This is a genomic window from Oceanobacillus neutriphilus (assembly GCF_014645515.1).
Taxonomy (GTDB): Bacteria; Bacillota; Bacilli; order Bacillales; family Amphibacillaceae; genus Oceanobacillus; species Oceanobacillus neutriphilus.
Genome location: NZ_BMLW01000007.1, coordinates 56,609 through 287,294 on the forward strand (window position 1 = coordinate 56,609; position 230,686 = coordinate 287,294).

Sequence of the window (230,686 nt, forward strand, 5' to 3'; positions counted from 1 at the left end):
AATTTGCACGTAATAAGATTCAAAAGGCAATGAGTGTTGTACCGAATGCGCAATTTTATGACCTGGGCAAGTTACAGGTACAGCAGGTGGGAGATGAAATTGTTTACGTTGCTCCTGTTGAATTTGCTGACTTTTGGAAGTTTGTCCGCGGAAAAGAAACAGCAGGATATTTTACGATTTCTGCAACAAACGTAAATGCCCAGCCGACGTTTGAAGAGGAACCTATGGAATATACAAATTCCAGTTATTTTCATAAGTATGTGAAACGTGTGATTTATAATAAATTTCCGCAGTATATACAAAGCGGAGAAGCACAAATTGAGGTGGACGATGACGGAAAGCCATGGTATGTGCAAACCATCTACAAGCCGATGCACATTACAAACAAACTGAATTTGGATAAGCTTCAGGTTGTGGTGATTGATCCGGTTACCGGTGAAATGAAGGCCTATCAGACAGATGAGGCTCCAGACTTCATCGAGGGATCAGTAAGCTCCGATATAGCTACGTTAACGAATGACTATTATGGGAAATATATTCATGGCTGGTTAAACAGCGTCTTTGGCAAGAGAGATGTGAAGCTGCCAAACAAATCTGGCACAGAATCAGGTGTCACACCAATGTTTGATGAGAATGGCGATATGTTTTACTTTACCGATATGACCTCACCGAAGGAAAATATTGATTCTGCGTTGGGTTATACATTAGTTAATGCACGTACCGGAGACTTGACCTATTATGGCGGCGAGAAAAACAACGGTATTATGGATAGTGAAGGGGCAAAGCAAATTGTTAATAAGGAATTCCCAGAGAAGAAATGGGAAGGCTATATGCCTGTTCTATACAATGTTGACGGGAATCCAACCTGGGTTGTCAATGTACTGGATCCAAATGGATTGCATAAGCAGTATGCCTATATTAAGGCAAATGATTCAGATTTTGTCGTGTTTGGCGATACCGCAAACGCTGCTTTGGATGCCTATCGAATGGCTCTGTTACAGGACCCAGGAAATACGGGAGCTACCGGTGATACTGTCACCGAAACCGTTCAAGGAACCGTCAGTCGTGTTGTTATAAATTCGACAGAACAGGGGCAGATCATCCAATTCTTACTTGAAGATGATACTACAATTTATACTGTCAACGCCAGCAAGGCTCCTCTGGCAATCTTTTTGGAACAGGGAGATAATATTGAGGCAGAAGCACAGCTGCTGGATAATGGCACAGCAACCATTGAAGTGATGGAGATTGAAGGATTGACAGAATAACAGAAATAAATGTATCGATTCCCTATTGTCAGCAAAAATGGCAATAGGGAATTTTTTAATGGTTTATTGAGAAATGTTTTTTAAAAGGATATCAAAATAGTTGTTGACTCTTACCTTAGGCAGGAGTCTATTGTTTATATATGAGGAGGTGAGTTTCCTATGCTGACGGTTAAACAAGTAGCTGATTTAACCGGAATAACAATCAAAACGCTTTATCATTATCACAAGATTGGACTGTTAGAGCCGGGAGAAATCACAGAAGCTGGATATCGTTTATATGGAAAAAAGGAATTAGAAAAATTACAGCATATTTTGTTTTATCGTGAATTAGATTTCCCATTAGAGTCTATTCAGAAAATATTGTATGAAAAAAAGAGCCGTTACGATATGTTAATGGAACAAAAGAAACTGATAGAAGACAAGGGAAAGCGAATGAATCTGATCTTAAATACTATTAATGAAACTATCTATTTTGAGGAGCGTGGAGAAGTGATAGATAACCAAAACATGTTTAAAGGGTTAAATCAAGAACAATGGCAGGAGCAGTTGAAAGAGCAAAATGAATATTTGCAGGGAAACTATCAATACGAAATTCCTGTAGACAATATTGAAGCAGAACAATTAAATGAATCCGCCAGAGAATCGAAAGCGTTTATGGATAAAATGGCTTTTGCATTAACAAAAGGATGGGCAGTTAATGATGAACGGGTGAAGCAGCTTATCTCTGAACATATTAAGTATATCAATGACAACAATATGAAGGTAGACTCACAAGAATTTGTTGAATCAGCATGGTTTTTTATTACTGATGAATTTCATAAAAATATGTTAGAGGATCAACAAACGGGGTTAGCTTATTATTTGTATGCTGCTTCTATTAACTATGCAAAGCAAGGCTAGATAAATTATTCATTAGCAGAAAAAAGAGATACTGTAAAAATACCTTTGAAAATAAAAAATTATATGTTATCCTTTAATTGTAATTCGAAAATTAAATAATCAACACTAGGGGAGCCTTTGGCTGAGACGAGTATTCGGACCCTTTGAACCTGATCTGGTTAGTACTAGCGTAGGGAAGTGGCAGGAACACGACGATATATAATTCGATCGCTGAATTTTTATATAATCAGGGCCACTTATCCAATGGATGAGTGGTCTTTTTTCGTTTCTTCCGCTGCATAAAAGAAAGGAGCAATGGAGATGGACAGACAATTACATCTTATCAGTGACGGCAATTTTTCTAAACAGCATTTAGAGATAATGAAGCGCATTCATCAAGGCATTGATTATTTTCATATCCGAGAGAAAAAGAAGACAGCAAAAGAAATCCTGGAAATAATGGAAGCATTAGAAAGCATCGAATTTCCACTAACAAAAGTAATTGTAAATGACCGTGCTGATATTGCTGTAATGAAACAGTGTGCAGGTATCCATCTGGCATACCATAGTCCTCCCATATCGCTTGTGAAAGATTGCTTCTCTGCACTTGTAACAGGGAAATCTGTCCATTCCTTACCAGAAGCAGAACAGGCTCAACGGGAAGGGGCAAATTACTTATTGTATGGCCATATTTACACCAGCAGCTCCAAGCCGAACCAGCAGCCGAGAGGATTAACTGACCTTCGGAAAATCACCAATGTATTATCCGTTCCGGTCTATGCTATTGGAGGAATTACTCCTGAGCGAACGAAAGAAGTTATTGCTGCAGGAGTTTCCGGGATAGCTGTAATGTCCGGTGTTTGGAAGGCGGATAATCCTGTGCAAACTGTCGAGGCTTACCGGCGTGTGTTGGATACTTGGGAAGGTGGGTGAAGGTGAAAAAACAGTTTGATCAAATCATTGTTGGCGGAGGAGTAATTGGCTGTTCTATTGCTTATCAGCTGGCTAAAAGAGGCTATCGGGTGCTGATAGTAGAAAGGAATCAAATCGGATGTGAGGCTTCAAGTGCTGCAGCTGGAATGTTAGGAGCTCAAGGAGAATTTGCAGAGAAGAGTCCTCTTTTCCAATTTGCACAGGAGAGCAGATCATTATTTGAAAGTTTATCCAAAGAGCTGATGGAAGAAACCGGAATAGATATTCAGTATATTCACAAGGGAATAATGAAGCTTGCTTTTCATCAGCATCAGTACAACAAGCTGAAAACAATCGCTGCATTTCAGCGCAAGGCTGCTAATTCCGCTTATTTGCTGTCGGTAGAAGAAGCGAGGAAGATGGAACCAGGCCTAACCGAGAATCTTCGTGCAGTTCTTTATATGCCGAATGATGGCCAGGTTTCGGCCCGTCATCTGACAGAGGCATTCTCTTTGGCTGCTTATCATCAGAGCGCAGTTTTGCGTGAACAGGAAAAAGTAACCGGGCTGTTGATAGAAGATGGAGCAGTTTATGGAATTCAGACAACAAAGGAAGCATATTATGCTGATCAAGTCGTTATTGCAACAGGAGCGTTTGGAGATAAATTACTGTCTAAAGATTATGGCATTATTCCTGTGAAGGGTGAGTGCTTATTATTAGAATTGGAAGAGGATTTATTTCAATCTACGCTTTGGATGGATGGCTGTTACCTTGTTCCGAAGCAAGGGAAAAAGGTGATTGTTGGAGCCTCTTCCATTCCTGGCAAAACAGATAAACATGTTCGTGCCGCAAGTATCCAGAGGTTATTGTCAAGGGCACAGAAAATGGTGCCGCAGCTGGCAGATGCGAGGATAAGCAGTTTTTGGGCTGGAGTCAGACCTGCCACAGCTGATGAGCTTCCATACATGGGGGAAGTTCCAGGTATTGCTGGTTTATATGCGGCTAAGGGACATTATCGGAATGGCATACTGCTATCACCTATCACGGGAATCTATATGGCAGACTTAATAGAGAATAAACCGGTTGATCCATTTTATTACGATGGCTTTCGATTGAATCGTAAAGACAATAAACTGGAAAAGGCAGGTGAGTCATAATGAAAATAACAGTGAATGGCAATGGATTAGAGGTTCAGGAAGAGGTAAAGCATATTAAAGGTTTAATAGATTTTCTGGAATTAGAAGGTAAACCTTTGATCATTGAGCATAATCAGCAAATATTGCAGAAGGAAGAGCATGAAAAAGCAGTACTGGAAAATGGGGACAAGGTCGAGATCGTTCATTTTGTTGGAGGGGGTTAAGCAAATGCTTAAAGTAGGAAACTATCAATTTAAATCTCGTTTATTTTTAGGGACTGGAAAATATCCTGATTTCGATATTCAAAAGCAGGCGGTCGATAAATCAGAGACAGAGGTACTCACCTTTTCTGTAAGAAGGATGAATATTTATGATCCTTCGTTGCCGAATTTTTTAGAAAAAATTGATGTGAACCAATATACGTTTTTACCGAATACAGCAGGGGCAAAGGATGCAAAGGAAGCTGTGCGCATTGCTAAATTAGCTGCTGCTTCGGGTCGATGTGATATGGTGAAGGTGGAGATTATTGGCTGCGATAAAACATTGCTTCCAGATCCGATTGAGACATTGAAAGCTACGAAAGAGTTGGTGGCAGAAGGCTTTACTGTGCTTCCTTATACCTCAGATGATGTTGTACTGGCCAAAAAACTGCAGGAAGCAGGAGCACATGCAGTGATGCCTGGAGCTTCACCAATTGGTAGCGGTCAAGGGATTATCAATCCGCTAAACCTTTCTTTTATTATCGAGCAGTCGTCAGTGCCTGTTATTGTTGACGCGGGTATCGGCTCACCGGCAGACGCAGCGTATGCTATGGAATTAGGTGCAGATGGTGTCCTGCTGAATACGGCAGTTTCTGGAGCGAATGATCCTGTGAAAATGGCAGAAGCGATGAAATATGCAGTAGAGGCAGGACGGCTGGGATACGAAGCAGGAAGAATTCCAAAGAAAGATTATGCTGTAGCAAGCAGCCCTGAGGAAGGGATCAGTATTGGAAACTAATCGTTATCACCGTCAAATATTATTTGCACCGATTGGAGAAACCGGTCAGGAAAAATTGATCCGGAGTCATGTGCTGATTGTCGGTGCAGGTGCACTGGGATCAAGCAGTGCGGAGGCGTTGACCCGTGCCGGTGTCGGCCATTTAACTTTAATTGACCGGGATTATGTAGAAGAAAGTAATCTGCAGCGGCAGCAGCTGTTTAGTGAAGCAGATATGGAGCAGAAGATGCCAAAAGCGATCGCTGCCAAACGAAGGCTTTCTGAAGTGAATAGCCATGTTAAAATAGACGCAATTGTTGGAGATGCCGAGATAAATATACTGAGGCAAATTGTACCTGAGACAGATTTAATCATTGATGCTACGGATAATTTTGAGACGAGGCTTTTGCTGAATGATATCGCGCAAAAGTATCAAAAGCCCTGGATCTACGGAGCAGTTGTAGCCAGTTATGGAGTTACCTTTACTGTACTTCCAGAAAAAACACCATGCTTACAATGCCTGCAGGAATATATTCCTGCTAACGGCGCTACCTGTGACAGCGTCGGGATTATTCAGCCTGTTGTGCAAAAGGTTGTTTCCCAGCAGGTAACAGAGGCGTTAAAACTATTAACAGGTAATGAAGCAGCTTTATCAGGAAGGCTCATATCCTTTGACCTTTGGAAAAATGAGTATACGGAAATAGAGGCAGCAGCATTGCGTAAATCAGATTGTCCATCATGCTCAGAGAAAAGAAGCTATCCCAACTTAGCCTATGATTCCCGTTTGAAAACAGCTGTGTTATGCGGAAGAAACACAGTCCAGCTGCGCCCTCAGCGTAAGCATGCAGATTTGGATGAAGTGGCAGAAGAGCTGAAGAAAAATAAACAAATTAAATTATTTCAAAATCCTTATTTGCTTTCGTTTGAAGTCGATTCTTTCCGGATTGTTCTTTTTCAGGATGGGAGAGCTTTGGTTCATGGGACAATGGATCAGCTGGAAGCGAAAAATATTTATCATCGCTACTTGGGGTGAAGGTGCAAAAGCAAGACGAAAGCCGATGTTTGTTGGGATATATTATATGTGGATTTTCTATATGGACGATGTTGAAGATGGGCAAGAGATTAAAGGAGAAAAAGTTATGAAACGAAAAAAGAAGAATCAACTGGTAGAATTGTCAAAATATTAGCTGAGAATTGGATTTGTATTTATTATAAGGTTCGTTGTACTTTTTTCCTTGATGATCCCTTACACTGCTGATAAACCGATATAGAATTTAAAGAATCAGTTCGTATCCCAACTTTAATTGAGCAAATCTAGGAGAGTAAACCAATTGCTGAGGAGTATACGAAGTAATACGGAATAGAGGTGCAGACAAATACAATCTTAGTAATGATGATTCAGGAATCAGATGGAGGTAATCTGTTGAGAAGCAATTATTGAGCAATAAACTGTTATTTGAAACGAACATGCCTAAATCCCGTAATATAAGTGGATTTAGGCATGATTCCATATTGGTCTTCTAAATTATATTAACCCCAAAAAATAACTGATTTCCTAATAAGAATCCCCAAATAAATCTTTAACGTACGCGTGGCCCTTAGAATTTTAAATGATTTTGAATCAACTATACCTAATTTAGAAATAACAATTCCTTTTGTTTAAACTTAGCTTGGTATCGTAATGATAAAAAAATTAGTGTTTATGCAGGTTTTTAATATTTTTAAAGGGCATCTTTATGTTGTTAATTTCTATACAGTTTAGTCTTTAATATATTTATTAATTTAACTACATTCATAGAAAAATATTATTTGATTATCAAAGTTTTCAATCTGAAACATTTTTATAGGTGTCTTAGGTGGTTTCCCTATTCATCTCGGAAGTTTACTAACTTCTTATTTAAATCTTTCGTTTTCCTGTAGATCTCCTGATATAATTTAAAAAGCTCTTTATATGTCTCCATATTTTCCTTGTGAGGGGTGAACTCTTTTTCTACAGTTAAAAATTTATCTGCACATTCACTCAGTGTATCAAACCATCCACATCCATATGCAGCTAACATTGTAGCACCGAGGCCAGGTCCCTGCTCACTTGAAAGTCTAACAACTTTTGAATTAAAAATATCTGCTTGAATTTGAAGCCACTCTTCGTTTTTTGCGCCTCCGCCAATAGATATAATTGTTTCTATTTCTTTCCCGTTTTCACGGAAAATTTGAAGCGATTCATTTAGGGAAAAAGTAATTCCTTCAAGAACAGCTCGGGCAAAATGTTTACGTCTATGCGAACTATCAATACCAATGAAACTTCCTCTAATTGAGGAATCGGCATGTGGTGTTCGCTCTCCAACTATATAGGGTGCGAAAAGAAGGCCATTTGATCCTGCTGAAACTGATTTTATTTCTGATAATAAACTTTCAAAAGATTCTTCAGATGCAAATGTTTCCTTAAACCACGATAAACTATATCCTGCTGCTAATGTTACACCCATGGTATAAAATGAATCGGGTGCGCTATGGTTAAAATAATGAACTTTCCCCTGGAAATCTTTGTCCCCATTTTTTTCGTATGACAGAAGAACTCCAGAACTCCCAATGCTGCAAAGAGTCTTTCCATCTTCCAAAACCCCTGCTCCAACAGCACCACATGCATTATCAGCACCGCCTGCAAAAATGCGGGTTGATAGACCAAGACCTGTTTGTTTGGCATATGTTTTGGTTATAGTACCAATTTCATCATGGGATGCCACTAATGGAGGACAAATACCAATATCAATGTCTAATGAATTGCAGATTTCTTTACTCCACTTTTTATTAGGAACATCTAATAAGAGTGTTCCAGCAGCATCTGAATATTCCGTGTGAAGCTTGCCGGTTAGTTTGTACCTAACATAATCCTTTGGCATTAGAAATTTATTTACTCTGGCGAATAATTCTGGTTCATGCTTTTTTACCCATAATATTTTCGGTAACGTAAACCCTTCCAATGCAGAGTTTTTAGTAATATTAACTAACTGATCTCTTCCAACTTTAGCATAAATGTCTTCACATTCAACTGTTGTACGGGTATCATTCCAAATTATGGCAGGACGTATAATCTCATTATTTAAATCAAGTAACACAAGACCGTGCATTTGCCCTGAAAAACTGAGCCCTTCAATATCTTTAGGCTGACCGGAAAAATTTCTCATAAGATCAGACAACCCTGCCACTGTCTGGTTTACCCAGTCTTCTGGATTCTGTTCATTATAGCCTGTTTTTTCTTGAATTAAAGGATACGATTTTGAAATCTCTTGAACAACGTCCCCTTCTTGATTGACAAGGAGAATTTTCACAGCGCTTGTTCCTAAGTCAATTCCAATCACATATTTCATAGAAACACCTCATTTGTTAGGTCTTTATTTCTCTATCTGTGATCACAAGATTTGCCCCAACATTAATTTTGAAACTATTTTAATTCACTGAGTTACAAGAAAGCATAGACACTACATGTTATTAGAAGGCAGAAAAATAGCTACTTTGTATTTATTAATAGAATGTAATACGCTTTTTATATTCAGAATAAATATCTTTTGGTAGTGAGTCATTGGTAACTAGCAAATCAACATCTTCAAGGGAGGCAAAGTTAGCGTTAGAATCTTTATCAAATTTTGTTTCATCAATTAATGCGATAGATTTATTAGCAATAGAAATATGTTTTTGTTTTGTACGAATCTCATGAATATTATATTCGGAAAAACCACGATTAAGAGAAATCCCCGATGCAGAAAAAAAGTAATAATCAATGTTAAAAAAGTTAAGTATATTTTCACCAAAATCATCCTTAATAGTATTGGAGGAATCTGTTAATGATCCGCCTAACACTATCACGAATAGTTTAGGGTTTTTTTTAAGTTGTAATGCGGTTTGTATGCCGTTAGTTATGACTGTTATTCTTTTACTTGTTTGCGAAAGTAATTGTGCGAGTTCGTAGGTAGTTGAACTAGAATCAAGTAATATTGTATTTTTTTCATTTATTATATTAATTATTTTCTTTGCTATTTCAATTTTTTTCATTCTGTTTTTAACTTTTCTCTTTTCGTAATCAAACTCTATGTCTGCATCATCCTTTAACGATACTCCACCATGTACTTTTTCTATATTTGAATTATTAGAAAGCAACTTTTGAATATCATTTCGGACAGTAGGTTTAGAAACTTGGAGCTTTTCTGCAATTTGTGAGATTGTAATAGTTTTTTCTTTATAAATTAAGTTTTCTATCATCTGTTGTCTTTTAATTGAATGCATATGAACCTCTCCCATTGAATCATTAATTCTCAATTACATAATACACTAAAGAAGTAATAAAGAAAAGAAAAAAATAGAAAAATAATAGAAAACAAAAGAAAATATTGACAATAAAAAGAAAAAATAATATGGTTAAGTTGCAAGAAAAAACATGTTCAAATAAAAACTGGAGGGATACTATGTTAATCACAGGAAAAGAAATGTTGGATGTAGCTAGGAAGAATAAATTTGCAGTACCTGCTTTTAATGCTGGAAGTGGTCAATTACTTACTGGAGTTATGGAAGCGGCGGAGGAATTACAATCTCCCTTTATTATGGCGATCCATCCCGATGAATTGAGTTTTCTAAAAGATAGTTTTGTTAGCCAAGTACATCATGAAATCAATAATACAAAATTACCCATAACTTTGCATCTTGATCACGGTGCGACACATAAACAAGTAATACATGCTATTCAACTAGGATTTTCGTCAGTTATGATTGATAGTTCTCACTTACCATTTGAAGAAAATATTGAGACAACAAAAAAAATTGTTGAGATTGCACATTCTGTAGGGGTATCAGTTGAGGCTGAATTAGGAACTATAGGGGACACAGGAAATTCTGCAGAAGGTGGTGCTTCTGATATTATTTATACGGATCCGAATAAAGCACAGGAGTTCGTAGAAAGAACAAATATAGATTCTTTAGCAGTAGCTATCGGAACAGCACATGGGATTTACCCAAAAGACCGTAAACCTAAATTAAGAATAGATATTTTAGAGGAAATGAAAGATAAGGTAGAAATTCCATTAGTTCTACATGGTGGTTCAAGTAATCCAGATGAAGAGATTTCAAGATCTGTAGGTTTAGGTATTTCTAAAATAAATATTTCTTCCGATATAAAAATATCTTTTACAAATAAACTCAGGGAAATCTTAAATAATGGTGATTCACAGATTAGAGAACCAAATGTTATGTATCCTGATTGTATTGAGGCTACAAAAACAACAGCAAAAGAAAAGATTAATTTGTTTAAATCCAGCAATAAAGCCGAGTTATATTATTAAAAGATCGGGGAGTTTAATATGGATATAAGCATAGAGAATTTTCTAGATGAGAAGATTATGGGAGTGGATTTGGAAGCTGAAACCAAGGATGATGCTATTCAAGTTCTTTCAAAGATGCTTTTAAACGAAGGATATATAAATAATATTGACGATTATAAAAAAGATATTTATTATCGGGAATCACTTGGAACAACTGGTATCGGGAATTATATAGCAATTCCCCATGGTAAAAGTGAAGGCGTTTACAAAAACGGTATTGCAATTGGTAAATTTAAGAATGAAATACCATGGGAAACACTTGATGATAAAGGCGTAAAGATTGTATGTTTATTTGCTGTAAGGGATGAAGAAGGTGGATCCGATATGCATCTGAAATTATTAGCTTCGATTGCTGGGAAGTTAGGTAATGATAATGTTGTTGAAAATTTACTAAATGCTACTAGTGTAATAGAGATGACAAATATTCTTAGCTAGGGGGAAAAATATGAATATTGTAGGAATTGCAGCTTGTACGGCTGGTATTGCTCATACCTATGTTGCAAAAGAAAAATTAGTAAATGCTGCGGAAAGTGCAGGGCATAAGATTCACATTGAGACTCAGGGAACTATTGGAATACAGGATCCCATTCCTGATGAAATGTTAAAGGTAGCAGATATTGCAATAATAGCAGCAGACGTCAAAGTGAGCGGTAAGGATAGATTTCAAGGTATAAAGACTGTTGAAATACCAACTGATGTAGTAATAAAATCTCCTAATAAATTTATTAAAAAAATTGAGGAAATTGCAAGGAAAGGAGATTAATAAATGAGTGCGTATTCTTCAAAAAAAATATTTAATATATTGAAGCAACATGCTCTGACAGCGATTTCTTATTTGATTCCTATTGTAGTTAGTGGTGGTTTCTTACTTGCTATCGGAAACTTGTTTGGTGGAGAAAATATTGAAAGTATCAATGAAAGTTTTAACTTTTTTGATACATTGACTACTATGGGTGGACTAATACTAGGTTTGCTCCCAGTTGTAATAGCTACAGGTATTGCTTTCTCCATTGCTGATAAGCCAGGTATTGCACCTGGGTTTCTAGTAGGTTTAGTATCTATAAATATGGACGCAGGATTTATTGGTGGTTTTATTGGCGGTTATATCGCAGGATATATAGCAAAGTATTTGAGAGATAAAATGAAAGTACCTACATGGGCAGAGGGATTAAAACCAATGCTAATAATCCCTTTTATTTCCTCCATCATTGTAGGGCTTATCATGTACTATATTCTAGGTACACCTATTTCGTTATTGACTCAAGCTTTAAATAACTTCTTATTAGGTCTAGATACGGGACAAACTCTACTGTTTGGAGCGATCATTGGTATTCTATCAAGTATTGATTATGGTGGACCAATTAATAAAATTGTTTTTGCCTTTCTACTTACCTTACAAAGTGAAGGAATTAATGAGCCTATGGCTGTGTTGATGTTAGCTTCTATGGTTACTCCTTTTGGATTTTCAATGTCTTACTTTATGCAAAAGATTTTCAACAAAAACATCTATACACAAATGGAAGTTGAAACATTAAAAACAGCATTTCCTATGGGAGTGGCAATGATAACTGAAGGATGTTTCCCTATTGTTTTCAATGACTTATGGCGTGCAATTTTATCTACTGGTATTGGTGGAGCTATTGGTGGAGCATTGAGTATGTATTGGAGTGCTGGATCACCTGTTCCGCATGGAGGATTATTTGCTATGGTAACAATGACAAATGCATGGGCTTGGTTTGCAGCTCTTATGATAGGTTCATTAGTAACAGGCATAGTCTTCTTCCTTCTTAAAAAACGGGTAGATAAAGATGCGGTGAAAATTTTAACAGAAGAAGACGAAAGTGATATTGATATGGATGATTTAATTGTTTCAAAATAATATTAAGAATTATATTATTATACTCAATTGTAGAGTAAAGAGGGGAGAAAGAAATTGAAAAAAGTAACTGAAGATTATAAAAGAAGAGTAAAGGAATTATATGAAAAAGCAAATATTGTATTATCTGATTCGGAATTAGAAAATATTGATTTTGCCGATTTTGGATTAGATAATATAGAGAAAGAAGCATTAAATCTTGTAGTGTATATAAATAATGAACGATATTGTGCAAAAGAAATGGTGTTATTACCCAATCAAACTTGTCCTGAACATTTACATCCTGATTTAGAGAACAAAGAAGGTAAGCAAGAAACCTTTCGTTGTAGATGGGGAAAAGTATATTTGTATGTAGAAGGCGAAGAATTAAAACCTGATGAAATAAGTGTCACATTACCACAAGAAAATAATCAATACTATACTGCTGGGAAAGAATTTGTACTTTTGCCTGGAGAACAGTATACAATCAATCCAAAAACGAAACATTGGTTTCAAGCAGGACCTGAAGGAGCGGTGATCAGTGAGTTTTCATCCCCTAGTTATGACGAATACGACATTTTTACAAATCCCAATGTTAAGCGTGAAGTAAGAGATAGATAAAAGAAATAGTACGTTTAAAATTGCTTCTTATAATAAGGTGTATACCCTTATTATAAGAAGCAGATCTATTTCAATAAACTGGTTACGCAATAACTAGTACATTGTATAAAGTATAGTCAGATTTTACAAATACATCTTGTGTGCTTGAGAATAAAGAGAAATTCTTGGGAAATATATTCTTTATCCTATTGATTGAATGAGGTATTTATATTCTGCCTTAAGTTTTGTATCCTCTAAATTCAGAGGATTTCAGATGAAAAATACATTGGAAACTCTTATTCCAGTGGTATTAATCCTCCTAAATAATTGATTTCCTAAAAAGATACCTGAAATAAATCTTAAAACATTCCCCATAACTGCTCGCGTATATTTTTGCTATTTCCATAAAATAGATCACTCAATGTTTCGTAGTTGTTCATTCTGCGGAAATAAGATAAGAAGGCATATAAAAATATATATTATTGTGTATGCTATTTGGGTGTCAAATACTTGGGATTGGCATTTTCCAAAATGAAATAGTTACTTGTTTTCCTTGAAGATAACATCAATGGACGAATAATGGATTGCATCCACTGAATAAAGTTTCATTTTATTTATCATCGTTTCCAGTGTTTTTACATGAGCGATTTTTCTCTTTCTTAGATGATAATGAAAACTGACTGTAATTTAAACTAAAAATCTATTTATAAAAAATGAAATTTTCATTCTTTATGGATATAATGAACAATACATAAGTAACATGGAATGGTCTTTATAAAAAATAAAGGAGAATAGATATGGCAAAAGAAAATAAAATAGAGCTCTCTCAAGAAGAACAGGAAGAATTACTGAGCAAATTAAAGACCCGCTTTGAGAAAAATATGGATCGTCATCATGAACTTGACTGGAAGCAAATCCAAACTAAGCTGGAAAGCAATCTAGAAAAATTAACTTCTCTCTACAAAATGGAGAAAACGGAAGGCGAGCCAGATGTGGTCGGCTATGATAAAGAGAAGGATGAATATATCTTTGTTGACTGCTCTAAGGAAAGCCCTAAAGGACGAAGAAGTATCTGTTATGACCGTGCGGCGCTGGAATCGAGAAAGAAGCATAAACCGGAAAATACTGCGATAGATATGGCAGCAGAAATTGGTATTGAAATCTTAACAGAAGAGCAATATCGGGAGCTCCAGAAGCTTGGAACATTCGATGCGAAAACATCGACTTGGGTGAAGACACCGGATGATATTCGAAAACTCGGCGGAGCGGTCTTTTGCGATTTTCGATTTGGACGTGTTTTCTTATATCATAACGGAGCGGACTCTTATTATAGCTCCAGGGGATTCCGGGGCATGCTAAGAGTATAGTTATAAGTAGATGCAAGGCGTAGAGAATCAAGAATGTATGGAGATTATAAATTCTTGATTCTTTTTTATTTGGCAGTGGAGTTTGAAAATTCAGATGAAAAAAGGTGATAAGCATGATGGATACTATTATGGAAAATGTAAGGACAGCAGGAGCTTATGTTTTATATAATGGTCTTTTTGTTTTTCAAGTTGGTCCGACGAAAAATGGAGGTAAACTCGGTGTTGTGCGATTAGGAGGACATAGTGAAGCAGGAGAAAGCCCTTTGGAGACAGCCGAAAGAGAAGTGATGGAGGAGGCTGCTATGCAAATAAATCTGGTAGATTCTCCTGTCACCTACCTTTTAAATAATTGGGATGAAACAGGAAGTATAATTCAGCCAATGGAGAAAATAAATCCCATTCTAATTAAAGGAAATCAGGAAGAAGGGTTTACTGTTATGTATATTTCTTTTGCAGAGAGTAAGCCCAAACCCTCTTCTGAGTCAAAAGGGATTTTGTTACTGTCTCCAAAAGAGATTGAATTTATTTGTAATCACAGAATAACGTTAAATGGACTAATGCAGCAAAGCGGGCAGGCGATATTAACAGAAGGGTTTAACAAAGAATTAATTTTAAAGCCTTTTCCACAGCTATTATTCTTATCAAAATTATTAAAGCAGGAGCCTGGCTATATGAAAGCATTACTTTAAAATTGGAAGAAAGATTAACTATGTAGAGGGGATGATTGACTTTGCGAGTTAACAAATGGTGGCTTACTTTAGGTGTTGTTTGGTCGGTTATTTTTGCTGGTATGAGCTTTTATTGGGCAATGGGCGGAATGCTTGGTGTCAGATCTTTGGGTGGGGCAATCTATGAAATATCACTTAATCCCGAGCCTGCTTTTATTCTGATTGTCTGGCTGACAGGCTTTGTGAAATTATTAGGAGCATTAGTATTATTACTTCTGCTTATTCCATGGAGAAACGCCGTCATTTCCAAAGTGCTTTATTACCTTACAAAAATTGCCGGCGTATTCTTATTTGTATATGGTCTATTAAATTTCATTACTATTTCGCTGAGTTCCTTTGCAATTTTAGATATGGATTTAGAAGTTCATGCAACCTTTTGGAGATTAGTATTTTGGGAGCCATTTTGGATGGTTGGAGGAATTTGTTATTTTTTCTCTGTGAAAAAACAACGTTTTATTTAGGTTTTTAATTTTGCATCAGGTTTGCTTTGTTAGAGTTATTATAAAAAAGGAATTCCATTCTCATAAGTTAAATATGGCTAAGAAGCCCTATGAATACGAGTTTTATCGCATACTCTGCTGTTTCACAGGGCTTTTAGAATCCAGTAACCAGAAGACAAACTTATTTGAAACATTCCTCGTCTCCTGAGGAATCTGAATCCGGATCCCAATCATAAAAGAAAGATAAATCTAATATTCTATAATCAAATTTTTCCAAGTCGTCTTCCATTTTTTACTTCGCATCCGTTCAATATAAACGGGATGCAGTTTAGTATCCTTTGAATAATATGGAGTTGGTTTGACAACCCCTTGAAATAAATCCTTCAAGCCATAAGGAGCCATTATTTTTATTTCCTGATGATGCAGCTGTGCAGCAACAGCAGTAGGTATCTCAGTGAAGTGAGAAACGCCATCAAAAGAAGATATGTAAGAGAGATTGTTATTCTTTACATGCATCCTTGCCTGGTTTTTCACAGACCATGGCTGTTCAGGCATTAGTTCTTCTAATTTTGATTCTAATCTTTTCTCTGTATCTCTGGAAAGGTCTGTCTGATTAAAGTAAATGACATCAATATCATTTATTTTTGTATGACAGTTGTACAGGGTATCCCAAACCTTATTTCTGATTAGTCCAGCAGCAACCCAGCAATCGTTTAGCTGCAATTTCTCCACTGTTTGTAAAATTGATAGGATATAGCTGTCTTCTTTGAGGATAGTTATTAATCTATCTTCGAATTCGATCATATATTTATCTTGCTCCTCTCTGTCTTTTCATTGTATAGTAAAATCTATCTTAATGAAATTATGCTTTTAGAGGGAATTTTAACATAAAATAAATGGTAAAATAGAGAAGTATATAAAATTAATGAAATCAAGCATGAATTAATCCTGGATAGGGGGTTAGATATGTATCGAATAGCGATAATCACAGATATACATGGAAATATCTCTGCGTTAAATGCCGTCTTAAAAGATATAAAAGAGCAATCCATTGATTATATCTATTGTCTCGGTGATATGATCGGAATTGGTCCCTTTTCAAATGAAGTTTTAGAGACATTATTTGATTTAGAAAATATTTCAATGATTACAGGAAACCATGATGAATCTGTCTTAGCGCTTTTAAACAATCACCCTTATCCCAAAAGCAGAGTGAACGTTATTCCTCATCAAGCATGGATTGCTGAAAGACTTAAAAAGGAGTATAAAGAGAAGCTGGAAAGTCTTCCCCGGATAATAAACCCTACATACTACGAAAAACAGCTGCATTTAACTCATTATCCGATGACACCTGTAGCGTGTGATTCTCCTATATGTGAAGATCCATTTGATATAGCAGGCATTCCTTCAAAGGAAAATTTTTCATCAATTAATAGTTTAAGTGAGTTTTCATTAGTCTGTTTTGGTCATGACCATCATTCCCATCAGATTGAGTGTAACAGTACTTTGTTTTTCAACCCTGGCTCATTGGGAGTTTACAATAAATCCTATGCACACGTTATGCAATTATTGATATAAATGAGAAAGGAATTCATATTACGAAAAGATATGCCCCGTATGATTTAAATACTTTTGTTCAAAAGTTAAAAAAGACATCTATACCTAGAAAAGAAATTATTATTAGTATGTATGAATAAATATAGAATAATTTCATTTAAATATTATAGGAAGTTAAATACTGAAATAGAAAGGAAGCTCCTATGAGTAACTATAAAGTAATCCTATTCGATTTAGACGGCACACTCTCCGATCCCAAAGAAGGCATAACAAAATCGGTTCAGTACGCATTAGATAAAATGGGAATTGCAGAACCTGATCTGGATAAGCTGGAATGCTTTATCGGCCCCCCTTTGCAGGTATCGTTTACTGAATATTACCATTTCAATGAACAGGAAACGCAAAAGGCTATCCAGTTTTACAGAGAAAGATTTAAGGAAAAAGGGATGTATGAGAATATGTTGTATCCTGATACACCCGGGTTATTACAATCACTGCAGGAGCAAGGATTTATTTTAGCGGTGGCGACGTCAAAGCCGACTGTTTTTGCAGAGCAAATACTGGAGTATTTTCAAATCAGCAAGTACTTTGAAATGATAGCAGGAAGTAATATGGATGGAACAAGATCTGCAAAAGCGGAAATTATCCAATATATTATAGACAAATATCCAGTATACACTTTGGAAGAATTTATTATGATTGGTGACAGAAAGCATGATTTAATTGGAGCCATTAAAGCTGGCGTTGATTCTATTGGAGTTACATATGGTTATGGTTCAATGGAAGAGCTGAAAAATGAAAAGCCTGCATATATTGCGGATAGCCTTAAGCAGGTAAACATGATTCTGACGGGGAAATCATTTCCGGCAAAAGGTTGAGAGGAAGTTTAAGAGTATTATAATATAACTTCTCTTATCCTTCATTTAAATGGAGGTAGCACAATGTCCAAAACAAAACGTTTAATTGAGCTAATGATGACAGTAAATGCAAAACGCAAATTTACAGCGAGAGAACTGGCAGAAGAATTTAACGTCTCTTATCGTACGATTCTCAGAGATTTGGATGAATTGAGTGAGCTGGGGGTTCCGCTTTATTCAGAAGTTGGTGCGGACGGCGGTTATTATGTATTGAATGAGCGGATGCTGCCTCCAGTTTTATTGAAAGAATCTGAAGCGATTGCACTTTATTTTGCTTTTCATTCCCTGCAATTTATAGGTGCCCTGCCGTTTGAAACGGAAGTCGGCTATGTTTTAAAGAAATTATATGGCTATTTGCCTGGTGACGCCAAGATACGTATTAATACGATGAAAGACCGGATTGTTTTTTGGAATCCCAGCCGGGTTCAGACGGCGAATGAGCTAGATATATTATTAAATGCAGCGGTAGATCAATCCATCGTGACTATCCAATATGACAGTCAAAAGGGGATAAAGGAGAGAATGATTCAGCCAATTGGTTTGTACAGTCATAATGGTTTCTGGTATTGCCCGGCTTATTGTTTTCTGCGCGAGGAAATTCGTTTGTTTCGTGCGGATCGAATAAAAAAAGCAGTGCGTACAGATAAAAAGGGGCGGAAATTGCCTTATCAATCGATTATGGAATGGATTGAGCTGTCAGAATCCGAAGTTTCTAACCCGGTTACTTTTTTGGTAGATTTAACGAGAGAAGGAGTACGGCGTGCAATGTCAGAGTTAGATTTGGAGAGGCATGTTCAGAGGCGTGAGGATGGGACAGGCTGGGTAGAAATGAATATACCTGAGTCGGAGTTAATGTATTTTGTTGATCTGGTCTGGAATTTTGGCAGTGATGCTCATGTATTAGAACCGGAAGAAGCTGTAAACTCTATAAAAAGGAAACTGGAAAGCTTACTTAAAAAATACAATTAATTTCTCAACGAATTTTATGAATGATGACATAATCTGTCACGATTCCATGATACATTAAGGGAAATAAAAGAAAGGGTGAATCTTATGCAGGCAATATCGATGTTGAGAGAAGAATTATTAGAAGAGCTGGAGCTGGGTATCCGGTCTATGGCAGGGTTATTGAACAAGGTGGAGGAAAAGGATTGGCCTTACCAGCCGGCAGAAAATATGCGAAATCTCAGGGAACTGGCCAGACATATTGTTTCTGTACCAGAAGTAGATTTGAATCTTTGGCAGGAGAAGGATGAAAAGGAGATTCGAGATTTAGAAGCAAAATATGAGAGGCTGGAATCTGCTGAAGAATTAATTAATGCGATGAACCCTGGCTTTCAGTTGTTTAAAACGTATATGCTGTCTCTATCGGATGAGGATTTTTTAACTAAAAAGACAAAGCCGTTTTATTTAGAAGATGGTGAGACACAGGCGCATTGGCTTGTAGAGGAGGTTTCTCACCTTTTCCATCACCGGGCACAATTCTTTAATTATTTAAAGCAGCTGGGTTACGATATAAATATGTTTGATCTTTATGTTTAACAGATAAGAAAAAGGGCTGGGAGGTGAATCCTATTTGAATAAAGAAAAGATAATTTGTGAGCGTTTGCAAAGACAAAAATTGATATTTCCGCTTGAGAATAGCCATGATATAAGAGAATATAAGGAACTATTCCAGCAACTACAGCCGGTAGCTCCAGTTTTTAATAGCCGTCCAGGTGAAGCTCCCAAGCTGGTGCATAGGACAGTTTTTAATGACACACTCCTTTCGGAAGGATTGCGCAAAAAACATCAGCTGGTAAAAGGGCGTTTTCAGGGTGGACGTGTCGGATATGTTCTGGAAGAAGATCTGGGGCTCTACAGTACGATTTTTCGAAAACCTGTTCAAAAAATAACAGCGCTTCATGAAGAGGTTTTATCCATGATTCAATCGTCAGGGGGTATATCCAAAGAGCAGTTAAAAGAGGAGCTGCCTTTTAAAGCAAAAGAAATCACCGCTGCTTTAAAAAGACTTCAGGAAGCTTTTTTAGTATATGAATCACAAATTGATACAGATTGGAATACAGGCTGGTTTGACTTTAAAACAGAATGGCCGGAAATCGAATGGGCAGAGGATACGGTTCCTGCTGTGGCGGAAATGCTGCTGCGATTTTTGGATGCAGCCGTATTTGCCACTTTAGATCAAATGACAAGCTGGTCGCAATTAAAGCGTAAAACGATACAAAGTGCTTTAACTGCATTAATGGAAAGCGAAGCAATTATAAAAATAGAAGTGGATGGAATTGGCGAAGGATTTATGCAGAAAAAAGATTTGCATTTAACCAATGAAGAAATCCCGCAATCTGTATTTATGCTGGATAGCTCAGATTTTCTGGTCAGAGCAGAAACTGATGAATTGAAAGAGAAATTTAAAGGGAAAGAAGTTCTTCAGTATCTCTTAATAGACGGCGAATTTAAAGGAGCAGTGCTTGGGCATTGGCGAATTGGTCCGCACGATATTGAAGATATTACATTGTACCTTGGGGAAGAAGAAATAGAAACAAGGAAAGAAGAAATTATTTTTGCTGTCAGAGCTGGCTATCCATTGGAGACGACCCGTATTTTGCATTTTAATGGAGAGCAGCTCTGAGGAAAAAGGGAGGACGATGGAGTGGGGCTGATCAGAAACAATATTGTGGTGGAATACAATGATAAAGGATATTTAATGAACTCTGAAAGTTTCCCGGGAGCATATACCAGGGGCAGAGAGCGTGAAGAAGCTCTCTCTAAGTTCCCTGCTGAAATCAAAAGGTATTACAGGTGGGCTGGAATAGATTATGCTGAAACAGATATTGTGGAAACTATCATTGTTCAATCAAAAGAAAGTGATCTGGAAATACATGAAGCAGATTCGGATATTATCTTTTTGTCGGAACAGGAGCCTTTGTTAGAAACAGAATATAAGGTAATAAAAAAGCGGGTATTACAATCTGCGCATGATTTTCAGATGTTGTATGACTCCATTCCAGATAAGAATTATACATCCTTACCGAAAAGAAAATCCTTTTATGGAGCTGTGCCGAATTCTCCGGAAGAGATCTATGAGCATACAAATGGTGTAACCAATTATTATACAGGTGAAATAGGTGTGGAGTTAAATAATATTGACGATATCTATCAAAACAGAATTCAAGCATTAAAAAGGATAGAAGAGATAGGCGATTTTCTGCAAAATAAAGTGTTTCAAGGAAGCTATGGAGAACAGTGGTCGCTGAGAAAAGTATTAAGAAGATTTATTTGGCATGATTATATTCATGCAAAAGGTATGTATCGTATGGCTGTAAAGGAATGGGCAGAAAGTAAAATTCAGAATCCTTATTATTTTTGAAGATGAAAATTAAACATATACAATAAACATTTAGCAATTACTCTTTAAAAAATAATTCAAGGGTGAAGGTATATAATAGCGGAATATATGAACTGAACTATTTAACAATTAATAATCAACAGAATGAACGAAGAGAGGTAGCAGTAATAATGAAACAGAAAGAATATTATATCCGAAACATACAGTATCTAATAAGAACTGCTGAAGAAAAAGATGCTAAAAGATTACCTGCTATCAGGTTACAAATTGATGGAGAAACAGAAAATATGGATAGGGAGAGGGGCGAGGCATACATAGATGAGGCCGGTTTTAAACATATTATTAAAAATGATGCTGAGAGTCTGAATAATTTATTCTTAACAGCTGAAGTGGATGGAGAAATTGTAGGATTTTCAAGGTGTGAAGGCAATATGTTAAAAAGAACCTCTCATCAGGTGGATTTTGGAGTCTGTGTATTGAAGGAATATTGGGGATACGCTATTGGACAAAATCTTTTAAAAGAATCTATTCATTGGGCTGAATTTAATAAGATAAAGAAAATAAAATTGAGTGTCCTGGAAACAAACGATAAAGCAATAAAATTATACAAAAAGTATGGTTTTGAAATAGAAGGTGTATTAAAGAAAGATAAACGATTATCGGATGGAAATTACTATAATACAGTGCTGATGGGGAAATTCATAGATTAATAAATAGTAAAATGGATCTTAAATGATATAAATACAAAATGATTGCATTGAACAAACAATCATCTTGTATTTATATTGAAATTTCCATTTATCTAATCAAGAAAATGAGAGGTGTCATTAAACTTATGTATAACTCTTTGCTGATAATGATTTTGACCAAGAACAGTAATACCGCCAGCCGATGAAGAGAAATATGCATTTTTAATCATTTCAGGTGTGAATTTCACCCACCAGGATGTGATATATCCCAGTGTACCGCCATGTGTGACGATAAATATATTTTTCTCTTTTTCTTTATCATAGATATTATTCATACAGTGACAAACACGGCGATAAAACTCTCTCTTCGTTTCTCCATTTTGAAATGCCCGATAATCTAAATCGATGCCGCTGTTTTTTCTTGGTTGTCTGTGAGCTCTTACCCAATCCTTTGTTTTTCCGGCCGCAACACCAGTATTTATTTCCCGGAGTTCTTTATCTTGTATAACTTCAAGATTAATCCTCTTACCAATGATTTCTGCAGTTTGTGCCGCTCTTAGTAAATCTGATGAATAAAGAACAGGCTCTGCATCATCTGCTATAACTTTTTGTAATTTATCACCTATCCATTTTGCTTGTTTTCTTCCTAAATCTGTTAAAGGGGTATCCGTCCATCCGCCTGACATGTTATTTACATGATGCTCGGATTGACAATGCTGTATTAGGGTAATGTTGCTCATCCATTTTCCCTCCTAATTCATGAATAGAATCTATTTAATTATATTATATATGTGATAATAAACAAATAAATGAAGAATGAATATATTTTTAAGTAATGTATGGAGGTGATATCATGAATTTAAATATTTTAGCAGAAAAAGCTGCAAAAGTTTATCAAATAAATCCAAAAGTAGAAGCTGTTTTATTAGGCGGTTCCGTGTCTAGAAACTGGCAGGATTCCTATTCAGATATTGAACTGTTTATTTTTTGGAAGGAACCTCCGACAGATGAGGATAGAAAAAAGCCTGTTACTAAGCTGGCAGGGGAAATCATTGATTTTTACCCTTATGAAGAAAAGGAATGGTCAGAAACCTATATTGCTGAGGGAATTAAATTAGAAATAAGTAATTTTCTAACAACCAGCATAGAAGGCATCATAGATGATATTGTTGTGTCTTTTAATCCGGATGTATATAAACAATGTCTTGCAGCAGCTGTATATGACGGTGTCCCATTAAGCGGCGAATCCTTTGTTAAACAGCTGAAGGATAAGGTAAAACAGTACCCCAATGAATTAAGTATCGCAATGATAAAAGAATACATGTTTTTAGGTAATAGCTGGACGAATCGAGAGGCTTTGCTGCATCGAAAAGACTGGCTGATGTTATATAAGGTAATTACGGATGTTCAAACACATATAATGGGAATGCTGTCCGGTTTGAATAAACAGTATGTGCATCATCCGGCTTTTAAATGGCAGAAGCAGACGTTGGAATCAATGGCTATAGCTCCTGAAAATATATCCAGTCGTCTAGAATCTGTTTTTCTGAGTGATCCTGTTACCTCCTTAAGTGAATTAGAGGGTATCGTTCTTGAGGTGTATCAGTTTATACAACGTGAACACCCGAAAATGGATATATCACCAGTCGTTGGCAAATCACTATTTTTGCGACCCGAGCATGGAAAAGAATAGAAATAGACTGTGTAGAGATGATACTCTGCAATGAATATTGGATGAGGAGGAAGAGTCATGGGACAAAATAATTCAGAAACCTTCACACCACCAAAGCATATCGTATCTGCAGCAACAATTGTTCTTAATGAAAATAATGAGCTTTTGTTAATTAAAGGACCCCGGCGAGGCTGGGAAATGCCTGGGGGCCAAGTAGAAGAAGGAGAATCTCTCAGGGAAGCAGCGATCAGAGAAACGAAGGAAGAATCCGGGATTGATGTAGAGATATTAAAGTTCTGTGGAATATTTCAAAATGTGAATCGATCCATTTGTAATACATTATTCTTAGCTAAACCGGTTGGAGGAGCATGCACAACTTCTTCAGAAAGCTTAGATGTTGGATTCTTTCCTGTTGAGCAGGCTTTGGAAATGGTGGAAAATGGTAATTTTAGAGAAAGGATTGAATATTGTCTGGATGAAAGCAAGCATCCATTTTATGTGGAATTTTAACAGACGGGTCAATCGGAAATAGAAAGGAACTAGACTATTTATGAAAAGCATAGTATAGTTCCTTTTGGTTATTATTATACAGCCAATCATGCCAACAAATGATTTAAAAACATGCCAGCTGCCAATGATAAAGAAGTATCTTTCTTGGTTGCTAATCCAATTTTTCTTTTTTCAATAACCTCATTGATTTTTACTTCAAATAATTTCTCTTCAGCTAATTCTTTTGATATAAGCTCTTTTGTCACAAAAGCAACCCCCATGCCAATTTTGGCACATTCGATTAATAATTCCACACTGCCGACTTCGATATCCGGTTTTACATCCAGTTTTTGTGATAGGAAAAGCTGATTAAGAAACTTTCTGGAGCTGCTTGTCTCTGAAAAGGAAATAATCGGATATGCTTTTATTTCTGACAGAGTCAGCCTTTCTCTTGAAAGATGCTGAAACCTTTTCCCGACAACAAAAATGCTGTTAATACTTAAAAAATCAGTTACGGATAAATTGCTTTGACTTACTGGCAAGTGGACAATGCCAATATCAATCAGTTTATTTGCCAATTTGTCCAAAATCTGTGGGGTAGAGCCATGCTGTAATTTAATTTGGATATCGGGATACTTATCCTGAAAGGTTTGGATATAAGGAAGCAGATAGTGTTTGCAGGTCGAATCACTTCCTCCGATTGTAACAGAACCGCTCTGCAGGTTTTTCATTTCCTTTATCTTCTGTTCTGCATTATCAATTAAATCAAACGCTTGTTTGAGATAATCAAATAGCACTTCGCCTTCCTTTGTAACCAAAACTCCCTTGGATGTTCTGGTGAAAAGCTGAATTCCCAGCTCATTTTCCAATTGCTTTATGGAATGACTGACGCTTGGCTGGGTAATGAAAAGACGCCTTGCTGCATTACTGAAATTCTTTTCAATTGCTGTTATATAAAATACACGATATAAATCTGTATTCATGATATAGATACCACCTATAGCTATTGTTAAAAATATTGATTTCATTTATATCATAATCCTAATTATAATGAATAACAAACAACATCTAGTGAAGGAGAAGATAAAGATGGAGGAAAATCATATGTTTGATGCTAGGGCAAGAAGTCCATGGACAACTTTAAACGGGATAAATAAGATAACAATTTCACCTGCGAAGCACAGGATAGAGGCTTCTATCGCCATTCCCGGGAGCAAAAGTCTGACGAACAGGGCGCTTATAATGAGTGCTCTGGCAGATGGGAGTTCCAAGGTGAGCGGTATTTTAAAAAGCGATGATTCCTACTGGTGTATCGAAGCTTTAAAACAATTAGGAGTAGAGATCGAGCTGCAGGATGATATAGCGTACATTAAAGGAAGCGGTGGCCATTTGAAATCAAATGATTTATATATTGGTGCAGCGGGAACGATTGCAAGATTTCTGCCGGGAGTATTAGCAGGATCCGGAGAAGGAGAGTGGAAACTGGAGGCAAGCCAAAGTATGAGCAAAAGACCGGTTGCACTGCTTATCGATGCCTTAAGAACGCTTGGGGCTGATATCAGCTACTTGGCTGAAAATGATTATTATCCGTTGCGAATTAAAGGGAAAGAAGTTAGAGGCGGAGAAGTACGTCTTTCAGGCACAATATCCAGTCAATTTATCAGCGGAGTATTAATTGCTGCACCGTACTTCAACAAAACAACGACAGTGACGATCAGAGATGAAATTGTTCAACATGCTTACGTATTTTTATCGATTGTTTTAATGAAAGAATTTGGTGCAGATGTACAGCATGACAATGCACTCAAGCAAATTGTTGTAAATCCTTCACCGTACAAAGCAAAAGATATTCAGCTGGAGCCGGATGCTTCTGCGGCCTGTTACTTATTTGCTTTGGCAGCAGTGACGAACGGGAAAATAAGGATAAATGGTTTAACGGCGACGACCAAACAGCCGGATATTCAGATGCTGGAAGTCTTTGAGAAAATGGGCTGTCAGGTTACAAAGGGTGATTCCTTTATAGAGCTGGAAGGTGTTGTGCAATTAAAAGGCGGCTTTGAAATATCTATGAAAGAAATGTCTGATCAGGCATTAACTTTAGCGGCAATTGCTCCATTTGCCGATGAGCCGATAACTATCAGGGACGTTGCCCATATCCGTCATCATGAATCTGACCGCATTAGCGTTATCTATAAAGCTTTAAAGGAACTGAGAATCCAGACAGAAGAATTCGCTGATGGATTAAAAATCTATCCCGGTACTCCGAAACCAGCTCTTTTAAACACATATGACGATCATCGGGTTGCGATGGCATTAGCGTTGATTGGTTCAAGAACAGCAGGGATTGAGTTAAATGATCCAGGCTGTGTTGCTAAAACCTTTCCACAGTATTTTTCTTGTTTGGAAGAGCTGGGGGTGGGGATAAAAAGGCAATAAGCTGAATAATTCTAAAAGGCTGTATATAATAATAGATCCAATTATTATAACGGTATATTTTTAATTATTAATACTAAAAGGATAGTAAGGAGGGATCGACGTGGCTAAATGCGAAAATCAATACTCTGCCTGCCATACTCATATAAAAACAATTAAAGCAGTCGGTTATACTAAATCGCAATTAATGCAAAGAATGAAAGAAAATAAGATATTGTTAAATGAGCTTGCCGAAAAGCTGATAGCCAGTGATTATTTTGAAGTGTCCAACGAATGCTATCAAGCTAAAATTATCGAGATTGCTGTAAAGGATCTTGATTTTGTCGATGGAGCTACGACATCTCAACTTTTTAGTAAAGCTGCTAATCTTAAATTACATCTCTGTCCACTTGAGCTGGCTCCTTATATAAGACTGGCGTATTTAAATCAAAAAGAAGGATATGATGCACACCAGCTTAAAAATCGGGCTCCTTATGGATCGATAACCGTAGCATCAAAAATTTTCTGTGAGGACATCAGTGTTCCAAAGGGCTTTTACCTTCGCCGGATTCAAGGGGATTTATGGCTGCGTGGATATATTGCGGATGAGGAGCATGTTTGGAATCCGGATGATTATTTTATATTTTGTATTGATGAAAAATAATATAATGTCCATACCATAAAAACAGCCTTTCTCCATGATTAAGAGAAAGGCTGATTGCAATTTGTTTTATAATGTTTCTTTCTTATGGTTATCATACAAATCCTTAGCTGCTTTTGGTGCTGTCCAGAATGTGGTAATCAGCAGGAATACAACCGGCACAGCAGTCACCACAATAAAGGACTGCAGGGCATCCACGCTTCCTTCACCAATGGTAACTAATACAATGGCAACAAGCCCCATGACCAATGCATAAAACGCTCTTAGCCAGCTAGGAGGATTTCCTTCTCCAGTAATAGTCATTGAAATGGACAGTGCCATAGAATCTGCAGTTGTTAATACGAAAATAACGGTAGCCAGTAAGAATAAGGCTCCGAAAATCATAGGAAACGGCAATTGCTCTGTAATGGCTATCATCGCAGCAGGAGGACCTGCTTCATTTAGTGCAGTTGATATTGAGCCAGGATCATTTAGTTCATAAAAGATTCCTGTTCCGCCAACCACACTAAACCAAAATGTTGTAATAATCGGAGCGATAACGGCAACTGCAACAATGAGCTCGCGAATGGTTCTTCCGCGTGAGATTCGCGCTGCAAATAGCGCCATAATAGGACCATAGCCAATAAACCATGCAAAGAAAAATACTGTCCACAAACTAAGCCATTCTTCGTCTCCACGGAAGGTATTGAAAGAAATAAAATCATTTACATAAAGACCAAATGCTTCGAAATAATTATTAAAGATAAAGTAGCCCTGTCCGAGTAATAAAATTCCAATGATTAATCCAAGTGCCAAGATGACATTAAAGCTGGTTAACAGCTGAATACCCCGATGGATTCCTGTTACAGCAGAGATAGCTGCGCCTACAACGATAACGATAATGATGATAATTTGAATAACTAAGGTATTTGGCAATCCAGTTAACGCATTTAATCCATAACCTGTCTGCAAACCTAAGAATCCAATTGGTCCAATCGTTCCAGCAGCAACTGCAAGAATAGAAAAGGAATCAACAAGTGTTCCTAAAACACTTCTTTTCATAACTTTTTCACCTAAAATGGGATACAGCAGAGATCTTGGCTTTAATGGCATACCCTTATGATAATGAGCATACATTAATACGATAGTACCCAGTGTTCCTAAAATAGCCCATGACAGGAAGCCCCAGTCAACGAAACTGGACGCTAAAGCAGGTACAACGGCTTCCATTGTGCCGCTTTCAATACCAGAGAAATGAGGGGGCACTGTTATAAAGTGGGATAAAGGTTCTGCTGCCGCCCAAAATATTCCTCCTCCTGCTAATAAAGTACACATAATAATACAAATCCATTTAAATGTACTCATCTCTGGCTTTTCCATATTACCTAAACGAATTTTTCCGTATTTAGAAAAAGCTAACCCTAATGCAATAAAAAATGTGACTAATACAGTCATCTGGTAAATTACTCCAAAATAAGTAGCTGACCAGCCGAATAAAGTATTAACTATATCAGCAACAAAGTCAGCATTAAAAAATGCGGCTATGACAAATAGTATTAATGCGCCACCACTTATAAGGAATGTGGGTAAATCTAAAGAAGTCTTCTTTCTATTTGAATCTCGCATTACTTCTTTTCCTCCAATTTGTTGAGTTTAATCATAGTTGTTTTGATTTCCTTTTAGTCTTTCCCTGAACCCCGTTTTTCTATCTAATAGATAATACCTTTTTATCATATTGGAATAATTGTAAGTATCCTGATCAAAAAATGGGTAAGGATAAGCGAACAAAATCGTAACAATAGGACGCTTGCAAACAACAAACATTCCGAGGGGGGAATGCGAAAATCTCCTCGGAATGTTTGTTTTGTTTTATTATCATGCAAATACAAAACGGAAATGCAGTAAAACAAAATAGTGGAATCATACTCCAACAGTTGAAGTATAATTCCACCGTTCTATACCCTAAAACAATTTTAATACGTTGTCAATCATACGTACTTAATTTATAATAATCATTCTTTTCCAAAAAGTAATGGTTCTTCAGGATATCATGATGAAATATTCTATTTGGAAATTGGGTAAAAGAGAAGAGAAAGTTAATCCATTGTTTGTTAGAGGTATTTTCAATATATAGAAATAGCGCTGATATTATCGACAGAGACCTGGTTATAATAGGAGTGAATATAATATTTAAAGATCCTGTTCCACAAAAAATTCTAGTGGGATTGACAAGTAATGTGATGACTAAATATCATTAATTATGAAAACATTATAAAAATAGCGGCTTGCATTTTATTTTTAAAACTGATAATATCAGTTTTAACATATTAGCATATGAAGCTAGATTTTTTGGCAGGGTTTATGGGGATATAGCAGGATAGTGATAATTTAGCTGATTTGTTGTAGTTCCTTATAGAATGCCGAGTTAGAGTATGTAAAGCAAAAAATAATATCAAAATTTTATATCATTTCTTCGGGGCAGGGTGTAATTCCCGACCGGCGGTGACAAATTCTTGAGATTTGAAGTCCGTGACCCGCATATTGCGGTGGATCCAGTGAGATTCTGGAGCCGACAGTTAAAGTCTGGATGGGAGAAGAAAACTTGAGTCAGCACATGAATGGGTGAAGTGTATTCTTTTGAGGTACATAAAAATCTATTTCAGTGTATAGACATGGTTTATTTAAGCACGCCCCGTGAAGAACATTCACGGGGCTTTTTGCGGTTTCAGAAAGGAGGAAGCACATGGATACGCTGTTCATGGAGCAAGCGATAGAGCTCGCAAAACTGGGGCGGGGAAACACATATACCAATCCTTTAGTCGGCGCAGTAATTATGAAAGATGATGCTATTTTAGCTACTGGGTTTCATCAGAGATACGGGGAAAAGCATGCAGAAAAAATTGCTATCGATCAATGTGAAGCCCCAGAAGATCTAATCGATTCCACGATGTATGTGACCCTGGAGCCATGTAATCATACGGGAAAGCAGCCCCCTTGTACCCAAATGATTATAGATAGTGGTATTTCCAAAGTTGTTATTGCGCAGCTTGATCCTAATCCAGTAGTAGCGGGCAAAGGGAAGGCATATTTAGAAGCACAGGGAATACAAGTGATTTCCGGTATATTGCAGGAAAAGGCAGAAGCATTGAATAAGCATTATAACTATTTTCACAGGAGACAGAAGCCCTATATTGTATTAAAGCAAGCTGTCAGTCTGGATGGGAAGATTTCTGTCCATCCGAAGCAGCGGACGTATCTTACTGGGGAAGAGGCGTATAAAAGAGTACATGAGGAACGGCAATATTTTCAGGCTATTTTGATTGGAAGCGGGACAATATTAGCAGATAATCCAAAATTATTACCGGATATAATCACTGATTTTCCGCCAGTACGCCTTATTTTGGACCGGAAAGGCATAACATTGGATTTTGAGAAATTTCAAATTTATAGAGAAGCTGTTCCTATATGGGTGTTTACAAAAAACGATTCTATAAAAAATACACCAGATCATGTCCGGCTGATAGCCGATGATGATTGGACAATAGCAAAGGTAGTTGATTACCTGCAGAAAGAGGGTATTCAATCCGTTTATGTGGAAGGTGGCAGTGAAATTCATGATGCTTTCCTGTCAGAAAATATGTTTGAAGAAGTAATAACGTATATCTCTCCTAAGCTGATTGGCGGCAATGGAGTACCTGCCTTTTCCAGTAAGAGAGGTGTTTTATCTGCAATACCTTTGACTTTACAGAGTGTGGAAGCAGTTGGTGAGGATATACGAATAGTCAGCAGGAGGGGAAAGAAGGATGTTTACAGGATTGATTCAGGAAACAGGGACAGTCAAACGAATCCAAAAAGTGAGTCAGCATATTGAGTTAACATGCACTGCCTCCAGAGAGCTTTTGCAGGATTATAAAATTGGCGACAGTATGGCAATCAATGGTGTCTGCTTAACTGCTATAGAGGTAACTGACTCAGATTTTACAGTGGACATTATGCCGGAAACATTTCAAAAATCGATATTCTCTGATTTGCGGGTACATGCACTGGTGAATCTGGAACGGGCAATGTCTGCAAACGGACGCTTGGAAGGACATATCGTTTCAGGTCACGTAGATACAACGACACGGTTAATCAAAAAGGTTAAAAAAGAAAATTCCATTATTCTTACGTTTTATTATCCGCCGCAAATACAAGGGGAAGTTGTAGCCCAGGGATCTGTAGCGATTAATGGAACAAGCTTAACTGTATCAGCTGTCACGCCAGGAGCATTTAGTATCTCACTTATTCCTTATTCCATGAATCACACAAACTTGGGACAATTAAAACAAGGAGAATTTGTAAATATAGAAACCGATATACTCGGAAAATATATTAAGGCCATGATAGGTGCGGAAAAGAATCAGATTCTAAGCAAATACACAGGAGAATAGAGGGGAAAACATGACTGTTGAAAATATAGAAGCAGCTGTTACAGCTTTGAAGCACGGAAGATTGATTATTATTGCTGATGATGAGAATCGGGAGGCAGAAGGTGATTTAGTCGGTCTTTCGAGTAAAGCCACAGCCGAAACAATAAACTTTATGACAAAACATGCCCGGGGATTGATTTGCGCTCCAGTCTCCAAACAAATTGCCAGGGATTTAAACTTATGGGAAATGACCAAGGAAAATACCGATGAATATCAAACAGCGTTCACCATCAGCGTCGACCATAAGGAGACAACCACTGGGATTTCCGCATTTGAAAGAGCAAAGACGGTTCAGGAGCTCGCAAATACAGATAGCCGGGCAGCTGATTTCAACAGACCAGGTCATATTTTTCCGTTAATAGCGAAGAACGGCGGAGTGTTGGAGCGCAGAGGTCATACAGAGGCAGCAGTAGATTTAGCGAAGCTGGCAGGAGATACCGAAGCAGCCTATATTTGCGAAATTTTAAAGGAAGACGGAACGATGGCCCGATTCAAGGATTTAAAACAAATTGCGGCAGAATGGGATATGCCATTGATTACTATAGAAGAACTCGCTGATTATCTGGCTTATTCCAGTATCAAGGCAAATGCAAAAGTGAAGCTGCCGACAAAACATGGAGACTTTGATTTGTCCCTTTATCAGGATAAAGAAGGAAAAGATCAGCTTGTATTATCCATGGGGCAGATTAGAGATAGCGAAGAACCAATCTTAGTGAGAGTACATTCGGAATGCCTGACGGGAGATATATTCGGTTCCCACCGCTGTGATTGTGGTGAACAGCTGGAAAGAGCAATGGAAATGATTGCAGCTGAAGGGCAAGGTGCCGTACTGTACCTGAGGCAGGAAGGAAGGGGAATTGGACTGCTCAATAAATTAAAAACGTATGAATTACAGGAACAGGGTTCAGACACCTATGAAGCTAACGTTTCTCTTGGATTCCTTCCTGATGAACGACGCTATGACATTGCTGCATGGTTACTGAAAAAAGAAGGAATATCGAAAATACGTTTACTGACGAATAATCCGGATAAAGTGAAAGAATTACAGCAATATGGTATTGAGGTGGCTGAACGGATTTCGATAGAAACAACCGTTTATAACGAAAATAAACACTATTTAAAGATAAAAAAAGATAAGTTTCATCATTTATTATCTATGGAGGGAGAATAATTATGACTGTATATGAAGGAATGTTCCATGGAGAGCAAATGAAAGTAGCGATAACTATTTCAAGATTTAATGAACTGATCACTTCTAAACTGCTGGAAGGTGCCAAGGATATTTTAAAAAGACATGGAGTAAAAGAAGAAGACATCGATGTTTATTGGGTGCCGGGCGCTTTCGAGCTTCCATATATCACAAAGCAGGTGGAAAAAACAAAAAAGTACGATGGCATTATTACACTCGGAGCGGTTATACGCGGTGCAACCACTCATTATGAGCTGGTCAGTAATGAAGCAGCCAAAGGGATTGCTCAAATTGGCCTGAATGTAGAAATTCCAGTTATTTTTGGTGTTCTGACCACTGAAACCATTGAACAGGCGTTGGAGAGAGCCGGTACAAAAGCAGGTAACAAAGGTGGAGAGGCTGCTCTTGGATTATTAGAAATGATGTCTTTAAATAAGCTGATATATTCTTAAATATTAATTAATCAAGATCGTGGTGGAAGGTTATCTGTATAAAGGATGGCCTTTTTTCGTTTATAGGTATTCTTTGAACAAGAAATGAAAATATCTTTAATTAAATATAAAATTGTTGCATTTTTATCACTTGAGGTGTAAAATGATATTAACGAAAGGAGATGAGACGGATGAAAAAAAATACACTTGGGTCATTAATTTGGCTGCGTATTGCCCGTTTTATGCATCAAAGTAATCTGTTGTCTAATGATTTTCTAAAGCAATTTGGTATTACAGTTGCTCAATTTGATGTGCTAAACCAGGTCTGGTCTTATCAGCCTCTTACACAAAGTAATCTTGCTGACCGGGTGACGGTATCAGAAGGCGGTATTTCACGTATGCTAACACGGCTGGAACAGGAAGGATATATCCAGCGGAAGCAGGATTGGAAAACAAAATGGATCAGCCTGACAGCAAAAGGAGAAGCTAAGATAGAGGAAGTTTTTGAACATCAGCTGGCTTTTCAAACTTCTGTTGTCAATGATTGTTTAACAGAAGAAGAGCAAAGAACATTATATATGCTTATGTCGAAGCTGCAGAAGAATACAGAAAGAAAACTAAAAAAATAATAGTTTTATTATTTTTTAATCATAACTTGACTAGTAAACTGATAAAGGAGTAATGGTTTATGTATACTATTCCAGGACACCATCATATTTCGATGGTTACAAAAAATGCAAACGAAAATAATAGATTTTATCGTGAAGTACTTGGTTTGCGTCGTGTAAAAATGACGGTGAATCAGGACGATCCTTCTATGTATCATCTATTTTACGGTGATAAAACAGGAAGTCCAGGTACAGAGCTGACCTTTTTTGAGATTCCGATGGTTGGTAATACTCATCGGGGAACAAATGCAATTACCCGAATCGGCTTATTGGTTCCATCAGAGGATAGCCTGCATTATTGGGAAGAGCGATTTGATAAGTACAATGTATTGCACGGTGGGGTAACATCGTATGCCCATCGTACTGCGATGAAATTTGAGGATCCGGAAGGGCTGCAAATGGTGTTGATTGCTGCAAATGGAGAAAAAGTAGACCATTGGGAAACCTGGGAAAAGTCTGATGTTCCAGCCGCACACCAGATTCAAGGAATGGGCTCCGTGGAAATAACAGTAAGAAGATTAGATAAGCTAGCATCCACATTAACAGATATGCTTGGTTATACAGAAGTGATCCGGAATGAACGGGAAGCTGTTTTTCAATCTGTGCCGGAGCAGGCTTTTGGAGAAATCGTTGTGAAATATTTAGAGGGGCCGTCCGAAAGACCAGGGCGTGGAAGCATTCACCATTTAGCTATCCGTGTGAAAAATGATGAAGAGCTGAAATTTTGGGATGAACAAGTAAAAGCACGCGGTTTCCATTCATCCGGCATTGTCGACCGCTTCTATTTTAAAAGCTTATATTTCCGAGAATCCAATGGTATTTTATTCGAAATTGCAACAGATGGCCCGGGATTTACCGTTGATGGAGATGTGGAGCATTTAGGAGAAAGACTTGATTTACCACCATTTTTAGAAGATCGTCGGACAGAAATTGAAGCGAGATTAGCTCCAATAGAATAAAGAAAAAGAAATAAAAAAACGATTTCCAGGAGGCAAAATAATATGAATCAATTAAAAGGAATCCATCATGTAACAGCAATTACAAGCAGTGCAGAAAAAAACTATGAATTTTTCACTTATGTTTTAGGCATGCGTTTAGTGAAAAAAACAGTGAACCAGGATGATATTCAAACGTACCATCTATTCTTTGCAGATGATAAAGGCAGTGCTGGTACAGATATGACCTTCTTTGATTTCCCCGGTATTCCAAAAGGAGTGCATGGTACAAATGAAATTTCTAAAACGTCCTTCCGCGTACCAAGTGATGCCGCATTAGATTATTGGGTAAAACGTTTTGAGCGTTTAGAGGTGAAGCATAAAGGGATTCAAGAACAGTTCGGCAAGAAAACACTTTCCTTTGTTGATTTTGATGACCAGCAATATCAATTAATTTCAGATGAACTGGATGAAGGAGTGGAAGCGGGTACGCCTTGGCAAAAAGGCCCAGTTCCATTGGAATATGCGATTACCGGCCTGGGTCCTGTCTTTGTTCGAATTGCAAATTTTGATTACTTTAAAGAAATGATGGAAAAAGCGTTAATGTTTAAGGAAACAGCAAAAGAAGGCTCCTTTCATTTGTTTGAAGTTGGGGAAGGCGGAAATGGATCTTCTGTAATTGCAGAGTATAACAATATTCTGCCCGAAGCCCGCCAAGGCTATGGTACAGTACATCACGCTGCGTTCCGTGTAGAAGATCGTTCTGTACTGGAAGAGTGGATTAAGCGGATGAATGATCTTGGATTCCATACATCTGGATATGTGAATCGTCATTTCTTTGAATCTTTATATGCAAGAGTGGCACCGCAAATTTTATTTGAATTTGCAACAGACGGACCTGGATTCATGGGAGACGAGCCTTATGAAACACTTGGAGAAAAATTGTCGCTTCCTCCATTTCTGGAAGCAAAACGTGAACAAATTGAAAAAGCAGTACGGCCAATTGACACAGTGAGAAGCACAAAGGAATTTAAAAAAGAATAAAAGTAAAATATGGAAAAACTTACTATAATAGTATGGAAAATCATTTTATTAAATGAAAGAGCAAGGATAGAGGAAAAGTCTATCCTTGCTCTTTTTTTATTTTGCAATGGTGATAAGCTCCGTTAAATGATCAATTTCATATGTCGGCTGGATACCAATCTTGTTTTCTTTATGCTCAGGGTTAAACCAGCATGTATCCATTCCAAAATTTATCCCACCCTGTATATCAGATGTCAAGGAATCCCCAACCATTAATGCATTGGCTTCTTCTGTAAGCCTGAGCTTGGAAAAAGCATAATCAAAAATTCGGCTGTCAGGCTTTTGGAATCCTGTCTCCTCTGAAATAATGACTGCTTCAAAAACATTCTGAAGTGGGGAATTTCCCAGCTTGGATAGTTGTACATGCTTAAATCCATTTGTGATAATTGCTGAACGCTGTTCCGGAAGAGAATCAAATAACGTTACAGCACCGTCTACCAGGTATATTTCCTTACCTAAAATTTCGAGATAAGCATGGTTAAAATCTGCGCCATCAATTTGAAGATTATACGCTGCAAATAAACGTCTGAACCGCTCCACACCCAACTTTGTTATTGACAGTTTCCCCTGCTCTAATTCTCCCCATAACACATTACTGATTTCGCGGTAGCTTGCCCGGTAATCTACAAGACCATCAGGCAGTCCAAACACTTCAAATGTTTTATGTAAAGCTGCTTTTTCTGATTTGCCAAAGTCAAATAATGTATCATCTATATCAAAAAAAATCACATCGTATTTCATTTTATGTACTTCCTTTCATCTCATCGTTGAAAACATTGCGTATCCATTATAGCAATAATCAAGAAAAGTTACGATTGCAGTTATTAATAATGAGGCTGATGTATTGCGAACACTTTAAAAGATGAGATAACACGATATAAAAATAACTCCTGTAGAAGTATACAACTTCTTTCAGGAGTTATTTTAACAGTCTATTTTTAAGTCTTGTTACTGATTTTATTTAAAACAATAGCTTTCAATCTGTCTGGGGCATCCGATTTAATAGCTATCTTTGAGTACTCCTTTTGAATACCCATAAACACAGTTGCTTTTACGGGTTTTTTCATTTTTAAAATCATATCCGGATAAACCTGCTCAAAGTCTCTTGCTACAAAATCAATAGTATCCTTTGATATTTTACTTTTCAAAACGGTATCATTCTCAATGATGCTCTCAATATCCTGAAAATCTATTTTAACACGTTTTATTATTCCGAATGATACATATAGAGCTTTTTCATCCGTATATATTGGATTTAAACGGATGGATTGAATACAAGCTATCAAGAAAATTACGGAGTAGACATTAAGTATTAATAGAATAATGGAAATAACAACCGATTTGCTATGGAGCCACCAGTGAATAGCAAAGGTTTCAATAATAATTGCATGGATCATCATTATTTGAAAGGCAATAAAGTTTGATTGTTTATGCAGTGTTATTCCGTCGGGAGGTGTTTTCTTCCAGCTGCAAAGTGCATAATAAAACGCTAAGGACTCTGAACATATCACATGAATAATCGGGTTGTTCTTTACATATTTGTCCACTGCGTTTGGAAAAGAAAAAATAACAGGTAATGAGCTTGCTTTCACTTTTTGTATAATCCTGGGCAGATACCGGAAAAAAGCAATAACAAATAAAAGCTCGAAGGTAATCAAGGCAGCTTCTACGGCTATTCCGGCCCAAGTGATTGTTGCAAAAGGGTTTAACAAGTGAGTGGGGATAAAAAGCCTTGCTAATATACATCCGGCTGCAGCCAGCAGAATAGCAGTTTTAATGGAGAATTTCTTTCTATACAGCATAAAAAATATTGGCGCCATAATAATTAAATCAAATAGCGAGCCTAATACGGCAGGGTTAGCTTCCGGTGGTAGAATAGTTGCTCCTATTGAGGTCTGGTACAGTATGTAATTACTGCTCAAAATTAGAACAATCATTAGAAGCCAAAGGTACTTTCCTTTCTGAATTATGTACATTTGTGGAACCTCCTTTATTAAAATGCATTCTTAATATTTGGATATTTTAATTATAAAATGAATTTTAATAGAAGTATATCAGAAGTAGTTTGTTTTACTTTATTTCTGATTGGGTGTTACAAATTTATGAATTTACGGCTGTTTTTGATTGGAAAGTTGACTTATTTCTAAGGTTCTTTACCATACGAATATCAATACCCTTAATGAAATTGTGAGTTCTCTCTTTATCCTTTAGATTGCTTATGGCGGTTATCTGTTTTTCTTGAAAGATAAATAAACCTGAAAGGATAAGGAGTGGATTTTAGTAGGGAGAAATAATCTTGCAGGTATGGGTAAAGCAGGTTACACCTTAAAAAATAGAAAAAGCCAATTCATCCTGCAGAAAGATGAATTGGCTTATAAATTGACTGTTTCCAACGATTAATTCTATTTTCCTTTCCTCTATCTGAAAATCAAAAATAATTAGAAACTGACTAAAATAATTGGTATAATAATTAAATCGACATTTAGAGACAAGGATATAAACAACTTTTACAAAATGTATATTGCAGGACATGTTTAACGATTAAAATTGCATGGCTTAGGCAATTGGCAGAATAAAATTTGCCATGTAAACAGTCTTTACAAAGATATTGGAGGAATACAAATGATTTTTGGTGTATTAAAGGATACAAAAATAGGAGAATACCGTGTGATATTAACACCAGTCGAGGCAGCAGCCATTAAAGAGGATGGACACACTGTTTTGATTCAAAAAGATGCCGGTTTGTCAGCTGGTTTTACTAATGAACAATATGAACAGGAGGGTGCTGAAATTGTTGATTCCATTGAGGAGATGTACAAACGCTGTGATTTTCTTGCCAAGGTGAAAGAAATTGAAGAAAGTGAGTATGGATTATTAAGAGAAAACCAAATTGTATATACGTGTATCCATCCGGCAGCTCATCCGGAACAGGTACAGGCTATTCTTGACAGCAAGAGTGTAGCCTTCACAGCAGAGGATTCGCATCGCTTTGGCTCTGTTAACTGTGAAGCAGCAGGAAAACAGGGAGCATTAATGGGATTAAATGCCATGCTGACCATTAATGGCGGAAAAGGAAAATTTGTGAGTGGACTTGCTGGAGCTCCTGGTATGAAAGTGCTGATCCTGGGAGGCGGATTGGTAGGACAGTCTGCATTGCAGGTGCTGCAATCATTAGGCGCATGGTGCACAGTAATGGATGTGAATTACGGTGTACTTCGAGATATTGGCAAAACATATAACGAAAAAGTAAACACTCAGCTGTCTACAAAGCAAAACATAAAAAAACTGCTGCCAGAAATGGATATGGTTATAAACTGTGTAAAGTGGCCAAAGGAAAATAAAGATTTCCTGATAGATCGCGAAATGCTTTATTTAATGGAGAAGGGCTCTGTTATTGTGGACATTAGTAATGATGAAGATGGTGCAATTGAGTCCTTCCGAGAAACAACACATGAGAATCCGACCTACATTGAAAACGGCGTGGTGCACTATTGTGTCAGTAATATTCCGGGAGCAATTGCGAATTCTACTTCCGTTGCTTATGCAGCTTCAGTATTGCCGCATTTACGTTCTATTTTAAATAACGGTGTCAAAGAAGCATGTATCCGCGATGGCTTTTTAAGAAGAAGCTTAACGGCTTATAAAGGTTACCTTACACACGAGGAAACCAGTGCGATTCAAGATCGGCCTTGGGCCCGGCCTGAAGATGTGTTGCATATACAAGAGGAAAAACTTGACTTTGCATCACCGGCAACACCGACAAGATCGACAAATTTTATAGAGCTTTAATGCAACCAGGAAAAGGGGAGACTAGATGACGATAAACACATTATTAGTAGATTTTGCCTGTGCGAGTATTCTTATTCTAATAGGAATGTTCCTCAGAGCAAAATTGAAATTTATTCAAAGAAGCTTTATTCCGGCGAGTTTGCTGGCAGGGTTCCTGGGGCTGGTCCTGGGACCCAGCTTTTTAGATGTTTTGCCGCTTTCTGAAAATATTGGTTCTTATGCGGGTGTTATTACTATACTAGTATTTGCGGCGGTAGGGATTAACGGTTTTTCCTTTTCTCCGGGCAACATGAAGAAAGATCTGAACCGGATGGGTGCCTATGCGATTTATAAGATTCTCGGTATCGCACTTCAAATGTCTATTCCGATTATTTTTGCAATCATTATTATTTCAAAATTTATTCCAGAGATTAATTATGGATTTGGATTACTGCTGGCTGCCGGGTTCTATGGAGGACATGGGACGGCAGCAGCCATAGGAACAACTTTTGAAAACCTAGGCTGGGAAAATGCCACCGATTTAGGTATGACAGCAGCTACCGGTGGGATGCTTATTGGTATTTTTGGAGGGCTTATTTTTATCAAGTGGGCGACAAGAAAAGGATATACGCAGTATGTGAAAGATTTCTCAGAGATTTCAGAGGATTTGAAAACCGGCTTAGTAAAGCCTGAAAATCGGACATCGATGGGTGATGATACGGTTTCGCCTATTGCGCTTGACCCGCTGGCTTTTCATGTAGCATTATTAGTGGTCCCTGCCGGCTTAGGTTATTTACTAAATAACTATATTGCGGAGACCTGGAATTTAGAATTTCCGACATTTACGATTGCATTTATTATTGCGTTGCTGATGTATGTTGTCCTTGGAAGAGGGAAAAAAGGTATTTATAAATATGTGGACAGTAAAGTGGTAGACCGTATCGGCAGTTCTGCAACGGATTATCTTGTATTCTTCGGTGTAGCCTCTATTCAACTACCGGTTGTTAGAGAATACTGGCTGCCATTAACGTTATTAATGCTTTCGGGTCTTGTTGTCGTTGTGTTGACACTTGTGTTTATTGGACCTGGTATGAACTATGAAAGCTGGTTTGAACGTTCTATCTTTGTATACGGCTACTCTACAGGAGTTTTTGCAATTGGACTTACATTATTAAGAGTTATTGATCCGAATAATAAATCAAAAACACTGACAGATACAGCGATTGTTGGTCCGTTGAACACTCCTCTGGAGCTATTTGCATGGTCAGCAGGGCCAATTATGCTGATGACAGGCCAGCATTGGGCATTTGTTGGAATTTATTTAGCAATTTCGATCGCCTGTATTATCATAGCAAGAATATTTAAATGGTGGTACTGGAAGATTCCACTTGGGGATCGGCCGCCAGTTCCTTTGGATAAGGAAGAATGAAGTATTTGGAGATAGAATAGCAGAAAAGAAGAAGGCTGGATTCCTAAGAGTCCAGTCTTCTTCTTTTCATATTAAGGATAAAACGGGAAGAGAATAGGAAGCAATACCATGGAAACAATTACTGAAACTAATACCAGTGGAGCTCCAGCTTTAACATAGTCCATGAATTTATAACCACCTATACCGTAAACCATTGTATTTGCAGGCATACCGATTGGGGTTGCAAATGCTAAAGAACCTCCGATTACTGTTGCCATCAATACAGCTCTTGGATCTGCGCCAATAGAGCTTGCAATCGATAAACTGATTGGTACCAATAAAGCAGTTGTCGCTGTATTGGACATAAAGTTTGTCATAACAGCGGATATTGCCAGGATCAAAAACAGCAATAAATATGGTGATGGTGTGTCACCTAGCAGACCGATCAGAGAATGTGCAATTGTTGCTCCTGCTCCGGTACTGTCAATTGCGGTAGCTAATGCTAAAGAACCGACAAATAAAAGTATGGTGCTCATATCAATTGATTTCATTGCCGCTTTTTCAGTAATGACTCTTGATGCTACTAAAATTAATGCACCGACCCATGCAGAAACATGTAATGGTACTCCGATAACATCTTCCAGAATCATTGCCAGTACAGTTAGGATAAGGACAATCAGGGACATATATTGCTTCCATTTTGGCACTTTCGAATAATCAACCTGCTGATTAAAAACAGAATCATCATCTATTGTTTGATCCTTTCGATTTGGGAGTAAACGGTAACCAAAAAAGCAGAAGTATAAGATACCAATGATTAAAATAGGCAATCCAACTTTTGCGTATTCAAAAAATCCAAATGACAGTCCGATATCCTGTAAAGCAGATTGGGCAATCATATTTCCAGGGGCACCAATTAAACTTAAATTTCCTCCCATAGCTGCTGCAAACACTAGTGGAAGAAGTAACCGTGATCTGGCAAACCCTGATTTTGCTGCAACTCCAATTATAACTGGAATGAAAACAGCGGCAGTGCCTGTATTTGATAGCAGACCGGAAAGGGCTCCGGTGATAATCATAATAACGGCTATTAACATGCGTTCAGTTTTTGCAAATCTTGTAATAATACTTCCGAATCTTTGGGCCATTCCTGTCTCAAAAAAAGCTGCTCCTACAATAAACATGGCAATAAATAACAATACATTATTATTAACAAAACCGCTAAAAGCCTCACTTGGATCTAGAACGCCAGTTAATATTAAACCAACTGCAACAATCATTGCTGTTATAGGCAGTGGAATCTTTTCCATTGCAAACATAACAATAGCAAATATTAAAAATAGTAAAGTAATCATTTCAGGACTCATATAATATAATTCCTCCTAAAGTATAACAGTTTTATAAGTTGAAAATTTGTGAGCCTGCTCCATTGACCATTTGTTGTGATATATATTTGATAGTTATCTATACTGGTAATTATCGTATAGCTTGTTTTATAGTTTGAATGATAAAAACAATAGATAAGTATATTTTGATATCGCTTTTATAAAAGAAATGCCGGTTCTCAACACAATTGCTGTGCTGTCGCTAAGAATAATAACAACATTAACTGCTTTATGTTCTGTTGCATGCATAATTGTTTCGCTCACATGTATGTAAGTTGTATGCCATGGATTTCTCTTGTTTGAAAGAATTATAGGTCATCCATTAAAAGAATCTACAGCAGTGAATACTTTCACGCATTCCCTTCTTTTGAAAAAAGGTACTCAGATAAATCTATCTCAGTACCCTTTATCATTGGTCAGTTTTAAAGTGTTGGAACTAAATTATAAGGTCAGATTTTCAATAATTGCATTTGTAATTTCTTCGGTATTACTTGTTCCGCCAATATCGCGAGTAATAATTCCTTGTGCGGTTGTCCGGCGTATAGCTTCATGTAGATTACTTGCTTCTTCGTGAAGTCCTAAGTCTTCCAGCATTAAAGCAGCGCTGGCAATGGTACCAATTGGGTTGGCTACACCTTTTCCGGCGATATCCGGAGCTGATCCATGTACAGATTCGAACATGCTCGGGAAGCGCTTATCAACCTGCAGGTTAGCACTCGATGCAATACCCAGACTCCCTGCCAGAGCACTTCCCAAATCGGATAGAATATCAGCGAATAAATTAGATGCTACTACGACTTCAAGGCTTTCTGGATTAAGTACAAATTGAGCCGCCATCGCATCCACAAGCCATTGGTCAGTCTCTACATCCGGATATTCTTTACTGACACGTTCAAATACCTCATCCCATAAAACCATTCCGTATTGTTGTGCATTACTTTTTGTAACACTGGTTACTTTCTTTCTTTTTCTTGTGCGCGCAAGATCGAATGCAAAGCGGATAATACGTTCGCAACCATACTCTGTAAAAATGGAAGATTGAATTGCTACTTCTCTTTCGTCAGGGCGTGCACTGAAATTTCTTCCGCCAATCCCAGAGTATTCACCTTCTGAATTTTCTCGTACTAGGATCCAATTGAGACTTTCCGGATCTGGATGGGCAATACGATGCTGAACTCCTGGCAAAAATTCAACCGGTCTGATATTTGCCCATTGATCCAGACCTTGACAAATAGCTATACGCAGTCCCCATAAACTGACATGATCCGGAACACGAGGGTCACCGACAGCTCCAAAATAAATCGCATCATAATCTTTTAAAGTTTCTACACCATCTTCTGGAATCATGCTCCCATGTTCTATATAGTAATCACTTCCCCAATCGAAGTAATCGCTTTCAAATTTGAATTTATCGTTTGATTGTTCCTCCAGGTAACTCAATACTTTCATACCCGCTGCAATTACCTCTTTCCCAATACCATCTCCTGGAATTACTGCAAGTTTAAACGTTTTTGTCATCACGCTTCCCCCTTTATTAAGTTATGTATATCTTAAACAATGTATACGTTAATGTCAATAAAATATTAAAATTAAATATTTTTATATAAATAACTTTATTAATGTATTCATTAAAAATAGAGCAGAGACGGATTCTCTGCTCTATTTTTCTTTGCGTAGAACATTTAAAATTTCAATATGTGATCTATTTCGATGCTCTTGCATAACATATTTTGCGGCTTGCTCATTGTTGGCGATCATGCAGGCAACAATCGCTTTATGCTCCTGAATCGATTGTGTAGGCAAGGGTCTTTGATGAATCGTATAAAGTCTGGCCCGGTGACATTGGTCATCGAATGTTTCATAAGTATTAGACAGCCTTTGATTGGAAGCTAATTTTAAAATTCGGCGATGGAATAAATCGTCCAGCTTTGACCAGCGTTCTAAATCTTCATGGTCCAATGCTTCCAGTTGTTCATCAATCATATGCTGCAGCTTTTGAATATCTTTGTATGTTGCATGTTCTGTAGCGGCTTCAGCTGCGATCCCGTCAAGCGCTACGATAACACTGTAGATTTCTTGCAAATCTTCCGGGCGTATAGGCTCTACAACAAATCCTTTACGGGGAACCAGGCGTATTAATCCTTCCGTTTCCAGACGGACAAAGGCTTCTCTTACAGGCGTTCTGCTCATTTCTAAAAATGCTGTTATTTCACGTTCTAAAAACATGCTTCCCGGCGACAGTATTAATTCCCGGATAGCGGATTTAAGTATTAAATAAGCTTGCTGGGGTAGTTTATAATCTTCAATATGGCTAATGGTTTCTTTTATTTTATGCAATGGGTATTCCATAAAACCACTCCTTTAAGATCAGATGAAATAAATAACAGCTGTATTACTCACAGGATATTTACTGATTTCAGGCAGCATAATCTTATTATACTAGAGATGCTGCGGGAAGCAGAAGAGGGAATGTAATTTCAGCATTTTTCTTTTGTAATGTGTGTTTAAACAATTTTTATATAATAAAATAACTGATAAAATCTCATTTAACTTAAAAAAGAAAGCCGTAACCTTCAACAGATAGTTAGTTGTGAAGGCTTCCGGCTGGTATGATGGGAAACAGATTATTTCTTTTTCCGTAAATTTCTTTTCTCCTGGCGGCTGAGCCCTTCAGTTAATTGTTCAAACAGGCTGTCCCACTTATCCTGATAGGTTTTATAAATAAGCGGATATTTTTTCTTCAATTGCAGGATACCTGCAGCATAGCTCTCTTTGTCACCCTCAAGCTGCTGTCTGAGATAAGCAGGCAGTTCATTGATGACCGCAATTATTTTAGTTGCCGCTATTTTTCCGGAATAGAACCATTCATATGCTCTGTAATAAAGCAGCTGATAAGCATGTAAATCCCGGGAGAGCTTGGTGATCTCTTTTTGCAGCCGTGCTTGTTTTTTTGTTTCGTGATGCGCTTTTTTTACGTCACTATTTTTATTCTGCGTAATGATGCCGGCCAAGTCGATGTAAATTTCAGCCTCTTGAAATAAAGCCCCTTTATGAAAATACATATATTGTTCCATCAGTTCATCTTGCAATTTTTTTAAATCGTCTTCATCAGAGATATTTTTCAGATGCTTTTTAAATTTTGATAATACCTTAGGTAATACAGCCCGTTTTTCTGTGGTAATAATGATATTAATCCAGGATAAATAAAATGCTGATTTTGTTTTGGTATCATCCACTTCTGTTGGCTGGGATTGTTCCATTAAATACATCGCTTTATCAAACTGGTCTGTTTGGATATAGAGATGTGCAAGTGCTGGAGCGAACATGGCTGTTTGTTCAGAAAATCTGTCCAATAAGCTTTGATATGTTTCAATAGCCATATCCGGATAACCGTTATTTTGATAAATATCGGCTTTTAAAGTATAGATAACCTGCAGTTCTTCATCGCTTGCAGTAAGAGGAATGATTTCTGAAAAAATCTTTTCCATCTCATCGACATCATCATTTAGACTTGCCAGTTTTAACAGCTTGAACTTAATTTCTCCACTGTCAGGTACGAGCTGATTTAATTTTTTATAGATTTCAAAGGCCTTTTTGTTATCGTCGTTATCCATTGCTTTCTTAGCAGCAATGATTAATTGCTCCGCCTCATCAAACTGTTTGGCTTCATTTGCTTCTGAGTCTGCTGCAGATGTATTATTTTGCTCCTCATTTACAGACACAGCTGCATCCGTTTTTTTCGTTTGCTTGTCTGTCTTCTTGCCATTTTTGCGGGCAGTATCATAGGCAGCTCTTTTCTCCGGATCATTTAAAATCTCGTAAGCTTCCTGCACTTTAGCATAGCCTTCCGGATCGGCTTCCTGCGGATGTTTCTCTAAAGCCTCCAGGTATTTTTCCCCGATTCTTGCCTGACCAATATTTGCTGTTGTACCAAGAATCTTATAATAGCTTTCGTTCTTTACTTTACTCATATTGATAACTCCTCATTATTTACGGTCAAAAAAGGATAAAGTATATTGCTGTATCCTTTATCTTTATAAACTAATAAAATCCTTCTATATAGGATAGAAGGAGCTTGTTGTCTTATTTTAAAAGGCTGTATTCTTTATAAAGCGATAGCTGTCATAAGAAGAATCCAGCTTTTATTCCGTTTCTAATTGTAGCTTTTCTTTTCGAATCTAGCAAGAACATGGCTGAAATAAGCATCAGGAATAAACAGGAAGACAGATAAGATTGAGATGTATTCATTAGTTTATAATATGTTGAGCAGCAGGTTCTCTACTTTAGGATAGATTGAGTACATTATCTAAAAATGATATATTTAAAGAAGCAACGGAGACATAATTAAAATTTAACAAAAACGGAAGGGTGGCTGCTCAGGCCGCTTTTTTATATGTTTAAAGAAAGTAAGGAAATAAATATGAAAACAGCCAGTTCAACAGTACTAAAAACGAATGGGATATTCTTTTCCCTGGTTTCTAAGAAAAATAATTATAAAACAGAAGAAATAAATGTAATGAAGAATACAGTCACTCAGCTATTGGAAACTTCCACCACATCGAAAAAACCTGGCATGCTTTTGGGACATATTCAGTCAGGAAAAACGCGTTCTTTTCTTGGTTCTGTGGGGTTAGGATTTGATAATGGTTTTGATGCTGCGATTATTTTAACAAAGAATTCGAATGCACTTGTTAAGCAGACCTTTGAAAGAATCGAAGGGGAGTTTTCAGAATGCATAGAGGAGGATAAATTAGCTGTCTATGACATTATGAAAATGCCGGTAAAGCTCCGCAAATTTGAGTTAAGAAAAAAACTTGTTATTGTCCTAAAAAAAGAAAAGAAAAATATGCAGCGCTTAGAAAGTCTCTTATTTGAAATGTATCCGGATCTGACCGCAAGAAAAATCTTATTCATTGATGATGAAGCAGATTTCGCTTCGGTCGCGTATGACAATGTGAAGGATAAAAATATTATTGATTTGAAGGTAATCGCCGGGCAAATTGATGATATTCGTGCCAGGTTAAGTGATGCCGCTTATCTGCAGGTAACAGCAACACCATATTCGTTATATCTCCAGCCGGATGACATGACGATTCATGAGCATAAAGCTTTTCAACCGAAGCGGCCGGCTTTTACAGAATTAGTACCGGTGCATGATAAGTATGTCGGCGGAGAAATGTATTTTGAAAAGTCTAAAGAAGATGGACATATGGCAAGTTATTTATACCATGAGATTCAGGAAGAAGAGCTTCAGATTTTAAGAAAAAGTGACAGACGTAAAGTAAAAGTGAATCATCTGCTTACAGGTGAACGCTACGAAGGCATTCGCAGTGCGCTGATTCATTTTATTGTCGGCAGTAAAATTCGTAATATTCAACAGGAAAGGATGGGTCAACGTCTTGAAAAATATGCGTTTATTATGCATACCATTACCACTAAGGCTGCTCATCAATGGCAGGAAGAGGTAATGCTTCATATGGAGGAGCAGCTCCGCGCAGCAATAGAGAAGGAAGATCCCATCTTTGACCAGTTAGTTCGTACAGCTTATCAGGATTTTGTGCGCTCACAAATGAAGGGGATGTATTTTCCAGCCTTTGACGACGTTCTTTCCAGCGTTCGTGATGCGTTGATAGAAGAAGAGCTGTTGATTGAAATCGTAAACTCCGAGCAGGATGTCGATAATTTACTAGACAAATCAGGAGAGCTGAAATTACGGACGCCGCTAAACTTCTTTATTGGCGGGCAAATTCTCGACCGTGGTATTACGATAAAAAATTTAATCGGCTTCTATTATGGCAGAAACCCGCAAAAGTTTCAGCAGGATACAGTTTTACAGCATTCCCGGATGTATGGAGCCCGTCCATTTGCAGATATTGCAGTTACCCGTTTTTATACAACAAAACGTATCTATGATGTGATGGAGCAGATGCATGAATTTGATACAGAGCTGCGCAGAGCATTTGAATCCGGGGCAAACAGCGGAGAAGTGACCTTTATTCAAAAGGATATCGATAATACGATTTTGCCATGTAATCCAAATAAAATTTTATTATCAAGCGTGCAAATGTTGAAGCCGGGTAAACGAATGCTGCCAACAGGTTTTCAAACGATTGCGAAGAGCTATCTGGAGCGGCAGATGAAGAAAATAGATAGGTATGTAGAAACGATGAAGCAAACAGCAAAAGCAGTACATCCAAAAGATGCCCGCTGTTTCCTGATTAAAAAAGAAAAAATGCAAGAGCTGCTGGAAATGATTTATCAGACCTATGAATTCGAAGATGGCTACGAGTGGGATCTGGAAACATATTGTGCTGTGATGAATTATTTATCAGAGGATACAGATACCAATCGAAAGGGATATGTCTGGGTGATTTTACGCCAGAATCGCAATATGGCGCGTATTCGAAAAAGCACCGGCCGGTTTGAGGATGCACCGGATACGAAGCAGGATGAATTGAAAATAGCTAGAAATCTGGCCAGGGTCATCCCATCATTAATGTTGATAAGACAGAATGGTTCAGAGGAACAGGGCTGGCGCGATGGTGCATTTTATTGGCCGGTGCTGGTTACGCCTGAGGAGACGAAAACGACGGTTTTTGCCGGGAAAGGGATTAAAGAGAGGTGAAGCAGATGAATGAGCATTTTTATCAAGATGATCCACAGTTAAACAAACAATTACAGCAGGCTATTGAACTAAGAGAAAAAGGGAATGCGGACCAATCCAGAAATATTATATTAAAGCTGTTAGAACAAAATCCGGACAATGCTTTTCTCAACTATCAATGTGCCTGGAGTCATGATATTTTGGGAGAAGAAAGAAGTGCTGTGCCATACTATGAAAAAGCAATTCAGCTGGGCTTAGAAGAAAGGATCTTAGAAGATGCTTTATTAGGGCTTGGAAGTACTTATCGGACATTGGGAGAGTATGAAAAATCGAAGGAAACATTTTTGAAGGGAATGGATTTATTTCCAGATAATAAAGCGATTCAGGTATTCTATTCGATGACGTTATATAATTTAAAAGAGCACAATCAGGCGATGGAGCTTTTGTTAAAAAACCTTGCGGAAACGACAAATGATGTGGATATTCGGAAGTTTTCCAAAGCAATTACTTTCTATGCAGATAAATTGGATACAAGCTGGGAGTGATCAGCGGGAAACGAATTTATTTATTAATACGTAAAATGCCTGTGCTGTTCTACATGAGAACAACACAGGCATCATTTTAATAACAATCCCAATTATAAAGCACGTTACTAAAATTTCTATCTTTCAGATCCTCTTCAGAGATAAAGAAATTTCCAACACCGGAATCGCTCCACATAATGTTACCGCCGGCACTATCGATTTGCAGCAGCAGTATATCATTTTCTTGATAATCTCCATATGCACGCGGGTCTTCCTGTGTAAAGAATGGATAGCCGCCCAGTTTATGACCTTTCCCGCTGAATTGCTGGAAAAATTCTTCTTCCAGGTTTTCATCTTTGTTTATTTTATCAAATATATCTGCGTAAACCTTGTCACGACGATAATCACTTACTGTGATAGCTTCTGAGCCTATTTCAAAGGATAATCCCATCTCCTGTTCTACGGGGAAAAATAACTCATCCTCTGGAACGGTTACAAAAGAAAAATCCTGCACTAATTGTGAGTCATCCTGAATAATATCTTTGTGATAGATAACACGAAAACCAGCTTGATTCTGGCCATCATCAAAATCCATTCCGAGAACATCATCATAACCATCGATATAAAATTGCAAAATTCCTGTATGAGGGAAATGCGGCAAATGAACAGGAACCTCGTCAAAATTAATTTGTGCCAGCAGCTTTAAAGGATTTCCCTCTTCATTTTTAGGATACTCCATCGAAACAGGGAAATACGGATTACCTGCAAATTTACTCTCGAATAAAGATGTTTCCCGCTCTGTAGTAGAAACCTTCACAACCGGGTTCATCGTCTCTTGAATGATAGAGCGGTATTGCTCCAATGCTTCTGGTAATTGTAATGATACTTTGTCTGACATAAGAACCCTCCTGAAATTCAGTTTATTCTGTATAATAGTTACTATAGCAAATTGAAACAAGCAGGGAAAACGAGAAAGCAATTAATTTACAACGATCGGGGCAGGCTGCTTCTTGAGCCAGAGGACGACTAAAGTATTACACCATCTTGGGGGGAGATTCTAATGAACAGGGTAGAATACATCAGAAATAAAGAAAAGGAATATCATGATGCATGTTATGATAATTATAAGCTGTTTGAGAAAGGCTCCTGGCTGTACAAGCCTGTTAAAACAGTGATGGAGCAATTGCCATATTTTAAAGAAAAAACGAATATTCGTGTTCTGGATTTAGGATCGGGGGTTGGCCGGAATAGCATTCCAATAGCAAAAGAAATAAAAGAAAGAGGAAAAGTTGTCTGCGTAGATTTATTGCTTTCGGCAACGGAAAAATTAAAGCAATACAGTAAGGAATATGACGTGGAAGAAGTCATTAAGCTGGAAACAGGGGATATAGAAGATTATTCAATCAAAAAAGAGAGATTTGACTTTATTATCGCAGTATCTGCTTTAGAGCATGTCGCTTCTGAAGCTGTTTTTAATAAAGTAATCGAAAGTATGGCACAGGGAACTAAAAAGAATGGCATCAACTGCATTATTGTTAATTCTGAGGTAGAAGAAATAGATATCGAGAAAAATAAAAAGTTAGATGTCATGATGGAAGTGAATATTAAGACAGAAGAAATGCTTCATAAATTAGACAGGCTGTATGACGGCTGGGAGGTACGGAAGCGGCTGGTGAAACCTTTGAAGTATACCATAGAACGTGACGATAGAGATGCCCTGCTGCAAACAAATGCGATAACTTATGTTGTGACAAGAAGATTTTAGTTTACATGCTCCTCGTTACTTAATAAAGCCTCATAATGTGTAGAAAAGCTCTCTATAAATAAAACTCCTTTTTCATAATGAGTAAAAGGAGTTTTATTTATTTAATATTAGAAAGTTATTGCACTTTATACCTAATTGTCCAGTTCGTTATTCAAACCGTACATCCTCAGAAATCTCTTTCACCTTATCCCACTGTAAAATCCGTACTTCATCATTCTCCCGCTCCACGATCCCCTGATCCATCCACTGCTTTAAAATACGATTAACATGCCTTTTTGTTGTTCCAATTAAAGCGGCGGTTTCTTCAAGGTTATTGGTTGAGATATAAGATACCTGAGAATCAGAAGAAACAGTGCATAAAAAAGCAGCAAGCCGGACATTGGCAGGAGACAGTGCATTCACCCTGGATGAAATGGTGCATGTCCGGAGCTTATAAGCTAATTCTCTTAACAGTATCTGTGAGAATGACGCATCATATTTTAGCTCCTTTTCATAAATCTTTTTAGGGATAAAGACAAAAGTGCATGGCTCTGCTGCAATACAGTTTGATTGAATCAGACAGTCTTCCAGAATTTCAATGTCTCCCATAATGGCAGGAGTCTGGCAGTAACGCAGCAACAGCTCCTTTCCTGTAATTTCCTGACTGGAAACAAAGTATTTTCCACTTATTAAAAAGTAAAATCCATCTATTTCTTCTCCGGCAGTTAATATGTATTCATTTATTTTGTATGTGCGAATGGTGATTTCCTTCTCCAATGTATTTGGAATCGAATAATGATAGATAGCAGCAAATTGTTTTAATGCCATATGATTTTCTCCTCGGGACATCTGTCCTTTTGTAATTTTTAATACATAGTATACTTGAAAAAAGAGGTGATTTAAATGAATTTTGTTTTTGATATAGATGGCACAATTTGTTTTGATGGAAAAACAATAGATTCGTCTATTATACGGGCACTGGAGGAAATAAAAGCAGCAGGGCATGAGGTGATTTTTGCATCTGCAAGACCGATCCGGGATTTGTTGCCTGTTCTGCCCCAGGCTTTTCAACAAGAGAAACTGGTTGGAGGAAATGGAGCATATACTTCAAATGGTGGAAAGATTGATGTTATCCATTTTCAAGATAGTTTGCTTACAAAGCTTCAAACTCTGGTTGAAGATAATCAGATAACCTACTTAGCAGACAGTGATTGGGATTATGCTTTTACAGGAGAGAAGACACATCCAATCTATAAGAATATTAATCAGGCTACAGCTAAGAATCGGGAGCTGAGAAGTCTGGATAAGCTGTGTAAGCTGGTCCTGTTTCAGCCTTCACTGCAAATAATAGATGAGCTTTCCACTATGCCTGTAAATATAACCTGTTACAAGGGTGAAAATGCGATAGACATCAGCCCGGTTGGAATCAATAAAGTAAGAGGGCTGCATGCTTTGCAGGTGAAGGATTTTATTGCATTTGGTAATGACAGTAATGATCAGTGCCTGTTTGAAAGCGCAATGTACAGTGTCTGTATTGGAGGACATGAGGTTAAACAATATGCATCTGCATCGATAGAGAAGGAAAATGTTCCAGCGATGATAAGCGAGGTATTGCGTGCGTATAAAGCTCAGGAAATACAAAGCGTCTATATTTAACTCTTTATTTTAAAAGGAGAGATAACATGAACGAAAAGATTGTCTCGCAATTCCCTACATTAACAAATCGGAATTATCTTGCCAGCTGTTCTCAAGGGCTTCTGCCGGCAAGTACTTCCGATGCAATCACAGCGTATCACGAAGAATTACGGGCTAATGGAATAAACTGGGACGCAGCAATGGGAATGCTGGAAAGAGCCCGGGAATCCTTTGCTGCACTTATTGGGGCTGACCCGGATGAAATAGCAGTTGTGTCTTCGGTATCTCATGCAATCTCTGCAATAGCGACAGCTTTTCCAGATCCTTTAACAGGAGATGAAGTTATTTTCACAGATTTTGATTTCCCAACAGTTGCAGATGTATGGACTGCCCAGGCAAAATTTCAGGGGAAGCTTCATGTGATCCCATCTGAGCATGGGAAGATTTCTCCGGCATCCTTTGAGGACCATATCAGTGAAAAAACACTGCTAACGTCTATTCCACATGTTCATTATAAAAGCGGGTTGAAGCTGGATATCAAAGAAATAGCAGAAATTGCTCATCGAAAAGGTTCGTTATTATTTGTTGATGCCTATCAATCTGCAGGACATTGCCCTATTCATGTAAAAGAGATGGGAATTGATTTTTTGGCAACAGGAACAAGGAAGTATTTATTAGGAATTCCCGGCATTGCTTTTCTGTATATTGATAAAAAAATTGCCGATACACTTCAGCCTAGCATGACTGGTTGGCTGGGAAAAGGGAAGAAAGATGCAAGAAAATTTGATACAGGTACACCTTCCTTTATCAGTGCTTATGCTGCTAAGGCGTCTTTGGATTTTATTCATTCTGTGGGAGTCCGTCATATTGCTGCATATCTTGAAGAATTGAGAGCGTTCACAGTTCAGTATGGGCGTAAAAAAGGATTGAGACTGTATGGAGCTGAAGAGGTGGAAAACAGAACAAGTTTAACAGCATTTTTTCATCCGCGGGCTGCTGAGGTCGTTCATAAGCTGCAAGAAAAAGGAATTGTATTAACTGCGAAGGAGAATATCATCCGAATCGCACCGCACGTTTATAATACCAGGCAGGATATTGAAAGAGCGATTGATGAAATCGTACAGTTGCCGGAATAAAAAGGATGGTTTGTTATCAAGGAATGACACAGAGCCGCACATTTGGTAAATAATGCTGGATAGGCATCTTCACCAAATACACTTTGTTTTGGGTGGTTCAGTGCAGAAGGAGGCTGTTTATGTATTTTAAAACAAGTGACGGGATAAGAATATATTTTGAAGTAAGCGGTACTGGAATCCCTTGTCTGTATCTGCATGGAGGACCGGGCTATTGGAGCAAATCTTTTCAACACATTATGAACGAACCGCTTGGAGAAAAATTGCAAATGGTTTATCTTGATCAGCGGGGCTGCGGAAGATCGGAGCATAGTGAGGAAGAAGCGTATTCTTTAGATAGATTAATAAGCGATATAGAAGAGCTGAGGAATCATCTGGAAATAGATGAATGGCTGGTGATGGGACATTCTTTTGGAGGTATACTTGCGATAAATTATGCAGAACAGTTTCCAGAGAGAACAAAGGGAATTATTTTAGCTAATGCTACCTTAAATATGACGGAGTCCTTTATGCAGCAAATGCGAACAGGATCTGAAATGCTGGGACTGGAATGGACAGGTATCGCCGCAGACAGCCTGTCGAAATTTATGAATACATACTTCGGTATTTTAACAAAATTAATAGAGGAAGGGCTCTATTTTAAGCTGCAATTTGTCGATACAGATAAAAAGAAAGAGCTGGATATGATTGATAATGAGGGTTTAGACAGTGATTCCAACTTTCAAAAATTCGTATTTTCTTCTGCTGAATATTTTCAGGATTTTACATTGTTGTCCGGGAAAATAGATAACCCTGTATTAGTAATTGCCGGCAAAGATGATTATGCTGTTGGACCAAGCCATCATCAGTCCTTTAAATTCAATAAAATGGACGTCCAGGTCTTAACTAGCGGTCATCATCCTTATGTTGAAAACCCTGCAACATTTAAAAAGGTAATTATGGATTTTGTAGAGAACAAGATGAAATAATAGAGCAGGAAGAGTTGTTAGTGAGTTAACGAAATAGTGCAATTATATTTTTGTCAACAATAAAAATGACGAAATGATGAAAAACTGCATCTTTCAAATCACTTTCATCCATTTTTTGAACTTCTCTGTTCACTATTGCTCCTTAAAGTTAACTAAATTGTGTCAGTTACCTGGACTATATAGGAAATGCTACTGCATTCCCGTATAATACAAGACAAGAAATCTTATTTGGAGTGTGAATTGCATGACCAAAAAAATGAGCCTGATCCTGTTCGGACTGTTATTTTTATTAACTGCCTGCAGTGGAGAGGATAATAAACAGGAGGAAAATGCACTGAAAGAAACAGATGATATTAAAGAATTAGTTCATCGATACAGTACGGAAGATATAGTTGATGAGAATGCATCCATTACTTCCGAACAGCTGGTTGTTACAGATAATGAGGGAAATGAACAAGCAGTTTATGATTTGCCGGAGGATGAATTTTTTGTTTCGATTGCCCCTTTTATGCAGCAGACACACCCTTGTGAAATTCATAGTTTAACAGGCTGCCAGGGGGAAATGGTTCTGGAAGATTTTGATGTATATATTGAAACTGCAGAAGGTGATGTTGTCATAGATGAGACCATGCAGACGGAAGAAAATGGCTTTATTGACCTGTGGCTCCCCCGGGATGAAACATATACGGTTGAAATTAGACATGACGGAAAAGAAGTGACATCCGAGATCAGCACGTTTGACGATGATTTTACTTGTATCACAACAATGCAATTAAGCTAATCAGGAACACTTCACAAATACAGGCTGGCGGTTATTCGAGCCAGCCTGTATTTGTGATAGCGATATTATTTACGCAGGCTTTCATAATTGATCCTCCTTGTACATACGTTAAAGCAAGGAGGATGATAGGATGGATAAAACAGATGAGCCAATGAAAAGAATGGCTAATTTGCGCTTATCACATGCGGGATTTGCCCAGTATTATAAGGGGTTATTAAACAGAAACCATTATCTGCTCAAGGGAAACAGCAAAAATAAATCTCACAAGCATTTTTTTCAAAATGTTCATAGGGCAAATTCTTATCATATTACATAGAATTTGCTTTATGTGAATATAAATGAAACTTCATTGAATAGAAATCTCCGTAATAAGACAGGATGAACATCGTTTGGCCGTTTGATATTCTTATATCAAGCGGTTTTTTCAATAATTAAGGAGCAGTTTTTAATTTGAGTTAGACTGGTGAAACAGTTTTAATACTTCATGGAGAAAAAATATGAAGTGACAAGGACGTATTCTCTTTTTATCAAAGGATAAAGAATGCTACAATAATAAAACGTAATCTTAAAATAAAGACGGGCAGCAGGTGGTATTCATCATGCCGCAACAGCTGCCTGTGATAAATATATATGTTTCAGATAGAGCAGCAGGAGGAGTAATCATGGTAAGAACGAAACAGGATGTGGAGCGGTTAGAAGCTGAACTGAATCGAATTCACGATAGCATCAACATCAGCTCAGAGGAGCTATTTAATCATCGGATTAAGGGAATATGGCAGAGGCTGAAAACAAGCTCAGGAAATGAACATTTAAAAACAATGCCGCTGGATACGATTCTAACACTGGAAAAAGGGTTTCCTGTAGATAATCTGATGAAGAATGGCTTTAAAACAATGAAAGATATAGCTGATCAAAAAATTGAGGATTTTATGCAGATAGAGGGTATTGATGAAAAAGCGGCACAGGATCTTTATCAAGCTGTTTCAAAGATAAAATCATCCGTTTATGAACAAGCAATTCCACGTGTGAATCCAGATGATATCTCTGATGAAGATTTCAATTTACTGGAATCCATTTATAAGAAGTGGCATCTGCTGAAAATTCTGGAGGAATTGCAAGCGAAGTTCCAGGAATATTATGAAGAAACGATTCCCGATATTGAAATTGCAAAGAAGCAGAAGAGCTTTTTTGGGGCATTATTCCAGCCGAAAGAGGAGAAGGAGAAAATCCGATCTGCCTTTGCTAATTTAAATAAAAGCAAGCATCAAAAGGAACTGAATCAGATCAAGAAAAGATTAGATTATATGCTTGATTTTGAAGTGAGCAAAGAAGAACTTAAAAAACATTTTGAAACAGAAAATGCTTTCTACTATACAGAGATCGAGAAAGCAACGGACTTTGACTCGGAAAATATTTCAGAAAGCTTGCCGCCAGAGGCAGTAGAAGCGGTGAACAGTTATCCATTTGATACCAGAGGACTGAACATTACCCTAAGAAATTATCAAATTTTCGGCGCGAAGTATGCATTGCTGTATAAAAAGACGCTGCTGGGTGACGAAATGGGATTGGGAAAGACGATTCAGGCGCTCGCTATTATTAATCATCTTACGCAAAACAATCAAGGACATGCTATTATTATTTGTCCATTAAGTGTGGTTGCAAACTGGAAAAGAGAGATTGAACAGCGATCTGATTTACAGACATTTGTCTTCCATGGCAGCAATCGGGACGAACAGTTTAAAGCATGGGAAGAAAATACCGGAGTATTAATTACAACCTTTGAATTGGCAGGCCATATGCCGCTTGAAAAAGAACATTATCTCGATGCGCTCATTGTTGATGAGGCACATTATGTGAAAAATCCAGGTGCCAAGCGCTCGCAAAATGTTTATCATTTAGCCGATTTGGCAGAGTATGTCTTATTTATGAGCGGTACACCACTGGAAAATAGTGTGGAAGAAATGAAGCAATTAATCTCTGTTTTACAGCCGGAAATCGCGAACAGTTTAACTGAAGAAATGCACCTGCATCATCCGCAGGCATTTCGGAAAGCAATTGCTCCCGTGTACTTAAGAAGAAATCGGAAGGATGTCTTAAATGAACTTCCAGAATTAGAAATTATTCCAGAGTGGATTCATTTCGGGGAGGAAGAGGAAAAGTTCTATCAGCAGGCAGTGAAGGATGAACAGGTCATGGCAATGCGTCGTGCCGCCTGGCAGGGTGGAACACCAGATAAATCGCCGAAGCTTGAGAAGCTATTGGAAATTTGTGAGAATGCCAAAGAAAATGGACATAAGGTGCTGGTGTTTTCTTATTTTAAAGATGTTATCCAGACCATCAGTAAAAATTTAGAGGATGGGACCCACCGGGCAATTACTGGAGACGTTCCTAATCATAAAAGGCAGGAAATTATAGATGTATTTACAGCAGATGAGGCTGGCTCAGTTCTGGTCAGTCAAATCACTGCCGGTGGTGTCGGAGTAAATATTCAGGCCGCGAATGTTGTGATTTTATGTGAACCGCAATGGAAGCCGACGATGGAGGAGCAGGCGATCAGCCGGGCGTATCGAATGGGACAATCCCGGAATGTAGTTGTTTACCGCTTATTAACAGAAGACAGCATGGATGTAGCGATGCTGGAGGTATTGGGAGAAAAAGCAGATCTCTTTCATTTATTTGCCAGAGAATCAGATACAGCATCCCGTATCCTGGATGAACAGGAGCGGGAAGAGGAAGAAGCTTCTATTCAGAAGAAGGTATTGGAGCTGGAGAAAGAGCGTTTTATGGAATCTGTGCGTTAAGAAAAGCTTTGGGCTGTTTGTGGAAAAAAAAGAAGGAGACAGCTAAGATGTATCCATATTTAAAATCACAGTTTGATATAGAAAATCTGCAGCATCAAATCAAGCACCGGCAATTCATGCAGAATTTAGAAGAGGCTGAGAAGTGTACCGAAGAACCAATCATTAATAATAAGTCCCTCAAATAACATCGAAAACTGTTATTTGAGGGACTTATTTCTTTCTACATGTGAACCCATATCTGAACAATACTTATCCCGATACCCAATGCTAAAGGAACAATTCTTGTTAAATTTAATCCTGTGAATGTGACAGTTGTCTTTTCTAAAGGATCCTTTGCCGGAGATGCTAAGTAATGTATAAAACGCTGCCAAGCCACTTGTTTTTGCATCAGCTTTTGCTCAGGAACAATCACATGAAATTGATCCAGTTCTTTCTTTAATGTATCTTCCTTTTTAAATTCATCCTTCAGCATGAAAATCCTCCTTCAGGTCGTTTTTTAGTGTGCTCATTGCCTTGTGTAGTCTTGATTTAACGGTGCCTATTGGAATATCTAATATGGATGCAATTTCATTTTGCGGCAGGTCCTCATAGTAAACAAGTAAAATAATCGCTCGCTGTTTATCAGGTAAGTCAGCGATTGCCTGCTGTACCCACATTTTTTCATCCATGCTTATTGAGTGGTCAGCCTGTGGAATCAAAAAGGGAAGCAGGGAGCGCCATTTTTTCCTTCTGTTTAACTTATTTATTAATAATCGGTAAGCTATTTGGAATAAATAAGCTTTGACAGTTCCTTTATCAGGATCGAATGTCTGTTTTTTCTTCTGCAGGATTTCAAAGGTATCATGGACGATGTCGACACTAAGCTGCTCTTCTTGAGTGTACCGGTATAAAAAGCAGTAGAGAGGCTCATGCAGAATGGCATATAATTCAGTAAAACCTGTTTCATCTCCATTCTGATACAACTCCATCCATTCTTCGTTACGCTTCATCTTCTTTATCCTCTAGATGCGCCTTGATGGATTTTAAAGTCATGGAAATACGGCTGATAAAATAGCAAACAGTTACGATAACCCAGGCTTGAGCCTGATTGGATAAAAATTGCACCCAGGAGTTTTCAATATTTTCTCCGGAAGCTAATAAGAAAAATAAGATTACTGTACAAAGAATGGTATAAGCTGCCACTGCTATTGTAACTGTATCAAATATATTCCATCTTAAATAGACCGTTGTCTTTTTGTAATTTATTTTCCCATCTTCTTTGACTATATATTTACGATTAAATGGTATACTGACTGCCAAAATCAGTATAATTTGTATTCCTGCTGCAATCAAAGAAATAATATATCCTGTTCCCATATGATTCTCCTTATCTGTATATTTTTTGAGCATAGTATGCTGAAACTTGTTAAAATCAGTACAATGCGATGATATTTGTTCTATTACATTTCATTGTGCATGCAATGTAGCAAATAAGTAAAGTATGGTTTTATTTTAATTAGCCGCTGTTACTGACTATACAAACAAGGGAGGAAAAAGGTTCAAAAAAATAATGAAAATCAGAAATATATCCTAAAACCATGTTAGGCTAAGAGTATAGATCAAATTTTTAAATGAAGGAGCTGTTGATTAATATGAATAAAACAATTTATATTATCCGGCATTGTGAAGCAGAAGGACAGGCTCCCGATGCTCCCTTGACAGAAAAGGGGAAAGAGCAGGCGGAAAAGCTGGCTGCATTTTTGTATGAAAAGAAAGTGGATCGTATTATTTCCAGCCCATTTTTACGTGCAATACAAACGGTAGAGCCGCTTGCAGAAGCAAATAATTTGAAAATAAAAGTGGATAACCGTTTGCGGGAAAGAGTGCTCAGTTCTGCTTCAATGCCTGACTGGATGACTAAACTTGAAGCAACCTATAAAGATTTAGATTTAAAATATGAAGGCGGCGAAAGCAGTAACGAGGCAACAGGAAGAATTGTTGAGGCAGTGAACGAAATACGTGAAAGTGATGCCGATAACAGCATCATTGTTGCACATGGAGGAATTATATCGCTGCTTCTGTATTATTATGATAAAAACGCAGGATTCGAGGCGTGGAGAAAACTTAGTAATCCAGATATTTATGCATTACAGATTTCAGATGATAATTATCAGCTTGAACGGTTATGGGAAGAGGAACAAAACGAAAAAAGAGCTGATTGAATATATTTCTCATCATACTTCAATCAGCTTAAATGTTTCAAAATTGAAAATCATAGCAGCCAGCTGGAGGACATTTTCAAGATGTATCTGATCCTCCTGCCCGTTTGCAATAGAATAGCGCTCCTCTTTTTGCGTATAGAAAAACAGCACATATCATAATGCTCTGTATATCAAATCCAAAAGTCATCGTATTTCACCTAGTCATCCCACCAGCTCGTTTCCATATCAATTAGCCAATGATTTTTTAGTGTTAAGGCACGTTCGATAGCTGCAATAGTTCCGGCGGCCAGCAGTGTCGTATTCAGCCAGGCTGGAAGGATTATCGGTGATGTAAAGGAGCCCCATCTTTCCTCAATGATAGGAAGCTGCGAAATCATGGCAGCCAGCTGTGGCAAGCCCAATATTAAAGAAATCAAAAGAATGATAACGGCAAGTTTTCCAATGATGGAGCTGATTTCAGGGAATTTGGCATCAAGGCGCATCCGCAAGCCTTCAGCTGAACGGCGGTCTGGAGATAATACAACCTCCTGTTCATCCTCCGTCACATAATGAATCCGTTTCAAACCATAGGTTGTTGTTGCTGCCTCAATAACTCCTCCAGAAACCGGGAAAAAAGCTGGATTAGAAGCTTTTGCATGATGCTTTCCGTCACGATATAAATCGATTGATTCATTTTCATCAAAATAATCAACATGAACTGCATACGTGTGCATTTCCCCATCCTCTTCACGAAGCTTTATATAAAAAAGCGAACGATAAAATACCTCGTAAAAACGAAATGGCTTCAATGCATGCCCATCTCCATCTTTTACTTTTTTTATTGCTCTTTGTCTGCGCTTGCTCTTGAAAAAACGCAACATATTATCCTGCCTCCGTGGTACTTCTTTAATAGATAATACGGAATAAGCAAGAAAAGGTTTCTTATATTATTTTTTTTACGTCCATGAAAAAATGAAAACCACTGAATGAAATAAACCTGATGACTTTTTTGTATGAAAATGCGCCTGCTGGTTCATAACTAAAAGATAGGAGAAGAGAAAGGGTGCCGGCAATGGATTTCATGAACGAGATAGAGAATTTGAAACAAAAAAATAAAGATTTACAAATGAAATCCATCATGATTAATGATACTGCTTATGATGTGATCGGCTTTGAAAGTCTGGTGGATTTTTCGGCGACATGGGAAATAGTCGAGGCATTAATTGGTAATCAAGAAAATAAGTCACAAGGGTCAAAAGGTTTTCAATCGAAAAACATTACATGGAATAAAATAGAAATAAACAAACAAATGCAAGCATTGTATGAAGGGAAATTAATTATTTGGGATCGTGCTGAAGAAGCTTCTTTAATCGTAGATCCTGTCTCTCAGCCCCTTTATAGAAGTATAGAAGTACCAGTTAACGAATCGGTTATTTATGGAGCAAAGGATGCGTTTACAGAGAACAGCCAGCAAAATATAGGATTGTTACGCAGTAAATATCAATCCAAAGATTTTGAAGTAATGACAACACAGCATGGTAAAAGAAACCGCCGCTTTTCATTTCTTATTTTGAAGGGTACCACAGATCAAAAAATGGTTGAAATGATCAAGAAGAAAATTGAGGATTATCCAAATGAAATTAAGCAGGTGAAGGATATTCACGTTGCTTTCGGATTTTCTAAATTTTCCCTGATTACCCGTGTATCCTCCACTGAGCTTCCGGAAAATGCGATGGAGTACATAGAACAAGGGAAAATTGTCTTCTTTATGGATGGCTATCCATTTGCACTGGTAATGTTCAATACGGTTTTTGATGTGTTTAAGCAGCCGAGTGACAGTAATTATCTGAGTGTATTTGTGTATTCTCTATATATGCTGCGTATTGTTGGAATTATGATTGCAGTATTACTGCCGGGGCTGTATGTAGCCCTGATTACTATAAATCCTGAGATGCTGAAGGTTCAGCTTGCCCTCTCTATCACAGAAAGCCGGCAATTTGTACCTTATCCAGCTTTTATAGAAATAATTATTATGCTGCTCCTGATTGAATTAATTACCGAAGCGGCAGTCCGTCTGCCTATTTCTATATCCAATACAATTGGTGTTGTAGGCGGTATTATTTTGGGGCAGGCCATTGTAGAAGCCAGTCTGGTCAGTGGTGTATTAATTATTATTATTGCTGCTACGACAATTGCCAATGGTATTGTAATTAATTTTGAAAATGGAATTACCTTACGGCTGATGAAGTATATCATTGTTATTTTCTCTGCTTTATTTGGGATTCTGGGACATGTTATCGGTCTGCTGGTTTTATGCTCCTATATAGCCCGAATTACGAGTTTTGGAGTTCCTTATGTCCGGTGGAAAAAGGAAGGGATTCAAAGTGAAAATCAATAACTTATTGATTATTACCTTTTTTTTATTAACGAATATAGGAGTAATGTTTCTTCTCTATCCGACATTGATTTTGGATACGGTAGATAATGGGCATTGGCTGGTTGTTTTGATTCATGGATTTACACATATCGCTCTTGTAGGAATTTTATTATTTGGGATGTCTAAGCTGGAAAACCCTAATGTCCTGCAATATTTACCTGAGAAACGCTGGTTCATCTCCATCATATTTATGATTCCTTTATCGCTGTTTATCATTGGAACGGTTATTGTTTCTATCCGGACCTATGCTGAATTTACTACGGTATTATTTCTAAACCAGACGCCGATTTTATATGTCATGGTTATTTTCGTCGCTACGGCTACATATATCGGACTTGGTTCAATGGAGAGTATTTTCCGGACAACGTTTTTAATTGCCGGGGCTTCATCCTATATTATTGTGGTTATTTTCATATTATCCTTTTTCAATGCAGAATGGTATAACTTCTTTCCGATGAAGGTAGATAATATCGATTTTATATTTGAAATGCCCTTTATTACAGGTTTTTTAGTCTTGTCTCCTACCTTTTTATTTTTTGCTTTTCTGCCTAAAAAAAAGAAACTCAATTATAAAACAATTTTCTGGTTTTCATGGTTTTTAATTCCTTTTATTTTTATGGCTGCTTATTCCCCTATGCTGGTTTTTGGGTATGAAGTAGCGCGGAATTTTACTTTTCCCTATATTGAAATGTTAGCCACAGTCGATATTCAATGGTCTATCTTTGAAACACTGACTAGTCTTTTTGGTTTAAGTCTGCTTATTTACGCAACGATTTTTTTAGGGATGTTATTGCATATTTTGCGAATGCTATATCAAAATATGTTCCGGGTCAGCAAACTGCATGCATCGGTTGCCCTTGTTATTATAGTCATCATCATTACAATAGCAGCAAATATGATTTCTACATGGGAGCAGGTGCAGACACATATCATATGGATTATACCACTTCGTTTTTATTCATTTATCAGTCTGCTGATTTTCATCTTTTGGATAGGAAGAAGGCAAAAGCATGAAACGTAATGATTGGAAAAAAATACTCATTCTCTTATTATCGCTGATCTTTTTAAGCGGATGCTGGGATTCCAGAGATATTAATTACCGTTCCACACCTATTTTGATGGGGCTGACGAAAGATGAAGATTTATTTCATGTGTATTTAATTATTCCAGTATCAGTAGTATCTGAACAGCGGAATTTGGCCAAAGTGGATGGCAAGGGAATTACGATTGTAGATGCCCTTGAACAGCTTAAGAAAAAAATTGAAACAACTATTGACTTAGAGCATATCGGTTTTATTGTTTTAGACGAGGAGCTGGGTAAAGAAGGAATAGGGAAAATAATAAACACCTTCATGAGGATGCGTGATGTACCCGGAACACCAGCGATTGCATTTACGAAAGAGGATATGAATACCTATATTGATCAGATGATTGATACGTTTCAAAAAGTAGGGGTACCCATATTTGGTTTTCTGGAAAAACAGATTGGCTGGGAAATTAATACTCCAGAAGTTATTTTATGGGAGGTTTATAGAGGTATTCATTCGTATACATCGGATATTTCTATACCGCTAATCAGCTCAAATAAAAATCTGGAAATGGATTACTTTGGTGCATCCGTACTCAAGGATGGAAAAATTGTTGAAACATTAGACTCTATTGAAGTTATGCTGATGAATTTGTTAAATAATGAAGAAAATGTTATTAAAACATTTGTGACCATTGATGACACCACCAATGTAGAGCTCGTTGAAAGAGATGTAGAATATGATTACAAATTTAGAGGAGATGAAGTCGACCTGACTATAAGGTTAGAATTCGTATTGATTGTCTCTGAAGCAGAGGACCATTTGAATGATGATAAAATTCAGAAAATGTTTGAAGAAAAAATGAAAAAAGATACCCTTAAACTGGTAAAAAAGCTGCAGGGTAAACATGCAGATGTATTAGGAATAAGCAACCGGATCAGAAAAAATTATACCAATGCAGAGCTGAAAAACTTTCTGGAAGAAATATATCCAAATATAAATATCAATGTAGATGTGGAAGCAGTAATCGAAAATAACGGTAAGTTAAGAAACTTAAATAATGATGATTTTGAAGACTGGGATAAGGAAAAGCAGGAACAGGACTAGCTTCAAAGAGGCTGAGGTATAGCCAAGTCTTCTCTCTGCCAACAAAGAATCCGGATATCGAAAAATAGCTGGGTTCTTTGTTATTGCTATTTTGCAAATTGGCCGTTATCGACTCCAAAGACATTAATATCTATATCAATATCAGAGTTGTCATCCCACTTTTCTGTTACTAAGCTTCCTCTCAAAAAAGAATCTTGTACACCATACTGTTTTTTAAAGAAATTTATTAATTCATCGGCTAATTCAAGTAAGGATGAAATAATAAGTGCCATAATGGTTATCCAAGAGGTGGAGCGTATAAACTTCTTATTACAGATGGGCATTTAGTAACGAAAGATCGTGGGAAAAGATTACACAATGAGAAGAGTTAATCAAAATCTGTCTGCAGCGATTTTCTGATGGGCTTATTAAAGTAATTCTCTGGAACATGTGATAAAATCGATATATATAAATCTTGGAGGGATAGCTATGTTTGGGAAGCTTTTTAAAAAGAAAGAGAATCAGGAAATTGAATTATTTGCTCCAGTTGATGGAGAAGTAATCCCTTTGGAAGAAGTGCCTGATCCAGTATTCGCTGAAAAAATGATGGGAGACGGAATTGCTATTAAACCATCTAGTGGAAAAGTTGTATCACCAGTTGATGGAGATATTGTACAAGCGTTCCCGACAAAGCATGCAGTAGGGATTAAAGCTGACAATGGAGCGGAAATTTTAATTCATATTGGTTTAGAAACAGTTGCTTTGAATGGAGAAGGATTCACAATCCATGTCAAAGAAGGGGATAAAGTCAAAAAAGGCGATGCCCTTGTTGATGTGGATTTGGCAATAGTAGGTGAAAAAGCTGTAAGTACTGTTACACCAATGCTTATTACAAATATGAGTGATATCGAAGCTTTAAATAAACAAGATGTGAAGCAGGTTCAAGCTGGGGAAGATGTTGTTATTACTGTTAAATAAAAGAAATTAGCAATAAAAAAATTTGCTGGTACTGAAAGAAGACAAGAGATACTTAAAGAAGCAGCAGTCCGCTTTGAAGTAGAGGACTGCTGCTTCTTTATTTAAGTCTTGTATTTTACTGAAGTCTTTTTCTTCATAGGGGCGAATAAATGCTTTTTCGTTGTTTTTCAAATTTATTTCCATATTAGAATTCCTTTCTTAAAGATATTCTTTTTTATTCCTTTATCATTTTTTTACCGCAATCTTAATGTCTCTCACATCAATCACTCCATCGCTGCTTCAGAATTTTTGTTCTTTGAATTTATAAATGCTTCTTATAAAATCTATTTATTATACGGGTATATATAATGATCTTACTTACAAATTGATATACCTGCAATCAAAGGTATCTAATTGTTTGTAAGGAACATTTAAAATATCGAAAGCATAGGCTGCACAGTAGGGAATTTACCTAATTTATAAGTGAGGTGTCTAATTTGACTAATCCATTTAACCCAAATCAACATATGGATTTTTATAACCAGCAGCAGCCCCAACACTATCAGCAATATCCCCGGAATTATCAGCAGCCGAATATGGGGCAAAATTCGATGGAGCAGCAGGTTTTATCGGCAGTTAATCCGGTAATCAATCACGGAATGAGGGAAGCACAGCATCTTGGCTATCCACATGCATTAAGAGAAGCTGTAGCGATCGCTTACCTGATGGGACAGGGGCAGGATTTTCAATCAGCGTGGCAAACGGTAGAGTCCTGGTGGAGACCGCAGACTCCTGCACAGCCTGGGACTTTTTATTAAGAGTAAAGTAAATGAATAATAAGAAAAAATGCCGATTTTTGATCGGTATTTTTATTGGTTTAGAAACGTTATGATATTTTTCAAATGAATAAGTATCGCTGTTTTGTTCTGTAGTGGAAAATAAAACTCCCATGAAATAAATTTTTCTATGTATGAGCTAATATCACTCTAGCCGAAGAATAATATTAGCTTTAAGCAGTTAATCCGAAAATTTTTTAGCTTACTTTTCCACATCTTTAGAATTTCATCGTACAGCACTAGATAACCGGATAATACTGCTCGTAAACAGGATTTATAAAATAAGGCGGCCTGGGCCCGATTTTCGGCAATTGGAACATATGCTGATTTGCCGTATACAATACGTCTACTTTTTTATTGGAATGCTTTACTAATAAAAGTGTCGCCTCAGGGTTGTAATAATATTGCTGCATAACAATTTCCTCCTTGATTTGCTTCTCCTTCATACCTTATTCATATTTCTATAATGTGGAACGGAACCTTTCCTCTTTTCACTATCTCCGCCCAAGTGTCATAAAGTAACCTATCCAGGTGATTTCAAGGAGGATGTTTATGACACAGGATAAATCAAATAAACCAGCAGATCAAAAATATCCGATGTATCCAAACTACGGGAAAATAACACAGTATGAAGAGGTTGCAATGACTGTACCTGAGCAGCGGCAATATCGGCAGCCGGGGCTGGAAAAATGGATGGTGCCCAGGCCAATTATTGAGAATGTAAATGAAAAAGGAAGTAATAGGCTTGCTGATAAGACTGCACTTATCACTGGAGGAGACAGCGGAATGGGAGCGGCAGCTGCAATTGCTTTTGCCAAAGAGGGTGCAGATGTAGCTATTGCTTATCTGGATGAGCATGAGGATGCAAATCGGACAAAAAATCGTATTGAAGAGCTTGGGCAGCGCTGTATATTGCTTGCAGGAGATTTAAGGGAGAAGCGCCAGTGCAGTTATATTGTAGAAAAAACGATTGAAACGTTTGGGAAACTGGATATCCTCTGCAATCATGTCGGTATTCAATTTCAGCAATTAAGCCTGCTGGACATTACAGATGAACAATTCGATGATACGTTTAAAGTAAATGTATATTCCCATTTCTATACTACCCGTGCTGCACTTCCACACCTGAAAGCAGGCAGCTCGATTATTAACACGGCATCTGTTGTAGCTTATGAGGGAAATAAACAATTGCTGGACTACACTGCCACAAAAGGAGCTATCGTCAGCTTTTCAAGAGCATTGGCAAATAATTTAGTGGATCAGGGGATCCGGGTAAATGCCATCGCTCCAGGACGTATATGGACACCGCTGATTCCAGCCAGTTTCTCGGCGGATGAAGTAATGCTGGCAGGAAATCCGATGCAGCGGCAGGGCCAGCCTTTTGAAGTAGCACCTGCATTTGTTTATCTGGCGTCAGATGATTCTCGTTTTGTTACGGGTCAGACATTACACGTGAATGGAGGACAATGGACATCATCTTAATAGGAAAATTTAATTCAAACGTTTGTTTAATCATTTGTTCCTATTAAAAATATTATCAGCCCACCTATCTCTTGCATATAGTATTAACGACTAATTTTAGGGAGGATTTATCGTTGTCACAATACCTTAATTCAATAAAACAATGGTGTGAAGAAATTTTGCAAACGTATCGGGAATCAAGTGAACATCTTAGAGGAAATACTGGCGGGGAAGCATTGCAGGAGTGGAGGGATAATTTAAATCAATTTCAAGAAGAGCTTTCCAATAATCAAATTGCAGAAGAGGAGGATGCTTACAAGCGCGCCGAAGATTTATATACACAGTTAAATTCTTATCTGGAAGAGAGCATGAAGGAGAGCCGCGCAGAAGGCAATCGTGAAAGAGTTGTTCCGATTGGCGGGCATACCCTTCCGCCATTACCTTACAGCTATGATGCTTTAGAGCCTTATATCGAACGAAGAATTATGGAGCTTCATCATGATAAGCATCATCAGAGCTATGTAGACGGTTTGAATAAAGCAGAACTGGAAATGCAGCAGGCACGTTGGGATAACAATTATGATCTGATTAAACATTGGGAAAGAGAAGCTGCATTTAATGGTGCAGGACATTATCTTCACACGATATTCTGGAAGGTGATGAGCCCGGATGGAGGCGGTGAGCCAACAGGAGATTTAATGAGTGAAATCGAGCAGTCCTTTGGCAGCTATGATCAGTTTAAAGCACATTTTACAGAAGCAGCGAACCATGTAGAGGGCGGAGGCTGGGCTATCTTAGTATGGTCGCCGCGGGCAAGGCGTCTGGAAATTCTGCAGGCGGAGAAGCATCAAAACTTAAGTCAATGGGATGTAGTTCCTCTTCTCGTTCTCGATGTATGGGAGCACGCCTATTATCTGCAATATGAGAATGTGAAAGAAGACTATGTAGACAATTGGTGGAATATCGTGAATTGGACAGAGGTGGAAAATCGCTATAATAAAGCAAAACAATTAAAATGGCAGCCTTTTTAATTAAGCAAACGTATTAGCATGCTCTCAAAAGGGAGCAGTATCTTAACCGTAAATAATGGGAGGATACATCTGCGGTATGCTTTAATAATATTTATTCAAAAAATGGCTTCAAGTAGAGGGAAGCCATTTTTTAATGGAAAAGAAGTACTTAATAATTAGAAATATCTTGTTCGGATAATATAAAATCGATAAAAGCTGGCAGTTCTCCAACAAACATTTTAACACCATCTAAATGATAGAAGGTACTGGTGGTTTCAAAATCTAAAATATCATTGTTTTCAGAGTGTAGATAAATTGGTTTACCTTGCCCTAAAGCAATCCCTAATTCGATATGACTTCCCTTGCCTGCCGGACTTAATACAACAAGGAAGTCAGAGTCTTGAACCGCTTGTTTTTCTTTTTCTCCTATATCTGCTAAATCCTTGATAGTAGCTGCGTGTTGATTTTTTGTCCAATCATAAGTTTGGGTAAAGCCTTTTTCGTTTAATGCGGAAGTAAGTAACCTGACATTGCTTATATTTCGAAAGCTGGAAGCTGCGTAGTATTTCATATTTTTCCTTCTTTCATATGTATAAAGTATGACCTAAATTTAAATTATAGATTAAATCAGGTTAGTTGTATAGATGTTGCAAACTTTCAGTAAAAAGAAATTATTGAAGGAATCTTCTTGGGAAAATGCATATAATAACATAATTAGGACATAATTATGTTATTATATAAAAAAGGAGGGAGTATAATGCCTGAAATTCGACCTATAAAAGATTTAAGAAATACAATGGAAATATCTGAATTATGCCATCAGTTAGAGGAACCAATTTTTATCACAAAAAATGGTTATGGCGACATGGTTCTGATGAGCTTGGAGACTTATGAAAAATCATTAGCAAAGCTGGATCTATACGAAAAATTGGCGCAAGCAGAAAAACAGCTGAATCATGAGGAAAGTTTTTTAGAAGCTGAACAAGTATTTGAAAAGTTGAAAGAGAAGTATGGAAAATAATAAATATATAGTTAAGATAGCTCCGAAAGCTGTAAAAGATTTGGATGAAATTTACAAGTATATATCTGGAAATTTGTACAATCAAGATGCTGCGGATAAATTAATAAATAAGATAGAACTTAAAATTAAAAGGTTAGGTATATTTCCATTTTCGTGTGAGTTAGTAGCAGATGATATATTAAAGGATAAAGGTTATCGTAAACTTATTGTTGAGAATTATATTGTTTTTTATTTAATTAAGGACAAAAGTGTATTTGTTATGCGTGTTTTATATGGTGCCCAGAAGTATAATGATTTAATTTAATAATTTTAGATAAAGGCTAACTCAAACTGGATTTCATATGTTAGCCTTTTTTAACAGTTAAGAAAGTATAAACTTTATTACTGCATAAGTGTAACTAAGGCTGTCACCTAAAAAGCTTGGTGACAACCAAGTTTTCTAATATAAATAGATATTTACTGCAGTGAACTGTCATACTTGTTTCTTTTCTTTTATTCTTCCAAGGCCTCCTGAATATACTTATATAACGTACTATCCAAGCCATAATGCAGTGCAGGCTGGGGATTCTCAGCATAGAATTTTTCAGCATTCTTAGTGATTCCATTATCTCCATCTGAAAAAATATTCGTTAATCCCTGCCACTTTTTTGCTAACTCCTGCACAGACGGATCTTGTGGAGGAATTTGTTTTTCCTTACTGTCTTTTAATGCTTTTAAAAGATCCTTAAATTGTTTTTTCCCTAGTTTTAAAGCTGTATCACTTGTATTGAGGTAGTACTCTCTCATTTTTTGAAGCTGTTCCTCTGTAAAATAACTGGAATGATTGAACTGGATTAACTCAAAGAGTGAGGTTAGACCTTCAACGGAAATACGCTCTGATTTAACAGCTTCCATCCTGGTCTGCTCCAGCTGCTGTAACAGCTTTTGCTGCATAGTTATCTCTGATTTAACCCGATTAATCTGCTGATCCAGTGTACCCAGCATATCCTGGCTGCTTGTACGAATAATCTCTTTTATCTCCTCCAGAGGCAAATGCATTTTTTTCAATACAAGAATTTGTAACAACAGCTGCATATCCTCCCCGGTATAGCGCCGATGTCCTGCTTCTGTATAAAGTGAAGGTGAAAATAAGCCGATTTGATCGTAATATCTCAGTGTGCGGATGGACAGACCTGTAAGAGTGGCTAATTGACCGGTAGTCCAGTAATTTTGCATGTACTCACCTCGTTTGTAAAAGTGTTTTTATTTCAGAAGGACTGAAAGTATATTGTCTGCCGCAAATATGACATTTTGTATCGATAGAGATATTTAAGTCGATAGCTTTTTGCAATTCTTCATCAGATAACGAAAATAGAAAGCCATAAAACATTTCCTTCGAGCAGTGGCAGGTAAATTGTATCGATTTTCGTTCCATTACCTTTGAGTTATTAAAGCGCTGATTTAACTCTTTTTCTATTTCTGCATCATTCATTTCAAGCAGCAGAGGAGCAAGATTCTCTGCTGCAAATTGCTCCCGGACATACTCTAATGAACCTTCTTTTGTCCCGGGAAGTGCCTGAGCATAGATTCCATAGCTTTTGATAAGAAAGTGATTATTATCAAATTCCATGTTTGTTTGAAGCATAGTGTCTGTCTGCTCACTCTGTTTAAAATAATATGCAAAATCGTCATCCATATTTTGATAAGACATATCTGTAATCCCTGTGAATTGGTTCATTTCAAATCCCTTCATCATCCGTATAGAAGCATTTGGACCGATAAATTCCTGAAGAGATTGATCTGAATTTTGCTGCTGGTGCGCTTCTAACAGTGCTTGATTAACATAGCCGCGTACATTTCCTGCTGCATCTGTATCTGCATAAATTTTTTGCTTTTGATTAGTCAATGTAATAACAGCACTGATTCGCTCGTTAGTCTTTAAGGTTACAGAAAGCAGGCTCATAATGGAAACAGATTTAGCTAGTGCCAAATAACAGACCTTATCCTTTATTTTACTTAATTCCATGATTTCTTGTAGAACTTTTGTATTGTCCGTAAAGTATAAACGGATACTTTTATCTAAAACAAGTGCTCTGATAATTTCATTCGTCATTTTATCTGCTCCCTTCTAATAATAGGATAAAACATTACGTGACGTAAGGTTCAAGTTTAAATTTATAAAAAGATTTTGAAGGGAAATTGTATATTAGACGTTGATCATTTTGTCAGCTGATTTTTTAAGATATAATAATAACAAATAGGAAGCGAAGAACGTTTTGAGAAATTTCTTAAACGGAATCAAGAGCAATCGGGGTGGCAAAACAAATGAAGCCTGTAAATTATTCTGTGCGGGAAACGGATACACTTTATTGCGTGAAGGCATGGCTTCCGGAAGATGCAGAAGCGGTTACTATCGGCAAACTGGGAGAATTTAATTTTCCAGAGGGTTATTATGTTTACGTAGGAAGCGCAAAGCGAAATATTCGTGCACGGGTGGACCGGCATATCCAGATGGATAAAAAGTTGCGCTGGCATATCGATTACTTACGTCCTTACCTGCAAATTCAGGCTGTGCAAACTTATCCGGATATAGAAGGGGAATGTGGTCTTTTCGAAAGGCTGAGGCGGGAAAATGGCGGGACAACGCCGGTAAAAGGGTTTGGCTCATCGGACTGCAGATGCTTTTCACATTTGTTTTATACGGAGGAGAAAGTGTTAATAGATTAGGAACGAAGGAGTTTACGACAATTAGGAAAGGAAGAGCAGCATGGGAAAACCAAAGACGAAAGCAACGTAGGCGGAAGCGAAAAAAAGATGGGGTTTCACGATCCGAAAAGATCTCCCGAATGTCGTATGAAGCGGGAAATGGACAGCTTTATTGATTTTTAACGTGAGTACGTTATCCCCTAATCATCTGTCAAAAGAATATTGTAAAGAGAAGAAGGCTGATATAAGCAATTAAGTACTTATATCAGCCTTCTTCTAATGTTCTCTCCTGGCAAAGTCAACGAACCTGAACTTATCTGGACGGTGTCTGGATTCGGTATATTGAAATAATGTCGCATCATCCAAATAGACATAGTTTTTAATAACCACCACATTATAAAACCCTTCTAAATCCAATAGCTCATGATCTTCTGCTGTCGGTTCCTCAACAATAATTTCTTTTTTTGCAAAGCTGATGATAAGGCCTAATTTATTTTCAAGATAGTCATAAATAGAAGCTTCTGCGATATCCATAGAGATGTGCTGAACGGTTTTGGTTATTAAATAATCCTTGTCCAAAATGATGCGCTGTCCAGAGAAGGAACGGGTCCGAATGATTTCCCAAACCTCCTGATCCTCTGCCAGCTTTAATTGCTTCTGGATAAAATCATTTGCGCTGATTTTTGCACATTGATGAACCGTTGTAATCGGCTTTTCTCCCATTTTATCAGCCAGTTCTTTAAAGCTGACCAGACCGGATACCGGGAAATCAAATTTATTCCGTTCAATCACCGTCGATCCCTTGCCGCGGATTTTTTGAATGTACCCATTTTGGGCAAGCAGATTTAAAGCCTTCCGAATCGTTTCCCGTGATGTCTGATATTGCTCAGCTAATTCATTTTCCGACGGAAGGAATTCATTTGCTTTAAATGTTTCTTTTTCTATTTTTTGAGCCATTTCCTGATAAATAATCAAATACTTATTTCGCATCGCAACTAACTCCATTTATTTCTTTAGATAATAAACAATAGACTCATACGGCCGCAGTGAAATCGGATCTGAAACTAAAGATGGAGAATCTGTGTAATTAGAAAGTAAAATCTCACTGTCTGTAAATGTACGATGAATCGATTCAGGTAACTCCAGCTTTGCTTCTTTTGCATAAAAATTGTTTACTACTAATAGTTTTGTATCTTTATTTTCTCTTATATACGCAAAAATTGCAAAGTCATTGGGCAAAATGAGCTGATATTCTCCGTCAGTAATAACTTGATACTCTTTTCGAAGCTGGATTAGTCTTTGGTAATGGTGAAAAATAGATGTTTTATCAGCAGTTGCAGCTTCCGTATTGATTTTCTGATAATTATCAGGAAGACCGATCCAAGGAGTTCCTTCTGTAAATCCGGCATTGGCTGTATTATCCCATTGCATTGGTGTTCTTGCATTATCCCGTGATTTTTCCTGAAGAATTTCAATGATTTCCTGATCGGATAAACCTTCTGCTTTCTTTATTTTGTACATATTCAGTGATTCTACATCCCTGTACTGGCTAATATCATCAAAGCCGGCATTGGTCATTCCAATCTCTTCTCCCTGATAAATATAAGGCGTACCCTGCATCATATGAATCGTTGTTGCCAGCATTTTTGCCGATTCCTTATGATAGGTTGTATCATTTCCAAAGCGGGATACAATTCGCGGCTGATCGTGATTACACCAGAATAACGCATTCCAGCCGCCGCCTTCCTGCATGCCTGTCTGCCAGTCAGATAGCAGTTGTTTGAGATAAAGAAAATCAAACGGTGCTTTTGTCCATTTTTTACCATTTGGATAATCAACCTTTAAATGATGAAAGTTAAATGTCATACCCAGTTCTTCGCGTGCCGGATTCGAATACTTGATACAATCCTCCATAGAAGTGGATGACATTTCTCCAACGGTAATCGTTTCACGGCCTTTAAACACTTCCTGGTTCATTTCATGGAGAAATTCATGTACCCGCGGTCCGTCTGTATAGAATTTACGTCCATCTCCCGGAGCGACACTGCCGTCATCATTTGGGAAACGCTGGTCTTTGGAAATTAAATTGATAACATCCATCCGGAAGCCATCTACCCCTTTATCCAGCCAAAAGTTCATCATTTGATAGACATCATTGCGGACTTTTTCATTTTCCCAGTTAAGATCAGCCTGGGTAACATCAAAGAGATGTAAATAATAAGAACCAGTTGTTTCATCGTATTCCCAAGCATTGCCGCCGAATTTGGATTCCCAGTTTGTCGGCGGTTCTCCAGATTTGCCATCCTTCCAAATATAATAATTTCTATAAGGATTATCTTTTGATTTCCTGGCTTCCTGGAACCATTTATGTTCGGTTGATGTATGATTAACAACGATATCCATAATCACTTTTAACTCTAATTTGTGTGCTTTTTCCAGCATTATTTCAAAGTCTTCCATTGTTCCGTAGTCCGACTGAATGGCATAATAATCTGCAATATCATATCCATTGTCATTTTGAGGAGAAACATAAATAGGGGTAAGCCAAATCACATCGACCCCCAGTTCTTTGATATAATCCAATTTTTCTGTAATTCCGTTAATGTCTCCCATTCCATTACCTGTCGTATCATTAAAGCTTTTTGGATAAATTTGATAGACGACGGATTTTTGCCACCATTTTTCTTGCATAGTCAACCTCCTAAATACTGCTTTGTTTCAATTATTTCCCGTTGTATATCAATGAAAGAGGAGGGATAGACTCCCTCCTTATTTTTATTTACCTAAGCGTTTGTATGCATCTACACCCATTTTTGTTCTGGATAGAACAATTGTTAAGATAAACGGAATCACCATAGCTGCAACCATAGCTACAGCAAACATCAGCATATGTGGTAATTGAATAGATAAAATTCCAGGTATACCGCCGACACCGATGGAGTTAGCCATAACACCGGATCCGACAGATATAACTGCTGCAACAGCAGAGCCTGTCATACCGGCGATAAATGGGAACAAATAGCGTAAATTAATACCGAATAGTGCCGGTTCTGTAACTCCTAAATAACAGGAGATAGCGGCTGGAATAGATACCTGCTGCTCCTTCTTATCTTTTCGGTTAAGGTAAATCATTGCTACAACAGCAGAGCCCTGTGCAATATTAGATAAAGCAATCATTGGCCAGAGATTTGTACCATTAAATTCGCTCATTAATTGCAAGTCAATGGCATTTGTCATATGATGTAAACCTGTAATAACGAGTGGTGCGTAGGCAAAACCAAATACTGCAGCAAACAACCACCCAAATGCCGAAGTTAATCCATCATAGACAACAGTTGAGATCCATGAACCAATGGTCCAGCCGATTGGACCTAGCACAACATGAGCTATGATCACAGCTGGAAGTAATGCAAAGAAAGGTACAAAGATCATCGATACCACTTGCGGGATGATTTTACGGAGCCATATTTCTAAATAAGCTAATACGAAACCTGCTAAAATAGCCGGGATAACCTGTGCTTGATAACCAATCATTTCAATTTGGAAAAATCCAAAATCCCAGACTGGTATTTCTGTTGCTTCTGCAACGCCATAAGCATTTAAAAGCTGTGGTGAAACGAGTGTAAGACCTAAAATAATTCCGAGTACTTGCGTTGTTCCCATCTTTCTGGAAATAGACCAGGTAATAGCAACAGGGAGAAAATGAAAGATAGCTTCAGCAATTAACCAGAGAAAATCATATAATCCCGACCAAAATTGCGAGGATGCCGCTAATGTCATTGTTCCATTTTCCAGCATTTCAATTTCACCAATGACATTCCGGAAACCTAAAATCAGTCCCCCTACAACAAGTGCCGGGATAATCGGCGTAAAAATATCTGCTAAGTGCGCCATTAACCGTTGGATAAAATTCATATTTTGTTTCGCTGCTTCTTTGACATCTTCTTTAGAAGTATCGCCGACACCAGCTATTTTCGTAAATTCATTATAAAAGGAAGCGACTTCATTTCCGATAATAACCTGGAATTGTCCAGCCTGTGTGAATGTTCCTTTTACAATATCGATATCTTCAATAGCTTTTACATCTGCTTTTTCTGGATCATTTAAGACAAATCGCATTCTGGTTGCACAATGCGTCACGACAGAGATGTTGTCACTTCCACCGACTTTTTCCAATAATTCTTTTGATGGAGCTGTGTATTTACTCAATGTCATTCCTCCTTTTCATATCTTGTATATACAAGTGTTAACGTTTTCAGTTTAACTTGTATATACAAGTTTGTCAATAAAAATTTTAAGCTGTTTTATGGGGAATTGATATAATTGAATGAATATGGAATGTTGAAAGATAGATTAAGTGAAGCAGATATATGAAATTCACAGTTAATTATTCACTGGGACCGTATCAACTGATAAACGAAGATAAGGTAAATGTTGATGTTTTCAAATGCCCTGCTTTTGACATAAATGAAGATAATCCCAATATTAGAAAGGGATTATCTTCCGGGATCTGAAATATCTTCTACAAAATGTTCAGCGTACATATTCCAATATTTTTTAAAGACACGGTCTTTTTTATCATCTAAATTAAGCTGATACATTCGGAAAGTAACGAGAATATCCTTTGGCTGCCATTGTTCTTTATAAGAATATTGATAAATCATCCCCAGCTTCTGCATAACTCTCCCGCTGGCGGTGTTAAGGATATCGTGTGTTGCAGTAATATACTTGAGTCCAGTATCTTTTAGCTCTGCAATGACAGCATGACCTGCTTCTGTCACATAGCCATTTCCCCAGAATTCTTTTTTTAGTGCGTATCCAAAATCATGTCCTTCTCCCAGGCTGACAGTCACATAGCCAATCGGCAGATTATTTTCTTTTAGACAAATCGCCAAGTAGTATCCTGCATTGTTTTGATACATGGGAAGAACCCTTTCAGCATAATAGGTTTCCGCTTCTTGTATATTTTGGAGAGGGGATAAAGGCAAATATTGATTCACGACTTCATCGCTCAATATTTCATATAGCGCCTGAATATCCTTGTCTGCAGCTGTAAACAGGCGTATAATCAGTCGTTCTGTTTGGATCTCCAAGATACTATCACTCCTTTAGTTATGTCACCGCTCATAGAGTATCCGACAGGCTTGGTAATTTCATATAATTTTGTATTTAACTCTCCATATTCCTTGAACATACCTACCCCTCCATTCTATAAATATTCAAACCAGCTTTCGTGAAGAGGTTGTGAATGATATGCTTCCATTCTATAATAAAAAAAGAGAATAATCTAAATTTGAAAAGAGAGGAGGAGTCATTTGCGCATATCAGTATGGAATCAACGTCCTTAATTGGGGATGATGCCGATGTCAGTGATTAGGGAAGAACACTTACTAATGGAAGATGGCGTTGGCTGTCTTACAGTGGCTGATATAAATTCACAAAATCAATCGTGGTCCGGATCAGGAGATGAAATAAGCTCCTGTGAAGCTGGAACTAGAAGTAATCGTTTTGCAGAACAAGACGGTGAATTTGTCCCTTCTCCTTAAAAGCCTGAAACTGCAAGTAGCAGGAAAACAAACAGAACCCATTCTCCAAAGATAAAAAAATTATCTTGGAGGATGAGGACGTTGAGCAGAATAACAGAAAATACAGCCTTTCAATGTGAGCATTGCGGGGCGGGTGTGGCGGCAGTAACAAACGGGAGCTTTCGCAATCATTGCCCCTTCTGCCTATATTCAAAGCATTTGGATAATGAGCCGGGAGACAGACTTAGTACCTGTAGAGGAATCATGCGGCCAATTCAGATAGACTATTCTGGAAAGAAGGGCTATCAAATTATTCACGAATGTAACAAATGTGGAAAAAAACAGCGTAATAAAGCAGCAGTAAATACGATTCAGGAAGATGATATTCTCCGTTTCATGAAAGCATTAAATCAGTATTAGATTATTCTTTGCCTCCTTACGCTTCAACAGTAGGGAGGTGATTCATTTTTGAAACAGAAAGCAGGTGACACATTTGCAGGAAGAAGTAAAGAAAATACATATTATCGGCGGTGCGGGAAGCGGGAAAACCTATCTGGCAAGGGTGTTATCAGATATTCTTGCTATTCCGGCTGCTGATCTGGATAACTTGTTTTGGAATAAAAGCTATGGAACGAAAAAAGATCCTGCGATCAGGGACAAGGAACTGGAGGATATACTTTCACAAGATTCCTGGATTATGGAAGGTGTCTATTTTGCCTGGCTGGAGGCCAGTTTTGAAAAAGCGGATCAAATCATTGTTTTACATACAAATATGTACGTAAGGCAAATGAGAATAATTAACCGGTTTTTAAAAAGAAAGCTTCGTATTTTGCCGACTAAAAAAGAAAATATAAGAGACTTGGTGCAGTTATTAAAATGGAATGCTGCGTATGATACAAATAATTTAGTAAAAGCACAAAGAAAGATAGAGGTATATGAAGAAAAGGTGATACATATATACAGCAAGAGAGAGCTGAATCAGCTTCTGGAAAGTATCAAGCAAAAATGAATAAAAGCCTGCGATTATGTTACACGAATAAACAAAGAGACTTGCCTCTATATATTAAAAGGCAAGTCTCTCACGGTTAAGAATCACTTTCAACAGCAATTTGTAATGCATCTATTGGATTGCCTGTACTCTCATCAATTTCATAAACGGTGCTTCCTTTCTGCCAGCGGATGACTGTTCCGGGATGTTCGTCAAAATCGTCAATTTCAATTACTCCACGCTCATCAGGCGCAGGTAGATAATTTGTTTCTAAATAATCTACGACAGCCCGGGCAAGCTCCTCACCGTCTTTATAATTTCCGGTTGCTAATTCTGGGTCAGTCGGAGCATTTACGCGAATCAGCCATTTTCCTTCATTCCATGAAACATAATTGTGGCCGGTAGCTCCTTCTGAAAGAGCTTTGACGCCATGACCAAGGTCTATATTTGTCTGCTCAACTTCTTCATAGTTTTCAATTGCGTTAATTGCTTCCTGCTCACTGGAATAATCTGTTTCTTCTATATTACTGTTGGAAGAATCTTCAGCTTCTGTATTTTCTTTCTCTGAGGAGGCATCTTCATTACTTGAATCCTCAGCTTCTGCCTGTTGTTCTTCGTTACTGTTATTTTCCGGTTCCTCTGCGGAGTCTTCCTGATTGCCTTCTGTTGCTTCCGTCTGGTCATCCTCTGTACCAGATACAGTTTCTTCATCCGATTCCTCTTGTGAGGTATCCGTTTCTGCTTGTGAAGCACCCTGGCACGCTCCCAGGAAAAGTAAGAGTGCTATACCTGGTGCTGCAAAATATGTTTTTTTCAGTCTCATGATGTATCACTCCTTCTACTGTATATATTTCCCTTCTTTTCCTGAAACGAATCCTGAAGTTCCAGATTTTTTTAAGAATTATATAAATCGTGAAGCTTTATTTGGAAAAAGTGCTATACTGGCTGTAGCTTTCTTTTTAAGGAGGAATCGAAATGGCAGCATTCTTTGGTAATGCTTACTCTAGGCTGGGCGCCCTTTTGGTCTGAGAGGTCTTTAGTATAATAAAGCAGAATAAATAATGAATGATCTCTTTAGGCCGTATGTTTTAATAAAAAGCCTAATATAATGGAGTGAATTCAAATGGAAAAACAACTAATTGAGCCGTTTTTAACAGTAGCGAATTATCGTTTTATAGAGCAGCAGACAGATAAAATTATACGTGCATTGGCCACAACAAAGGATAAAAATGTTATTCTGGCTGTACGCGGGATTGTGAAAAGTGAGTTGATAGACTCCTTTACATGGTCTGATGAAGAAGAAAAAATAATCCAGCCGTTAATAGATATCAATGAACGGGCAGAGGGAGAAGTCTTTTTAGAAAAGCTGAAACCCTATATTATTCCATTTAAAGCAGTGGAAGCAAGTAATTTAAAAAGCCTGTTTAAAAAGGAAAAAAAGCTGAAGCTCCCTAATCTGGAGGAGACCGACTTTCAGCAAATTTCTTATTTAGCCTGGGATGACCCTGGAAAACTGCGGAGATATATAGTAGTGGAACAAAATGAAAGCTTTAAAGCACTGAAAGGCACTTTTATACTACCGGCAACACAGGGTATTTGTGCGCTTTGCAACCAGCATACGGAAGTTGTCCGTCTTACCACTTCTGTAAAAGGTGAGGTTCCCGGGACATTTACCAAGCACTATAATTATATCTGTGCTGACAGCCATTTGTGTAATCAGCATGTAACGGATATAGAGAAGGTAAGAGCATTTTTGGATAGAGTCACCAAATAAATTTATTAAAGAAATTTATAAAGAAAGCAGATAAGGAGAGTGCGTACTTTCCTTATCTGTTTTTGAAATGAAAAACTTTAAAGAAAAACCGATCCTGTAGCAGACCTGGAACGATTTTAGTATAATTAATCATTTTTTAAGAGCGAGTACATATACATATCAACAAAATTGCTCTTCACCTTTTCATATTGCCGCAACGTTCCTTCGAAGGTAAACCCTAGTTTTTGCAATACTTTCATCGAATTTATATTTGCCGGCTCTACTTTCGCTTCAATCCGGTTGATTTCTAAATTCGAAAAGGCTTCATCAATTAACGCCTGAATGGATTCGGGTGCATATCCCTTTCCCCAATGTACTTTCGCAATATCATAGCCAATCTCAGCCCGGGCGTTTTCTGCGTCGATAGCATTAAAGCCGCAGGAGCCAATAATCTGCTTTGAATTCAAATCAAGCACACTGTAGCGGATGGCCTGATTTTTTTCAGCTAATTTATTGAGCAGGTTAATCATTTCGATTGTCTGCGATTCACTTGTGAAAGCAGAGATATTCATGAATGCTGCAACAGCCGGGTCTGACCAGATATTAAATAGCGCGGCGGCATCAGATATCCGCATTTTTCGTAAGATTAATCTTTTTGTAAATAGCTCTTCTTTCAATACTTTGCCCTCCAATATTTTATAGAAATCTGTCTGGAAAGTATTGTTTTCTGTGCATGATTCAGTCCCTTCATCATTTCTCTGAGCAGGTTATTTTTTCTTTTTCGGTTTTTCATCCAAAATCGATTTTAATTCCTCAATATCCTCTTCGGATAAAGAGTCTTCCTCCATAAATTGGACAAGCATCGATTTTACCGTGCCGCCGTAGATCCGCTTAATGAATGATTCCGCTTCTGCACGCTGGCATTCATCCTGGGAATAAAGCGGATAAAAAGTATACACACGCTGCTCTTTATTGACACCAACAACTTCTTTGTGCACTAACCGGTCTAAAAGTGTCCGTACTGTTTTTGCTTTCCAATCCTTTTGCCCCTGCAGATTGGAAATGACGTCATTCGCTGTCTGCGGCGCTTTTTTCCATAGTACATTCATTACTTCCCATTCTGCTTCAGAGATGCTCGGTACTCCTTCTGACATATATATCACCCCGGTTCTATTCATCAATAATTTGTTTATCCTTTAAAATAGCTAAGGTTATTTCTGTTGCGATACTTCCAGAGGCATTATCCTCATCCTGTATATTGGTTGCAAAGAAATACGTGTTTGTTTCTGTTTCAACAAAACCGATAAACCAGCCGTTTATATCCTTGCCATTCACATTACCTGTTCCTGTTTTTCCATAGAGTGCAGAGCCGTCATTTTCATCCATTTGCAATGCATTTTTAACAGCTTCAATATGCTCTTCCTGAAAATCAAAGCTATTGTTATAGAATGAATGTAGCAGCTCCACCTGTTCCACTGGCGAAATCTTCAAGCTGGATTCCAGCCAATATTGCTCCAAACCGCCAGAAGTATCCTGGTTTCCATAATGGATTTGATTTAGATAGGATTGAACATTGTCCAGACCTATTTCTTGATCGATTTGCTGGAAATACCAGTTAACAGAGCGGTTTAAAGCAGTCTCTAAGTTTTGGTCTCCATTCCATTGCTCATAAGGCTGTTCGACACCGTCCCATTCAATCCTATTTTGTTCCGGTGTTATAACGTTCTCCTCTAATCCGAATAAGGCACTATAGATTTTATAAGTAGAATCAGGAGAAACCCGCAATGTGCTCTGGTCTTTATTATAGATATGATATGCATCCTTTTGCATATCGTATAGAACAAAACTGCCCTCGTAATTTTTAAAATAAGCACTAAGATCTTCTTCGCTTGTCTGTTCATGATTAAAAGTTGTATAGCGGCTGTTGTCATTAGCCATCGCAGAAGCAAGCGGAATCTGTGTAACTACAAAAAGGCCGGCCAGCAGGAAGATGCCGATGCTTTTGGCATGCTGTAATTTAGAGTCTGCTTGAAAGGAAGCAATTTCTATAATCCGTTTCTTAATCTGCTTTTTAGAGCCATTTAATTGATTAGCCAGCTTATTATACGAAGGACTGGGAGATTTATCGATAAAATGAATAATTGTGTTTCCATATTTCTTATAGCTGTTATCATCTAAGGATGTTAATACAGCATGATCACAGGCAATCTCACGGTCCAGACGCATTTCTTTAAAGGCAATCCAGACAAAAGGATTGAACCAGTAGATGATTTGAAAGAAAACCATTAAATAGTTGATAGGAATATCCTTATATTTATAGTGATTTAATTCATGAAGAAGAATATGCTTGATGTCATCTCTGGATAACCATTCTTCAAAATTCGCCGGCAGCACAACAAAGGTTTTACGCAATCCGAATGTCAGCGGTGAACGTACTTTATCTGAAACTCCCAATACGATATTTTTTGAGATATTTAACTGCTGCTTAGATATTTGGAAAAGGTCTAGAATTTCTTTATCTTCCACGTGAGAAATCGACTTTTTAATACTCCTTAAATTCAGCCACGCGTGTATAGAAAGCCCTGTGAAAACAAGGGCTCCAGCAATCCATATCCCAGCGGCAATTCCATTTAACAGCTCTGTATTTGTCTGCGTTACCGTTACGGAAAAATCCTGCATCCAATTCGAATTTGTTCCTCCGCTTCCGGACGCTGCGCTATTTATGGCAGCAGAATTTCCATCTGCAGAAGAACTGCCTGTAAATGTATGAAACAGATTCCCGGCTGGAATGAAGCGGCCGGGAATAAAAGGAATGATCAAAGCAAAAAGCAATAAATACCATAGATTATATTGCCATTTGGCGGATAGCTGTTTTGGGAATAACTTTTTTATTAGAAAAATAAGCCCGATTGTAATGGAAGAAATAATGAAGCCTGTAATAAGTGTTGTTATAAACATGCTTTTCGTCTCCATTCTTCAGTTACGGTAATTATATATGAACGATTTACCGGATTTTATTTTAAATTACATTTGTAATACATTAAATTCTAGCATTATAAAGCGAAGTTATCAATCTGTCAGTAAAAAAATTGTAAAGGATAAAAGTAGGTATTGACAAACTTAGACTACATGTGTAGTATTGTATTACAGTTGTAGTCAATATAGTTTTAGGAGGGTTTTAAATGAAACAATTTCAAGATATTTTTAATAAGAAAGGCTTCATCTTATTGTTGTCGATTGTCGCGATAGGACTAGCAGGCTGTTCCAATGAAACAGAGAGCAGCGTAGAAAATTCTGAAGCTCCAGAACAGACTTCACAAGGCGAAGAAGCTTTTAAAGAGCTGGAGGATGAATTTGATGCAAGACTTGGTGTATATGCTATTGACACAGGGTCTGAACAGACCGTTACCTACCGTTCAGATGAAAGATTTGCATATGCTTCTACTTTTAAGGCATTGGCAGCGGGAGCTATTTTACAAACAAATTCAATAGAAGATTTAGAGAAAGTAATTACTTATTCTGAAGAGGATTTAGTAACATATTCTCCTGTGACAGAGAAGCATGCAGGAGATGGGATGAAGCTGGAAGAAATTATAGAGGCTGCTGTCCGTTACAGTGATAACACAGCAGGAAATCTTATGTTAGAAGAACTCGGAGGACCAGATGGCCTAGAAGGCATATTAAGAAAAAACGGTGATGAAACAATCGAGATGGATCGAATGGAAACAGAATTAAATGAAGCCGTTCCAGGAGATAAAAGGGATACCAGCACCCCGCAAGCTCTTGCTGAAAGCCTGCAAAAATATGTGTTAAGTGATTTACTTCCTGAAGACAAGCGTGAATTGCTGATTGACTGGATAACAGGAAATGAAGCTGGAGATTCGTTAATTCGGGCAGGCGTTCCAGAAGGATGGGAAGTGGGAGATAAGAGTGGGGCAGGAAGCTATGGTACAAGAAATGATATTGCTGTTGTCTGGCCGCCTGACAATGAAGCTCCGATTGTTATCGCCGTTCTTTCCAGCCAGGATACCGTAGACGCAGATTATCATGATGAATTAATCGAAAAAGCTGCTGAACGCGTCATGGAACAGCTGCAGAATGAAGAATAACGGGAAGGTGGAAAAATGAGAGGATACCGGACGATTATCCTGATTGTATTGCTGCTTTTGCTAGCTGGTGGATGTTCTAAGAAAGAGGAGCCGTCAGAAGTATTAAACGACTATCTTTCCAACTGGGAAAATAAAGATTTTCACGCCATGTATGAACAGCTTTCCGAGGAAGTGAAAAACAAAATAACGGAAGAAGCGTTTATTGAACGCTATGAAGCTATATATAATGGAATGGAGATGGAAAATTTACGAATAACATCACAGGCAGATGCAGAGGAGGAATTAGAGCCGGAGGGAGATCTTATTACTGTTCCGTATAGTGTAGAGATGGATACAATTGCCGGTTCAATTGAATATAGTCATCGTCTGACATTAGAACAGGATGATGAGGGATTTTGGCTGATTAAATGGAATTCGTCACAGATTTTTCCACAGTTAAGTACAGGAGATAAAGTAAGGGTAAAAACATTAGAAGCAGAAAGAGGGGAGCTGCAGGATAAGAATGGAACCGGGCTTGCAATCAATGAAGAGGCGAATGTCATTGGTGTCATACCTGGGCTGCTGGAAGAAGATAAAGGCCATACAAAAGAAAAGCTGGCAGATCTGTTGGGTATTTCGGTTGAAGAAATAGATAAAGCACTGGATGCCTCCTGGGTTACGCCGGAAGTGTTTGTGCCGATAAAAACATTACCGATGGAAGAAGATGATATAGAAACCTATCTGAAGCTTCCGGGAGTGAGCTCTCAAGTAAAGACGGTCCGTACCTATCCGCTGGGAGCTTCAGCGGCTCATTTAACAGGCTATGTACGGGAAATATCCGCTGAACAGCTGGAAGAACTGGATGGTTATGCTGCAGGAGATGTAATTGGGAACGCAGGCCTGGAGAAGGTATTTGAAGAGAAATTGCGGGGAGAAAATGGTACCCATATTTATATAAGTAATGCAGACGGTGATTTGAAAGAAACGCTGGCTAAAAAAGAACCTGTTGACGGCGAGGATATACAATTAACCATTGATGCTGCACTGCAGCAGGAAATATTTGAGCAATTTGAAGGGGATCCGGGAACCTCTGTTGCTGTAGATCCGCATACCGGAAATGTTTTATCCTTAGTCAGCTCTCCAGCCTATAATCCAAATGCTTTTGTCCGGGGATTGTCAGGAGAACAATGGGAAAAATGGAGTGAAGATCCGGATGAGCCATTCTTAAATCGTTTTACAAGCCGTTATGCTCCAGGCTCTGTATTTAAAACGATAACAGCATCAATTGGATTGGAATCAGGAGTGACCAACCCTGAAAAGGTAAGGCAGATTAATGGACTTCATTGGACAAAGGATGACTCGTGGGGAGATTATTATGTCACCCGTGTACATGATAAAGCGAATGTCGATCTGCGTGATGCCTTTGTTCATTCGGATAATATTTATTTTGCGCAGGAAGCTCTGGAGATGGGGAAAGATACCTTTTTAGAAGAAGCGGTCGGATTTGGATTTGGTGAAGAGATTCCATTTCCATTTACGATTCCAGCTTCTAATTTGACAAATAATGGAGAGATTGACAGTGAGGCACAGCTTGCTGATACAGCTTATGGACAGGGGCAGGTAATGATGAGCCCGCTGCATCTTGCTTTAACCTATACGCCCTATCTTAACGAAGGAAATATGCTGTACCCGTCTTTGGTAGAAAAGGATGAACCTGAAATATGGAAGGAAAACCTTATCAGTCAGGAAACAGCAAATCTGGTAAAAGAGAATCTGGTTCAGATCGTTGAGAGCCCCGAGGGCACGGCGCATACTACTTATATTCCTGGTATGGTCATCGGCGGAAAATCCGGAACAGCAGAAATTAAAGAAAGCAAAGAAGATGATAATGGAAATGAAAATGGCTGGTTTGTCGGCTTCGAGGAAACGGACTCTGAAATATTATTGGTAATGATGGTAGAGGATGTGAAGGAACGCGGGGGAAGTGGCTATGTGATTTCTAAGGCGAGAAATGTTTTTGAGTATATGCAGCAGGGAAGTAATTAAAAAGCTGTTTTCTGTAAAATAGGGTGAAGTACGCGTCTGGACGGTGTGCTTCACCCTATTTAACATTCACTCATCACAGCGGGCTGCCAACAGTATTGTTATGGGGAGATTTCAATTAATAAATTATAATAGGAATTATTTGGGAATAAATATTTCGAAATCCTGCATTTATATAGTGTGCAGTAATGATTTGAAGAAGCTAAAAAAAATTTACACTAAAAAGACTTGCCTGCCAAACAAGTCTTTTTATAAAGTATTATTTGAAGTAATTTCTAATCAGATGAAGCATTTAAAAACATTTTATTCTCCACCCTCAAAAATATCCTCAACCTTATCTTCATCTGCTCCGTCCTCATTATTATCTTCCTCTGTATCTTTAGATTCATTTCCATCTTCATTACCGTTCTCTTCCTGAGGAGGTTCTTGATTATCCTGTTCTTCATTTTCATCACTCTGACATGCTCCGAGAATAAGCATTAATGAAACCCCAAAGGCTGCAAGAAAAGATTTTTTCAACCTCATGATGTATCACTCCTTCTAATGTATGCTCATACCCGATTTTAACAAATAAAATCAGAAAAATTCATTTTGTTAATAAATTGTAAAGTGATTCAGGCACAAGGCGTAGTTTCCCATTTTGAAAAGCAGATAAAGGCTTCCAGGTGGCTTTATATGTCTTTCCATTGTCCTCTTTTACCAGCAGTTTGGATTGATTATATAAGGACTTGTCAATAAACTCGCCATCATAGACCTGGACAATTTCATGACCTGTGTTTCCAGCGAAGGCGAAAATACTTTCAACCGTACCGAGAAACTGAAGGTTAGAAATATCTGCATCTAATTCTTCTTTTACTTCTCTTATCAAGGTATCTGAACTTTTTTCTCCGAATTCAATTCCTCCGCCAATTGGTCTGTAGTAGAAGTCTTCCTTTACAGGATCATAACCTTCAGCAACAAGTATTTTATCTTCTTTTTTAAACAGGCAAATAGCAATTGGCCGTATGATTCCTTTTTTCATAAAGTCCCCACCTTTCTTTTTTAATAGATGATTTTCATACTGATACAAGCATTTTTTCTCAATGAATATAGATAATGAAACGGGTATAGTTGATATATCAATAGTATTCGGATAACTCAAGGGTGGTTGGCACACTCCCATAAGACAGGGGGTGATGCTATGACAGTATTTGAAAGTCTAATGCTAGCAGTTGCTTTTGCTAGTTTAATGTTGGCGCTGTCAGATAACCAAAAAAAATAATCCACCCTTGAGTTGACTGCTCGATTCGGTGGATTATTTTCGTAATCGGTGCTAACCCCCTTGCAGGGATCCTGGCTATTGTATACCGCTGGTGCTCACAACACTGGCGGTTTTTATAATTTATGTGCTTCTACTGTAAATATACACTAATATTTATTGTTTGTAAAATAGCCTAAATGCGGTGACTGATATATTTTTCTAAAATGGAAGAAGTTCTTATATAATAAACAAGTAAGAATGAAATAAAAATGCAGCAGCTAAATCAAAAAAATAACAGTTAAGACCGTCTATCCCAAGGATCCAGTGTGCCAACAACTTTGACACTCTTTTCATTAACAATGGCATCAATTACTCCCTCGCTGATTTCTTGATTTGTTAACCACCTGGAATGTTTTTTTTCTAAAATAAATCCAAGCTGAATTTGTCTGTACTGGCAACCTGGATATTTCTTTACGGCAGTTTCTTTAATTTGAGCTGCGTCAGAGCTGCTTCCCAGTACATGATAGAGCTTCCAAGCTGAACCTTGCTGTGCAACTTCCTGAGAAATAATATCTAAAGCATGATTCGAATTGGAATGAATCCATGCAACAACTAAATCAATGGGACCATTTTGCTGAATACAGTTTCTGATGTTTTCTCTTAATGCAGTACTATCCTTGTAATCTACCAATAGTGGTGTAATGAAGGCATCCGGATTGGCTTTAGATAATAACCTTTCCATTTTCCTCTGATCGCGTGCGATAATAGAGATTTTAGCTGACGTATCCGCAAGCCATAGAGATGCTTCAGATAACATGCCAGTTCCGCCAATAATTAAGGCATGAGAAAGGATACTTTGAATTCTATTATTGATTATTTGCAGCCAGGGATGCTCCCCGTTAAATTGCTGACTTAACGTATGATAAAGCCATTTCATTTCATCTTTTTTCAGAATAGGAAGCATCCGCTCTAAATCATTATTGTCTTTCTGTCTGACAACAGAGCTCCCGCCTTTATATAATAGCTGTATCTCAGGTTTTATATAGGGGATACCATCCTCGGTTATTGCTTCAATTTCACTTAAAGGCCGCTTAATCTTATTATCTCTTTTATATATCCATTCATTATTTTCCGTATCCATAAGCATAATTTCAAATAACCATGTTATTTCATGCTTCATTTTCACCCAGATACTGCCAGATTGTATATTTATACTTTTTGAATCTATAAGCTTTGATAAACTGCCATTGTTAGCAAGAAATAATTCATAGCTTTCGCCCAGATGTTTTTTTAATAAAGGTAAATCTATTTTCCTAATAAGAATATCCATGTCTTCATGCTCTCTTGTCTGCTTTCCGTAATGCAGGTCCAGCGCCCAGCCGCCTGCAATCCACCATGGTATGGAGATATTTTTCATCAGGTAACGTATTTCTTGAATAGATAAAGGCTGCCAATGATAATTCTGCAAAAAATCCCTCCTGAGTAGTTTATCAGTCTGTATTTTGGTTAGTGTCTATCTTTCATTGTAAAAGTGTTTTCGTAAACAAGCAATATAGTGTATACATCGTCATTTTAAGGAATAAATTAATTTTTTCTGAAATAAATATGATACATTTAAAGAAGAAAGAGTGAGCAGGCATGAATAATTCGCTGTGCCAGTAAATGCCGAAGAGCTCCAAACTTCCATAGATAAATCGTGTAATACATCATCCCCAAAATATGATTTAGAAAAAGGAGTTTTTTAAATGAGTATTTTAATAGAGAGAGCAAATGACCTTGAATTACTGTCTGCTTTTCTTGCTGATATAAATAATCAAAAATCCAATCATATTGGTTTTTGCGGAACAGATCGAGCAGGTATTTTGACAGCGCTTAAAGAGGATTGCGTTGATGAGAATGGAGATACTTCCTTTTTTATAGCAAAAAACAACACTGGTGAGATTATAGCTGCATGCGGGCTGGATGTTGATAATGAGGAAGCAGAGGTCTGGGGCCCTTTTAATAAAACAGAAAGTATGGAGATATCCGCTAAGCTATGGGGACGTTTAAAAGAAAATTATCCTGCAGTTCAACAATTTTCCTTCTTAATTAACGAAAAAAATATAAAGCAGCAATTGTTTATGAAGCAGATAAATGCTGAAGAAGAAGGTCAGCATTTAAGTTTAATCATCCATCGGAGCCGTTTTGGCATGCTTGAAGAAATAAAAAGCAGTTCAATAAAAGAAGAAGATTTTCCTGTATTTCAAGCGCTGCATGATTTCACTTTTCCAGGTACATATTACGATGCAGAGACAATCCGGAGCAGACTTAACGAGGGGAATATACTGAAGGTGTTAAAGGATGATCATGGAGGGCTTATTGGTTATGCTTATTTTGAAATAGATAAAGAGCTTTCAGAAGCTTCTCTGGAATATTTTGCTGTATCGAATAATTATCAAAATAAAGGTTTTGGAGGTCTTCTATTAAAAGAAGCGTTAACTGCAATGTTTTCTTATCCCGAAATAAGGGAGATATATCTTACGGTAGATGCTGGAAACCATCATGCGAATCATGTTTATGAGAAAGTTGGGTTTGAAAAAGGAAATACATTGATTCATTATAAAAGGAAGGAGTAGTGAAGCTATGGGTAATAAAAAGGTCAATAGCACCCTTTGTAAAAGAAGTAGACTATTTTGATATAATAAATGCAATATACAAGTATAAAAAGGTGATTGAATTTTATCGCAGTGTAACTGGTTGTAGGACTCCTACCTCAAGAAATGAAGGAAACATGTTATTTCTAAGTAGGAGATCCAACAGCCAGTAACGGCCCGATTGGTTTAACTAACCTTCAGTGGGTCCTGCTGAAGGAAGTTTCACTTTATGACAACCGCTTGACATGTGTAAGCGTTTACCTTATGATGATTTTGTATTTATTCATTTATTTTAGGTCTTTATGTCAACCGGTTGATATAAGGCGGAATGACAGATTGATGTTCTTTGCAGTTCATAAAGAGGAGGGATTATTATCAGTTGGAGGTTGAAAAGTAAACATTCCATATGGGTTTTATTGCTTGTACTAGTTATTATATTTTTTTGTAATTCAGAAATTGAGGCTGCTGATAAGGAGGGGGAAGAGATGAATAAAGCTAATACGAATCTACAGAACTGGAGCGTGGAAGGTTCAGGGGAACTGCAGGATACTGTCCAGGGAATCCAGCTAACTTCTGAGGAGAATAAGCAGACTACGGCGTTCTCTGGTACCACTGCTGATGACTTTACCTATGAGGCAGATATAAAAACAGCTGATAAAAAGACTAAAGCAGGGCTTGTTTTCCGTGCAAGCGCGACGGAGAACGAGGGTTATATGATTCAAATAGATCAAGAGGAGGGCAAGCTTCAGCTTTTAGATCTGCAGAATCCAGATAAGTCTTTAGAGGAAGCGGAAATAGATTTGGAAGCGGGAGAGATATATCATCTCAAAGTAAAAGCAGTTAATCAGAAGCTTCAAGTATACTGGAATAATCAGTATAACGAGATATTGGGAACGGAATTAGAAAATGATGCAGCTGGAGCTTTGGGACTCCATGTGGAGAATGGAACAGGATATTTTGAGAATGTATATGTAAGTGATTTTACTCATAACTTAGGTGAAATTGTTATGACAGAAGGACAATGGCAACCGGATATCCAGGGGTTAAAAGCTATTGGAGAAGGGCAACAGACCTTTGATAGTCAAGTAAATGATTTTGTTCTGGAAGGGGATCTTTCATTTGCGGAGGAAGAAGGAGCTGCTGGATTTACTTATCGGAAAAATCAGGAGGCTGCGGCTGGTTACCAAGTAATATTAGTAAGGCAGGATGACCAGGTCAGGGTGCAATTGCAGTTATTGGACGGCACTGTGCTGGCAAGCTCAGATCAGTCATATTCCTCCATCGATGGGGCGAGGCATCATATAGAGCTTATTGTGAAGGATAACCAAATAACAGCTTATCTGGATGGATATCGTGAGCCGGCAATAGAATTTACAGACGATCGATATCAGGATGGCCGAATCGGGCTTGTTAATTTGTCTGGAACTGCTTATTTTGAAGATGTCTATGTGGTACCAACTGATGAATACTACAAAGAAAATTATCGATCAAACTATCACTATACACCGGCAAGAAGGTCGGCAAGTGATCCCAATGGCCTTGTTTACTTTGAAGGGGAGTATCATCTCTTTCATCAGGATGGCGGCACATGGTCGCATGCTGTAAGTGAAGATCTTATCCATTGGAAGCGCTTACCTACTGCGCTACCTTGGAATGATCATGGCCATGTCTGGTCAGGTGCAGCTGTTGCAGATGAAGATAATGCATCCGGGCTTTTTTCAGATACAGGAGGAGAAGGTTTAGTTGCTTATTATACCTCTTTCAATCCTGATCAAGAGAATGGAAATCAGCGAATCGGGCTTGCTTACAATCATGATAAAGGGCGTACATGGGAATATTCGGAGGAGCATCCGATTGTAATTGATAACCCGGGTAAGACAGAAGATGACCCTGGAAGCTGGGATTTTCGGGATCCTAAAGTAGTACGTGACGAAGAAAATAATCGTTGGATCATGGTAGTTTCAGGAGGTGATCATATTCGCTTTTTTACCTCTGAAAATCTGATTGATTGGGAGCATACTGATAGCTTTGGTTATGATGATTATGTGCGTGGCGGTGTTTGGGAATGTCCAGATCTGTTTCAATTACCGGTAGAAGGAACGGACGAGACGAAGTGGGTACTGATGATTAGTACAGGTGCCAACCCTGATACAGAGGGTTCTGATGCTGAATATTTTATTGGTGATTTAACAGAAGAAGGAATATTTATAAATGATAATGAAGCGGGAGATGTATTAAAAACTGATTTTGGCAAGGAATTCTATGCCTCTATGTCTTTCACAGATATGCCGGATGATCGTCGTATTACTATTGCATGGATGACAAATTGGGATTACCCATTTGATTTCCCGACAGAAGGCTGGAAAGGTCAATTGACAATACCAAGGGAATTAAGTCTGATAGATACAGAGCAAGGAATCAGGCTTGCCCAGGCTCCGATTGAAGAGTTAGCTTCCATTAGTGAGACAATTTTTGAAACAAGTAATAAACAAATAGATGAAAATAATGCAGAAGACCTTTTGAAGCAGATTGACGGCGAATCCTATCAAATCGAAGCAGAAATTGAGATTCCAGCTGACAGCGAAGCTTCAGAATTTGGTTTTCAAGTTCGTCAGGGAGCTGAAGAAAAAAGTGTGATTGGGTATCGCCCGGCTGATGAGCAAATATATGTTGATCGTTCGGAGTCCGGACAAACAGATTTCTCCAAACAGTTTAGCATGCGGCAAGAAGCGGATCTGGCACCTGATAATCAGCGTGTGAAATTAAATATATTTGTAGATAATGGTTCGGTTGAGGTATTTGCGAATGACGGACAAGTGGTTTTCTCTGATGTTATTTTTCCAAAGGCAACAAGCAGGGGAATGAGCTTCTATACGGAAAATGGACCTGTTGAAATTATCTCATTAAAAGTCAATCAGTTGGAAGATATTTGGGACCGTTATAATGAAGATGGAGCTGAAATTGTGATCAATACAAGTAAAAGAGAGCTGAATATTGGTGAAACAATTTCTCTTCAGGCAGCTTTAAAGAATGGGAATGGCACCGGGCAGCTGGAATGGTCTGTGTCTGATTCTGATGTGATTGATATGAATTCATCGAATCATCAGCAGGCTGAATTAGAAGCCGTGGGAAATGGTGAAGCAGTGGTTACTGTGTCTGCGCCAGATGAAAAAGTCTCGCAAACGGTGGAAGTACAGGTATATGATGGAGAATTTAATACTAATCTGACAGGCTGGCAATCTGATATTGAAACAGTAAAATGGTTGAAAACAGAAGCAGGAATTCGCGGTGCCCATACAAGTGATGCCAATTATATGGCAGAAGATACTGGCGGGAATTTTATTTATGAAGCTGATATGACAATGAGCCCTGATGGCGGTGCAGGAGCTCTCGTGTTTCGGGCGAATGAGGATGGCAGCAGCGGGTACTATTTTAATTTAGACCCTAATATGAAGGCTTTCCGTTTGTTTTATAAAGTAAATGGTCAGATAGAAGATCATATGGTGATTGACAATGTTCCGGCGTATATCGAGCCGGGCAAAACATATGCTGTCAAAATTGAAGCAGACGGACCGCATATTCGTATCGATGTCGATGGTGAGAATATCATGGATATCCAGGATGGCACATTTGCTCAAGGACACTTTGGATTAAATGTTTTTGATGGGGAAGCGACGTATCAAAATGTAGAAATAAACCAGGTATCGGATGCTGAATTCGTGCAGACTGCCTTTACGAATGCTGAAACAAGTAAATCATTATACGCAGCTAATTTACAAAATGGAGAGCCTGTGGAATTGGAAGAAGAACAAATGAAATGGTCTCTTATGCCAACAGGAGACGAGCAGGGATCCTATTCAATTAGAACAGAGCAGGGCCAGGCATTTGACCTGGATACCAGCCAGCAAAAAATCCAGTTATACGATTATCTTGGTTATGACAACCAGCGTTGGCTGATTGAGCAGCTGGATAATGAAACGGTAGTCATCCGTTCTCTTCATAATGAACAGGTGTTGACGGTAACAGAGGGTGGAAAACTTACGCTTGCAGAATTGCAGGAAGAGCAGGCAAGCTCAAGCCAGCAGTGGCAGATAGCAGCAGATATATTCTCAAATATCAAAAATGAATAATACAGTGTTTATTTCGAGTAGTTTCTTTTTGATATAATGGGAAAGTGGATTGGCAGCTTAGAGACTTGTTATGGAGGATTTGATATGTTTTTGTCGTTGCGAAATAAATTATTTCTTGTTTTTTCCTGTGTATTAACGATTCCTTTTTTAATCTTGTCTCTAATTATGCCAAGTTTATTTACTAATTATATAAAGGAACAAACGCAAGAGCTGACAATTGGTATGATGGACCAATTTTCTCTATATATTGACTCCGTTACGATGCAGGCGACTGACGTGGGACAGCAGGTATTAGCGAATGCTATTACACAGGATTGGCTGCGGGTGGAGAATAATAGCAGTAATGATGATGAAACATTGGAAACAGCCAGATTAATGGTGAGAAACGAGCTTAATGCCATGCTGAGTTCCATGATGGTCAATAATTCTAATAATATATCTGTTTCCATCTTTACCCATGATGGGGAAGGGATTTGGGGTGACTATCCGGAGCTGGATAAAACGGAATGGTATCAGGAGTTCATGAAGAACGATCAGACTTTTACCCATTCCCACATAGATACAAACCAGCAATCAGCATTAATGCGGGAAATGCCTATTAATAGTCATCTTATCCCTTTAGTTGATTTAAATACCCTTCAGGATAGCGGGGTTATCAAGGTTAATTTCTCCACAGAAATGATAGAAAATTCCCTGGATAAAATTAAAATAGGTGAACATGGCTATGCTTTTATAATAGATTCTCAAGGTGAAAATGTTTTAACAGAGGAGATCGATACCCCTCAGTCTATTATTGAAGAGTCTTTGAAACAAATTGCACACAAAGAAGAGGATCATGGATTGCTTGAAATAGAAAATGAACAGGAAAACTATTTGTTGTTTTATCAGCAATTATCAGTAGGAGATTGGGTTTTAATTAGTGAAGTAACGGAGGATGATCTATTTTCACATTCCAATCAATTACAGAAAAGCCTGCTGTTACTAAGTGCAGGTTTGTTTTTAATTACTATTATTGCTTCTTTTCTTTTCTCATCTTCGATTACAGATCCTTTACGGGGATTGATGAAAGCAATGCATTACTTGGAGAAAGGAGACTTTAAAAAGGCACAGAAGATTATATCGACAATCCGGTCAGAAAATAATGAAATCGGCTATTTAGTACAAGTATTTGATCAGACCGTGGTTCGTTTGAAACAGTTGATTGATAGTGAATATAAAACCAATATTCGGAGACGCAATGCTGAATATAAAGCCTTGCTACTGCAAATTAACCCTCATTTTCTGAATAATACCCTTGAAATAATTGGCGGCTTAGCAGCTCAGGGTAAGAATAAAGAGGTGGTAAATGTAAGTGTGTATTTAGGAAAGATGCTCCGTTATGCCTTAAACACAAAATCAGACCTGGTAACATTGACAGAGGAGATCCAATATATCCGCAGCTATGCCAAAATTCTTGAGCTTCGTTATGAAGGGGACCTTCAAATAACAATTGAAGAAGATCCGAAAGCAAAGGAATTTCCGATTATTAAATTTATTATTCAGCCATTAGTGGAAAATGCAGTGAAATATAGTTTAATTTCTAAAGAGCATGCCAGTGTGGAAATAAAGTCCAAATATCAAGATAACCAGTTAACATTACAAATTGCAGATGACGGTGTCGGTATATCAGACGAAGTAATTCAAAGTTTATCAATGAGTAATCAGGCAGATACTCTGGAGAGCAGTGGCAATAGTATTGGACTTAAAAATGTGCTGGATCGCTTGCATTTATATTATGGAGATCGATTCAATTATCGAATTGAGACAGAATTAAACAAAGGTACAATGATCATCCTGCAAATAGCAGAGGAAGGGAAGATGATGGATGAGGAACGTCTTGATCGTTGATGATGAAATCCAAATTCGCAAGGGTTTACGATGGAAAGTGGATTGGGAGGAATTAGGATTCCATATTGTAGCGGAGGCAGCGAATGGGGAAGGAGCACTGACAAAACTGAAGGAAGAAAAGGTAGATCTGGTGATGACTGATATCCGGATGCCGATTATGGATGGAATAGAGCTGGCTAGACATTGTCGGGAAAGATATCCAAATATCAAAGTAATCGTATTGTCTGGTTATTCTGATTTTGAATACGTGAAAAGTCTGATGAAAAAAGGAGCAAGGGATTATCTGCTAAAACCGGTGGACCCGGAAGAATTAGCGGAGGTATTAGGGAAAATGAAGAATGAAATCGACAGGGATCGCAACAAACAGCTTGAACTGGATCGCGTTAAAAGGCAGGCGCGGACCCAATTTCAGGAGGTACAGGAACAATATCTTCTGTCGCTGGTGAAGGAAGAATGGTTTCAATATAGCCTGGTAAAAGAGAGGCTTGAACAGTTGAAGCTGGATATGCTGCTGAAAGAGGATTTAAAAGTACAATTTATCAGCGTCGGAGTGAGAGATTTTAGTGGTCAGGCAAATCGAGTGAACGAATTACGAATGGCTTTTCAAATGCTGTGCAAAGAATTAGTTGAACCAAGACCGGGTATGTTCGCTTTTTATGATCTGGGTTATACAAATATGATGCACTTTCTTATCGTATTAGATCAGGATTTTGATAATCAGCCTGACCGATTAACGAAAACGATTCAGCATCAAGTAAAAAAACTTTTAAAGTTAGAGACTGTGATTGGAATCGGCAATCCAGTAACTGGTTTGTCAGAATTGAAGACAGGCTATATTTCCAGCTTGCTCTCATGGAGTCAGAATCAGTTAAATCATCATTCACAGGTAATTGATAAGCATGTCAAAAGAGAAGAACTGATGGATTTTTCACCAGATCTGGAGAAGCATATTATTAATGCAATTGAACAGATGGATATGTCCAGGTTTCACAGGGAGCTGGAATCTTTGCTAGGTGAAACAACAACCCAATCGGTGTTATCGTCCTCGATTGTTGCGAACCGGATTTTGTTTTGTCTCGGCTCCATCGCCAAAAAATATAATGTTGAGAGCAGTAATGCACAACGATTGATTTGGGAATGCCAGCAAGTCATTTGGCAATTAAATGATCAGGGAAAAGTCATCACTTACCTAACTGAGCTTGCTAAGTTAATCGTTGCCCAAATTCATGACTCAAGAACAACGGATGGCAAACAGATTGTTGATGGGGTCCGCCGTTATATTGACCAGTATTATGGAAATGATATTTCACTGACCATTTTGTCTGAGCTTTTTCATATTAACAGTGCTTATTTATCAGAGATTTTTAAAGTACAAATCGGCAAAAACTTTAGTGAATATTTAACGGAAGTCCGGGTGAAGGAGGCTAAGAAATTCTTAAAAGATCCACACTTAAAAATAATTGATGTAGCTAATCTTGTCGGATTTTCCAGTTCTGCCTATTTTAGCATCGTCTTTAAAAAGCATGTAAACGAAACTCCAGCTAATTATCGAAAGTCATTCGATCCGGTATAAAAGGATGATGTATCATGAGAAGAAGAATAATTTATTACAGCTTATTTGTGATATTAGTCAGTATTGTCATAGGTTATCTGGTTATATTGGTACAACCTTTGTCTATACAAGATGAAAAGAAAGACATTGAACAGAAGGAAGAGCCGGAGGACGTTGTTGAATTAACGTTTTGGCGCAACTATGGAAATGCGGCTGAGAACAAAGCATATAATGAGATTCTGGAGGATTTTCATCAATCTCATCCTCATATTCACGTCAACATGCAAAATATAGAGTATGCCAATTATGAAGTAGAACTGCGGACAGAGCTGGTTACTGGAACGGGGCCGGATATAATGGCAATTGACAGTCCTTATTTAGCCTTATACGCAGAGGCGGACCTTCTGATGCCGTTAAATGAATATTTAACAGAAGAAGATGGGCTGGAGGAAGATTTTTCTGAAACAATTACCCAAGGATTAACTTACAAAGATCAATTGTACCTGATGCCATTAATTGAATCGAGTATTGCTCTATACTACAATATGAATCTATTGGAAGAAGCAGATCTCCCCTTTCCGGATAGTGACCCTGCCAATCCGATGACATGGGAAGAGATTGTTGCGTTATTGAAGGAAGTTCAGAAACCGGAAGAAGGAATTTATGGTATTGATCCGGCCCAAGGATTCGGGAGCGGTGAGGCGCCTGCTTATTTTAAGCTTCCAATTATCTGGCAATTTGGCGGAGAAGTGATTAGTCCGGATGCAACAACAGCCAGCGGATATTTAGATTCAGCAGAAACGATAGAGGCTTTACAATTTTATCAGGATTTATACCATAAAGATAAAGTAGCTGTCAGAGAGCTTCCGGCGGATGCCTTTGAGGATGGGAAATTGGTGATGACGGTACTCGGTGCATGGGCAATAACGGATTTAGAGCAAAATGGATTGAAGCTGGGAGAGGACTTTGGAGTTGCTCCGCTTCCAAAATCAAAGTATCAGGTTGTTCCGAATGGAAGCTGGGCGCTTGGCATACTTTCCACTACGAGTCATCCTGAGGAGGCATGGGAATTTATCCGCTATGTAACAGACTATGCGTCTATGAAAAAATATAGCTCCATCACAGGAGAGGTTCCTGCCCGATATTCTGTAGCTGAAGATCTTCCTGAATTTAATACCTATCCGTATAACATCTTTGCAGAGCAGGCATATTCTTATTCCAGAAATCGCCCGGTTACACCAGTCTATCCAGATATAAGTGTAGCGATAAAAAAATTATTTGAAGATATCGGTCTGGCGAATAAGGATGTAGAGACTTCTGTGGAGGAAGCAGTAGAAGCCATTAATCAGCGTCTGAGACAAGCCGATTAATTTTTTTGAATCTAAGCCAAAGATTTTATAATATCTATTCCAAAAATATTACAATCGAGAGCTCTGCTTTTTTGATAGAGTAATTATAAAGAGATTTCTTCCATATAGGACGGATGAATTAAGTCTTTACAGGCTGTTAATCTGTAATGAAAAAGGAGCGGGGCAATATGATTGAAAAACGATGGTATATGCGGATAGGTACGTTGGGCTTCAATTTAATATATTTAAATCTATTATGGGCAGCATTTACCTTATTAGGTGGTATCGTTCTTGGTATCTTTCCGGCAACAGCAGCTCTATTCGCTGTTGTAAGAAAAATGATTCTTGAAGATGAAGACGCAGTGGTATTTTCAGAGTTTATTACTCATTTTAAAGCTTCATTTAAGACATCCAATTTACTCGGATATATCATTTCTTTTATCGGTTTATTCCTGATAATCGATTTTCGTATTGTTCAAAATATCAGTCAGGAAAGTGTGCAGGTGCTGCTTTTTAACCTTATTCTTGTCATCGGTATATTTTATCTGGTCGCCATGCTTTATATCTTTCCAGTATATGTACACTTTGATTTGAAGTGGAATGAGTACTTCAGGTATGCTTGCATATTGACGATTGCCCGTCCTTTTCAAACGATTATGTTAGCCGCTTTTGTTGTGGCGGTTGTCTATTTATATATGCTTGTTCCGGCATTAATTTTTGTACTCGGCGCCAGCCTGATGAGTTTTGTGATGATGAAGATTGCTTCCTTATCCTTTCCTAAGAAGCACGTTTTACACGAATCCACATAATTATCCTGCGTAAATGGATCAAGAGCACATTTCAGATTAAAGTGAAATTATTTAGTTGAGTTATATAAATAAGCCTGCGAAGTAAAAGGTTTCCTTTTATTTTGCAGGCTTATCTGTGTTTTCTGATCAACGTAATTTAATTTCTGATTATTTAAAAGGTATTTTCAGACTGGTCATCAAGAACCAAAGATTTTATAATCCATCGCCCTAAAATATTGAAATAAAACGCATACAAACTTTGCTATATTTAGATTACGAAAAGATTACAGCAAAGTCTAGAGCTTAAGCAAGGGAGGGGTTTAGATGGCAGCATCAAAATCAGATACATCACCTGACAGCACAACGCCGGTAAAGAAAAAGAAAAGCGGTGCGCTGGCATATATCCGAAAAAATTATATTCTTTATTTGTTTTTATTACCAGCTGTTATTTTAGTTTTTATTTTTAATTATATTCCAATGTATGGAGTGACCATTGCTTTTAAAGATTTCAGTCCTTTAAAAGGAGTATGGGAGAGCGAGTGGGTAGGATTTGAGCATTTTCGTAACTTCTTAGAGTCTCCTAACTTTCAGCAAATTTTTATGAACACCATTAAATTAAGCGCTTTTGATCTTTTATTAGGGTTTCCAGTTCCGATCATTCTGGCAATTATGCTGAATCAATTGAGAAAGGCAAGAGTGAAAAAGAATATTCAATTAATCATTTATGCACCACATTTTATCTCAGTCGTAGTTATTGCGGGAATGATTTTTATTTTCTTATCCCCGGCAGGTCCACTAAATGCCATTCTCGGTTTGGTATTTGATCAGCCAATTTCATTCATGTCTGAACCCGGATATTTTCGAACGATTTTCATTGCTTCAGGCATTTGGCAAGGGGCAGGATTTGCTTCCATCATCTATGTAGCAGCACTTTCCAATGTAGATCCACAGCTGCATGATGCTGCAACCATGGATGGTGCCACTTTATTACAGCGAATCCGCCATATTGATTTACAGGCATTGAAGCCGACGATGACGGTGTTGTTTATATTAGCGGTTGGAGGAATTATGGCAATAGGTTTTGAAAAGGCTTACTTACTCCAGACTTCTATGAACATACCGGCTTCAGAGATTATTGATACGTACGTTTACAAACGTGGGCTGCAATCAGCAGACTGGTCGTTTGGTGCGGCGATGGGATTATTTAATTCCATTATAAGCTTAGTCTTATTAGTCGCTGTTAACTTTATAGTGAAAAAACTAAACGGAGAAACATTGTATTAGAGAGGAGGCAGTTTCATGGATAATAAATTAATTAATAATTCCAAGTCTGATAAATTTATCTTATTTATTAACAAGATTTTGTTGGGTCTTATTGTACTAATCGTAACTGTCCCTCTTTTGTACGTGCTGCTGGGTTCCTTCCTGCAGCCCGATATATTACTGACAAAAGGAATTTCTTTTGACCCCAGTCATTGGACAATAGATGGCTATGTTCGTATTTTCCAGGATGGCTCAATTATGAGAGGCTTTTTGAATTCTATTCTCTATGCGACCGGATTTACACTGGTATCCGTCATCTTTACGATTATGGCAGGTTATTCTCTATCTGTTGATGGATTAGTTGGTAAGAAGGCGCTTATGCTTTATTTCATTATTACCATGTTTTTTAACGGCGGGATGGTACCAACTTATCTGTTAGTAAGAGAACTGGGAATGCTCAATACACCGTGGGCAATTATCTTGCCGGGTGCGATTACTGTTTGGAATATTATCTTAGCGAGAACGTATTTTAGAGGGTTGCCAAAGGGATTGATAGAAGCTGCGAGGATAGATGGGGCTTCAGATGCGAGAATATTTTTAAGTATTATTCTGCCATTATCGAAACCGATTATCTTTGTATTAGCTTTATACTCTTTCATTGGTCAATGGAATGCCTATTTCGACGCAATGATTTATTTGGAAGATCGAAGCTTATATCCATTGCAGTTAATCTTACGTGATATTCTGATCCAAAATGAAGTGCAGCCGGGGATGATTGGCGACCAGATGGCCAGGGCAGAACTGCAGCGCCTGGCAGAAATGATTAAATACTCGGCAATTGTTATAGCAAGTTTACCATTGATGATAATGTATCCATTCTTTCAAAAGTACTTTGAAAAAGGTGTTATGGTCGGATCATTAAAATAATATAAAAAGTGAGGGATAAAGTATGAGAGTTTTATATCGATATTTAGCGGCAGCTATGTTTACAAGTTTGTTAATCGTTTCAGGCTGCGGCAAAAGTGATCAAGCGTCATCAGAGGATTATGAATTAAGTGATGTCACCTTTCCGATAGAGGAAGAGGATATCAGCTTGAAGTTTATTACAGAAAGCTCACCAATGGCTCCCGAAGATCCTAATGACAAGTTAATCCTGCAACGCTTGGAAGAACAGACAGGTGTTCACATTGACTGGAAGAGCTTCTCGGGTGAATCCTTTACTGAGCAGCGTAACCTGGCAGTAGCAAGCGGTGACTTACCGGATGCTATTATGAATACGCGTTATAGTGATTATGAATTATTGGATTTAGCTGCTGATGAAGCGATTATTCCAGTAGAAGATTTAATTGATCAATATATGCCCAATCTGCAGGCTGTATTAGAAGAAGCACCGGAATATCGTGCTATGATGACAGCACCGGACGGTCACATCTATGCTTTTCCGTGGATTGAGGAATTAGGATCTGGTAAGGAAAGTATCCATTCCTTAGATGCTACCGGCTGGATTAATGTGAAATGGTTAGACGAGCTGGGCTTAGAAATGCCTTCAACGACAGAAGAATTAAAGGAGGCATTGGTAGCTTTCAAAGAAAATGATATGGCAGGAGATGGTCAAACGATTCCTTTATCATTTATGATCAGCAGCGGCGGGGAAGATGTATCCTTTTTATTCTCCCCATTCGGCGAAGGAGAGAACTGGGATCATACCGTTGTCACCAACGAGGATGAAGTCCTGTTCACCTCTGCACAGGAAGGTTATAAAGATGCGATTAACTATTTAAATGAATTATATGAATTAGATTTGATTGATATAGAAGCCTTTGAGCAGGAATGGAATACGTACTTAGCCAAAGGACAGGAAGGACGTTACGGTTTATACTTTACGTGGGATATGGCGAATATTTCCGGCACCGAAGATTATGCATTACTTCCTCCATTAGAAGGACCAGATGGACATAAGCATGTCGCACGCTCCAATGGAATGGGCTTTGATCGGTCACGTATGGTTATTACATCGGCAAACGAGAATTTAGAGCTTACTGCTAAGTGGATTGATAAGCTGTATGAACCGATGCAATCCGTGCAGGATAACTGGGGAACTTATGGAGATGAAGAGAAACAGAATATCTTTGAGTATGATGAGAATGAAGCTATGTTGAAGCATTTACCATTGGAAGGTACTGCACCGGTAGAACTGCGTGAAGAGACAGCTATTGAAGGACCGTTAGCTGTTTTAGACAGCTACTATGGGACGGTAACGACGATGCCGGATGATGCAGCATGGAGATTGGACCAGCTGCATGAAACATTAGTGCCTTATATGAATAATGATAATATTTATCCAAAAGTATTTATGTCTTTGGATGAATTAAAACAGCTTAGTGATATTGAAAATGATTTATTCCCATATGTGGAACGCAAGAAGTCAGAGTGGATCACTAATGGTAAAGCAGATGAGGAATGGGATGAATACCTTGCTGAATTGGACCGTTTAGGGTATCAGGAATGGTTAGAAATCAAGCAGGCTGCCTATGATCGAAATGCAGAGGTTGAGGCAGAGGTTGTAGAATAATTTAAATAAACCGCAGAAAATCAAAAGCAAAGCCGAGTAGACAAAATTTGGATGCTATTGATTTTCTGCGGTTTTTAATTTGTTAAAAATGATCTAGGTTTTTCCATAGGTAGTTACTTAAAATGGGAATAATTATGTTAAAATCCAAATAAGGGAGGTTTTAAAATGTGGGAACAAGAGATTGTAACAACAGTACGGGGAGAATTCGAAATTTTTCGTAAAGGAGAAGGGAAACCTTTATGCTCAACACATTTATATAGTGAATTCAATGAGCTTGGAAACTATTTTGCCAATGAGTTTACCGATTATTTTTCGGTGATTCTCGTAAATTTAAGAGAAGCCGGAAATTCCTGTAAAGCAGAGGAAGAATACCAACTAAGCATGGCAGAATCAGTGTATGATTTGGAAGCAATCCGGGAAGCTCTAGGTTTTGAAAAATGGGCTTTTGCCGGACATTCAACGGGAGGGATGCTGGGATTGAAATACGCGATTTTAGCACCGGATTCTTTAACAAAAGCAATTGTCGGCGGAGCGGCTGCGTCCAGTCAGTATATGAAGCATCCAGAGAGTATTTACTGTAAGAAGTCTCCTCATAATAAACGTTTATTAGAGATTCTGAACATATTAAAAACTTCAACAGATATAGCAGAACGACGACAGGCGAATAAAGAATGGTCGGATATGTCCTTATATTATCCAGAGAAAAGAGAAGAATATTTCCAAAAGCCGAGCAGCGGGAAAACCATAGGCAGCAGACTGGATTATTATTCCTACACGGAGTTACCAGAATACGATATTACGCAGGAATTGCCAGATGTAAAACTACCTGTATTTGTATACTGCGGTGTACACGATGCACAGTGTCCATATGTGTTCTCTGAGGAAATCGCGGTTAAGTTAGCTAATTCCAGATTATATGCTTATTCTTATAGTAATCATTTTCCATATATTGAGGAAAAGAAGAAATTCAGCGGAATAATCCACGTATTTGTAAAAGTAGAGGACGGGGAAGACTTAAACAAAAATAAGGCACATTTCTGAAAATAACTGCTTGCTTTAAAGAGATGTTCTTGTGCAGCTGCCTTCTAAAAAAACATCATGATAAATTGCAAGAACATCTTCCTATATTAACTCTTCATCCCCATCAGTTCCTTCAGTTCTTCCTCATTCTGTATCAAATCTTCCAGAGTATATTCCTCCAGTACTTTAAAAAATTGAAATAATGCCTTGTTTAGGACGTGCTTCAGGGAACAGCCCGGTGAAATCATACAATGATTGGTACCTTTATCAAAGCATTCGAGCAGATTAAAATCACTCTCCAGGGAGCGGATTAATAATCCAATATTTATGTCAGAAGCAGACTTCGCAAGACGAAAACCGCCATTTCTTCCTCTTACTGATGTCAGTAATCCTCTCTTCGTTAAATCATGGACAACCTTTCTGAGGTGCTCTGGTGAGATGGAATATACATCAGATACTTCTTTGATGGTTGAAAGCTCTTCCTTTGGTTTTAACCCCGTAAAAATCAAGACGCGCAAGGAGAAGTCTGTATATTTTTTTAAGTTCATAGTATCTCTCCGTTAGTTAATTATTTCACATAATTGTAACATAAAACTGCTTTGGACACATTGAATTCACATTTTAACAGGACTAGAATAAAAGATGTATTCGAAATACATCTTTTAATTATTAGTATAAATATATATAACAAAAGGAGCGTTATTAAATGAGTACTGCAGTTGGATTAGATCAGCAAACAATTGAAATTATTAAATCGACTGTTCCTGTATTAGAGGAGCATGGGGAAGCTATTACAAAACACTTTTATAAAATTATGTTAGAGAATGAACCGGAATTAAAGAATGTCTTTAACCAGACGAATCAGCGGAAAGGGGCACAGTCAAAAGCTTTAGCAGGAGCTGTATATGCAGCGGCAGCAAATATCGAGCATTTGGAGAATATCCTGCCTAATGTGAAGCAAATAGCACATAAACATACAAGCTTAAATATAAAGCCGGAACAATATCCGATCGTAGGGAAATACCTGTTAATTGCAATTAAGGAAGTGCTTGGAGAAGCTGCTACAGATGAAATTATCGAGGCATGGGGAAAAGCTTACGGCGTGATTGCAGATGTTTTTATCAGCGTGGAAAAAGAAATGTATGACGAAAAGCAAAACGCTACTGGAGACTGGGTTGGTTTTCGTGATTTCATAGTCGCTGAAAAAATCCCGGAAAGTGAAGTTATTACATCCTTTTATTTAAAACCTGCAGATAATGGAGAAATTCCATCATATCGACCAGGACAATACATCACTATAAAAGCACAAATTGATGGGGAGCCTTATGATCATTTACGTCAGTATAGTTTATCTGCAGCTCCCGGTCAGAATTTTTTACGAATCAGTGTAAAGCGGGAAGATGAACATAATCCTGAAGGCATCGTATCAAACTATTTGCACAATCAGGTACAGGAAGGATCTGTAGTTTCAATCAGTTCACCATCTGGAGATTTTATATTGAATGATGCAGGGCAAAAACCGTTAGTATTAATTAGCGGGGGAGTCGGCTTAACTCCATTAGTAAGTATGCTGGAAACGGTTGTAAAGGAACAGCCTGAAAGAAAGGTTATCTTTATTCATGCGACAAGATCACGGGCTTATCATGCGATGAAAGACAGCGTAGCAGCTATTGCCGAAGCAAATGAGCAAGTAACGCATTATACTGTTTATGAGGATAATTCCAACGCCGATGTGTGTGATAAACAAGGGTTTATCGATTATGATTGGTTACAAACAGTTATTCCAACTACGGACGCATCCTTTTACATGTGCGGACCTAAAGGATTTATGAGTGCAATAAATGGTCTTTTAAGAAAATTGAATGTTGCGGATGACGATATTCATTTTGAATTCTTTGGACCAATGGATGAGCTTGCGAATTAAATACTAAGACTGATAAGACTGGCTTATGAAGAGAGTCTATTCAAGGAGTTATGGTTAACTTTTGAATAGGCAAAAACCTTCTTAAGCTGGTCTTTTGTTATGTTTAACAATAATTTATGCAAAAAAACTCAAAAAGATAAGAATTAAAATCGTATTCCACATTCAACATGGATGTATAAATTTTGGTATGAATGAGCAGTTACAGCAGCTTTAAATAAAATATAATCTAGGTGTAAGTAAGTAGTGAGCATATATTTCAGGCCTGAATGATGCTGTCAGTTATTTAAAAATGGAGGGGGAAATAGTGCAAATCGAATTATTGAAAAAAGAATTGGAATATATTTCGAAAAAGATCTATGAAAGAGGACTTACACAGGCCCGGGGCTGCCATCCTGTGTGACGTTTGATGATAAGCCATTGCATATTGTCTTAAAATCTGGCAGTTTTGGCAGTGAGGATTTCTTTATGGAAGCGATAAAGCATTTATCTGGGGAATGATGGAATTATGTGGAGGTCCATAAAAAAGAAAGGCGATAGAAACACCTCTCTATCTCGTTCTATGCTGATGATTGGAAGGATCAAACGGAGTGAAATAAGATACAGAATAATCAAGACTGACCATTTCGCTATACTCAAAGACTCGCCCGTCATGGAGGATACCTCGATTGACGATTTTCATGGCAGCAGTTCCTTTTTTGCAATTTAAAAGTGCGGCTTGATTCTTATCAAGGGTAATTGCAGTATACGAGGTAATGAAGTGTGAAATTTTATAGCCGCATCTTCGGACAAATTCATGAACAGATTGCGTTACATCTTCTTCGGTGAATTCGGGAAAGAGCATATAAGGAAGTCTGGATGTTTCGATTTGCCGCTTTTGATAATCGATAATACGAATACGCTTGTATTCCCATAATGTTTTCTGTTCTGAACCGAAATCGAATATTTTTAGGAACTCATCATCTGCTTTAATTTTTTTCAAATAAATAATCTGTGACTGAATATCTGTAAATTTCTTTTGAGTTAAGGAATTATATATTAAAGGGCTTTTATATTTTGCATCATTCACAATAGATCCGGAGCCTTGGATCACTTTGATACTGCCAATCTCTACAAGCTTTTTAATTGCTTCCCGGATAGTATATCTGGATACATGGTAAATTTCAGCCAACTTTCTTTCTGTAGGAAGCTTTTGACCAACTTTATATTTATTCTGATAGATTTTGCTGAGGATATCATCAGCAATAAAATCTCTTTTTTTCATAAGGTAACCCCCCTGGATAATATTTATTATTTCAACATAGGAAGAAGAATGGCAACTCATATCATTAGTTTGTCGAGCTTTTACTGGATAAAAATCCATTCATCTGTGTCAAATCAAAGAATTGACCTGGAAGTCAACGAAAAAAACTTTAGAAATGTAATTGTGAAAGGAATCCCTACAGTCCCAATCAACTGTAGGGATTCCTGCTTTAAGGTGTATGGATGGATCCATTTGGAAGCCTTGCTTCTGTCCATGCATGATTTCGGTAATAGACAGGGTATTTTGATGCCATTTGCTCATTAAATTGAACACCGATGCCAGGTTTTTCAAGTGGATAAATGTAGCCATCGATTACCTTAACATCAGAAGGAAACATCTTTTTTGTAGTATTATCTGCTTCCTGTATCTCTTGAATAGCAGCTGGGTACAAGTGTATATTTAAATGCGTATTAACTGCTGTACCGATAGGCGTCATATCTGATGGTCCATGCCATGCGATACGGACTCCAAAACTTTCACAGAGTGCTGCCAATTTTAAGGCAGGAGTAATTCCTCCGATTTGCGATACATGACAACGGATATAATCAATCTGTCTATTTTTAATAATAGATTGCCACTCTATAGGGTTGTTAAATAATTCTCCGGTAGCAATGGGAGTGATACATTGAGTCCTCAATTGAGATAACCACTCATTTTGGTCAGGTGGTAAGATATCTTCCAGAAAATAAGGTTTGTATGGCTCCAAATCTTTAGCCAGCTGGAGAGCTTGGTTTGGAGAGAGACGCTCATGCACATCATGGAGAAAATGAATCTTATATCCATACCGCTCACGCAATGCTTTAAACATATGCACTACATCTTTCACATAGATATCCGGGTCATAGTACTCTCCAGTAGTTTGTGTTTTGGTTTGGTGCATATCCTGATTTTTCCCACCGTATTTTCCAAGCTGACAGCGAATATGCCGGTATCCCTGGCCAATCAATTTATCTACATTTTCAAACAGTTCTTTCAAGGTTAATCCGTCTGCGTGCGTATATGCTGCAATGGCTTCTTTTGATTTCCCGCCCCACAGCTGATAGAGAGGCATATCAGCAAGCTTACCTTTAATATCCCATAATGCCATATCTACTCCAGCAACGGCATTGTTTAATACTGGACCATTCCTCCAATAAGCGTTGACCATCATAACATGCCATAAATCTTCAATATGGTTGGCATCACGGCCGAGTAACAATGGCTTTAAGTATTCCTCAATAATATTCTGTACGGCTAAAGGCCGCTGTTGAAAAGTTGCGCATCCATATCCAATAATTCCTTTATCTGTTTCGATTTTAACAACAACCAGGTTATGACGATGCGGATTCGTACCAAATGCTTCGATATTCGTAATAGATGTAGGTTTCAATGTAATTGCCCCTTTATGATGAATTCAAATGTCAAATCAAAGCAATTTTACCATTATGATTAAAACACACTAAACCAGCACCGTCAATTTGGTTCGAAATACATCGCGGTTTTAGTTATTTACCATACCAATTTCGTTGTTTTTTGTTTGGAAATGTTGATATATCAATGTTTGTGTTTTTTGTTTGGTTTTTTATGGCGTTTTTCAGCTTTCGATTGCTGTGCTATTATAAGTCTGTCAAATCAAAGCAAAATATATACGAAAGTGTAAGTAGAAGAGGGTGGCAGAATGGATAAAAAAGCTATAAAAGAAATTATAGATAATGTCGGCGGAGAAGATAACATTAAAAAAGTCTGGCATTGCATGACCAGACTTCGCTTCGATTTATATGATAACTCTCTGATAGATCATGATGCTATTAAACAGTTGAAAGATGTAATGGGAGAACAATTATATAATGATCAGTACCAAATTATACTTGGCACGAATGTAAACGCTTATTACACAGAAATATCTGAACGAATTGGAAAACTGGACAATGAGGAAAAAACGGATGAGCTGCCGGAGAAAAAGAAAGGCCTCTTTTCCAGATTACTCGATATTGTATCCGGCGTGTTTGGACCGGTTGTTCCAGCTATTGCCGGAGCGGGAATGATCAAAGGTATTCTGGCTGGGTTAATTGCACTGGAGGTTCTTTCAGAGGACAGTCAAACAGTTTCCATACTGGATTTAATTGCGAGCAGTGTTTTTCACTTCCTGCCGTTTTTTCTAGCTGTATCAGCAGCCAGGATTTTCAAAACAAATGAATATTTGGCACTTGCTGTTGCCGGAGGTTTTATGTATCCAACTTTGATGGAGGCTGCACAGTCGGGAGAGATTACTGAGTTTACTTTTGTTGGTCTCCCTATTCCTGTTATTGATTACAGTGCCAGCGTCATTCCTATCATTATATCAGTATGGGCATTAAGTTATATCTATCGATGGGTTGATAAAATAATGCCCAGCGTTTTGAAAACGGTATTTACCCCAACATTGACACTCTTTATTGCTATTCCGATAGCTTTGATTGTAGGCGGTCCGTTAGGGAATTACGTAGGGATTGCATTGGCATATGTCGTTGATTTGTTATTTGATATTTCACCGATACTTGCGGGGATTGTTGTTGGCGGGATACGGCCAATCGCAATTGTATTCGGGATGCATCATGCGCTGACACCTGTCGCATTGCAGAATTTTGCCGTAGATGGCTATGACATGTTAATGCCGATGTTCTTTATGACAAATATGGCGATAGTAGGTGCAACACTCGCTATCTTTTTCAAATTAAAGAACAAAAAAGACAAATCTGTTGCCCTTTCAGCTGCAATTTCTGCATTTTTGGGAATTACAGAGCCAGCGTTGTTCGGTGTTTTAATCAAGCATAAAAAAGCATTTATTGCTTGTACAATAGGAAGTGCTGCCGCCGCAACATTCTTTGCTATTTTTGGTGTGCGTATCTATGGCTACATTCTATCCAGCATTGTTAGTTTAGTAGCGTATGTAGGACCATACTTTGTTTATGCAGTTATAGGAATAGTGATAGCTATTGCAGTAGCGTTTTTCCTAACATTTATATTGGAAAGAAAAAGCAAAAACTAACTAAAATTCTCTCGGAGTTCTAAAGAGGAGCGTTTTGCAAATGTAATTTTGTAAAATGCTCCTTTTATAAAAAAAGAAGGCAGCAGCTGTCAAATTTATTGATATGGTAACCGATTTGTTGGCCTTAGAGCGTATCAGTCTCATTAACTTTACTTTGACATGAAAAACAAATTAGTGTGTGATCCTCTTGCACAACCCCCTCTAAAAAGCCGTTATGACAGTAAACGTTTTTCTCACAAACACTGCAGATACCTACGAATTCCTTTTCCATAGTCAGATTCTCCTTCACTTTTTCATATAGTATAATTATATCAATAAATACCAAAAAATATTAATATTATAATAGGCTTTAAAAATCAAAGGAAGGTGAGTTAATGGATTTAAAAGAACTGATTAATTTACTGACGATAAAGGAAACGGAAGGAAATACGAATATCCCCATTACAGGTATTCAAATGGATTCCAGAAGAATAGAAAAAGGAAATATCTTTATTTGTGTACCTGGTATTGAAGGATTTCTGGCAGACAGGCATGATTTTATTGAGGAAGCAGTTTCCGCCGGTGCAGTGGCAATTGTTGTTGAAAAAGAGATGAATAACTATCCCGGTGTTACAAAAATACGGGTGAAGGATGCCCGGTTTGCAATGGCAGTAATGTCAGCTCATTTTTACAATTATCCCTCCAGGCAGCTTAAACTGTACGGAATTACAGGAACAAATGGTAAAACGACGACATCTTACATATTAGATACGATATTTTCTAATCATAAATTAAATATGGGGTTGATGGGAAATAACGGCGTGAAAATAAAGGATAAATTATATCCTGTCCAGATTAATACACATGAACCGCCGGCATTGCAGAAGAATTTAAGAGAAATGACAGATCAGGAAGTGGATTGCTGTGTAATGGAAGTAAGCTCTCAAGGGCTGGATATGGGCAGAGTGATAGGATGTCACTTCAAGATGGGCATATTTACAAACCTGACGCAGGATCATTTAGATTACCATAAAGATTTTGAGAGTTATAAAGAGGCTAAAGGTCTTTTATTTTCCAGGTTAGGAGAAAACAGCTCAAATAAAAATAAATCCTATGCTGTGTTAAATGCAGATGATCCGGCTTCTGTCTATTTTAAAAAGATAACATCAGCTGAAGTCATAACTTATGGCATTGAACATCCGGCAGACGTTTCTGCGAGGAATATTTCTGTTGGATCCGGAGGTATTTCCTTCACTGCAGAAACCTTTAGAGGTGAAATAGATATTCATTTAAAGCTGATTGGGCTTTTTAATATTTATAACACATTAGCTGCCATCGCAGCAGCTTTACTGGAAGATGTACCGCTTGAAAGCATTCGCGACAGCCTGACACAAATAGAAAGTGTACAAGGAAGAATGGAGTTAGTTGATGCCGGGCAGCCATTTTCAGTACTTGTAGATTATGCCCATACACCAGATGCTTTAGAAAATGTATTGCGTACTTTAAAGGAAATTGCTGAAGGAAGGATTATTACTGTATTTGGCTGCGGCGGGGATCGTGATTCTGATAAGCGGCCGAAAATGGGGAGTATAGCGGGTGCTTTCAGTGATTATGTTGTAGTCACTTCGGATAACCCGAGAACGGAAGAACCGTCAAAAATATTAACACAGATAGCGGAAGGGATAAATAATAGTAAATATCAATGTATTGTTGACCGTAAAGCCGCTATTGAAATGGCTATAAAAATGGCCCGGCCAAAAGATATTGTCCTTATTGCCGGAAAGGGGCATGAGACCTATCAAATCATCGGAGATCAGACTATTCACTTTGGTGATAAAGAAGCAGCTGCTGCCATTTTAAAAACTCTATCATAATTGAAGACTCTATTTAGCAGAATGCGTGCAGCTTTTGCTGAATAGAGTTTTTTGATTGCCCTGATAAATACTGCCGGTACCAATTTTCAAATATCTAGGAAACTGCTATAATAATGAGAGCGTTTTCGAGACGGTGAAACGGAAAGGGGCATTACGATGTTCGAATTATTAATTACGTTAGTAGAACGGGTTGGAATTATTGTAACTATAGCCTTTGTTTTGACAAGGCTTCGCTTCTTCCGAAAAATGTTTTATCAGGATCAGCTGAATCGTCAGCAGACTCTTACTGCAATTATGTTTTTCGCCTTTTTCGGGATTATTGGAACATATACAGGGCTGAATGTAAACACAGAAAGTCTGCAATTTAACCGCTGGGCAACTGAGCTGATGACGGAAGAGGCCATTGCAAATTCGAGGGTTATTGGAATTGTTATTGCAGGGTTACTTGGCGGACCCAAGGTTGGTATTTGGGCTGGAGTGATTGCAGGGGCACATCGTTTTACACTAGGTGGATTTACAGGAATTGCATGTGGCGTGGCAACCATGATTGCCGGAGTTATCTCAAGTTTGTTTTACAGGAAAAATAAACGAATTAAGCTGAAAACAGCTTTTTTTGTGGGAGCCTTTGCTGAAGCTGTACAAATGCTGGTGATAGTAGCTTTAGCCCGTCCAATAGAACAGGCGTGGGCTTTGGTGAATTTAATTGGATTACCGATGATTTTGGCAAATGGCATCGGCTCTGTGCTGGTTCTGCTGGTTATTAAAAGTGTATTAAAGGAAGAGGAGAAGGCTGGTGCTGTTCAAGCTCAAAAAACATTAAGAATCGCTGATCAGACACTTGTTTATTTACGAAATGGTTTGCATATCGAAGCTGCAGATGCTGTCTGCCGTATTATTCATAAAGAGCTGAACACAAGTGCAGTATCGATAACCAATAAAACAGAAATTCTTGCACATATTGGGCTTGGGCATGATCATCATCAGCAGGAGAATCCGATTCAGACAAAGATAACAGTAGACGCAATAGAAACCGGAAAGATCCAAATGGCAACCGCAGAAGCCATTCATTGTACAAATGCGGATTGTCCGCTGGAAGCTGTCATTATCGCTCCTCTAAAAGAGCGTGGAGAAATAATTGGTACACTGAAGTTCTATTTTCAGTCGGAAAATGATTTAACCAATGTAAATATGGAGCTTATTTCCGGATTAAGCTCCATGATTAGTCATCAGTTGGAAATTGGCCAGGCCGAGCGGGTATATCAATTAGCAAAAGAAGCAGAGATAAAAGCGCTTCAGGCGCAGATTCATCCACATTTTTTATTTAATACGTTAAATACGATTGTATCACTTGTCCGTCTCCATCCGGTGAAAGCCAGAAAGATGTTGATTTCTCTATCCCATTTCATTAGACAGAATTTATCGGCAGCTACACAGAAAATAACGACTTTAGAACAAGAGCTGAAGCAGGTTCAAGCCTATTTATCGCTATATGAGGAACGTTTTAAGGATAAGCTGACGGTTAAATATGTGATCGATGAAGAGGTATTATCAGAAATTATTCCTCCTTTAACCCTACAGCCGATTGTTGAGAATGCGGTCATGCACGGATTTAAAGATAAAGATAGTGATTGTATTTTGGAGGTCAGGATAAAAAAACAGCAAAAAGGCGTTTATATTGGTATCAAGGATAATGGTAAAGGAATAGAGAAGGAAGTAGTCAACCAGATACGACGTAAACCAGTTGATTCAAAATCAGGAAGCGGGTTGGCGTTGTACAATGTCAATCGGCGCTTAAATATTCTTTTTGGAGAAGAGGCTTTACTTCAAATTGAAACGGGGCAGGATGAAGGAACAAATATATATTTTGTCTTAGCGCATAAGGAGGGAGAAGAGCAATGGGTCAGCTGATGAATGTGCTAATCGTGGATGATGAACCGTATAATCGGGAGGAATTAAAGCATTTATTGAGTAGCTTCCCGCAGATACAATCCATTAAAGAGGCAGAATCCGGAGAAGAGGCTATTATGAAAACAATGCAGCATCAGCCTGATGTTATCTTCTTGGATGTGGAAATGCCAAAGGTGAGCGGGATGGAGGTGGCAAAGGCAATCCAGGAATTAAAAAAGCCGCCGCTCGTTGTCTTTGCGACTGCATACCCGCAATTTGCTGCGGAAGCTTTTCGATACGATGCAGTAGATTATTTGTTAAAACCGTATGATGAAGAACAGCTTGAAGAAACCATTCAGCGGCTGGAGAAAAAACTCGGCCTGGGAAAACAGGAGAATCAAGGGAAAACGCTTGGAAAACTGGCTGTAGAGGTGGAGGGAGATATTCATTATTTAGAGCTCAAGGATATTTTATATATGTCTCGGATAGAGAAAAGAACAAAACTAGTTACCATGCAGGGTGAATTTGATACGAAAATGCCTTTGAAGGAGCTGGAAAACCGCTTATTAGCGTATGGGTTTTTCCGAATTCATAAGAGTTTCCTGGTTAACTTGGAACATATTCAACGGTTAACTCCCTGGTTTAATGGAGCTTACCACCTGCAGCTGGAGGGAAGTAAAGATACACTATCCGTCAGCAGAAATTATGTAAAAGCATTACGTGCAAAATTAGAAATTTAAGCCTTCCAGCAAATGCGTCTTAATAACTTGAAAGAACATCATAACCCATAAAAATAACCTTTTGTGCCAGATTCAGTCTCTTTCTGGCCTATATATTTTATAATTAATGAAAACGTATTCATTAAAAGATGTACAAGAGGGGGAGAAAATTTGTATACATTTTTAGCGGGAATTGTTTTATTAATTATTGGTTATTTTACGTATGGGAAATTTATTGAGAAAATGTTTGGGGTAAAGGAAGATCGTCCAACTCCTGCTTATGTTAATGGAGACGGTGTGGACTACATTCCGATGAGCACGCCGAAAAATTCACTGATTCAGCTTTTAAATATTGCGGGGACAGGTCCGGTATTTGGTCCGATTATGGGAGCGTTATATGGACCGGCTGCATTCATCTGGATTGTAGTAGGTTGTATTTTTGCAGGGGCAGTGCATGATTATTTAACAGGAATGATTTCCATCCGCAACCGGGGAGCACATTTGCCGGAGCTTGCAAGTAAGTTTCTGGGAAAGGTTATGAAGCATGTCGTAAATGGGTTTGCAGTATTGTTGTTATTATTGGTTGGTACTGTATTTGTTTCTACTCCGGCAAGTCTGCTTCATTTATTATCGGATGGGCGTGTAGCTTTATGGATTTTTATTGCATTTATTTTTGCTTACTATATTTTGGCTACATTACTTCCTGTCGATAAAATTATTGGCAGACTTTATCCTTATTTTGGCGCCTTGCTATTAATCAGTGCGCTTGGTGTAGGAATTGGTTTAGTTGTTACAGGAGCCCCAATTCCAGAGCTTTCCTTACAAAACTTTCATCCGGAGGGAGCTGCTATATTCCCATTATTGTTCTTTACTATTTCCTGTGGTGCTTTATCCGGTTTCCATGCCACACAAACACCGATTATTTCACGGACAACTAGAAAGGAAAAAGAAGGGCGTAAGATTTTCTACGGTATGATGATTGCTGAAGGGATTATAGCAATGATCTGGGCCGCAGCTGCCATGAGCATGTTCAGCGGCTATAATGGATTGAACGAAATTTTAGCAGCGGGCGGACCTGGGGCTATTGTAAGTGAAGCTTCAACAACCTTACTGGGAGCTATCGGTGGAACACTTGCTGTACTTGGTGTTATTGTACTGCCGATCACTTCCGGAGATACTGCCTTCCGAAGTGCGCGTATGATTATTGCGGATTATATAAAGGTTGCTCAGAAAAAGTTCTCCAGCCGTTTGTGGATTGCACTGCCATTATTTGCAGTATCTGTTGTGTTAACGCAAATTGATTTTAATTTATTATGGCGTTATTTTAACTGGGCAAATCAATCGACGGCAGTAATTGCTCTTTTTGTGGCATCGATGTATCTCTATATTGCCAGGAAGAATTATTTTGTCGCACTGATACCGGGAACATTTATGCTGATTATGGTAATTACCTATATTTTATCGCAGCCAATCGGATTTAATTTACCTATGAATATATCATGGGGCGGTGGATTTGCTGGGGCAGCAATACTGGTTGTTCTATTCTTTAAAGCTGCTGTGAAAGCACGTGCTAATAATATTCCGCTTGAAGTGGATGTTTCGGATTGGAAGAAAGCTTCGTAAAATAAAGGAAAAGATGACTACTGGAGAGAGTCATCTTTTCCTTTTCTCATCTAATTTGTTGAAAGAGCTTTCAGTGTCATGTCATTATTTCAGTGCAGCTCTCATTTGTATTATTCACTCTGCCTTTGAAGCTTAACGGGTTCATTATCATCCATGGTAGCACGGTATAATGTAATATTTTCATCTGTATACTGTGTCATATCAGAGGTAACCTCGAAATTTTCATCTAAAGAGATCGTCCAGGCAGCTTCGTTATCCTTCTCTAAAATGATGGCCAAGGTTCCAAATTGCTGTGTATTTTCCCAATTAAAATGCTCTGTTTCGCCATCTGTTGTGATCGTAATTCCCTCCGGATCGCTGATTAACTCTACATTTTCACCTTGCCATGTACCATGGATCTGCGCTCCAACTTGATAGTAGCTGGTTCGTCCGCCTCTGTCTCCATAAGTAGCAATAAACTGCCGGTTAGATTTACCGATTGTCTGATAAGTGACAGCGGCAATATCGTTTGCCAGCCATTCTACTTTTAATTCACCTGCAACAGAAGCAGGAAGTCTCTCCTGTGCACGGGCAAAAATGCCGAAGTAGGGACGGTAATAGACCACCTCGTTTGTTTGCAGATCCTCTTTGATGGCTAAAACATGCTTTTTATCAGGAGAAAGCATTGTCACACTTTTAACGAGCTGATTGCTGCCGGAGAGCATGATTAGCTGAGCTGCTATAAAAAGAACCGTAATTCCAGTACTGATAAGGTTGAATTTTTTGGTCGTAGAGAGCAAAAGAAGTATCGCCAGTAATAGACAAATCATACAGGCAATATTGATAAAGTAAAATAATCGATGATCAATGTATGCCATCTGGTAATTAGACTGGACATAGAGGTAGCCGAGCTGCAGGCAGAAAAGTCCGGCGCCAATCAGCAATACAATTATTCCGACAACTTTTTGCCAGCCTTTTTTATTATTCTGTTTCATCCGGCTCTACCTCCTTTGAAAAGCTCCATGTTTCCCCATTATCATCAGAGATAAACTCTCCCTTTACCAATCCGCCGGCATAGTCGCCATTTGGGCCCTGGTCAAGCAAGACAATCAGCTGATCCCCGTCTTTAACAGGAGTCTCTGCTATAAGAAAAACACGCTCATATTCTTCTGGCATATCGAATTCAGCCTGCTGCCAGCTATCCCCTTTATTTTCTGTAACATAGAGTGTCGGTTCCTCTGGACTAATTGTTCCAAATGATAAAAAGCCGGTGGATTCATCAACAAATCCTCCATCTGCTATCAATCTTGTTTCCTCCGGACTATTGGTTTGCTGCCAGGTTTCTCCACCATCTTCTGTGAGAAAAGCAGTGGAATATTCCTGAGACATCGTTCTGCTGCCCGAGATAATCACATATCCCAATTGATCATCTAAGAAATCGATTTTTCGAAACCGCAGTCCTGGAAAAGGATGAATTATTTCTGATTCCTCCCAGGTTTCTCCTTTATCTGTTGAATAAGTAAGCATCACCCGCTGTTGCTCCAGATCAGCAGTGTCCGCATGCAGGAAAGCAGCCCGATCTTCGGTCAGCACATAGCTGTTATCTATCAATACTTGTTCAGGACCATTATAGTCTCCGGAAAATAGCTGGCCGGTTTCAATAGGCACCTCGCTCCAATCTTCCCCAGAGTCATATGTAATGTGCAACTTATTGTTTTGCAAAGAATAACTTATGGGCTCATTGTAATCAACAGGCTGTAATTCTTCTTGAACCTCTTCCTCTGCATCTGCAGTACTCTCTGTAATATCTATTTCAAACGGAGAAGTCATAAAAAAAGCTGGTTTCTGGTAAACAATAAAACTGGTAATCGTCAATATAGTAATCATTAAAACAGATATACCCAGTAAAAGTGGTTTCATATAAAGGTCTCCTAACGTATTTGCTTTTAGGCTGAAGAATCAGCCTGTAATCTATTATGATTAGTAATGAAATGAAACTTGCTAAATCATAACATATATAAGAATCAGGATGAAACAAGCCTAATTTAAAGCAGACATAGATTTCATCCATTTAAAATGTATATTTTAAGTGTCCAGGTTGCTTTAAAGCAGAATATCAAATTGAAGAATTTACATTTTCCTAATAATGAGGAGGGCAGTACGGGAGGAGGGAAATATTTAAATATCTGCTGTAAGAAAGCGACTTAAAAAATCATACAGCTGCCTAATCTATTTGAACAGCTGAATGATTTTTTAAATTACATTCTATCAAAAAACAAAAGCTTCTACATATTTAAAACCATTTCTTAAATTTAAAATAAATAATAAGTACAATGCTGATAAGCAGCATAACAGCAAGAACTGCAAAATAGCCAAAATCCCATTGTAATTCCGGCATATTTCGAAAGTTCATGCCATAGATTCCGGTAATTAATGTCAAGGGCAGAAAGATAACAGAAACCAGCGTTAATATTTTCATAACATTGTTTAAACGGTAGGAGTTTAAAGAATCGTAGTTATCGCGAATATCACCAGTCATCTCCTGCGCGGATTTAATGATATGTATCTGTTTGATAATATGATCCTCGATATGGTGTATATACATTTTCTGCTTCTTCGATTGTATGAAGGATGTTTCGTCTTTTACATGCTGAATAAGCTCCTGCATCGGCATGGTGACACGCTTTATTTTAATAATCACCGAACGGATCTGGAAAACGTCTTCCATCAGTTTATTATCTGTAGCATCATTTACATGCCGGTCTTCAAAAGAAAAAACTTCATCCTCAATATGATAAACATATTCAAAATAGCTGTCGACAATAAAATCTAAGATAATAAAAGCAATATCCGCAGGTGTGACAAGCTGGGAGGGATAGCGTTTTTGAATTGCTCCTTCTATATTGCCCAGCCTTTTCAGCCTGTCCTGATGATAGGTTACAAGGATATGGCCTTTCATAAAGAGATTGATAGCCTGTGCACGATAATCTTTGGGGTTTATCAGGTGATATACTAAGAATTGGTAATCTTGATATTCTTTAAATTTAGGGCGTGAAACAGTCTTTACCGTATCTTCAATGGCCAGCGTATTAAAATGAAATTTGGAAGCAAGCAGCTTGCTTTCCTCTGAGGTTGCATTTACAAAATCGTACCATATAAAAAGTGCATCGCCCGGTACTGAAGTAATATTTTCTGCTTGTTTCCATTCTTTTGAAGCTGTTTGATAATGTATAAAGATTGGCATAGTAAGCTCCTTATGTATAGAATGACATAGCGTTAAGAGGTTAATATTATTCATTATATAACAAAAAATAATCATATTGGAAGGTGATGAACAATCAAATTTTGCATGGTATGCTGAGAAAGTGTCTAATTATAATAATAAAGAAACAGTGCTATGTTAAGTAAATAGACATTTGCAGTGATGTTAATTAGACTTAGAACAGAACTTTCCAAATATAAAGAGGAGTGGTGTTATGTCAGTTCGCACTGATATTGTCGGAGATGTTATTAAATTTCGGCGTTTATTACATGAAAATCCAGAGTTAAGCGATAAAGAATTTGAAACATCCAAAAGAATACAAGAAGAGTTAGATAGATATGGAATATCTTACACAACCGGATATGCAGGAACAGGTGTATTAGGGGTAATTGAAGGGGCTCATCCAGGGAAGACAGTTGGGCTGAGAGCAGATATAGATGCTTTACCAATTGAAGAAATTTCAGGAGAATCTTTCAGCTCCAAAAATCCTGGTGTTATGCATGCTTGCGGTCATGATGCTCATACTGCGATGCTGATTGGAACAGCCCGTTCATTAGTAGATAGAAAAGATGAGATTTATGGAAAGATTCTATTGATTTTTCAACCTGCAGAAGAGAAATCACCGACCGGCGGTTCGAAGCAGATGATGGAGGATGGAGTCTTTGATGTGCATGAGCCGGATGTATTAATTGCGCAGCATGTTTGGCCAGGCTTACCGGTAGGTACATTTGGCGTGATGGCTGGACCGATTATGGGGAATTCTGACCGATTTAAATTAACTATTAAAGGTTCTGGCGGACATGCTTCGATGCCACATGATACAGTTGACGCTATTATTGTTGCTAATCAGGTAATTAATGCATTGCAGACAATTACAAGCAGGAATGCAGATCCCTTTGAACCAGCTGTCGTGACAGTAGGCAAGATTACGGCAGGCACACAGCATAATGTCATAGCAGAAACAGCCGAAATTCTCGGGACGGTCAGAACACAGTCGAATAAAACCAAACACATGATTAAGCAAAGATTTGTTGAGATAGTAAAAAATGTGTCTGCAGCTATGGGAGCTGAAGTAGAAATTGAATACCTGGATGGCTATCCGGCGACAATTAATACCCCTGAGTGGGCAGAACAAATACGAAAGACAGTAACAGGTCTGTATGGAGAAGAAGCTGCCCCACCACTGAATCCCAGTCTGGCAGGAGAGGATTTCAGCCGCTTCCTGCAAAAATATCCTGGTGTCTATTATTGGTTGGGAAGCTCTGTTGGAGAAGGCCAGAAGCCCTTGCATAACCCGGCATTCCGTTTTAATGAAGACGCAGTAGAATACGGTGTTACGGTAATGACACAGGGAGCTATCGATACCCTTCATACCCTTAAGGAGGAAGCGGAATGATGAAAGAATTGCAAAAGTTTGCTGTAGATACACGCAGGAAGTTTCATACCTTTCCGGAAGTTGGATTTACGGAATTTATTACTACTTTTGAAATTTATCAATTACTTCAAAGTCTGTCTTTTGATTTATATATGGGCAAAGAGATACTTGAAAGCAATGAACGCTTTGGAGTTCCAACAGCAGGAGAAATCGAAGCAAGTAAAGCGAGAGCAATAGCATACGGGGTTCCAGAAGCTTTTGCAGAAAAGCTTGATGGCGGTCACACTGGAGTAGTGGCTGTATTAGACACCGGCAGAAAAGGTCCGCATATTGCGATGAGATATGATATTGACGGACTGCCTATTATCGAGTCTGATAAAGCAGGGCATGTGCCATTTGACGAAAGCTTTCAATCACGGCACCCGAAGGAAATGCACGCATGCGGGCACGATGGGCATATCAGTATTGGCCTTGCCGTGGCAAAATATCTGGATGTACATAAGCATGAACTGACAGGTAAATTCACGATTATCTTTCAGCCGGCTGAAGAAGGGTTAAGAGGAGCAAACAGTATTGTTCAAAAAGGCTGGTTGGATAATGTAGATTATTTTATGAGCGGGCATTTAGGTATTAATTCTTTACAAGCAGGCAGTGTAGCGGCAACAGCCGATCAAATATTGGCAAGTACAAAATTTGATGTAGCCTTCACAGGGAAATCTGCCCATGCAGGTGTAGAGCCGAATGAAGGGAACAATGCTTTAACTGCAGCTGCAACAGCTCTGCTGCAATTAAATGCTATCCCCCGGCATAGAGACGGAACAACTAGAATTAATGTAGGCCGATTATCCGGTGGAAGCGGACGGAATGTGATTGCAGATGAAGCTGTAATGCTGGTGGAAACACGGGGAGAAACGACAGAGCTAAATCAATATATGTATGAAGAAGCAGTCAGAATTATAGAGGCCGCAGCTGCGATGCACAATGTCAAAGCCAGTATCCAATTTATGGGGCAAGGTTTAGGATCTGAGTGTGATACGGAATGGATTCAAATTGTGAAAGAGGCATGTAAAAATAATTCAGATGTAAAAGAAATTTTTGATGTGCTGCCATTAAAAGCTTCTGAGGATGCCTCCTATATGATTGACCATGTTCAAAGAAATGGCGGTCTTGCCACATACATGATTTTTCCCAGCTTGTTACCGGCCGGACATCATCATCCTGAATTTGATATAGATGAAGATGCTATTCGGACAGCTGTATCCGTCTACATTGATCTGATAAATTATTTACAGCATCAGTGAGATAACAATATAAAGGAAGGCTACTGACTTCATTCATTAGGGTGAAATGAAGATTCAGTAGCCTGACATTGCTTGTTTTTGGTTTGAAATTTTTATTTTCAACCGCTTAACGGCTTGTATATCCGGCATCAGCATGAATTACTGTTCCTGTAACATAGGAAGATTGATCTGATGCTAACCATAGACTTGCTTCCGCAATTTCTTCAGGTTGGCCAAATCGGCCTAATAAACTAAGCTGTGGAGCAAATTCTTCTTCTGTTTGTCCAGTTTCTTCCAATGAACCTCTTAACATTGGCGTATCAATCGCTCCAGGAGCAACGGAGTTCACACGAATGTTTTTATCGCCGTTTTCCATCGCAGCAACCTTTGTCATGCCTACTACCCCATGTTTTGCGGCAACATAAGCGATGTTATTTGGTTGTGGTCGAAAGCCACTGACAGAAGAGATATTGACGATACTTCCGCCATTCCCTTGTTTAATCATTTGCTGCAGCTCATATTTCATACATAAAGCTGTTCCGGTTAAGTCAATAGAAATTAATTTATCCCAATAAGCTTCATCAAACTCAGCTGCTGGGGCATTGTCAGGAGTTAATGCAGCATTATTAACTGCTACGTCAAGATGACCATATTTTTCAACTGTTTCTGCGATCATAGATTGTACCTGATCAGAATTAGAAATATCTACTTTTATAAAGTGGGCTGTACCGCCATTTGCTTCGATTTCAGTAACTGCTTCTTTTCCTTTTTCTTCATTAAAATCTGCAACGATTACTTTTGCCTTTGCAGCTGCAAAAAGTTTGGCTGTCGCAAGCCCCATTCCCATTGCAGAACCTGTTACAATCGCTACTTTACCTTCTAAAACTGGAAATGTCATAAAAAAATCCCTCCAAATTTAATTTATTTTAAACGAATATTTTTCTTTGTTCACCATCAATTCTGTCATATGATTATTTAGTATTTATTAGCCTGTCCGCCATCAATAGGAATAATGGTTGCATTGATGAAATTCGCTTGATCAGAAAGCAGAAATGCTACCAAATAGCCGACTTCTTCCGGCTTTCCAAAACGTTTCATTGGGTTTGGTTTAACAAATTCCTTTCCGGCCTCTTCCCAATTATCTGGATCCATTTGTTTTAATGATCCTTCTACCATTGGTGTCATGATGGCACCTGGGGCAATGGCTTTTATACTAATTCCATACTGGCCATATTCAATACCAGAGTTTTTAGTTAATCCAGCAACACCATGCTTACTGGCTGCGTAACCAGATTGGTTTCCGACACCGCGAATTCCTCCAACAGAAGCTGTATTTACAATGGAACCAGAACCTTGTTTCTTCATTACTTTTAACACATGCTTCATGCCATAGAATATGCCATTTAAGTTAACATTAATGACTTTTTGAAATTCCTCAATGCCGAAATCTTCGGTCAGGTTTTGCTTTCCTTCAATTCCTGCGTTATTAAAGAAAGCATCAACAGCGCCAAATTGTTGAACCGTTTGATTTACGTAGTTTTCAACCGCTTTTTCATCAGATACGTCTGCTGTTGTCAACAATACGTCTGCTTTTGGTACGGATTCTAACACTTTATTTTTTGTTTCTTCTAAAGAAGCTGTATTCAAATCAACGAGAGATAGCCTTGCTCCCTCTTTTGCTATTTGCAAAGCAGATGCTTGTCCTAAACCAGACCCTGCTCCAGTAATTAATACAACTTTTCCATCAAATCGGTTATGCATGTAATAAAGCCTCCTATACGCTTTTTATTATAATTGTTCCCTTTAAATTAGTTTAAGAAACATTTTCTGCTAAATATATTAAAACTCTATTTTGAAATTTAATTTTAATATTATAAAAATATTGACATTAAATTTCAACTGTAATATACTCCATATAAATCATATGTGAAAGGGTTTACGAAAAATGAATAATGATGGTCTAATTCGAATAAGAGAAGCAATGAATCACATCAAACCGGCAGAAAAAAATGCCGCAGTTTATATATTAGAAAATCCCGAGGAGATTGTACGTTTATCGATTAAAGAGCTTTCGAACAGGAGCGGCTCAAGTCAAGCCGCAATTACACGTCTCTGCAAGAATATAGGAGTTTCCGGTTTTCAGGATTTAAAGCTGCGAATTGCCGGAGACCTGCAGACCAGTGAATTAAATATTTATAATGGCAATGAAATTATATCTGATGAAAATGTCAATTCATTGATTGAAAAAGTCTCGCAGAAAAATGTTGAGTCAATCAGGCAGACATTGAAAATTTTAGAAAAAAATAGTGTAGAGGAAGCGATTGAAGCTTTAAATAATGCAAACAGAATTGATTTTTATGGAGCAGCAGCATCACAGGTTATTGCTCAGGATGCACAGCAGAAGTTCCTGAGAATTAATAAATACTGTACCGCATACGAGGATGCGCATTTACAATTAACTTCGTCGGTGACGCTCAGAGAGACTGATGTGGCTGTGGGAATTTCTTATTCAGGAGAGACGAAGCATGTACTCTCCGCAATCAGGAATGCGAAGCAAAATAATGCTGTAACAGTGGCAATTACAAGATATGGGAAAAATACGCTATCTGAATTAGTAGATATTCATTTATGCGTTTCCTCTGTAGAGTCGGATCTGGTTCGAAGTGCTGCAACAGCATCAAGAATTGCGCAGCTCAATATCATTGATATTTTATTTACGGGTGTTGCCTCAAGAAATTATGATGCAACAATCGACTATCTGAATCAGACGAGAGAGGCTTTACAAAGAGAATTTCGAAATCCTAAAAAAGGGTGAAGAGATATGTATATTTTAGGAATTGATGGCGGAGGTACTAAAACAAAGGCAAATTTGTTTCATAAGGAAAAAGGGTTCATATGGGAAGAGGAGGAGAAGGCTGCAAATCCGCATAGCACCAGCTATGCGCAGTCTGTGGAGGTAGTTAATCGAATTATAAACAAAGCATATGAATCTCATTTTTTATCTGAAAATACGGAATTATCAATCGGTCTGGGGATTGCAGGACTGGGAAGAAAAGCGGACCAGATTAAATGGTTAAAGTACTTTCAAAACTCATCCCGGCATTTACATAAAATAAAAGAAACAGTAGTTGAAAATGATGGGAAGATTGCCCTTTATTCAGAAACACTTGGCAGGGATGGGATAGTATCTATTTGTGGAACAGGGGCGATCACCATTGGCGTCCATGAAGCAAAGACAATTCGTATTGGAGGATGGGGACATTTAGTCGGCGGTGATCCGGGCAGTGGATATCATATAGGCTCCCAGGCTCTGATAGCTGTATTTAACGAATTAGATGGATTAGGGCCTGAAACAATGCTGACAAATCTCATCTTAGATGGGGAAGCTATTAACAAAATGGAAGAGCTGATTCCTATTCTTTATCAGAATGTTGAGAAGCAGCGGATAGCAGCATTTGCAGGCTATGTCTTTCAAGCAGCAGATCAAAAAGATGAAGTTGCAATAAATATTATCAGAGAAACTGCCAAGGAGATAGCACGGCGCGGGGGGACTTTATTTCAAAAACTGTTCCAGACAGATGTAAAGGATATTCCATTTGTACTGACCGGAGGAATTTTTCAAAATGAATTTATAGTCAAAGAAGTGACAGCTGAATTAGCCGCGACTGCACCCGTAAAGGTAATCAAAGCAAAGAGGCATCCCGTTGCCGGAAGTATTGTTCTTGTTCTGAAGCAGCAGGGTTACTCTGCAGAACAAATTGGAAAAATGCTTACAAATACAAGTGACAGGCAGAAAAGAGGTTAGAAAATGAATGCTTATGAACAGTATTTGGAGGAATTGATAGCGAAAGATGAAATTCCTGGAGCAGTTTATCTTATTCAGCATGGAAGGCAGAGAAAGACATTAAGCAGCGCGGGCTCATTTTTAAACAACCAGGGAGAACGTATTCCGGTCACAGCAGATACTTTTTTTGATTTAGCTTCCTTAACAAAAGTAATGTGTACACTGCCGAGTATTTTACTTTTATATGAACGGGGGGAATTGCATATAGATGATACGGTGAGTATATATCTCCCTGAATTTCCTTTGAAAGATATTACTATCCGCCATTTCCTGCAGCATACATCTGGTGTTTCGGCGGATTTAACCTTTAAAAGCCGCTATCAGCAAAGGGATGTATGGAAGGAAGTTTTGAATTGCAAAGCGGTTTTTCCTACAGGGGATCACGTATTATACAGTGATATCGGAATGATTATACTTGGGAAATTAATCGAAGCAATAGCCAAGCAGAAGTTGAATGTATTTGCAAAAAAAGAGCTGTATCAGCACTGGGGTATGACAGATACGGACTTTCTGCCTGAACAGATGGAGAAAAATAAAATTGCAGCTACTGAGAAAGTCAATGGGAAATATGTCCACGGTGAGGTTCATGATGAAAAAGCATTCCATCTTGGAGGCGTCAGCGGTTCAGCAGGCTTATTTTCAACTGTGAAGGATGTAGCAGCCTATGCGAATTACTGGCTGTACCCGGAAACACAGTCAGTTTTAAAACCGGAGACGATGGCTTTAGCCAAAGGAAATGTGATTCAAAATCGGGGTCTGGGCTTTGAAGTATTATGTGACAAATCTATTGGAGCAACTTGCGGTTCAGTCTGGTCCATCGGTTCCTTTGGCCATACCGGATTTACAGGAACAAGCCTATGGATTGATCCAAAAAAAGAAGTTATTACCATTTTGCTGACCAACATGGTTCATTATGGGCGGGAGCATCGGCTACCTGAAATTAGAAGAAAGTTTCACACGCTGGTTTACGAAACATTAATCAGTCAGTAAGCGTTCAGGATTTTTTCAGAAGAGAAGGGATGTATGTGTATGCAGACAGAGATGAGAAATAAAGAATCGAACCATCTACATGAAAAGACAACCTATGAAATTTTACAGATGATGAACAAACAGGATAAAACAGTTCCTGACGTTGTAGAGAAAGCTTTGCCGCAAATAGAGCAGGCTGTAGAAGCTATGGTGGCAGCAATTGAAAAACAGCATAAAGTGATTTATTTAGGATCAGGGACAAGCGGCAGGCTGGGTGTTTTGGATGCCTCTGAATGTCCGCCGACTTTTGGTGTGACAGCTGATGTTATTCAAGGTATTATCGCTGGCGGGGATAAAGCACTGCGTACTGCTATCGAAAATGCAGAAGATAATGACCAGCTTGGTGAGCAGGATGTGGAGAAAGCTGCCAGGCAAGGAGATGTGATCGTAGGAATAGCTTCAAGCGGACAGACTCCCTATGTACTGGGAGCGGTGAGAAAGGCTAAAGCATTAGGATTAAAAACGATCGGAATTTCCTGTAACGAGAATACAAGATTATCAGAGGAAGTAGATATTGCTATTGAGCTTCCTGTAGGTCCGGAAATTTTAACCGGATCGACAAGATTAAAAGCGGGGACAGCTCAAAAACTGGTGTTAAATATGCTATCAACAGTAACAATGGTGCGGACGGGGAAAGTATATGAGAATCTGATGATTAATTTACAAGCTAAAAACAAGAAGCTGCGAAATAGAGCTATATCTATTATTAAAGAATTAACACAGGCAAGCGATAAAGAGGCCGGTCAGGTATATGACAAAACAGGAGGAGATACAAAAGCAGCTATACTGATGCTGATGTTTGATGTTGATGCAAACATTGCTCAAGAAAGGTTGAGGAAGCATCAGGGAAACTTTGTTAAAGCGTTAGGTGAATGGAATAAAGAATAAATATATATGGGAGGTGAGCATGTTACTGCTCCGGATAATTTAGGAATTATACCAATCATAATACTTTAATAGGAGGTTTTAGTAATGAAAAAGAGTCTATTGCTAGGAATGTTCGTAATTATATGCAGCGGAATACTTGCTGCATGTGGGAACGGAGACAGCTCCGACAGTTCAAATGAAAATGCGGTAGAGCTGGAAATGTACAGCTGGAGAACAGAAGACAGATCTGCGTATGAGGAGATCATTGCTGCTTTTGAAGAAGAAAATCCGGATATTAAAATTAAATTCAATCCGTTTGATTCTACAGAATATAATACGATTTTAACCAATGCGCTGGTTTCGGGGACAGGACCGGATATTGTACAGCTGAGACCTTATTCGGGCGCCCAGACAATTGCGGATAATGGATATTTAGTGGCTTTGGATGATATAGAAGGTATTGATAACTTTGACGAGTCGTATTTAGAAGCAGCACAGGGAAGTGATGGAAATACCTATGGAATACCTTTGTCTTTAAATGTAGGTGTCATTTTTTATAATCAGAATATTTTTGAAGAGTATGGATTAGATGTTCCGGAGACATGGGAGGACTTTGTAAGCGTTAGTGAGGAATTATTGGCTAACGATATTATTCCTGTAGCTCAAGGTGGAAGAGATGCGTATTTATTATCCATGCTTCACGGTGTTATCGCGCCGACAGCATACGGCGGCAACGAATTTGTTGATGAATTAACAGAAGGAAACACAGACTTAACGGATGAACGCATGCTGGCATCTCTGGACCGGATGGAAGAAATTGCAGCGTTTTTGCCGGATGATTTTGTTGCTTTAGATGATAATGATGCACAAGCTTTATTCTATGCAGAAGAAGCTGCGATGTATATTAATGGAGACTATCGATTGGAAACCTTTGAAAACAACATTCCGGATATCCCTATTGGCGTTATTACTGGATTCAAGGAGGAGAATGCGGAAGAACCGCTGGCAATGGACTGGGTGGACAGCTCTTACGGAGTTGTGGAAGGAACAGATCATGAAGAAGAGGCTCTGAAATTCATGGAATTTATGGCATCACAGGAGTTCGGACAAACGTTCAGTGATAGTTTGAGTCGTGTTAGTGCTGTGGATGGGGTGACAGCTACAAACGAAATTGTTCAGCAGGTGACAGAGGCTTCCGAAGCAAATTCTACACCATATCTTATGCTTGTTCATTATGGAGAGGGATCGCCGACATCAAAAACGATTTTTGAAGATGGGCTGCAGGGAATGTATCTGGGAGAAATTACGAAAGAAGACTTACTCGAACAAACACAGGAAAATGCAGAAAGAGCTGCTGAAGAAGGAGTGGAAGAGTTAGAGATGATTGAGGAAGATGAGTAAAAGGAAAAGGAAGTTTTGATTTTTCGGCCATTGAGAATAAGCCAATAAATTTTCTTTAATATTTTGGCAGCGCTTTCGAAAAGGCATCCTGCAGCGATTATTCATCTCAGAAGAAAGAGTCGCGCTGTGATAAAAGCACAGAGGAGGTTTCAATAATGAAGGAAAAGCTATTGCTTGGAATGTTCTTCATCTTGTTCAGTGGGGTAGCTGCCGGGTGTGGAAATGGGGATAGTTCCGGTAATTCAAATGAAGATGCCGTAGAGCTGGAGATGTATAGCTGGAGAACGGAGGACAGATCTGCATATGAGGAGATAATCGCTGCTTTTGAGGAAGAAAATCCAGATATTAAAATTAAATTCAATCCATTTGAAGCTACGGAATATAATACGATCTTGACTAATGCCTTAGTATCAGGAACAGGACCGGATATTGTACAGCTCAGACCTTATACAGGTGCCCGGACAATTGCAGATAATGGATATTTAGTGGCTTTAGATGATATAGAAGGTATTGACAACATTGATGAATCGTATTTAGAAGCTGCGCAGGGAAGTGACGGAAATACCTATGGAATACCTTTGTCTTTAAATATTGGTTTGATCTATTATAATATAGATATTTTTAATGAATATGGGCTGGAGCCCCCTGAAACATGGGATGATTTTATAGAAGTCAGTCAGGAATTAAAGAAGAACGGTGTTACACCATTATCCGTTGGCGGGAGAGAAGCATGGCTGTTGTCCATGCTGCATGGGGTTATAACTCCAACAGCATATGGAGGTAATGACTTTGTATCGGATGTAACAGAGGGAAAAGCTGATTTAACAGACCCGAGGATGATGGAGTCTTTAGATAGAATGGAAGAGCTCACAGAGTATATAGCTGACGGATTTCTGGCTTTAGATGATGCTGATTCCCAAGCATTATTTTATACAGAAGAAGCAGCGATGTATGTAAATGGAGATTTTCAATTGGAAGTATTGGAAAATAGTAATCCTGATCTTTCCATAGGCGTTATTCCGGGATTTAAGGAGGAAGGGTCAGATGATCCATTAGTTATGAACTGGGTGGATGGTTCCTATGGTGTTGTGGAAGGTACAGAGCATGAAGAAGAAGCATTAAAGTTTATGGAATTCATGGCCAGCCCGGAATTTGGCCAATTATTTACCGATAACTTAAGCCGGGTTAGCGCTGTAGAAGGCGTAACTGCATCACATGATACTGTAAAACAAATTATGGAGGCTTCGGAGGCTAATTCTACCCCTTATCTTATGCTTGTTGAATATGGCTTAGGATCTCCATCCACAAAAGGTATTTTTGAAGATGGATTACAGGGAATGTATTTAGGAGAAATCACTAAGGAAGAATTACTTGAACAATCACAGGAAAATGCGGAAAGGGCCGCAGAAGAGGGAGTGGAAGAGTTAGAGATGATTGAGGAAGATTAGTAACGCTAAATAAAAAAATGAATACACAATCAGCTTTGATTGTGTATTCACCTTTTGGGAGGGTTGGCTCCATGACTAAAATTAAGCGGAAAAATAGATATAAAAAGCATCTTGTTCATTTATTCATACTTCCTGCCGCGCTGCTTTATGGTGTTTTTCAGCTATATCCATTAATCTCGGCTGCCTTAAACAGCTTTTATTCATTTAATGGATTTGAGCGGGTCGATTTTATAGGCTTTCAAAATTTTATAACGTTATTTACAGAGAAACCGTACAAGGATTTTTTCCTGAATGCCTTCAGTCATAACTGGATTTATTTTTTTGTTACGGTAATTACCCAACTAATTATCTCACTTATATTAGCTTTAATTATACATAGTAAAATTAAAGGTAAAGAGTTTTTTAAAAGCATGTTCTTCTTGCCGAAACTACTGTCTGTTATCGTCATCGGTTTTTTATTCAGCTTAATTTTAAACCCGACCAGAGGTGCGCTTAACACGCTGCTGGAAGCAATCGGACTGGAAGCATTCACAAGACCCTGGCTGGGCGATATGAGTACTGCACTCTTAAGTGTTATCTTTGTTGACAGCTGGGCATCGATCGGCTTTTCTATGCTGATATTTTTGGCAGGGCTGCAGGCGATTGATAAGGAAATTTTTGAAGCGGCTAGAATTGATGGCGCCAATTCATTTACGGTTTTATTTAGAATCACCATTCCTATGATTGGACCGGCATTGATGATTATGACGGTGCTGACATTTATAGGATCATTTGAAACATTCGAATATGTATTTGCTATGCAGGGGTCTTCGGGAGGACCATATTATTCAACGGATGTACTGACAACCTTCTTTTACCGTTTAGCTTTCGGAACAGTTGATGGAGGGCAGGCAATTGGACTTGGTTCAGCAGTTGCAGTCGTTCTATTTATTATTATCGGCATGGCGACAAGTATCATTTTATTTGTCTTCAAGCGGAAAGACTTCGAAAGGTAAAACAGTGAAGGAGGAGAGAAGATGAAAACGAATCCGTTATTACAAATCATAAAGTATGCAGTCTTAGCATTATTTACGTTTGTTTTTGGATATCCGATTTTTTTAATGATAGTTTCTTCATTTAAAGAGAATGCTGAGATTTTTACAAACCCTTTAAGTTTGCCAACTTCTTTCAATTTAGATAACTATATAGAGGTTTGGGAAGTAGTCAATTTTTCCAATTATATTGTGAATAGTCTTATCGTCAGTTCTTCTGCTGTATTTATTGTATTATTTGTTTCGTCTCTGGCAGGATATTACCTTTCAAGGTATAGGTTTAAATGGAATCCTTATTTATTAGGTTTTTTCATGATAGGACTTATGCTTCCGATGAAGCTGGCTGTTATACCGCTTTATATGACAATGCTGAAATTAGGATTAGTAGATACGCTATTTGCTTTAATTTTTATCTATGTTGCCGGTGGAATCCCGTTCGCAGTATTTTTATTCTATGGGTTTTTCCGGACGGTTCCAAGAGCTTTGGAGGATTCTGCAAGATTAGATGGCTGTAATGATTTCCAAGTATATTACCGGATTGTGCTGCCGATAATGAAGCCCGCTATTTCAATTGTGGGTATAGTAAACCTGATTAATGTCTGGAATGACTTTTTCTATCCGTTAATATTTATTCGGACCGATTCATTATCAACTATTCCCTTAGGGATGTTAACATTATTCGGTGAGTATGATACACAGTGGAATCTGCTGTTTGCAGGCTTAACCTTATCATCTTTGCCGATGATTATTGCATTTTTATTCGCCTCCAGACAGTTTATGGATAGCTTAACGGAAGGAGCCGTGAAGTAAGTGGGAACAAAATGGATTACATTTGATCTTGATGAAACAATCATGCAAAATCCCTTTGGGAAATGGGTTTTCCCGGAGATTGTGAATATGTTGAAAAAAGAAGCAGATACGGAAGAGGATATTCTGGATTTAATTGTTAGCGAGCACTTGCAAAGAATGAGTGAGGAACGGTTTTTAGAAGCATATGACTGGGATGATATTATAACTGATGTAGCAGAGAAGCTAGGAGCAGTCTCAGCTATAGATATCGAAAGGATGGTTATCAAGCATTCTGAGCCTCCGAAGATTTATTTGCTGGAAGACAATATGCTGGACTATCTGGAACAAATCAAAGAAAAAGGCTTCCATCTTGCAGCTGCAACAAATGGTTATTCCAAGTATCAGCTCCCGGTACTACAGAAATTGGGTCTTGATAAAGTATTTGATGAAGTAATTACATCGGATTCGGCTGGATTTGCCAAGCCGAATCCAGCCGTTTTGAAAAAACTGTCGGATGAAGGAGAAATAGCGGCGCATGTCGGTGATCGAATTGACCATGATGTACTATTGGCCAATAGATTAGGTATTCTTTCTGTTTTTGTTCATCGATCTCTGCCAGCTGAAGTTTTATCATTACCGGTGGATAAAAGGGCGGAGCAACCAAGCTGTATTAGATTATGTGAAGAAAAATGGCATAAAGAAAATAGATTAAGAGAGGTACCCTTTATGGAAAATGAATGTATTCCAAAGGTAGTGGTGCAATCTATTGGAGAACTGGCAGAGAGTATTGACTTTATTATTAAATAATTAATTCTTATTAGGAAAATAAAAAGATGTTTGGTACAAAAATAAATTGTATAGATATAAGGTATGAGAACACGTTAATGTGTTAAAGCATTTTACAATAGAATACGGATTGAATGAATAAACTGCTGTCACCAGAGAGCAGTTTATTTCTTTTTGCTTTAGAAAATGGAAAAATAATGTAATAAATAAGCTGAAATTGAGAATTTGTGCTGAAAAATGAAAAATATTGTCGTTTTGAGCTAAATTTTATACTTTTCTGAATGTAATTTGTTATTATTGTTATATAAACAAATTTTAATTTTAAAAAGATACTTCTAATTATTATTAGAACTATGTTACATTTAGAATAGGAGAAATTTCATACAGAGGAGAGAGAATGTTGGATTTAGGACAAAAACTTAAATTTTTACGAAGCAAACAAAAATCCAAGCAGCAAGAGATTGTTGAAGGTATTTGTTCTGTATCCTATTACAGCAAGATTGAAAACGGCAATGTCGTTCCTAATGAAGAGATCCTACAGCTGCTTGCCCAAAGATTTGGAATAAGTGTTCAAGAATTAGTTCAGACAGATGAAGCAATGAGTGATGAAGTAGTCCGGGAAGCGGAAGACATTTATAATTTAATTAAAGAAAATCAGACAGCCGCAGAAGAGGTTTACCAATTATTTTTAGAAAAATACAAGAATTCACTGGATCCCGGCATGAAATTGCTTATCAGTTTAGTGCAATTACGATTTGCTTTGAGATTTTCAACGCGAGCAGAAGCTGAAGAAAAATTCCAGGAAGTTGAAGATTTGCAGGAGTACGGCAATCTGAAAGTCATGCCGCTATTTAATAGGGTTTGTGGCTTATATCATTATGTGACCGGTAATTATGATGCGGCGCTCGATCTATATCTTGGCTTGGCAAACTCGTTGAATTATCCATATAAAGCAGATATTCATTATGAGCTGTCCCTGGTTTATAATAGGAAAGGGAACATATACAAATCGATTCAGCATTTAGAAACCGCTTTAAATAAATATTTACAGGAAATGAACTATGATCAATGTACAGTGTGTTATTTTTTATTAGGTATTAATTACTATAAAATGAACAATTTTGATGAAGCGCTTGACTATTATTACCGCATAGAGAAAGTTATAAAAGGTGATACAAACCTGCTTCGTAAAGTCTATCATAATATGGGACTTGCTTTTGAAAAAAAGAAAGATATAGAAAAAGCAATTGCTTACTATCAGAAAAGTCTCTCTGTTTCTGAGGATGAGAAATATAATATGAAAACAATAGAGGGATTAGCAGAATTATATCTGAGAATAAAGAATAGGGAAAAAGCAGCTCATTATATTTTAAAAGGGGAAGCAATAGCTAATAAGCCTGGTTTGGAAGAGCATGCCATTAAATTTCATGTGCTTCGATTACAATTGAATGAAGTAGATATTAAAGAATATCTGGAAACTGTCGCCATTCCATTTTTTGAGAAGAGAAACGAGACAGAAATTCTCATTCAATACAATGTTTTGCTATCTAATTATTATTCTCAAAATAAGCAGTATAAACAAGCTTATTTTAAGATAAAAAATGCTTTGGATATGAAAGGAGGGATTTGATGAAGAAATTATTAATTGCTGTATTGGTAGTATTTTCACTTTTCAGTGTAACGATGACTGTAAGTGCAGCTGAACCTGAGTATCCTGATTCAACGCATAGTCTTAATCCTAACGATGATTTTTAAGGAACATTTAATTCTATTATTGTAAATGATGAAAAAGCTATCTTGGGCTATTTAATTGGCGTGTGATAGCTTTTTTTGAGTTGAGATATAGCAACTGATTTGTTTTACGGGCAGCTGGATTGAATGTAAATGGTAGAATTCAAAAATATTTATAAAAAAATATATTGTCTTTATTTCTGTTTCGTGGTAAAGTAATAATATTTCCGTGATAAATCGTAATTATTACGTTTTAAAGCGAGTTGGCAGCCAGTGAGGTGTTTGAAATGGATAATTACTTAGATAAAAAGCTTTTGGATAAGGTGATTAGCCGCTTCCTCTCAAAAGAGGAACGATTATTATATGGAAAAGTTATAAATATGGAAAATGTAATTTCTGAGAGGGCATTGACACCTGAACATTTTGTTGATTTGCTTCGGGCAGAAGCTCCACATAAGCAAGTAGCTGCAGAATTTGATTTATCCTTAACTGAGCTTTTAGAAATATTGAAAGAAATTGAAGAGAAAATAGAGAACAGAATAGAAAAGGTAAGCACAGAAACTCGTTGGCTCGACTGTACAAATGTCGTTTCAGGTACCTTTGAGACAAATGAAAACAGGAAATATTTTTATACAGAAGGCTTGTAAATGAAAAAGAGGCTGAATGAGAGCTTAGAAAATATGTTTAGAAGCTGACGGAATAATTGATAAAGTATGTATAACATACTAAAAAATTTTAATTATTAAACCGTAATGATTACGTTTTGGTGAGCGTGAAAAGGAAGAGAGGGACATGTATGTATAAATGGATAGTAATTGGTGGAGGAATTCAAGGGAGCTGCGTAGCTTCCCGTCTGCTTGAGGAGAAAAAAGCAGAAAGAAAAGATTTATTAATTATCGATTCTCATAAACAGCCACTGGAAAGATGGAGGGCAGTTACAGGCAAAATTGAAATGGAATATTTGCGTTCCCCTTTAGTTCATCATTTACACACCGATCCATACAGTTTAAAAAAATATTCTTCCGTAAACAATTATGCCTCGGGATTTAAAGGACGGTATCAGCGGCCGCGTTTAGATATGTTTAATCAGCACAGCCTGGATTTACTGGAAGAAACAGGTGTGATGGAATGTTGGCTGCAGGGAGAGGTGAATGGGCTTAAATGGACAGAACAGGGATGGGAAGTTTGTACTAAGGATGGACGTTGTTTCTTTAGTGAACGGGTGGTGCTTGCTATGGGTGTTAACCATACACCGCATTATCCATCATGGGCTGAGAAGTATAGAGATAATAAAGCATTAGTGCATGTATTTGAAATGGATAGCAGGCTCCCTGATACAGGAGATGTAATTGTTATTGGCGGCGGCATGACTGCAGCACATCTTGCTTATGCACTTACTCAAAAAGAATCCATTCATTCAGTTACCCTGGTCAAACGGCATCCGTTACGTATTCATCATTTTGACAGCGACCCTGGCTGGCTTGGACCTAAATATTTGAATAAGTACCACAAGCTGACCAGCTATAAAGAAAGACGGGAAACCATACAAAAAGCAAGGAACCGTGGTTCTATCACCAGAGATTTATATTTAAAACTATTGAAGTAGGAGAGATTGGGCAGGCTGGATATTCATACAGGCTGTATTCAGGAAATAAGAGAAGATACTGATGGGAAAATGCTGCTTTTTACGGAAAATGAAGAGAAGCTAAAAGGAAGCTCTATCATGCTGGCAACGGGGCCTGCTATTGCAATGCCCGGGAAGGAATGGTTAGATCCAGTAATAAAGCAAATGAATTTGCCTTGTGCGCCCTGTGGTTTTCCAATTGTTCCTAAATCACTGGAATGGAAAAATGGCCTCTTTGTAGCAGGTGCATTAGCTGAACTGGAGATTGGACCGGTGTCGAGGAATATTGCTGGTGCGCGAAAGGCTGCGGAGCGGATTTTGCGTTATGGTTAGGAAGAAAGAATAAAAATATTAAATCCGTCCCCGAACCCGTTATCGATTAATCGCATGATGACATTTTTTATATGTGTATATGTAACTTAGACTTGATTTTTAATTATATTATATATGGTGAGATGCAAACCTACGCACTCCTGCAGAGTGCGTAGAAATGTTATATCTCTATATCGAGCCCAAATTTCCTCTTCCCTTTTTGGACAACGGTGAACAAATTGTAATCCACACACCTATATAAGCACGAGCAACGCACACTCCACCTCACATACAATAAGGATTCAAAACCAGAAAACTACTAAATTAAATTTATGTTCGCTTGGTTATAACAATTAAAAATGAATTTTTTCCAATATAAATCTATAAAGATTCCCATCCTAAAATAAATAGGATAGAGAAATTCTTTTAATTATATCAAAATCAGATAATTCTACTTTATCATAAATAAGTATAATTGATAAACAAACTTCAAACCTATCCCTTTTTAATAAAACTAGGCTATCAAATGATAAAGCTAAAGCATATACCATCTAAATTTGGTAGAGGAGTTTAACCTCGCAGTTGTAAATTAAACAATTAACATACCAATAATTAAAAATCAAAATTATTGATATCGTCATTTGTAAATCTTAAAAATTCATTTAAAACGATAGCGCTAGCTCCAATAATCCCATTGTTTCTTGTCTCACTTGGTTTTACTATTTTATAGGAGGTTTTTAATGCAGACCAAGCATAAGTTTGAGCTAAATTTTCTATCCCATCTGATAATTGAGGGTATTTCCAGATCATTGGACCTGTAAGAAGTACTGCTTCTGGATTGTAGATACAGCTAATATTAGCTATTGTCAGGGCTAAGTATTTTCTGGCTTGCTCTATAAGGCGTTTTGCCCACAATTCTTCTCTATCGTATGCTTGGAATATTTCATTAATGGGCATTTGAGCCTTTTTTTCTAAGTCGGAAGAACAAAAGAATGTTTGTAAACAACCTAATCTCCCGCAATCACAAAGTGCTCCATCAGGATCAATAGTTATGTGGCCTATTTCCCCTAACATATTATGATGACCTCTTAAGATCTCTCCGTTCATCATAACAGCACCACCAACACCACTACCTACATATATGCAGGCAGAATTATCATACTGAGTCATATTCCCAAATAAACTCTCGGCTAATAAAGCAGTGCGTACGTCGGTATCAATATAAACAATATAATCCAATCTAGCCTCTATATATGATTTAACTTTTACGTCTTTCCAATGAAATTGAGGTACAACAAGAACTTCTCCCTTTGGCCATGTTATTAGTCCAGGTAACCCAATACCAATAGCTAAAATTTTTTCCTTTATTTCAGGCTGAAATTTAGTCATTAATAATTTAATATTTTTAATGATAATATCCATTACTGTATTAGGGTTTTGATTAGCGTTTAGATTTATCTGCAACGAGCTTAATATAGTTCCATTCAATGCTACTAAAGCTATATTTGTATATTCTAAATCAATTTCAACAGCAATAATATATGCTCCTTTAGAGTTAATAGTTAATAATTTTGCCCTTCTACCAGCATCGCCAACTGTGTTTCCAATTTCTAAAATAAGTTCATCGTCTATTAACTCGTTAATGATCTTCCCAACTGTTGTATTACTCATTTTTGTTATTTTTGCAAGTTGTGTTCTAGAAATATTCTTATGTTTTTGGATTAAACTTAGCAGTAGAAAATAATGATATTTTCTGATTCGTTTTTGGTCATATTTTAAGTTGAACAATTTCTTCTCCCCTTTTCTAATAACGTTGAACTTTCATATTTTAATGGAATACCCCATTAAAAACACCATGATAATTTAATACCTTTTGTTAGTAAAAATTTAGATTTTAGATTATTTACTTCTTCAAATAAAGTATTGCATTGTTAAACACAAAATGCTAATATGTGAATAACCTAAATTTAACCTAGTTTAATTTAAAAAGCAAATAAATGGTTTATTAATACAAAAAAGGTTAATTCTCAATTTTGAAAGCGTTTTATTATAAACTTAGGTTAATTTAAAGGGATTAGTATTTGTTATTTAAAAAAATATAGGAGGAAAACATTGTGGATATAATTAAAGTAAAGAATTATCAAGAATTATCTAAAGAAGCTTGTAAAGTAATTATCAGTACAATTAACAATAAGAATGGTGCTGTAATAAATACTACAACAGGTGCCAGCTATGACGGAACTTTTGAATTATTAGTAGAAGCAATAAATAACGGGGAAGTAAATATTGAAGAATCTATATTTACAAACCTAGATGAATATGTGGCTGACCGTAAAAAAGCATTTACTGTTTATACTTACATGCAAGAGAAATTTTATAATCTTATTCAAAGTAAACCGAAATTTATTGGATTACTAGACGGAAGTGTTAGTGATGTTCAGGAAGAATTAAAACGTTATCGAGAGATACTTGATAATAATCCGAGAGATTTACAAATTGTGGGCTTGGGTGTGAATGCTCATTTAGCTGCGAATGAACCTGGTACTTCTTTTAATTCTCGATTGTTTCTTGCAGATAGTGATCAATCAACTATAAATAGCACGATAGGTTACCATAACTTAAGCCCGGAAGAGGCACCAACTCAAATGTTGACAATGGGCTTAGCAGACATTATGGAAGCAAAGCATATATTAGTTGCTTCTGCCGGAAAAAGAAAAGCTCAAGCTGTTAAAGATACATTAGAAGGATCTATTTCTGAAAATACGCCTGCTTCTATTTTACGAGCACATCCTAATGTAACATTTATAATGGACGAGGATGCTGCTTCAATGTTAGAGGGTGAATATTAGAGTATAAACAATTGATAAGGTAGAAGAGGGATGTCTTACAGATGAAGAAGATGATTGGAATTGATATTGGTGGTACTTCTATCAAAATTGGACTAATCAATAATAAAGGTTCAATTATGAAAAAATGGGAAATTAAAACTAATAGAGAAATAAATGGAAGATATATTATAGATGATATTTGGAATTCTATTGAATTAAACTTGTCAAATGAATTAACAACAAATGAGATTTTAGGACTTGGCGTCGGCGCTCCTGGATTTGTTGATAAAAAAACGGGTCTTGTTTATGAAGCGGTAAATCTCGGATGGAAAAATTACCCTATTGGGAAGCGTTTAAAGGAGATTTCAAATTTACCTGTATTTATAGAAAATGATGCTAATTTAGCTGCACTAGGTGAAAACTGGATAGGTGCAGGGAAACAGGCTGAGTTTTTGATAGCAATTACATTGGGGACTGGCGTGGGTAGTGGAGTTATAGTAAATGGATCCATTTTAAGTGGTGCAAATGGTACAGCTGCAGAGATTGGACATATTATTTATGACAGTAATGGAGTATTGTGTAATTGCGGTAGAGTAGGTTGTTTAGATACTATTGTTTCTGCTAGAGGTATAGTAAATCAACTACTTGATAAGAAAGAAGGGAATGGTTCTGGAAGTATATGGAGAAATTTAGTTTGTAAGGAGCATATTACAGCCAAAGATGTTTTTGAGTACGCTAGTAAAGGTGATAAGGATTGTCAGGAAGTAATAACCAAGACTACTGATATTCTTGGAAAAGCTCTTTCAGATGTCGCAACCATTATTAATCCTTCTAAAATATTAATTGGAGGAGGAGTTTCTAAAGCTGGTAGCCAATTGTTAGATCCCGTGATAAAAGCATTTCAAAAGTATAGTTTGCATCGCATTAATGAAGCGTGTGAGATTAAAATTGCAGAGTTAGGTAATGATGCTGGAATAATTGGAGCAGCATTTTTAGTGAAAGAAAATTTTACTGAACTATCAAGGTAAAATGATAAATAATTAGAGGAGGCGAATAATTATATGAAAGTTGTTGTTGGATGTTTTTACCATGAAACAAATACTTTTAATCCATTTCCAACGGAAATAGAAGATTTTGTGTTGGTAGAGGGAAAAGAAATGTTAAGTCGTTTCGGGTCAACTGATGTGTTTTTAGAAAATGATATTACAATTATACCGAGTATTTATGCAACTGCATTGTCATCTGGTGAAGTGCAAAAAGAAGCATACCGTTTTTTTGCAAATAAAATCATTAGCACTATAAGGAATGAAAACGGAGTAGATGGAATATGGCTTCACCTACACGGTTCTATGGTAGTAAACGAGATTGGTTCAGGTGAATTAGCATTAATGAAAGAAATTAGAGAGCTAGTAGGAGGAGATATACCGATCGCTTTAACATTAGATATACATGCAAATTTACCTTTAAATTTCCATAAATATGTGAATATTGTTCGGAATTATAGAACTGTCCCGCATGAAGACCAATTGGAAGTAGAAAAAATAAGCGCACAAGCATTAGTAAACGCACTGAAAAGTAATACGAAAATTAGCCCATCCTTTATTAGGTTACCTATGATGATTTGTGGTGAGAAAGCTTTAGGATCAAAAGAGCCTTTAAAATCTATTTTTGAAAAACTTAATGAAATGGAAAGTCGAAAGGGTATTTCTCAAGCAAATTATTTTATTTGTCATGCTTGGAGTGATACAGAAAATACTACATCATCTGTGATGGTAATACCGGAATCAGAAGTATATAAAGATTTAGCAGATGAAGTAGCTGAAGAATTAGCAACTTATGTCTTTAATAAGCGTCAAGAATTTACTTTTGATGCTATTGCGGTAGAGCCAAAAGAGGCTGTAGAGATTGCTGTAGACTCTGAAAGTCAACCAGTTTTCATTTCGGATTCAGGTGACAATACGACTGCGGGTGCAATTGGAATGAACACGGAATTATTGGAAATTATTCTGAATACGGATTTGAAAAATAAGAAAGTTGTTGTTGCAGCAATTTATGATACTACATCATTTGATAAATTAAATGAGAAAAATGTTGGTGAAGAAGTAGAAGTAGAGGTTGGAACAAACTTAGATAAATATAGTAAGTCAATCATAGTGAAAGGCGTATTGAAAAGTAAAGGTGATTTATTAGGATATTTAAATGCAACAGAAGATAAAGTAGGAGCTGTCTGTACTATCTCTGTGAAAAATGTAGATATTGTAATTGCTAATAAAGGTAATTCATTCATTACGATTGGACATTTTACTAGAGCGGGTCTAAACATAGAAGATTACGATATTGTTGTTGTAAAACAAGGTTATCTATTTCCAGAATTAAGCAAGCTTTCAAAGTTGGATATACTTGCGCTATCAGCTGGGGCAACATATCAAATTCTTGAAAAAATATATTATGAAAATCGGCAAAAACCTTTATTTCCAATGGAGAAGGAAACAAAACTATTAATATAAGAAAGAGGTGTGAAAATGCTGAAAGGTCTTACAAAATACGGTATTGGGAATATAGGGAGTTTGGAAAACCAAGTTAATTTAGCGTCGAAATATGGGTTTCACGTTGTGGATACTGACGGAGATGCGTTAAGAGAATTAATTAATACAAAAGGTAAAAAAGAAGCTAAGAGTTTTCTCGATGAATCAGGTATAAAAATTGGTGCAATTCAACTTCCTGTGAATTGGAAAGAAACAGATGAATTATTTTATGAAGAATTACCAGAATTATTAGAAGATGCAAAACTTGCCAAAGAGTTTGATATAAGGGTGTTTAACACTTTTTTTCTTCCATCTACAGAAGAAGACAGTTTGAATCATTTAATTAATCTAACAAACAGAATGCGAGTATGCTGCCGTTTAATAAAGGACTTTAATTGTAAGATTGCCCTTGAATTTGTAGGACCGTATCATTTAAGAAATAGGTTTTCAAATGAATTCATATATGATTTGAATACAACAATAAAATGGATAAGCATGATTGGCGAAGAAAATATAGGTGTGTTATTAGATAGTATCCACTGGTTTACTACAGAAGGTACAAAAGAAGATATCTTAGCATTAAAACCAGAGCAGATTGCTCATGTGCATATTAATGATGCACCGGATATACCATTAAAGGACATATTAGATAATGGAAGACTCTACCCGGGCGAAGGTGTTATAGATTTAGAAGGATTTCTAAGCTCATTAAAAACAATCGGATATAATGGATCGATTACACAAGAAGTGTTGACGAAAGAAGAGACAGAAGAGACAAGTGAAGTGTTAATTAAAAAGTCAAGTGAATTAATAAATGAACTATTAGATAAAATTGAGTGAGTGGAATAAGAATGGAATGATTCGATTGCAAAGTATATAAGTTAGGAGTTAGTTCAATGACAAAAAACAATATTAAAATAGGAATTATAGGGTGTGGAAATATCGCACACCAAAAACATCTTCCATCCTTAAAGAAATTAGGAGAACAGGTTTCCTTAATTGACTTTTGTGATGAATTAGAAGAAAGGGCTTTAGAGGCTGGTAATGAATATGGAAGTTCTGGGTTCGAAGTTTACACAGATTACAGAGAATTATTAATAAATGAATCAATTGATGTGGTACATGTTTTAACTCCGAATATATCTCATGCTGAAATATCTGTAGCAGCACTAGAAGCTGGAAAACATGTAATGTGTGAAAAACCAATGGCGATAAATTCAATAGAAGCCAAAAAAATGGTTGATACATCTGAACGAACAGGAAAGAAATTAACAATTGGATACCAACATAGATTCAGAAAAGACTCTCAATTTTTAAAAGAAGCTATTAAGAATAATGAATTAGGAGATATTTATCACGCAAAGTCACATGCTGTAAGACGTCGTGGAGTACCGACCTGGGGAGTTTTCTTGGATAAAAATAAACAAGGAGGTGGGGCATTAATTGATATCGGTACTCATGCCTTAGACTTAACTTTATGGTTAATGGATAATTATGAACCTGAATTAGTTGATGGAGCAGTTTACCGTAAGTTAACTGAAAAATCAGATGGGAATATGTTTGGAAAATGGGATATCGGTAATTTTTCAAGTGATTTAGAGGATTCAGCGTTTGGATATATTAAAATGAAAAATGGTGCAACTATATTTCTCGAAGCTGCGTGGGCCTTAAATGTAATAAACCCAAAAGAAAGCCAAGTTACACTTTGCGGAACTGAAGCCGGAGCAGAAATGTTTGGAGATCCGGATGATAATGAAGGATATGTAGTATTAAACACTTCAAAGTATGACAGATTAATTGATTCAAATACGAAGACAGATAATTTAATTAAGCCATTAAAATGGAAAGAAGATTTAGGGTATTTAGAAGCTAAAAATTGGATAAATGCTATTGAAAATGATACTGATCCAATGGTTTTACCGCAACAAGCATATAATGTAACACGTATATTAGAAGCGATTTATCTTTCGGCAGAAACTAAAAACTCTGTAAAAATATAAGTAAATTATTTATCTATTGGAGGTATTATTGTGAAAAAAAACTATAAAAAGCTAATAGTATTTTTAGGATTATTTCTCTTAATGATAGTTACTGCCGCATGCGGAAACTCGGACAATAACAATGCTGAGGATGAAAAAGATGGTGAAAGAAAAATAGAAATTCTTAGTTGGTGGACTGCAGGTGGAGAAGCTGATGCATTGAATACTGTATTAGATGGCTTTCATGATGAATATCCGGATATTATTGTTGAAAATGCTGCAGTTGCAGGTGGTGGAGGCTCTAACTCTCAAGCAGTTTTATCCTCACGGCTACAAGGCGGAGATCCACCGGCAATTTTTCAAGCACAAGGTGGAAAGGATTTACTTAGATGGTTAGATGCAGGGTACTTACAAGACATGGATGGTATTTTTGCCGAAAACAATTGGGATGAAGTCTTTCCTAGTGAAATTATCGATATGAATAAACAAGATGAGCATGTTTATGGTTTGCCAATGAACATCCATAAAAATAATGTAATTTGGTATGATAAAAAGCTTTTTGATGAATTAAACTTGAAAGCCCCCGAAACTTTTGATGAATTAATTGAAGTTAGTGAGAAATTAAAAGATGAAGGAGTTACTCCAATAGCTTTAGGAGATAAGAACCCAAGGTGGACTACTTTATGGTTTGATGTATTATTACTAGAAGAATTGGGTGCTGATAAATATGCCCAGTTATGGAATGGCGAAATTGATTTTGATAGTAAAGAAGTGGTAAATGCGGCAGAAAAGCTAAAAACTATTTTAGGTTACATTAATGATAACCATAGTGCGTTAGACTGGCAAGATGCGGGAGATCTGATTATTGATGGAGAAGCAGCTATGCAGCTCATGGGTGATTGGGAATCAGGATATTTTGAAACAAAAGGATGGGAACCAAATGAAGATTATGGATGGGTTGCTGCTCCTGGAACTCAAGAATATTTCAATGTTGTTAATGATTCAATGGGATTCCCTGAAGGTGTGAAAGACGAAGAATCTGCAAAAAAACTTATATCATACATGGGTTCAAAAGAAGCACAAGAAGATTTTAATAAATTAAAAGGTTCTATTCCAGCTCGAACAGATGTGGATACTTCCGATTTTAGCGTATACAGCCAAGATGCTGCCGAGGATTTTAAAAATTTAAAAATTACTATTAGTTTGGCGGGAGGTTCTGCTACGCCCGCCGGGTTCCTTTCAAAAGTTGACGATGCAATTAATGCTTTTGTTACACAACAAGATGTAGATAATTTTATTAATACATTAGTGGATGCTCAATCTTTACTATCTGAATAGTGTTATAAAATAAAATATTGTCCCTAATTTTAGGTGAGTTCAAGTCTAAAATTAGGGATGTTAACTTAATTGTCTACAAAATGTTATCTTCAAAAAGTTAAGGGTGAATAAATTATGCCAACGAATCAAGTTAGAAAGAAAAAATCAGCAAGGAAATTTCTAAAGGGAAATAATATTTCTTTTATTGTAGTTTTACCTTCTATTTTCATTATTTCTATATTTGTATATGTATTTATTGGTTGGACGGGATATGTTTCCTTAAGTAATTGGAATAGCTTAGCACCAGATTTATCATTTGTAGGTTTGGAAAATTTCAAACAACTTTTCACATCATTTAGATTCCAATCAGATATTAGAAATATGATATTCTTCTCCTTGTTATTTATTTTTGGAGTTGTTGGTCTAGGGTTGTTTTTAGCTGTTTTACTTGAACAAAATATTAAAGGGAAATGGCTATTTAGAAATATTTTCTTATTCCCAATGGCAATGTCTTTTGTAGTTACGGGTGTTGCTTGGCGTTGGATATTGAATCCAGAGTCTGGGGTGAACTTATTTCTGCAAAAATTCGGCTTTTCACCAGGGTGGTATACGGATACAACTATTGTACCTGGATGGAAGGTATTTGACATAGAATTTGGATTGCCTATCGGGCTTATTGCAGTATTAATCGCGGCAATTTGGCAAATGACTGGTTTTTCACTTGCAATGTATTTAGCAGGGTTAGCTGGTATTCCAGAGGAGATAAAAGAAGCGGCTTATATGGATGGTGCAAATAAATTTCAAGCATTCTTTAGAGTTATTCTTCCACAGTTAAAACCAATTACTTTTGGAGTAATTTTATTAATGTTACAAGTTTCATTGAAAATATTTGATTTGGTATACACAATGACTGGATCAGGACCGAACTTTGTGACCGACATGCCTGCGATTTATATGTATGAGACTACCTTTAAAGGTAATTTCTATGCTGAAGGTGCAAGTATCGCAATTATTATGTTAATGATGATTATGATATTTGTAATTCCATATATTATGAGACAGAAGGAGGAACATTAAATGCCAAAGTTACTATCAAAAAGTATAATTTATTTTATATTAATTTTTTTTAGTTTAATCTTTTTAATGCCTTTTTACGTATTATTCGTAACAAGCTTTAAATCATTTGAAGAAGTTTCCTTCTTAACCATGTGGAATTTACCTTCATCAATTAATTTTTCAAGCTTTAGTCATGCATTAAATCAACTTTTACCTAACTTATGGAACAGTATCAAGATGGCAGTACCCTCGACTATTATTTCTTGTTTATTAGGTTCAATAAATGGTTATGCACTTTCAAAGTGGAGATTTAAAGGTTCGGAATGGATATTTACATTTATTCTATTAGGTATGTTTATTCCATTTCAAAGTATATTAATTCCTTTGATTCGTGTAATAGATACAATTGGACTGTATAATACTATCCCGGGATTAATATTAGTACATGTCATTTACGGTTTACCGATTACAACTTTAATGTTTAGAAACTTTTACGTAACAATTCCACAATCTATGATTGAATCAGCACAAGTAGATGGCGCCGGATTCTTTAAAATATATCGGAGTATGATTGTTCCCCTTTCAATCACTGGTTTTGTAGTAGTAGGAATATGGCAATTTACAAACATTTGGAACGAATTTTTATTTGCGATTGTCATTACTGGGCATTCACAGCATCCTGTTATGGTCGCACTCCAGAATTTAGCAGGAAGCCAAGTCGTAGAATGGAACGTACAAATGGCGGGAGCAATTTTAGCTGCTATACCTACATTGATTGTGTATTTATTTGCAGGTAGATATTTTATAAAGGGTTTACTAGCAGGGTCTGTTAAAGGATAAAATGGGTAATTTGCAACGTATATAAGAGAAATGGGGATAAAGTGATGACACGAAAAGTAAAAATAGGTATTATTGGCGCTGGACAAATTGCCAAAAGTCACGCGAAGGCTTATTTAGATATGGAAGATGTTGAGATAATTGGAGTAGCCGATATTAACCTTAATAAAGCAGAGCAGTTTATCAATGAATTGAATATAAAGACTGCCAGTGCCTTTCAAGAATACGAAGACTTGCTATTACTTGCTATTGACGCTGTCAGTGTATGTACGCCCAACTTTGCACATTTTCAAACAAGTGTTGATGCACTAATAGCAAAAAAACATGTAATAGTTGAGAAACCTTTAGCTGTTACTTTAGACCAAGGTATTGAAATGATAAAAGTAGCAAAAGCCAATGAAAAAATTTTGTCAGTTGGCTACCAACCTCGTTATGATCCTAATATGAAAAAGGTTTCAGAAATAATTAATTCAGGCAAATTAGGTGATATTTATTATGTTGAAATTGGTGGTGGAAGACGTCGTGGAATGCCTGGAGGAACATTTATTAACAAAAGCTCAGCTGGAGTAGGGGCACTTGGTGATATTGGAACTTATTCAATTGATTTAGCATTAAATGCCTTAGGTAATCCTAGGCCTCTAACAGTTAGTGCTTATACTACAAATCATTTTGGGACTAATCCCAAATATCATCCTGAGTCTGATAATTTTGAAGTAGAAGATTTTGGTGTTGCGATGGTTCGTTTAGAAAGAAATATAACCATGTATATTAAAATAGCGTGGGCAATGCATATGGATACACTTGGACCGGCTATATTTTTAGGTAAGAATGCTGGTTTAAAAATAACTCCTGCTGGAGATGGTCCTTGGAGTGGTGTATGGGATGGTGGAATAGGAGCGATGAGTTTGTTTTATGATAAATCTACTAATGAACATGTAGAAGAAAAATTACCAATTGTTAAGCATTCTTTAGATATTTTTAGTGAGAAAATAAAAGATTTTGTAAATGCTGTAAAATATAACAAGCCAGCTCCTATACCTGGGGAAGACATAATATTAAATCAAGCAATTATTGATGCGATAATAAGATCATCAGAATCAGGTAAAGAAATAGAGGTAGAATTACCAGAGTTTTAATGAATAATATTGTTTTTGTATTGAATTAAGTATAATAGTTATCTTGCAAGGAAGTGTAGGAAAAGATCATATACATTTATTGATATCAAGCCCGCCAAGTATGTTTTTAAGTAAAACAAATGCTCAAAAGGAAGAACATTAAGACTAATCCAGCTAGAATTACCAGATCTATAAAAAGAAAAATTGAGCACAACTTTTATGGGCAAGAGGAGATTTTGTGTAATAGTTGGAACAATAACAGAGGAAAGTATAAGGAAATTTATTAAAGAAAAGTTAAAATTAAAAGTTTGCCTTCTTAACAAGTGAGCAGATGAACTGTCTGAAGAAGAATTTGCCAACGTTCAAGAATAATTAAATTAAAGCTTCCCAACGTAGATTGTACTTTACATGTTATCAATCTATTTATAGGAACGTATTTTAGTTGCGTGCAACCGTGGATTATTGGGAAAGCTGCATTTTGTTTGTCAGCCATTGATTTCGGTGAGAAGCCAAAATATACAATAAAAAATCAGTTGTTTTATATGAAAAATTTTTTCGCACCCATAATAGGGTGCGAAACCCCGGTTACTATTAGCAACCTGCTATAAGTTTTCAATCCGCGCACCTATCTACATAAGTAGGAATATCACACACTCTGCACTATACAATAAAGTTTCAAAATCAAAAACGCTTACCTATTTCTTATTGAAAATATTTCATACATTTTCTGTAGGAAAACTTTCTAAATGCTTATAAATAAAACGTGCTAATTTCCTTAGTGATTTTTGTTTACTTAGGGTTAGCATATAATTAAGAATGAAAATCTTTGAATAATATAAAAGAAGGGTCGAATGATGTTTAAATTTTGTTTAAAAATAGAGCCAGTTTATTCATTTCACTGATTGTATTGCTATGATTGTCTATATAGAGATGATTCCTTTTGGATGTATTTAAAGCAGGTAATAGAATAGGAGAAATATTAAAGACTCAGAGTTATAAATAAAAAGTCAATTGATTATGAGGTGAAAAAATGGTACATATCCTGTACATTGAAGACGAAGAAGAAATCGGACAATGGGTAACAGAAGATTTAATAGGGAGAGGCCATAATGTGACCTGGCTAACATCCGGAAACCAATTAGAACAACATATAAACAATATAGACCTTGCTATTTTAGATATTATGCTGCCGGGACTTGACGGTTTCTCAATCGGTAAACGAATAAAAAAAGCGAATCAGGATACACCAATTGTAATGTTATCGGCACGCTCTGCAGTGGAGGACAAGCTGGAAGGGTTAAGCTTTGCGGATGATTATGTTACAAAACCATTCCATCCTGATGAATTGGCAGCACGTGTGGATGCCTTGCTCCGCCGTTTTCAAAAGGGAGAAGAAAGCATGGAGGTCGGGCATCTTCAAATAGATACGAAATCGTCGATTATTATCAATAAACATACTCGAGAAGAGATTTTACTTACTGGAAAGCAATATCAACTGTTTCAATATTTCCTTCGTCACCTGAATCAAATTTTAACAAAAGAACAACTTTATGAAGGCGTATGGGGTGAGCGGTTTATGGAAGGAGATAAGACGTTGATGGTGCATATCCGCTATTTGCGTGAAAAAATTGAAGAAAATCCAGCAAAACCAACGATTATTGAGACAATTCGCGGGATTGGCTATCGGGTGAAAAAATGAAGAGGTTTTTAAAATCTTTATTAGCGAAATATATATTGATTATCCTCATTGCCCTTTTTTTACTACAAGCAGCTTATATCACAATTATTCTTGTTTTCTTTAATTTTGTAGAGGATACAGATTCACCAGAAGATGGTCAACATTCATTTGCAGAAATAGAAGAAAAATGGCATCAAGAAGCCAGTAAAGTAGTATCGGAAGACGATGTGATTCGATTATTTGAGAAGTGGCAAGTGATTTACCCGAAAGCATCTATGTTTTGGGTGAATGGCGACGATGTTTTAGAAGTACAAAGTAACCTTCAGGAAAACTTACCAGAAGAATGGAATGCAGCTTTCACCGCACAATTTTTAAAAAGTCAATATGATAATGATCCATTTACTGTCGTTGCTTTTGCAGGGGAAAGTGATGAAGATGGTTTTATTGTCTTTCAACTGGAACGGGATGTGATGAAGCCCCAAGGACAGCGTCTTTTTGATCAGTATAGCTGGGCTATTATCACGCTCACGATAGGTGTTGTGTTTATATTTATTTTTCTTTCCCTGTGGTTTTTCAGAGGAATCCGTAAGCGTCTGGTCCACCTGCAGGAAGCCATGGAAATCCGGGATACGGATGGATTGCCGATCCTTATTGAAGAGAAGAAACAGGATGAAATTGGTGATTTAGAAAAATCTTTTAATCAAATGGTACAGGAATTAAGAGAAAGCAGGGAGCGCGAACAGGAGGAAGAGCAGCTTCGTAAAGAGCTGATTGCCAATTTATCACATGATTTACGTACACCTTTAACTAAAATAAACGCACAGGCTTATACATTGCAGAAAATGAATTTGCCAATAGAAGCAAAGCGTTCTCTTAAGCTGACATCCACATCTATTGAAGACGTGGATAGGTTAATCGAAAATCTAATGTCTTATACGTTGCTTATGGCGAGTAAATATAAGAAAGAATTAAAAGAAATAGATATGGCACGGTTTATCCGTCAATATTTGGCAACCTGGTATCCGGTTTTTGAGAGGGAAGGATATGACGTTGAAGTTGAAATAGAACCTTTTGAACAAAATACGTGGGAAATTGACCCATTATGGTTCAGCCGGATTTTAGATAATCTCTTGCAAAATGTCCTGCGTCATGCAGCAGACGGCAAATATATCGCTGTGCGCACAGAGGCAACGGGGCACTACGATGCTATTGTTATTGCTGACAAAGGGAGAGGCATGCAGGTGGATACAGAGCAAAAAGGAGCGGGAATCGGTCTTTCCATTGTTGATATGATGGTAAAGGGAATGGATCTAGATTGGGATATTGATTCGACAGAAAAAGGAACAACGATAAAGATTATAAGGGTGAAAAGAGCGGGTGATTAGTCTTTTAAATTTCATTTAAAAAAATTACGGAAGGGAAGGTGTTGATGACCAGTATTTACGCATATTGGGGAAATGGAAAAGTAAAATTGACTTGGATGCAGGATAAAGAGTTGCCAGCAAGTGAGCTTATAACAAGTGTACACGGTTTATGTTTCAAAAACGATAAGCTGCTACTAGTAAATTTAAATGATAGAGGCTGGGATATACCCGGGGGACATATCGAAAAAGGAGAGGCACCTGAAGCTTGTTTTAAACGTGAGGCATATGAAGAAGGCTATATTAAGGGGAATTGTTCTCTCTTAGGATATATCGAAGTAAATCATACTGAAAATATCGAATGGAATTCGGAGGGACCTTATCCGAAAATCGGTTATCAGGTGTTTTACTATATGGAAGTGCAGCAAGTTTATGAGTTTAAGGGTGCTTATGAATCGGGAGAAAGAATCTGGATAGATCCGGAGGAAGTAAAAAGATATAATAAAAATTGGAATGAGCTGCATCAAAATATTTTAGATAAAGCGACACAAACAATAGAATAGTAAAAAGCAGTGAAATCCAAAGTAGGAGGTCACTGCTTTTTACTGTTTAAAGGATTTAGAGATGTTCCTGATTATAATAGTCTATTTTGGTATTTCAATTATAACAGGTTCAAATTCAACATCTTCAAAAGAATCTTCTTTTTCTATTTTAATCTCTTCTCCGTTTTTATCAAACTCCGCGCCTTTATATAAGTAAGGAATAATTGTCAGCTCCTTAACGTTAGAATCAATTGGATCAAACAGTTCAATATTTTTAAATCCCGGATTATTATCAAAAAACCAGCTTTTCCCACTTCCGGAAAAGGAGGTAATTTCATTGCCGTCCTGATCAAACAAATTTATTCCAATACGACCTACCCGGTTAAGACCAAAATTTGTTTTTTCATCAAGGCTTTCATAGGATATGCTGACGCCTAGTTCGCTGAGAGATAGATCAGTAATAGTAAAGTTAATTCCATCAGCACTTTGGGAATGTTGGACAGGGGTGGTTTGAATGTTTTTCATTTTTTCTACAGGAGCTGAAAAATTCCATGTTTCTTCCTTCTCTCCTTTTAAAATTACTCCCAGTTCAAATTTATCCGGCATTTCTTCTGTTACGCTTATTTCCTGAACTGCTGTCCGGGTTGTTGCTGATTGACTCGATTCCATATACATTAAGGAACCCATATTTGGTGATTTTCCATTAATGGTAAACTCCATACCAGTACTAGTATAATTCTCTTCAAGCGGTTTTTCTGAATCAATGATATAACTAATGCTAATATTATTCTGATCATACAAGACTTCATCGAGTGTAACAGATATTCCGTTAACGGTCTGAGTTTCTCCAATTTGGCTGGTTAATCCCTGCTTATGAGCTTTTTCGAGGTTAGCCAAATTTGAGCTTTCAAATACAGAACCGATAATAGGAATCTGAGACAGGCTGCTTGCCAGGGCTGGAGAATAGTATGATGAACCAATCAATATGACAAAAATAACTGCAACACTGCCAAAAGCATAGAATATTTTTCGTTTAATCTTGTTTCTTCGATGCTGCTGAGGGTTCACTGACTCTTTACTGCGTTGTTCTTCTGCTTGTTTCATCCCTGTTTGAATAGCTGAACGTACTTGCTCTTTAGGAAAGGGACCAAATTGTTTATGTCGATTGTTCATTTAACTTATAACTCCTTTCTATTTCGGTTTTTAATTTCTTCTTTGCTCTGCGTAAATATGTTTTTATTGTTCCGGCAGGCTTCTCCATAATTTCCGCAATATCCTGAATTGACAGGTCATGGTAATAAAATAAGATAATAGAAGTCTGATAGGTTGCTTTCAGTTTGGATAATGCTTCACTCAGATGAAATGATTCTATTTCTTTCTCTTGATTACTCTCTAATCGAATGAATAATTCATTTTCTTCATAAGGAATAATTTGTTTCCGTTCTTTTAAAAGCAGGTAACACTCACGTATCAGGATTCGGAATAGCCATGTTGAAAAATATTCCGGATTTCGTAATTGACCAATTGCTAGAAACGCTTTATAGGATGTTTCCTGAATAGCGTCCAAAGCATCCTGTTTATTGTTAACGTAAAAGAGTGCTTTGTAATACAGCATTTGCTCTTCCAGAAAGAGCAGTTCTTCAAAAGCCGCAGTATCTCCATTAATAGCTTTTTTCACGGTATGTATATGGTGCTTCACTGTATAATTCCTCCTCTCATTCATTAGAGTCATTTAGGGATATAAAAAGTTTCACATTCTATATTTTCTTGAAATATTTTTGTTTTTTTATTCATGTCTTGTCTTATAGTGCGCAGCTTTTTAAACAAATTTTAAACAAAGTCCATACTTCATTTTAACCTTGCACCTCTATCCTTGAAAGTAGAGGTGATAAGGATGGAATATATCGTGGAAACGAAGCATTTAACAAAAAAATTTGGAAAAGAAGAAGCAGTATCAAATTTGGAAATGAAGATACCTAAAGGAGAAATATATGGATTTCTTGGTCCAAATGGAGCTGGAAAAACAACAACTATCCGTATGTTATTAGGATTAATGCGGCCAACTTCAGGTTCTGTTCAATTATTTGGCAAAGATATGAAGAATAATCGGATAGATATTTTGAAAAATATCGGATCGCTGGTAGAAAATCCTTCCTACTATCCACATTTAACTGCCAAGGAAAATTTAGAAGCAAGCAGAAAAATTCTCAATGTACCAAAAAAGAGAATCGATGAAGTGCTTCAGCAGGTTCGCCTGCATGGGGTTGCCAATAAAAAAGTAAAAGGATTTTCGCTTGGAATGAAGCAGCGGCTCGGGATTGCTGCTGCCATGCTGCACCAGCCGGAACTGTTGATTTTGGATGAGCCTACAAACGGGCTGGATCCTTCCGGCATTATTGAAATGCGTCAGCTGATTCAAAGTCTGCCGGAAGAGTATGGCATGACGGTGCTGATATCCAGTCATTTACTGTCTGAGATTGATCAGATGGCTACCAGAGTAGGTGTTGTATCTAAGGGGAAAATGATCTTTCAGGATTCGATCGAGACCATGCGAAAATTTGCCCAAGCTTCTATCCAGGTGAAGGTGAATGATAATGAAGCAGCGTGGCGCTCTCTGCTTGCTAATGGACAAAAAGCGGATTTAGAGAAAGAAAGTGTGACCCTGCAGGCGGAAGATGATGGGCAGGTAGCAGCTTCCATTCGCTATCTTGTCCAGCAGGGCTTCTCTATTTATCGGGTACAGGAGGAAAAACGATCTCTGGAGAATATTTTCTTAGAGATGACAAAGGAGGAGCAGTCAGGATGATCCTTTCACTGGTGAAGGCGGATTTTTTAAAGATAAAGCGTAAAGGAATGTGGCTGTTATGCCTGATTGGTCCTTTTGGTGTTGTTGCATTGCAGATGGTTAATTACGGGGTGCGAAAGGATTATTTATTCGAGCAGATGGATGATCGCTGGCTCTATTATATTTTGAATATCAATACATTTACGCCGCTTGCAATTGTCTTAGGGATTGTGATTTTAACATCCTTTATGGCGAGTATTGAAGACGAAACAAACGCCTGGAAACAGTTAGTTGCTTTACCAGTTTCCAAACGGGCGGTGTATTTATCTAAATTTACAGTAGTCAGCTGTATCGTATTTTTATCCTCTGTACTTTTATTCCTTTTTATGTTCGGCTATGGATTGACATTGGGTATGGGAGAAGATATCCCGTATTTGCGATTAATGGAGTATAGTTTCTTGCCTTTCTTTGCTGCGCTTCCAGTGTTGGGATTGCAGCTTTGGGTAGCTACTGTCAGTAAGAATCAGGCTATTCCCGTCACATTAGGAGTGGTAGGAGTGATTCTAGCATACTCTGCTTCCCTGTTACCCGACTGGGTGATTTGGAAATGGCCGTCATTATCTAATGAGTGGGGACATTCATATATAAATGCCTTATTAGGAATCGGCTTTGGAGTATTCGTGTACTTGCTGGGAATGATTGATTTTAAAAGAAGGGATGTTAAATAAATGGTTTCAGTGATAAATTCTGAGTGGTATAAGCTGCGAAAATCAAAAGTAATATTCCTTCTATTTGTAGCACCACTAATTGGATTATTTATAGGATTATCCGGTTCGTTTAACGCAATAGGAGCAATGAACGAGTGGTATGAAAAGCTTGTGGTGATGAATTCTACTTATGCTATCTTATTCCTGCCATTGATTTCAGGTGTCTTAGCCAGTGTGATTTGCAGGTACGAGCATCAGGAAGGAGGCTGGAAACAACTGCTGGCGCTGCCGGTAACAAGAGGGAAGGTCTTTCTTTCTAAATACTTGTTACTGATTCTGCTAATGCTTGCTATGCAGCTAATGTATCTGGTTTCTATTTATTTAGTGGGTATGATAGAAGGAATTACAGATCCTTTTCCAATGGATATAGTTTGGAAGTCTATTTTCGGAGGCTGGGTGGCAACATTGCCATTAATTGCTTTGCAGTTATGGGTTTCCATTGCATTTAAAAGCTTTGCAGCTCCATTTGCGATTAATGTTATTTTTACATTACCGACGATTTTAGTCATTAATTCGGAGCGGTTTGGACCATATTATCCTTGGGGACAGCCATTTTTAATGATGAATATTGGCGGAAGTACAGAGGATGTCTTTTTTGTACCCTGGGATCAAATACTAACCGTTGTTGGCGGCAGTTTTCTATTGTTTTTTATTGGGGGTTATCTGTACTTTCTGAAAAAAGCTATTTGATAGAGAAAGATTTAATAATCGCATTTAAAAAAGGAATGACACTCACGCTGTTATTCCTTTTTTCGCTATAATAAAAGGAAAAGACATACTAGAGAGGATATCTTAAAGTGCAAAACAGGTATATTTATTGTGATACATTTGGTCATCCTAATGAAGTATTAGAGATGGGAGAAAAAGAGATTTGCCCGCCCAAATCAGATGAAGTGCTGGTCAAGATGTTAGCCAGACCAATTAATCCATCTGATTTAATTCCTGTAAGAGGCAGCTATTCACACAGAATTCCTCTCCCATATATACCCGGGTATGAAGGTGTTGGGATTGTAGAGGATGTTGGAGATTCAGTAAGTACTGATCTTATTGGAAAACGTGTTCTGCCATTACGAGGTAAGGGGACGTGGCAGGATTTTGTAATAGCGCCGGCAAGGTTTGCTGTTCCCGTGCCGGAATCGATTGATAATATCATTGCTGCGCAGCTATATATTAACCCTGTTACTGCATGGGTTACTTTGACAGAAATATTGACATTACAGCCTGGTGGTGTACTGCTAGTTAATGCCTGCGGGTCAGCGATAGGGCACTTGTATGCGCAGTTTGCCAGAATTTTAGATTTGTGTTTGATTGCAGTTACGAGAAATAGTAAACATACACAGACACTTTTAGATCTTGGTGCTTTTGAAGTGGTGGATACATCCAGACAATCACTTTTTGAGGCTGTGATGGAAAAAACAAATGGAAAAGGAGCAGATGCAGCGATTGATTCGTTGGGGGGAAGCGCGGGTACAGATTTAGCCGGCTGTTTGCGGAGCCAGGGACAATTCTTAAGTATCGGATTGTTATCTGGAGAGCAAATGAATTGGGGAGCTTTTGCTGATAAGGTGAAAATGAATATTTTTCATTTGAGGCATTGGAACAGGAAGGCAGGTCATGAGGAATGGCAGAGAACCTTCCAGCAAATTATAAACCTTGTGGAAAAACAGGAACTATTGCTTAGCTTTGAGAAAGCAAAATATGAATTAGCAGATATAAAACACGCTATTGATGCAGTTGCTGACGGCAGAAAAGGAAAAGTGATTTTATCCAGCAGTTGATGCCTCGTAACCGATAAAACCCGTTTCTTTTTTGTAGAGTGATTTATGCAGGCAGCCTCTATACTTGAATTAATGGAAGGAGGGAAAGGAAATGCAGAGCAGAATGAATAAAGCATTACAGTATATTGAGGAAAACCTGGATGTGGAAATCGATGAGAAAGAAATAGAGATAATTACCGGTACGTCGATTTACCACTTCCGGCGAATGTTTTCTTTTTTAGCAGGGATGACATTGACTGCTTATATCCGTAACCGAAAGCTTTCCAATGCAATGTTTGATTTGTTACGGGATGATGTTAATGTGACAGATACTGCTTTTAAATATGGTTATCATTCTGTTGACGGTTTTTCCAGAGCATTTCGTGAATGGGCTGGATTTAAACCTTCTGAAGTGAAAAATCAACAGAAGCAACGTCTTAGTCTTAAAGCCTTTCCAAAGCTCACCTTTCAATTAACGATTCAAGGAGGAGCAGAAATGAATTACCGAATTGTTGAAAAAGAAGCATTTAAAATTATTGGTGTCAGTAAACAGGTGCCGATACAATTTAAAGGAGTTAATCCAGAAATTGAAAAACTGGCGCAAAGTATTACGGAATCCCAGAAAGGAAAAATGCATCAATATGCTAATTTAGAGCCTGGGCAGGTAATTAATGCTTCTTATCATTTTGATGAAGGAAGAATGCAGGAAGAAGGATATTTAAACCATATGATTGGCGTAATGACAAATGAAAAAGGGTCCTTTGAAGGGCTCGATGTGCTGGAGGTACCTGCTTATACCTGGGCTATTTTCTCATCACAAGGGTCGTTCCCTGAAACAATGCAGGAAACATGGGCAAAAATAGCATCTGAATGGCTTCCTTCCTCGGATTATGAGCTAGTGAAAGCACCGGAAATTTCTGTTGTAGAGGATTATAGTAATCTTGATAATGTGTATAGTGAGATTTGGATGGCTGTACGGAAAAAGAAATAGCAGGAGCATAGATAGGAAAAACGAGGCACTGATTTGGCGCCTCGTTTTTTCATAGGTTTGTATTCAGTGATTATACAACGATATAGGGCTCTATTAAATCCACACACCCATATAGGATGCGAACTAGAATTCAAGGCTCCTCGGCGATTCAGACAAAAATTTCAATCCACGCACCCATATAGGATGCGAAGCACACACAAATCAACCCTCACACACCAAGGCTTAAAGCCCTGAAAAGTGCTAACCTAATCAAAATTTGAAATTATTTCCTTTTATTATTGGGGGATTTCGCTGAAACCCTTGCTATAAAAGAAGTGCTAACCTCCTTAGTAATCTATGTGCGCCTCAGGTTAGCACTAAATATTACATCACGCTTATCATATTTTATACAAAATTAGATTGCTTCACACAAGATATGTTTAATCCTCTAAATTATAATTAATCCACATTCCGTAATCGGGAAATGTTAACAGGGATGGATTAGGGTAGAGCAATTGGACATCTTCGGTATTATCATTAATTATTTCTAAATAGGCTGTTCCTTCTACTGTTTCTCCTGGAGCAATTTTTCCTTCAGAACCATCATATAAATCTTGAACAAGTTCATTATCTAGGACAAGGTACGGAGAATGCCCTACAAGCTGCTTATCTGCTATATATGGCTGAGGAAAGGTTTGATGTAGTAATACTTCTTCATCTAGTTGATTTTCGAATGTCATATCTATTGCAATAAAACCATCACTATCATCTCTTTGGTCAATCTCTTCTGGCTCTTCAGTGATTTCGACATTACCAATATTAACCTTATAAAATGTATCACCACCATAATCAACTATATACATATCTTCTCCAATATTATAGGTGCCGATCTGATCTCTGCGCTCATCCTGCGGAGTATGGAAAACAATCTCAGGTACATCCTGCATGAAATTCCACATGAGTGCATTTGTATAAGGTGCTTTTTCTTCTGTAGCAATAGCTCCAACCAGATCCTTGGATTAACCTTCTTCTAAATTTTCTTGGAAAGGCTCCATAATGTCAGTGAATGTATCGTTTTCAGGGTAGCTTAAATCAAGATCTGTGTCTCCATTAGGTCCTGCATATTCTGGGATGACATCTCCCAAACTCATGGAACGATCTCCGATATTTTCCACGGTATAATCGACAAATACAACAACATTCTCCTCTGAAGGGGAAGAGATGCTGTCTTCAATAAATTCCTGATGCTCTTCTCCGTCTTCCGTCCATATATCGTTAACAGTAATCTCTGCAGGGACGCCGGAACTGTATCCTTCCAGTTCAAATGTTTCGCCAATCTCGTGATAGAGATGAGAGCCTTCTTCGGGGGATTCGTTGTCGTTTGTTTCTTCAGCAGGGGCTGCGGCAGTATTTTCGCTTTCATCGGATGTATTTGTGCCTTCACTGGTTCCATCAGAATCAGAACTGCATCCAATCATCAAGGTTGTTATTACGATGCATAAAATGGATAGGAAGAAATAAGTTGATTTTTTTCTGTTTTGGCCATCATTTAGGTCCTTTCGTTGAATTTTTAGAAATTTGGGTAAATAATATCTTATTTATACTTTAGCATTCTAGTAAAACCATTTCAAATGATACTCGGTATGGGTGCAATATATGAATACGTTATCAATGTGAGGTAAGCCAGTCTGTGTTAAACTTTAACTATAAAATGAACAGGGAGCTGTAAGCCATGATAAAGCATATTGTACAATGGAATCATCGTGAAAATTTTAGTGAAGCAGAAAAGAAAGTAAATGCAGATAAAATCAAAAATGAATTAGAAAGTTTAAAAGATAAGATAGACGGTGTTGCTTCTATCAACGTCATTATTAATCCTCTGGCGACAAGCGATCGCGATATTATTCTGGATAGCGAGTTTGAGACGGAGGAGGCATTACAGCAATATCAAATACACCCGGAGCATGTCCGTGTATCAAGCTTTGTGAAAGAGTGTGTGCAGGATCGTGTCTGTGTAGACTATCAGCTATAAATATAGATAAAAGCAGTGTAGAAAGATGTTCTATGCTGTTTTTTTCACATAGAGATATAGCGTTATTTACAATCAATTAATTGCGGAAAGGATGTATTTTGATGAGTGATAAGTGGCTGGAATGGGCGAAGCAAATCCAGGCTATTTCTCAAGCGGGATTGACTTTTACAAATGATATGTATGATAAAGAGCGTTATGAACAGCTGCGTACATTAAGCATCGAAATTATGAATGAATATACCGGATTAGATTTCCAATCCATTCGTGATTTATTTGCTAATGAAGTAGGTTACCAGACTCCGAAAGTCGATGTAAGGGGTGTCGTTTTTAAAGATAATTGTATTTTAATGGTCCGTGAAAAACATGATGGTGCCTGGGCGTTGCCGGGTGGTTTTTGTGATATTGGAGAATCTCCAAGAGAAAATGTTACCAAAGAAATTCAGGAAGAAGCAGGTTTTCATGTCGAGCCCAGAAAGCTGCTGGCTGTTTTTGATACAAATAAACACCCGCATCCACCGCAGCCTTATCAGTATTATAAATTGTTTATCCAATGCGAGATTATCAGCGGGGAAGCGAAATTAGGAATGGAAACAAAAGGGATTGATTTTTTTGCAGAAGATAATCTCCCTGATCTCTCGTTAAACCGGAATACAGAAACACAAATCAAATGTTTGTTTGAATTTTTAAGAGATCAAGAGAAGCCGACCTTATTTGATTAATATTGTACTGTCATAAAAATTACTTCTTCAAGTGAGGAGTAATTTTTTTATGTCCGAAATTCTTGTAAATCAATGTGAAGTCCTTTAAAATGAGGATGTTTTGTAGGAGATATCTGCTTAGCCAAATGGAAATAATACAATTTAAAATCTAAATAAGATGATTTTAAAATATCAATGCGTTGATAAATGATAGAAGGGGGTATTGAAATGGACCGGACGAAATTAAGCCCGGAAAGTAATCGATTTATAGAAAAACTGCGGCTGTATTTGTTTTCTCAGGGCATAGAACAATCTGATATCGAGGAAGCGGCAGATAATTTAGCGCAGAAGCTTTATGAGATGGAACAAAATAACGAGTCTATTAAACAAATTACGGACAAATCACCGCAGGAATATTTGGATGAGCTAAAAGAAGAAGTGAATAAAAAGAAGAACACATCTGTGTCCTGGCTAATTCCATATATCCTTATAGGTGCAATTATTTTTATGGTATTTGGTGACGTCTTACGGGGTGTATTATATGGAGAAATCGTAGCATACAGCCTTTTTAGAATTTTGAGTACGGTTGTTATTGGACTATTATTTATCATTGGATCTGCATTTGCGGTGAGATACACTTCTAAAAATCAGTTATCTGAATCAAAAAAATATGGGATTCTAGCCATTCCCGCAGTGATTAGTGTGCTTTTATTCATAGCAGCTTATTTTATGGATGGTTATGTGGCAACATCGCTTGTTGCGATTCAATTTTTAGGAAATATACTTTTATTAGGACTCTTGACAGTAATAGCAATACTGCTGTCTGTTTGGGCGAAAACATGGATATTGCCTGTTATTTTAATTGCTTGGAATTTTCCTCCGCTGATTTTGGAAAGTACGCGGCTTGGAGTAGATATGCAGGCCTTTCTGAGTATCATCCTGACTGTTCTGATTGTCGGGATCTATATCTATTTGGAGTTTCAGAAAGAGCAACAGGAGAATGAGTAAAAGAAATAGAAAAGATAAGAGGTGCTTAAAGTGAAAGGTTATTTGGCAAATGGATTATTTTCAATGGGGGACCGTTATGTAAATGAACAGCTGGCAAAAGCTATTCGAGAGGCTGTTCCGGAAATAGACTTATATGTACCGCAGGAAAATGCAGCAATTAATGATAAGACTGCTTATGCAAATAGTGAAATCATTGCGGAAGCAGATTTATCCAAACTGGAAGAAAGTGATATTTTAATAGCAGTACTGGATGGAGTAGAAGTGGATTCCGGTGTAGCTGCTGAAATAGGAGCTTTTTCAATGCTTAACCGCCCAATTGTCGGGGTATTTACGGACACCCGCCAGCAAGGAAGAGATAATCAGAAAAAGATAGATGCACTTGTAGAAGATGGTTTAGAAAATCAATTTGTGTATCGGAATTTATTTTTGGTGGGATTAGTAAAAAGAAACGGTGTAATTACCTCTTCCTTAGAGGAAGCAGTGGAGGCTGTTCTGGAGATAAAGAATAAGCAAATATAAAGATTTTAAGAGGAAATCAAAATTGTCATTTCGAGCTTTGTATAGAATGTGTTTGATTTTCTCTTTTTTAGATATACAGTATGAAAATATTTAAAAAATTCTAAATTGCATAGACCTAAAATAACAAAAAGATGTTAAACTGGAAACTAAGTTACATTTAATACGAGGAGAATATATATGGAAAAGACAGAAGCAATATCGTTAAAGCTCTTAACAGAAGCGTACATAGATGATTTGAATCGATTTAAGCTTCCGGAAGAACAGCATCAATTTACTGCATTGCCTCAAGAAATCTCTGATCTGGCTGAAGGCCAATATGGCGTCATGATTATGAACGGCGAAGAACCGGTTGGTTTTTTTCTGCTCCATCAGACTGATCGTGTAAAAGAATATTCAGAGAATCGTAAAGCTATTCTTTTAACTGCTTTATCTATCAATCAGGTTCATCAGCGGAAAGGGTATGCCAGAAAAGGAATGACATTACTTGCGGAGTTTGTGAAGGATGTATTTCCAGAATGTGATGAGATTGTATTAGCAGTGAATCATAGAAATATACCAGCACAAAAGCTTTATCATAATGTCGGTTTTGCAGATACGGGTAAACGGAAGGAAGGTCCTAAGGGCGAGCAGTATATTATGGCTTTACAATCATTTTAATTTAAGGAGAGATTTTATGGGCAAAGTATTTACGGAGTACAGTAAGACAATTGATGAGGTTTCCAGGTTAAAAGAAGCGGATGAGCAAATACTTGTCACTCCGATTAAGGAAGATGCCTGGTCCATAAGAGAAATTATTGGCCATATGTATTACTGGGATGATTATAACCTTCAAAATATGGTTTCTCAGATAGCTAATGGTGCCAATTTGCCGGCATTTCCGGATCATGATGCTCAAAATGAAAAAGCTGTCCAATCGCTTGAAGGTCAATCTGTTTATCAAATAATAGACTTATTTATAAAGCGGAGAGAAGAATTTTTAAATGCAGTAAGAAAAGTAGATAAGCAGGACAGGTTTACGATTGGAAGCGGAAAAAGAGCTTTTTCGGCAGAAAGCTTTGTGAAAATATTTGTGAAGCATGATGCACATCACTTAAAGCAAATCGAGATTTTTTTAGCGGCTCATTGATAGAAGAGGAAAGTATCTTTTGGAGATAGAGAGTATTATCTTTTCCTCAGGAAGCCAGCAAAGGAATCAAACTATTTGCTGGGGGCAAAATAGCTTCTTTTGATTTGAAAAAAATGGGATTATATATCTTAATGATAAGTGAAAAAGATTACAGGGGAATAAATTGAAACGAGTTCCAGTGAGCATACCAGGAAGTTATTGCCCACCGGAACTCGTTTTTAAGGTTATGGAATATTTTGTTAATCAAGAGTAGATTGCAGCTTTTCATTTTTTACGTCTAAAATATAATTCCGCAGAACATATTCTTTTCCGCCATACTTGTCATACCATGCCTGGACTTGCTTTACATGCTCCTTGTCAGCCCGGATAGCTGTTTCAATTCGTAAATAGTCCTCGTAGCTGTCATATTCCCAGATAGCAAAAATTTCTGAGGTATTGTCTTCATTTTCTATCATCCAGCGTCCAATAAGACGGGACCCATACTTTAACTGATTAGGGAGATTTGTTTCCTTGAAATGTGCATTTAATATTTCCGTGAATTCAGATTTTACCAGGTAGTATTTTCGTCTGTAAAACATCGCTTCAACTCCTTTGAACCTATCCTAATAAAATATTAAATAAAATACATCATCTTGAAACATCTTTTTACTATTCCTATTCAAAGTTCACAAATACCTTCAGTTTATCAAACGTATCAAATCCAAGTCTCTGGTAAATATTTTCTGCTTCAGGAGACGCTTGCAAAGTGCAGTACGCTGCATCTTCTGCCTTTGCTGTGCTTAGCAGATGACTTGTTAATTTCGTTCCAAGGCCATTACCTCTTGCACCCTTTAAAGTGGCAATATCGTATAAGCCTGCAATACCGTCTGAAAAGAATATGGAACCTATCGCTGCAGGCCTTCCTTGATGATAGCCGATAATATGCTGGAAATTATTATCCTCTAAAAGGATAGACTGTGCAGCTTTTTCAAAATAGGTTTGAATTTGTTTTTCTTCATTCGTGCCTGTATATAAGCTGGAAAGGATATTACCGAAAGTAATGAATTGTTCAGGACTTGCAGCTTTTTGAAAGTGAAAGTCTGCATCAACATTGGAAGCAATAGGCTGGAAGTCTCCAAGGTCTGCAATCATACCTAAATAATCTGTTCCATAATCATTCAATCCGGTTTCTTTAAATAAACTAATAACATCTTTCTGCCGATTCCAGCACCATACGTTTATGGGGTATTTTCTGCTGTTAAAATAATCAATGATTTCTTTAAAAGTACTATGATTTAGGGGATAACCGGTTTCAGGGAGTGTGACGACATTGAAATTATAGGATGGAAGGTGCGCATCTGTATAAGTAAAACCATCTGCTGTTTCATGAATTTTTGCTTCCTTTAGGATAGCCGCTCTTGCTTTTATTTTTGCGTTTAGGTTGTTTATCATCATTTGCTTTTGTTCAGTTTGATTCATATTTCTGCTCCCTTACCTTGGAATAAAATGCCACAGTCTTGGATGAATTTCATCTCAATTACTGTGGCATCGGCCAAACGTATTTTTTATTAAAATAATTCGATGTTTACTCTAAAGCCTCTTTTACTTTTTCCTCCGCTTCATCTGTCACCCATTCTGTCCAAAGATCTTCATGCTCTTTCAGGAATCTTTCAGCAGCTTCCTCTGTACTCGCATCTTCCTCCTGAATATACTGCAGGGCATCACTGGCAATTTCACTGGAGGTTTCGTAGTGACTTAGAAACTCTACAACTTCCGGTGCCCAATCCTCTAAATCATTGCTTACAGTAATATCAATATCTTGTGCACCCATTTCTGAAAATGGTCCTTCCGGGTCTTCTTCTAAAATTGGTGTCATATCGTACATGCCCATGACCCAATTGGGTTCATAGTTATAGCCAATCCAGGGTTCGCCACTTTCATAAGCATCTAACAGAGAAATGTTAATCGCTGATTCAGAGCCGGGGCGGAAGTAGTTATAATATTCATCTAAACCGTATTCATCAATTCCATCAGAGAGCATTTTATCGACCTCCCAGCCGGATATAGCGCCGACAATTCGTCCTTTACTGCTATCATCAGGATCTTGGAAAACTTCCCAATATTCCGCTAAATCCGTAACGTATTCCAGGTCTGGCGTCATTGGTTCAATGCCGCGTTCAGGATCTCCTTCAATCATATAAGTAGGAACATACAGGCCTTGAAAGTTATCGTCAAAATTGACGGATACCTTTTGATAATCACCGTTTTCTATACCTTCCGCGTAAGACTCACCAAGATTTTGAGTCCAGACTTCCATATGTATGTTGATTTCCTGATCCTTCATACCGGTCATTAATGCAGCTGCTGAGCCAGTCATTGTTTCCGTATCATAACCATATCCATTGGAAATAATAAAACCGGCGACTTCATTGTGAAATCGTAAACTGTCCCATCCTTCATCGGCTAAAACAATTGCTCCTCCTTCGTTTGTCTTTTCTCCACATGCAGCAAGCAGAATGAAGGAAAATCCGATGAGCAAATAGCTTAATTTCTTTTTCATAATAAAATTTCTCCTCACTTCTCTACGACTATAATAAAAAATTTACTTGGTAAATAGACCTATCTTTAAGAATAACGGGAACATAGAGGAGGGGCAACCGGACAAGAACCTTCATATAGGTTATAAAATGCCGTTAAGCTGCGAATAAACGAGATTTCTTTTAGATAATCATATAATACAGGTTTATTTGTCGGAATATCGTGAATTATAAGGAATTTATGTGTTTATGAAAGGATTCACCTGGTAAATCATCTTTAAATCGAGTGCAGGATAATTTAAAAAATGAATTTTCTTGACAATACCTATGAGGGGTATGTTAAGATGAATATATAAGTTAAGAGGAGGTTAATAAAATGACTAACGAAACAATTCAGGTTCAAGGTATGTCATGTGGTCACTGTGTCAGCTCTGTCGAAGGAGCAGTTGGTGGATTAGATGGTGTAGATAAAGTAAATGTTCATCTTCAGGAAGGAAAAGTAGATGTTTCCTTTGATGAAGGGAAAGTAAAGCTGGACGAAATTACAGAAGCAATTGAAGATCAAGGATATGACGTTGTATAAATTGAAAAACATCTCGTTTCGAAATTTATTTAGATAATTGTTAAAAGATCGTGCAATATATTTTCTGCACGATCTCCTTTTTAAATAATTACATACCCTATATAGGTATGGAGGTGGTTTGAATGGAAGCTAAAAAAGAAGTCACATTGCCTATTGAAGGGATGACATGTGCGGCCTGTGCAACCCGGATTGAAAAAGGTTTAAAACGGGTAGACGGGGTGGAAGATGCCAATGTCAATTTTGCGATTGAAAAATCAACGATTCACTATAATCCCGAGCAAACATCAGTAGAAGCGTTTGAGAAGAAAATTGAACAGCTGGGCTACCATGTTCAGCACGAAAAGCAGACCTTTGATGTAGTGGGAATGACATGTGCAGCTTGTGCCAACCGGATTGAGAAGCGTTTAAATAAAGTGGATGGCGTGACGGAAGCCAATGTCAATTTTGCATTGGAGAATATGGCGGTGGAATATAATGAAAACCAAGTAACTGCCCAAGATATGATGGAGGTTGTCAAAAAGCTTGGCTATGCACTGAAACCTCAAGTATCTAAAGAAGAGACAACAAACCGGAAGGAAGAAGAGATTCGTCATCAAACCGGAAAATTTATTTTTTCCGCTATTTTATCGTTTCCGTTATTATGGACGATGGTGACGCATTTTTCCTTTACCTCATTTATTTACTCACCGGATATGCTGATGAATCCATGGGTACAGCTGGCACTGGCAACACCAGTGCAATTTATCGCAGGGAAGCAGTTCTATGTAGGAGCTTATAAAGCGCTGAGAAATAAAAGTGCAAATATGGATGTTCTCGTTGCATTGGGAACCTCGGTAGCATATCTTTACAGTATTTTTCTCGGAATAGAATGGCAAATGAACGGCGCTGTTGGCATGCCTGAGCTGTATTTTGAGGCTGCTGCGGTGATCATTACGTTAGTATTGCTTGGGAAATTATTTGAAGTTCGTGCAAAAGGGCGTACTGGTCAGGCTATTAAAAAGCTGCTGGATATGCAGGCAAAAACTGCCCGTGTTATCCGTGATGGCAAAGAGCTGGAAATTGCTATTGAAGAAGTAGCTGTCGGCGATCAAATTATTGTTCGTCCGGGAGAAAAAATCCCCGTTGATGGAGCAATTTTAAAAGGAAAATCAGCTGTTGATGAATCAATGATTACCGGAGAAAGTATCCCTGTCGATAAAAATATTGGGGATACAGCAATAGGCTCAACCATTAATAAAAACGGCATGCTGACTATTGAAGCAACCAAGATTGGAAAAGATACAGCACTTGCCCAAATTGTGAAGGTAGTGGAAGAAGCGCAGGGAAGCAAGGCCGATATTCAACGTGTAGCAGACCGGGTATCTGGAATCTTTGTTCCTGTTGTTGTCGGGCTGGCTGTCATAACATTCCTTGCCTGGTATATCTTTGTGGCGCCGGGAGATTTACGTGCAGCTTTAGTTCCTGCGATTACCGTTTTGGTTATCGCCTGTCCTTGTGCACTTGGTTTGGCGACACCGACTTCAGTTATGGCCGGTTCAGGCAGAGCTGCGGAATTAGGCGTTCTATTTAAAGGCGGGGAGTATTTAGAAAATACACGATTAATTGAAACAATTGTATTAGATAAAACAGGAACAGTAACGAAAGGTGAACCAGGGCTGACAGATGTCGTTCCTCAAGGGGATGTTACAGAGGAAGACTTATTAAGAATGGCAGCTTCAGCCGAGAGGCATTCGGAGCACCCGCTTGCAGAAGCAATTGTCAAAGGTGCAGACGAACAGAATATTTCATTAATCGAAACAATCGATTTTCAATCGATACCCGGCGCTGGTATCCAAGTGATCTGGGAGGGAGAACCTCTCTTTATTGGAACAAGAAAATTAATGAAACAGCAAAACATTGATATCAGTGTTTTGGAAGATAAAATGATGGAACTGGAAGCTGATGGTAAGACAGCAATGCTTGTCGGTTTTCAAGGAAAGCTTACAGGAATGATTGCTGTTGCTGATACCGTAAAAGAAACTTCAAAGGCAGCTATCGAGCGCTTGCATGAACAAGGACTGGAAGTGATTCTGCTTACTGGCGATAATGAACGGACAGCGCAGGCGATTGCGAAAGAAGTAGGCGTAGACCGTGTTATTGCAGAGGTTTTACCAGAGCAAAAAGCAGATGAAATCCAACGGCTTCAGCAGGAAGGTAAAAAAGTTGCTATGGTAGGTGACGGCATTAATGATGCTCCTGCCTTAGCCATTGCAGATATTGGAATGGCGATTGGTACAGGAACCGATGTCGCGATAGAGGCAGCCGATGTAACGTTGATGCGCGGGGATTTACACAGTGTAGCTGACAGTATTGAACTGAGCGCTAAAACAATGCGGAACATTAAACAAAATCTATTTTTCGCCTTTGCCTATAACTCTGCATCCATTCCAGTTGCTGCGATTGGATTACTAGCTCCTTGGGTTGCCGGTGCAGCAATGGCATGCAGCTCTGTATCTGTTGTTCTTAACGCTTTAAGACTGCAACGCTTGAAGCTGAAAAGGGAGGCATAATCCATGTCGATTAAAAAATGGGTGAGTATCGGGATTATCTATGTATGTGTTGTTGTTATTGCATACGGTGTGATTACAGGGAAGAATCCATTTGAAAGTAAGGATATAGAGCCTCATGATCATGCCGCAGGGCAAATCTTAGAAGTGAATCAGAATGATTATTTCATATAGAAATAGAAAATAGCCGGTATTCTCTCATCAGAATACCGGCTATTTTTGTAGGCTGCTTAAGACGATGTCCAGCTTCCTCCGTTAATATGGATAGCTTGTCCCGTCATATAAGAAGCTTCTTTGGAGGCAAGCATCACATAAGGCCAGGCATGCTCGGAAGGTTGCCCGGGACGGCCCATTAGAGAATCCTGTCCAAATTGCTCTACTTTATTTTCATCAAATGAAGATGGGATAAGTGGCGTCCAAACTGGTCCTGGAGCAACGGTGTTCGCGCGGATACCTTTTTTAGCCAGACTTTGTGCGATACTTCTGGTGAAAGCAGTAATAGCGCCTTTGGTTGCTGAATAATCCATTAACGTGGCATTTCCTTTATAAGCATTGATGGATGAAGTACTAATGATGGAATCTCCCTCTCCCATATAGGGAACAGCTGCTTTTGTCAGATAGAACTGTGAAAAGAAATTCACACGGAATACTTTTTCAAACTGTTCAGAAGGAATATCCTCTACATTTTCCTGAACGAATTGGATGCCGGCATTATTGACTAAAATATTGATACCGCCAAATGCTTTGACGGTTTTTTCGACCAAATCAATACAATGAGATTCTTCTTTAATATCCCCGGGAAGCAAAAGGCATTGAACTCCTTCTGCTTCAACGGATTTCTTCGTTTCTTCTGCATCGGTATGCTCATCTAAATAGGAGATTGCTACGTTTGCTCCTTCTTTTGCGTATAAAATGGCAACAGCCCGGCCGATACCGCTGTCACCGCCAGTAATCAGCGCATTTTTTCCTTTTAATTTGTCTGTTCCTTTATAATCATATGGTTGATGCGGGAGCGGATTCATTTTTGATTCAAGTCCCGGCTGCTTGTCTTGTTTCTGTCTAGGAGTACCATTCTTCTGCATTTCTGTCGGTTCCATTCATGTGTTCCTCCTTTAATCATTTTTTCATGTGTTTAGCAACATTTTTCCACGTATAGGTATTTTATAAACATATTTATCGGAAAAGAATCTAAAGCAATGGCTTTTAAAAGAACCATGTGGATTAAACAAATGAACTTTTTCCATTAGCTGTATTCTTCCTGTTTCTTTCAGTGCAATTTAGGGAAAAGATTTTTAAGAGCCCAATGATAGATACTCAGACAATAAGATTATTTTCTTCATAACAATGTCAAGGAGTTGAACGATTGATATGAGTTCGTTTTTGAAGAAACTGGAAAGGCAATTAACACTGCCCTTTTTTACGCCGACAATTGACAGTTACCTCGCACTTGGATTTGCTTTTGCCGGTTCTTTTGCGGTGAGTTTTATTCGGGGAATTATCCCCTTGTGGCAGCTGGTGCTGTATGCTGTTATTCTCCTAATCATTATCACGCCGATTCTTAGAATGATAGGCAATAAATGGAGAGAGAAAAAGGGGATTAAAGAGGAGGACTTGAAGCCTAATAAGCTGGTGGATCACATCGTACTCAATGTGCTTCTCGGTTTTACGGTTGTTTGCTTTGTAATTGCGCTGATTATAAATTTATTAGCGGAATCTTTTAACTGGGCATGGATAGGATTTCATGTATTTGCTATTCTATTTGTCTATCTTGTCCGTTTTATACATTTTAAACGGTTGGAAAAAAGCTGATAGTTAATGATGTTTATATTTTCCAGTGACGAGCTTGCTTTCTGTTCTCCTGCATTGTTATGCCCTGCCTGATAAAAAGCACTTTCTTACGGTTAAGAGAGTGTTTTTTATAGGATAAATAAACTTTATAATATATGCCTGTAAAGTGCTTGATAATGGGGTGTCAGAAAGATTTAGTTAATATGATTCTACAAATATAAAATAATATGTTCTATATTTGTAGAATATATGATACGATAGATTTAATAAAATAAAGAGGAGCGATAGTATGGATGTTTTGCAATTAACAAGCAGAGAACGCGAGAGTTACGATGTTCAATTAACGTACTCCATCCTATGGGAGTGTGCTTTAGGAATCGCAGCAATAACAAACACAAGATTGCTGGATACATTAGAGAAGCCAAAAGAATATTGGATACAGACGAGAGAATCTATGTCAGCAGAGCTATCTGAGGAATTGGAGTTTGTTGAGCAAAATAATACATGGAAGGCATTACTGCAAATACTTCACCAGGAGGAATTTTTAAGTCTGGATGCGTTTCAGCAATATATACAGGATTTAACGGATATAGAATTGAAATTTATTTGCCTGCCCTTTGTCGGGAATCAGTATCAAGCATATCGGGAGCAGGCTGCCCAAGGTGAGGAAATAGCAATAAAAGAGCTGATGCGTCTTACTGCTAACAATCCCTTTTTTCCATCATATATCGAATTTATCAGCAATTGTGAAGCGGAGCCTTTCAAAAAGCATCTGATTAAGGTCATGGACAGCTGGTTTCAAGAAATAGTGAAAGAGAATCAACAGGAAACGGAAGCGATTTTGGAAAAAGATTATCAATCAAAAAAGGAGATGCATCAAAAAGTTTCTTCGGAAGAATTAGTGCAATGGGCCACAGGCGGAGTTACCTACACACCTGAACCAAGTGTACATACTGTCTTATTAATTCCTCAATATATTTATCGTCCTTGGAATATTGAAGCTGATATGGAAGGAACAAAAGTATTCTATTATCCTGTTTCCAATGAAAGTGTGTCTCCAAGTGACCGGTATATGCCGGATTATTTTCTAGTTCAAAAATTTAAGGCATTGGGGGATGAAGTACGTCTGAAAATGGTTAAAATGCTATCTGAACATCCAAGGACATTACAGGATATGACGGAAAAACTGGATATAGGGAAATCAACCATCCATCATCATTTGAAGATATTAAGAGCAGCGAAAATCGTAGAAATCATTGATTCAAAGTATTGCTTGAAAAATAATATATTTACTCTGTTAGCAAAGGAATTTGACCGATATCTGGAAAAATGAAAGGATGAAGCGGATGGATGCACCAATCTTTAAAAACAGATCGTTTCTTTCCATATGGGTTGGCAATGGAATTTCGGAGCTGGGAGGTGCTTTCGGGACCTTTTGTAATTCCATTTTAATCTATCAATTAACAGGTTCGAAATTAGCATTGGGGAGTATGTGGCTGTTATATTTTATCCCATCTTTAGTCCTCCAGCTGTTTATTGGCCCGTTTATTGATCGGTGGAGCCGGAAATGGATTTTGATTTTCTCTCAGATGGCAAGAGGATTTATCTTTCTTGTACCGCTATTTGCCTTATTGACAGACAGCCTGCTGCCATGGCACATCTACCTGGTGCAGATAATTGTTGGATTAATCACACCGCTCTATGTTCCGGCAAATCAGGCGATAACTCCTTCTATCGTGGCAAAGAATCAATTAGAAGCGGCTAATGCATACCTGGAAGGGACGGCACGGTTAATGACTTTCACAGCTCCTTTTTTAGGGGGAATTGTTATTGAATATTTGGGCGTCTTGCCGACGGTGGTTTTAGTCAGCACACTGCTTTTATTAAGCGGTTTCACGTTATTTTTTATCCAAGAGTCCAGAACCCCGCAAAAAACGAGAGCATCATGGTTAAAGGAATTTACAGAAGGTCTGACTTACTTTTTCAAAAAGCGGGTTATCGTCTGGCTGGGCATATTTTTGGGGTTTGTCCAGTTTGGTGTTGGTGTGACAATGGTTACAACACTTCCTTATATAACAGAGGAACTATCGGGAAGCTATGCAGAATACGGTTATTTTATGGCTGGATTTCCGGTCGGTTTTATTTTAGGTTCTATCCTGGTTGGTAAACTGAAATATAAAAGTCGCAGAAGGTTAATGCTGGGAGCATTATTTACCGGCGGAATTACGTTTGTTTTCTTATTTATCAATACAAGTGTTTTATTGGGAATTCTAGCAGAGGTAACAGGCGGAATTGCCATGGCTGTTTTCGGAATACATAATACAACAATCTGTCAAAAAATTATACCTAATCATTTAATGGGAAAGATATTTTCTGTACGGCTGTTGATTATTAGATGCATGATGCCATTAGGTGTATTGGCAGGTGGTTTTTTAAGTGAAGTTTGGGGAGTTCGTCCATTGTATTTAATGATAGGAATGTTGATAAGTACTACTTCTTTATTGGGAATACTGCTTCCGTATTTTAAATTTTTGGATGGGGATTTAGAAAAAGCAAACGAAGAGAAGCTGGCTTGAAAAAAATAAGCTATATGAAACCAGGTTTTCATATAGCTTATTTTCATGAGTTTTATTTTGCGCCTTTATCATTTGTTTTATAATCCAAAAAGCATGATGATGAAATACTTTACAGTTCCCGTATGGACTTATCTGCCAACTGCATTATCGTCATATCATCCATCGGCGGATTGTGCAGACCGGCCCGGACATCACGGTAATAGCGTTCAAAATTATTTTTCAGCTTGAGGCTTTGAGCACCGACAACACGCATGGCAAGATCTACACCCTGCACGGCTTTATTGGTGACAGACAGCTTCACAGCTCCTAATTCAGGACCCATGGTATTTCTGGTTTCTTCATTACTGTTATCCCACTTTTCGGCAACTGCATGAAGGAAGTATTGGGATTCCAGCAAAATAAGCTCTAAATCCCCAAGCTTTTGTTTTACATTCGGCAGCTCAGAGATTGTTCCCTTAATGCTGTTTGGTGAATAACTTGTTGCAAAGGCAACAGCATCCTTCTGGGCAGCCTGTGCAATACCAAGATAGCATGCCGGAATATGCAGTAACCAGCCTGCTGGTTTTCTTTTCTGATTCGATGTAATTTCAACAAGATTCTCTTTACCTAAATGAACCTCTTTTAAAACGAGATCATGACTTCCAGATCCGCGCATCGCGATAGAATCCCATGTTTCTTCTACGTTCACACCTTCCCGGTCATGCTTTACAAGAAAATTACCAACATCGTCTGTGCCATCAATGGAAGCACTGACCACAAAATAAGTTAAGATTGGAGACAGTGTCGTAAAGGTTTTCCGTCCAGTAATTACCCATCCATCACCTTTTTTTACAGCTGTTGTTTCCGGTTTGCCGCCGCGGGTCGGACTCCCTGTTGCTGGCTCGGTAGCAGCATTATTTAATAATGCACCATTTTCAATAACATCTTTAATAACCTTCGTATAAATATTTTTGTCCCAAGATCTGCTTTCACCTAAATGCTTCATAATTCCCATATGCCAGCCGATAGACAATGCAGTTGAGCCGTCTGCCTGAGCAATAACCTGCTGATAGGTAAGCAGTTCATCAAGTGAAATACCAGCCCCACCATCCTCTTTTGATACAGTGAGTGAAGGATAGCCGATTTTTTGCAGATCTTTAAAGTTTTCATAGGGAAAAGCGCCGTCCGGAAGCTGACGAATACGTTCTCCAAAGGGTTTAATTATTTTGGATAAAAGTTCGACTCGCTCTTCTTTTGTTTGTAAGTCTGTTAAATTAGTCATACTATTATTCCTCCTTGAAAAAGACAAAGTATGTTAATCAGATTTGTATTATTTATATTATTTCATTGATAGAGAAATAGTTCAATTATCTGATAGAAATTTGAAATGAATTGCCTTTTTTATGTCAGCGTGATAGGGTATTAATAACTTTGTGTGTGCTAATAACCAAATAAAACTAAACTGAAAAAAGATTTTTTGCATCTTTTTTTGAAAACGCTTTCTTTATAGGGATTCATTAATGAGAATATAAAAGTAGAGGAGGATTAGATGATTGAAAAAATATCATGCTGTGACGCAGGCAGAACGTTTCAAGGAGATGGTATTGAAATACCGGCCATACGTAATGTAACGCAAGAATTCCATAGAACTGATTTTACCGCTATTGTCGGGCCTTCTGGGTCAGGTAAGTCCACTTTGTTAAGTTTGCTAGGGACATTAGAGCGGCCGAATTCAGGCACAATACTTTACGATGATGTAGAAATTATAAAAAAAAGCAATAAAAATCTTGCTGATTTTCGATTTCATGAAATTGGGTTTATCTTTCAACAGTTTCATCTGCTTCCAAGTTTAACCTCCTTAGAGAATGTACTCACACCACTTTTTGCACGAAAAGTTTCCTATTCTAAAATAAACCGGGCCAAAGAAGTGCTTACACAGGTTGGCTTGTCGAACAAATACAATTCCTTGCCCTCACAGTTATCTGGTGGTCAGCAGCAGCGAGTAGCAATAGCCAGAGCAATTGTTCATAAACCAAGCTGGCTGCTGGCTGATGAACCGACAGGAAATCTGGATACAGAAACAGGACAACAAATTTTTCAACTCTTACAGGAATTGCATCATAAAGAAGGATGTGGAGTTATTTTTGTAACGCATGATGAAACATTAGCTTCCAAAGCAGATAAAGTAATAACGATGAAGGATGGTATTATTGTGCAGGAATTATCCGGAGTAAAGAGATGATTCGGTTTATTTGGGAGAATTGGCGGCGAAGAAAGGAAAGACTCATCCTGTCATTGATAGGTGCTCTTATTATCAGTGCTGGACTTACCTATCTGGTTGGTGCGTCAGACGCAAGCAAAGGAACGATTGTTAATACACTGCAGGATAGCTGGACAGCTTCCTATGATATTTTAGTCCGTCCGGAAGGGTCGAGAAGTATAACGGAAGAGCAAGGATTATTAGAGCCTAACTACTTAAGCGGAATGGACGGCGGAATTAGTGTGGAACAATATGAAGCTGTTAAACAGATACAAAACATTGAAATTGCTGCACCTATTTCCATGATTGGATATGCTTCTTATACAGTAAATTTTCAACCTATAGAAATAGAGGAAAATGGAATTTACAGGCAAAGGTTAGAACAAATTATGGATAATGGGGTTCAAGATATAAACACTACTTCCGATTATTATTTTGCGTATGGGGACTGGCCAGTTACGGAAGAAAACTTGGCAGGAAAGGGATCAGAGTATGGTGTAGGCAGTACCCCCAATTATTTAAGCGTATATACGCAAGCATTACTGGCAGGTGTTGATCCTGAACAAGAAGCAAAACTGGTTGGTTTGGAAGAAGCGGTAATTCCGACTGGTGACAGCAGATATTTTCGTGACGAAGATACAGGAGTACGTACAAATGATACAAGCGGCCTGGATTCAATCCGTTTTCCTGTCATTGTAAGTACACATGCTTTTGATGACAAACAAGTTGAATTTACTTTGGAGCGTTTGAATATCCCTTTTGATGAAGGTACAGCTAATAATACTCTGGAAGAAATTAAGGATAATGGAGGGACCGATTATCTGGATACATTTTCTGGGCAAGACGGAAAGCACTATGCATACTCCTCTGAGGAAGCTTTCTCGATGTTGGTTAATAGCATTACCGGTGTTGATATCGAGACAGGAGAATCTATAGAAACAAATACTGTAGATGATTCGGTAACCTGGATGAATTTTCGTCCAAGTCCGCTTGAATATCACACAATTAACAGCCCGTTTGAGGATAGATGGCCATTTGCCTATCAAGTTGAACCATTTGCGAATAATCTGGAGACAAAACCAGATTTTGTTGGCATTCACTCCTTTAGAGAACCTAAGGTTTTTGGTGAAGTCTCTAGTGATTGGATACGGATAAGCCCAAATTGGATAGGTTTTTATGATCCGGGAAAATTAGATATATCAACAGACCCAACCAATGAATTGCCCATGGAGACATACCGGCCGGCAACTGCTGAATTGGTCATAGATGCAAATAATGAACCTGTGAATCCTTCTGTCATCTTAAAGCCCACGGATAATCCGTATGATTTTCTGACTAACCCTCCCAATATGCTTACAACCATTGATGCAGCGGAAGAAATTTTAGGAGAAGCACCAATATCTGCAATTCGGGTAAAAGTAACAGGTGTTACAGAGATGAATGAAGAAAGTCAGGCTATTTTAGAAAAAGTGGCAGCGGAAATAGAAGCAGAAACAGGATTAATTACGGACATTACACTAGGCTCTTCCCCACAGTTAGCCTTGACCTATGTCCCTGCTATTAATGAAGATGAAGCAATCGGCTGGCTGCAACAGCCCTGGGTAAATATTGGTTCATCCATTTCAGTATTTAGAGAATCGAAAATAGGTTATTTTGGTATTATTGCAAGCGTGATAACTGTAGCAATTATTTATGTTTGGGCTTCTATGATTATGTCTTTATTAGCCAGGAGAAAAGAGTTTGCAGTACTATTGTCACTTGGCTGGCGCCCAGGACAATTAAGTAAATTATTATTTATAGAGGCTGGCATAATTGGGTGCTTTGTAGCGATGGTATCCTGGAGTATACTTGGCTACGTCTATCTTTCAGCGGATGTCTTCATTTCGCCTATGCGATTTTTGCTGACGGGATTGGCGGGTTTGCTCATTTATTTATGTGGTGCAATAATTCCTGCTATATCCATTAGAAATATTCGCCCGTACGAAACGATACGGATAGGAGAATTTTCTAAGCGTGCTAGAGGCTTTTTTAGAACGCAGGGTGTGTTCTCAATGGCTGTCAATCATTTTATGGGAAAATGGCGCCGGAGTTTATTATCCATTATATCTATTGCTTTGCCTACGGGGTTACTTGTTTTATTTCTTCATATTACCTTTCGGCTGCAGGGAATTATGTATACGACTTGGCTGGGGCAATATACAGCATTGGAAGTAAGCACGCTCCATTATACAGCAATGATTGTAGCTTTAATCATTGCCATTATGACGACTTCAGAGATTATGTGGCAAAATATATCTGAACGCGAACAAGAAATGGTGTTACTTAAAGCAATTGGCTGGAAAAATAGCAGTGTCAGGCTATTAATCTGGTCAGAAGGGATATTAAGCGGAGTATTTGCTGCAATAATAGGTCTTGCATTTGCTTTTAGTTCCATGTGGGTGATGTATGGTCAATTTCCGACAGATGAAATAGCCTTTATACTCTGTACGGGATTAATCCCGGTATTAATTGGTGTTATAGGAACAATTATTCCAGCTGAGCGTGCAGTCAGAATGAACCCGAATCGAGGAATTAGCGGATATTACTCCAATAAAAAATCCTCCGATAAAAAGTTAAAAGCTGTAATAATAGGAGCGCTGGCAATATTAACTGGAAGTTTTATTTATATGATGGTACAGGTTATTCCGGAAATATCAGAAAGTGCATCATCGAATGAGGCTGTACCAGATAATGAAATTGCCCCAACCCAAGGAGAATTGCTGGAAGCTGAAAAAAATGAAGATAAAGAGAATATGAAGCAAGAAGAGCAAAATGAACAAGAAGAAAATACTGATCTTGCTGAGGAGCGATATGATGTCGTATTAGATAGAGATGAAAGACTTAGCTGGTCTGTCGTCGAATATTATATAGATGAAGTGAACGAGGATTTTTCTGAGGATGGAGAGGCCGGTTTACTGGAGATAGAATTTACGTATATAAATAAAGATAACAGAGAACATCAAATGAATTTAAATCAAAATTTCACGATTCGCAGTTCTGGAGATGCTTTCGGGGAAGTTTATAAACCTATTGATATCGAAGTGATTAAGAAAAAGAATTGGAATGAAGAAGAAGGATGGTTAGAAAGCGAAGGAGAAATAACGGCAGTGATGAGATTTGAGGTCCCTGAACAAGATGCAGACTATCTTTTTCATTTTTCATCCTATGAATATCCAGGTGGAATTCTGTTTGTGTTAAGGTAATAATGTACATCCATGTAGATTGATACTAGTATGAGGGTATAATAAGAATAGTTTAATACTGTAGATTTGGATGGTGGATGAAATGGAAAAAAATATTAATTTAACCCCTTTACCAGAAGCTTTTTACCAATACCCCACCTTACAACTAGCAGAAGAACTGCTCGGGTGCGTTTTAGTAAAGCAGACGGAGGAAGGAACGAGCTCTGGATTTATTGTAGAAACAGAAGCATATCTGGGAAGTGCTGACAGAGCAGCACATGGATTTAGCAACCGGCGGACGAAAAGAACGGAGATTCTATATGCTGAGGCTGGGATGACATATACCCATCTCATTCATAATCATTGTTTGATTAATGTCGTCAGTGCGGAGAAGGAAGTACCGGAAAGTGTATTGATTCGGGCAGTGGAGCCTTATACTGGAGTCGATCTGATGCTGGTCCGCCGTCCGGTGAAAAAATTTCAAAATCTGACAAGCGGCCCAGGTAAGCTATCGCAGGCTTTGGATATTAATATGGGTGATTATGGACGATCACTCATGGAGCCGCCGCTATTTATTGCTGAAGGAAAGAAGCCTGAGAAAATCAGCAGCGGTCCACGGATTGGTATTGATAATTCTGGAGAGGCAAGGGATTATCCATATCGGTTTTGGGTTACCGGTAATAAGTTTGTTTCTAAATAAGAGCTGAAATTCCTGTTATCTATTGTTAGATAACGGGAATTTTTTTAGTTAATTTTATAGTTTGTTACGAATTATTAGAATCATATGTCTTTATGAATGTGTACGATAGAAAATTGTATTACAATCAATAAAGGGGCGAATAAATATATGGAAACTTTTAATACACAAATGCGATGGGATTTGGACAAGCTTCTATGTGGGTTTGATATCGATAAATTTAAAAATTATTTAAAAAGTATTAAAGATAAATTGTTGGAAATAGAGAAGTATATGGAAACAAATATTTTAAATGAGAGGGAATTAATCATTATCTCGCAAGCAATCAAAAAAATTGAATCAGCTGAATCCTTTTATTATTGCTTAACAGCAGAAGACATTTCCTTCTCACTGCTCACACCATTACAGGAAACAATATTAGATTTAAAAACTCAGGTCCACCTTATAAAAGCGAATCTGCAAAATAGGCTGCGTAATATGAATAACAGGCAATTTGATGACTGGTCTGAGAATATTCATCAAAAAGAGTTTATAACAGAGCTGTTAAAAGATGCGGAAATTACGAGCGATGAAGAAAGAGTTACAGCCGATTTTACTAGAGATACATTAAGTTTTCTTGAAGGGCTCTATGAACAAATGCGAAATAAAATGAGAATAAAAACAAACCTAAACAGTGATGAAGCTGAAATTTCTTTTGCAGAAGCCAGTAACCTGTCTCTGTCTCATTCAGAGCAGTCAGAAAGAATCCATGTATTTCGGGAGTTAAACAAAACACTTGAGACGGAAGCGGATCTATTTGCTTCTGTTTATAATCAAATGGTCGGACTGAGACTTCGTGAAAACAAAGTAAGAAAAGTAGATTATCTCGATGAATCCTTGAAAAAGAATGGTATATCTCAACCAACCCTGAATGCAATGTGGGAAGCAGTAGACGCCAATATAGAGGAGCTTTCCAGTTATTTAAGGACCAAAGCGGGGGAAGCAGAGACGAAAAACATTTCCTGGCACCAATTGATGACGTCATCTCAGCCCATTGCCTTTGAGATGACTTTCTCAGAGGCAATCGAAGGTATTATCCAATCTCTTGGAAATATTGACAGTGATATGTGTGAATTTGTGAGAAAAGCAATTGTAGAGGGCTGGGTAGATGCGGAGCGACGGGAAACAAAGTCTCTTGGAGGTTTTTGTGCGCCTTTTCTTCTTGAAGAGGAATCACGAATTTCCTTAAATTATGATAATAGCATTGACAGCGCCAGAAGGCTTGCACATGAATTAGGACATGCCTGGCATTTTCAACAAATGAAATATGCTCCATCTCTTTTATTCTCAGATGATACATTTGAAATGACAATGGCAGAAACCTCCTCTATCTTTTTTGAAACGGCATTTATTGACTATGTAATCCAAAATACAAATGATAGTTCTGTTAAAAAAGCCATTCTTGCTTCAAGGATTGAGCGTTCTCTAAATTACTTGATGTCTATTAGAGGAGCATTCTTATTTGAAAAAAAGTTTTATGAATATAGAAAGGATAAACAATTAGATGCAAAACAAATAGAAGAGCTTTCGCGACAATCTCAGGAAAAAGCGTATGGAAATAGTTTAAGTGAATATGAACCATTTGTCTGGATGAAGTATGGTCAGTTTTATCAGGCAAGTAATCCTTTTTATAATTATCCTTATTCCTTTGGTTTTTTATTAAGTATTGGGCTTTTAGAGCTTGCTAAAAAGGATGAATTATTTAGCCAAAAATTTAAAGGGTTCCTAAGTGAAACAGGAATGATGCCCATGGAGCAGCTGGTAAAAAAACATTTCCAATTAGATTTTAGACAGCAGGCGTTTTGGCAGCAATCGATCCAAAGGTTGGTTCAGGATATAGAGGAGTATAATAAGTATTAGTAAAACAGGTAATTACACTAAATAATACTTTTCTATTAGTTTAGCCAGTATATTAACAGTTTCAAAATAGGCCAATATCTTAGATTTGTTTGAGGAAAAGACTCACTTACACTATAATAATAGTTGGATTTAAATAATACATGATAGCTTTGAAATCACAGCTAATCATGTTCATAATAAAGATAGAACGCAGGGGAAGATATTGTTTAAAAATATGCAGAGGAGCATGGATTATGAAGCAGATAGAGATTGCGGTAACAGGAATGGGGGCTGTCTCTCCATTCGGCATGGGGGTATCAACTTTTTGGGATAATTTAATTGCGAATCGTTCTGCAGTAAGGGAAATAACAGATGAAAATGTAAGCAAATGGACAAAAGTGGGTGCGCGTGTACCTGCATTTGAAGCTTCCGATTTTCTTTCTAAAAAGATAATCAGAAATACCGATTATTTTACCCAGCTGGCATTGATTGCAGCAGATGAAGCATTAAAGGATGCGGGATTGTTTAAAAGTGATGGAGAAACCTTTAAAGATGATATAAACCGGAACCGATTTGGAACAGCAATCGGAACAGCATTTGGGGGAATTCAGTCCTTAGAACAGGCTTCTGAAAAATTGGCGACGGGACGGGCAAAAAGAGTAGGGCCTCGTATGATTTCCAAGTCTATTCCCAATGCTGCTGCAAGTACGATTGCTATTCAGTACGGATTCCGTGGGCCATCTAATACATATGTAACAGCTTGTGCAGCTTCGGCGAATGCTATTGGTGAATCAGCTTACTGGTTCTTCCGTGATGATGTCGATTATATCCTTGCCGGAGGTGTGGACAGCCTGTGGTCGAATGTCTTTTTATCTGGATTAGGTGATGCAGGTGCATTGGCAGCAAAAGGACCAGAGGATTTTTCAAAATGGTCCCGCCCGTTTGATGCTGCCCGGACAGGGATGGTCATGGGAGAAGGAGCGGGTTTATTTGTTCTGGAGCCACTGGAGCGTGCCAAAGCAAGGGGAGCACATATCTACGCAACCTTAAAAGGATATGGAGCCTCCAATGATGCTTATCATGATACGTCACCGGACCCAGAAGGAACAAGTGCCGCATTGGCAATCGAGCGGGCACTCCGTTCTGCGCAGCTGGACCCGACAGATATTGATTATATTAATGCGCATGCAACATCTACCCAAGCTGGTGATATTGCTGAAACAAAGGCATTAAAAATGATATTTGGAGAGCGGCTGGATGATATGCCGGTCAGCTCCATCAAAGGCAGTGTCGGCCATCTATTAGGAGCGGCTGGGGCAATTGAAAGTATTGCGTGCATTAAGGCTATAGAGACAGGAATTTTACCGGCAACGCTTCATTCAGAAACACGGGATGAAGAGGCTCCAAAGGATATTGTTCCAAATATAAGCCGAAAGCAGCAAATTAAGACAGCGATGAGTAACTCCTTTGGCTTCGGCGGTCAAAATGGGATTGTCATTTGGCAGGCACCTGAAGCTTAAATGAATAAGAAAAGATGACAAGAATAACGAAATGGAGAGATAACAATGCTTGGAGAACAACAAACTCATATAAGTGTGGAAGCCAGACAAACTGCACTGGAAAAGATGTATCCGAGTTGGGTAAAACGGACAATCGCGACACATTTTTATAAGCAATGTCAGCGATATGGCGAATCCCCATTGATTATGATGCCTGATAAGGCTGTGACCTATGAAGAGATGTGGGGAACGGCCAATGATTATGCAAAAGCGATGCTTCATTTAGGGGTTGCGCCGGGAGAGCATATAGCTATTTTAATGGAAAATGAACCGGAATATGTAGCTTTATTTATTGCCTCTACCATGGTTGGAGCAATTATCGTTCCTTTAAATACACAGCTTCAAAAAGAAGAGTTAACCTATATGCTTCGTCAATCTGATACAAACTGGCTGATTACCCATCAATTTGCCGGTAAACAGAGCCATGCCGAAGCTTTAAAAGATGTTGTTTCTGAACTTCAGGAGGATGTAAAGAGCCCTTTTAAAAAGGCGGTTTGTATACCGAATAAAGATACAGAGATTCCGGCTGTTTATATGCAATGGGACGTATTTTTACAGGGAGCGGAAACGGTAGAAGAATCCGATTTAAACAATCGCTGGAAGGAAACAGATGACCCGGACACTTGTGCAGCAATTATTTATACATCTGGGTCAACCGGTTTGCCAAAAGGAGTTATGCTGACAGATGATATGCTGCTTCGCTCTGGTTTTGCGACGTGTCTGACAAGAGGATATGAATCGGGAAGGCGAATTTATGCACCATTGCCCATGTACCATGTCTATTTTCTGCAGGAAGGGTTATTTGCTGCTTCCTTTGTAGGAGGAGGTATGGTGACATGTCATGCTTTTCAGCCGCTGCAATCGCTGCAGCTGATGGAAAAATATCAGGTTCATGATTTTCTGGCAGTACCATCGATGCTTGTCGCCTTATTGAATCGTCCAGAGGTTAAAAATACAAATTTGGATCATCTTTATGCGTTATTATGCTGTGCAGCACCTTCTCCAGTTCCATTATGGAAAAGAGCAGTAGAGGAATTAGGAGTGACAGAAATCGGTACGGGCTGTGGCGCAACTGAGGCGGGCTCCACAACGATGCTTACTGAAATTGGTGATCCTTTGGAAATTATCTCAACAACAGTTGGAAAGGTAAAAACGGCTGGTATTGCAGGTCATCCTGAATTTGGAGATAAGAGTGTCACATACAAAATTATTGATCCAGATACAAGGGAAACATTACCGGAAGGCTCTGTCGGTGAGCTGGCAGTACGGGGGAATGTTGTCACAGAGGGCTATTATAAGAAGCCGGAGGAAACAGCGTTTGCAAAGGATAAGGAAGGCTATATCCGCAGCGGGGACTTAGGAACAATTGATGAGGATGGATATATCCGATTATTAGGCAGAAGCAAGGACCTTTATAAAGTATCTGGAGAAACAGTGGCTCCAAAAGAAGTGGAAGATGTTATTTCCATGCATCCGGCAGTGAATCAGGTCTATATTGTCGGCGTACTGGATCAATTAACAACAGAAACGGGTGCTGCATTTATTGAATTAAAACAAGGCGAAACCTGTACGAAGCAGGAAATCAGAAAGCTGTGCCGTGAGCATGTGGCACGTTTTAAAATACCGCGTTATATCTGGTTTGTAGAAGCAAAGGATTGGCCGCTTACAGGAACAGGTAAGATTCAGAAATTTAAACTGCAGGATATAGCACGGGAAAAATTGAAGAAATAATAGAGGAGCCCTCTCCTCCTGTCGAGTGAGATAAATCTTGCTCGGCAGGAGTTTTTTTCTGATGGAATCAGGATAGTTAGAATTACTTAAAGCTTCAAACAGTATTTTTTATAAAAAATTATAATAAAAGCGTTTACAAATTAAAAAACACATGATAGTATACCTGTATACAAGTATTCATACAAAAATATACATGTTTTGAAAGCCCTTTATTTTATAATAAAAGAGAGAAGTACATTTAATAATAATAGAAGGATATCTTCAAGGAATGAACATGTTCCGAAAAAAGATTGTGAGGGATAAAAGTGAATCAAAATAAATTTATGCTCGGCGTAGATATTGGTACAACAAGCACAAAAGCAGTGCTTTACCGGGAAACTGGTGAAATTATTGGGCAAAGCAACCAGGGTTATGACTTGCATACGCCAGATGTTCGGACTGCTGAGCAGAATCCGGAAGAAATTTATCAGGCAGTGCTTTATGTCATCCGGCAAACAATCGGAGACGCAGAAATAGATAAAGGAGATCTTTCCTTTATTTCCTTTAGCAGCGCCATGCACAGCTTAATTGCAATGGACGGAAATGATAAAGCAATTACACCATGTATCACTTGGGCGGATAACCGCAGCTTAAATTGGGCAAATAAGATCAAGAATGAGTGGAACGGTAATGATGTTTACCTGCGGACCGGCACACCGATTCATCCTATGTCACCGCTTAGTAAAATTACATGGCTGGAGCAGGAGCATCCGGAAATAGCACAAAAGACAAAGAAATACATCGGTATTAAAGAGTATGTTTTCTATCAATTATTCGGTGAGTATGTCATGGATTACTCGCTTGGCTCAGCTACAGGGATGATGAATCTGGAAGAGCTTGCCTGGGACAAAGGAGCTCTTGAAATTACAGGTATTTCAAAGGATAAACTGCCAAGGCTGGTTCCTACTACAGAAATCTTTACAGGCTGTCATTCTGAAATTACGGCGGATTTAGGGATTGCTACAGATACTAAATTTGTTATTGGAGCAAGTGACGGAGTGCTGTCTAATATTGGAGTGAATGCAATTAAAGAAGGAGACGTTGCAATTACAATCGGTACGAGCGGGGCAATCCGTACTGTTATTCCCAAGCCCCGCACGGATCAAAAAGGGCGTATCTTTTGTTATGCGTTAACAGAGAACCATTGGGTAATTGGCGGACCAGTAAATAACGGCGGCATGGTGCTGCGCTGGATCCGTGATGAGCTGGCTGCGAGTGAAGTGGAAACAGCGAAGCGCTTAAATATTGATGCTTATGAAGTATTAACTGCTATTGCGAAACAGGTAGAGCCGGGATCAAATGGATTGTTATTCCATCCGTTTTTAGCCGGAGAACGTGCCCCGCTTTGGAATGCCAATGTCCGTGGATCATTCATCGGCTTAACTTTAAATCATAAAAAAGAACATATGGTCCGCTCTGCTTTAGAAGGAGTTATTTTTAACCTGTACACAGTGTTTCTGGCATTGGTAGAAGTAATGGATGTCCCAGTGAGGTCTATCAAGGCAACTGGAGGATTCTCAAAATCAGAGCTTTGGCGTCAAATGATGGCGGATATTTTTGATCAGAATGTGATTGTTCCAAAAAGCTATGAATCTTCCTGTCTGGGAGCTTGCTTACTCGGGTTGTACGCAGAAGGAAAAATTGATTCCTTTGATGTTGTAGAAGAGTTGATTGGTTTTACACATCAGCATGAACCAAATCTGGAGCATAGTCAGACTTATCGGGAATTAATGCCAATTTTTATTAATATTTCACGTTCACTCGAACAGGAATATGAACAAATTGCCGCTTATCAGGAAAGGAAATCCTTAGAAAATAAAAAGAAATAGGATGGGAGATGAAGAAAGATGGAAAATATTTATCCGCTTATCATTGTTGCACTTGCAGTAGCTGCATTGCTGCTGCTAATCATGAAGTGGAACTTAAATACATTTATTTCATTGGTTGTTGTTGCTTTTCTGACAGCATTAGCCCTAGGAATGTCTCTTGGTGAAATTGTTGATACGGTGAAATCGGGGTTAGGGGGAACACTAGGTGATATTGCACTCATTTTCGTCTTTGGTGCAATGTTAGGTAAATTAGTTGCTGATGCCGGCGGGGCGCAGCGTATCGCTTTAACGCTGATTAATGCATTTGGTAAAAAGCGTATCCAGTGGGCGGTAGTCATTGCTTCCTTTATCATTGGTGTCGCATTGTTCTTTGAAGTAGGGCTGGTATTATTAATTCCGATTGTTTACCAGATTGCAAAAGAAATTAAATTACCTTTATTATACCTTGGTCTGCCAATGACAGCTGCATTATCTGTAACGCACGGATTTCTGCCGCCTCATCCAGGGCCAACAGTTATTGCAGAGCAATATGGAGCAAATATCGGCATAGTACTGCTAATTGGTATCGTTATTGCAATTCCGACAGTTATTCTAGCAGGGCCATTGTTTACAAGGGTGTCACAAAAACTAGTGCCGGATGCTTTTTCAAGAATCGGCAATATTGGATCTCTTGGTAACACCAAAACTTTTAAAGAAGAAGAAACACCGGGATTTGGCATCAGTGCGCTGACTGCACTATCTCCAGTGATTTTGATGGCGGTTACAACAATTGTACAGCTGTTTCAGGAAATTGGCGGTATGGCAGATAATCTGTTTTTCGAAATTGTGCGTACGATTGGTGATCCAACCATGGCTCTGTTGCTCTCTCTATTATTTGCTATTTATACAATGGGAATAGCACGCAAAATCCCAATGAAGACCTTAATGAGTTCAGCAGAGGAATCGGTTCGCGGGATTAGTATTATTTTGTTAGTTACTGCGGGCGGTGGTGCTTTGAAGCAGGTATTAATTGACGGCGGTGTCGGTGATGCGGTAGCTAATATCTTTTCCGGCACAAATATGTCTCCGATTTTTCTTGCCTGGCTGATTGCTGCTATTCTCAGAATTTCATTAGGCTCGGCAACGGTTGCTGCATTAACAACTGCCGGAATGGTTATCCCGTTAATGGAAGGGTCTGATGTGAATCTGGCATTGATGGTATTAGCTACAGGAGCAGGAAGCTTAATTGCTTCTCACGTAAATGACACAGGATTTTGGATTTTCAAGGAATACTTCAATTTATCTATGAAAGAAACATTTGCAACATGGACATTACTGGAAACAATCATCTCTGTATCGGGTCTTGTATTTACTCTATTATTCAGCCTATTTATTTAAGGAAAACGTGACAGGCCGAGTTTTTAAAAGATGTTGCCGGGATTGGGACCGCGATTACTGTTCCTATTGAAGAGAGTTTTTAAAATTTTATAAGAATGTGTAATATATGTTCAAATCCCTGCGATGACTTTTTGATTCATGGGGATTTGAACATTCGTTCAAGGGAAGGAATGAAGAAAATGAATTCAATTGGTGTCTTTGGACTAGGTGTTATGGGAGCAAACCTTGCTATGAATATGGCGAATAAGGGTGAGAAGGTAGCTATCTATAATTATACATCCGATTTAACAGATGCATTTCAAGCAAAGCATCGAAATAAGAATATTGAAGCGTATTATGAGTTAGACAGCTTCATAAACTCTTTGGAAAAACCGAGAAAAATCTTTCTGATGGTTACAGCTGGGCCTGTTGTAGACTCTGTAATAGCGAGCCTTCTGCCATTGTTAGATCAAGGCGATATTATCATGGACGGTGGAAACTCTAATTTTCTGGATTCTAACCGGCGGTACAGGTACTTAAAGGCAGAAGGCCTCCGTTTTATCAGTGTCGGTGTTTCGGGCGGAGAAGAAGGTGCTTTGCATGGACCTGCATTAATGCCAAGCGGAGATAAATCAGCATATCAGCAGATCGCTCCCATTTTAGAAAAAATTGCTGCGCAGGTAGATGGCAAGCCATGCTGTTCATATCTTGGAAAAGAAGGAGCCGGCCATTATGTGAAAATGGTTCATAACGGAATTGAATATGCCGATATGCAGCTTATTACAGAAGCCTATCAATTCTTAAGGGAAAGATTAGGTCTTGATGTCGATGAAATTGCAGCTATTTTTGAAGAGTGGAATAGAGGAGAGCTGGAAAGCTATCTGATGGAAATCACGAGCGCTATTTTAACACACGTTGATGAGGAGACGAATCTTCCTATGATTGATGTGATTTTAGATAAATCAGCGCAAAAAGGGACAGGCAAATGGACAAGTCAAAACGCATTGGATATTGGTGTATCTTTATCCATTATTACGGAATCTGTATTTATGCGCTTTTTATCAACTATAAAGGAAGAACGGATGATTGCAGAACAAGAGCTGGCCGGCCCTGATCCATGTATGGAGGAAGTTGATAAAAAAGAGTGGATTGAACTGGTTCGTCAGGCTCTATTTATGGGGAAAATCGGCACCTATGCGCAGGGATTCTCTCAATACAAACAGGCATCAGAGCAATATAATTGGGAGCTGCAGCTGGATGAGATTGCGTTGATTTTCCGCGGGGGATGTATTATTCGTGCGGTTATTCTAAATGAAATCAGTGCTGCATTTAAAGAAAATAAGGAACTGCCTAACCTGTTTCTTTCTCCATATTTCAAAGACAGGCTTAATAATTATCAGGAAGCGATGCGTAAAGTAGTAATAAAGGGGATGGAAACCGGATTGGCACTGCCATGTTTCAATGCTTCACTTGTATATTATGATGGTTATCGTTCTGCGAAAAGCGGTGCAAATATGATTCAGGCACAACGTGATTATTTTGGAGCGCATACGTATCAGCGTATCGACAGAGAAGGAAATTTTCATACCATTTGGTAAAACAAATTTGGCTTTAATACGGTAGTGATTTCTCGTTCGTACAATTTTATCATTTTCCATTTACTCAACTTTCGCATTTGAGAAAGGCAAAGTGGCATGTTTTATCTGTGATCCTTGGGGGTGGGAGCAATATCTGACAAACTATTAAAACAGATTTATAAAAAAAGGTATTGCGGCGCTTATTAGTCAGAGCTGCAATACCTTTTGCATTATTGTAACGCCTTGTCTAAGTCTTCGATTAAATCGTCTGCATCCTCTATTCCAACTGAAATTCTAAGTAATGCTTTGGATATCCCTAATTCCTGCTGTCTGTCTCCCGGGATTGTCGCATGTGTCATTTTTGCAGGCACGGATATGAGGCTTTCGACCGCTCCTAAACTGACAGCTAATTGGAAAATCTGAAGTTTGGAGAGAATCTGATCTACCTGATTTTGATCCTCGACTTCAAAAGAAACAACTCCTCCAAAGCCACGGGATTGTTTTTTTGATAATTCATGTCCCGGATGGCTGGCTAAACCAGGATAATAAACTTTTTTTACTTTAGGATGGGCATCCAGATACTCAACGATACGTTTTGTGTTTTGCTCATGCTCTTCCATACGGATACCAAGCGTTTTCATACCTCTTAATAATAAATAAGAATCCTGCGGTCCCAGAACTGCTCCCACAGCCTTTTGAACCAGCCCGATTTCTTCTGCTAATTGATCATCATTTACAGCAATAACCCCAGCTAATACATCACTATGGCCGCTTAAATATTTTGTTGCACTATGAAAAACAATATCAGCGCCTAATGATAAAGGATTTTGCCAATAAGGCGTAAGAAATGTATTATCAACAACCAGGCGTAAATCATTTTCTTTTGCCAATTTTGATACCTTTTCAATATCAATTACTTTAAGCAGCGGATTTCCTGGTGTTTCAATAAATATTGCTTTCGTATTTGGCCGGATGTTAGATTTTATATCATCGATATCGGTTGCCTCCACAAATGTGGATGTCAGATCCAGACGGTTAAATACTTGATTTAATAATCGGAAAGTCCCTCCATAAACATCGTTGCTTACAATAAAATGATCCCCTGCTTTAAAAGTCATTAAAATAGCTGACAAAGCTGCTAAGCCGGAAGCGAAAGCATAACCGTGCTTAGCATCTTCAATACTGGCAATATAGCGTTCTACTGCTGACCTTGTCGGATTACCAGCCCGTGAATAATCATATCCCTTGTTTGAGTCGATTGAATCCTGTTTAAAGGTACTGACCTGATAAATTGGCACAGTTACTGCACCTGTTTGCGGATCACTCTCATTTCCTGCGTGGATTAATTTTGTTTTTAATCTCATGGATTCACTCCTTAATTCTTAGTTTTTTGATATGTATTGTTATTTAAGTTAGTATATTTTAATTTTTTTGTCAATTATTTTTTAAGATATTGACATCAGGATCAAATACATATATAGTTAACTTCAACAAATGAATAGCAATACATTTTCTTATCCAGAGAGGTGGAGGGACTGGCCCTTCGAAGCCTCGGCAACAGACTTGTAAAAGAACTGTGCCAATTCCAGTAGCGTTCAGCTAGCAGATAAGGAGAGACATTGATGACGTACTCACAACCTCTTCTTTCTAAAAAAAGAAGGGGTGTTTTTTATGTTTAAGAAGATATTGACAATAGTATAGCAATTAAATATAATCAAACAAATAAAAATTATGGGAATGGTGGGGAATGAATGTGAGAAAGATATTATACCTCTTTGTTTTTATCTTATTATTATCATTGTTTGCTGCTTGTTCAAACCAGGATTCAAGTGCAGAAGCAGATACTGGTGGTGATGATAATCTGCTTGAAGAAGTAAAGGATAAAGGTGTTTTACATATTGGAACAGAGGGAACTTTTGCACCTTTTTCGTTTCATGATGATTCTGGTAAATTAACAGGTTATGATGTTGAAATTGTTGAGGAAGTAGCTGAGCGCTTAGGCGTGGAGCCTGAGTTCCATGAGACACAATGGGATTCCATCTTTGCAGGACTGGATGCGAAACGATTTGATGTGATTGCTAATCAGGTTGGGATTACAGAGGAACGCCTCGAGAAATATGAATTCACGGAGCCTTATACAAGATCTACGGCTGTTCTGATAATCCATGAAGATACAGAGGGGATTACAAGCTTTGAGGACATGGAAGGAAAGGTCGCATCGGGGACATTAACAAGTAACTGGGGAGAGCTTGCTGAATCTCATGGCGCGGAATTAGAGAAGGTAGAGGGCTTTAATCAGGCTATTGATTTAGTAATTTCCAAACGCGTAGATGGAACCTTTCACGATAAACTTACTATACTGGACTTTTTAAACCAGCGCCCGGACGCACCTATTGAAATTATCCCGGAAGAGACAGAAGCTGTTTCAGAAAATGCCTTTATGTTCCGGCAGGGTAATGAAGAAATTATTGAGAAGTTTAATAGCATATTAGAAGATATGAGAGAAGATGGAACTCTGGCAGAAATCTCGGAAAAGTGGTTTGGCGAAGATGTATCTTAATTTAATATCAATAGATCCGGAACGATTTGACAGATTACTAAATATTGCAGGGAATTCTATTTTACCATTATTGGAAGGGGCGATTAGATATACCATTCCATTAGCGCTGGTCACTTTTGCTATTGGCCTGGTCATAGCAGTACTTACAGCGTTGGCGAGAATTTTTGGCAATAAGCTGTCGCGGGGGATTGCGCGGTTTTATATTTCTGTTATCCGTGGTACACCGCTGCTTGTTCAATTATTTATTATCTTTTATGGTTTACCATCTATTGGACTGACAATTGATCCGCTCATATCAGCAATCATTGGTTTTTCCTTGAATGTCGGTGCCTACGCCTCTGAAATTATTCGTGCAGCTATATTATCTATTCCAAAAGTGCAGTGGGAGGCAGCTTATTCTGTTGGGATGACCCGCGCTCAGGCATTGCGGCGGATTGTTCTTCCGCAGGCTTCAAGGGTGTCTATCCCTCCGTTGTCAAATTCTTTTATAGGCTTAGTAAAGGATACATCGTTGGCATCTCTTATTCTTGTTACAGAATTATTCCGCCGGGCTCAGGAAATTGCAGCTACGAATTACGAGTTTTTATTTGTGTATTGTATAGCGGCGATTATTTACTGGGTGGTATGCTTTATTCTTTCAGTTATACAGGGAAGAATTGAAGTCAGGCTTGACCGTCATGTGAAGAGATCGGAGGGATGATATGATTAGTGTAAAAGGATTACAAAAGTCATTTGGCCAATTGGAAGTTTTAAAAGAAGTAAACGTGGAGGTACCCGCCGGAAATGTTGTTGTTATTATAGGACCATCAGGATCTGGAAAATCGACTTTGCTCCGTTGTTTAAATGGATTGGAAATTCCGAATCAAGGAAGTATAGAAATTAACGGAACCAGTGTTGATTTTTCGGGAAAGGTATCACAAAAGCAGATTTTAACGATGCGGCGTCTTACGGGAATGGTATTCCAAAGCTATGCGCTCTTTCCTCACTTAACAGCAATTGAAAATGTGATAGAGGGGTTACTGACAGTAAAAAAGATACCAAAAAAAGAAGCTTTAAGCATTGGTGAACAGCTGCTGGAAAGAGTGGGGTTACTTGCTCATAAAAATCATTATCCAGTACAGCTTTCCGGAGGGCAGGAGCAGCGCGTTGCCATCGCCCGTTCGCTGGCGATGGATCCAAAGGTAATGCTTTTCGACGAACCGACTTCAGCACTTGATCCGGAGCTTGTCAGCGAAGTTTTAAAAGTTATGCGTGATTTAGCAAATGAAGGAATGACCATGGTTGTCGTTACGCATGAAATGAAATTTGCTGAGGAAGTGGCAGACGAGGTTATTTTTATCGATGACGGATTTATTGTTGAAAAGGGAGAACCGGCACAAATTTTCAGGGAGCCGGCGAGAGAAAGAACACAACGATTTTTAAGCCTGATTCGATAGGTTTGATTTAATGCATATAAAAGGGAGGAGTTCTTGTAAAAAGAATCCTCCCTTCCATGCTAGTATTTAGTCGGATAATCCGATCCAATCCAGCTCAGGCATCCATTGTGTCATATGGGATTTTATTTCGGACATAACTTCATCCCGATCCTCGATTTGTTCCTCGGATGCTTTTTCTAATGGAACTACTTGGATATTTGACATGGTATCTCCATCTTCTTCAAACTCTACAAAGGTTGGCAGAAAACGTGGGGCATTGACACGCACATCATCTTCCTCTTTTACCAGATCAAATTCAAAAATACCGCCAATTCGATTGTAAAACTGATATTGTCCTGACAGGAAGTTTCCTAAAGAATACGCAACTAATGTTTTGTTTCCTTCTGTTCCTTCGAGCCATTCGATTGGCTGGAGAACATGTGGATGATTGCCAATCACGACATCCACACCAAGATCAGCAGCATACTGTGCTAAGTCCTTCTGCTCCTGATTAGGCATTCTCTCTTCTTCCTCACCAAAATGTAAGCTGACAATGGTTACATCTGCAAGCTCATTTGCTTTTTCAACTTCTTCCTTTATCTGCTTGCGGTCAATCAAATTAACGAGATAAGGTTTCCCGGCGGGCACCGATATGCCGTTTGTTCCATATGTATAGCTTAGGAAAGCAATAGAAATATCCTGATCGGTTTCTAAAACTCTAATTTCAGCTTGATCTTCTTCGCTTTTAAAACTTCCGGTGTAAGGCATGCCAATTTCTTCATAATAGGCAATTGCATTTTGGATTGCCTCTTCGCCTCTGTCTAAAGTATGGTTATTTGCCATGGTTATCATATCGATACCGGCATCTTGTAAATCATCTCCAATTTCAAGTGGACTGTTGAAGCTGGGGTATCCGGATAAACCAATTGATTCACCACCCATAATTGTTTCCTGATTGGCAACAGTGATATCGGGGTCTCTTAAATAATCTGCAATTTCAGCAAGCATCGGTTTGAAATCATATTTTTCTCCATTTCGGGCATCGTCATAGACGCGGTCATGAATTAAAATATCTCCAATTGCAGCCACGGTCACTTTTGGGGTGAATCCATCAGTGTCTTTAACTGTCAGAGCAGTCTCCCTCATAGAATGAGGTCTTCCTGTATTGTCGTCAGGAGATTGTGTGCAGGCTGTTAAAAGGAAGAAAAGTATAAAAAAAGATATGAAAAATTTTAATTTATTCATGAAAAATCCTCCGTTGCGTATTAGTGTTGACTGGGTATGCCTATTTATTCTGCTGGGCATCTGCTTTTGTAATTCATGTTAGCTTATCCAACAATAACCCGGATTTCGGTATGTCTTGTAGATATCCATCCTACCACAAAAAACACCTAAGACAAATAGTGATTTCAAGTGTATAAAAGCTTATAATAAAAGAATCTCATAATTTCAGATGAGGGAGCCGCCAATCTGGAGATTAAAAAGAGGTGAGTTTATTTGTTATATTTTATTGCTTCCATACCGTTGTTGTTTTTAATTCTTTTTCTAATCAGTTATTTACGGGATCCCCGTAAACTAATTAATGGGCTTTTGTTTAATGGATTTTTAATCACATTCTTTTTCTTTTGTGCATTCTTTTATATTTACATCGACGGACCCTATCAATATGTGGTATTAGCTTTCCCGTTAATACTATTAATTGTGCTGATACCGTTTGGGGTGCTCGCGTTAATTGCCGGCTTATTTTATAATGCAAAAGTGCTGATGGATAAGGAAGGAAAAAGGTTTAGGAATTCGTTAACGTTAATCATGGCCATCGCCATACTTACTTTAATTATTATTAATATCGTTAATCCGGAACAGTTTTTCCCGGAGTATTTACAGCCGCTTTTTGGAGGAGCTGGATTGGTTGTTGTTTATGTGTTATTACATATGTTTAATTTTTTGACAGCCTACGGATTGAATCAATGGAACAGGCCGAAGCGGAACCAGGATTTCATTATCGTGTTGGGCAGCGGGTTAATCAATGATCGTGTCCCGCCATTATTGGCAAGCAGAATTGATAAAGCGATTGATTTTTATCATCGGCAGAAAGAAGTTACAGATCCTCCTAAAATTATTTTTTCCGGTGGACAGGGACCTGATGAGGGTATTTCTGAAGCGGAAGCAATGCAGAGGTATGCAGTGGAGAAAGGGATACCAATCGAAGACACGATTCAGGAGAACAAATCTGTCAGCACATATGAAAATATGAGATTTTCTAAAAAAATCATGGATAAAATGGATGGGGAAGGTAAGTATCAGAGTATTTTTGCGACAAATAATTTTCATCTGTTCCGAGCCGGGATTTATGCAAGAAAAGCAGGTTTAGACAGTCAGGGAATTGGTTCAAAAACAGCATTTTATTATTGGCCGAACGCAATGGTCAGAGAATATATTGCTGTAGTCGTTATGGGGCGCCAGAGGCATTTTCTGATCGTGAGCTGTATCATGGGCTTTTCTTTACTTTTGGCAATCATCAGCTATTTGTTCACATAAGAAATCATCCAAATAAAAAAGAAATCCAAACTCCTCAGATTCTATTGGAAGAATGCTGATAGATGTTTGGATTTCTTTTTATTTTATCCAATCAGGAATTTCTATTCTGTTAAGGATTTCTATTTCCTTCTCACGGTCATCCGTATATGAGCTGACCTTTTTCAAATCTTCATCCACTTGTCCTGGATGCGTCATCACTTCAATGGATTGTACATTTTCTTTTTGAAGGACATCGAATAAATTATCGGTGACACCCTCTTTGTAAAAGCCTGTCCATAGTTTATCCGTCCAGCATATTTCCGGGTGGTCTGCTAAAGAATCAACATACCGTACAGGGACATTATATTCTTTAGCGAGCTGAATAACCAGGTTTTTTAAAGGAAGCCAGCCGTGAACATGATGATGGCTGTCGATATGATCCAGTGTTAGGCCTGTAGCTGTATAAGCATCCAGCTGCGCACGCCATTCTGATTCAACCTCGGAAAGATTTGGAGCCTCCATATCACGAAAACCGCTGGTGAATTTAAAGGTTCCATCTGCTTTTACCAGATTCGGAACAGATGGGTGGAGAGGGGTTCCCCAGGTTAATACAAGATGAATTCCAATTTTTAAATCGGGATTTTCCTTTGCCTTTTCTACAGCATAACCGGTGGCAAGTCCATTCATCATTAATGTTGTTGATGTAACACAGCCGTTTTGATGTGCCTGGATGATCCCATCTGTAACACCTTTTGTCAATCCGAAATCATCTGCATTAATTTCTATTCTCATAAAAAACACTCCTGATAGATTTGTAGTTAAATAAGAAAAAATAATAGTTTTTATGATTGAATTCTTATTTGGGAATAACTATGTCCACCTTTAAACGCCGGGCGTTATACCGCTCCCGAATAGCGCTAGCTAAGGAGTAACGGTGTATTACGCTTTTGGTTCTTCCTTGTTATAGGAACGTTCAATAGAAAAGTTAGTCTTATCTCCCCGAAAGAAGGATCTGGAAAATTCGACTTTATTCCCATGTTTATCCTCAGCCAATGTTTCAATATAAAAGCAGGGAAGTCCTTGTTCGCATTCTAAGAATTTGCATATCTGTTCATCTGCAAAGGCTATTTCAATATTTTCTGATGTTTTTGCAATCCATACATCAAAGAACTCATCTAATGATTTGTATAAAGAATGACCAGCGTGTTCTATTGTAATTCCAGGGGCAACAGACCAGGGAACATAAGCTACTTCGTACTGCGTCGGCTCTCCATTCGCTTTACGGATACGTTCGATACGTTGAATGGGGTCCTGCAGGTTTACGTTTAATTGATTAGATAATAATTCATTTGCGGCAACGACAGAAATATCTGATACCTCAATTTCCGGATGTTTACCCTGGTCGGCTAATTGATCACTATACCGTCTGATGGTTTGTGATAAGGCCTGGTTTACTTTCTTGTCCGCCACAAAAGTACCCCGCCCTTGCTGACGTAATAAATACCCCTCTAACGTAAGCTGATTTAATGCAGTACGAACGGTGGTACGGCTTACATTAAAATTTTTACATAATTCCAATTCAGGAGGAATTTTTTCACCAGGCTGGTATTGGTTTGTTTTAATACGATGTAACAATTCTTCCTTGATATAAGTGTGTAGTGATTGGTTTCTCTCCATAGGTTCCGTACTCCTTTAACGACACTTTTAAAAAATCATACCCTTTTAAGTGTAAAAGTACAAGGGATAAAACATTGAATAGGACTAAAGACTTACTATAGCTGTCATATCCAAATGATTATTGGTGAAAACAGGTAATGAAAGATTCTGTTATAAGGATAGTTTACAAGATAATAAATAAAAAAACAATTGTTATTACAAATTTATTTTATTTTGTATAGACAAATAAATATTTGTATGATACATTTAAATCGAATTAATTCAAAAAACAATTAAAGCGATTACAAAATAGAAATAAAGGAGCAATCAATCATGTCTTTAAAAGTAGTAATTATCGGTGGAGGATCCAGTTATACTCCGGAAATTTTAGAAGGTCTTATTCAAAGACAGCCCACATTTCCGGTTTCAGAAATTGTCCTGGTTGATGTTGAAGAAGGTCGGGAAAAGGTAGAGACAATTTGCCAGCTGGGAAACCGGATGATTGAAGAAGCCAAAGTGAATATTAAATTAACCTGGACTTTGGACAGGAGATCGGCTTTACAAGGCGCAGATTTTGTTTCCACACAGATTCGGGTTGGCGGATTAGCTGCAAGAGCTCAGGATGAACGTATTCCGCTAAAGCATGGTTTAATTGGACAGGAAACAAACGGTGCTGGCGGAATTATGAAAGCGTTTCGAACAATTCCAGTCTTGATGGAAGTGGCTGAGGAAGTAAACGAGCTATGTCCGGATGCCTGGATGATTAACTTTACAAATCCGGCAGGCATGGTTACGGAAGCACTGCTTAACCACTCAGCACATAAAAAGGTGATTGGTGTCTGCAATATTCCGTTTAATATGCGTCATTCTACAGCTGAATTATTACAAGTGCCTCCAGAGGATGTATTAATTCGATTTATCGGGTTAAATCATTTTGTATTTGGAGATCGTGTCTATGTCGATGGCAAGGATCGAACAGAGGATGTATTCCAGAAGCTGATTCAAAAGGAGTTTGATTACAGCCCGGCGAATATTATGCCTTTAGATTGGTCAGAAACATTTATTAAATCTACCAAGCTGTTGCCAAACCCATATCATCAATACTATTTCCAGTCAGAAACAGTATTGGAGAAGGATTTAAAAGCTTATGAAGAAAATGGGACACGTGCAGAAATTGTTCAAGAATTAGAAGCATCCCTTTTCGAGCTGTATAAGCAGGAAAGTCTCCGGGAAAAACCGGAAGAATTGGAAAAGCGGGGCGGTGCTTTTTACAGCCAGGTTGCCTGCAGTTTGATGGATTCCATATATAATAATAAAGAAGATATCCAAACGGTAAATACATGGAATCATGGTACTATTCCTGAATTACCTTATGATGCAGTGATTGAAGCAAATTGTGTCATCACAAAGAATGGGCCAAAACCAATCACAATCGGTAAAATTCCTGCACCGATGCGGGGAATGATCCAGAATATGAAAGCAATGGAAGAGCTGGTAATTAAAGCGAGTATTTCAGGGGATTATGAGGATGCCTATAATGCATTTTTAGTAAATCCATTGATTCAGGATGAGAAGAAAGCAAAAGTTGTTTTAGATGAACTTATAGAAGCACATAAAGATTATTTACCACAATTTAACCGGTAGGGGGAAGAAAGATGAATAATACATTTATGCAAAAATTTATTGAAATTGCTGGTCGTATTGGTTCACAACGTCATTTAGTCGCTATTCGTGACGGTTTTGTAGCAACAATGCCTTTAATCATTATAGGTTCATTAGCTGTTTTAATTAATAATTTTCCTGCGTTCGGAAGCTTTAGTATTGTTGATATTTTAAACAATATTTTTGGAGATGGAAACTGGCAGACCGTTGGAGGCAGCATCTGGAATGCCACGTTTGCAGTTATTGGACTACTCATTTCGTTTACGATAGCTTATAATTTAGCTAAGTCCTATGAAGTAGATGGATTATCTGCCGGTTTAATATCGATAGCTTCATATATTATGCTCGTACCTGTTACAGAGGATTTTGGTCTGAATATGAACTGGCTGGGAACGCAGGGACTTTTTGTAGCAATTATTGTGGCGCTTATTGTAACAGAACTATTTCGTCTGCTTATTCAGGCAAATATCACAATTAAAATGCCTGAAGGAGTACCAGAGGGTGTAACCCGCTCCTTTGCTGCATTAATTCCGGCAATGATTATTCTTGCATTTGTAGGTTTGTTCCAGGCAATTGTAAGCGTATTTGTAGAAATAAGTGTTTTTGAAGTTATTTTTAATCTTATTCAAGAGCCGCTGCAAGGACTTGGAAATACACTGCCGGCAGCGTTAGTTGTTGCATTCTTAAATCATTTACTGTGGTTCTTTGGCTTGCATGGTACAAATATTATTGGATCTGTTATTGAGCCGGTTTATCTGCCGCTCATCGAACAAAATGCAAACCTGTTCCAACAGGGGATGTCCGCGTTCGATGTGCCGAACATTGTTACAAAACCATTCTTGGATTCCTTTGTCTTCATGGGTGGGTCAGGAACTACACTGGCATTATTAATAGCAATATTTATCGTGATTCGCCGGGAAAAGAATCATCCATATCGTGAGGTAGCGAAATTATCCGCACCTGCAGGACTTTTTAACATTAATGAGCCAGTAATTTTTGGGTTACCAATTGTGCTAAATCCAGTATTCTTAATTCCGTTTATTATCGTGCCTGTTACCTTGACTATTATTTCATACTTTGCCTTATCATGGGGACTTGTGCCAAAAACTGTAGCAATTGTTCCATGGAATATCCCGCCGATATTGAGCGGTTACTTAGTAACTGGTGGAAGTGTTAAAGGAATTATCCTTCAGCTGGTCAACTTAACAGTCGCTATACTGCTATACGTTCCATTTGTAATGGCAGGTGTACGTGCAATGAAAGAGAAAATGGGAGGTCAATAAGTATGACAAAAGAAGAAGTACAAATGCTTTCGTTTCAAATTATCTTGCATGCCGGGAATGCAAAATCAGATGCGATGGAGGCTTTGATTCTGGCTAAAAAAGGAAAATTTGAGGAAGCAGCTAAAAAGATGGAATCAGCTGATGAAGCATTTGCTGAAGCTCATCATATGCAAACAGATCTTTTACATGATGAGGCAAATGGAAAAACAACCGAGCTTTCTGTTATTCTGATTCATGCGCAGGATCATTTAATGAATGCTTTAACGGTAAAGGATTTAGCCGTTGAAATGATAGATATGCATAAAAAAATTAATCGTCTGGAGGAGAAGTAATATGAAAATACGTTTAGTTTGCTCAGCAGGAATGTCTACGTCAATGCTTGTGAAGAAGATGAAGGAAGCTGCAGAAAAACAGAACTTTGAAGCAGACATTGAAGCAGTAGCAGAGTCACAGCTGAAGAATCATCTTGAAGCCTTACAGGTTGTTCTTATTGGTCCGCAAGTCCGTTATCTGGAAGGTAAAATTAAAGAAAGCCTGGAGCCGCAGGGTGTAAAGGTTGCTGTTATTGATCAGATGGCTTATGGAATGATGCAGGGTGATAAGGTTTTGAAGCAGGCAATTGATTTAAATGAAGGAAACTAAAATAAGTATAAAAAACTCGTATCTGCGGATACGAGTTTTTTTAGTCTAAAGATGTTTTTTATAGAAATCTTTCAGCTTATCAACGGCTTTTGTTACTGGGTCGGTCTGATCGTATAAATCATAATGAGTTACTCCTTCAAGAACAAGGATTTCCTTATCTTTAGAAGCGGCTTTTTCATACAGCTTGTGGCCATCATAATAAGAACCGAAGCCGCCTTTAACATCGCCAACGATAATTTGCAGCGGCTGAGTAAGCAGCTGATCAGCTAAATGAAAAGCGTCAAATGCGATTACTTTTTCCATACTTGTGAATTTTAATTTGTTTGGAGAGTTCGGACTTTGCCCTCTTGGTGTCTTGTAATAATCAATTGCTTCTTTAATATCGATATCGTTGATGCCTGCTTCTTCTCTTTCCTTCTGACTTTCTGGAATCCATTGAGTAATCATTGGCTCTGAGCCATTTGCTTCAGCGGTCCGCTGCTTGCCGATTTGCTCCAGTGTCTGAATTGGATTTTGTTCACGGTATAATCTTCCAATATTAGCACTGGCAACAGCACCGACAGCCTTAATACGTTTTTCGGTCATAGCCGCGTTAGCTGCATAACCGCCGCCGGCACATACACCAAGTACTCCAATACGGTCATTATCCACATTGTCTAATGTTGTTAGATAGTCTACCGCGGAGCGAATGTCTTCTACACGGGCGTAAGGATCCTCTGTATAGCGTGGTTCCCCTCCACTTTCTCCTTGATAGGAAGCATCAAATACAATGGTGATATAACCGAGCTCAGCAAATTTTTCTGCATAAATCCCTGCTGTCTGCTCTTTGCAGCTGCTTCCTGGATGTACACAGACAAGAGCCGGATTTATCCTGTCCGCATTTTCGGGTGTATTTAAAATACCAGCTACTTGTATGCCGTTGGACAGAAACGTAATGGATTTTTTACTGAATTTCATAGATAAGACCCTCCAATAATGAAATTACACTTGTGTTACTTAATTACCGTGTGTAGACTAATATAAAGGTTATAAAGAAAGGATTCAATAACCATCTGTTTGTATATGTAAACTAATACACATACCAGAAAATGTGTGAAATAAAAGGGGATAAACTATGACAGGAAAAATGGATAGAAGGATTATGAAATCACAGAAAGCTATTCGCAGAGCTTTTATAGATATACTTTATGAGGATGGGTTTGAGTCTGTTACGATAAAAGATATCACTGAACGGGCTGATTTGAGCAGAAAAACTTTTTATTTACATTATATAGATAAATACGATTTACTAGATAAAATCGTTGAGGAGCATTTAGAGGAATTAGGAGAAATTTGTGATCAAAAAAAGGATAAAGGGCTGATAGAAGGGACAATTATCTGGTTCGGATATTTTGAAGACCGTAAATTATTTTTTACTTCCTTATTTCAGGGCACTAGCACAGTTTCTTTCCGTAATAAACTGCTGCATTTTATTATGGAAGAAGTCGATAAAAAACTGGAAGCATCTGCATTATCTAACAATATAGACCGGAAGATTATTTTGAAATTCCTGGGAACAGCGGTTATGGGCGTGTTGGAATCCTATGTTTTAGAAGAAATTGAGGGGGACATGGAAACCATCGCTGCACAGGTTGGAGAAATGTTAAAAAGGAATTTATAAAAAAGGATTGCGGAGGAAGGATTTCAAAGCAATATTACTATGATGAGTTACTGTTCTGTAGAGGATGGTGCTTTTTGAGTGCATCCATATTGGGCGGGTAGTATAATAGAATCGTAGACAGAGTGTATTCGCCAGAAGGATCAGGTAAATATAGACTAGTAAGACCCTTCCGTTTAAGGAAAGCAAGCTCTGCCTTTCATAATTTATTTGTAGAATGGGAGAGAGATTTTTTATGAAAGCAGCAAGAATTTACGCTGAAAAAGATGTCCGTGTGGAGGATGTCGAAGTAAAAGAAGTTGGTGCAAAAGATGTGAAAGTAGAAGTAGCCTGGACAGGAATTTGCGGTTCAGATTTACATGCTTATTCTCATTTTATTGGTATTCCGACAGAGGAGCATCCAATATCAAAAAGACAAGCTCCACTGACATTGGGCCATGAGTTCAGTGGAACAGTAACGGAAGTAGGCAGCGATGTAACAGCATTTGAACCGGGCGACCGTGTTTGTATCGAACCGAACCTCCGCTGTGGAGAGTGTAAGGAATGCCGCGAAGGGAATTATCATCTTTGCAGAAATAGTAATGCAGCATTTATCGGACTTGCTGATGATGGCGGATTTGCAGAATACTGTGTTATGGATGAACAATATTGTCACCAAATCCCGGATAATATGACTTTAGAACAGGCAGCACTTGTCGAACCGACTGCTGTAACCTATCATGGTGTAGATTCAGCAGGTGTGAAAGCTGGTGACGCTGTACTAGTTACCGGCGCAGGTCCAATTGGTCTATTAACAGTCCTCTCAGCTCGTGCAGCTGGTGCAAGTAAAGTATTCGTCAGTGATGTTTCGAAAGAACGTTTAGCGTTAGCAGAGTCTTTTGGATTTGTAAAAGCATTAAATCCAATGGAAGATGATGTGATTGGTATAATTATGGAAGATACCAATGGTGATGGTGTTGATGTGGCATTAGAATGTGCAGGCGTACAGCCGACATTTGATACCTGTCTGGAGGCTATCAAACGTACAGGTACTGTTTGTGTGGTTGCCATTTTTGGACAAAATCCGGAAATTAATGCCTTTGCTTCTACAGTTAAAGAAGCAACCATTAAATTCTCTCTGGCCTATTCCAATATCTACGATCGTGTGATCAACCTGATTGCCAGCGGACAAATTCCTGCTGAAAAAGTAGTGACCAATAAAATTAAATTAGATAATGTTGTAGAAGAAGGATTTGAATTATTGCTTAACGATAAGAGCCAATCTAAAATTTTAGTTAGTGCGAAATAAAGACTATTATCTATTTTTTGAAAGCCTGCAGAAAGTTCTGCGGGCTTTTTCTATAAAAATTAGAGATAAATCCCCTTTATTATTAGAAAATCAGCAAATATCGTGAGGAGCATGTCTATACGGGCAAGCTCTTTTTTTTATATCTTAAAAAGAAGGGAGGATTATATAAATGGTGAAAATCTACTTGGATCCCGGACATGGAGGAAGTGATACAGGAGCTGTAGGACAAGGATTGCAAGAAAAGCATGTAACCTTAGCAATTGCTTTGAAAATACGAAATATCTTGAACAACAGTTATCAGGGGCATCAAATCCGGATGAGCCGTTCGACAGATAGTACTGTATCGCTGACAGCACGGACGAATGATGCGAACCAGTGGGGTGCAGATTATTTTGTTTCTATTCATATTAACGCTGGAGGAGGAGCGGGCTACGAGGATTATATTTATTCGGGCCTTTCCAATCAGGGAACAACAGGAAAATACCGGCAAATCATGCATGAAGAAATAATAAAGTAGGTAAACCTTCAAAACCGCGGCAGAAAGCAAGCTAATTTTCATGTACTGCGGGAATCAGTCATGCCAGCTATTTTAACGGAAAATGGTTTTATTGATCATGCATCAGATGCTGCAAAATTGAAATCAGATGCATTTCTGGAACAAATCGCTTTAGGACATGCAAGAGGGATTGCGAGAGTATTTCAATTATCCTCAAAAAGCGGCTCAGGCTCCTCTGGTAATTCTAATGGTTCTAATAATAATACGGGAAGCTCTTCATCAAATGCAGGTAAAACGAATTCGATTGTAGACTATTTAAAATCGATAGGAAAGGATTCCAGTTTTTCCAATCGTTCCAAGCTGGCTAAATCTTATGGTATCCAAAATTATAAGGGAACAGCGGCGCAGAATACAAGACTATTAAATGCAATCCGTTCTGGAGGAGGCTCCGGTAATCAAGGCAGCTCTTCAGCAGGAGATAGCAAAACAAATTCAATCGTAGATTACTTGAAATCGATAGGAGAGGATTCCAGCTTTACGAATCGTTCCAGATTGGCAAATTCTTATGGTATTCAAAATTATAAGGGGACAGCTGCCCAAAATATGCGGTTATTAAAAGCGGTCAGGTCTGGAGGAGCTTCAAGCAGCTCTTAAGGCTGTCCGTTAACCGGTAGCTGCATCAACTATTTTTTGATGAGCAGTTCAAATTTTACCGGATAACAACATGTGTAAAATTATAATAAAAAACTTCATTCAGCATAGTTGATAATCCCTATGCTGAATGAAGTTTTATTTTAAGGCTATTCTTCCTGATCTATAAAATATTTTGAAACAGGTACTAAATTGTCATCTAACTCATAAACAAGCGGAACACCAGTAGGAATGGATACATTTATAATATCCTCATCACTGATATCCTCAAGGTATTTCATTAAGCCTCTTAAGCTGTTTCCATGTGCTGCAATAATCACACTTTTTCCTGCTTTTACTGCCGGCTTAATTTCTTCCTCCCAATAAGGAATAACGCGTGCAATGGTTGTTTCCAGACTCTCACCAAGAGGGATTTTGTCCTCCGGTATTTCTTTATACTTTTCTTCATGCCCGGGATAACGTTCATCTTCCTTTTCTAAAAATGGCGGAGCTACATCGAAACTGCGGCGCCAGATATGCACCTGATCGGCTCCGTATTTTTCAGCAACTTCCTGTTTATTCAATCCCTGTAATGCGCCGTAATGTCTTTCATTCAGCTTCCAGGATTTATGTACAGGAATCCATAAACTGTCTGTTTCCTCCAATACATAATTGAGTGTTTTAATAGCTCTTTTTAAATAGGATGTATAAGCTACATCAAAATGGAATCCATGCTGCTTCAGTGTTTGTCCTGCATGCTTTGCATCTGCAGCTCCATGCTCTGTTAAATCTACATCTGTCCATCCGGTAAAAAGATTGGCCAGATTCCATTCGCTTTGACCATGTCTAATCAGTACCAGCTTCATATATAATCCCTCACTATCTTTTTATTTATAACATACCACTGTGCGGCATAATTTACACGTAATGCGCAGTTATATTTTCTGAAAAGCTGGAGGAGCATGAAAAGGTTGTCTTATTAGAAACCTGATTCAACGCAGCATTTAAAATAACATGCTTGCCGAATGGATTTGCAGAACTAATAAAATACGGTAAGCTAGTATATAGAATGAACGGAGGATGCAGAGAATGACAAAAATAAATCCAATTGATCCATTGCTGAATCAATTTGAAACGTTAATTTTAGACGGGGCATTGGCCACAGAATTAGAAAAGCTGGATTGTAATCTGGACGATCCTTTATGGTCTGCCCGGGTTTTGCTGGATGAGCCTGAAAAAATCAGAAAGGTTCATTATGCTTATTTTGCTGCTGGTGCGGATATTGCTATCACAGCAAGCTATCAAGCCAGTATAGATGGATTTAAAAAGCGCGGCATAAACGAAGCGGAAGCAAAAGCGTTAATCAGGAAAACAGTAGAGCTGGCACAGGAGGCGCGGGAGGAGTACTGGCAGAAGGAAAGGAAATCCAATCGACCTTATCCATTGGTGGCCGGTTCTGTCGGACCATATGGAGCTTATCTGGCTGATGGTTCAGAGTATATTGGTAATTATGGAGTAAGCGATCAGGTTTTATATGATTTTCATAAGCCGCGTATAGAAGCTTTGGTTGAAGCAGGTGCAGATTTATTAGCGTTTGAGACAATTCCGTCGCTCCAGGAAGCAAAGGTAGTCTGCGATTTGTTAAAAGAATTTCCTGATATATCAGCATGGATAACGTTTACGCTGAAGGATGCTGTACATATTAGTGAAGGAGCAGCATTAAGAGAATGTGCAGAGTTCTTAAATACACACAGCCAGGTCGCTGCTATGGGTGTAAATTGTGTTACAACAGAGTTTGTCAATGATGCTGTTCAGGAATTAAGGACCTGTACGAACAAGCCTATTATCATTTATCCGAACTCTGGTGAAAACTATGATCCAGAGACAAAAACGTGGTCTGGAGATAATCATGTACATATAGACTGTGCTGCTGTTGACTGGGCTGATAAAGGAGCAAGAATTATTGGGGGCTGCTGCCGGACGGGTCCTGAGGATATCAGGGGAATCAGCAGGGTATTGAGAGAAGTAAATAATGACCGTACATCTGATAGATGAGGACAGTTTAGAATTCCTGTTTTTATCTTAAGCAAATGTTTTATAAAGGTTTATATTAAAGAACAAGATGAATATTTCAGAGTGAGGTTTTCTGTTTTTACCACAGCTGTTTAGCTGTGGTATTTTAGGTGGAGTCATTTTGCTTATAAAAGTATGGTTTTTATAAGGTATAAATTTTCGGATGTTTTTTAGTTTTTTTAGGATTCAATTATAAAATAACATCGCTTAAGATAAAGTTGAAAATACATTACAGGAGGTAAATTTATGAAAGCGCTTAAATTAATGGCATTATTTACAGTTATAAGTTTTTTATTATTAGGTTGTTCAAATAACAGCTCGGGAGATGGAGAGGAATTAGTTGTTTATACAGCAAGAAGTGAAAGCTTAAATGAATTAGTTATCCCAAGTTTTGAAAATGAAACAGGTATTAAAGTAAAAACCGTTACAGCTGGTACCGGAGAGCTGGTGACAAGAGTCGAATCTGAAAGAAACAATCCCCAAGGGGATATCTTATGGGCTGCAGATGTAACAATGTTACATGATAAAACTGACTTATTTGCAGAATATGTGTCTCCTGAAGATGAGAATATGATGGAGGAATTCAGAAATGAAACAGGGTATTTTTCTCCGGCTTTTGCAGATCCAACTGTTTTTATAGTCAATACAGATTTAACTGGAGGGGAAGGACAGATTACTAGCTTTGAAGATTTGCTGGATCCTGAATTAAAAGGAAAAATAGCATTTGGAGATCCTGTTAATTCCAGCTCTGCTTTTCAATCTTTAATGGCAATGCTATATGCAGCAGGTGACGGAGATCCTTTATCTGATGAAGCATGGGATTTCGTTGAAAAATTTATAGCCAATTTGGATGGAAAAATTCAAGGAAGCTCTGGTCAGGTTCATAAAGGCGTTGCAGATGGAGAATATGTTGTTGGATTAACATGGGAAGATCCAGTAGTCCATTATATCAGAAATGGAGAGTCAGTTGAGGTTGTTTTCCCGGAAGAAGGAGCTATTTTCCCTGGCCAGGCAGTCCAGATTATAGAAGGAGCAGAAAACATGGAGAACGCACAAAAATTTGTAGATTATCTTCTCTCTGAAGAAATTCAGACGCAGGCGGGCCAGGAATTAACAGTAAGACCTTTAAGGGAAGATATTGAACTGGCGGATTATATGGTACCTCAGGATGAAATCAACTTATTTGAAGAATATGATGAAATGTGGGTTATCGAGAATACAGATGAGATAACTGCAAGATATGTCGATTTACTGGAAAAATCACTAGACTAGGCTAAACAAAAATATTTAGGGAGTAACTTGTGGTATCGGCAGATTATCACAAGTTACCGTTCATGCTTTTAAGGGAGGTAATTATGAAGTGAGTGTTTCCGTTAATATAGATAAAGTAGTAAAAAAATTTGGAGAGGATAAAGTTATTGATAAGCTTTCTCTGGATATTCGAAAAGGGGAACTTTTTACTTTATTGGGGCCATCTGGATGTGGAAAGACAACTTTATTACGAATGATCATAGGGTTTCATTCCATTGATGATGGTCAAATTAAAATTGATGACAAAGTAATTAATCACATTCCTGTGAATAAAAGAAAAATGGGAATGGTTTTTCAGAACTATGCTATCTTTCCACATATGACGGTAGAAGAAAATATTGCTTTTGGATTAAAAGTCAATAAAATTGGAAAAGAGGAAATGACTGAAAGAATTAATGATATTTTAAAAACAGTTCGGATCGAGGAGCATAAAACGAAAAAACCTGAAAACTTATCAGGCGGCCAACAGCAAAGGATTGCATTAGCAAGAGCACTTGTTATCCATCCTAAAGTATTGTTAATGGATGAGCCGTTATCCAATTTAGATGCAAAATTAAGAATTGAAATGCGTAATGCTATTAAAAATATTCAGCAAGAGGTTGGAATAACGACTGTGTATGTTACACATGATCAAGAAGAAGCGCTGGCTATTTCTGATAGAATTGCAGTAATGAATAAAGGTATTATTCAGCAAATAGGAAAACCTGAAGAAATCTACAGCCGCCCTTCTAACGTATTTGTATCTCAATTTATAGGAACTTCTAATATAATAAAAGGTATAATTAAGAAGAAAGAGGATGGTTTATACGTCCATTTAAATGATATGTATGAAGTGAAAATGAATAACTTGAAGCAGGATGAAATAGTGGACAAACAAGAAGTATTAGTATCTGTAAGACCTCAGGAGTTTGTCATTACCAATAAGGAAAGCGGTATCAAAGGTAAAATTGACAGTACCATGTTTCTTGGATTAAATACGCATTACTTTGTAAATCTTGATTCAGGAGAGCGGGTTGAGGTTATTCAAGATAGTGAAGAAGAAGAAATTTTACCAGAAGGAAAAGATATTAACTTAAACATAAAAAGTAAAAAAATTAATATCTACCATGCCGATACGAAGGAAACGTTAATCAAGGCAGGTGGTTATGATGAAAAAAAATAAGTTTAATTTATGGAATATCAGCTCAGTTATTATCCTTCTGCTAATGTTAGTCTTTATCATTTATCCTCTTTTTCTAATATTAGGTAAAGGCATATTTAATAGTGAAACAGGAGCGTTTACGCTTAGTCATTTTATCCATTTCTTTGAGAGGAAATTTTATTATATAACGATATTAAACAGTTTTAAGGTTACGATTGTAAGTACCATACTGGCAGTTATGATTGGGCTGCCATTAGCCTATATGTTAAGAAAGATAAGAATATTCGGCAGTAAATTTATTCAGATTATCGTTATTGTATCTTATATATCACCGCCATTTATTGGAGCCTACGCTTGGATTCAACTTTTGGGGAGAAGCGGGGTTATCACCAAGTTTATCAATGATACATTTCAATTGAATTTTGATGGAATTTATGGGTTTGCAGGAATTGTTCTTGTACTGACATTACAATCATTTCCTCTTGTGTTTATTTATATTATGGGAGCATTGAAAAATCTTGATAATTCTTTAGTAGAAGCAGCAGAAAGTCTTGGGTATTCAAATTTTCAAAGAATGACAAAAATTATAATCCCATTAATTATGCCGACCATTTTAGCAAGCTCATTACTTGTATTTATGCGTGTTATTGCAGATTTTGGAACACCAATGTTAATTGGTGAAGGGTACCGGACAATGCCAGTATTAATTTATCAACAATTTTTGAGTGAGGTTGGCGGTGATGCTGGTTTTGCTGCTGCAATTGCAACTATTTTTGTAATAATTACAGTTACTTTATTTTTATTACAAAGGATTCTATCTAGACAGTATTCGTATTCCATGTCAGCGTTAAAGCCAATGCAGGCAGAATCTCTTTCGGGGACTAAAAATATTTTAAGTCATATAGCTGTTTATTTTATTACCTTTATTGGGATATTGCCTCAGCTGGTGGTCATCTTTACCTCATTTCTAGAGACTGCGGGCGGTCAGGTCTATACGGGCAGACTCTCCCTTGAAAACTATAAAAATATTCTTTTTGACAGGGATTTAAATGCGATTATAAACACTTACAAAATGGGACTCTATGCGATTATTATCATTATTATCATCGGGATTTTTATTTCTTATCTAACAGTTCGAAAAAGGAATTTAATGAATTCTGTTATAGATACATTATCGATGTTCCCGTTTGTCATTCCTGGATCTGTACTGGGGATAGCTTTAGTTTTTGCATTTAGTGATGAACCGATATTTATTACGGGGACAGTTTTAATTATGGTTATTGCATTTGTGATTAGAAGAATGCCGTACACGATTCGCTCCAGTACCGCTATCATCAGTCAAATTAGCCCCAGCATTGAAGAGGCAGCTATCAGCCTTGGAGCATCTGAAACAAAAACATTCTATCGAATAATTGTTCCGATGATGCTGCCAGGTGTATTGGCTGGTGCAATTATGAGCTGGGTTACCATACTCGGAGAGTTAAGTGCTTCTATCATTCTGTATTCAACGGAGACACAAACTCTGGCTGTGTCTATTTATACAGAAGTAATAAGAGGAAATTTTGGTAACGCTTCTGCATATTCAGCTATTCTAACGGTTACTTCTATTTTATCTCTGTTAATATTCTTTAAGCTTACTGGAAAAAAGGAAGTAGATTTATAGAAATGATATATAAGGGTTGCTCCAGTTATTAGGGCAATCTTTATATCTAATCATGATTAGCAGGAGTTATTCACCATGAAGCAGAGTAAATCGATAAAAGACTATTTAAAGAAAACATTTTTAAAATATACAGTGATTATTATTTTCTTATTAGTATCCGTGTTTTTAATCTCATTGTATGTTGTCTTTAATTATTCGGTTATAAAAGTTAACAGAGAAGCAGGAAATGCATTAAAAAACGAACTGACAGAGGAATTTGAAGGATATAGGGAAGGTATCGAAGAGCTGTCGTTAAATAAGGAGATTGTTCAAGCGCTGGAAAACAATGAGGTAGATTCGCAGGTGAATAAATTGTTATATGAATTTAAAAACAGCCGGAATATCTCTTCGGATTTTGTTTTGATAAATGGTAGTGAAGAAATTGTATCAACAAGCTTTCATCAGGAGGATGAAAAAATTCTTTCCGGACATGTATTTCTTAGATTTTTGGCTAATGAATTAAATCAAACCCATTATAAAGAACAGACTATTCATAACCGGATTTTTGGAGAGTCAAGAAGCTATTCCTATTATTTTTCAACCGCTGTATCAAATGGTGGTGAGAATATAGGCTATCTTGTCTTTTTCATAGATGATTTTATTGATACCAGTGTTGATGATAATCAACTGGTTTATATAACAGACCAATACGATAATGTCATTGCTAAAACAAATAACTATCATATTGATTCACTTGGCAAATTCTCCATAGATAAAGAACAAAGGTTGGTAAAAATAGATGAAAATTACTTCTATATGAATAAACAGCCTGCAATGAATAATCAATTAAATATCATCACCTTATCCATTATCAATGTGTATAAAAATATCTTGATATTTGGCATGGCGACCATGTTAATTAGCAGCTTTATTATCTTTTTGATAGCAAGAGTTATTATACCTAAAATTTTTAAAAAGACTTTACAGCCATTGAATGCCTTAATCGCTATTATTTCTAACGGAAATCATAAAGATGTATTTAATAAATCAACTGCTGTAGATGAGTTGAATGTGATTTATAGGGAGTATACGAGCAAAATAGAAGAAATTAGAGAGCTCATTCAAAAAAATGAAGAAATAACAGAAAAGAAAAGGCTCTTGGAAATTAAACATTTAGAAGCTAAGTTTAATCCGCATTTTTTATATAACGCATTGGAAATGATTAAATATGAAATTACATTAAATCCTGAGAATGCATCGGATATTGTTGTTAAAATAGCCAAGCTTATGAGATATAATACAAATTTCGGGAATACGTTAGTCCCGTTAAAGGTAGATCTAGAATATCTTATAAATTATTGTGAAATACAAAAGCTGCGTTATGGAAAGAGATTAGAGTTTGAGATTAATATTCATGACGATTTATTAGACATACCTATTCCCAAGCTTATTTTACAGCCTTTAATAGAGAATGCGATAAAACATAATATCGATTATAAAAACAGTTTGAAAATATCATTAACTGCCCAGAAGTTAAGTGATCATCTAGTTATCAATGTGATTGATAATGGCTTAGGTATCAAAGAAATGGAATTAGAAAATCTAAAAAAGAAAATTTATGATAAAGCCGAAGATGTAGAAGAAGTCAGGCAAATTGGTTTGAAAAGTACTCAGAGTATACTTCGACTGCTGTATGGAGAAAATTATGGACTAAAAATTGAAAGCTCCTACAATAAAGGCAGCGTATTTTCTTTAGACATTCCATTAAAAGGGGTGAATAATTTTGAATAGGGTATTGTTAGTTGAAGATGAACCTATTATTCAAAAGGGTCTCCAATATAAAATGAACTGGTTGCAATTAAACTGTGTAGTAGTGGGATGTGCAGATAATGGAGAAATAGGAAAGGAAATGATAGATAAATTAAAACCAGATATAGTCATAACCGATATAAGAATGCCTTTTAAAGATGGTATAGAAATGTTGAAGGAAACAGTAGAAAATAATAAATTTGAAGCTATTATATTGACTGGTTATGATGAATTTAATTATGCGAAACAGGCAATCAGACTGGGTGTCCATGATTATTTATTAAAACCGGTGGATATGGAGGAACTTGCAGAGGTAATTAAAGATCTAATTTTTAAAATTGAGGAGAAAAAAGCGAAGGATAATTATAAAGTAAATTCATTGTTATATAAAGAACTGTTGAATATTGATCTTAATGTTGCTGAAACTTCAAGCTATGTGATAGAAACGATTGATTTTATTAAAAAAAATTATGCTACGAAGATAAACTTTAAAGATTTATGTAATAATTTAGGGGTTTCAAATGTATTTTTAAGTGCTAAATTTAAAAGTGAAACAAACTATAGTTTAAATGATTTTTTAAATAGATACAGGCTGTTGAAAGCTGTTGAATTACTTCAAAATGATAAGGTTTTAGTTTATGAAGTAGCAGAAGAGGTCGGCTTTAGTGAATATAAATATTTCAGTCAGGTATTCAAAAAGTATATTGGCATGCCGCCAAAGCAGTTTTTACATCAAGATTTTTAGAGAAAGATATTTAAAAAGAGCCATAACATTGGGAGATTCCCGCACGCTTTAATGTTATGGCTCTTTTAAGCTGTTATTTATCCGGGTCCATGATTACAATTCACCAGCAGCAACATTCCCTTTAAACATCGTTGCTACACGCTTGGAACGTCGCGCAACAGCCTCTGCAGAACAGGAAGCCTTAACAAATACTATATTTGCTTCATCACCGACCTTTGGCCAGGCTTGCTTTCCATCTTTTGTTAATGTTGTTTTTCCGCCGGTAATATAGCCTAATGATTGTGTCAGTGAAGGCTGGTCAACCCAGCGGTATATTTCTGCTAACCTCCCTAACCGCTCCAAAATATCTCCATTTCCAAAAGGAGACCAGACATCAAAGATATTGTCACAGCCGACCGCTGTCTCGACTCCTTTATTTGTTAACAGCTCGAGTGGAGGAAACTTCCGGTTATTTGGAACACTGCTGATAATACCGACACCTGCATCAGCAAAAATCTCTGCTAACTCCTCCGCCTGCTTGAAAGAAACATCACCAAGGCCGAATGCATGACTGATAAATACCTTTCCTTGTAATCCAGCTTCTGTGGTCAGCTCTGCCAATCGTTTCATAGTAAAGGTTCCTAAATGGTCCGCATCATGTAAATGCAAGTCAATACCGGCTTCGGCTTCTACAGCCAGCTCAACCATTGCTTGCAGGGAAGCTTCAATATCTCCATCTACATTGGCGGGATCAACACCGCCTACATAGCCTGCACCCCGCTTGAGTGCTTCTTTTACAAGGTGCTTCGAATCGGAACGGAGTAGTCCATGCTGTGGAAAAGCTACTATTTCTGAATCCAGCCTGTTTTCATAGCTGTGCAGCGCTTTTTTTACTTCATCCAAATTCTTTAATCCTACTTCTGGATACAAATCGACATGTGTCCGGACTTTGGTTACGCCGGCGTGAGAATATATATCGAGTAATTTTTCCGCTCTTTCCTGCGTTGTTGTTGCCAGTGTAGGCAGTACTTTTTTCTCTACTTCGAAGCGTTCGAAAATATTCTTTGTCGGAATAACGGGACGCCAGTCATCGCCTAATAAAGTTTTATCTAGATGGCAATGCTTTTCGGTGAAGGAGGGGAGAGCCAGTAATCCATCTGCATCTATTTGCGGGATATTATCGGTAATTACTTGATCAGCAGAAATAATCTGCTCCATTTTCCCGTTCTTTATGAGAAAATAAGATAATTCTGTTTCTGTGCCGGTAATATACCCATCTTCTTCTTTATAGTTTTTTTCTATTTTTATATTTTTAATCCATTGGCTTGTATGCATTTCATTCATTTCCTTCCATGATAGATTTTTATGGGTACAAACTGCCTGTGATCTGATTTCCTTGATAAAATACCGCTTTTCTTTGTGCTCTTCTGGCCACGGCTTCTGCAGAGCAGCTTGCATCTGCTAAAACAAAATTTGCAGCATCTCCTGGTTTCGGCCAAACCTGTCGGCCGTTTTCGTCTAGGGGTGTGATGCCGCCAGTAATATATTGAAGAGTTTGTCCAAGAGTGCGTTCATCACTTAAGCCGAACCGTTCTGCAAGAAGACCCGCCTTTTCCAAGCTGTCTCCTTTCCCGAATGGGGACCAATGGTCAGTAATACTATCGTCGCCTAAGAACACCTCTACACCTTTTTGATGCAAGAAAGGAATCGGAATCGTTTTCGATAAAGAAACAGAAGAAGCAATAGAGATGCCTTGCTGTGCAAGTATTTCTGCCATTTCATCAAGTACATTTCCATGGATATCGGCCAGTGCAAATGCATGGCTGAGTGTTACTCTTCCCTGCCAGCCGGCCTCTTCTGTCAGCGCTGCCAACCGTTTCATTGTAAAAATACCTAATTCACCAGCTTCATGCAGATGGATATCGATATTTGCATCTCCTTCTACAGCCAGTTCCATAATTGTTTGTAAGGATTTTTCCACATCACCGTCAATACTGGCAGGATCAACACCTCCCACATAACCGGCACCATTTCGCAATGCGTCCCGGACAAAGCTGGCTGCATTGCTTCTAAGCATGCCTTGCTGCGGGAAAGCGACAATTTCTACAAAAACTTTATTCTGATAGTTTTCTGAAGCACGCAGAAGCGCTTCTAAATGATGCAGTCCTTCGGTTGGGCCTACATTACAGTGGGATCGAATATGTGTCGTGCCCGCAGATAGAAGTAAATCCATTAATTTTTTTGCACGTTCTTCTGTATAAGGCAGTAATTCAGGAATAAGCTTCTTTTCCTCCTGCAGCCTTGTCCAAATGCCATGTTCAGGAACAGCAGGAGCTTTCCATTTTCCGCCATAATAGGTTTTATCCAGATGGATATGCATATCTCTGAATGATGGGAGCATCAGATATTGCTCTGCATCATATTTTGGCAGTTCAGATGTAATTGATTTTTGAGCTGGTAAAATTTCTTTTATTTTCCCATTCTCAATCTGGATATGAAATGTATCTGTCTGTGTACCGGAAATTATTCCATGCTGCAGCTGATATCCGGTCTCCAGTGTAGCATTTGTTAACCAGTAAGCTTTAGAGTTCAATAGGAGCTCCTCCTTTAAATGAAGAAAACATTCTCTTCTTTCCTGTATGCTATCATAAGCATCTGGAAAGAAGAAGAAAATAGGTGTTTTCAATGTGTGCGATTACATTATTAAGAAGGTCTTGACAAATAAAAAAATAAGCTGTATAGTTACCTAGGTTAATAGTTACCCTAGTTAATTATTGGAGTGGAGAAAATGGAAGGTTTATTCCGGCAATATATAAGAATTTACCGGCCATTAATGAAAAGCCTGAACGAGCTGCTGGAAAAATATCAGCTTTCTTATTCATTATGGCAGGTTATTGTGTACTTAAAAGATGAAGGAACCTCAACCCTGGTTGATATTTCTAATTATTATCAAGTGGAAAAACCAAGCATTACAAGACGTGTTCATCGGCTGCAGGAATTAGGCTTAATTGAAGAAGTTCCCAGTGCCAATCGCAGAGAAAAAATTATGGAATTAACCGCGGAAGGAAAACGTATTTATCAAATATGCAGGGAAGAGATTACAGCTTTAGAGCATCATATTTCTAAGGGGCTATCAGAAGAGGAGCAGCAGACTGCTTTTCAATTTTTAATGAAGATTCAAGATAATATATAAGTAAAGAAGGGTTTTATAGTGAGTAACAAATCGAAGTTATGGACAAAAGATTTTATTATCGTGTCTGCAGTTAATTTTTTATTGACACTTGTTTTTTATCTTCTTGTTGTTGTAATGGGAGTTTACGCAGCAGAGGAATTTAATGCATCCGCAAGCCAATCAGGATTAGTGGTTGGTATATTTATTGTCGGCGCACTGATTGGGCGTCTTTTTATTGGGCGTTATATTGAAAAATTTGGTCAGAAAAGAACATTATTTATCGGAGCTATTATATTTATTTTAGCTACTGCTTTATATTTCTTTAATTTTGGTATTGGCTTTTTACTCCTTAACCGGTTTATTCATGGTATTGGACTCGGTTTTGCGAGCACAGCGACCGGTACCATTGTAGCTCAAATCATTCCGGCTGAGCGAAAAGGCGAAGGGATCGGCTACTACAGTATGAGTGCTACCCTGTCCACTGCGTTAGGACCGTTCGTAGGTCTGTATATGAGCCAGCACACCAGTATGCAGGGGATATTTGGTCTCTGTTTAACGATAGGTATTATCAGCTTCTTCACTATCTTTTTTGTGAAAATCCCAGTTATTGTGGAAACAGAGGAAGAGAAGAAGATAGAAAAAGAAGAAGAAGGACGTTTTATTGCTCAATTTGTAGAGCCAAGAGCTGTGCCGATTGCAATTATCACACTTATTTTAGCTCTTTGCTATTCCAGCGTTCTGTCCTTCCTTAATTCCTATGCGATAGAGCTGGATCTTGTAAGTACAGCAAGTGTATTCTTCCTTGTTTATTCCATTGCTGTTTTACTTTCACGTCCATTTACCGGACGTTTAATAGATTTAAAGGGAGCAAATATTGTGATGTATCCTGCATTTGTTCTGTTTACAATCGGTATGATTGTATTGGGCTTTGCACATAGTGGATTTACATTATTACTGGCTGGTGTATTAATTGGGCTTGGTTTTGGTAATATGCAATCCTGTACGCAGGCTATTGCAGTCAAATTGACACCACCGCATCGTATGGGGCTGGCAACATCCACCTTCTTTATCTTTTTAGATGGAGGTTTAGGCTTTGGACCATACTTGCTTGGTCTTATTGCACCGACTATTGGACACAGCACACTTTACATCGTGTTAGGTATCGTTGTTCTGGCAACTGCAGGATTATATGCTGTTCTGCATGGCAAAAAAGCCTCCTCTGCGCAATCACAAGCGTTAGCATAATAAATAGAAGAAACCTGTATTTTCTGTGTTTCGCACAGAGAATACAGGTTTCTTCTATTTGAATGCTGTTTCACTAGCTTTAAGGTAGAAAATAATGTATTTTATTTTTCACTTCTCCCGGTAAAGGCTGTTTCAAAGCTTTCAACAGCAAATCTGGATGGGCAATTCCATTTTCTTTAAAGTGCTGTTCAATGAGCTCGACCTTTTCTTTTCTGTTTGGCATTAAACTATATAATACATACCAATCCTCCAAGGATGACAAGTATATGGTTTTCCCATTAAAGCTTGTACTGTCTACAATATTATTTTTCTCAAACGCAAGTTTATAAGTACCTTCCTCATGTATGATAGAATAACCGCCCATTAAATCAACAGGTGTATTTTTTACTCTATATTTAGCAAAGAATGCTGTTTTAAAAGGCGGGGAATGAACCGCTTCTTTTCTTTCACCCAGGTTATCCAGCACTTTTTCGGCAAGAGGAGCATGAATTTCCGAAACTAAGAGATCAATATCATTTGGACTATCTATCATTCCATGCATATGAAGCATTAATGAACCGCCAAGTCCCCAGACTATATTCTTTTCATTTAATATATCGGCAGTCTTTGCCAGAGCGTGTAACAATATGCAAATCTCCTTTCTGACTGTTATTTATCCCAACTTTCGCACCTTAAAAAATAACTTGCTTTTTATAGAGGCAGGTGTTGATCATTCCTTCCATCTATTTCTTGACAAAGCATAAATTCTAGCTAGAAAGAAGCCTAACTGAGCGCAGACCAACCACGTAGACTCCTATGGGAACAGGGCGAGCTGAAGATCCACTTGAAAAGCGGTTTTCTTTTCAAGTTAGCTGAAGCCGTCCCCATGGAAAGCGTAGTGGTGGGTCGGAGCGGAGCTATACACAATCTCCATTTCCATAGAAGGATAATTTAACAACATGCAAGCAGGAAATCAGGATAATGAAGAACACGTTCATCCTCGAATAGGAAGGTATAGATGTTTATTCTCAAATGCGAAAGCTGAGTTATTTATTTTAATCATAACATTTATTAAAGAGTTTTAACTGAAAAATAATGAGGGATTATCTGATTGTTCGCATCTTCAGGGACCATATTTAAATAGAAAGTCATTCTATTATAAGAGTCTATATTTTTTATAGATAAGCAATAAAAATAACTTCATTTAAATCTTTGTGAATAAATTATGAAATTAATCTCTTTTTCTTAAATTCAATGTATAATTCTGTAAGGATTTATAGTATAATGAACTCAAATAACCTTCTTGCTGCTATATAGAAATGAGTACTATCTGGCTGTGCGGGAAATTTGTCTACATCTTCTGATTTTAGAATATTTTGTCATTTGATCTGAATTATTTTAGACAGTTTAAATAACGGCCGGAGAGCAAAATAGAATATGTTTCAAGGGAATATTTTTAAACAAAACGCAAACATCGCAGTCATGTTATCATGTATAACATAGAACCATTCCATATATTAACAATATATAATAATGGGGAAAAGCGGTGTTTTTTTGTACCAATTTCTAGTATTTTCTGGAAAATATAAAGTTATTTCTAAATAGCGGTGAGATAGTGCATTGTTTTTAATGTTGAAGGGGGAATGTTTATGTCATATCAAAGCACCTATGAACAATGGAAGAATGAAGAAGCTCTTGATAGAGAGCTCAAAACAGAATTAGAAAGTCTCTTAAAAAATGAAACAGAATTAGAAGATGCTTTCTCACATCCCTTAGAATTTGGTACTGCTGGCATGCGTGGAATATTAGGTCCGGGAATTAATCGAATGAACATTTATACGGTGAGACAGGCTACAGAAGGTCTGGCCCGATTTATGGAAAGTCAGTCAGAAGAGAACAAATCCAGAGGAGTAGCGATCGCCTACGATTCCAGACATAAGTCTCCTGAATTTGCTTTAGAAGCTGCAAGGACACTTGCGCGTCATGGGATTCCGGCCTATGTATTTGAATCACTGCGCCCGACTCCAGAGTTATCCTTTGCTGTAAGACATTTAAATACATTTACCGGAATTATGATTACTGCATCACATAATCCCGCAAATTATAATGGCTATAAAATATATGGAGAAAGCGGAGGACAAATGCCGCCAAAAGATGCAGATGCATTAACAGAATATGTCCGCTCGGTAGAGAATCCTCTGCAGATTGAAGTATTATCGGAAGAAGAGGCAAAAGAGAAGGGCTTTCTGAAAATAATTGGTAAAGAAGTAGATGATGCTTATTTACAGGAAGTAGATACAGTAACAATTGACAGAGAACTGGTATCAAGAGAAGGAAAGGATTTAAAGCTTGTTTTTACCCCGCTGCACGGTGCCGGGAAAATGCTTGGAGAAAAAGCATTAGAGCAAGCCGGGTTTAAAGGATTTTCGCTTGTACCTGAGCAAAGTGTCGCTGATCCTGACTTTACCACTGTTAAATCACCTAACCCGGAAGAGCATTCAGCGTTCGAATATGCTATTGCTTTAGGTGAAAAAGAGGGCGCAGATTTGCTGGTGGCAACAGATCCGGATGCCGATCGTCTGGGTGTCGCTGTTAAGCTTCCGGACGAAACGTATAAAGTATTGAGCGGCAACCAAATTGGAGCGCTGATGCTGGATTATATTTTGAAAGCACGGAAAGAGGCGAATACACTTCCGGATAATGCTGTGGTATTAAAATCGATTGTTTCAAGTGAGCTCTCTACAGCAATTGCTGAAAAATACCAGACTAAAATGGTTAATGTGCTTACAGGCTTTAAATTTATCGCTGAAAAAATTCAGCAGTATCAGGAGGATGGATCGCAGACATTTATGTTTGGGTTTGAAGAGAGCTACGGCTATCTGGTAAAACCGTTTGTCAGAGATAAAGATGCGATTCAGGCACTTGTATTGATTGCTGAAGTTGCTACCTACTACAAGCAGAAAAATGAAAACTTATACGATGCGTTGCAGGAAATCTTTGCTGCGTATGGCTGCTACCAGGAAAAAACAATTTCTATTACAATGAGCGGTTTAGAAGGATCAGCGAAAATAGCTTCTTTAATGAGACAGCTGCGGGAAGAAGCTCCGGCATCTTTTGGAGGAATAAAGGTTGTCAGTACAGAAGATTATAAAACACAGAAAAAAGTACATGCAGACGGTTCAGTAACTTCATTGAATACACCGGCATCAGATGTATTGAAATACTTCTTGGAGGATGAGAGCTGGATAGCGGCACGGCCTTCCGGAACGGAGCCTAAAATCAAGTTCTATATTGGTGTAAAGGCAGGAAGTGAAGAGGCGGCAGAGGAAAAAATAAAAGCTTTTTCAGCAGCTATTTCTGAAGTAACCAATGTAACCAGCTAAATGTCTCCTCAATAATAAGCTTTAACGAGTGGCGGGGTGAAGAAATGCATACAAACGAGTATTTGGAATTGGAAACAGAAGATGCAATAAAAAGGTTTCACACTGGCGAAAATTTTTATAGTCAGCATGTTTTCGGATATCACCAGGATGAGCGGGAAGAGGGGACAGGCTTTGTTTTCCGTGTCTGGGCACCTAACGCACAACAGATATGGCTTGTGGGAACATTTAATGACTGGGATGAATCCTTGCCGATGCAGAAAAATGAAGAATATGGTTATTGGGAGGTTTTCACCACAAGACCTGCAGAAAATGATTTATATAAATATAAGGTGCGCCAGGAAGATGGCAGAGAGGTTTATAAAATTGATCCATTTGCCTTTGCTTTTGAGAAACGGCCCGATAATGCAGCTGTGATTCACCATGTTCCGGAGAAAAAATGGAAGGACGGCTTATGGTATGGCAGAAAGAAGCGTTCTAATTTCTTTAAGCGTCCCATAAATATCTATGAGGTACATGCCAGCTCCTGGAAGCATCATGAAGACGGGACCCCTTATTCTTTTGCAGATTTAAAGGAAGAGTTAATTCCTTATGCAAAAGAAATGGGGTATACCCATATTGAATTCATGCCATTAATGGAGCATCCATTAGGCGCATCATGGGGATATCAGCTGATAGGCTACTTTGCATTAAGCTCCTACTACGGCAAACCGGAGGAATTTCAGGACTTTGTAGAGGAGTGTCACCGGAATAATATAGGTGTTTTCGTGGACTGGGTTCCAGGTCATTTCTGTGTCAATGATGATGCTCTTGCAACGTATGACGGCACCCCTCAATTTGAATATCAGGACCCGAACCGGGCAGCGAATGTCCGCTGGGGTTCTGTCAATTTTGATTTAGGCAGGCCGGAGGTGCAGTCCTTCCTTATTTCAAGCGCGCTGTTTTGGCTGGAAATGTACCATATTGACGGGATTCGCGTTGACGCGGTTTCCAGTATGCTGTATTTAGATTATGATGATGGACCTTGGCAGCCGAATCATGAAGGAGGAAATAGAAATTTCGAAGGATATTATTTCCTGCAAAAGCTGAATGCAGTTGTGAAGCTTGCGCATCCGGAAGCTATTATGGTTGCGGAGGAAAGTTCATCTGATACGCAGGTCACAGGATTAATTGAGACAGGAGCACTCGGCTTTGATTATAAATGGAACATGGGCTGGATGAACGATGTGCTTCAATTTTATAAGATGGATCCGGCTTTTAGAAAGGATCATTTTAACTTAATCACCTTCTCCTTTATGTATATGATGCAGGAAAACTATATTCTGCCGCTTTCCCATGATGAGGTTGTTCATGGAAAGAAGAGCTTAATGCATAAAATGTGGGGAGATAGATATAAACAATTTGCTCAATTGCGTAATATGTATACGTATATGATGACTCACCCTGGAAAGAAGCTCTTATTTATGGGAAGTGAATGGGGACAATTTTTAGAGTGGAAGTATGATGAAGAATTGGAATGGCGGGATTTAGCGGATGCCTTTAACAAAAATATGCAGCATTTTACTTCCCGTCTGAATCAGTTTTATAAAGAACAGCCGGCGCTATGGGAGCTGGAAGAGAGCTACGATACGATTTCCATTATCGATGCAGATAACCATAACGATTCTGTCCTTAGTTTTATTCGGAAAAGTAAGAAGAAAAAAGATTTTCTGATTATTGTTTTAAATATGACCCCTGTAGAGCGTCAGGATTTTCATATCGGCGTTCCCTATCAAGGAAGCTACAAAGAAATATGGAATACGGAAATGAAAGAATTCGGCGGTACATGGGAAGAGCATAACCCTGATCAATTGACGGAGGATGTTTCTTTTAAGGAGTATCCTTACCGCATAAAAACTGTAGTACCGGCACTGGGAGCGTTAATTCTGCGGCCTGAGAGTATTAAAGTATCCAGAAAACGACCAGCTGCTAAGTGATTTTCCAACATATATAAGCTGAATTACGTGCTTCATTTTTTACAATAAATTTAGAAGAGTAATTGAAAGGGGGACAGGTGAAAGGCTGCTTTCACCGCGTATATGAAAAATGAGATGCTAGCAATGATTCTTGCAGGAGGAAAAGGATCACGATTGGGGAAATTAACAAAAAATATTGCTAAACCTGCTGTTCCGTTTGGAGGAAGATACCGTATAATTGATTTCACTCTAAGTAATTGTGCTAATTCAGGAATAAAAAATGTGGGTGTTGTGACACAGTATCAGCCGCTTGCTTTAAATAACCATGTAGATAATGGGACAAGCTGGGGGCTTGATGGAATTAATTCCGGTGTGACAATTCTTCAGCCTTATGCCGGTTCAGAGGGCGGTAAATGGTTTGAAGGTACTGCACATGCTATTTATCAGAATATTTCTTATATCGATGAGATGAATCCTGAATATCTGCTTGTATTATCCGGAGATCATATTTATAAAATGGACTATGAAGAGATGCTGGAAACACATAAAGCAAATGATGCTTCTTTAACTGTTGCAGTACTCGAAGTCCCTGAAAAAGAAGCTTCCCGTTTTGGAATTATGAATACAGATGAAAACGACCGGATTATTGAATTTGAAGAGAAACCTGAGAATCCAAAGAGTAATCTGGCATCGATGGGAATCTATATTTTTAATTGGAGCAGATTAAGAGAGGTTCTATTAAGCAGTTATTCCAAAGATGATCACATGCTGGATTTTGGAAAACACGTTATCCCTTCTTATTTAGAAGGAGGAGAAAATGTATTTGTTTACCGCTTTGCCGGTTATTGGAAGGATGTTGGGACGATTGACTCTCTCTGGGAAGCAAATATGGAATTTATTAACCCGGAGATGAATCTGAATATCCGGGATAAGTCATGGCGCGTGTATTCAAAAAATACAATTTCACCACCAAACTTTTTAACAGATACTGCCTCCGTGACGGATTCTCTCATTGTTGATGGATGCTATGTTGCAGGAAGTATTAAAAACAGTATTCTATCAAATGATGTGCAGGTAAAAGAAGGATCGCAAATTACCGACAGCTTTATTATGCCGGGAGCAAGCATCGGCAGAAATGTAAGTATTCACCGGGCAATTATCGGAGAAGATGCGGTTGTTGGAGATAACACAGTAATTGATGGAACGGAAGATATAGGGGTAGTAGGTTATTCTGAAGTGATTGGAGTGACGATGGATGAGGACTAATAAAATTTGTGCTGTTTTAGGGAATATTCAACGCTATAACGCTTTACTCCCATTAACCAATGAAAGACCGTTAGCAACATTACCATTTGCTTGTAAATACAGACTGATTGATTTTCCGCTTTCCAGTATTGTTAATGCAAATATAAACACAGTGTATATGATTTTTAATGAAGGGGAAACACAATCTGTATTCGATCATATCGGTGGAGGAAAAGAATGGAATTTAGATGGCGTCCATAACCGATTCTTTATCCATCTTTACCAGGACTTTTTGAAATTAAAAGCCCATAATCAAAGCTATTACCGTCCACTGATAGATTACTTGGAAAAATCAAAATCAGAATATACGGTTTATATGAGCAGTAAAATGATTTGTAATATTGACTTACGTGCAGTTCTAAAAATTCACCAGCAGCAAAACAATGAAATGACAGTTGTTTATAAAAAGGTTGAATCTGAAAAAATATGCCAGACAGATGCCGTATTATCCTTGACTGAAAATGGACAGATTACGGAAGTGCGTCCATATATGGAGCATCTGCAGACTGCCGATCAGGAGAACCTCTGCATGGATATTTATATTGTTCAGACAAATTGGCTGATCCGCCAGTTAAAAGAAGGCCAGCAGGAGGGAACTCCAGCCGACATCCAAGATTTTCTTCGTAAAAAAATTCATACCGTAAAAAGCTCAACTTATGAACACACGGGTTATCTAAGTAATATCTTTGACATTAACTCGTATTATAATGCATCGCTTGATATGCTTAATCAACAAAAATTCAGTTCTCTTCTCTATTCTAATCAAAAAGTATATACCAAATTAAAAAATGAAGTTCCAACATATTATTCAGATTCATCGGAAGTAAACAACAGCCAGTTTGCAACAGGATGTATTATTGAAGGCAAGGTAGAAGGATCCTCCATATCCCGTGGGACAGTGCTGGATAAAGGGACAGAAGTCATCGACTCCATCATTATGCCAAATGCAAAAATATGTGCAGGTGCCAGAGTCCAGAATGCTATTCTGGATAAAGAAGTGGTAGTAGATCCTGGGGTACAGATAATTGGAACAAGAGAAAATCCGGTTGTTATTGAAAAATATCAGCACGTGACTAATGATATCCTCGCAAATGGAGTAGCAGTCAGTGATATAGAGAGATAGGGGGAAAAACATACATGAAATTATTATTTGCTAGTGCGGAATGTGCACCGTTTTTTAAGACAGGCGGTCTCGGAGATGTAATTGGTGCGCTACCAAAGGAATTAGCAAAGAAAGACATAGAAGTGGCAGTTGTACTGCCACTTCACAAAAAGATGCCGGATGTATACAGGGATCGCTGTGAACATGTAGGCTCATTATCCATAGATGTAGGCTGGAGAAATCAATATTGTGGTATTGAACGTTTAGAAATGGACAATGTCACCTATTATTTTATTGATAACCTGTATTATTTTAACCGGGATGATTTATATGGTTTTTATGATGATGGGGAGCGCTTTGCTTTCTTTCAGCTTGCACTGATTGAGATGATGGAAGCAGTCGATTATATTCCTGATGTTATCAATGTAAATGACTTCCATACAGCCATGGTGCCATTTCTCCTGAAAGAAAAATATCACTGGGTAGAAGCATATCAATCTATCCGGACAGTGCTGACGATTCATAATATAGAATTTCAGGGACGATACAACCCGGAAGTGTTATCTGATTTGTTTGGAGTCGGCGACAGAAAGTATCATGATGGAACCATTCGTTTTGAAAATGACATTAATTTTCTGAAATCAGGTATTGTGTATGCAGATAAGGTAAATACCGTCAGTCATTCTTATGCAAGGGAAATTCAAACCTCCGAATTCGGGAACGGCTTAGAGGGAATTCTCAGGCAGGAGCAAGGAAAATTGTCCGGCATTGTGAATGGAATAGATTATGAGATTAATAATCCGGAAACAGATCAGGCGTTAAAATCTAACTATTCTATAACCAGCTTGGAAGGAAAGAAAGATTGTAAGAAAGAATTGCAGGAATTAATGGGACTTCCTGTGCGGGAAGATGTCCCGGTAATTGCGGTTGTCAGCCGTCTGACACACCAGAAAGGTTTTCACCTTGTTCTGGAAGAATTGGAAAACCTATTACAATATAATGTTCAGTTTGTACTGCTGGGAACTGGAGATCCATCATTTGAACATCATTTTCGATTGATTTCGGAATGGTACCCGAATAAGTGTGCAGTAAATATCACATTTGATGTGACACTTGCGCAAAAGATTTATGCTGGATCTGATATGTTCCTGATGCCTTCAAAATTTGAACCATGCGGGTTATCACAGCTGATTTCTATGCGTTATGGAACCCTGCCGATAGTTCATGAAATAGGTGGTCTCAAGGATACAGTAGAACCGTATAATCCAGTTGGAAAAACAGGCACAGGGTTTGGTTTTTCCTTATTTACACCATACTACATGATGGAAGCATTGAAAAAAGCAGTGCATGTTTACCAGGACGAACAGGATGTATGGAAAAAACTTATGCATACTGCAATGTCACAGGATTTCAGTTGGGAAACATCCAGCGAAAAGTATTACTCGCTTTACAAAGAAATATATGGATAGAGTGTGTTCAAAAAGTTCAGTGCGTGTTTTATCTTGAACTTTTTGAACACCTTCTTATAGATTAGGATAAACACATAACAGCATCAGTTTAAGTAGAATAAGCGGCTTTTTTAAGAAAAAAGCGCCATGCTGTTTTAAATTTTCATTTCTTAAAA

219 protein-coding genes, 1 pseudogene and 3 riboswitches (1 of these 223 only partly in view) are annotated in these 230,686 nt (G+C 37.9%); of the genes and pseudogenes, 158 read left to right on the forward strand and 62 right to left on the reverse strand.

The window, feature by feature from the left end; translation table 11 throughout:
* The 8 genes from IEX29_RS12475 to IEX29_RS27025 form a co-directional block, all read left to right on the forward strand.
* On the forward strand, positions 1-1,268 hold the 3' portion of the coding sequence (locus IEX29_RS12475; protein ID WP_229720202.1) for an ABC-2 family transporter permease. The gene continues 493 nt to the left of window position 1, outside the view; 1,268 of the gene's 1,761 nt are visible here — the last part of the coding sequence; its start codon lies off the left edge, out of view; its stop codon occupies positions 1,266-1,268.
* A 159-nt stretch (positions 1,269-1,427) separates the two neighbouring features.
* Positions 1,428-2,168 carry a MerR family transcriptional regulator gene (locus tag IEX29_RS12480; protein ID WP_188734769.1) on the forward strand — a complete coding sequence of 247 codons (741 nt, stop codon included), beginning with the start codon at positions 1,428-1,430 and terminating at the stop codon, positions 2,166-2,168.
* 97 nt (positions 2,169-2,265) lie between these two features.
* A riboswitch (TPP riboswitch) is annotated at positions 2,266-2,361 on the forward strand.
* 107 nt (positions 2,362-2,468) lie between these two features.
* Positions 2,469-3,080, forward strand: a complete 612-nt coding sequence (locus IEX29_RS12485; protein ID WP_188734770.1) for a thiamine phosphate synthase — start codon at positions 2,469-2,471, stop codon at positions 3,078-3,080.
* Positions 3,081-3,082: 2 nt separating this feature from the next.
* Complete coding sequence (gene thiO / locus IEX29_RS12490; RefSeq protein WP_188734771.1) at positions 3,083-4,216, forward strand: glycine oxidase ThiO; 1,134 nt, start codon at positions 3,083-3,085, stop codon at positions 4,214-4,216.
* Positions 4,216-4,419: a sulfur carrier protein ThiS gene (gene thiS / locus IEX29_RS12495; RefSeq protein WP_188734772.1), complete on the forward strand. Its 204-nt coding sequence runs from the start codon at positions 4,216-4,218 to the stop codon at positions 4,417-4,419. Before thiO ends, thiS begins: the two co-directional genes overlap by 1 nt.
* Before the next feature lie 4 nt (positions 4,420-4,423).
* On the forward strand, positions 4,424-5,194 hold the full coding sequence (locus IEX29_RS12500; RefSeq protein ID WP_188734773.1) for a thiazole synthase: 771 nt from the start codon (positions 4,424-4,426) through the stop codon (positions 5,192-5,194).
* Complete coding sequence (locus tag IEX29_RS12505; RefSeq protein ID WP_188734774.1) at positions 5,184-6,206, forward strand: ThiF family adenylyltransferase; 1,023 nt, start codon at positions 5,184-5,186, stop codon at positions 6,204-6,206. Before IEX29_RS12500 ends, IEX29_RS12505 begins: the two co-directional genes overlap by 11 nt.
* A 25-nt stretch (positions 6,207-6,231) precedes the next feature.
* Entirely contained in the window at positions 6,232-6,360 is a 129-nt protein-coding gene (locus IEX29_RS27025; RefSeq protein ID WP_268239049.1) for a hypothetical protein, read from the forward strand.
* 678 nt (positions 6,361-7,038) lie between these two features.
* On the opposite strand, the gene xylB is transcribed toward IEX29_RS27025, so the two are convergent.
* Positions 7,039-8,541, reverse strand: a complete 1,503-nt coding sequence (gene xylB / locus IEX29_RS12515) for a xylulokinase (protein ID WP_188734776.1) — start codon at positions 8,539-8,541, stop codon at positions 7,039-7,041.
* Positions 8,542-8,695: 154 nt separating this feature from the next.
* Positions 8,696-9,454, reverse strand: a complete 759-nt coding sequence (locus IEX29_RS12520) for a DeoR/GlpR family DNA-binding transcription regulator (protein WP_188734777.1) — start codon at positions 9,452-9,454, stop codon at positions 8,696-8,698.
* 179 nt (positions 9,455-9,633) lie between these two features.
* Here IEX29_RS12520 and IEX29_RS12525 point away from each other — a divergent pair, with 179 nt between their 5' ends.
* The 8 genes from IEX29_RS12525 to IEX29_RS12560 all read left to right on the forward strand — a co-directional run bounded on the left by IEX29_RS12525 (position 9,634) and on the right by IEX29_RS12560 (position 15,553).
* Entirely contained in the window at positions 9,634-10,503 is an 870-nt protein-coding gene (locus IEX29_RS12525) for a ketose-bisphosphate aldolase (RefSeq protein ID WP_188734778.1), read from the forward strand.
* A gap of 18 nt (positions 10,504-10,521) precedes the next feature.
* Entirely contained in the window at positions 10,522-10,977 is a 456-nt protein-coding gene (locus IEX29_RS12530) for a PTS sugar transporter subunit IIA (RefSeq protein ID WP_229720203.1), read from the forward strand.
* A gap of 10 nt (positions 10,978-10,987) precedes the next feature.
* A complete protein-coding gene (locus IEX29_RS12535) occupies positions 10,988-11,305 on the forward strand; it encodes a PTS fructose transporter subunit IIB (protein WP_188734779.1) in 318 nt (105 codons plus the stop codon).
* 3 nt (positions 11,306-11,308) lie between these two features.
* A complete protein-coding gene (locus IEX29_RS12540) occupies positions 11,309-12,421 on the forward strand; it encodes a PTS fructose transporter subunit IIC (RefSeq protein WP_188734780.1) in 1,113 nt (370 codons plus the stop codon).
* Between the two features lie 54 nt (positions 12,422-12,475).
* Positions 12,476-13,018: a D-lyxose/D-mannose family sugar isomerase gene (locus IEX29_RS12545; RefSeq protein ID WP_188734781.1), complete on the forward strand. Its 543-nt coding sequence runs from the start codon at positions 12,476-12,478 to the stop codon at positions 13,016-13,018.
* A 776-nt stretch (positions 13,019-13,794) separates the two neighbouring features.
* Positions 13,795-14,364 (forward strand): DUF4256 domain-containing protein, encoded by a 570-nt coding sequence (locus IEX29_RS12550; RefSeq protein ID WP_188734782.1) that lies wholly within the window; start codon positions 13,795-13,797, stop codon positions 14,362-14,364.
* A 116-nt stretch (positions 14,365-14,480) separates the two neighbouring features.
* Positions 14,481-15,053 carry an NUDIX hydrolase gene (locus IEX29_RS12555; RefSeq protein WP_188734936.1) on the forward strand — a complete coding sequence of 191 codons (573 nt, stop codon included), beginning with the start codon at positions 14,481-14,483 and terminating at the stop codon, positions 15,051-15,053.
* A 41-nt stretch (positions 15,054-15,094) separates the two neighbouring features.
* Positions 15,095-15,553, forward strand: coding sequence for a DUF3995 domain-containing protein (locus IEX29_RS12560; RefSeq protein ID WP_229720204.1), 459 nt, complete (start codon positions 15,095-15,097; stop codon positions 15,551-15,553).
* Between the two features lie 228 nt (positions 15,554-15,781).
* On the opposite strand, the gene IEX29_RS12565 is transcribed toward IEX29_RS12560, so the two are convergent.
* Positions 15,782-16,336 carry a nucleotidyltransferase family protein gene (locus tag IEX29_RS12565; RefSeq protein WP_188734783.1) on the reverse strand — a complete coding sequence of 185 codons (555 nt, stop codon included), beginning with the start codon at positions 16,334-16,336 and terminating at the stop codon, positions 15,782-15,784.
* Between the two features lie 162 nt (positions 16,337-16,498).
* Here IEX29_RS12565 and IEX29_RS12570 point away from each other — a divergent pair, with 162 nt between their 5' ends.
* The 7 genes from IEX29_RS12570 (at position 16,499) to IEX29_RS12600 (ending at position 22,062) form a co-directional block, all read left to right on the forward strand.
* Positions 16,499-17,110 carry a metallophosphoesterase family protein gene (locus IEX29_RS12570; RefSeq protein ID WP_188734784.1) on the forward strand — a complete coding sequence of 204 codons (612 nt, stop codon included), beginning with the start codon at positions 16,499-16,501 and terminating at the stop codon, positions 17,108-17,110.
* A gap of 182 nt (positions 17,111-17,292) precedes the next feature.
* Positions 17,293-17,967 carry an HAD family hydrolase gene (locus IEX29_RS12575; protein WP_188734785.1) on the forward strand — a complete coding sequence of 225 codons (675 nt, stop codon included), beginning with the start codon at positions 17,293-17,295 and terminating at the stop codon, positions 17,965-17,967.
* Between the two features lie 63 nt (positions 17,968-18,030).
* Positions 18,031-18,975, forward strand: coding sequence for a helix-turn-helix transcriptional regulator (locus tag IEX29_RS12580; protein ID WP_188734786.1), 945 nt, complete (start codon positions 18,031-18,033; stop codon positions 18,973-18,975).
* A gap of 84 nt (positions 18,976-19,059) precedes the next feature.
* Positions 19,060-19,548 carry a DinB family protein gene (locus IEX29_RS12585; protein WP_188734787.1) on the forward strand — a complete coding sequence of 163 codons (489 nt, stop codon included), beginning with the start codon at positions 19,060-19,062 and terminating at the stop codon, positions 19,546-19,548.
* A gap of 34 nt (positions 19,549-19,582) precedes the next feature.
* Complete coding sequence (locus IEX29_RS12590) at positions 19,583-20,635, forward strand: DNA glycosylase AlkZ-like family protein (protein WP_188734788.1); 1,053 nt, start codon at positions 19,583-19,585, stop codon at positions 20,633-20,635.
* Between the two features lie 21 nt (positions 20,636-20,656).
* Positions 20,657-21,373 carry a hypothetical protein gene (locus tag IEX29_RS12595; protein ID WP_229720205.1) on the forward strand — a complete coding sequence of 239 codons (717 nt, stop codon included), beginning with the start codon at positions 20,657-20,659 and terminating at the stop codon, positions 21,371-21,373.
* A 149-nt stretch (positions 21,374-21,522) separates the two neighbouring features.
* Entirely contained in the window at positions 21,523-22,062 is a 540-nt protein-coding gene (locus IEX29_RS12600) for a GNAT family N-acetyltransferase (protein ID WP_188734789.1), read from the forward strand.
* Positions 22,063-22,154: 92 nt separating this feature from the next.
* Here the strand turns inward: IEX29_RS12600 and IEX29_RS12605 are convergent, their stop codons facing one another.
* Positions 22,155-22,781, reverse strand: a complete 627-nt coding sequence (locus tag IEX29_RS12605; protein WP_188734790.1) for a histidine phosphatase family protein — start codon at positions 22,779-22,781, stop codon at positions 22,155-22,157.
* A 113-nt stretch (positions 22,782-22,894) separates the two neighbouring features.
* On the opposite strand from IEX29_RS12605, the gene IEX29_RS12610 reads away from it, so the two are divergent.
* Positions 22,895-23,734 carry a DUF4037 domain-containing protein gene (locus IEX29_RS12610; RefSeq protein WP_188734791.1) on the forward strand — a complete coding sequence of 280 codons (840 nt, stop codon included), beginning with the start codon at positions 22,895-22,897 and terminating at the stop codon, positions 23,732-23,734.
* Positions 23,735-23,791: 57 nt separating this feature from the next.
* Positions 23,792-24,223: an NUDIX hydrolase gene (locus IEX29_RS12615; protein WP_188734792.1), complete on the forward strand. Its 432-nt coding sequence runs from the start codon at positions 23,792-23,794 to the stop codon at positions 24,221-24,223.
* Positions 24,224-24,309: 86 nt separating this feature from the next.
* On the opposite strand, the gene IEX29_RS12620 is transcribed toward IEX29_RS12615, so the two are convergent.
* The gene (locus tag IEX29_RS12620) at positions 24,310-25,185 is read right to left on the reverse strand and encodes a LysR family transcriptional regulator (protein WP_229720206.1); all 876 of its coding nucleotides are present in this window, start codon (positions 25,183-25,185) and stop codon (positions 24,310-24,312) included.
* Positions 25,186-25,291: 106 nt separating this feature from the next.
* Between IEX29_RS12620 and aroA the strand changes: the two genes are divergently transcribed.
* Together aroA and IEX29_RS12630 are read left to right on the forward strand one after the other, a co-directional pair.
* Complete coding sequence (aroA, locus tag IEX29_RS12625) at positions 25,292-26,638, forward strand: 3-phosphoshikimate 1-carboxyvinyltransferase (protein WP_229720207.1); 1,347 nt, start codon at positions 25,292-25,294, stop codon at positions 26,636-26,638.
* A gap of 100 nt (positions 26,639-26,738) precedes the next feature.
* The gene (locus tag IEX29_RS12630) at positions 26,739-27,278 is read left to right on the forward strand and encodes a helicase (RefSeq protein ID WP_229720208.1); all 540 of its coding nucleotides are present in this window, start codon (positions 26,739-26,741) and stop codon (positions 27,276-27,278) included.
* A 66-nt stretch (positions 27,279-27,344) separates the two neighbouring features.
* On the opposite strand, the gene IEX29_RS12635 is transcribed toward IEX29_RS12630, so the two are convergent.
* Positions 27,345-28,880, reverse strand: a complete 1,536-nt coding sequence (locus tag IEX29_RS12635) for a BCCT family transporter (RefSeq protein WP_188734793.1) — start codon at positions 28,878-28,880, stop codon at positions 27,345-27,347.
* A gap of 839 nt (positions 28,881-29,719) precedes the next feature.
* Positions 29,720-29,857, forward strand: a riboswitch (FMN riboswitch).
* 140 nt (positions 29,858-29,997) lie between these two features.
* On the opposite strand from IEX29_RS12635, the gene ribD reads away from it, so the two are divergent.
* From ribD to IEX29_RS12670, 7 genes are all read left to right on the forward strand, one after another.
* Positions 29,998-31,125, forward strand: a complete 1,128-nt coding sequence (ribD, locus tag IEX29_RS12640; protein WP_188734794.1) for a bifunctional diaminohydroxyphosphoribosylaminopyrimidine deaminase/5-amino-6-(5-phosphoribosylamino)uracil reductase RibD — start codon at positions 29,998-30,000, stop codon at positions 31,123-31,125.
* Positions 31,058-31,684: a riboflavin synthase gene (locus IEX29_RS12645; protein ID WP_188734795.1), complete on the forward strand. Its 627-nt coding sequence runs from the start codon at positions 31,058-31,060 to the stop codon at positions 31,682-31,684. The genes ribD and IEX29_RS12645 overlap by 68 nt, the downstream gene beginning before the upstream one ends.
* 10 nt (positions 31,685-31,694) lie before the next feature.
* Positions 31,695-32,894 (forward strand): GTP cyclohydrolase II, encoded by a 1,200-nt coding sequence (gene ribA, locus IEX29_RS12650; RefSeq protein WP_188734796.1) that lies wholly within the window; start codon positions 31,695-31,697, stop codon positions 32,892-32,894.
* Between the two features lie 2 nt (positions 32,895-32,896).
* Positions 32,897-33,364 (forward strand): 6,7-dimethyl-8-ribityllumazine synthase, encoded by a 468-nt coding sequence (gene ribH, locus IEX29_RS12655; protein WP_188734797.1) that lies wholly within the window; start codon positions 32,897-32,899, stop codon positions 33,362-33,364.
* A gap of 170 nt (positions 33,365-33,534) precedes the next feature.
* Positions 33,535-33,972, forward strand: coding sequence for a MarR family winged helix-turn-helix transcriptional regulator (locus IEX29_RS12660; protein WP_188734798.1), 438 nt, complete (start codon positions 33,535-33,537; stop codon positions 33,970-33,972).
* A gap of 59 nt (positions 33,973-34,031) precedes the next feature.
* Positions 34,032-34,970 (forward strand): ring-cleaving dioxygenase, encoded by a 939-nt coding sequence (locus IEX29_RS12665; protein WP_188734799.1) that lies wholly within the window; start codon positions 34,032-34,034, stop codon positions 34,968-34,970.
* Between the two features lie 42 nt (positions 34,971-35,012).
* Positions 35,013-35,990, forward strand: a complete 978-nt coding sequence (locus IEX29_RS12670) for a ring-cleaving dioxygenase (protein ID WP_188734800.1) — start codon at positions 35,013-35,015, stop codon at positions 35,988-35,990.
* A 96-nt stretch (positions 35,991-36,086) separates the two neighbouring features.
* Here IEX29_RS12670 and IEX29_RS12675 read toward each other — a convergent pair whose 3' ends face one another.
* Complete coding sequence (locus IEX29_RS12675; protein WP_188734801.1) at positions 36,087-36,770, reverse strand: YjjG family noncanonical pyrimidine nucleotidase; 684 nt, start codon at positions 36,768-36,770, stop codon at positions 36,087-36,089.
* Between the two features lie 197 nt (positions 36,771-36,967).
* A complete protein-coding gene (locus IEX29_RS12680) occupies positions 36,968-38,005 on the reverse strand; it encodes a beta-carotene 15,15'-monooxygenase (RefSeq protein ID WP_188734802.1) in 1,038 nt (345 codons plus the stop codon).
* 646 nt (positions 38,006-38,651) lie between these two features.
* Between IEX29_RS12680 and IEX29_RS12685 the strand changes: the two genes are divergently transcribed.
* Positions 38,652-39,818, forward strand: a complete 1,167-nt coding sequence (locus IEX29_RS12685) for an alanine dehydrogenase (RefSeq protein WP_188734803.1) — start codon at positions 38,652-38,654, stop codon at positions 39,816-39,818.
* Positions 39,819-39,843: 25 nt separating this feature from the next.
* The gene (locus tag IEX29_RS12690) at positions 39,844-41,226 is read left to right on the forward strand and encodes a sodium/glutamate symporter (protein ID WP_188734804.1); all 1,383 of its coding nucleotides are present in this window, start codon (positions 39,844-39,846) and stop codon (positions 41,224-41,226) included.
* Between the two features lie 71 nt (positions 41,227-41,297).
* Here IEX29_RS12690 and IEX29_RS12695 read toward each other — a convergent pair whose 3' ends face one another.
* From IEX29_RS12695 to IEX29_RS12710, 4 genes are all read right to left on the reverse strand, one after another.
* Positions 41,298-42,572 carry an SLC13 family permease gene (locus tag IEX29_RS12695; protein ID WP_188734805.1) on the reverse strand — a complete coding sequence of 425 codons (1,275 nt, stop codon included), beginning with the start codon at positions 42,570-42,572 and terminating at the stop codon, positions 41,298-41,300.
* 459 nt (positions 42,573-43,031) lie between these two features.
* Positions 43,032-44,108 carry a tartrate dehydrogenase gene (locus IEX29_RS12700; protein WP_204799034.1) on the reverse strand — a complete coding sequence of 359 codons (1,077 nt, stop codon included), beginning with the start codon at positions 44,106-44,108 and terminating at the stop codon, positions 43,032-43,034.
* A 141-nt stretch (positions 44,109-44,249) separates the two neighbouring features.
* Complete coding sequence (locus IEX29_RS12705) at positions 44,250-44,939, reverse strand: GntR family transcriptional regulator (RefSeq protein ID WP_077604874.1); 690 nt, start codon at positions 44,937-44,939, stop codon at positions 44,250-44,252.
* A gap of 275 nt (positions 44,940-45,214) precedes the next feature.
* Positions 45,215-46,561 (reverse strand): tetratricopeptide repeat protein, encoded by a 1,347-nt coding sequence (locus IEX29_RS12710; protein WP_077604873.1) that lies wholly within the window; start codon positions 46,559-46,561, stop codon positions 45,215-45,217.
* Positions 46,562-46,983: 422 nt separating this feature from the next.
* On the opposite strand from IEX29_RS12710, the gene IEX29_RS12715 reads away from it, so the two are divergent.
* Entirely contained in the window at positions 46,984-49,215 is a 2,232-nt protein-coding gene (locus tag IEX29_RS12715; RefSeq protein ID WP_229720209.1) for a Z1 domain-containing protein, read from the forward strand.
* 5 nt (positions 49,216-49,220) lie between these two features.
* Positions 49,221-49,739, forward strand: coding sequence for a tetratricopeptide repeat protein (locus IEX29_RS12720; RefSeq protein ID WP_077604872.1), 519 nt, complete (start codon positions 49,221-49,223; stop codon positions 49,737-49,739).
* A gap of 76 nt (positions 49,740-49,815) precedes the next feature.
* Here IEX29_RS12720 and IEX29_RS12725 read toward each other — a convergent pair whose 3' ends face one another.
* Positions 49,816-50,616: a YwqG family protein gene (locus IEX29_RS12725; protein ID WP_077604871.1), complete on the reverse strand. Its 801-nt coding sequence runs from the start codon at positions 50,614-50,616 to the stop codon at positions 49,816-49,818.
* Positions 50,617-50,778: 162 nt separating this feature from the next.
* On the opposite strand from IEX29_RS12725, the gene IEX29_RS12730 reads away from it, so the two are divergent.
* Positions 50,779-51,483 (forward strand): class I SAM-dependent methyltransferase, encoded by a 705-nt coding sequence (locus IEX29_RS12730; protein WP_188734807.1) that lies wholly within the window; start codon positions 50,779-50,781, stop codon positions 51,481-51,483.
* A gap of 147 nt (positions 51,484-51,630) precedes the next feature.
* Here the strand turns inward: IEX29_RS12730 and IEX29_RS12735 are convergent, their stop codons facing one another.
* Positions 51,631-52,290 carry a Crp/Fnr family transcriptional regulator gene (locus IEX29_RS12735; protein WP_077604869.1) on the reverse strand — a complete coding sequence of 220 codons (660 nt, stop codon included), beginning with the start codon at positions 52,288-52,290 and terminating at the stop codon, positions 51,631-51,633.
* Positions 52,291-52,365: 75 nt separating this feature from the next.
* On the opposite strand from IEX29_RS12735, the gene IEX29_RS12740 reads away from it, so the two are divergent.
* Together IEX29_RS12740 and IEX29_RS12745 are read left to right on the forward strand one after the other, a co-directional pair.
* A complete protein-coding gene (locus IEX29_RS12740; RefSeq protein ID WP_077604868.1) occupies positions 52,366-53,118 on the forward strand; it encodes an HAD-IIB family hydrolase in 753 nt (250 codons plus the stop codon).
* Between the two features lie 26 nt (positions 53,119-53,144).
* Complete coding sequence (locus IEX29_RS12745; RefSeq protein ID WP_077604867.1) at positions 53,145-54,233, forward strand: aminotransferase class V-fold PLP-dependent enzyme; 1,089 nt, start codon at positions 53,145-53,147, stop codon at positions 54,231-54,233.
* On the opposite strand, the gene IEX29_RS27240 is transcribed toward IEX29_RS12745, so the two are convergent.
* Positions 54,173-54,430, reverse strand: coding sequence for a Fic family protein (locus IEX29_RS27240; RefSeq protein ID WP_077605193.1), 258 nt, complete (start codon positions 54,428-54,430; stop codon positions 54,173-54,175). The two genes, IEX29_RS12745 and IEX29_RS27240, sit on opposite strands and share 61 nt — an antisense overlap.
* On the opposite strand from IEX29_RS27240, the gene IEX29_RS12755 reads away from it, so the two are divergent.
* From IEX29_RS12755 to IEX29_RS12775, 5 genes are all read left to right on the forward strand, one after another.
* Positions 54,353-55,198: an alpha/beta fold hydrolase gene (locus IEX29_RS12755; protein WP_077604866.1), complete on the forward strand. Its 846-nt coding sequence runs from the start codon at positions 54,353-54,355 to the stop codon at positions 55,196-55,198. The genes IEX29_RS27240 and IEX29_RS12755 overlap by 78 nt on opposite strands.
* 244 nt (positions 55,199-55,442) lie before the next feature.
* On the forward strand, positions 55,443-55,979 hold the full coding sequence (locus IEX29_RS12760) for a CueP family metal-binding protein (protein WP_077604865.1): 537 nt from the start codon (positions 55,443-55,445) through the stop codon (positions 55,977-55,979).
* A gap of 130 nt (positions 55,980-56,109) precedes the next feature.
* On the forward strand, positions 56,110-56,295 hold the full coding sequence (locus tag IEX29_RS12765; RefSeq protein WP_077604864.1) for a hypothetical protein: 186 nt from the start codon (positions 56,110-56,112) through the stop codon (positions 56,293-56,295).
* 346 nt (positions 56,296-56,641) lie between these two features.
* Positions 56,642-58,780, forward strand: a complete 2,139-nt coding sequence (locus tag IEX29_RS12770; protein WP_175637224.1) for a DEAD/DEAH box helicase — start codon at positions 56,642-56,644, stop codon at positions 58,778-58,780.
* Between the two features lie 47 nt (positions 58,781-58,827).
* Positions 58,828-58,965: a hypothetical protein gene (locus tag IEX29_RS12775; RefSeq protein WP_175637223.1), complete on the forward strand. Its 138-nt coding sequence runs from the start codon at positions 58,828-58,830 to the stop codon at positions 58,963-58,965.
* 35 nt (positions 58,966-59,000) lie between these two features.
* Here the strand turns inward: IEX29_RS12775 and IEX29_RS12780 are convergent, their stop codons facing one another.
* From IEX29_RS12780 to IEX29_RS12790, 3 genes are read right to left on the reverse strand one after another with little or no spacing between them, the layout of a single operon-like run.
* The gene (locus tag IEX29_RS12780; RefSeq protein WP_077604862.1) at positions 59,001-59,252 is read right to left on the reverse strand and encodes a hypothetical protein; all 252 of its coding nucleotides are present in this window, start codon (positions 59,250-59,252) and stop codon (positions 59,001-59,003) included.
* Positions 59,239-59,778 (reverse strand): RNA polymerase sigma factor, encoded by a 540-nt coding sequence (locus IEX29_RS12785; RefSeq protein ID WP_077604861.1) that lies wholly within the window; start codon positions 59,776-59,778, stop codon positions 59,239-59,241. The genes IEX29_RS12780 and IEX29_RS12785 overlap by 14 nt, the downstream gene beginning before the upstream one ends.
* Complete coding sequence (locus IEX29_RS12790) at positions 59,759-60,136, reverse strand: group-specific protein (protein ID WP_077604860.1); 378 nt, start codon at positions 60,134-60,136, stop codon at positions 59,759-59,761. The genes IEX29_RS12785 and IEX29_RS12790 overlap by 20 nt, the downstream gene beginning before the upstream one ends.
* 275 nt (positions 60,137-60,411) lie before the next feature.
* Between IEX29_RS12790 and IEX29_RS12795 the strand changes: the two genes are divergently transcribed.
* Positions 60,412-60,981, forward strand: a complete 570-nt coding sequence (locus IEX29_RS12795; RefSeq protein WP_077604859.1) for a histidine phosphatase family protein — start codon at positions 60,412-60,414, stop codon at positions 60,979-60,981.
* Positions 60,982-61,178: 197 nt separating this feature from the next.
* On the opposite strand, the gene IEX29_RS12800 is transcribed toward IEX29_RS12795, so the two are convergent.
* Positions 61,179-61,841 carry a hypothetical protein gene (locus IEX29_RS12800; RefSeq protein WP_077604858.1) on the reverse strand — a complete coding sequence of 221 codons (663 nt, stop codon included), beginning with the start codon at positions 61,839-61,841 and terminating at the stop codon, positions 61,179-61,181.
* 191 nt (positions 61,842-62,032) lie between these two features.
* On the opposite strand from IEX29_RS12800, the gene IEX29_RS12805 reads away from it, so the two are divergent.
* The 3 genes from IEX29_RS12805 to IEX29_RS12815 are packed head-to-tail and all read left to right on the forward strand — an operon-like array spanning position 62,033 to position 65,532.
* Complete coding sequence (locus IEX29_RS12805) at positions 62,033-63,358, forward strand: spore germination protein (RefSeq protein ID WP_077605192.1); 1,326 nt, start codon at positions 62,033-62,035, stop codon at positions 63,356-63,358.
* Positions 63,345-64,418 (forward strand): GerAB/ArcD/ProY family transporter, encoded by a 1,074-nt coding sequence (locus tag IEX29_RS12810; RefSeq protein ID WP_077604857.1) that lies wholly within the window; start codon positions 63,345-63,347, stop codon positions 64,416-64,418. Before IEX29_RS12805 ends, IEX29_RS12810 begins: the two co-directional genes overlap by 14 nt.
* A complete protein-coding gene (locus IEX29_RS12815; protein ID WP_077604856.1) occupies positions 64,408-65,532 on the forward strand; it encodes a Ger(x)C family spore germination protein in 1,125 nt (374 codons plus the stop codon). The genes IEX29_RS12810 and IEX29_RS12815 overlap by 11 nt, the downstream gene beginning before the upstream one ends.
* Before the next feature lie 86 nt (positions 65,533-65,618).
* Here the strand turns inward: IEX29_RS12815 and IEX29_RS12820 are convergent, their stop codons facing one another.
* Positions 65,619-65,804: a nucleotidyltransferase domain-containing protein gene (locus IEX29_RS12820; RefSeq protein WP_077604855.1), complete on the reverse strand. Its 186-nt coding sequence runs from the start codon at positions 65,802-65,804 to the stop codon at positions 65,619-65,621.
* Between the two features lie 196 nt (positions 65,805-66,000).
* Here IEX29_RS12820 and IEX29_RS12825 point away from each other — a divergent pair, with 196 nt between their 5' ends.
* Positions 66,001-66,489: a PTS sugar transporter subunit IIA gene (locus IEX29_RS12825; protein ID WP_077604854.1), complete on the forward strand. Its 489-nt coding sequence runs from the start codon at positions 66,001-66,003 to the stop codon at positions 66,487-66,489.
* 476 nt (positions 66,490-66,965) lie between these two features.
* Entirely contained in the window at positions 66,966-67,286 is a 321-nt protein-coding gene (locus IEX29_RS12830; protein ID WP_139344908.1) for a hypothetical protein, read from the forward strand.
* Positions 67,287-67,543: 257 nt separating this feature from the next.
* Here the strand turns inward: IEX29_RS12830 and IEX29_RS12835 are convergent, their stop codons facing one another.
* Positions 67,544-67,717, reverse strand: a complete 174-nt coding sequence (locus tag IEX29_RS12835) for a hypothetical protein (protein WP_175637222.1) — start codon at positions 67,715-67,717, stop codon at positions 67,544-67,546.
* Positions 67,718-67,856: 139 nt separating this feature from the next.
* Between IEX29_RS12835 and IEX29_RS12840 the strand changes: the two genes are divergently transcribed.
* Together IEX29_RS12840 and IEX29_RS12845 are read left to right on the forward strand one after the other, a co-directional pair.
* Positions 67,857-68,786: a glucose 1-dehydrogenase gene (locus IEX29_RS12840; RefSeq protein WP_077604853.1), complete on the forward strand. Its 930-nt coding sequence runs from the start codon at positions 67,857-67,859 to the stop codon at positions 68,784-68,786.
* A 113-nt stretch (positions 68,787-68,899) separates the two neighbouring features.
* A complete protein-coding gene (locus IEX29_RS12845) occupies positions 68,900-69,796 on the forward strand; it encodes a superoxide dismutase (protein ID WP_077604852.1) in 897 nt (298 codons plus the stop codon).
* Between the two features lie 148 nt (positions 69,797-69,944).
* On the opposite strand, the gene IEX29_RS12850 is transcribed toward IEX29_RS12845, so the two are convergent.
* Positions 69,945-70,346 carry a group-specific protein gene (locus IEX29_RS12850; RefSeq protein WP_077604851.1) on the reverse strand — a complete coding sequence of 134 codons (402 nt, stop codon included), beginning with the start codon at positions 70,344-70,346 and terminating at the stop codon, positions 69,945-69,947.
* Positions 70,347-70,532: 186 nt separating this feature from the next.
* On the opposite strand from IEX29_RS12850, the gene IEX29_RS12855 reads away from it, so the two are divergent.
* The gene (locus tag IEX29_RS12855) at positions 70,533-70,796 is read left to right on the forward strand and encodes a type II toxin-antitoxin system Phd/YefM family antitoxin (protein ID WP_077604850.1); all 264 of its coding nucleotides are present in this window, start codon (positions 70,533-70,535) and stop codon (positions 70,794-70,796) included.
* Positions 70,786-71,100, forward strand: a complete 315-nt coding sequence (locus tag IEX29_RS12860) for a type II toxin-antitoxin system RelE/ParE family toxin (RefSeq protein ID WP_077604849.1) — start codon at positions 70,786-70,788, stop codon at positions 71,098-71,100. Before IEX29_RS12855 ends, IEX29_RS12860 begins: the two co-directional genes overlap by 11 nt.
* A 188-nt stretch (positions 71,101-71,288) precedes the next feature.
* On the opposite strand, the gene IEX29_RS12865 is transcribed toward IEX29_RS12860, so the two are convergent.
* Both IEX29_RS12865 and IEX29_RS12870 read right to left on the reverse strand, forming a co-directional pair.
* Positions 71,289-72,011 (reverse strand): MerR family transcriptional regulator, encoded by a 723-nt coding sequence (locus IEX29_RS12865; protein WP_077604848.1) that lies wholly within the window; start codon positions 72,009-72,011, stop codon positions 71,289-71,291.
* Positions 72,012-72,015: 4 nt separating this feature from the next.
* Entirely contained in the window at positions 72,016-72,888 is an 873-nt protein-coding gene (locus IEX29_RS12870) for an Hsp33 family molecular chaperone HslO (RefSeq protein ID WP_077604847.1), read from the reverse strand.
* A 212-nt stretch (positions 72,889-73,100) separates the two neighbouring features.
* Here IEX29_RS12870 and IEX29_RS12875 point away from each other — a divergent pair, with 212 nt between their 5' ends.
* Complete coding sequence (locus IEX29_RS12875) at positions 73,101-73,502, forward strand: GIY-YIG nuclease family protein (RefSeq protein ID WP_077604846.1); 402 nt, start codon at positions 73,101-73,103, stop codon at positions 73,500-73,502.
* Positions 73,503-73,757: 255 nt separating this feature from the next.
* On the opposite strand, the gene treR is transcribed toward IEX29_RS12875, so the two are convergent.
* The 4 genes from treR to IEX29_RS12895 all read right to left on the reverse strand — a co-directional run bounded on the left by treR (position 73,758) and on the right by IEX29_RS12895 (position 78,574).
* Complete coding sequence (gene treR, locus IEX29_RS12880; protein WP_077604845.1) at positions 73,758-74,471, reverse strand: trehalose operon repressor; 714 nt, start codon at positions 74,469-74,471, stop codon at positions 73,758-73,760.
* A 15-nt stretch (positions 74,472-74,486) separates the two neighbouring features.
* Positions 74,487-76,172: an alpha,alpha-phosphotrehalase gene (treC, locus tag IEX29_RS12885; protein ID WP_077604844.1), complete on the reverse strand. Its 1,686-nt coding sequence runs from the start codon at positions 76,170-76,172 to the stop codon at positions 74,487-74,489.
* Positions 76,173-76,256: 84 nt separating this feature from the next.
* On the reverse strand, positions 76,257-77,690 hold the full coding sequence (gene treP, locus IEX29_RS12890; RefSeq protein WP_077604843.1) for a PTS system trehalose-specific EIIBC component: 1,434 nt from the start codon (positions 77,688-77,690) through the stop codon (positions 76,257-76,259).
* 287 nt (positions 77,691-77,977) lie between these two features.
* A complete protein-coding gene (locus IEX29_RS12895; protein ID WP_217697340.1) occupies positions 77,978-78,574 on the reverse strand; it encodes a GNAT family N-acetyltransferase in 597 nt (198 codons plus the stop codon).
* A gap of 270 nt (positions 78,575-78,844) precedes the next feature.
* Between IEX29_RS12895 and IEX29_RS12900 the strand changes: the two genes are divergently transcribed.
* From IEX29_RS12900 to IEX29_RS12910, 3 genes are all read left to right on the forward strand, one after another.
* Complete coding sequence (locus IEX29_RS12900) at positions 78,845-79,027, forward strand: hypothetical protein (RefSeq protein ID WP_139344907.1); 183 nt, start codon at positions 78,845-78,847, stop codon at positions 79,025-79,027.
* An 81-nt stretch (positions 79,028-79,108) separates the two neighbouring features.
* Positions 79,109-79,426, forward strand: a complete 318-nt coding sequence (locus IEX29_RS12905) for an RNHCP domain-containing protein (RefSeq protein WP_229720210.1) — start codon at positions 79,109-79,111, stop codon at positions 79,424-79,426.
* Between the two features lie 64 nt (positions 79,427-79,490).
* Positions 79,491-80,015, forward strand: a complete 525-nt coding sequence (locus tag IEX29_RS12910) for a P-loop NTPase family protein (protein WP_229720211.1) — start codon at positions 79,491-79,493, stop codon at positions 80,013-80,015.
* Between the two features lie 76 nt (positions 80,016-80,091).
* Here the strand turns inward: IEX29_RS12910 and IEX29_RS12915 are convergent, their stop codons facing one another.
* A complete protein-coding gene (locus tag IEX29_RS12915) occupies positions 80,092-80,817 on the reverse strand; it encodes a hypothetical protein (protein WP_077604839.1) in 726 nt (241 codons plus the stop codon).
* 300 nt (positions 80,818-81,117) lie between these two features.
* Between IEX29_RS12915 and IEX29_RS12920 the strand changes: the two genes are divergently transcribed.
* The gene (locus IEX29_RS12920) at positions 81,118-81,768 is read left to right on the forward strand and encodes a FusB/FusC family EF-G-binding protein (protein WP_077604838.1); all 651 of its coding nucleotides are present in this window, start codon (positions 81,118-81,120) and stop codon (positions 81,766-81,768) included.
* 125 nt (positions 81,769-81,893) lie between these two features.
* On the opposite strand, the gene IEX29_RS12925 is transcribed toward IEX29_RS12920, so the two are convergent.
* The 3 genes from IEX29_RS12925 to IEX29_RS12935 all read right to left on the reverse strand — a co-directional run bounded on the left by IEX29_RS12925 (position 81,894) and on the right by IEX29_RS12935 (position 84,705).
* Positions 81,894-82,424 (reverse strand): GNAT family N-acetyltransferase, encoded by a 531-nt coding sequence (locus IEX29_RS12925; protein WP_077604837.1) that lies wholly within the window; start codon positions 82,422-82,424, stop codon positions 81,894-81,896.
* Positions 82,425-82,514: 90 nt separating this feature from the next.
* Entirely contained in the window at positions 82,515-82,901 is a 387-nt protein-coding gene (gene blaI / locus IEX29_RS12930) for a penicillinase repressor BlaI (RefSeq protein WP_077604836.1), read from the reverse strand.
* Between the two features lie 16 nt (positions 82,902-82,917).
* On the reverse strand, positions 82,918-84,705 hold the full coding sequence (locus tag IEX29_RS12935; protein WP_077604835.1) for a BlaR1 family beta-lactam sensor/signal transducer: 1,788 nt from the start codon (positions 84,703-84,705) through the stop codon (positions 82,918-82,920).
* Between the two features lie 224 nt (positions 84,706-84,929).
* Here IEX29_RS12935 and bla point away from each other — a divergent pair, with 224 nt between their 5' ends.
* Positions 84,930-85,856, forward strand: coding sequence for a class A beta-lactamase (gene bla / locus IEX29_RS12940; RefSeq protein WP_077604834.1), 927 nt, complete (start codon positions 84,930-84,932; stop codon positions 85,854-85,856).
* A gap of 15 nt (positions 85,857-85,871) precedes the next feature.
* The gene (locus tag IEX29_RS12945) at positions 85,872-87,881 is read left to right on the forward strand and encodes a penicillin-binding transpeptidase domain-containing protein (protein WP_077604833.1); all 2,010 of its coding nucleotides are present in this window, start codon (positions 85,872-85,874) and stop codon (positions 87,879-87,881) included.
* 300 nt (positions 87,882-88,181) lie between these two features.
* Here the strand turns inward: IEX29_RS12945 and IEX29_RS12950 are convergent, their stop codons facing one another.
* The 3 genes from IEX29_RS12950 to IEX29_RS12960 form a co-directional block, all read right to left on the reverse strand.
* Positions 88,182-88,403: a hypothetical protein gene (locus IEX29_RS12950; RefSeq protein WP_188734808.1), complete on the reverse strand. Its 222-nt coding sequence runs from the start codon at positions 88,401-88,403 to the stop codon at positions 88,182-88,184.
* Positions 88,404-88,464: 61 nt separating this feature from the next.
* Complete coding sequence (locus IEX29_RS12955; RefSeq protein WP_188734809.1) at positions 88,465-88,899, reverse strand: NUDIX hydrolase; 435 nt, start codon at positions 88,897-88,899, stop codon at positions 88,465-88,467.
* 517 nt (positions 88,900-89,416) lie between these two features.
* A complete protein-coding gene (locus IEX29_RS12960) occupies positions 89,417-90,586 on the reverse strand; it encodes a short-chain dehydrogenase (RefSeq protein WP_188734810.1) in 1,170 nt (389 codons plus the stop codon).
* Positions 90,587-90,863: 277 nt separating this feature from the next.
* Here IEX29_RS12960 and IEX29_RS12965 point away from each other — a divergent pair, with 277 nt between their 5' ends.
* From IEX29_RS12965 to IEX29_RS13010, 10 genes are all read left to right on the forward strand, one after another.
* Entirely contained in the window at positions 90,864-91,733 is an 870-nt protein-coding gene (locus IEX29_RS12965; protein WP_188734811.1) for a GNAT family N-acetyltransferase, read from the forward strand.
* Between the two features lie 503 nt (positions 91,734-92,236).
* Positions 92,237-95,881, forward strand: coding sequence for a GH32 C-terminal domain-containing protein (locus tag IEX29_RS12970; protein ID WP_188734812.1), 3,645 nt, complete (start codon positions 92,237-92,239; stop codon positions 95,879-95,881).
* A gap of 84 nt (positions 95,882-95,965) precedes the next feature.
* The gene (locus tag IEX29_RS12975) at positions 95,966-97,768 is read left to right on the forward strand and encodes a cache domain-containing sensor histidine kinase (protein WP_188734813.1); all 1,803 of its coding nucleotides are present in this window, start codon (positions 95,966-95,968) and stop codon (positions 97,766-97,768) included.
* Positions 97,746-99,341 (forward strand): response regulator transcription factor, encoded by a 1,596-nt coding sequence (locus IEX29_RS12980; RefSeq protein ID WP_188734814.1) that lies wholly within the window; start codon positions 97,746-97,748, stop codon positions 99,339-99,341. The genes IEX29_RS12975 and IEX29_RS12980 overlap by 23 nt, the downstream gene beginning before the upstream one ends.
* 14 nt (positions 99,342-99,355) lie before the next feature.
* Positions 99,356-100,690, forward strand: coding sequence for an ABC transporter substrate-binding protein (locus tag IEX29_RS12985; protein ID WP_188734815.1), 1,335 nt, complete (start codon positions 99,356-99,358; stop codon positions 100,688-100,690).
* 167 nt (positions 100,691-100,857) lie between these two features.
* Positions 100,858-101,478: a YesL family protein gene (locus IEX29_RS12990; RefSeq protein ID WP_188734816.1), complete on the forward strand. Its 621-nt coding sequence runs from the start codon at positions 100,858-100,860 to the stop codon at positions 101,476-101,478.
* A 303-nt stretch (positions 101,479-101,781) separates the two neighbouring features.
* Positions 101,782-102,741, forward strand: a complete 960-nt coding sequence (locus IEX29_RS12995) for an ABC transporter permease (protein ID WP_188734817.1) — start codon at positions 101,782-101,784, stop codon at positions 102,739-102,741.
* A 15-nt stretch (positions 102,742-102,756) separates the two neighbouring features.
* Positions 102,757-103,647 (forward strand): carbohydrate ABC transporter permease, encoded by an 891-nt coding sequence (locus IEX29_RS13000; protein ID WP_188734818.1) that lies wholly within the window; start codon positions 102,757-102,759, stop codon positions 103,645-103,647.
* 22 nt (positions 103,648-103,669) lie between these two features.
* Positions 103,670-105,292, forward strand: a complete 1,623-nt coding sequence (locus IEX29_RS13005) for an extracellular solute-binding protein (RefSeq protein WP_188734819.1) — start codon at positions 103,670-103,672, stop codon at positions 105,290-105,292.
* Between the two features lie 165 nt (positions 105,293-105,457).
* Complete coding sequence (locus IEX29_RS13010) at positions 105,458-106,333, forward strand: alpha/beta fold hydrolase (RefSeq protein ID WP_188734820.1); 876 nt, start codon at positions 105,458-105,460, stop codon at positions 106,331-106,333.
* An 86-nt stretch (positions 106,334-106,419) separates the two neighbouring features.
* Here IEX29_RS13010 and IEX29_RS13015 read toward each other — a convergent pair whose 3' ends face one another.
* Positions 106,420-106,860 (reverse strand): RrF2 family transcriptional regulator, encoded by a 441-nt coding sequence (locus IEX29_RS13015; protein ID WP_188734821.1) that lies wholly within the window; start codon positions 106,858-106,860, stop codon positions 106,420-106,422.
* Positions 106,861-107,018: 158 nt separating this feature from the next.
* Here IEX29_RS13015 and hmpA point away from each other — a divergent pair, with 158 nt between their 5' ends.
* Positions 107,019-108,236 carry an NO-inducible flavohemoprotein gene (hmpA, locus tag IEX29_RS13020; protein WP_188734822.1) on the forward strand — a complete coding sequence of 406 codons (1,218 nt, stop codon included), beginning with the start codon at positions 107,019-107,021 and terminating at the stop codon, positions 108,234-108,236.
* 547 nt (positions 108,237-108,783) lie between these two features.
* Here the strand turns inward: hmpA and IEX29_RS13025 are convergent.
* Complete coding sequence (locus tag IEX29_RS13025; RefSeq protein ID WP_188734823.1) at positions 108,784-109,497, reverse strand: GntR family transcriptional regulator; 714 nt, start codon at positions 109,495-109,497, stop codon at positions 108,784-108,786.
* 208 nt (positions 109,498-109,705) lie between these two features.
* Positions 109,706-110,905: an enolase C-terminal domain-like protein gene (locus IEX29_RS13030; RefSeq protein ID WP_188734824.1), complete on the reverse strand. Its 1,200-nt coding sequence runs from the start codon at positions 110,903-110,905 to the stop codon at positions 109,706-109,708.
* A gap of 288 nt (positions 110,906-111,193) precedes the next feature.
* On the opposite strand from IEX29_RS13030, the gene IEX29_RS13035 reads away from it, so the two are divergent.
* The 5 genes from IEX29_RS13035 (at position 111,194) to IEX29_RS13055 (ending at position 118,625) form a co-directional block, all read left to right on the forward strand.
* On the forward strand, positions 111,194-112,543 hold the full coding sequence (locus IEX29_RS13035; protein ID WP_188734825.1) for a PTS transporter subunit EIIC: 1,350 nt from the start codon (positions 111,194-111,196) through the stop codon (positions 112,541-112,543).
* 374 nt (positions 112,544-112,917) lie between these two features.
* Positions 112,918-114,396 carry a UDP-N-acetylmuramoyl-L-alanyl-D-glutamate--2,6-diaminopimelate ligase gene (locus IEX29_RS13040; protein WP_188734826.1) on the forward strand — a complete coding sequence of 493 codons (1,479 nt, stop codon included), beginning with the start codon at positions 112,918-112,920 and terminating at the stop codon, positions 114,394-114,396.
* 156 nt (positions 114,397-114,552) lie between these two features.
* Entirely contained in the window at positions 114,553-116,304 is a 1,752-nt protein-coding gene (locus IEX29_RS13045; protein ID WP_188734827.1) for a sensor histidine kinase, read from the forward strand.
* The gene (locus IEX29_RS13050) at positions 116,292-117,023 is read left to right on the forward strand and encodes a LytR/AlgR family response regulator transcription factor (RefSeq protein WP_188734828.1); all 732 of its coding nucleotides are present in this window, start codon (positions 116,292-116,294) and stop codon (positions 117,021-117,023) included. Before IEX29_RS13045 ends, IEX29_RS13050 begins: the two co-directional genes overlap by 13 nt.
* A 150-nt stretch (positions 117,024-117,173) precedes the next feature.
* Complete coding sequence (locus IEX29_RS13055; protein ID WP_188734829.1) at positions 117,174-118,625, forward strand: carbon starvation CstA family protein; 1,452 nt, start codon at positions 117,174-117,176, stop codon at positions 118,623-118,625.
* Positions 118,626-118,735: 110 nt separating this feature from the next.
* Here the strand turns inward: IEX29_RS13055 and IEX29_RS13060 are convergent, their stop codons facing one another.
* The 3 genes from IEX29_RS13060 to corA form a co-directional block, all read right to left on the reverse strand.
* A complete protein-coding gene (locus IEX29_RS13060) occupies positions 118,736-119,599 on the reverse strand; it encodes a hypothetical protein (protein WP_188734830.1) in 864 nt (287 codons plus the stop codon).
* On the reverse strand, positions 119,586-120,524 hold the full coding sequence (locus IEX29_RS13065; protein ID WP_188734831.1) for an oxidoreductase: 939 nt from the start codon (positions 120,522-120,524) through the stop codon (positions 119,586-119,588). The genes IEX29_RS13060 and IEX29_RS13065 overlap by 14 nt, the downstream gene beginning before the upstream one ends.
* A gap of 373 nt (positions 120,525-120,897) precedes the next feature.
* A complete protein-coding gene (gene corA, locus IEX29_RS13070) occupies positions 120,898-121,848 on the reverse strand; it encodes a magnesium/cobalt transporter CorA (RefSeq protein WP_188734832.1) in 951 nt (316 codons plus the stop codon).
* Positions 121,849-122,080: 232 nt separating this feature from the next.
* Between corA and IEX29_RS13075 the strand changes: the two genes are divergently transcribed.
* Both IEX29_RS13075 and IEX29_RS13080 read left to right on the forward strand, forming a co-directional pair.
* Positions 122,081-123,262, forward strand: coding sequence for a M20 metallopeptidase family protein (locus tag IEX29_RS13075; protein WP_188734833.1), 1,182 nt, complete (start codon positions 122,081-122,083; stop codon positions 123,260-123,262).
* Positions 123,259-124,542 (forward strand): amidohydrolase, encoded by a 1,284-nt coding sequence (locus IEX29_RS13080; protein WP_188734834.1) that lies wholly within the window; start codon positions 123,259-123,261, stop codon positions 124,540-124,542. Before IEX29_RS13075 ends, IEX29_RS13080 begins: the two co-directional genes overlap by 4 nt.
* Positions 124,543-124,648: 106 nt before the next feature.
* Here IEX29_RS13080 and IEX29_RS13085 read toward each other — a convergent pair whose 3' ends face one another.
* Together IEX29_RS13085 and IEX29_RS13090 are read right to left on the reverse strand one after the other, a co-directional pair.
* Positions 124,649-125,419: an SDR family NAD(P)-dependent oxidoreductase gene (locus tag IEX29_RS13085; protein WP_188734835.1), complete on the reverse strand. Its 771-nt coding sequence runs from the start codon at positions 125,417-125,419 to the stop codon at positions 124,649-124,651.
* A 77-nt stretch (positions 125,420-125,496) separates the two neighbouring features.
* Positions 125,497-126,282 (reverse strand): SDR family oxidoreductase, encoded by a 786-nt coding sequence (locus IEX29_RS13090; RefSeq protein ID WP_188734836.1) that lies wholly within the window; start codon positions 126,280-126,282, stop codon positions 125,497-125,499.
* A gap of 184 nt (positions 126,283-126,466) precedes the next feature.
* On the opposite strand from IEX29_RS13090, the gene IEX29_RS13095 reads away from it, so the two are divergent.
* The 14 genes from IEX29_RS13095 to IEX29_RS26740 all read left to right on the forward strand — a co-directional run bounded on the left by IEX29_RS13095 (position 126,467) and on the right by IEX29_RS26740 (position 139,404).
* The gene (locus IEX29_RS13095) at positions 126,467-127,336 is read left to right on the forward strand and encodes a MurR/RpiR family transcriptional regulator (RefSeq protein WP_188734837.1); all 870 of its coding nucleotides are present in this window, start codon (positions 126,467-126,469) and stop codon (positions 127,334-127,336) included.
* A 6-nt stretch (positions 127,337-127,342) separates the two neighbouring features.
* On the forward strand, positions 127,343-128,326 hold the full coding sequence (locus IEX29_RS13100) for an N-acetylglucosamine kinase (RefSeq protein WP_188734838.1): 984 nt from the start codon (positions 127,343-127,345) through the stop codon (positions 128,324-128,326).
* A 3-nt stretch (positions 128,327-128,329) separates the two neighbouring features.
* Positions 128,330-129,355 carry a serine hydrolase domain-containing protein gene (locus IEX29_RS13105; protein ID WP_188734839.1) on the forward strand — a complete coding sequence of 342 codons (1,026 nt, stop codon included), beginning with the start codon at positions 128,330-128,332 and terminating at the stop codon, positions 129,353-129,355.
* A 39-nt stretch (positions 129,356-129,394) separates the two neighbouring features.
* Complete coding sequence (gene murQ / locus IEX29_RS13110; protein WP_229720212.1) at positions 129,395-130,282, forward strand: N-acetylmuramic acid 6-phosphate etherase; 888 nt, start codon at positions 129,395-129,397, stop codon at positions 130,280-130,282.
* An 84-nt stretch (positions 130,283-130,366) separates the two neighbouring features.
* Positions 130,367-131,662: an ABC transporter substrate-binding protein gene (locus tag IEX29_RS13115; RefSeq protein WP_188734841.1), complete on the forward strand. Its 1,296-nt coding sequence runs from the start codon at positions 130,367-130,369 to the stop codon at positions 131,660-131,662.
* A gap of 155 nt (positions 131,663-131,817) precedes the next feature.
* Entirely contained in the window at positions 131,818-133,110 is a 1,293-nt protein-coding gene (locus tag IEX29_RS13120) for an ABC transporter substrate-binding protein (RefSeq protein WP_188734842.1), read from the forward strand.
* Positions 133,111-133,181: 71 nt separating this feature from the next.
* Positions 133,182-134,105 carry a carbohydrate ABC transporter permease gene (locus IEX29_RS13125; RefSeq protein ID WP_188734843.1) on the forward strand — a complete coding sequence of 308 codons (924 nt, stop codon included), beginning with the start codon at positions 133,182-133,184 and terminating at the stop codon, positions 134,103-134,105.
* A gap of 21 nt (positions 134,106-134,126) precedes the next feature.
* The gene (locus tag IEX29_RS13130) at positions 134,127-134,951 is read left to right on the forward strand and encodes a carbohydrate ABC transporter permease (protein WP_188734844.1); all 825 of its coding nucleotides are present in this window, start codon (positions 134,127-134,129) and stop codon (positions 134,949-134,951) included.
* Positions 134,952-135,737 carry an HAD family hydrolase gene (locus IEX29_RS13135; RefSeq protein WP_188734845.1) on the forward strand — a complete coding sequence of 262 codons (786 nt, stop codon included), beginning with the start codon at positions 134,952-134,954 and terminating at the stop codon, positions 135,735-135,737.
* Between the two features lie 376 nt (positions 135,738-136,113).
* Complete coding sequence (locus IEX29_RS13140; RefSeq protein WP_188734846.1) at positions 136,114-137,346, forward strand: helix-turn-helix domain-containing protein; 1,233 nt, start codon at positions 136,114-136,116, stop codon at positions 137,344-137,346.
* Positions 137,346-137,471 (forward strand): hypothetical protein, encoded by a 126-nt coding sequence (locus IEX29_RS27030; protein ID WP_268239052.1) that lies wholly within the window; start codon positions 137,346-137,348, stop codon positions 137,469-137,471. The genes IEX29_RS13140 and IEX29_RS27030 overlap by 1 nt, the downstream gene beginning before the upstream one ends.
* Before the next feature lie 263 nt (positions 137,472-137,734).
* Entirely contained in the window at positions 137,735-138,094 is a 360-nt protein-coding gene (locus IEX29_RS13145; protein WP_188734847.1) for a hypothetical protein, read from the forward strand.
* A gap of 149 nt (positions 138,095-138,243) precedes the next feature.
* Positions 138,244-139,053: an FAD/NAD(P)-binding protein gene (locus tag IEX29_RS13150; RefSeq protein ID WP_229720213.1), complete on the forward strand. Its 810-nt coding sequence runs from the start codon at positions 138,244-138,246 to the stop codon at positions 139,051-139,053.
* Positions 139,054-139,059: 6 nt separating this feature from the next.
* Positions 139,060-139,404: a hypothetical protein gene (locus IEX29_RS26740; RefSeq protein WP_229720214.1), complete on the forward strand. Its 345-nt coding sequence runs from the start codon at positions 139,060-139,062 to the stop codon at positions 139,402-139,404.
* Positions 139,405-139,995: 591 nt separating this feature from the next.
* Here IEX29_RS26740 and IEX29_RS13155 read toward each other — a convergent pair.
* On the reverse strand, positions 139,996-141,171 hold the full coding sequence (locus IEX29_RS13155; RefSeq protein WP_188734848.1) for an ROK family transcriptional regulator: 1,176 nt from the start codon (positions 141,169-141,171) through the stop codon (positions 139,996-139,998).
* Positions 141,172-141,497: 326 nt separating this feature from the next.
* Between IEX29_RS13155 and IEX29_RS13160 the strand changes: the two genes are divergently transcribed.
* The 12 genes from IEX29_RS13160 to IEX29_RS13215 all read left to right on the forward strand — a co-directional run bounded on the left by IEX29_RS13160 (position 141,498) and on the right by IEX29_RS13215 (position 154,642).
* The gene (locus IEX29_RS13160; RefSeq protein WP_188734849.1) at positions 141,498-142,232 is read left to right on the forward strand and encodes a glucosamine-6-phosphate deaminase; all 735 of its coding nucleotides are present in this window, start codon (positions 141,498-141,500) and stop codon (positions 142,230-142,232) included.
* A gap of 41 nt (positions 142,233-142,273) precedes the next feature.
* Complete coding sequence (locus IEX29_RS13165; protein WP_188734850.1) at positions 142,274-143,239, forward strand: ROK family glucokinase; 966 nt, start codon at positions 142,274-142,276, stop codon at positions 143,237-143,239.
* Positions 143,240-143,272: 33 nt separating this feature from the next.
* Complete coding sequence (locus tag IEX29_RS13170; RefSeq protein WP_188734851.1) at positions 143,273-144,718, forward strand: M81 family metallopeptidase; 1,446 nt, start codon at positions 143,273-143,275, stop codon at positions 144,716-144,718.
* 15 nt (positions 144,719-144,733) lie between these two features.
* Positions 144,734-145,576, forward strand: a complete 843-nt coding sequence (locus tag IEX29_RS13175; RefSeq protein ID WP_188734852.1) for a sugar phosphate isomerase/epimerase family protein — start codon at positions 144,734-144,736, stop codon at positions 145,574-145,576.
* Positions 145,577-145,632: 56 nt separating this feature from the next.
* Positions 145,633-146,736 (forward strand): Gfo/Idh/MocA family protein, encoded by a 1,104-nt coding sequence (locus IEX29_RS13180; protein ID WP_188734853.1) that lies wholly within the window; start codon positions 145,633-145,635, stop codon positions 146,734-146,736.
* A gap of 30 nt (positions 146,737-146,766) precedes the next feature.
* Positions 146,767-148,053 (forward strand): ABC transporter substrate-binding protein, encoded by a 1,287-nt coding sequence (locus IEX29_RS13185; protein WP_229720215.1) that lies wholly within the window; start codon positions 146,767-146,769, stop codon positions 148,051-148,053.
* 114 nt (positions 148,054-148,167) lie between these two features.
* Entirely contained in the window at positions 148,168-149,109 is a 942-nt protein-coding gene (locus IEX29_RS13190; RefSeq protein ID WP_188734854.1) for a carbohydrate ABC transporter permease, read from the forward strand.
* Positions 149,110-149,928 (forward strand): carbohydrate ABC transporter permease, encoded by an 819-nt coding sequence (locus IEX29_RS13195; RefSeq protein WP_188734855.1) that lies wholly within the window; start codon positions 149,110-149,112, stop codon positions 149,926-149,928.
* Positions 149,929-149,972: 44 nt separating this feature from the next.
* The gene (locus tag IEX29_RS13200) at positions 149,973-151,061 is read left to right on the forward strand and encodes a Gfo/Idh/MocA family protein (RefSeq protein WP_188734856.1); all 1,089 of its coding nucleotides are present in this window, start codon (positions 149,973-149,975) and stop codon (positions 151,059-151,061) included.
* Between the two features lie 1,009 nt (positions 151,062-152,070).
* On the forward strand, positions 152,071-152,739 hold the full coding sequence (locus IEX29_RS13205; RefSeq protein ID WP_188734857.1) for a response regulator transcription factor: 669 nt from the start codon (positions 152,071-152,073) through the stop codon (positions 152,737-152,739).
* Positions 152,736-154,103 carry a sensor histidine kinase gene (locus tag IEX29_RS13210; RefSeq protein ID WP_188734858.1) on the forward strand — a complete coding sequence of 456 codons (1,368 nt, stop codon included), beginning with the start codon at positions 152,736-152,738 and terminating at the stop codon, positions 154,101-154,103. The genes IEX29_RS13205 and IEX29_RS13210 overlap by 4 nt, the downstream gene beginning before the upstream one ends.
* Before the next feature lie 44 nt (positions 154,104-154,147).
* The gene (locus IEX29_RS13215; RefSeq protein WP_188734859.1) at positions 154,148-154,642 is read left to right on the forward strand and encodes an NUDIX hydrolase; all 495 of its coding nucleotides are present in this window, start codon (positions 154,148-154,150) and stop codon (positions 154,640-154,642) included.
* 81 nt (positions 154,643-154,723) lie between these two features.
* On the opposite strand, the gene IEX29_RS13220 is transcribed toward IEX29_RS13215, so the two are convergent.
* Positions 154,724-155,794, reverse strand: coding sequence for a DUF4179 domain-containing protein (locus IEX29_RS13220; protein ID WP_188734860.1), 1,071 nt, complete (start codon positions 155,792-155,794; stop codon positions 154,724-154,726).
* Positions 155,778-156,320 carry a sigma-70 family RNA polymerase sigma factor gene (locus IEX29_RS13225; RefSeq protein WP_229720216.1) on the reverse strand — a complete coding sequence of 181 codons (543 nt, stop codon included), beginning with the start codon at positions 156,318-156,320 and terminating at the stop codon, positions 155,778-155,780. Before IEX29_RS13225 ends, IEX29_RS13220 begins: the two co-directional genes overlap by 17 nt.
* A gap of 195 nt (positions 156,321-156,515) precedes the next feature.
* On the opposite strand from IEX29_RS13225, the gene IEX29_RS13230 reads away from it, so the two are divergent.
* The 5 genes from IEX29_RS13230 (at position 156,516) to IEX29_RS13250 (ending at position 160,921) form a co-directional block, all read left to right on the forward strand.
* Positions 156,516-157,427, forward strand: a complete 912-nt coding sequence (locus tag IEX29_RS13230; RefSeq protein WP_188734862.1) for an ABC transporter ATP-binding protein — start codon at positions 156,516-156,518, stop codon at positions 157,425-157,427.
* Positions 157,424-158,134, forward strand: a complete 711-nt coding sequence (locus IEX29_RS13235; protein ID WP_188734863.1) for an ABC transporter permease — start codon at positions 157,424-157,426, stop codon at positions 158,132-158,134. Before IEX29_RS13230 ends, IEX29_RS13235 begins: the two co-directional genes overlap by 4 nt.
* Complete coding sequence (locus IEX29_RS13240) at positions 158,135-158,863, forward strand: ABC transporter permease (RefSeq protein WP_188734864.1); 729 nt, start codon at positions 158,135-158,137, stop codon at positions 158,861-158,863.
* Between the two features lie 107 nt (positions 158,864-158,970).
* Positions 158,971-159,951: a zinc-dependent alcohol dehydrogenase family protein gene (locus IEX29_RS13245; RefSeq protein ID WP_373290677.1), complete on the forward strand. Its 981-nt coding sequence runs from the start codon at positions 158,971-158,973 to the stop codon at positions 159,949-159,951.
* Between the two features lie 91 nt (positions 159,952-160,042).
* Positions 160,043-160,921 carry an AraC family transcriptional regulator gene (locus IEX29_RS13250; RefSeq protein ID WP_188734865.1) on the forward strand — a complete coding sequence of 293 codons (879 nt, stop codon included), beginning with the start codon at positions 160,043-160,045 and terminating at the stop codon, positions 160,919-160,921.
* A gap of 419 nt (positions 160,922-161,340) precedes the next feature.
* Here the strand turns inward: IEX29_RS13250 and IEX29_RS13255 are convergent, their stop codons facing one another.
* Both IEX29_RS13255 and IEX29_RS13260 read right to left on the reverse strand, forming a co-directional pair.
* Positions 161,341-161,847, reverse strand: a complete 507-nt coding sequence (locus tag IEX29_RS13255) for a hypothetical protein (protein WP_188734866.1) — start codon at positions 161,845-161,847, stop codon at positions 161,341-161,343.
* Between the two features lie 72 nt (positions 161,848-161,919).
* Positions 161,920-162,378 carry a hypothetical protein gene (locus IEX29_RS13260; protein ID WP_188734867.1) on the reverse strand — a complete coding sequence of 153 codons (459 nt, stop codon included), beginning with the start codon at positions 162,376-162,378 and terminating at the stop codon, positions 161,920-161,922.
* A gap of 254 nt (positions 162,379-162,632) precedes the next feature.
* Here IEX29_RS13260 and IEX29_RS13265 point away from each other — a divergent pair, with 254 nt between their 5' ends.
* The 6 genes from IEX29_RS13265 (at position 162,633) to IEX29_RS13290 (ending at position 166,283) form a co-directional block, all read left to right on the forward strand.
* The gene (locus IEX29_RS13265; protein WP_188734868.1) at positions 162,633-162,932 is read left to right on the forward strand and encodes a Dabb family protein; all 300 of its coding nucleotides are present in this window, start codon (positions 162,633-162,635) and stop codon (positions 162,930-162,932) included.
* Between the two features lie 101 nt (positions 162,933-163,033).
* Positions 163,034-163,651 carry an NUDIX hydrolase gene (locus IEX29_RS13270; RefSeq protein WP_188734869.1) on the forward strand — a complete coding sequence of 206 codons (618 nt, stop codon included), beginning with the start codon at positions 163,034-163,036 and terminating at the stop codon, positions 163,649-163,651.
* A 207-nt stretch (positions 163,652-163,858) separates the two neighbouring features.
* Positions 163,859-164,638, forward strand: coding sequence for an HAAS domain-containing protein (locus tag IEX29_RS13275; protein ID WP_188734870.1), 780 nt, complete (start codon positions 163,859-163,861; stop codon positions 164,636-164,638).
* A gap of 30 nt (positions 164,639-164,668) precedes the next feature.
* Positions 164,669-165,157 carry a nucleoside 2-deoxyribosyltransferase gene (locus tag IEX29_RS13280; RefSeq protein ID WP_188734871.1) on the forward strand — a complete coding sequence of 163 codons (489 nt, stop codon included), beginning with the start codon at positions 164,669-164,671 and terminating at the stop codon, positions 165,155-165,157.
* Between the two features lie 177 nt (positions 165,158-165,334).
* On the forward strand, positions 165,335-165,814 hold the full coding sequence (locus IEX29_RS13285; RefSeq protein WP_188734872.1) for a GNAT family N-acetyltransferase: 480 nt from the start codon (positions 165,335-165,337) through the stop codon (positions 165,812-165,814).
* 16 nt (positions 165,815-165,830) lie between these two features.
* Positions 165,831-166,283 (forward strand): DinB family protein, encoded by a 453-nt coding sequence (locus IEX29_RS13290; RefSeq protein WP_188734873.1) that lies wholly within the window; start codon positions 165,831-165,833, stop codon positions 166,281-166,283.
* 239 nt (positions 166,284-166,522) lie between these two features.
* On the opposite strand, the gene IEX29_RS13295 is transcribed toward IEX29_RS13290, so the two are convergent.
* The 3 genes from IEX29_RS13295 to IEX29_RS13305 form a co-directional block, all read right to left on the reverse strand.
* A complete protein-coding gene (locus tag IEX29_RS13295) occupies positions 166,523-166,861 on the reverse strand; it encodes an NIPSNAP family protein (RefSeq protein WP_188734874.1) in 339 nt (112 codons plus the stop codon).
* 76 nt (positions 166,862-166,937) lie between these two features.
* Entirely contained in the window at positions 166,938-167,741 is an 804-nt protein-coding gene (locus IEX29_RS13300) for a GNAT family N-acetyltransferase (protein WP_188734875.1), read from the reverse strand.
* A gap of 106 nt (positions 167,742-167,847) precedes the next feature.
* Entirely contained in the window at positions 167,848-168,822 is a 975-nt protein-coding gene (locus tag IEX29_RS13305) for a glycine betaine ABC transporter substrate-binding protein (RefSeq protein ID WP_188734876.1), read from the reverse strand.
* 353 nt (positions 168,823-169,175) lie between these two features.
* On the opposite strand from IEX29_RS13305, the gene copZ reads away from it, so the two are divergent.
* From copZ to IEX29_RS13320, 3 genes are all read left to right on the forward strand, one after another.
* The gene (gene copZ, locus IEX29_RS13310; protein ID WP_188734877.1) at positions 169,176-169,382 is read left to right on the forward strand and encodes a copper chaperone CopZ; all 207 of its coding nucleotides are present in this window, start codon (positions 169,176-169,178) and stop codon (positions 169,380-169,382) included.
* A gap of 122 nt (positions 169,383-169,504) precedes the next feature.
* The gene (locus IEX29_RS13315; RefSeq protein ID WP_188734878.1) at positions 169,505-171,931 is read left to right on the forward strand and encodes a heavy metal translocating P-type ATPase; all 2,427 of its coding nucleotides are present in this window, start codon (positions 169,505-169,507) and stop codon (positions 171,929-171,931) included.
* Positions 171,932-171,934: 3 nt separating this feature from the next.
* Positions 171,935-172,102, forward strand: a complete 168-nt coding sequence (locus IEX29_RS13320; protein WP_188734879.1) for a hypothetical protein — start codon at positions 171,935-171,937, stop codon at positions 172,100-172,102.
* 56 nt (positions 172,103-172,158) lie between these two features.
* Here the strand turns inward: IEX29_RS13320 and IEX29_RS13325 are convergent, their stop codons facing one another.
* Positions 172,159-173,025 (reverse strand): SDR family oxidoreductase, encoded by an 867-nt coding sequence (locus tag IEX29_RS13325; RefSeq protein ID WP_188734880.1) that lies wholly within the window; start codon positions 173,023-173,025, stop codon positions 172,159-172,161.
* A gap of 271 nt (positions 173,026-173,296) precedes the next feature.
* Here IEX29_RS13325 and IEX29_RS13330 point away from each other — a divergent pair, with 271 nt between their 5' ends.
* The 3 genes from IEX29_RS13330 to IEX29_RS13340 all read left to right on the forward strand — a co-directional run bounded on the left by IEX29_RS13330 (position 173,297) and on the right by IEX29_RS13340 (position 176,292).
* Positions 173,297-173,737, forward strand: coding sequence for a hypothetical protein (locus tag IEX29_RS13330; RefSeq protein WP_188734881.1), 441 nt, complete (start codon positions 173,297-173,299; stop codon positions 173,735-173,737).
* 268 nt (positions 173,738-174,005) lie between these two features.
* Positions 174,006-175,049, forward strand: a complete 1,044-nt coding sequence (locus IEX29_RS13335) for an ArsR/SmtB family transcription factor (protein ID WP_188734882.1) — start codon at positions 174,006-174,008, stop codon at positions 175,047-175,049.
* Between the two features lie 13 nt (positions 175,050-175,062).
* On the forward strand, positions 175,063-176,292 hold the full coding sequence (locus IEX29_RS13340) for an MFS transporter (RefSeq protein WP_188734883.1): 1,230 nt from the start codon (positions 175,063-175,065) through the stop codon (positions 176,290-176,292).
* 109 nt (positions 176,293-176,401) lie between these two features.
* Here IEX29_RS13340 and IEX29_RS13345 read toward each other — a convergent pair whose 3' ends face one another.
* Positions 176,402-177,553 carry an acyl-CoA dehydrogenase family protein gene (locus IEX29_RS13345; RefSeq protein ID WP_188734884.1) on the reverse strand — a complete coding sequence of 384 codons (1,152 nt, stop codon included), beginning with the start codon at positions 177,551-177,553 and terminating at the stop codon, positions 176,402-176,404.
* Positions 177,554-177,820: 267 nt separating this feature from the next.
* Here IEX29_RS13345 and IEX29_RS13350 point away from each other — a divergent pair, with 267 nt between their 5' ends.
* The 9 genes from IEX29_RS13350 to gnd all read left to right on the forward strand — a co-directional run bounded on the left by IEX29_RS13350 (position 177,821) and on the right by gnd (position 192,439).
* Positions 177,821-178,513, forward strand: a complete 693-nt coding sequence (locus tag IEX29_RS13350; protein ID WP_188734885.1) for an ABC transporter ATP-binding protein — start codon at positions 177,821-177,823, stop codon at positions 178,511-178,513.
* A complete protein-coding gene (locus IEX29_RS13355; protein WP_188734886.1) occupies positions 178,510-181,773 on the forward strand; it encodes an ABC transporter permease in 3,264 nt (1,087 codons plus the stop codon). Before IEX29_RS13350 ends, IEX29_RS13355 begins: the two co-directional genes overlap by 4 nt.
* Positions 181,774-181,855: 82 nt before the next feature.
* Complete coding sequence (locus IEX29_RS13360; RefSeq protein ID WP_188734887.1) at positions 181,856-182,452, forward strand: DNA-3-methyladenine glycosylase; 597 nt, start codon at positions 181,856-181,858, stop codon at positions 182,450-182,452.
* A gap of 147 nt (positions 182,453-182,599) precedes the next feature.
* Entirely contained in the window at positions 182,600-184,348 is a 1,749-nt protein-coding gene (locus IEX29_RS13365; RefSeq protein WP_188734888.1) for a gluzincin family metallopeptidase, read from the forward strand.
* A gap of 233 nt (positions 184,349-184,581) precedes the next feature.
* The gene (locus tag IEX29_RS13370) at positions 184,582-185,847 is read left to right on the forward strand and encodes a beta-ketoacyl-[acyl-carrier-protein] synthase family protein (RefSeq protein WP_188734889.1); all 1,266 of its coding nucleotides are present in this window, start codon (positions 184,582-184,584) and stop codon (positions 185,845-185,847) included.
* A gap of 45 nt (positions 185,848-185,892) precedes the next feature.
* Positions 185,893-187,617 carry a class I adenylate-forming enzyme family protein gene (locus tag IEX29_RS13375; RefSeq protein WP_188734890.1) on the forward strand — a complete coding sequence of 575 codons (1,725 nt, stop codon included), beginning with the start codon at positions 185,893-185,895 and terminating at the stop codon, positions 187,615-187,617.
* 323 nt (positions 187,618-187,940) lie between these two features.
* Positions 187,941-189,485 carry a gluconokinase gene (gene gntK, locus IEX29_RS13380; protein ID WP_188734944.1) on the forward strand — a complete coding sequence of 515 codons (1,545 nt, stop codon included), beginning with the start codon at positions 187,941-187,943 and terminating at the stop codon, positions 189,483-189,485.
* A gap of 18 nt (positions 189,486-189,503) precedes the next feature.
* Entirely contained in the window at positions 189,504-190,862 is a 1,359-nt protein-coding gene (locus IEX29_RS13385) for a gluconate:H+ symporter (RefSeq protein ID WP_188734891.1), read from the forward strand.
* Between the two features lie 179 nt (positions 190,863-191,041).
* Positions 191,042-192,439 (forward strand): decarboxylating NADP(+)-dependent phosphogluconate dehydrogenase, encoded by a 1,398-nt coding sequence (gene gnd / locus IEX29_RS13390; RefSeq protein WP_188734892.1) that lies wholly within the window; start codon positions 191,042-191,044, stop codon positions 192,437-192,439.
* A 209-nt stretch (positions 192,440-192,648) separates the two neighbouring features.
* On the opposite strand, the gene IEX29_RS13395 is transcribed toward gnd, so the two are convergent.
* Positions 192,649-193,782 carry a bifunctional cystathionine gamma-lyase/homocysteine desulfhydrase gene (locus IEX29_RS13395; protein WP_188734893.1) on the reverse strand — a complete coding sequence of 378 codons (1,134 nt, stop codon included), beginning with the start codon at positions 193,780-193,782 and terminating at the stop codon, positions 192,649-192,651.
* 147 nt (positions 193,783-193,929) lie between these two features.
* A riboswitch (SAM riboswitch) is annotated at positions 193,930-194,031 on the forward strand.
* Between the two features lie 140 nt (positions 194,032-194,171).
* On the opposite strand from IEX29_RS13395, the gene IEX29_RS13400 reads away from it, so the two are divergent.
* Genes IEX29_RS13400 through IEX29_RS13410 form a run of 3 tightly spaced genes read left to right on the forward strand, consistent with a single transcriptional unit; the run spans position 194,172 to position 196,414 of the window.
* The gene (locus tag IEX29_RS13400; RefSeq protein ID WP_229720217.1) at positions 194,172-194,978 is read left to right on the forward strand and encodes an amino acid ABC transporter substrate-binding protein; all 807 of its coding nucleotides are present in this window, start codon (positions 194,172-194,174) and stop codon (positions 194,976-194,978) included.
* Entirely contained in the window at positions 194,968-195,678 is a 711-nt protein-coding gene (locus tag IEX29_RS13405; protein ID WP_188734895.1) for an amino acid ABC transporter permease, read from the forward strand. Before IEX29_RS13400 ends, IEX29_RS13405 begins: the two co-directional genes overlap by 11 nt.
* A gap of 1 nt (position 195,679) precedes the next feature.
* On the forward strand, positions 195,680-196,414 hold the full coding sequence (locus IEX29_RS13410; protein ID WP_188734896.1) for an amino acid ABC transporter ATP-binding protein: 735 nt from the start codon (positions 195,680-195,682) through the stop codon (positions 196,412-196,414).
* A 66-nt stretch (positions 196,415-196,480) separates the two neighbouring features.
* Here IEX29_RS13410 and IEX29_RS13415 read toward each other — a convergent pair whose 3' ends face one another.
* Positions 196,481-197,638: a CapA family protein gene (locus tag IEX29_RS13415; protein WP_188734897.1), complete on the reverse strand. Its 1,158-nt coding sequence runs from the start codon at positions 197,636-197,638 to the stop codon at positions 196,481-196,483.
* Between the two features lie 252 nt (positions 197,639-197,890).
* Here IEX29_RS13415 and IEX29_RS13420 point away from each other — a divergent pair, with 252 nt between their 5' ends.
* On the forward strand, positions 197,891-198,931 hold the full coding sequence (locus IEX29_RS13420) for a YdcF family protein (RefSeq protein ID WP_188734898.1): 1,041 nt from the start codon (positions 197,891-197,893) through the stop codon (positions 198,929-198,931).
* A gap of 78 nt (positions 198,932-199,009) precedes the next feature.
* On the opposite strand, the gene chbG is transcribed toward IEX29_RS13420, so the two are convergent.
* Both chbG and IEX29_RS13430 read right to left on the reverse strand, forming a co-directional pair.
* On the reverse strand, positions 199,010-199,702 hold the full coding sequence (gene chbG / locus IEX29_RS13425) for a chitin disaccharide deacetylase (protein WP_188734899.1): 693 nt from the start codon (positions 199,700-199,702) through the stop codon (positions 199,010-199,012).
* Between the two features lie 147 nt (positions 199,703-199,849).
* Positions 199,850-200,587, reverse strand: coding sequence for a GntR family transcriptional regulator (locus IEX29_RS13430; RefSeq protein WP_188734900.1), 738 nt, complete (start codon positions 200,585-200,587; stop codon positions 199,850-199,852).
* Between the two features lie 312 nt (positions 200,588-200,899).
* Here IEX29_RS13430 and IEX29_RS13435 point away from each other — a divergent pair, with 312 nt between their 5' ends.
* From IEX29_RS13435 to IEX29_RS13450, 4 genes are read left to right on the forward strand one after another with little or no spacing between them, the layout of a single operon-like run.
* Positions 200,900-202,210 (forward strand): 6-phospho-beta-glucosidase, encoded by a 1,311-nt coding sequence (locus tag IEX29_RS13435; protein WP_229720218.1) that lies wholly within the window; start codon positions 200,900-200,902, stop codon positions 202,208-202,210.
* A gap of 11 nt (positions 202,211-202,221) precedes the next feature.
* Positions 202,222-203,511, forward strand: coding sequence for a PTS sugar transporter subunit IIC (locus tag IEX29_RS13440; RefSeq protein ID WP_188734901.1), 1,290 nt, complete (start codon positions 202,222-202,224; stop codon positions 203,509-203,511).
* A gap of 2 nt (positions 203,512-203,513) precedes the next feature.
* Complete coding sequence (locus IEX29_RS13445; RefSeq protein WP_188734902.1) at positions 203,514-203,843, forward strand: PTS lactose/cellobiose transporter subunit IIA; 330 nt, start codon at positions 203,514-203,516, stop codon at positions 203,841-203,843.
* Position 203,844: 1 nt separating this feature from the next.
* Entirely contained in the window at positions 203,845-204,153 is a 309-nt protein-coding gene (locus IEX29_RS13450; RefSeq protein WP_188734903.1) for a PTS sugar transporter subunit IIB, read from the forward strand.
* A gap of 45 nt (positions 204,154-204,198) precedes the next feature.
* Here IEX29_RS13450 and IEX29_RS13455 read toward each other — a convergent pair whose 3' ends face one another.
* Positions 204,199-205,110 carry an alpha/beta hydrolase gene (locus IEX29_RS13455; RefSeq protein ID WP_188734904.1) on the reverse strand — a complete coding sequence of 304 codons (912 nt, stop codon included), beginning with the start codon at positions 205,108-205,110 and terminating at the stop codon, positions 204,199-204,201.
* Between the two features lie 157 nt (positions 205,111-205,267).
* Here IEX29_RS13455 and IEX29_RS13460 point away from each other — a divergent pair, with 157 nt between their 5' ends.
* From IEX29_RS13460 to IEX29_RS26745, 4 genes and pseudogenes are all read left to right on the forward strand, one after another.
* On the forward strand, positions 205,268-205,813 hold the full coding sequence (locus tag IEX29_RS13460) for a TetR/AcrR family transcriptional regulator (RefSeq protein WP_188734905.1): 546 nt from the start codon (positions 205,268-205,270) through the stop codon (positions 205,811-205,813).
* Positions 205,814-206,045: 232 nt separating this feature from the next.
* The gene (locus tag IEX29_RS13465) at positions 206,046-207,098 is read left to right on the forward strand and encodes a 2,3-butanediol dehydrogenase (RefSeq protein ID WP_188734906.1); all 1,053 of its coding nucleotides are present in this window, start codon (positions 206,046-206,048) and stop codon (positions 207,096-207,098) included.
* 169 nt (positions 207,099-207,267) lie between these two features.
* Positions 207,268-207,816 (forward strand): annotated as a pseudogene (locus tag IEX29_RS13470) (N-acetylmuramoyl-L-alanine amidase family protein); the annotation flags it as partial.
* A gap of 273 nt (positions 207,817-208,089) precedes the next feature.
* Complete coding sequence (locus tag IEX29_RS26745) at positions 208,090-208,248, forward strand: hypothetical protein (protein WP_268239054.1); 159 nt, start codon at positions 208,090-208,092, stop codon at positions 208,246-208,248.
* Between the two features lie 146 nt (positions 208,249-208,394).
* Here IEX29_RS26745 and gpmA read toward each other — a convergent pair whose 3' ends face one another.
* Positions 208,395-209,090, reverse strand: a complete 696-nt coding sequence (gene gpmA, locus IEX29_RS13480) for a 2,3-diphosphoglycerate-dependent phosphoglycerate mutase (protein WP_188734907.1) — start codon at positions 209,088-209,090, stop codon at positions 208,395-208,397.
* A gap of 223 nt (positions 209,091-209,313) precedes the next feature.
* On the opposite strand from gpmA, the gene mmuM reads away from it, so the two are divergent.
* The 6 genes from mmuM to IEX29_RS13510 all read left to right on the forward strand — a co-directional run bounded on the left by mmuM (position 209,314) and on the right by IEX29_RS13510 (position 216,945).
* A complete protein-coding gene (gene mmuM, locus IEX29_RS13485) occupies positions 209,314-210,279 on the forward strand; it encodes a homocysteine S-methyltransferase (protein WP_188734908.1) in 966 nt (321 codons plus the stop codon).
* A gap of 264 nt (positions 210,280-210,543) precedes the next feature.
* Positions 210,544-211,569, forward strand: coding sequence for an extracellular solute-binding protein (locus IEX29_RS13490; protein WP_188734909.1), 1,026 nt, complete (start codon positions 210,544-210,546; stop codon positions 211,567-211,569).
* A gap of 88 nt (positions 211,570-211,657) precedes the next feature.
* Entirely contained in the window at positions 211,658-212,770 is a 1,113-nt protein-coding gene (locus IEX29_RS13495; protein ID WP_188734910.1) for an ABC transporter ATP-binding protein, read from the forward strand.
* Complete coding sequence (locus IEX29_RS13500; RefSeq protein ID WP_308423643.1) at positions 212,754-214,412, forward strand: ABC transporter permease; 1,659 nt, start codon at positions 212,754-212,756, stop codon at positions 214,410-214,412. The genes IEX29_RS13495 and IEX29_RS13500 overlap by 17 nt, the downstream gene beginning before the upstream one ends.
* 75 nt (positions 214,413-214,487) lie before the next feature.
* On the forward strand, positions 214,488-216,182 hold the full coding sequence (locus IEX29_RS13505; RefSeq protein ID WP_188734911.1) for a sensor histidine kinase: 1,695 nt from the start codon (positions 214,488-214,490) through the stop codon (positions 216,180-216,182).
* Positions 216,183-216,186: 4 nt separating this feature from the next.
* Entirely contained in the window at positions 216,187-216,945 is a 759-nt protein-coding gene (locus IEX29_RS13510; protein ID WP_229720219.1) for a response regulator transcription factor, read from the forward strand.
* A 93-nt stretch (positions 216,946-217,038) separates the two neighbouring features.
* Here the strand turns inward: IEX29_RS13510 and IEX29_RS13515 are convergent, their stop codons facing one another.
* Together IEX29_RS13515 and IEX29_RS13520 are read right to left on the reverse strand one after the other, a co-directional pair.
* Positions 217,039-218,259, reverse strand: coding sequence for an amidohydrolase (locus IEX29_RS13515; protein WP_188734913.1), 1,221 nt, complete (start codon positions 218,257-218,259; stop codon positions 217,039-217,041).
* 28 nt (positions 218,260-218,287) lie between these two features.
* Positions 218,288-219,517 carry an amidohydrolase gene (locus IEX29_RS13520; RefSeq protein WP_188734914.1) on the reverse strand — a complete coding sequence of 410 codons (1,230 nt, stop codon included), beginning with the start codon at positions 219,515-219,517 and terminating at the stop codon, positions 218,288-218,290.
* A 195-nt stretch (positions 219,518-219,712) separates the two neighbouring features.
* On the opposite strand from IEX29_RS13520, the gene IEX29_RS13525 reads away from it, so the two are divergent.
* Together IEX29_RS13525 and IEX29_RS13530 are read left to right on the forward strand one after the other, a co-directional pair.
* Positions 219,713-220,117, forward strand: coding sequence for a MarR family winged helix-turn-helix transcriptional regulator (locus tag IEX29_RS13525; RefSeq protein ID WP_188734915.1), 405 nt, complete (start codon positions 219,713-219,715; stop codon positions 220,115-220,117).
* Between the two features lie 15 nt (positions 220,118-220,132).
* Positions 220,133-221,341: an MFS transporter gene (locus IEX29_RS13530; RefSeq protein WP_188734948.1), complete on the forward strand. Its 1,209-nt coding sequence runs from the start codon at positions 220,133-220,135 to the stop codon at positions 221,339-221,341.
* A gap of 79 nt (positions 221,342-221,420) precedes the next feature.
* On the opposite strand, the gene IEX29_RS13535 is transcribed toward IEX29_RS13530, so the two are convergent.
* Positions 221,421-221,966 (reverse strand): nucleotidyltransferase family protein, encoded by a 546-nt coding sequence (locus tag IEX29_RS13535; RefSeq protein WP_188734916.1) that lies wholly within the window; start codon positions 221,964-221,966, stop codon positions 221,421-221,423.
* A gap of 1,003 nt (positions 221,967-222,969) precedes the next feature.
* On the opposite strand from IEX29_RS13535, the gene IEX29_RS13540 reads away from it, so the two are divergent.
* The 5 genes from IEX29_RS13540 (at position 222,970) to glgA (ending at position 230,531) form a co-directional block, all read left to right on the forward strand.
* Positions 222,970-224,703 carry a phospho-sugar mutase gene (locus IEX29_RS13540; protein WP_188734917.1) on the forward strand — a complete coding sequence of 578 codons (1,734 nt, stop codon included), beginning with the start codon at positions 222,970-222,972 and terminating at the stop codon, positions 224,701-224,703.
* A 44-nt stretch (positions 224,704-224,747) separates the two neighbouring features.
* The gene (gene glgB / locus IEX29_RS13545) at positions 224,748-226,676 is read left to right on the forward strand and encodes a 1,4-alpha-glucan branching protein GlgB (RefSeq protein ID WP_188734918.1); all 1,929 of its coding nucleotides are present in this window, start codon (positions 224,748-224,750) and stop codon (positions 226,674-226,676) included.
* A gap of 102 nt (positions 226,677-226,778) precedes the next feature.
* Positions 226,779-227,921, forward strand: coding sequence for a glucose-1-phosphate adenylyltransferase (locus IEX29_RS13550; RefSeq protein WP_188734919.1), 1,143 nt, complete (start codon positions 226,779-226,781; stop codon positions 227,919-227,921).
* Positions 227,911-229,083, forward strand: coding sequence for a glucose-1-phosphate adenylyltransferase subunit GlgD (gene glgD / locus IEX29_RS13555; protein WP_188734920.1), 1,173 nt, complete (start codon positions 227,911-227,913; stop codon positions 229,081-229,083). The genes IEX29_RS13550 and glgD overlap by 11 nt, the downstream gene beginning before the upstream one ends.
* Positions 229,084-229,097: 14 nt before the next feature.
* Positions 229,098-230,531 carry a glycogen synthase GlgA gene (glgA, locus tag IEX29_RS13560; RefSeq protein ID WP_188734921.1) on the forward strand — a complete coding sequence of 478 codons (1,434 nt, stop codon included), beginning with the start codon at positions 229,098-229,100 and terminating at the stop codon, positions 230,529-230,531.
* The last annotated feature ends 155 nt before the right edge of the window (positions 230,532-230,686 follow it).

Coding starts and splice junctions, on each gene's coding strand:
- IEX29_RS12480 (WP_188734769.1), top strand. CDS start 1,428: ATGCTGACGGTTAAACAAGTAGCTGATTTAACCGGAATAACAATCAAA.
- IEX29_RS12485 (WP_188734770.1), top strand. CDS start 2,469: ATGGACAGACAATTACATCTTATCAGTGACGGCAATTTTTCTAAACAG.
- thiS (WP_188734772.1), top strand. CDS start 4,216: ATGAAAATAACAGTGAATGGCAATGGATTAGAGGTTCAGGAAGAGGTA.
- IEX29_RS12500 (WP_188734773.1), top strand. CDS start 4,424: ATGCTTAAAGTAGGAAACTATCAATTTAAATCTCGTTTATTTTTAGGG.
- IEX29_RS27025 (WP_268239049.1), top strand. CDS start 6,232: ATGTTTGTTGGGATATATTATATGTGGATTTTCTATATGGACGATGTT.
- xylB (WP_188734776.1), bottom strand. CDS start 8,541: ATGAAATATGTGATTGGAATTGACTTAGGAACAAGCGCTGTGAAAATT.
- IEX29_RS12520 (WP_188734777.1), bottom strand. CDS start 9,454: ATGCATTCAATTAAAAGACAACAGATGATAGAAAACTTAATTTATAAA.
- IEX29_RS12525 (WP_188734778.1), top strand. CDS start 9,634: ATGTTAATCACAGGAAAAGAAATGTTGGATGTAGCTAGGAAGAATAAA.
- IEX29_RS12530 (WP_229720203.1), top strand. CDS start 10,522: ATGGATATAAGCATAGAGAATTTTCTAGATGAGAAGATTATGGGAGTG.
- IEX29_RS12535 (WP_188734779.1), top strand. CDS start 10,988: ATGAATATTGTAGGAATTGCAGCTTGTACGGCTGGTATTGCTCATACC.
- IEX29_RS12540 (WP_188734780.1), top strand. CDS start 11,309: ATGAGTGCGTATTCTTCAAAAAAAATATTTAATATATTGAAGCAACAT.
- IEX29_RS12550 (WP_188734782.1), top strand. CDS start 13,795: ATGGCAAAAGAAAATAAAATAGAGCTCTCTCAAGAAGAACAGGAAGAA.
- IEX29_RS12555 (WP_188734936.1), top strand. CDS start 14,481: ATGGATACTATTATGGAAAATGTAAGGACAGCAGGAGCTTATGTTTTA.
- IEX29_RS12565 (WP_188734783.1), bottom strand. CDS start 16,336: ATGATCGAATTCGAAGATAGATTAATAACTATCCTCAAAGAAGACAGC.
- IEX29_RS12570 (WP_188734784.1), top strand. CDS start 16,499: ATGTATCGAATAGCGATAATCACAGATATACATGGAAATATCTCTGCG.
- IEX29_RS12575 (WP_188734785.1), top strand. CDS start 17,293: ATGAGTAACTATAAAGTAATCCTATTCGATTTAGACGGCACACTCTCC.
- IEX29_RS12580 (WP_188734786.1), top strand. CDS start 18,031: ATGTCCAAAACAAAACGTTTAATTGAGCTAATGATGACAGTAAATGCA.
- IEX29_RS12585 (WP_188734787.1), top strand. CDS start 19,060: ATGCAGGCAATATCGATGTTGAGAGAAGAATTATTAGAAGAGCTGGAG.
- IEX29_RS12600 (WP_188734789.1), top strand. CDS start 21,523: ATGAAACAGAAAGAATATTATATCCGAAACATACAGTATCTAATAAGA.
- IEX29_RS12605 (WP_188734790.1), bottom strand. CDS start 22,781: ATGAGCAACATTACCCTAATACAGCATTGTCAATCCGAGCATCATGTA.
- IEX29_RS12610 (WP_188734791.1), top strand. CDS start 22,895: ATGAATTTAAATATTTTAGCAGAAAAAGCTGCAAAAGTTTATCAAATA.
- IEX29_RS12615 (WP_188734792.1), top strand. CDS start 23,792: ATGGGACAAAATAATTCAGAAACCTTCACACCACCAAAGCATATCGTA.
- IEX29_RS12620 (WP_229720206.1), bottom strand. CDS start 25,185: ATGAATACAGATTTATATCGTGTATTTTATATAACAGCAATTGAAAAG.
- aroA (WP_229720207.1), top strand. CDS start 25,292: ATGGAGGAAAATCATATGTTTGATGCTAGGGCAAGAAGTCCATGGACA.
- IEX29_RS12635 (WP_188734793.1), bottom strand. CDS start 28,880: ATGCGAGATTCAAATAGAAAGAAGACTTCTTTAGATTTACCCACATTC.
- ribD (WP_188734794.1), top strand. CDS start 29,998: ATGGATACGCTGTTCATGGAGCAAGCGATAGAGCTCGCAAAACTGGGG.
- IEX29_RS12645 (WP_188734795.1), top strand. CDS start 31,058: ATGTTTACAGGATTGATTCAGGAAACAGGGACAGTCAAACGAATCCAA.
- ribA (WP_188734796.1), top strand. CDS start 31,695: ATGACTGTTGAAAATATAGAAGCAGCTGTTACAGCTTTGAAGCACGGA.
- ribH (WP_188734797.1), top strand. CDS start 32,897: ATGACTGTATATGAAGGAATGTTCCATGGAGAGCAAATGAAAGTAGCG.
- IEX29_RS12660 (WP_188734798.1), top strand. CDS start 33,535: ATGAAAAAAAATACACTTGGGTCATTAATTTGGCTGCGTATTGCCCGT.
- IEX29_RS12665 (WP_188734799.1), top strand. CDS start 34,032: ATGTATACTATTCCAGGACACCATCATATTTCGATGGTTACAAAAAAT.
- IEX29_RS12670 (WP_188734800.1), top strand. CDS start 35,013: ATGAATCAATTAAAAGGAATCCATCATGTAACAGCAATTACAAGCAGT.
- IEX29_RS12675 (WP_188734801.1), bottom strand. CDS start 36,770: ATGAAATACGATGTGATTTTTTTTGATATAGATGATACATTATTTGAC.
- IEX29_RS12680 (WP_188734802.1), bottom strand. CDS start 38,005: ATGTACATAATTCAGAAAGGAAAGTACCTTTGGCTTCTAATGATTGTT.
- IEX29_RS12685 (WP_188734803.1), top strand. CDS start 38,652: ATGATTTTTGGTGTATTAAAGGATACAAAAATAGGAGAATACCGTGTG.
- IEX29_RS12690 (WP_188734804.1), top strand. CDS start 39,844: ATGACGATAAACACATTATTAGTAGATTTTGCCTGTGCGAGTATTCTT.
- IEX29_RS12695 (WP_188734805.1), bottom strand. CDS start 42,572: ATGAGTCCTGAAATGATTACTTTACTATTTTTAATATTTGCTATTGTT.
- IEX29_RS12700 (WP_204799034.1), bottom strand. CDS start 44,108: ATGACAAAAACGTTTAAACTTGCAGTAATTCCAGGAGATGGTATTGGG.
- IEX29_RS12705 (WP_077604874.1), bottom strand. CDS start 44,939: ATGGAATACCCATTGCATAAAATAAAAGAAACCATTAGCCATATTGAA.
- IEX29_RS12710 (WP_077604873.1), bottom strand. CDS start 46,561: ATGAGTAAAGTAAAGAACGAAAGCTATTATAAGATTCTTGGTACAACA.
- IEX29_RS12715 (WP_229720209.1), top strand. CDS start 46,984: ATGTTTAAAGAAAGTAAGGAAATAAATATGAAAACAGCCAGTTCAACA.
- IEX29_RS12720 (WP_077604872.1), top strand. CDS start 49,221: ATGAATGAGCATTTTTATCAAGATGATCCACAGTTAAACAAACAATTA.
- IEX29_RS12725 (WP_077604871.1), bottom strand. CDS start 50,616: ATGTCAGACAAAGTATCATTACAATTACCAGAAGCATTGGAGCAATAC.
- IEX29_RS12730 (WP_188734807.1), top strand. CDS start 50,779: ATGAACAGGGTAGAATACATCAGAAATAAAGAAAAGGAATATCATGAT.
- IEX29_RS12735 (WP_077604869.1), bottom strand. CDS start 52,290: ATGGCATTAAAACAATTTGCTGCTATCTATCATTATTCGATTCCAAAT.
- IEX29_RS12740 (WP_077604868.1), top strand. CDS start 52,366: ATGAATTTTGTTTTTGATATAGATGGCACAATTTGTTTTGATGGAAAA.
- IEX29_RS12745 (WP_077604867.1), top strand. CDS start 53,145: ATGAACGAAAAGATTGTCTCGCAATTCCCTACATTAACAAATCGGAAT.
- IEX29_RS12755 (WP_077604866.1), top strand. CDS start 54,353: ATGTATTTTAAAACAAGTGACGGGATAAGAATATATTTTGAAGTAAGC.
- IEX29_RS27240 (WP_077605193.1), bottom strand. CDS start 54,430: ATGCAGATACAGACAAGGGATTCCAGTACCGCTTACTTCAAAATATAT.
- IEX29_RS12760 (WP_077604865.1), top strand. CDS start 55,443: ATGACCAAAAAAATGAGCCTGATCCTGTTCGGACTGTTATTTTTATTA.
- IEX29_RS12765 (WP_077604864.1), top strand. CDS start 56,110: ATGGATAAAACAGATGAGCCAATGAAAAGAATGGCTAATTTGCGCTTA.
- IEX29_RS12770 (WP_175637224.1), top strand. CDS start 56,642: ATGGTAAGAACGAAACAGGATGTGGAGCGGTTAGAAGCTGAACTGAAT.
- IEX29_RS12775 (WP_175637223.1), top strand. CDS start 58,828: ATGTATCCATATTTAAAATCACAGTTTGATATAGAAAATCTGCAGCAT.
- IEX29_RS12780 (WP_077604862.1), bottom strand. CDS start 59,252: ATGCTGAAGGATGAATTTAAAAAGGAAGATACATTAAAGAAAGAACTG.
- IEX29_RS12790 (WP_077604860.1), bottom strand. CDS start 60,136: ATGGGAACAGGATATATTATTTCTTTGATTGCAGCAGGAATACAAATT.
- IEX29_RS12795 (WP_077604859.1), top strand. CDS start 60,412: ATGAATAAAACAATTTATATTATCCGGCATTGTGAAGCAGAAGGACAG.
- IEX29_RS12800 (WP_077604858.1), bottom strand. CDS start 61,841: ATGTTGCGTTTTTTCAAGAGCAAGCGCAGACAAAGAGCAATAAAAAAA.
- IEX29_RS12805 (WP_077605192.1), top strand. CDS start 62,033: ATGGATTTCATGAACGAGATAGAGAATTTGAAACAAAAAAATAAAGAT.
- IEX29_RS12815 (WP_077604856.1), top strand. CDS start 64,408: ATGAAACGTAATGATTGGAAAAAAATACTCATTCTCTTATTATCGCTG.
- IEX29_RS12820 (WP_077604855.1), bottom strand. CDS start 65,804: ATGGCACTTATTATTTCATCCTTACTTGAATTAGCCGATGAATTAATA.
- IEX29_RS12825 (WP_077604854.1), top strand. CDS start 66,001: ATGTTTGGGAAGCTTTTTAAAAAGAAAGAGAATCAGGAAATTGAATTA.
- IEX29_RS12835 (WP_175637222.1), bottom strand. CDS start 67,717: ATGCAGCAATATTATTACAACCCTGAGGCGACACTTTTATTAGTAAAG.
- IEX29_RS12840 (WP_077604853.1), top strand. CDS start 67,857: ATGACACAGGATAAATCAAATAAACCAGCAGATCAAAAATATCCGATG.
- IEX29_RS12850 (WP_077604851.1), bottom strand. CDS start 70,346: ATGAAATACTACGCAGCTTCCAGCTTTCGAAATATAAGCAATGTCAGG.
- IEX29_RS12855 (WP_077604850.1), top strand. CDS start 70,533: ATGCCTGAAATTCGACCTATAAAAGATTTAAGAAATACAATGGAAATA.
- IEX29_RS12860 (WP_077604849.1), top strand. CDS start 70,786: ATGGAAAATAATAAATATATAGTTAAGATAGCTCCGAAAGCTGTAAAA.
- IEX29_RS12865 (WP_077604848.1), bottom strand. CDS start 72,011: ATGCAAAATTACTGGACTACCGGTCAATTAGCCACTCTTACAGGTCTG.
- IEX29_RS12870 (WP_077604847.1), bottom strand. CDS start 72,888: ATGACGAATGAAATTATCAGAGCACTTGTTTTAGATAAAAGTATCCGT.
- IEX29_RS12875 (WP_077604846.1), top strand. CDS start 73,101: ATGAAGCCTGTAAATTATTCTGTGCGGGAAACGGATACACTTTATTGC.
- treR (WP_077604845.1), bottom strand. CDS start 74,471: ATGCGAAATAAGTATTTGATTATTTATCAGGAAATGGCTCAAAAAATA.
- treC (WP_077604844.1), bottom strand. CDS start 76,172: ATGCAAGAAAAATGGTGGCAAAAATCCGTCGTCTATCAAATTTATCCA.
- IEX29_RS12900 (WP_139344907.1), top strand. CDS start 78,845: ATGTCAGTGATTAGGGAAGAACACTTACTAATGGAAGATGGCGTTGGC.
- IEX29_RS12915 (WP_077604839.1), bottom strand. CDS start 80,817: ATGAGACTGAAAAAAACATATTTTGCAGCACCAGGTATAGCACTCTTA.
- IEX29_RS12920 (WP_077604838.1), top strand. CDS start 81,118: ATGGAAAAACAACTAATTGAGCCGTTTTTAACAGTAGCGAATTATCGT.
- blaI (WP_077604836.1), bottom strand. CDS start 82,901: ATGTCAGAAGGAGTACCGAGCATCTCTGAAGCAGAATGGGAAGTAATG.
- IEX29_RS12935 (WP_077604835.1), bottom strand. CDS start 84,705: ATGTTTATAACAACACTTATTACAGGCTTCATTATTTCTTCCATTACA.
- bla (WP_077604834.1), top strand. CDS start 84,930: ATGAAACAATTTCAAGATATTTTTAATAAGAAAGGCTTCATCTTATTG.
- IEX29_RS12945 (WP_077604833.1), top strand. CDS start 85,872: ATGAGAGGATACCGGACGATTATCCTGATTGTATTGCTGCTTTTGCTA.
- IEX29_RS12950 (WP_188734808.1), bottom strand. CDS start 88,403: ATGAGGTTGAAAAAATCTTTTCTTGCAGCCTTTGGGGTTTCATTAATG.
- IEX29_RS12955 (WP_188734809.1), bottom strand. CDS start 88,899: ATGAAAAAAGGAATCATACGGCCAATTGCTATTTGCCTGTTTAAAAAA.
- IEX29_RS12965 (WP_188734811.1), top strand. CDS start 90,864: ATGAGTATTTTAATAGAGAGAGCAAATGACCTTGAATTACTGTCTGCT.
- IEX29_RS12970 (WP_188734812.1), top strand. CDS start 92,237: ATGAATAAAGCTAATACGAATCTACAGAACTGGAGCGTGGAAGGTTCA.
- IEX29_RS12975 (WP_188734813.1), top strand. CDS start 95,966: ATGTTTTTGTCGTTGCGAAATAAATTATTTCTTGTTTTTTCCTGTGTA.
- IEX29_RS12980 (WP_188734814.1), top strand. CDS start 97,746: ATGAGGAACGTCTTGATCGTTGATGATGAAATCCAAATTCGCAAGGGT.
- IEX29_RS12985 (WP_188734815.1), top strand. CDS start 99,356: ATGAGAAGAAGAATAATTTATTACAGCTTATTTGTGATATTAGTCAGT.
- IEX29_RS12990 (WP_188734816.1), top strand. CDS start 100,858: ATGATTGAAAAACGATGGTATATGCGGATAGGTACGTTGGGCTTCAAT.
- IEX29_RS12995 (WP_188734817.1), top strand. CDS start 101,782: ATGGCAGCATCAAAATCAGATACATCACCTGACAGCACAACGCCGGTA.
- IEX29_RS13000 (WP_188734818.1), top strand. CDS start 102,757: ATGGATAATAAATTAATTAATAATTCCAAGTCTGATAAATTTATCTTA.
- IEX29_RS13005 (WP_188734819.1), top strand. CDS start 103,670: ATGAGAGTTTTATATCGATATTTAGCGGCAGCTATGTTTACAAGTTTG.
- IEX29_RS13010 (WP_188734820.1), top strand. CDS start 105,458: ATGTGGGAACAAGAGATTGTAACAACAGTACGGGGAGAATTCGAAATT.
- IEX29_RS13015 (WP_188734821.1), bottom strand. CDS start 106,860: ATGAACTTAAAAAAATATACAGACTTCTCCTTGCGCGTCTTGATTTTT.
- hmpA (WP_188734822.1), top strand. CDS start 107,019: ATGAGTACTGCAGTTGGATTAGATCAGCAAACAATTGAAATTATTAAA.
- IEX29_RS13025 (WP_188734823.1), bottom strand. CDS start 109,497: ATGAAAAAAAGAGATTTTATTGCTGATGATATCCTCAGCAAAATCTAT.
- IEX29_RS13035 (WP_188734825.1), top strand. CDS start 111,194: ATGGATAAAAAAGCTATAAAAGAAATTATAGATAATGTCGGCGGAGAA.
- IEX29_RS13040 (WP_188734826.1), top strand. CDS start 112,918: ATGGATTTAAAAGAACTGATTAATTTACTGACGATAAAGGAAACGGAA.
- IEX29_RS13045 (WP_188734827.1), top strand. CDS start 114,553: ATGTTCGAATTATTAATTACGTTAGTAGAACGGGTTGGAATTATTGTA.
- IEX29_RS13050 (WP_188734828.1), top strand. CDS start 116,292: ATGGGTCAGCTGATGAATGTGCTAATCGTGGATGATGAACCGTATAAT.
- IEX29_RS13060 (WP_188734830.1), bottom strand. CDS start 119,599: ATGAAACAGAATAATAAAAAAGGCTGGCAAAAAGTTGTCGGAATAATT.
- IEX29_RS13065 (WP_188734831.1), bottom strand. CDS start 120,524: ATGAAACCACTTTTACTGGGTATATCTGTTTTAATGATTACTATATTG.
- corA (WP_188734832.1), bottom strand. CDS start 121,848: ATGCCAATCTTTATACATTATCAAACAGCTTCAAAAGAATGGAAACAA.
- IEX29_RS13075 (WP_188734833.1), top strand. CDS start 122,081: ATGTCAGTTCGCACTGATATTGTCGGAGATGTTATTAAATTTCGGCGT.
- IEX29_RS13080 (WP_188734834.1), top strand. CDS start 123,259: ATGATGAAAGAATTGCAAAAGTTTGCTGTAGATACACGCAGGAAGTTT.
- IEX29_RS13085 (WP_188734835.1), bottom strand. CDS start 125,419: ATGACATTTCCAGTTTTAGAAGGTAAAGTAGCGATTGTAACAGGTTCT.
- IEX29_RS13090 (WP_188734836.1), bottom strand. CDS start 126,282: ATGCATAACCGATTTGATGGAAAAGTTGTATTAATTACTGGAGCAGGG.
- IEX29_RS13095 (WP_188734837.1), top strand. CDS start 126,467: ATGAATAATGATGGTCTAATTCGAATAAGAGAAGCAATGAATCACATC.
- IEX29_RS13100 (WP_188734838.1), top strand. CDS start 127,343: ATGTATATTTTAGGAATTGATGGCGGAGGTACTAAAACAAAGGCAAAT.
- IEX29_RS13105 (WP_188734839.1), top strand. CDS start 128,330: ATGAATGCTTATGAACAGTATTTGGAGGAATTGATAGCGAAAGATGAA.
- murQ (WP_229720212.1), top strand. CDS start 129,395: ATGCAGACAGAGATGAGAAATAAAGAATCGAACCATCTACATGAAAAG.
- IEX29_RS13115 (WP_188734841.1), top strand. CDS start 130,367: ATGAAAAAGAGTCTATTGCTAGGAATGTTCGTAATTATATGCAGCGGA.
- IEX29_RS13120 (WP_188734842.1), top strand. CDS start 131,818: ATGAAGGAAAAGCTATTGCTTGGAATGTTCTTCATCTTGTTCAGTGGG.
- IEX29_RS13125 (WP_188734843.1), top strand. CDS start 133,182: ATGACTAAAATTAAGCGGAAAAATAGATATAAAAAGCATCTTGTTCAT.
- IEX29_RS13130 (WP_188734844.1), top strand. CDS start 134,127: ATGAAAACGAATCCGTTATTACAAATCATAAAGTATGCAGTCTTAGCA.
- IEX29_RS13140 (WP_188734846.1), top strand. CDS start 136,114: ATGTTGGATTTAGGACAAAAACTTAAATTTTTACGAAGCAAACAAAAA.
- IEX29_RS27030 (WP_268239052.1), top strand. CDS start 137,346: ATGAAGAAATTATTAATTGCTGTATTGGTAGTATTTTCACTTTTCAGT.
- IEX29_RS13145 (WP_188734847.1), top strand. CDS start 137,735: ATGGATAATTACTTAGATAAAAAGCTTTTGGATAAGGTGATTAGCCGC.
- IEX29_RS13150 (WP_229720213.1), top strand. CDS start 138,244: ATGTATAAATGGATAGTAATTGGTGGAGGAATTCAAGGGAGCTGCGTA.
- IEX29_RS13165 (WP_188734850.1), top strand. CDS start 142,274: ATGAAGAAGATGATTGGAATTGATATTGGTGGTACTTCTATCAAAATT.
- IEX29_RS13170 (WP_188734851.1), top strand. CDS start 143,273: ATGAAAGTTGTTGTTGGATGTTTTTACCATGAAACAAATACTTTTAAT.
- IEX29_RS13175 (WP_188734852.1), top strand. CDS start 144,734: ATGCTGAAAGGTCTTACAAAATACGGTATTGGGAATATAGGGAGTTTG.
- IEX29_RS13180 (WP_188734853.1), top strand. CDS start 145,633: ATGACAAAAAACAATATTAAAATAGGAATTATAGGGTGTGGAAATATC.
- IEX29_RS13190 (WP_188734854.1), top strand. CDS start 148,168: ATGCCAACGAATCAAGTTAGAAAGAAAAAATCAGCAAGGAAATTTCTA.
- IEX29_RS13195 (WP_188734855.1), top strand. CDS start 149,110: ATGCCAAAGTTACTATCAAAAAGTATAATTTATTTTATATTAATTTTT.
- IEX29_RS13200 (WP_188734856.1), top strand. CDS start 149,973: ATGACACGAAAAGTAAAAATAGGTATTATTGGCGCTGGACAAATTGCC.
- IEX29_RS13205 (WP_188734857.1), top strand. CDS start 152,071: ATGGTACATATCCTGTACATTGAAGACGAAGAAGAAATCGGACAATGG.
- IEX29_RS13210 (WP_188734858.1), top strand. CDS start 152,736: ATGAAGAGGTTTTTAAAATCTTTATTAGCGAAATATATATTGATTATC.
- IEX29_RS13215 (WP_188734859.1), top strand. CDS start 154,148: ATGACCAGTATTTACGCATATTGGGGAAATGGAAAAGTAAAATTGACT.
- IEX29_RS13220 (WP_188734860.1), bottom strand. CDS start 155,794: ATGAACAATCGACATAAACAATTTGGTCCCTTTCCTAAAGAGCAAGTA.
- IEX29_RS13230 (WP_188734862.1), top strand. CDS start 156,516: ATGGAATATATCGTGGAAACGAAGCATTTAACAAAAAAATTTGGAAAA.
- IEX29_RS13235 (WP_188734863.1), top strand. CDS start 157,424: ATGATCCTTTCACTGGTGAAGGCGGATTTTTTAAAGATAAAGCGTAAA.
- IEX29_RS13240 (WP_188734864.1), top strand. CDS start 158,135: ATGGTTTCAGTGATAAATTCTGAGTGGTATAAGCTGCGAAAATCAAAA.
- IEX29_RS13250 (WP_188734865.1), top strand. CDS start 160,043: ATGCAGAGCAGAATGAATAAAGCATTACAGTATATTGAGGAAAACCTG.
- IEX29_RS13255 (WP_188734866.1), bottom strand. CDS start 161,847: ATGCAGGATGTACCTGAGATTGTTTTCCATACTCCGCAGGATGAGCGC.
- IEX29_RS13260 (WP_188734867.1), bottom strand. CDS start 162,378: ATGATTGGATGCAGTTCTGATTCTGATGGAACCAGTGAAGGCACAAAT.
- IEX29_RS13265 (WP_188734868.1), top strand. CDS start 162,633: ATGATAAAGCATATTGTACAATGGAATCATCGTGAAAATTTTAGTGAA.
- IEX29_RS13270 (WP_188734869.1), top strand. CDS start 163,034: ATGAGTGATAAGTGGCTGGAATGGGCGAAGCAAATCCAGGCTATTTCT.
- IEX29_RS13275 (WP_188734870.1), top strand. CDS start 163,859: ATGGACCGGACGAAATTAAGCCCGGAAAGTAATCGATTTATAGAAAAA.
- IEX29_RS13285 (WP_188734872.1), top strand. CDS start 165,335: ATGGAAAAGACAGAAGCAATATCGTTAAAGCTCTTAACAGAAGCGTAC.
- IEX29_RS13290 (WP_188734873.1), top strand. CDS start 165,831: ATGGGCAAAGTATTTACGGAGTACAGTAAGACAATTGATGAGGTTTCC.
- IEX29_RS13295 (WP_188734874.1), bottom strand. CDS start 166,861: ATGTTTTACAGACGAAAATACTACCTGGTAAAATCTGAATTCACGGAA.
- IEX29_RS13300 (WP_188734875.1), bottom strand. CDS start 167,741: ATGAATCAAACTGAACAAAAGCAAATGATGATAAACAACCTAAACGCA.
- IEX29_RS13305 (WP_188734876.1), bottom strand. CDS start 168,822: ATGAAAAAGAAATTAAGCTATTTGCTCATCGGATTTTCCTTCATTCTG.
- copZ (WP_188734877.1), top strand. CDS start 169,176: ATGACTAACGAAACAATTCAGGTTCAAGGTATGTCATGTGGTCACTGT.
- IEX29_RS13315 (WP_188734878.1), top strand. CDS start 169,505: ATGGAAGCTAAAAAAGAAGTCACATTGCCTATTGAAGGGATGACATGT.
- IEX29_RS13320 (WP_188734879.1), top strand. CDS start 171,935: ATGTCGATTAAAAAATGGGTGAGTATCGGGATTATCTATGTATGTGTT.
- IEX29_RS13325 (WP_188734880.1), bottom strand. CDS start 173,025: ATGGAACCGACAGAAATGCAGAAGAATGGTACTCCTAGACAGAAACAA.
- IEX29_RS13330 (WP_188734881.1), top strand. CDS start 173,297: ATGAGTTCGTTTTTGAAGAAACTGGAAAGGCAATTAACACTGCCCTTT.
- IEX29_RS13335 (WP_188734882.1), top strand. CDS start 174,006: ATGGATGTTTTGCAATTAACAAGCAGAGAACGCGAGAGTTACGATGTT.
- IEX29_RS13340 (WP_188734883.1), top strand. CDS start 175,063: ATGGATGCACCAATCTTTAAAAACAGATCGTTTCTTTCCATATGGGTT.
- IEX29_RS13345 (WP_188734884.1), bottom strand. CDS start 177,553: ATGACTAATTTAACAGACTTACAAACAAAAGAAGAGCGAGTCGAACTT.
- IEX29_RS13350 (WP_188734885.1), top strand. CDS start 177,821: ATGATTGAAAAAATATCATGCTGTGACGCAGGCAGAACGTTTCAAGGA.
- IEX29_RS13355 (WP_188734886.1), top strand. CDS start 178,510: ATGATTCGGTTTATTTGGGAGAATTGGCGGCGAAGAAAGGAAAGACTC.
- IEX29_RS13360 (WP_188734887.1), top strand. CDS start 181,856: ATGGAAAAAAATATTAATTTAACCCCTTTACCAGAAGCTTTTTACCAA.
- IEX29_RS13365 (WP_188734888.1), top strand. CDS start 182,600: ATGGAAACTTTTAATACACAAATGCGATGGGATTTGGACAAGCTTCTA.
- IEX29_RS13370 (WP_188734889.1), top strand. CDS start 184,582: ATGAAGCAGATAGAGATTGCGGTAACAGGAATGGGGGCTGTCTCTCCA.
- IEX29_RS13375 (WP_188734890.1), top strand. CDS start 185,893: ATGCTTGGAGAACAACAAACTCATATAAGTGTGGAAGCCAGACAAACT.
- gntK (WP_188734944.1), top strand. CDS start 187,941: ATGCTCGGCGTAGATATTGGTACAACAAGCACAAAAGCAGTGCTTTAC.
- IEX29_RS13385 (WP_188734891.1), top strand. CDS start 189,504: ATGGAAAATATTTATCCGCTTATCATTGTTGCACTTGCAGTAGCTGCA.
- gnd (WP_188734892.1), top strand. CDS start 191,042: ATGAATTCAATTGGTGTCTTTGGACTAGGTGTTATGGGAGCAAACCTT.
- IEX29_RS13395 (WP_188734893.1), bottom strand. CDS start 193,782: ATGAGATTAAAAACAAAATTAATCCACGCAGGAAATGAGAGTGATCCG.
- IEX29_RS13405 (WP_188734895.1), top strand. CDS start 194,968: ATGTATCTTAATTTAATATCAATAGATCCGGAACGATTTGACAGATTA.
- IEX29_RS13410 (WP_188734896.1), top strand. CDS start 195,680: ATGATTAGTGTAAAAGGATTACAAAAGTCATTTGGCCAATTGGAAGTT.
- IEX29_RS13415 (WP_188734897.1), bottom strand. CDS start 197,638: ATGAATAAATTAAAATTTTTCATATCTTTTTTTATACTTTTCTTCCTT.
- chbG (WP_188734899.1), bottom strand. CDS start 199,702: ATGAGAATAGAAATTAATGCAGATGATTTCGGATTGACAAAAGGTGTT.
- IEX29_RS13430 (WP_188734900.1), bottom strand. CDS start 200,587: ATGGAGAGAAACCAATCACTACACACTTATATCAAGGAAGAATTGTTA.
- IEX29_RS13435 (WP_229720218.1), top strand. CDS start 200,900: ATGTCTTTAAAAGTAGTAATTATCGGTGGAGGATCCAGTTATACTCCG.
- IEX29_RS13440 (WP_188734901.1), top strand. CDS start 202,222: ATGAATAATACATTTATGCAAAAATTTATTGAAATTGCTGGTCGTATT.
- IEX29_RS13445 (WP_188734902.1), top strand. CDS start 203,514: ATGACAAAAGAAGAAGTACAAATGCTTTCGTTTCAAATTATCTTGCAT.
- IEX29_RS13450 (WP_188734903.1), top strand. CDS start 203,845: ATGAAAATACGTTTAGTTTGCTCAGCAGGAATGTCTACGTCAATGCTT.
- IEX29_RS13455 (WP_188734904.1), bottom strand. CDS start 205,110: ATGAAATTCAGTAAAAAATCCATTACGTTTCTGTCCAACGGCATACAA.
- IEX29_RS13460 (WP_188734905.1), top strand. CDS start 205,268: ATGACAGGAAAAATGGATAGAAGGATTATGAAATCACAGAAAGCTATT.
- IEX29_RS13465 (WP_188734906.1), top strand. CDS start 206,046: ATGAAAGCAGCAAGAATTTACGCTGAAAAAGATGTCCGTGTGGAGGAT.
- gpmA (WP_188734907.1), bottom strand. CDS start 209,090: ATGAAGCTGGTACTGATTAGACATGGTCAAAGCGAATGGAATCTGGCC.
- mmuM (WP_188734908.1), top strand. CDS start 209,314: ATGACAAAAATAAATCCAATTGATCCATTGCTGAATCAATTTGAAACG.
- IEX29_RS13490 (WP_188734909.1), top strand. CDS start 210,544: ATGAAAGCGCTTAAATTAATGGCATTATTTACAGTTATAAGTTTTTTA.
- IEX29_RS13500 (WP_308423643.1), top strand. CDS start 212,754: ATGATGAAAAAAAATAAGTTTAATTTATGGAATATCAGCTCAGTTATT.
- IEX29_RS13505 (WP_188734911.1), top strand. CDS start 214,488: ATGAAGCAGAGTAAATCGATAAAAGACTATTTAAAGAAAACATTTTTA.
- IEX29_RS13515 (WP_188734913.1), bottom strand. CDS start 218,259: ATGCATACAAGCCAATGGATTAAAAATATAAAAATAGAAAAAAACTAT.
- IEX29_RS13525 (WP_188734915.1), top strand. CDS start 219,713: ATGGAAGGTTTATTCCGGCAATATATAAGAATTTACCGGCCATTAATG.
- IEX29_RS13540 (WP_188734917.1), top strand. CDS start 222,970: ATGTCATATCAAAGCACCTATGAACAATGGAAGAATGAAGAAGCTCTT.
- glgB (WP_188734918.1), top strand. CDS start 224,748: ATGCATACAAACGAGTATTTGGAATTGGAAACAGAAGATGCAATAAAA.
- IEX29_RS13550 (WP_188734919.1), top strand. CDS start 226,779: ATGAAAAATGAGATGCTAGCAATGATTCTTGCAGGAGGAAAAGGATCA.
- glgD (WP_188734920.1), top strand. CDS start 227,911: ATGAGGACTAATAAAATTTGTGCTGTTTTAGGGAATATTCAACGCTAT.
- glgA (WP_188734921.1), top strand. CDS start 229,098: ATGAAATTATTATTTGCTAGTGCGGAATGTGCACCGTTTTTTAAGACA.